General features: G+C 72.0%; 200 protein-coding genes and 3 pseudogenes (2 of these 203 cut by a window edge). 99 read left to right on the forward strand and 104 right to left on the reverse strand.

All coding sequences use genetic code 11. The annotated features are described in order from the left end of the window. Positions 1–215, reverse strand: partial view of a sensor histidine kinase gene (locus tag ACQPZW_RS27825; protein WP_433788975.1) — the beginning only. Its footprint begins 1015 nt before the window's first position; only the first 215 of its 1230 coding nucleotides appear in the window; it begins with the start codon at positions 213–215; its stop codon lies off the left edge, out of view. Positions 216–325: 110 nt separating this feature from the next. Between ACQPZW_RS27825 and ACQPZW_RS27830 the strand changes: the two genes are divergently transcribed. Continuing rightward, positions 326–502, forward strand: a complete 177-nt coding sequence (locus ACQPZW_RS27830) for a hypothetical protein (RefSeq protein ID WP_433788976.1) — start codon at positions 326–328, stop codon at positions 500–502. A 158-nt stretch (positions 503–660) separates the two neighbouring features. Here the strand turns inward: ACQPZW_RS27830 and ACQPZW_RS27835 are convergent, their stop codons facing one another. The 5 genes from ACQPZW_RS27835 to ACQPZW_RS27855 all read right to left on the reverse strand — a co-directional run bounded on the left by ACQPZW_RS27835 (position 661) and on the right by ACQPZW_RS27855 (position 5444). Further along, the gene (locus ACQPZW_RS27835; protein WP_433788977.1) at positions 661–1299 is read right to left on the reverse strand and encodes an alpha/beta fold hydrolase; all 639 of its coding nucleotides are present in this window, start codon (positions 1297–1299) and stop codon (positions 661–663) included. 329 nt (positions 1300–1628) lie between these two features. Further along, positions 1629–2780 carry an RNA polymerase sigma factor gene (locus ACQPZW_RS27840; RefSeq protein ID WP_433788978.1) on the reverse strand — a complete coding sequence of 384 codons (1152 nt, stop codon included), beginning with the start codon at positions 2778–2780 and terminating at the stop codon, positions 1629–1631. Between the two features lie 214 nt (positions 2781–2994). Next, positions 2995–3402, reverse strand: a complete 408-nt coding sequence (locus tag ACQPZW_RS27845) for a YciI family protein (RefSeq protein WP_433788979.1) — start codon at positions 3400–3402, stop codon at positions 2995–2997. Between the two features lie 174 nt (positions 3403–3576). Continuing rightward, on the reverse strand, positions 3577–5010 hold the full coding sequence (locus tag ACQPZW_RS27850) for an MFS transporter (protein WP_433788980.1): 1434 nt from the start codon (positions 5008–5010) through the stop codon (positions 3577–3579). After that, positions 5007–5444 carry a MarR family winged helix-turn-helix transcriptional regulator gene (locus ACQPZW_RS27855; protein ID WP_433788981.1) on the reverse strand — a complete coding sequence of 146 codons (438 nt, stop codon included), beginning with the start codon at positions 5442–5444 and terminating at the stop codon, positions 5007–5009. Before ACQPZW_RS27855 ends, ACQPZW_RS27850 begins: the two co-directional genes overlap by 4 nt. A 111-nt stretch (positions 5445–5555) precedes the next feature. Between ACQPZW_RS27855 and ACQPZW_RS27860 the strand changes: the two genes are divergently transcribed. Continuing rightward, a complete protein-coding gene (locus ACQPZW_RS27860) occupies positions 5556–6863 on the forward strand; it encodes an MFS transporter (protein WP_433788982.1) in 1308 nt (435 codons plus the stop codon). 1252 nt (positions 6864–8115) lie between these two features. Here ACQPZW_RS27860 and ACQPZW_RS27865 read toward each other — a convergent pair. Together ACQPZW_RS27865 and ACQPZW_RS27870 are read right to left on the reverse strand one after the other, a co-directional pair. After that, positions 8116–8853, reverse strand: a complete 738-nt coding sequence (locus tag ACQPZW_RS27865; RefSeq protein WP_433788983.1) for a phosphatase PAP2 family protein — start codon at positions 8851–8853, stop codon at positions 8116–8118. Then, positions 8853–9821, reverse strand: coding sequence for a hypothetical protein (locus ACQPZW_RS27870; RefSeq protein ID WP_433788984.1), 969 nt, complete (start codon positions 9819–9821; stop codon positions 8853–8855). The genes ACQPZW_RS27865 and ACQPZW_RS27870 overlap by 1 nt, the downstream gene beginning before the upstream one ends. A 31-nt stretch (positions 9822–9852) precedes the next feature. On the opposite strand from ACQPZW_RS27870, the gene ACQPZW_RS27875 reads away from it, so the two are divergent. The 5 genes from ACQPZW_RS27875 to ACQPZW_RS27895 all read left to right on the forward strand — a co-directional run bounded on the left by ACQPZW_RS27875 (position 9853) and on the right by ACQPZW_RS27895 (position 13151). Beyond that, positions 9853–10230, forward strand: a complete 378-nt coding sequence (locus tag ACQPZW_RS27875; protein WP_433788985.1) for a metalloregulator ArsR/SmtB family transcription factor — start codon at positions 9853–9855, stop codon at positions 10228–10230. Next, complete coding sequence (locus ACQPZW_RS27880; RefSeq protein ID WP_433788986.1) at positions 10227–10724, forward strand: SRPBCC family protein; 498 nt, start codon at positions 10227–10229, stop codon at positions 10722–10724. Before ACQPZW_RS27875 ends, ACQPZW_RS27880 begins: the two co-directional genes overlap by 4 nt. Before the next feature lie 97 nt (positions 10725–10821). Continuing rightward, positions 10822–11757 (forward strand): methyltransferase, encoded by a 936-nt coding sequence (locus ACQPZW_RS27885; protein WP_433788987.1) that lies wholly within the window; start codon positions 10822–10824, stop codon positions 11755–11757. A 92-nt stretch (positions 11758–11849) separates the two neighbouring features. Beyond that, positions 11850–12887 carry a carboxylate-amine ligase gene (locus ACQPZW_RS27890; protein ID WP_433797638.1) on the forward strand — a complete coding sequence of 346 codons (1038 nt, stop codon included), beginning with the start codon at positions 11850–11852 and terminating at the stop codon, positions 12885–12887. 36 nt (positions 12888–12923) lie between these two features. Next, positions 12924–13151, forward strand: coding sequence for a CDGSH iron-sulfur domain-containing protein (locus ACQPZW_RS27895; RefSeq protein ID WP_433788988.1), 228 nt, complete (start codon positions 12924–12926; stop codon positions 13149–13151). Here ACQPZW_RS27895 and ACQPZW_RS27900 read toward each other — a convergent pair. Next, positions 13134–14135, reverse strand: coding sequence for an iron-containing redox enzyme family protein (locus tag ACQPZW_RS27900; protein ID WP_433788989.1), 1002 nt, complete (start codon positions 14133–14135; stop codon positions 13134–13136). The two genes, ACQPZW_RS27895 and ACQPZW_RS27900, sit on opposite strands and share 18 nt — an antisense overlap. Before the next feature lie 91 nt (positions 14136–14226). Between ACQPZW_RS27900 and ACQPZW_RS27905 the strand changes: the two genes are divergently transcribed. Both ACQPZW_RS27905 and ACQPZW_RS27910 read left to right on the forward strand, forming a co-directional pair. Then, positions 14227–15639, forward strand: coding sequence for a diguanylate cyclase domain-containing protein (locus ACQPZW_RS27905; protein ID WP_433788990.1), 1413 nt, complete (start codon positions 14227–14229; stop codon positions 15637–15639). A 109-nt stretch (positions 15640–15748) separates the two neighbouring features. Continuing rightward, on the forward strand, positions 15749–15937 hold the full coding sequence (locus tag ACQPZW_RS27910) for a hypothetical protein (protein ID WP_433788991.1): 189 nt from the start codon (positions 15749–15751) through the stop codon (positions 15935–15937). On the opposite strand, the gene ACQPZW_RS27915 is transcribed toward ACQPZW_RS27910, so the two are convergent. Next, the gene (locus ACQPZW_RS27915; RefSeq protein WP_433788992.1) at positions 15919–16476 is read right to left on the reverse strand and encodes a TetR/AcrR family transcriptional regulator; all 558 of its coding nucleotides are present in this window, start codon (positions 16474–16476) and stop codon (positions 15919–15921) included. The genes ACQPZW_RS27910 and ACQPZW_RS27915 overlap by 19 nt on opposite strands. Before the next feature lie 88 nt (positions 16477–16564). On the opposite strand from ACQPZW_RS27915, the gene ACQPZW_RS27920 reads away from it, so the two are divergent. Together ACQPZW_RS27920 and ACQPZW_RS27925 are read left to right on the forward strand one after the other, a co-directional pair. Next, on the forward strand, positions 16565–17461 hold the full coding sequence (locus tag ACQPZW_RS27920; protein ID WP_433788993.1) for an SDR family oxidoreductase: 897 nt from the start codon (positions 16565–16567) through the stop codon (positions 17459–17461). A gap of 117 nt (positions 17462–17578) precedes the next feature. After that, complete coding sequence (locus ACQPZW_RS27925) at positions 17579–18577, forward strand: hypothetical protein (protein WP_433788994.1); 999 nt, start codon at positions 17579–17581, stop codon at positions 18575–18577. 68 nt (positions 18578–18645) lie between these two features. On the opposite strand, the gene ACQPZW_RS27930 is transcribed toward ACQPZW_RS27925, so the two are convergent. The 6 genes from ACQPZW_RS27930 to ACQPZW_RS27955 form a co-directional block, all read right to left on the reverse strand. Beyond that, on the reverse strand, positions 18646–19074 hold the full coding sequence (locus ACQPZW_RS27930) for a PPOX class F420-dependent oxidoreductase (protein WP_433788995.1): 429 nt from the start codon (positions 19072–19074) through the stop codon (positions 18646–18648). A gap of 116 nt (positions 19075–19190) precedes the next feature. Further along, positions 19191–19820, reverse strand: a complete 630-nt coding sequence (locus ACQPZW_RS27935; RefSeq protein ID WP_433788996.1) for a vitamin K epoxide reductase family protein — start codon at positions 19818–19820, stop codon at positions 19191–19193. Between the two features lie 20 nt (positions 19821–19840). Then, a complete protein-coding gene (locus ACQPZW_RS27940) occupies positions 19841–20470 on the reverse strand; it encodes a DsbA family protein (RefSeq protein ID WP_433797639.1) in 630 nt (209 codons plus the stop codon). Between the two features lie 250 nt (positions 20471–20720). Next, positions 20721–21110, reverse strand: a complete 390-nt coding sequence (locus ACQPZW_RS27945) for a hypothetical protein (RefSeq protein WP_433788997.1) — start codon at positions 21108–21110, stop codon at positions 20721–20723. A 42-nt stretch (positions 21111–21152) separates the two neighbouring features. Then, entirely contained in the window at positions 21153–21866 is a 714-nt protein-coding gene (locus ACQPZW_RS27950; RefSeq protein ID WP_433788998.1) for a cation transporter, read from the reverse strand. Beyond that, positions 21866–22195 (reverse strand): ArsR/SmtB family transcription factor, encoded by a 330-nt coding sequence (locus tag ACQPZW_RS27955; RefSeq protein ID WP_433788999.1) that lies wholly within the window; start codon positions 22193–22195, stop codon positions 21866–21868. The genes ACQPZW_RS27950 and ACQPZW_RS27955 overlap by 1 nt, the downstream gene beginning before the upstream one ends. A 370-nt stretch (positions 22196–22565) precedes the next feature. On the opposite strand from ACQPZW_RS27955, the gene ACQPZW_RS27960 reads away from it, so the two are divergent. The 3 genes from ACQPZW_RS27960 to ACQPZW_RS27970 all read left to right on the forward strand — a co-directional run bounded on the left by ACQPZW_RS27960 (position 22566) and on the right by ACQPZW_RS27970 (position 26156). Further along, positions 22566–23522 (forward strand): pectate lyase family protein, encoded by a 957-nt coding sequence (locus tag ACQPZW_RS27960; RefSeq protein WP_433789000.1) that lies wholly within the window; start codon positions 22566–22568, stop codon positions 23520–23522. 195 nt (positions 23523–23717) lie between these two features. Next, on the forward strand, positions 23718–24041 hold the full coding sequence (locus ACQPZW_RS27965) for an STAS domain-containing protein (protein ID WP_433789001.1): 324 nt from the start codon (positions 23718–23720) through the stop codon (positions 24039–24041). Positions 24042–24551: 510 nt separating this feature from the next. Beyond that, the gene (locus ACQPZW_RS27970) at positions 24552–26156 is read left to right on the forward strand and encodes a tetratricopeptide repeat-containing diguanylate cyclase (RefSeq protein ID WP_433789002.1); all 1605 of its coding nucleotides are present in this window, start codon (positions 24552–24554) and stop codon (positions 26154–26156) included. 136 nt (positions 26157–26292) lie between these two features. Here the strand turns inward: ACQPZW_RS27970 and ACQPZW_RS27975 are convergent, their stop codons facing one another. Genes ACQPZW_RS27975 through ACQPZW_RS27990 form a run of 4 tightly spaced genes read right to left on the reverse strand, consistent with a single transcriptional unit; the run spans position 26293 to position 30501 of the window. Next, the gene (locus ACQPZW_RS27975) at positions 26293–27615 is read right to left on the reverse strand and encodes an NAD-dependent succinate-semialdehyde dehydrogenase (RefSeq protein ID WP_433789003.1); all 1323 of its coding nucleotides are present in this window, start codon (positions 27613–27615) and stop codon (positions 26293–26295) included. Continuing rightward, positions 27612–27992, reverse strand: a complete 381-nt coding sequence (locus ACQPZW_RS27980) for a YybH family protein (protein ID WP_433789004.1) — start codon at positions 27990–27992, stop codon at positions 27612–27614. Before ACQPZW_RS27980 ends, ACQPZW_RS27975 begins: the two co-directional genes overlap by 4 nt. After that, positions 27989–28960: an agmatinase gene (speB, locus tag ACQPZW_RS27985; protein ID WP_433789005.1), complete on the reverse strand. Its 972-nt coding sequence runs from the start codon at positions 28958–28960 to the stop codon at positions 27989–27991. Before speB ends, ACQPZW_RS27980 begins: the two co-directional genes overlap by 4 nt. A gap of 8 nt (positions 28961–28968) precedes the next feature. After that, positions 28969–30501 carry a purine-cytosine permease family protein gene (locus ACQPZW_RS27990; protein WP_433789006.1) on the reverse strand — a complete coding sequence of 511 codons (1533 nt, stop codon included), beginning with the start codon at positions 30499–30501 and terminating at the stop codon, positions 28969–28971. A gap of 119 nt (positions 30502–30620) precedes the next feature. On the opposite strand from ACQPZW_RS27990, the gene ACQPZW_RS27995 reads away from it, so the two are divergent. Then, on the forward strand, positions 30621–31271 hold the full coding sequence (locus ACQPZW_RS27995) for a cyclase family protein (protein WP_433789007.1): 651 nt from the start codon (positions 30621–30623) through the stop codon (positions 31269–31271). Beyond that, a complete protein-coding gene (locus tag ACQPZW_RS28000; protein WP_433789008.1) occupies positions 31272–31847 on the forward strand; it encodes a helix-turn-helix domain-containing protein in 576 nt (191 codons plus the stop codon). A 46-nt stretch (positions 31848–31893) separates the two neighbouring features. On the opposite strand, the gene ACQPZW_RS28005 is transcribed toward ACQPZW_RS28000, so the two are convergent. Further along, positions 31894–32604: a lysostaphin resistance A-like protein gene (locus tag ACQPZW_RS28005; protein ID WP_433789009.1), complete on the reverse strand. Its 711-nt coding sequence runs from the start codon at positions 32602–32604 to the stop codon at positions 31894–31896. A 298-nt stretch (positions 32605–32902) separates the two neighbouring features. Between ACQPZW_RS28005 and ACQPZW_RS28010 the strand changes: the two genes are divergently transcribed. Next, positions 32903–33943 carry a hypothetical protein gene (locus tag ACQPZW_RS28010; RefSeq protein WP_433789010.1) on the forward strand — a complete coding sequence of 347 codons (1041 nt, stop codon included), beginning with the start codon at positions 32903–32905 and terminating at the stop codon, positions 33941–33943. Between the two features lie 83 nt (positions 33944–34026). Here the strand turns inward: ACQPZW_RS28010 and ACQPZW_RS28015 are convergent, their stop codons facing one another. Next, positions 34027–34869: a carbon-nitrogen hydrolase family protein gene (locus ACQPZW_RS28015; protein WP_433789011.1), complete on the reverse strand. Its 843-nt coding sequence runs from the start codon at positions 34867–34869 to the stop codon at positions 34027–34029. A gap of 34 nt (positions 34870–34903) precedes the next feature. Between ACQPZW_RS28015 and ACQPZW_RS28020 the strand changes: the two genes are divergently transcribed. Together ACQPZW_RS28020 and ACQPZW_RS28025 are read left to right on the forward strand one after the other, a co-directional pair. Continuing rightward, the gene (locus ACQPZW_RS28020; RefSeq protein ID WP_433789012.1) at positions 34904–35752 is read left to right on the forward strand and encodes an NAD(P)-binding domain-containing protein; all 849 of its coding nucleotides are present in this window, start codon (positions 34904–34906) and stop codon (positions 35750–35752) included. A gap of 104 nt (positions 35753–35856) precedes the next feature. Next, complete coding sequence (locus tag ACQPZW_RS28025) at positions 35857–36030, forward strand: CsbD family protein (RefSeq protein ID WP_433789013.1); 174 nt, start codon at positions 35857–35859, stop codon at positions 36028–36030. Between the two features lie 49 nt (positions 36031–36079). Here the strand turns inward: ACQPZW_RS28025 and ACQPZW_RS28030 are convergent, their stop codons facing one another. Then, positions 36080–36526 (reverse strand): lamin tail domain-containing protein, encoded by a 447-nt coding sequence (locus ACQPZW_RS28030; RefSeq protein WP_433789014.1) that lies wholly within the window; start codon positions 36524–36526, stop codon positions 36080–36082. A gap of 197 nt (positions 36527–36723) precedes the next feature. Here ACQPZW_RS28030 and ACQPZW_RS28035 point away from each other — a divergent pair, with 197 nt between their 5' ends. The 4 genes from ACQPZW_RS28035 to ACQPZW_RS28050 all read left to right on the forward strand — a co-directional run bounded on the left by ACQPZW_RS28035 (position 36724) and on the right by ACQPZW_RS28050 (position 41509). After that, the gene (locus tag ACQPZW_RS28035) at positions 36724–37821 is read left to right on the forward strand and encodes a cation diffusion facilitator family transporter (protein WP_433789015.1); all 1098 of its coding nucleotides are present in this window, start codon (positions 36724–36726) and stop codon (positions 37819–37821) included. A gap of 54 nt (positions 37822–37875) precedes the next feature. Continuing rightward, positions 37876–38559 carry a hypothetical protein gene (locus ACQPZW_RS28040; protein WP_433789016.1) on the forward strand — a complete coding sequence of 228 codons (684 nt, stop codon included), beginning with the start codon at positions 37876–37878 and terminating at the stop codon, positions 38557–38559. A gap of 86 nt (positions 38560–38645) precedes the next feature. Beyond that, positions 38646–39281, forward strand: coding sequence for an AbfB domain-containing protein (locus ACQPZW_RS28045; protein ID WP_433789017.1), 636 nt, complete (start codon positions 38646–38648; stop codon positions 39279–39281). A gap of 47 nt (positions 39282–39328) precedes the next feature. After that, positions 39329–41509, forward strand: coding sequence for an ATP-binding protein (locus tag ACQPZW_RS28050; RefSeq protein ID WP_433789018.1), 2181 nt, complete (start codon positions 39329–39331; stop codon positions 41507–41509). Here the strand turns inward: ACQPZW_RS28050 and ACQPZW_RS28055 are convergent. The 4 genes from ACQPZW_RS28055 to ACQPZW_RS28070 all read right to left on the reverse strand — a co-directional run bounded on the left by ACQPZW_RS28055 (position 41428) and on the right by ACQPZW_RS28070 (position 49234). After that, entirely contained in the window at positions 41428–41886 is a 459-nt protein-coding gene (locus ACQPZW_RS28055) for a response regulator (RefSeq protein WP_433789019.1), read from the reverse strand. The genes ACQPZW_RS28050 and ACQPZW_RS28055 overlap by 82 nt on opposite strands. Then, positions 41883–43517 carry a PP2C family protein-serine/threonine phosphatase gene (locus ACQPZW_RS28060; RefSeq protein WP_433797640.1) on the reverse strand — a complete coding sequence of 545 codons (1635 nt, stop codon included), beginning with the start codon at positions 43515–43517 and terminating at the stop codon, positions 41883–41885. Before ACQPZW_RS28060 ends, ACQPZW_RS28055 begins: the two co-directional genes overlap by 4 nt. 80 nt (positions 43518–43597) lie before the next feature. Further along, the gene (locus ACQPZW_RS28065; protein ID WP_433789020.1) at positions 43598–48073 is read right to left on the reverse strand and encodes a glycoside hydrolase family 2 TIM barrel-domain containing protein; all 4476 of its coding nucleotides are present in this window, start codon (positions 48071–48073) and stop codon (positions 43598–43600) included. 183 nt (positions 48074–48256) lie between these two features. Continuing rightward, positions 48257–49234 carry a S1 family peptidase gene (locus ACQPZW_RS28070; protein WP_433797641.1) on the reverse strand — a complete coding sequence of 326 codons (978 nt, stop codon included), beginning with the start codon at positions 49232–49234 and terminating at the stop codon, positions 48257–48259. Positions 49235–49401: 167 nt separating this feature from the next. Between ACQPZW_RS28070 and ACQPZW_RS28075 the strand changes: the two genes are divergently transcribed. Together ACQPZW_RS28075 and ACQPZW_RS28080 are read left to right on the forward strand one after the other, a co-directional pair. Further along, positions 49402–49878, forward strand: coding sequence for a nucleoside deaminase (locus ACQPZW_RS28075; protein ID WP_433789021.1), 477 nt, complete (start codon positions 49402–49404; stop codon positions 49876–49878). Between the two features lie 133 nt (positions 49879–50011). After that, a complete protein-coding gene (locus ACQPZW_RS28080) occupies positions 50012–50476 on the forward strand; it encodes a hypothetical protein (RefSeq protein WP_433789022.1) in 465 nt (154 codons plus the stop codon). On the opposite strand, the gene ACQPZW_RS28085 is transcribed toward ACQPZW_RS28080, so the two are convergent. Beyond that, positions 50456–51319, reverse strand: a complete 864-nt coding sequence (locus ACQPZW_RS28085) for an alpha/beta hydrolase (protein WP_433789023.1) — start codon at positions 51317–51319, stop codon at positions 50456–50458. The genes ACQPZW_RS28080 and ACQPZW_RS28085 overlap by 21 nt on opposite strands. Positions 51320–51390: 71 nt before the next feature. Between ACQPZW_RS28085 and ACQPZW_RS28090 the strand changes: the two genes are divergently transcribed. Next, positions 51391–51747, forward strand: a complete 357-nt coding sequence (locus tag ACQPZW_RS28090) for a winged helix-turn-helix transcriptional regulator (protein ID WP_433789024.1) — start codon at positions 51391–51393, stop codon at positions 51745–51747. 5 nt (positions 51748–51752) lie between these two features. Here the strand turns inward: ACQPZW_RS28090 and ACQPZW_RS28095 are convergent, their stop codons facing one another. Together ACQPZW_RS28095 and ACQPZW_RS28100 are read right to left on the reverse strand one after the other, a co-directional pair. Then, complete coding sequence (locus tag ACQPZW_RS28095) at positions 51753–52154, reverse strand: PRC-barrel domain-containing protein (RefSeq protein WP_433789025.1); 402 nt, start codon at positions 52152–52154, stop codon at positions 51753–51755. Between the two features lie 44 nt (positions 52155–52198). Continuing rightward, positions 52199–54514 (reverse strand): hypothetical protein, encoded by a 2316-nt coding sequence (locus ACQPZW_RS28100; RefSeq protein ID WP_433789026.1) that lies wholly within the window; start codon positions 54512–54514, stop codon positions 52199–52201. 107 nt (positions 54515–54621) lie between these two features. Between ACQPZW_RS28100 and ACQPZW_RS28105 the strand changes: the two genes are divergently transcribed. Further along, a complete protein-coding gene (locus ACQPZW_RS28105; protein WP_433789027.1) occupies positions 54622–54990 on the forward strand; it encodes a YciI family protein in 369 nt (122 codons plus the stop codon). 185 nt (positions 54991–55175) lie between these two features. Here the strand turns inward: ACQPZW_RS28105 and ACQPZW_RS28110 are convergent, their stop codons facing one another. Then, positions 55176–55529 carry a hypothetical protein gene (locus ACQPZW_RS28110; protein ID WP_433789028.1) on the reverse strand — a complete coding sequence of 118 codons (354 nt, stop codon included), beginning with the start codon at positions 55527–55529 and terminating at the stop codon, positions 55176–55178. Positions 55530–55586: 57 nt separating this feature from the next. On the opposite strand from ACQPZW_RS28110, the gene ACQPZW_RS28115 reads away from it, so the two are divergent. Next, complete coding sequence (locus ACQPZW_RS28115; RefSeq protein ID WP_433789029.1) at positions 55587–55952, forward strand: YciI family protein; 366 nt, start codon at positions 55587–55589, stop codon at positions 55950–55952. A gap of 113 nt (positions 55953–56065) precedes the next feature. On the opposite strand, the gene ACQPZW_RS28120 is transcribed toward ACQPZW_RS28115, so the two are convergent. The 3 genes from ACQPZW_RS28120 to ACQPZW_RS28130 form a co-directional block, all read right to left on the reverse strand. Then, positions 56066–56458, reverse strand: coding sequence for an AAA family ATPase (locus ACQPZW_RS28120; protein ID WP_433789030.1), 393 nt, complete (start codon positions 56456–56458; stop codon positions 56066–56068). Positions 56459–56607: 149 nt separating this feature from the next. Then, positions 56608–57048 (reverse strand): SRPBCC family protein, encoded by a 441-nt coding sequence (locus ACQPZW_RS28125; protein WP_433789031.1) that lies wholly within the window; start codon positions 57046–57048, stop codon positions 56608–56610. A gap of 56 nt (positions 57049–57104) precedes the next feature. Then, positions 57105–57758 carry a hypothetical protein gene (locus ACQPZW_RS28130; protein WP_433789032.1) on the reverse strand — a complete coding sequence of 218 codons (654 nt, stop codon included), beginning with the start codon at positions 57756–57758 and terminating at the stop codon, positions 57105–57107. A 205-nt stretch (positions 57759–57963) separates the two neighbouring features. Here ACQPZW_RS28130 and ACQPZW_RS28135 point away from each other — a divergent pair, with 205 nt between their 5' ends. The 4 genes and pseudogenes from ACQPZW_RS28135 (at position 57964) to ACQPZW_RS28150 (ending at position 62117) form a co-directional block, all read left to right on the forward strand. Continuing rightward, positions 57964–58455 carry a CAP domain-containing protein gene (locus ACQPZW_RS28135; RefSeq protein ID WP_433789033.1) on the forward strand — a complete coding sequence of 164 codons (492 nt, stop codon included), beginning with the start codon at positions 57964–57966 and terminating at the stop codon, positions 58453–58455. A 136-nt stretch (positions 58456–58591) separates the two neighbouring features. Next, positions 58592–59595: pseudogene (locus ACQPZW_RS28140) on the forward strand (2-dehydropantoate 2-reductase). A 22-nt stretch (positions 59596–59617) separates the two neighbouring features. After that, positions 59618–61303 (forward strand): glyoxylate carboligase, encoded by a 1686-nt coding sequence (gene gcl / locus ACQPZW_RS28145; protein ID WP_433789034.1) that lies wholly within the window; start codon positions 59618–59620, stop codon positions 61301–61303. A gap of 79 nt (positions 61304–61382) precedes the next feature. After that, positions 61383–62117 carry a GntR family transcriptional regulator gene (locus ACQPZW_RS28150; protein WP_433789035.1) on the forward strand — a complete coding sequence of 245 codons (735 nt, stop codon included), beginning with the start codon at positions 61383–61385 and terminating at the stop codon, positions 62115–62117. A gap of 34 nt (positions 62118–62151) precedes the next feature. Here ACQPZW_RS28150 and ACQPZW_RS28155 read toward each other — a convergent pair whose 3' ends face one another. Continuing rightward, the gene (locus ACQPZW_RS28155; protein ID WP_433789036.1) at positions 62152–63513 is read right to left on the reverse strand and encodes an NAD-dependent succinate-semialdehyde dehydrogenase; all 1362 of its coding nucleotides are present in this window, start codon (positions 63511–63513) and stop codon (positions 62152–62154) included. Positions 63514–63587: 74 nt separating this feature from the next. Beyond that, complete coding sequence (oxc, locus tag ACQPZW_RS28160) at positions 63588–65321, reverse strand: oxalyl-CoA decarboxylase (protein ID WP_433789037.1); 1734 nt, start codon at positions 65319–65321, stop codon at positions 63588–63590. Between the two features lie 295 nt (positions 65322–65616). On the opposite strand from oxc, the gene ACQPZW_RS28165 reads away from it, so the two are divergent. Then, entirely contained in the window at positions 65617–65826 is a 210-nt protein-coding gene (locus ACQPZW_RS28165) for a hypothetical protein (RefSeq protein ID WP_433789038.1), read from the forward strand. Between the two features lie 7 nt (positions 65827–65833). On the opposite strand, the gene ACQPZW_RS28170 is transcribed toward ACQPZW_RS28165, so the two are convergent. The 6 genes from ACQPZW_RS28170 to ACQPZW_RS28195 all read right to left on the reverse strand — a co-directional run bounded on the left by ACQPZW_RS28170 (position 65834) and on the right by ACQPZW_RS28195 (position 72462). Beyond that, complete coding sequence (locus ACQPZW_RS28170; RefSeq protein ID WP_433789039.1) at positions 65834–66805, reverse strand: TerC family protein; 972 nt, start codon at positions 66803–66805, stop codon at positions 65834–65836. After that, on the reverse strand, positions 66802–67347 hold the full coding sequence (locus tag ACQPZW_RS28175) for a hypothetical protein (protein ID WP_433789040.1): 546 nt from the start codon (positions 67345–67347) through the stop codon (positions 66802–66804). Before ACQPZW_RS28175 ends, ACQPZW_RS28170 begins: the two co-directional genes overlap by 4 nt. Beyond that, entirely contained in the window at positions 67347–68750 is a 1404-nt protein-coding gene (locus ACQPZW_RS28180) for an Nramp family divalent metal transporter (protein ID WP_433789041.1), read from the reverse strand. Before ACQPZW_RS28180 ends, ACQPZW_RS28175 begins: the two co-directional genes overlap by 1 nt. 204 nt (positions 68751–68954) lie before the next feature. Continuing rightward, the gene (locus ACQPZW_RS28185; RefSeq protein WP_433789042.1) at positions 68955–71108 is read right to left on the reverse strand and encodes an acetate--CoA ligase family protein; all 2154 of its coding nucleotides are present in this window, start codon (positions 71106–71108) and stop codon (positions 68955–68957) included. A 26-nt stretch (positions 71109–71134) separates the two neighbouring features. Continuing rightward, complete coding sequence (frc, locus tag ACQPZW_RS28190; RefSeq protein ID WP_433789043.1) at positions 71135–72202, reverse strand: formyl-CoA transferase; 1068 nt, start codon at positions 72200–72202, stop codon at positions 71135–71137. Then, positions 72142–72462, reverse strand: coding sequence for a CoA transferase (locus tag ACQPZW_RS28195; protein ID WP_433789044.1), 321 nt, complete (start codon positions 72460–72462; stop codon positions 72142–72144). The genes frc and ACQPZW_RS28195 overlap by 61 nt, the downstream gene beginning before the upstream one ends. Positions 72463–72563: 101 nt before the next feature. Between ACQPZW_RS28195 and sucC the strand changes: the two genes are divergently transcribed. Next, on the forward strand, positions 72564–73742 hold the full coding sequence (sucC, locus tag ACQPZW_RS28200; RefSeq protein ID WP_433789045.1) for an ADP-forming succinate--CoA ligase subunit beta: 1179 nt from the start codon (positions 72564–72566) through the stop codon (positions 73740–73742). A gap of 5 nt (positions 73743–73747) precedes the next feature. Beyond that, the gene (sucD, locus tag ACQPZW_RS28205; RefSeq protein ID WP_433797642.1) at positions 73748–74623 is read left to right on the forward strand and encodes a succinate--CoA ligase subunit alpha; all 876 of its coding nucleotides are present in this window, start codon (positions 73748–73750) and stop codon (positions 74621–74623) included. A gap of 97 nt (positions 74624–74720) precedes the next feature. Here the strand turns inward: sucD and fdhD are convergent, their stop codons facing one another. Together fdhD and ACQPZW_RS28215 are read right to left on the reverse strand one after the other, a co-directional pair. Further along, positions 74721–75569, reverse strand: a complete 849-nt coding sequence (gene fdhD, locus ACQPZW_RS28210) for a formate dehydrogenase accessory sulfurtransferase FdhD (protein WP_433789046.1) — start codon at positions 75567–75569, stop codon at positions 74721–74723. Continuing rightward, on the reverse strand, positions 75557–77017 hold the full coding sequence (locus tag ACQPZW_RS28215) for an MFS transporter (RefSeq protein ID WP_433789047.1): 1461 nt from the start codon (positions 77015–77017) through the stop codon (positions 75557–75559). Before ACQPZW_RS28215 ends, fdhD begins: the two co-directional genes overlap by 13 nt. A gap of 154 nt (positions 77018–77171) precedes the next feature. On the opposite strand from ACQPZW_RS28215, the gene ACQPZW_RS28220 reads away from it, so the two are divergent. Beyond that, positions 77172–78419, forward strand: a complete 1248-nt coding sequence (locus ACQPZW_RS28220) for a molybdopterin molybdotransferase MoeA (protein WP_433789048.1) — start codon at positions 77172–77174, stop codon at positions 78417–78419. Positions 78420–78452: 33 nt separating this feature from the next. Here the strand turns inward: ACQPZW_RS28220 and ACQPZW_RS28225 are convergent, their stop codons facing one another. After that, a complete protein-coding gene (locus tag ACQPZW_RS28225; RefSeq protein ID WP_433789049.1) occupies positions 78453–79103 on the reverse strand; it encodes a TetR family transcriptional regulator in 651 nt (216 codons plus the stop codon). Between the two features lie 116 nt (positions 79104–79219). On the opposite strand from ACQPZW_RS28225, the gene ACQPZW_RS28230 reads away from it, so the two are divergent. Further along, on the forward strand, positions 79220–79678 hold the full coding sequence (locus ACQPZW_RS28230; protein ID WP_433789050.1) for a YybH family protein: 459 nt from the start codon (positions 79220–79222) through the stop codon (positions 79676–79678). A 153-nt stretch (positions 79679–79831) separates the two neighbouring features. On the opposite strand, the gene ACQPZW_RS28235 is transcribed toward ACQPZW_RS28230, so the two are convergent. From ACQPZW_RS28235 to ACQPZW_RS28280, 10 genes are all read right to left on the reverse strand, one after another. Then, a complete protein-coding gene (locus tag ACQPZW_RS28235) occupies positions 79832–80374 on the reverse strand; it encodes a hypothetical protein (protein ID WP_433789051.1) in 543 nt (180 codons plus the stop codon). A 272-nt stretch (positions 80375–80646) separates the two neighbouring features. Continuing rightward, a protein-coding gene (locus ACQPZW_RS28240) for an IS3 family transposase (protein ID WP_433788784.1) occupies positions 80647–81815 on the reverse strand; the annotation gives its coding sequence in 2 pieces (ribosomal slippage) (positions 80647–81528 and positions 81531–81815; 1167 coding nt in all). Positions 81816–82157: 342 nt separating this feature from the next. Then, positions 82158–83042, reverse strand: a complete 885-nt coding sequence (locus ACQPZW_RS28245) for a 2-hydroxy-3-oxopropionate reductase (RefSeq protein WP_433789052.1) — start codon at positions 83040–83042, stop codon at positions 82158–82160. Next, a complete protein-coding gene (locus ACQPZW_RS28250; protein ID WP_433789053.1) occupies positions 83039–84085 on the reverse strand; it encodes a formate dehydrogenase subunit delta in 1047 nt (348 codons plus the stop codon). The genes ACQPZW_RS28245 and ACQPZW_RS28250 overlap by 4 nt, the downstream gene beginning before the upstream one ends. Before the next feature lie 3 nt (positions 84086–84088). Beyond that, positions 84089–86860, reverse strand: coding sequence for a formate dehydrogenase subunit alpha (fdhF, locus tag ACQPZW_RS28255; protein WP_433789054.1), 2772 nt, complete (start codon positions 86858–86860; stop codon positions 84089–84091). Next, positions 86857–88416: a formate dehydrogenase beta subunit gene (locus ACQPZW_RS28260; protein WP_433789055.1), complete on the reverse strand. Its 1560-nt coding sequence runs from the start codon at positions 88414–88416 to the stop codon at positions 86857–86859. The genes fdhF and ACQPZW_RS28260 overlap by 4 nt, the downstream gene beginning before the upstream one ends. After that, positions 88416–88856 (reverse strand): formate dehydrogenase subunit gamma, encoded by a 441-nt coding sequence (locus tag ACQPZW_RS28265; protein WP_433789056.1) that lies wholly within the window; start codon positions 88854–88856, stop codon positions 88416–88418. The genes ACQPZW_RS28260 and ACQPZW_RS28265 overlap by 1 nt, the downstream gene beginning before the upstream one ends. 160 nt (positions 88857–89016) lie before the next feature. After that, positions 89017–90453: a Re/Si-specific NAD(P)(+) transhydrogenase subunit beta gene (gene pntB / locus ACQPZW_RS28270; RefSeq protein ID WP_433789057.1), complete on the reverse strand. Its 1437-nt coding sequence runs from the start codon at positions 90451–90453 to the stop codon at positions 89017–89019. 2 nt (positions 90454–90455) lie between these two features. Then, positions 90456–91973 carry a Re/Si-specific NAD(P)(+) transhydrogenase subunit alpha gene (locus tag ACQPZW_RS28275; protein ID WP_433789058.1) on the reverse strand — a complete coding sequence of 506 codons (1518 nt, stop codon included), beginning with the start codon at positions 91971–91973 and terminating at the stop codon, positions 90456–90458. A 421-nt stretch (positions 91974–92394) separates the two neighbouring features. Next, a complete protein-coding gene (locus ACQPZW_RS28280; protein ID WP_433789059.1) occupies positions 92395–93174 on the reverse strand; it encodes a hypothetical protein in 780 nt (259 codons plus the stop codon). 183 nt (positions 93175–93357) lie between these two features. On the opposite strand from ACQPZW_RS28280, the gene ACQPZW_RS28285 reads away from it, so the two are divergent. Continuing rightward, the gene (locus ACQPZW_RS28285) at positions 93358–94920 is read left to right on the forward strand and encodes a pectate lyase family protein (RefSeq protein WP_433789060.1); all 1563 of its coding nucleotides are present in this window, start codon (positions 93358–93360) and stop codon (positions 94918–94920) included. A gap of 71 nt (positions 94921–94991) precedes the next feature. On the opposite strand, the gene ACQPZW_RS28290 is transcribed toward ACQPZW_RS28285, so the two are convergent. The 4 genes from ACQPZW_RS28290 to ACQPZW_RS28305 all read right to left on the reverse strand — a co-directional run bounded on the left by ACQPZW_RS28290 (position 94992) and on the right by ACQPZW_RS28305 (position 98084). Then, positions 94992–95660, reverse strand: coding sequence for a hypothetical protein (locus tag ACQPZW_RS28290; RefSeq protein WP_433789061.1), 669 nt, complete (start codon positions 95658–95660; stop codon positions 94992–94994). A 220-nt stretch (positions 95661–95880) separates the two neighbouring features. Then, positions 95881–96699, reverse strand: coding sequence for an alpha/beta hydrolase (locus tag ACQPZW_RS28295; protein ID WP_433789062.1), 819 nt, complete (start codon positions 96697–96699; stop codon positions 95881–95883). A gap of 23 nt (positions 96700–96722) precedes the next feature. Beyond that, entirely contained in the window at positions 96723–97088 is a 366-nt protein-coding gene (locus ACQPZW_RS28300) for a hypothetical protein (RefSeq protein ID WP_433789063.1), read from the reverse strand. A 129-nt stretch (positions 97089–97217) separates the two neighbouring features. Continuing rightward, positions 97218–98084: a helix-turn-helix domain-containing protein gene (locus tag ACQPZW_RS28305; RefSeq protein ID WP_433789064.1), complete on the reverse strand. Its 867-nt coding sequence runs from the start codon at positions 98082–98084 to the stop codon at positions 97218–97220. A 132-nt stretch (positions 98085–98216) separates the two neighbouring features. On the opposite strand from ACQPZW_RS28305, the gene ACQPZW_RS28310 reads away from it, so the two are divergent. Continuing rightward, a complete protein-coding gene (locus ACQPZW_RS28310) occupies positions 98217–99107 on the forward strand; it encodes an oxidoreductase (protein ID WP_433789065.1) in 891 nt (296 codons plus the stop codon). 32 nt (positions 99108–99139) lie between these two features. Here the strand turns inward: ACQPZW_RS28310 and ACQPZW_RS28315 are convergent, their stop codons facing one another. From ACQPZW_RS28315 to ACQPZW_RS28325, 3 genes are all read right to left on the reverse strand, one after another. Beyond that, positions 99140–99298 carry a hypothetical protein gene (locus ACQPZW_RS28315; protein WP_433789066.1) on the reverse strand — a complete coding sequence of 53 codons (159 nt, stop codon included), beginning with the start codon at positions 99296–99298 and terminating at the stop codon, positions 99140–99142. A 261-nt stretch (positions 99299–99559) separates the two neighbouring features. Beyond that, positions 99560–101086: an FG-GAP repeat domain-containing protein gene (locus ACQPZW_RS28320; protein WP_433789067.1), complete on the reverse strand. Its 1527-nt coding sequence runs from the start codon at positions 101084–101086 to the stop codon at positions 99560–99562. Between the two features lie 145 nt (positions 101087–101231). Next, positions 101232–101894 carry an NAD(P)-dependent oxidoreductase gene (locus tag ACQPZW_RS28325; protein ID WP_433789068.1) on the reverse strand — a complete coding sequence of 221 codons (663 nt, stop codon included), beginning with the start codon at positions 101892–101894 and terminating at the stop codon, positions 101232–101234. Positions 101895–101942: 48 nt separating this feature from the next. Here ACQPZW_RS28325 and ACQPZW_RS28330 point away from each other — a divergent pair, with 48 nt between their 5' ends. From ACQPZW_RS28330 to ACQPZW_RS28350, 5 genes are all read left to right on the forward strand, one after another. Continuing rightward, positions 101943–102473 carry a MarR family winged helix-turn-helix transcriptional regulator gene (locus ACQPZW_RS28330; protein WP_433789069.1) on the forward strand — a complete coding sequence of 177 codons (531 nt, stop codon included), beginning with the start codon at positions 101943–101945 and terminating at the stop codon, positions 102471–102473. Positions 102474–102512: 39 nt separating this feature from the next. After that, the gene (locus tag ACQPZW_RS28335; RefSeq protein ID WP_433789070.1) at positions 102513–103109 is read left to right on the forward strand and encodes a YdeI/OmpD-associated family protein; all 597 of its coding nucleotides are present in this window, start codon (positions 102513–102515) and stop codon (positions 103107–103109) included. Between the two features lie 64 nt (positions 103110–103173). Continuing rightward, positions 103174–104127: an MmpS family transport accessory protein gene (locus ACQPZW_RS28340; RefSeq protein WP_433789071.1), complete on the forward strand. Its 954-nt coding sequence runs from the start codon at positions 103174–103176 to the stop codon at positions 104125–104127. A gap of 158 nt (positions 104128–104285) precedes the next feature. After that, positions 104286–104705, forward strand: a complete 420-nt coding sequence (locus tag ACQPZW_RS28345; RefSeq protein ID WP_433789072.1) for a hypothetical protein — start codon at positions 104286–104288, stop codon at positions 104703–104705. Between the two features lie 609 nt (positions 104706–105314). Next, complete coding sequence (locus ACQPZW_RS28350; RefSeq protein ID WP_433789073.1) at positions 105315–105734, forward strand: MmcQ/YjbR family DNA-binding protein; 420 nt, start codon at positions 105315–105317, stop codon at positions 105732–105734. An 82-nt stretch (positions 105735–105816) separates the two neighbouring features. Here the strand turns inward: ACQPZW_RS28350 and ACQPZW_RS28355 are convergent, their stop codons facing one another. After that, positions 105817–107952 carry an NACHT domain-containing protein gene (locus ACQPZW_RS28355; RefSeq protein ID WP_433789074.1) on the reverse strand — a complete coding sequence of 712 codons (2136 nt, stop codon included), beginning with the start codon at positions 107950–107952 and terminating at the stop codon, positions 105817–105819. A gap of 170 nt (positions 107953–108122) precedes the next feature. Between ACQPZW_RS28355 and ACQPZW_RS28360 the strand changes: the two genes are divergently transcribed. Continuing rightward, complete coding sequence (locus ACQPZW_RS28360; RefSeq protein WP_433789075.1) at positions 108123–109919, forward strand: S8 family serine peptidase; 1797 nt, start codon at positions 108123–108125, stop codon at positions 109917–109919. A 54-nt stretch (positions 109920–109973) separates the two neighbouring features. Here the strand turns inward: ACQPZW_RS28360 and ACQPZW_RS28365 are convergent, their stop codons facing one another. Beyond that, on the reverse strand, positions 109974–110975 hold the full coding sequence (locus ACQPZW_RS28365) for an NAD(P)H-dependent glycerol-3-phosphate dehydrogenase (protein ID WP_433789076.1): 1002 nt from the start codon (positions 110973–110975) through the stop codon (positions 109974–109976). A gap of 226 nt (positions 110976–111201) precedes the next feature. Between ACQPZW_RS28365 and ACQPZW_RS28370 the strand changes: the two genes are divergently transcribed. After that, positions 111202–112335: an MFS transporter gene (locus tag ACQPZW_RS28370; RefSeq protein ID WP_433789077.1), complete on the forward strand. Its 1134-nt coding sequence runs from the start codon at positions 111202–111204 to the stop codon at positions 112333–112335. A 1092-nt stretch (positions 112336–113427) separates the two neighbouring features. Here ACQPZW_RS28370 and ACQPZW_RS28375 read toward each other — a convergent pair. Further along, on the reverse strand, positions 113428–114531 hold the full coding sequence (locus tag ACQPZW_RS28375; RefSeq protein ID WP_433789078.1) for a helix-turn-helix domain-containing protein: 1104 nt from the start codon (positions 114529–114531) through the stop codon (positions 113428–113430). 757 nt (positions 114532–115288) lie between these two features. Between ACQPZW_RS28375 and ACQPZW_RS28380 the strand changes: the two genes are divergently transcribed. The 4 genes and pseudogenes from ACQPZW_RS28380 to ACQPZW_RS28395 all read left to right on the forward strand — a co-directional run bounded on the left by ACQPZW_RS28380 (position 115289) and on the right by ACQPZW_RS28395 (position 122739). Continuing rightward, positions 115289–116293 carry a multicopper oxidase domain-containing protein gene (locus ACQPZW_RS28380; protein ID WP_433789079.1) on the forward strand — a complete coding sequence of 335 codons (1005 nt, stop codon included), beginning with the start codon at positions 115289–115291 and terminating at the stop codon, positions 116291–116293. Beyond that, a complete protein-coding gene (locus ACQPZW_RS28385; RefSeq protein ID WP_433789080.1) occupies positions 116290–120216 on the forward strand; it encodes a ThuA domain-containing protein in 3927 nt (1308 codons plus the stop codon). The genes ACQPZW_RS28380 and ACQPZW_RS28385 overlap by 4 nt, the downstream gene beginning before the upstream one ends. 112 nt (positions 120217–120328) lie before the next feature. Then, a pseudogene (locus tag ACQPZW_RS28390) lies at positions 120329–121459 on the forward strand (OmpL47-type beta-barrel domain-containing protein); the annotation flags it as partial. 308 nt (positions 121460–121767) lie between these two features. Then, positions 121768–122739, forward strand: a complete 972-nt coding sequence (locus tag ACQPZW_RS28395; protein ID WP_433789081.1) for a hypothetical protein — start codon at positions 121768–121770, stop codon at positions 122737–122739. On the opposite strand, the gene ACQPZW_RS28400 is transcribed toward ACQPZW_RS28395, so the two are convergent. Then, positions 122740–123264, reverse strand: coding sequence for an N-acetyltransferase family protein (locus tag ACQPZW_RS28400; protein ID WP_433789082.1), 525 nt, complete (start codon positions 123262–123264; stop codon positions 122740–122742). It abuts the gene before it with no gap. Positions 123265–123330: 66 nt separating this feature from the next. On the opposite strand from ACQPZW_RS28400, the gene ACQPZW_RS28405 reads away from it, so the two are divergent. Beyond that, positions 123331–124788: a cryptochrome/photolyase family protein gene (locus ACQPZW_RS28405; RefSeq protein ID WP_433789083.1), complete on the forward strand. Its 1458-nt coding sequence runs from the start codon at positions 123331–123333 to the stop codon at positions 124786–124788. Here the strand turns inward: ACQPZW_RS28405 and ACQPZW_RS28410 are convergent. The 3 genes from ACQPZW_RS28410 to ACQPZW_RS28420 are packed head-to-tail and all read right to left on the reverse strand — an operon-like array spanning position 124730 to position 126478. Beyond that, the gene (locus ACQPZW_RS28410) at positions 124730–125371 is read right to left on the reverse strand and encodes an SGNH/GDSL hydrolase family protein (RefSeq protein ID WP_433789084.1); all 642 of its coding nucleotides are present in this window, start codon (positions 125369–125371) and stop codon (positions 124730–124732) included. The genes ACQPZW_RS28405 and ACQPZW_RS28410 overlap by 59 nt on opposite strands. Positions 125372–125399: 28 nt before the next feature. Then, positions 125400–125624 carry a 2Fe-2S iron-sulfur cluster-binding protein gene (locus tag ACQPZW_RS28415; protein WP_433789085.1) on the reverse strand — a complete coding sequence of 75 codons (225 nt, stop codon included), beginning with the start codon at positions 125622–125624 and terminating at the stop codon, positions 125400–125402. After that, complete coding sequence (locus tag ACQPZW_RS28420) at positions 125615–126478, reverse strand: FAD binding domain-containing protein (RefSeq protein WP_433789086.1); 864 nt, start codon at positions 126476–126478, stop codon at positions 125615–125617. Before ACQPZW_RS28420 ends, ACQPZW_RS28415 begins: the two co-directional genes overlap by 10 nt. Positions 126479–126693: 215 nt before the next feature. On the opposite strand from ACQPZW_RS28420, the gene ACQPZW_RS28425 reads away from it, so the two are divergent. The 4 genes from ACQPZW_RS28425 to ACQPZW_RS28440 are packed head-to-tail and all read left to right on the forward strand — an operon-like array spanning position 126694 to position 132158. Then, positions 126694–129096 (forward strand): DUF6493 family protein, encoded by a 2403-nt coding sequence (locus tag ACQPZW_RS28425; RefSeq protein ID WP_433789087.1) that lies wholly within the window; start codon positions 126694–126696, stop codon positions 129094–129096. Further along, complete coding sequence (locus ACQPZW_RS28430; RefSeq protein ID WP_433789088.1) at positions 129093–130313, forward strand: SWIM zinc finger family protein; 1221 nt, start codon at positions 129093–129095, stop codon at positions 130311–130313. The genes ACQPZW_RS28425 and ACQPZW_RS28430 overlap by 4 nt, the downstream gene beginning before the upstream one ends. Positions 130314–130346: 33 nt before the next feature. Next, positions 130347–131054, forward strand: a complete 708-nt coding sequence (locus tag ACQPZW_RS28435; RefSeq protein ID WP_433789089.1) for a MerR family transcriptional regulator — start codon at positions 130347–130349, stop codon at positions 131052–131054. Positions 131055–131087: 33 nt separating this feature from the next. After that, positions 131088–132158, forward strand: a complete 1071-nt coding sequence (locus tag ACQPZW_RS28440) for a hypothetical protein (protein WP_433789090.1) — start codon at positions 131088–131090, stop codon at positions 132156–132158. A gap of 18 nt (positions 132159–132176) precedes the next feature. Here the strand turns inward: ACQPZW_RS28440 and ACQPZW_RS28445 are convergent, their stop codons facing one another. The 3 genes from ACQPZW_RS28445 to ACQPZW_RS28455 form a co-directional block, all read right to left on the reverse strand. Next, on the reverse strand, positions 132177–132932 hold the full coding sequence (locus ACQPZW_RS28445; RefSeq protein ID WP_433789091.1) for a TIGR03943 family putative permease subunit: 756 nt from the start codon (positions 132930–132932) through the stop codon (positions 132177–132179). Further along, a complete protein-coding gene (locus tag ACQPZW_RS28450; protein WP_433797643.1) occupies positions 132929–133870 on the reverse strand; it encodes a permease in 942 nt (313 codons plus the stop codon). The genes ACQPZW_RS28445 and ACQPZW_RS28450 overlap by 4 nt, the downstream gene beginning before the upstream one ends. A gap of 91 nt (positions 133871–133961) precedes the next feature. Then, the gene (locus tag ACQPZW_RS28455; RefSeq protein WP_433789092.1) at positions 133962–135098 is read right to left on the reverse strand and encodes an FAD-dependent oxidoreductase; all 1137 of its coding nucleotides are present in this window, start codon (positions 135096–135098) and stop codon (positions 133962–133964) included. A gap of 45 nt (positions 135099–135143) precedes the next feature. Between ACQPZW_RS28455 and ACQPZW_RS28460 the strand changes: the two genes are divergently transcribed. After that, positions 135144–135743: a TetR/AcrR family transcriptional regulator gene (locus ACQPZW_RS28460; RefSeq protein ID WP_433789093.1), complete on the forward strand. Its 600-nt coding sequence runs from the start codon at positions 135144–135146 to the stop codon at positions 135741–135743. Here the strand turns inward: ACQPZW_RS28460 and ACQPZW_RS28465 are convergent. Then, complete coding sequence (locus ACQPZW_RS28465; protein ID WP_433789094.1) at positions 135724–136461, reverse strand: HAD-IA family hydrolase; 738 nt, start codon at positions 136459–136461, stop codon at positions 135724–135726. The genes ACQPZW_RS28460 and ACQPZW_RS28465 overlap by 20 nt on opposite strands. 79 nt (positions 136462–136540) lie before the next feature. Between ACQPZW_RS28465 and ACQPZW_RS28470 the strand changes: the two genes are divergently transcribed. Then, positions 136541–136849: a hypothetical protein gene (locus ACQPZW_RS28470; protein WP_433789095.1), complete on the forward strand. Its 309-nt coding sequence runs from the start codon at positions 136541–136543 to the stop codon at positions 136847–136849. An 8-nt stretch (positions 136850–136857) separates the two neighbouring features. Continuing rightward, positions 136858–137304 carry a lysostaphin resistance A-like protein gene (locus tag ACQPZW_RS28475; RefSeq protein ID WP_433789096.1) on the forward strand — a complete coding sequence of 149 codons (447 nt, stop codon included), beginning with the start codon at positions 136858–136860 and terminating at the stop codon, positions 137302–137304. Between the two features lie 3 nt (positions 137305–137307). On the opposite strand, the gene ACQPZW_RS28480 is transcribed toward ACQPZW_RS28475, so the two are convergent. From ACQPZW_RS28480 to ACQPZW_RS28490, 3 genes are all read right to left on the reverse strand, one after another. After that, complete coding sequence (locus ACQPZW_RS28480) at positions 137308–138309, reverse strand: LLM class flavin-dependent oxidoreductase (protein ID WP_433789097.1); 1002 nt, start codon at positions 138307–138309, stop codon at positions 137308–137310. 20 nt (positions 138310–138329) lie between these two features. Then, a complete protein-coding gene (locus tag ACQPZW_RS28485; RefSeq protein WP_433789098.1) occupies positions 138330–138659 on the reverse strand; it encodes an ArsR/SmtB family transcription factor in 330 nt (109 codons plus the stop codon). A gap of 121 nt (positions 138660–138780) precedes the next feature. Next, positions 138781–139038 (reverse strand): cellulose binding domain-containing protein, encoded by a 258-nt coding sequence (locus ACQPZW_RS28490; protein WP_433797644.1) that lies wholly within the window; start codon positions 139036–139038, stop codon positions 138781–138783. A 284-nt stretch (positions 139039–139322) separates the two neighbouring features. On the opposite strand from ACQPZW_RS28490, the gene ACQPZW_RS28495 reads away from it, so the two are divergent. Continuing rightward, entirely contained in the window at positions 139323–142202 is a 2880-nt protein-coding gene (locus ACQPZW_RS28495; protein ID WP_433789099.1) for a tetratricopeptide repeat protein, read from the forward strand. A gap of 36 nt (positions 142203–142238) precedes the next feature. Here the strand turns inward: ACQPZW_RS28495 and ACQPZW_RS28500 are convergent, their stop codons facing one another. Further along, complete coding sequence (locus ACQPZW_RS28500) at positions 142239–143105, reverse strand: DUF4394 domain-containing protein (protein ID WP_433789100.1); 867 nt, start codon at positions 143103–143105, stop codon at positions 142239–142241. A gap of 96 nt (positions 143106–143201) precedes the next feature. Continuing rightward, the gene (locus tag ACQPZW_RS28505; protein WP_433789101.1) at positions 143202–147494 is read right to left on the reverse strand and encodes a family 78 glycoside hydrolase catalytic domain; all 4293 of its coding nucleotides are present in this window, start codon (positions 147492–147494) and stop codon (positions 143202–143204) included. 191 nt (positions 147495–147685) lie between these two features. Here ACQPZW_RS28505 and ACQPZW_RS28510 point away from each other — a divergent pair, with 191 nt between their 5' ends. The 7 genes from ACQPZW_RS28510 to ACQPZW_RS28540 all read left to right on the forward strand — a co-directional run bounded on the left by ACQPZW_RS28510 (position 147686) and on the right by ACQPZW_RS28540 (position 155284). Next, the gene (locus ACQPZW_RS28510; RefSeq protein WP_433789102.1) at positions 147686–148030 is read left to right on the forward strand and encodes an STAS domain-containing protein; all 345 of its coding nucleotides are present in this window, start codon (positions 147686–147688) and stop codon (positions 148028–148030) included. 294 nt (positions 148031–148324) lie between these two features. Further along, positions 148325–148699, forward strand: a complete 375-nt coding sequence (locus ACQPZW_RS28515; protein WP_433789103.1) for a hypothetical protein — start codon at positions 148325–148327, stop codon at positions 148697–148699. Between the two features lie 5 nt (positions 148700–148704). Then, on the forward strand, positions 148705–148956 hold the full coding sequence (locus ACQPZW_RS28520) for a hypothetical protein (protein ID WP_433789104.1): 252 nt from the start codon (positions 148705–148707) through the stop codon (positions 148954–148956). Between the two features lie 9 nt (positions 148957–148965). After that, positions 148966–150507, forward strand: coding sequence for a sensor histidine kinase (locus ACQPZW_RS28525; protein ID WP_433789105.1), 1542 nt, complete (start codon positions 148966–148968; stop codon positions 150505–150507). Then, entirely contained in the window at positions 150504–151166 is a 663-nt protein-coding gene (locus ACQPZW_RS28530) for a response regulator (RefSeq protein WP_433789106.1), read from the forward strand. The genes ACQPZW_RS28525 and ACQPZW_RS28530 overlap by 4 nt, the downstream gene beginning before the upstream one ends. Before the next feature lie 40 nt (positions 151167–151206). Beyond that, positions 151207–154197 (forward strand): poly(A) polymerase, encoded by a 2991-nt coding sequence (locus ACQPZW_RS28535; RefSeq protein WP_433789107.1) that lies wholly within the window; start codon positions 151207–151209, stop codon positions 154195–154197. Between the two features lie 100 nt (positions 154198–154297). Beyond that, complete coding sequence (locus tag ACQPZW_RS28540; protein ID WP_433789108.1) at positions 154298–155284, forward strand: MerR family transcriptional regulator; 987 nt, start codon at positions 154298–154300, stop codon at positions 155282–155284. A 912-nt stretch (positions 155285–156196) separates the two neighbouring features. Here the strand turns inward: ACQPZW_RS28540 and ACQPZW_RS28545 are convergent. The 4 genes from ACQPZW_RS28545 to ACQPZW_RS28560 all read right to left on the reverse strand — a co-directional run bounded on the left by ACQPZW_RS28545 (position 156197) and on the right by ACQPZW_RS28560 (position 159273). Continuing rightward, positions 156197–156955: a hypothetical protein gene (locus ACQPZW_RS28545; RefSeq protein WP_433789109.1), complete on the reverse strand. Its 759-nt coding sequence runs from the start codon at positions 156953–156955 to the stop codon at positions 156197–156199. Further along, positions 156948–157424: a sigma-70 family RNA polymerase sigma factor gene (locus ACQPZW_RS28550; RefSeq protein WP_433797645.1), complete on the reverse strand. Its 477-nt coding sequence runs from the start codon at positions 157422–157424 to the stop codon at positions 156948–156950. Before ACQPZW_RS28550 ends, ACQPZW_RS28545 begins: the two co-directional genes overlap by 8 nt. Before the next feature lie 49 nt (positions 157425–157473). Further along, on the reverse strand, positions 157474–158130 hold the full coding sequence (locus ACQPZW_RS28555; protein WP_433789110.1) for a hypothetical protein: 657 nt from the start codon (positions 158128–158130) through the stop codon (positions 157474–157476). Positions 158131–158220: 90 nt separating this feature from the next. Beyond that, on the reverse strand, positions 158221–159273 hold the full coding sequence (locus ACQPZW_RS28560; protein WP_433789111.1) for a glycoside hydrolase family 43 protein: 1053 nt from the start codon (positions 159271–159273) through the stop codon (positions 158221–158223). A gap of 220 nt (positions 159274–159493) precedes the next feature. Between ACQPZW_RS28560 and ACQPZW_RS28565 the strand changes: the two genes are divergently transcribed. After that, positions 159494–160339 carry a hypothetical protein gene (locus tag ACQPZW_RS28565; RefSeq protein WP_433789112.1) on the forward strand — a complete coding sequence of 282 codons (846 nt, stop codon included), beginning with the start codon at positions 159494–159496 and terminating at the stop codon, positions 160337–160339. Positions 160340–160366: 27 nt separating this feature from the next. On the opposite strand, the gene ACQPZW_RS28570 is transcribed toward ACQPZW_RS28565, so the two are convergent. The 6 genes from ACQPZW_RS28570 to ACQPZW_RS28595 form a co-directional block, all read right to left on the reverse strand. Then, the gene (locus tag ACQPZW_RS28570) at positions 160367–161227 is read right to left on the reverse strand and encodes a maleylpyruvate isomerase family mycothiol-dependent enzyme (protein WP_433789113.1); all 861 of its coding nucleotides are present in this window, start codon (positions 161225–161227) and stop codon (positions 160367–160369) included. Between the two features lie 105 nt (positions 161228–161332). Continuing rightward, on the reverse strand, positions 161333–162679 hold the full coding sequence (locus tag ACQPZW_RS28575; RefSeq protein WP_433789114.1) for a M1 family metallopeptidase: 1347 nt from the start codon (positions 162677–162679) through the stop codon (positions 161333–161335). Next, a complete protein-coding gene (locus ACQPZW_RS28580; protein ID WP_433789115.1) occupies positions 162676–166572 on the reverse strand; it encodes a Pls/PosA family non-ribosomal peptide synthetase in 3897 nt (1298 codons plus the stop codon). Before ACQPZW_RS28580 ends, ACQPZW_RS28575 begins: the two co-directional genes overlap by 4 nt. A gap of 151 nt (positions 166573–166723) precedes the next feature. Then, on the reverse strand, positions 166724–168364 hold the full coding sequence (locus ACQPZW_RS28585) for a diguanylate cyclase (RefSeq protein ID WP_433797647.1): 1641 nt from the start codon (positions 168362–168364) through the stop codon (positions 166724–166726). Between the two features lie 80 nt (positions 168365–168444). Next, the gene (locus tag ACQPZW_RS28590) at positions 168445–169986 is read right to left on the reverse strand and encodes a polysaccharide deacetylase family protein (RefSeq protein WP_433789116.1); all 1542 of its coding nucleotides are present in this window, start codon (positions 169984–169986) and stop codon (positions 168445–168447) included. Positions 169987–170173: 187 nt separating this feature from the next. Further along, positions 170174–170743 (reverse strand): TetR/AcrR family transcriptional regulator, encoded by a 570-nt coding sequence (locus ACQPZW_RS28595; protein ID WP_433789117.1) that lies wholly within the window; start codon positions 170741–170743, stop codon positions 170174–170176. 115 nt (positions 170744–170858) lie between these two features. Between ACQPZW_RS28595 and ACQPZW_RS28600 the strand changes: the two genes are divergently transcribed. Further along, positions 170859–172952: a 2Fe-2S iron-sulfur cluster-binding protein gene (locus ACQPZW_RS28600; RefSeq protein WP_433789118.1), complete on the forward strand. Its 2094-nt coding sequence runs from the start codon at positions 170859–170861 to the stop codon at positions 172950–172952. 104 nt (positions 172953–173056) lie between these two features. Continuing rightward, positions 173057–173503, forward strand: a complete 447-nt coding sequence (locus ACQPZW_RS28605) for a hypothetical protein (protein WP_433789119.1) — start codon at positions 173057–173059, stop codon at positions 173501–173503. 400 nt (positions 173504–173903) lie between these two features. On the opposite strand, the gene ACQPZW_RS28610 is transcribed toward ACQPZW_RS28605, so the two are convergent. After that, positions 173904–174509 (reverse strand): TetR/AcrR family transcriptional regulator, encoded by a 606-nt coding sequence (locus ACQPZW_RS28610; protein ID WP_433789120.1) that lies wholly within the window; start codon positions 174507–174509, stop codon positions 173904–173906. Positions 174510–174532: 23 nt separating this feature from the next. Further along, positions 174533–176107, reverse strand: coding sequence for a DHA2 family efflux MFS transporter permease subunit (locus tag ACQPZW_RS28615; protein WP_433789121.1), 1575 nt, complete (start codon positions 176105–176107; stop codon positions 174533–174535). A gap of 154 nt (positions 176108–176261) precedes the next feature. Between ACQPZW_RS28615 and ACQPZW_RS28620 the strand changes: the two genes are divergently transcribed. Continuing rightward, positions 176262–177335 carry a flavin-containing monooxygenase gene (locus ACQPZW_RS28620; protein WP_433789122.1) on the forward strand — a complete coding sequence of 358 codons (1074 nt, stop codon included), beginning with the start codon at positions 176262–176264 and terminating at the stop codon, positions 177333–177335. A 55-nt stretch (positions 177336–177390) separates the two neighbouring features. Further along, positions 177391–179007, forward strand: coding sequence for a diguanylate cyclase domain-containing protein (locus ACQPZW_RS28625; protein ID WP_433789123.1), 1617 nt, complete (start codon positions 177391–177393; stop codon positions 179005–179007). Here ACQPZW_RS28625 and ACQPZW_RS28630 read toward each other — a convergent pair. The 3 genes from ACQPZW_RS28630 to ACQPZW_RS28640 form a co-directional block, all read right to left on the reverse strand. Continuing rightward, entirely contained in the window at positions 178984–179325 is a 342-nt protein-coding gene (locus tag ACQPZW_RS28630) for an STAS domain-containing protein (protein ID WP_433789124.1), read from the reverse strand. The two genes, ACQPZW_RS28625 and ACQPZW_RS28630, sit on opposite strands and share 24 nt — an antisense overlap. Then, positions 179322–179747: an ATP-binding protein gene (locus ACQPZW_RS28635; RefSeq protein WP_433789125.1), complete on the reverse strand. Its 426-nt coding sequence runs from the start codon at positions 179745–179747 to the stop codon at positions 179322–179324. Before ACQPZW_RS28635 ends, ACQPZW_RS28630 begins: the two co-directional genes overlap by 4 nt. A 109-nt stretch (positions 179748–179856) precedes the next feature. Further along, on the reverse strand, positions 179857–180015 hold the full coding sequence (locus tag ACQPZW_RS28640) for a hypothetical protein (protein WP_433789126.1): 159 nt from the start codon (positions 180013–180015) through the stop codon (positions 179857–179859). A 100-nt stretch (positions 180016–180115) separates the two neighbouring features. Between ACQPZW_RS28640 and ACQPZW_RS28645 the strand changes: the two genes are divergently transcribed. Continuing rightward, positions 180116–181438, forward strand: a complete 1323-nt coding sequence (locus tag ACQPZW_RS28645; protein WP_433789127.1) for an FAD-dependent oxidoreductase — start codon at positions 180116–180118, stop codon at positions 181436–181438. 52 nt (positions 181439–181490) lie between these two features. Here ACQPZW_RS28645 and ACQPZW_RS28650 read toward each other — a convergent pair whose 3' ends face one another. After that, positions 181491–182441 carry an ABC transporter substrate-binding protein gene (locus ACQPZW_RS28650; protein ID WP_433789128.1) on the reverse strand — a complete coding sequence of 317 codons (951 nt, stop codon included), beginning with the start codon at positions 182439–182441 and terminating at the stop codon, positions 181491–181493. Positions 182442–182829: 388 nt separating this feature from the next. On the opposite strand from ACQPZW_RS28650, the gene ACQPZW_RS28655 reads away from it, so the two are divergent. The 7 genes from ACQPZW_RS28655 to fxsT (ACQPZW_RS28685) all read left to right on the forward strand — a co-directional run bounded on the left by ACQPZW_RS28655 (position 182830) and on the right by fxsT (ACQPZW_RS28685) (position 193148). Beyond that, positions 182830–184377 carry a diguanylate cyclase gene (locus ACQPZW_RS28655; RefSeq protein ID WP_433789129.1) on the forward strand — a complete coding sequence of 516 codons (1548 nt, stop codon included), beginning with the start codon at positions 182830–182832 and terminating at the stop codon, positions 184375–184377. 167 nt (positions 184378–184544) lie between these two features. Continuing rightward, positions 184545–184910, forward strand: a complete 366-nt coding sequence (locus tag ACQPZW_RS28660) for a hypothetical protein (RefSeq protein ID WP_433789130.1) — start codon at positions 184545–184547, stop codon at positions 184908–184910. Beyond that, positions 184907–185872 carry a hypothetical protein gene (locus ACQPZW_RS28665; protein ID WP_433789131.1) on the forward strand — a complete coding sequence of 322 codons (966 nt, stop codon included), beginning with the start codon at positions 184907–184909 and terminating at the stop codon, positions 185870–185872. The genes ACQPZW_RS28660 and ACQPZW_RS28665 overlap by 4 nt, the downstream gene beginning before the upstream one ends. Next, positions 185869–186840, forward strand: coding sequence for an AAA family ATPase (locus ACQPZW_RS28670; protein ID WP_433789132.1), 972 nt, complete (start codon positions 185869–185871; stop codon positions 186838–186840). Before ACQPZW_RS28665 ends, ACQPZW_RS28670 begins: the two co-directional genes overlap by 4 nt. Then, positions 186827–188668, forward strand: a complete 1842-nt coding sequence (locus tag ACQPZW_RS28675) for a hypothetical protein (RefSeq protein ID WP_433789133.1) — start codon at positions 186827–186829, stop codon at positions 188666–188668. Before ACQPZW_RS28670 ends, ACQPZW_RS28675 begins: the two co-directional genes overlap by 14 nt. Further along, positions 188665–189939, forward strand: coding sequence for a hypothetical protein (locus tag ACQPZW_RS28680; RefSeq protein ID WP_433789134.1), 1275 nt, complete (start codon positions 188665–188667; stop codon positions 189937–189939). Before ACQPZW_RS28675 ends, ACQPZW_RS28680 begins: the two co-directional genes overlap by 4 nt. Continuing rightward, a complete protein-coding gene (gene fxsT, locus ACQPZW_RS28685; RefSeq protein WP_433789135.1) occupies positions 189936–193148 on the forward strand; it encodes an FxSxx-COOH system tetratricopeptide repeat protein in 3213 nt (1070 codons plus the stop codon). The genes ACQPZW_RS28680 and fxsT (ACQPZW_RS28685) overlap by 4 nt, the downstream gene beginning before the upstream one ends. On the opposite strand, the gene ACQPZW_RS28690 is transcribed toward fxsT (ACQPZW_RS28685), so the two are convergent. Beyond that, complete coding sequence (locus ACQPZW_RS28690; RefSeq protein WP_433789136.1) at positions 193145–193654, reverse strand: RipA family octameric membrane protein; 510 nt, start codon at positions 193652–193654, stop codon at positions 193145–193147. The two genes, fxsT (ACQPZW_RS28685) and ACQPZW_RS28690, sit on opposite strands and share 4 nt — an antisense overlap. Before the next feature lie 343 nt (positions 193655–193997). Here ACQPZW_RS28690 and ACQPZW_RS28695 point away from each other — a divergent pair, with 343 nt between their 5' ends. Genes ACQPZW_RS28695 through ACQPZW_RS28720 form a run of 6 tightly spaced genes read left to right on the forward strand, consistent with a single transcriptional unit; the run spans position 193998 to position 203390 of the window. Beyond that, positions 193998–196166, forward strand: a complete 2169-nt coding sequence (locus tag ACQPZW_RS28695; protein ID WP_433789137.1) for an FxsB family cyclophane-forming radical SAM/SPASM peptide maturase — start codon at positions 193998–194000, stop codon at positions 196164–196166. Next, complete coding sequence (locus tag ACQPZW_RS28700; protein WP_433789138.1) at positions 196154–196957, forward strand: aminoglycoside N(3)-acetyltransferase; 804 nt, start codon at positions 196154–196156, stop codon at positions 196955–196957. Before ACQPZW_RS28695 ends, ACQPZW_RS28700 begins: the two co-directional genes overlap by 13 nt. Beyond that, positions 196954–197619 (forward strand): TIR-like protein FxsC, encoded by a 666-nt coding sequence (locus ACQPZW_RS28705; protein ID WP_433789139.1) that lies wholly within the window; start codon positions 196954–196956, stop codon positions 197617–197619. Before ACQPZW_RS28700 ends, ACQPZW_RS28705 begins: the two co-directional genes overlap by 4 nt. Continuing rightward, positions 197616–198785, forward strand: a complete 1170-nt coding sequence (locus ACQPZW_RS28710; protein WP_433789140.1) for a TIR-like protein FxsC — start codon at positions 197616–197618, stop codon at positions 198783–198785. Before ACQPZW_RS28705 ends, ACQPZW_RS28710 begins: the two co-directional genes overlap by 4 nt. Next, positions 198778–202641 carry an FxSxx-COOH system tetratricopeptide repeat protein gene (gene fxsT, locus ACQPZW_RS28715; RefSeq protein WP_433789141.1) on the forward strand — a complete coding sequence of 1288 codons (3864 nt, stop codon included), beginning with the start codon at positions 198778–198780 and terminating at the stop codon, positions 202639–202641. Before ACQPZW_RS28710 ends, fxsT (ACQPZW_RS28715) begins: the two co-directional genes overlap by 8 nt. Further along, positions 202641–203390 carry a maleylpyruvate isomerase family mycothiol-dependent enzyme gene (locus ACQPZW_RS28720; RefSeq protein WP_433789142.1) on the forward strand — a complete coding sequence of 250 codons (750 nt, stop codon included), beginning with the start codon at positions 202641–202643 and terminating at the stop codon, positions 203388–203390. The genes fxsT (ACQPZW_RS28715) and ACQPZW_RS28720 overlap by 1 nt, the downstream gene beginning before the upstream one ends. Positions 203391–203430: 40 nt before the next feature. Here ACQPZW_RS28720 and ACQPZW_RS28725 read toward each other — a convergent pair whose 3' ends face one another. Beyond that, entirely contained in the window at positions 203431–204087 is a 657-nt protein-coding gene (locus tag ACQPZW_RS28725) for a response regulator (protein WP_433789143.1), read from the reverse strand. Continuing rightward, on the reverse strand, positions 204084–205325 hold the full coding sequence (locus tag ACQPZW_RS28730; RefSeq protein WP_433789144.1) for a sensor histidine kinase: 1242 nt from the start codon (positions 205323–205325) through the stop codon (positions 204084–204086). The genes ACQPZW_RS28725 and ACQPZW_RS28730 overlap by 4 nt, the downstream gene beginning before the upstream one ends. A gap of 159 nt (positions 205326–205484) precedes the next feature. On the opposite strand from ACQPZW_RS28730, the gene ACQPZW_RS28735 reads away from it, so the two are divergent. Beyond that, positions 205485–206162: an ABC transporter ATP-binding protein gene (locus tag ACQPZW_RS28735; protein WP_433789145.1), complete on the forward strand. Its 678-nt coding sequence runs from the start codon at positions 205485–205487 to the stop codon at positions 206160–206162. Continuing rightward, positions 206159–208525, forward strand: coding sequence for an ABC transporter permease (locus tag ACQPZW_RS28740; protein WP_433789146.1), 2367 nt, complete (start codon positions 206159–206161; stop codon positions 208523–208525). The genes ACQPZW_RS28735 and ACQPZW_RS28740 overlap by 4 nt, the downstream gene beginning before the upstream one ends. A 132-nt stretch (positions 208526–208657) precedes the next feature. Here the strand turns inward: ACQPZW_RS28740 and ACQPZW_RS28745 are convergent, their stop codons facing one another. Then, complete coding sequence (locus tag ACQPZW_RS28745) at positions 208658–209566, reverse strand: alpha/beta fold hydrolase (RefSeq protein ID WP_433789147.1); 909 nt, start codon at positions 209564–209566, stop codon at positions 208658–208660. A gap of 266 nt (positions 209567–209832) precedes the next feature. Between ACQPZW_RS28745 and ACQPZW_RS28750 the strand changes: the two genes are divergently transcribed. Continuing rightward, complete coding sequence (locus ACQPZW_RS28750; protein WP_433789148.1) at positions 209833–211221, forward strand: N-6 DNA methylase; 1389 nt, start codon at positions 209833–209835, stop codon at positions 211219–211221. Further along, complete coding sequence (locus ACQPZW_RS28755) at positions 211218–212474, forward strand: hypothetical protein (RefSeq protein ID WP_433789149.1); 1257 nt, start codon at positions 211218–211220, stop codon at positions 212472–212474. The genes ACQPZW_RS28750 and ACQPZW_RS28755 overlap by 4 nt, the downstream gene beginning before the upstream one ends. Here the strand turns inward: ACQPZW_RS28755 and ACQPZW_RS28760 are convergent. From ACQPZW_RS28760 to ACQPZW_RS28775, 4 genes are all read right to left on the reverse strand, one after another. Next, positions 212399–213346: a pectate lyase family protein gene (locus ACQPZW_RS28760; RefSeq protein WP_433789150.1), complete on the reverse strand. Its 948-nt coding sequence runs from the start codon at positions 213344–213346 to the stop codon at positions 212399–212401. The genes ACQPZW_RS28755 and ACQPZW_RS28760 overlap by 76 nt on opposite strands. Next, positions 213343–214308: a pectate lyase family protein gene (locus tag ACQPZW_RS28765; RefSeq protein ID WP_433789151.1), complete on the reverse strand. Its 966-nt coding sequence runs from the start codon at positions 214306–214308 to the stop codon at positions 213343–213345. Before ACQPZW_RS28765 ends, ACQPZW_RS28760 begins: the two co-directional genes overlap by 4 nt. Before the next feature lie 66 nt (positions 214309–214374). After that, on the reverse strand, positions 214375–215202 hold the full coding sequence (locus ACQPZW_RS28770; RefSeq protein ID WP_433789152.1) for a pectate lyase family protein: 828 nt from the start codon (positions 215200–215202) through the stop codon (positions 214375–214377). Further along, entirely contained in the window at positions 215151–215909 is a 759-nt protein-coding gene (locus ACQPZW_RS28775) for a family 16 glycoside hydrolase (RefSeq protein WP_433789153.1), read from the reverse strand. Before ACQPZW_RS28775 ends, ACQPZW_RS28770 begins: the two co-directional genes overlap by 52 nt. A gap of 287 nt (positions 215910–216196) precedes the next feature. Here ACQPZW_RS28775 and ACQPZW_RS28780 point away from each other — a divergent pair, with 287 nt between their 5' ends. The 3 genes from ACQPZW_RS28780 to ACQPZW_RS28790 all read left to right on the forward strand — a co-directional run bounded on the left by ACQPZW_RS28780 (position 216197) and on the right by ACQPZW_RS28790 (position 219992). Next, on the forward strand, positions 216197–217378 hold the full coding sequence (locus ACQPZW_RS28780) for a right-handed parallel beta-helix repeat-containing protein (protein WP_433789154.1): 1182 nt from the start codon (positions 216197–216199) through the stop codon (positions 217376–217378). A 102-nt stretch (positions 217379–217480) separates the two neighbouring features. Next, entirely contained in the window at positions 217481–217783 is a 303-nt protein-coding gene (locus tag ACQPZW_RS28785) for a hypothetical protein (RefSeq protein ID WP_433789155.1), read from the forward strand. A gap of 103 nt (positions 217784–217886) precedes the next feature. Further along, positions 217887–219992, forward strand: a complete 2106-nt coding sequence (locus ACQPZW_RS28790; RefSeq protein WP_433789156.1) for an ATP-binding protein — start codon at positions 217887–217889, stop codon at positions 219990–219992. 76 nt (positions 219993–220068) lie between these two features. Here ACQPZW_RS28790 and ACQPZW_RS28795 read toward each other — a convergent pair whose 3' ends face one another. Together ACQPZW_RS28795 and ACQPZW_RS28800 are read right to left on the reverse strand one after the other, a co-directional pair. Next, positions 220069–221040, reverse strand: coding sequence for an acetylxylan esterase (locus ACQPZW_RS28795; RefSeq protein WP_433789157.1), 972 nt, complete (start codon positions 221038–221040; stop codon positions 220069–220071). An 8-nt stretch (positions 221041–221048) separates the two neighbouring features. Next, positions 221049–222119: a LacI family DNA-binding transcriptional regulator gene (locus tag ACQPZW_RS28800; protein ID WP_433789158.1), complete on the reverse strand. Its 1071-nt coding sequence runs from the start codon at positions 222117–222119 to the stop codon at positions 221049–221051. 203 nt (positions 222120–222322) lie between these two features. Between ACQPZW_RS28800 and ACQPZW_RS28805 the strand changes: the two genes are divergently transcribed. The 7 genes and pseudogenes from ACQPZW_RS28805 to ACQPZW_RS28835 form a co-directional block, all read left to right on the forward strand. After that, positions 222323–223291: an ABC transporter permease gene (locus tag ACQPZW_RS28805; RefSeq protein ID WP_433789159.1), complete on the forward strand. Its 969-nt coding sequence runs from the start codon at positions 222323–222325 to the stop codon at positions 223289–223291. 2 nt (positions 223292–223293) lie between these two features. Continuing rightward, positions 223294–224157 carry a carbohydrate ABC transporter permease gene (locus ACQPZW_RS28810; protein ID WP_433789160.1) on the forward strand — a complete coding sequence of 288 codons (864 nt, stop codon included), beginning with the start codon at positions 223294–223296 and terminating at the stop codon, positions 224155–224157. Between the two features lie 11 nt (positions 224158–224168). After that, positions 224169–225809 (forward strand): ABC transporter substrate-binding protein, encoded by a 1641-nt coding sequence (locus ACQPZW_RS28815; protein WP_433789161.1) that lies wholly within the window; start codon positions 224169–224171, stop codon positions 225807–225809. Next, complete coding sequence (locus ACQPZW_RS28820) at positions 225806–226501, forward strand: hypothetical protein (RefSeq protein WP_433789162.1); 696 nt, start codon at positions 225806–225808, stop codon at positions 226499–226501. Before ACQPZW_RS28815 ends, ACQPZW_RS28820 begins: the two co-directional genes overlap by 4 nt. Before the next feature lie 47 nt (positions 226502–226548). After that, positions 226549–228224 (forward strand): annotated as a pseudogene (locus tag ACQPZW_RS28825) (beta-galactosidase); the annotation flags it as partial. A gap of 87 nt (positions 228225–228311) precedes the next feature. Next, a complete protein-coding gene (locus ACQPZW_RS28830) occupies positions 228312–228479 on the forward strand; it encodes a Beta-galactosidase C-terminal domain (protein ID WP_433797649.1) in 168 nt (55 codons plus the stop codon). Between the two features lie 82 nt (positions 228480–228561). Then, on the forward strand, positions 228562–228669 hold the 5' end (the start) of the coding sequence (locus ACQPZW_RS28835; RefSeq protein WP_433789163.1) for a hypothetical protein. Its footprint extends 405 nt past the window's final position; the window shows 108 of its 513 coding nt (coding positions 1–108); the start codon lies at positions 228562–228564; its stop codon lies beyond the right edge, outside the window.

Genomic DNA, 228669 nt, shown 5'->3' on the forward strand with positions numbered 1-228669 from the left:
CGACTCAGCCGGGCTCGCTCACGGTCAGCGACGGCACGGGCGACCCGGAACACTGTCGGAACCAGGAACAACCCGACGCCGACCAGGCAGAGAGCCGCCACGACGGCCGTCCAGACCAAGGCGCCCAGAGCGAGCAGCGCGGTGCCCAGACCGCCGACGATGCGCTCGAGGGCATCGACGGCGGCGCGTAACCTGCGCCATTTCTCCTGCGGCATGCGACGAACGATAGGCCCCAGGAGGTGCCGCGACAGTAGCGCAGGCTATACCTCCAAGACTCACCCTGGCGGGATGGCCGGACCGGCTGCCAGTTCATAGCGTTGCCGGTATGAATGAGACCCGCACCTGGCTACGACCGGCGCTCTGGGCGCTGCTGATCATCAGTCTCGCCGCTAACGGCGTCACGTCGAGCCTCGGCGTCAGCCTGTTCATCGCCTCCGGCTTCGGCCTGGCGACGCTCGCCTGCGCAGCGGCCCTGGCGGTGCAGCACTACCGGTCCCGATGACCGGAGGCCCTCGACGACGCTGCCGATCGGGCAGATCGCCGGGGCGGCCCAGCAAGGAGTGCCCGGTGCCGAAGTCGTCGATGGACAGCTGACGTGAAACGGACGTCGGAGATGGAATGGGACTCGGGACGGAGCTGACCTTGGAGGCGGAGGCGAGCCTAGAGGTAGCTCATCAGCCGCTCGGCGAGGGCGGTGGGCCGGCTCAGCGCCGGCGTGTGCCCGCCGTCGATCTCGTCGGGGACGAGCCCCAGCCGCTCCCGGGCGATGCGGTGCAGGTAGGCGGTCGGCAGCAGACGGTCGTCGCGACAGATCAACACCTTCGTGGATACGTTCGGCCAGGCCCGCATCGGTGTCGGCTCGGCCAGACGCACCTCCGACTGAGCACGGCCACGGGCGCGGGCTTCAGCTGCCAGTTCCGGGTCGACGTCCTGGTAGAAGAGGTCGTCGTGCTGCTCGCGCGGCTCCCGGTCCCATCCGGTGTGGGCCCAGTAGTCGGTGACGGCCTCACCCGGCGCCGGGATCATGGGTGCGACCAGGATCATCAGTCGCGTCGGTACCCGTTCGCAGACGAGCGGGGCGGTGAAGCCGCCGAGCGACTGTCCGACGACCACGAGGCCGGTGCGGTCCTCGACCGCGGCGACCACCGCGTCGGCGTATTCCGGCAGACCCGCCGCATCGTCGTCGCAGGGAAGATCCGGCGCGACCGTGTCATGGCCATACGCCCGAAGTTCGGCCTCGACGAGATGCCAGTACCAGCCGACGTCGCCGGCTCCGTGAATGAGGACGAAGGCGCTCATCGCACAGTCCTTCCCGATCGAGCCTGGTCGCCGAAAGAACGGGTTACCCGTCGGCGCGCGCATGAAGACAGCTACCGGGGGTGAACGCCTGGATGAAGCCATCGAACCACGCGAGCGCTGCGGGCGCTGCAATGCCGGGGCCGCCGCACGCCACCGCCGATAGCAGCCGGCGTCATGGCGACACCCGAACCCGGCTCGGCCGACGAGCGCACCACCGAAGCGGACCAACCGACACGGCCGCCGGACAACGCCACCCACGCAGACCCGCCGACAGGACTGGCGGAGCGGGCGAACTGCCTGTGGGCGGAGGCCGGTGGGAAGATTCGTGGCTATCCGGGCGGGGGGATGCGGGCGTTGAGACGGGCGGCCTGCTTGGTCAAGTGATCGCGTTCGGCGAGGTTCGTGGCCTGGTGAGCAGCTTCGGCGTACATCTGGGCTGCCCGGTTTTGATCGCCTGCCCTCTCGTGGAGGTAGGCCGCCGCGGCGGTGTGGCGTGGGAGGGAAGGGTCGAGTTCGGCCAGGGCCGCCAGGCCTGCCTGTGGGCCGTCGGCCTCGCCGACGGCGACCGCTCGGTTGAGCCGCGCCAGCGGATTGCCGGTGAGGTGGACGAGTTCGTCGTACCACTCGACGATCTGTACCCAGTCGGTCTCGTCGGCGGCCCGGGCGTCGGCGTGCAATGCCGCGACCGCCGCTTGCGCCTGGAACTCGCCGAGCCGGTCGCGGGAGAGCGCCATCTGCAGGATCGCCACACCTTCGGCGATCATCGTGGTGTCCCAGCGGTCTCGGTCCTGGTCGGCGAGGGGTATGAGGCTGCCGTCGGGTGCGGTTCGGGCGGCGCGCCGGGCATGGTGCAGGAGCATGAGCGCGAGCAGCCCGGCGACCTCGGGATGGTCGATGGCGGCGGCGAGGCGGCGGGTGAGGCGGATCGCCTCGGTGGCCAGGTCGACGTCTCCGGTGTAGCCCTCGTTGAACACCAGGTAGAGCACGCGCAGCACGGTGGCGACGTCGCCGGGCTGGTCGAACCTCACCCCGGAGACCGTGCGCTTCGCCCGGCTGATGCGCTGCGCCATCGTCGTCTCGGGGACCAGGTAGGCGTCGGCGATCTGCCTGGTGGTGAGGCCACCGACGGCACGCAGGGTGAGCGCCACCGCCGACGCGGGAGTCAGCGACGGGTGGGCGCAGAGGAAGTACAGCTGGAGCGTGTCGTCGGCGGAGGAGGCTGGTCCGGACGGCGGCTCCTGGTCGACCAGGTCCTCGCGGCGGCGCCGGGCGGCGTCGGCGCGGGCCACATCCAGGAACCGCCGCCACGCGACGGTGATGAGCCAGCCCTTCGGGTCACGAGGCGGGTCGCCCGGCCAGACCCGCAGGGCTTCCACCAGCGCGTCCTGCACGGCGTCCTCGGCCGCCGCGAATTCAGCTCCGCGGCGGACGAGGATCGCGAGCACCCCCGGCAGGAGGCCGCGCAGCTCAGCCGGCTCCACCGGACGAGGCTCCGGGGACTCACCGGCGACGTGGGATCCCACTTGGCCGGCCGACGACCCAGAGTCAGGCGCGGCGGAGAGCCCGGAAGCCGGTCCGGGCCCGGGTTTCAACCCGGATACCGGACCCGGCCCGGATCGCCATTCCGGGCCCGGCCCGGATCGCCACTCCGGGCCGGGAGCTGCGGCAGGACGAGGAGCAGTCATGACGGGAGGGTCACTCCGTGACGGTGGGCGGCATGTGCAGGAACGGACGCAGTTCGAGCCACTCGTGGATAGGCTGGCCACCCGCCCCGGGGGCCGCCGACAACTCGCCGGCGAGCTCGACGGCGCGCTCGTGACTGTCCACGTCGATGATCATCCAGCCGGCGATCAGGTCCTTGGTCTCGGGGAACGGGCCGTCGGTGACCGGCGGGCGGCCCTCGCCGTCGTAGCGGACCCACGAACCTTCCGGTGCGAGTGCCTCACCGCCCACGTACTCGCCGCTCTCCTCGAGCCGGGCCGCGAAGTCGTTCATGTAGGTGATGTGCGCGGAGATCTCCTCCGGCGTCCACTTCTCCATCGGCACGTCGTTGACCGGGTTCGGCGCGCCGCGGTAGTGCTTGAGCAGCAGGTACTTCGCCATGATGGTTCTCCTCGGTGCGTTGTGCGACCCATTCTGGTCGCGCTTCGTCCCGGGGACGGAGCCAGACACACGTTCTCGACATCTCCCACTCAGAAATTCCAAAGAATTTCGGCCGCCGAGGATCCGGACCCCGAGGACCTGACGACGACGGCCACCTCGAAGAGGGGGGACGAGTCACAGGCGTTCGCCGCGTATCAGCAGCAACGGGCTGACCAGGATCAGCACGCCGACGGCGGCGATCGCCGGTCGCGGCCCGATCACCCCGGCGAGCAACCCGCTCAGGGCCGCCAGCACGGCGATGGACAGCCCGCTGCTGATCGACCAGGCCGTCAGAGTGCGGGCGAGCAGCGGGGCGGGCGTGTGTTCGAGCCGATAGGTGGCGAGCACCGGGTTGAACAGGCTCATGCAGATGATGATCGCCAGCTCCAGCACGATCACGGTGACGAGCCCTACGACGCCGGGCTGCACGAATGCTAGTCCGATCAGCCATACGACTCTCAGCGTGCCGACGACCCGCAGCACCCACGGCTGCCCGCGGGAGGCCACGACGCGGCGGGCCAGGCGCGAGCCGATCAAACCCCCGAGGCAGGGTACGGCGAATGCCAGCCCGTATTGCCAAAGTGGAAATCCGAGTTCAGCGACCATCAGAACGGTCAGCAGCGGCTCGGTCGCCATGATCAGCCCGTTCACCAGGAGGCTGTTGAGGAAGAGCGCACGTAGCCCGCGATGCCCCAGCAGATGACGCCACCCACCGACAAGATCACGCCCCGCAGAGGCCGAGAGACCGCGCCCCTTGGAGGAGGCCGACGAAGCCAAGGAAGCGGACAAGGCGGCGGACAAGGCCCGCGGGGCCGACGAGGGCGAGGACGAGGCGACAGAGGACGAGGACGGCGACGAGGGCGAGACGGCGGAAGACGAGGACGGCGACGAGGGCGAGACGGCGGAAGACGAGGACGGCGACGAGGCGGACGAGGACGGCGAGGAGGCAGAGGTCGAGGCGGCGGCGGAGGAACGCGCGGTATCAGGCCCCCGCGGCGGCGGCGCGGCCTCGCGTCCGGGTATCCGGGTGAGGAAGACCGCCGACAGCAGGTAGCTGACCGCGTCCGCGATGACGGTGGTGACCGGCCCGAGCAGCCCGATGGCCGCGCCGCCGAGGGGTGGGCCGACGGCGATGGAGCTCCAGTTCGTCGACTCGAAGCGGGCGTTGGCGACGAGCAGTTCGCCGGGTGGCACGAGAGCTTTCAGATGTGCCCCGGCCGCCGCGTTGAATGCGATCTTGGCGGCCGCCGCGACCGCTGACACGATCAGCAGCTGGGTGAAGGTCAGCGCCCCCGTCGCGTACCCGATGGGGATCGTCATCAGCACGGCGAACCGCACGAGATCCATCGTGATCATGACGGGTCGTTTGCGGCGGAACTCCATCCACGGGCCGAGCGGCACCGCGAGCAGTGCCCCCACGGCGGGCCCGATCGCGGCCAGCGCCGACACCTGCGCGGGGCCGGCGTCGAGCACCAGCACCGCGATCAGGGGCAGCGCCCCGAACGCCAGCCCGGATCCGTAGGCGCTGACCGCATACGACGCCCAGAGCCGGCGGAACTGCCGGTTCAAGACCCGAACGCCACTTTGGTGAGCAGCTCGACGAGGGTCTTGCGCTCGTGGTCGGTGAGCGCCGCGAAGGTGGTGTCCCCGGCTGCCCGCACCTCGGTCAGCGCCTGGTCCAGGAGCTCGAGCCCGGCGGGTGTGGCCACGATGATGCGGGAGCGACGGTCGCGTTCGTCGGGGCGGCGCTCGACGAGCCCGCGGCCCTGGAGGTCGTCGACGAGGGCGACCACCTGGCTGGGGTCGAGGCCGAGGAACTCGCTGAGCTCGCGCTGTGACGGCCCGAACCCCTGGGCGGCGAGCCACAGCACGGAAAGGGAGCGGACCTTCAGCTGGAACGGCGCGAGCCGCGCGTTGGCCACCCCGCTGGTCACCGCTCGTGCCCGGGCGAGCAGGAACGCCGGGTCGGCCGCGAGGTCCGAGCCGAGCAGGCGATGTGTCATGGCTCGGAGCCTAGCCGAGACCCGCAGAGGAGTTGAGAACATCAATCATTGACTTTCTCAACGATCTGGGTCCACGATGACCCGAGATCCCTCCCATCGAGGCAGGCCAATATGGATCTTGCAGTAGGAAAACAAGAGACCAGTGAGGTACGCCGGGTCGTCTTCTCCAGCTACCTCGGCAGCACCATCGAGTTCTACGACTTCCTGCTCTACGGCACCGCCGCCGCTCTGGTCTTCCCCGCCGTCTTCTTCGCCGGCCTGGACGACCTGACCTCGGTGCTCTTCTCGTTCGGCACGTTCGCCGCCGGCTATCTGGCCCGTCCGGTCGGCGGCGTCCTGTTCGGCCACTTCGGCGACCGGATCGGCCGTAAGCGCATGCTGGTCGTCACGATGTTCCTGATGGGCGTCGCGTCGTTCCTGATCGGCCTGATCCCGGGGGCCGCGGTGATCGGCGGCTGGGCCGCGGTCCTGCTGATCACGTTGCGTGTCGTCCAGGGCCTCGCGGTCGGCGGCGAGTGGGGCGGGGCCGCACTGATGGCTCTGGAGCACTCCGGCGGCCGCCGTCGCGGTCTGGCGGCGTCGTTCGTCAACGCGGGCGCGCCCAGCGGGGCGGTGCTCGGCAGCCTGATGCTGGGGCTGTTCTCGCTGCTGCCGCAGGAGCAGTTCCTGTCCTGGGGCTGGCGCATCCCGTTCCTGTTGTCGGCGGTCCTGCTGGTCATCGGCCTGTGGGTGCGCAGCACGATCGCGGAGAGCCCGGTCTTCCTGCAGGCGCTGGCCGACGCCGGCCGCAAGCCGCCCACCCTGCCGATCCTGTCGGTGCTGCGCCGTCCCCGGGCGCTGCTGCTGACCACGTTCGGCGCGGGCGCGGCGTTCGCGTTCCAGGTCGCCATGGCCACGTTCGCGCAGACCTACGCCGTCGCGCACGGCACCCCACGCTCGTCGGTGCTGCTCGGCTTCTCGGTCGCGTCGTTCCTGGCGATCTTCGCGGTGGTCGGCGCCGGCTGGCTCTCCGACCGTTTCGGCCGCCGCCCGGTGCTGCTCGCGGGCGCGATCGGCTGGGCGCTGATGGCGTTCCCACTGTTCAGGCTCTGGGGATCCGGTGACGGGTTGCTGGTCTTCACCGGCTTCGCGGTGGGTCTCGGTCTGCAGTCGCTGATGTACGGGCCACTGGGCGCCTTCATCTCCGAGCAGTTCGGCACGGGCGCCCGTTACACCGGAGCCTCCCTCGGCTACCAGCTGGCCACCCTGCTCGGTGGCGGCTTCACCCCGGCCATCCTGGCGTCGCTCTACGCCGGGACCCGCGGCACGAGCGTCACCCCGGTCGCGTCCTACCTGATCGCGGCGGCCGCCGTCAGCGCGGTCGCGGTGCTGCTGATCCGCGAGGGCCGCCGCCACGACCTGACCACCGTCTCCCACTGAGCTCCCCCGTTGAGGAGAACGCGATGAAACGCCTGCTCCTGACCCTGATCCTGGTGATCGCCACGCTGGCCGGGGCCCCGTCGGCCGCGTCCGCCGCCCCACCCGGCGAGCACCGGGGCACCCTGGCGAGTGGCGCCACCTGGCTCGGTCACATCCCGGCCGACTGGAACGGCACGGTCCTGCTCTTCGCGCACGGTTTCGGCGCGATGCGGCCGCAGGACGCCCCCGACGATCAAACCCGGCAGATCCTTCTTTCCGAGGGGTACGCCACTCTGGGCTCCTCCTACTCCGGGCCGACCCTGTGGGCGCTGGAGACGGCGGTCGACGACCAGTTCGCGGCCCTCGACGCCTTCACCGCCGTGCTGGGAGCGGAGCCGAGACGGACCATCGCCGTCGGCCGCTCGATGGGCGGGCTGGTCAGTGCCCGGCAGGGTCACGGGCCGCGCGGCGAGATCGACGGTGTGCTCACGACCTGCGGCATCGTCGCGGGCGGCCTCAACCTGAACAACTACCAACTGGACGGGCTGCACGCCGTCGTGGAATTGCTGGCGTCCGGCCGTACCATCCCCCTTGTCCGTTATGAATCACCGCAACAGGCCGTGCAGGCGGCGACCGACGTCATCGCCGCCGTGACCGCCGCCCAGGCGACGCCGCAGGGCCGGGCCCGGATCGCGCTGGCGGCCGCGTTGTTCAACGTCTCCGGCGGAGCCGGCACGCCGGCCGCCCAGCAGGAGCGGCAGTTCCAGCAGCTGGTGACCGGTGGCGCGCTGAACCGGTATGTGACCGCCCGGCAGCAGGTCGAGCTGTCGGCGGGCGGCAACAGCGCCTGGAACCGCGGCGTCGACTACCGGGCGCTGCTGGCCGGCAGCAGCCGGTCGGGGCAGGTGCGGGCGCTGTACCGGGACGCGGGCCTGAACCTGCGCGGCGACCTGGACCGCCTGACCGCGACCGCCGACATCACCGCCGACCCGTGGGCGGTCGCCGACCTGGGCCGCTCCTCGATGCCGAACGGTGAGCTGCGGGTGCCGCACCTGACGATCCACACGCTGGTCGACGAGCTGGTGCCGGTCGAACAGGTCGACTGGTACACCGAGCACGCCAGACACCGCCCCGGCCTGCTGCACAGCCTGTACGTGAACGGTACCGGCCACTGCACGTTCCGGGTCAGTGAGCACTTGGCCGCCCTGCACGTTCTGGAGCACCGTCTCGACAGGGGGCGCTGGCCGGGTGATCCCGCAGCCTTCGGGGCGGGCTATCCGGGTGGGGAGCCGAGGTTCGTCCGGTTCGAGCCGGGCCGGCTGGTCGGCGGGCTCGGCGAGCCGGGCCGGGGCAGCAGCCGGGTCAGGCCGATCGCGACGGCGACCAGCGTGACACTGCCGACGATGTCGAGGACGTAGTGGTTGGCGGTGGCGATCACCACCGCCACCATGAGCAGCGGGAAGATCCACGCGAGCAGCGCCAGTCGTGGGTGGGTGGGCCGCAGCAGGGTCCACACCGCGTACGCGCACCACAGTGACCAGCCCACGTGCATGCTCGGCATCGCCGTCCAGCCGCCCTCGCGGGAGGCGTGCCCGAAGATGCCGTGGAGCGCGACGATGTCGACCGTCCCGGGCAGCGCGAACCGGGGCGGCGACATCGGGACCGCCCAGTAGACCGGCAGCACCAGCACCATCATCGCGACCATGGTGCGGCGCACCCACCGGTAGACGGCGACGTCGCGCAGGTGGACCCCGATCAGGGTGGCGGCGATGGCCAGGTAGTAGGCGCGGTAGAACCAGGCCGCCGCGTGCGCGAGCCCGGCGTGCTCGGCCAGCCACCGGTTGGCCGGCAGGACGATGTCGAGGTGCAGCGACCGCTCGATCGACTGCAGGGTCGCCGCGTTGGCGGTGGCCGTCACGTGGTCGCGGCCGACGAGGCTGTGCAGCCAGGTGAACAGCGCGAACCAGGCGAGCAGCCCGATCACCTCGGCGATCACCCGGCGCCGGGACATCAGCCCAGCTCCCACAGATGCACCGCGTCCCGGCTGGTCGTCGCCCAGACGCCGGGACCGGCCGGCAGCGCGGGACCGACCGACACGATCGGATAGGTGATCGGCCCGTCGGCGGACATCGTCGCGACGTCGATGAGGAAGTGCTCCCCCTCGTCCGTGCCGACGACGGCCGTCGACTCCGCGAGGAAGGCGCCCTGGAGATCCCAGACCACGTCGCCGGCACGCAGAGTGCCCAGTGTCGTGGCGCCGGCCGTCCGGTACAGGTTGATCCCCCGCATGTCGGTGTCGGCGGTGAGGAACCGCTCGCCGGACGGACTGACGTCGAGAAGGATCTGCTCGGGCAGGCGCCGCACGGTGAGCCCACTGCCGTCCCAGCGCCCCCAGAGCACCGGTGACTGCTCCTCACCCTCGCCGATGGTCAGGCCCATGAGCGCCGGATCCGGGTGCGGGAAGTGGTACGACGCCGAGGCCACGGTCTCGGTCGCTGCGCGGGCCAGCACCGTGCCGTCGGCGGCGTTCACGACCAGCCACTCCTCGGGCTCGTCCTCGTCGAGGGTGCGCACGTGGGCCCAGAGCAGGCGGCCGTCCGGGGAGAACGCGGCGGATCCGTGGCTCGTGTTCAGGTGGTCGGTGTCGTCGGCATACTCCTCGAACGCGGTATGGGAGAGGTCGCAGATCGTGTCGGACCAGCAGCCGTGTCGGACCTCCCAGCGGGTGACGCCGGTGCTGTCGACGGCCCGCAAGGCGTGGACGCCTGCGAAGACGACCAGGTCGCCGGCGGGTGCGACGGCCACCGATCCGTACCCGCGCGGCCAGGGCGCCGGGAAGCGGCGATCCCCGGCCGCCACTTCCGAGTCGCCGCGCTGGACCAGCAGGTTTCGCCCGGCGAGATGGCGCACCTCCGGTTCGTCGGCGGCGGACCGATCCAGGGGTGCGGGGAGCGTGGCGACGAGGCGAGCGGCGGGCATGCCACACCATAGACGAGCGAAAGTGTAACCAGTGGGTTACGCTTCCGGGGTGGACGAGGTGGCGGGCGCGATCGCGGATCCGGTGCGGCGGGAGATCCTGCTGATGCTGCGTGACGAGCCGCTGTCGGCCGGGCAGATCGCCGCCCGGTTCACGATCAGCCGTCCCGCGGTCAGCCGGCACCTGCGGGTGCTGCGTGACTCCGGGCTGGTCCGTGACGCAGCCGACGGCCGCCGCCGCGTCTACACCCTGGTCACCGAGCCGCTCGACGAGCTGGCCGGCTGGCTGGGGCGGCTGACCCGGCCGTCCGGCTGGCAGCACCGCTTCGACGCCCTGGAGACCGAGGTCCATCGCACCCGCCGGGAGCGGCGCCGCGCCGCGCCCGCAGCAGCAACAGAGGAGATCGCGTGAGCCCGACCCCGACCGGACGCCTGTTCGGCGACGACCTGGTCCTGACCCGCAGCTTCCGCGCCACGATCGACGACGTGTGGGCGAGCCTGACCGAGCCGGAGCGTACGGCGCGCTGGTTCGGCACGTGGAAGGGCGACGCCGCGCCGGGCAACGCCGTGCAGGTGCAGATGGCGCTGGAGGAGGGCGCGCCGTGGATGGACATGACGATCGACGCGTGCGAGCCGCCGCGCCGGCTGGCCCTCTCCGCGGTCGACGACCACGGCGCGTGGCATCTGGACCTGACGCTGACCGAGACCGACGGAGTGACCGAGCTGCGGTTCACCCAGCACCTGACCGGGACCGAGAATGTCGGCGAGGTCGGCCCGGGCTGGGAGTTCTACCTGGACGCCCTGGTCGCGTCCCGGGAGGGACGGCCGCTGCCGGACTTCGGCGACTACTACCCGGCCCAGCGCGACCACTTCACAGCCCAGCGGGAGGAGAAGCGCCCCGACTGAGACGGACGCAGCGGGAGGAAGAACGCCCCGACTGAGACCGCGCAGCGGACGGCGAAGGCCGGCGATTGAGGCGGCGATTGATGGGCATCCCGGCCGGATGACGATCACCGACGCCCCGCTCGTCCGGCTCGGCCGCATGCTCGGCGCCGACGGCTACCTGTTCACCACGACCACGCCGGCCACCCATGAGCGGGTGAACCGGCGGCCCGGCAACAAGCAGGCCCGGGGCATACGCGACGTGTTCGGCTGGAGCCGGCCGTTCGGTCCGGGCGTCCTGCCCGAGGACATGGTGGCGCTGATGGACGCCGCCGGGGTGCTGGAGACCGACGGCGACGTGTGGCGCAGCACGGTCCGGTTCTCGTCCTTCGACGGCGAGCTGTTCGTGCATTCGGCGCATCCGACGACCGATCCGGACTCGGTGTTCTTCGGGCCGGACACGTACCGGATGGTCAACGCCGCGATCGGCGCGGTCGAGGCGCGGGACCGGCCGGTGCGGCGGGCGGTGGACGTCGGGTGCGGAACCGGAGCGGGTGCGATCGCCGTGGCCAAGCGCGCGCCGGGGGCCGAGGTGGTGGCCGTCGACATCAATCCGGCGGCGTTGCGGTTCGCCCGGGTCAACGCTGAGCTGGCCGGGACGCCGGGGGTACGGCCGTGCCACAGCGATCTACTCTCGGGGGTCGACGGCGACTTCGACCTGATCATCTCGAACCCGCCGTTCATGATCGACCCGGCCGGGCGGGCGTACCGGGACGGCGGCCCGCACGGGCACGACCTGCCGCTGGCGATCCTGGACGCGGCGACCGGGCGGCTGTCCGCCGACGGCACGCTGGTGCTGTTCTCCGGCACCGGGATCGTCGACGGGCACGACCCGTTCCTGGAGGCGGTCGCCGATCACCTGACCGGGACCGGGGTGACCTGGACCTACCGGGAGGTGGACCCGGACGTCTACGGCGAGGAGCTGGACGGCCCGGCGTACGCCCACGCCGACCGCATCGCCCTGGTCGTGCTGACCGCGACCCGGGCTCACGGGTGACCGCGCCGGCGGCGGCCGCGGCCCGGTCGGTCGACACGTCCCGGCTCACCGTCGGCGTCGAGGAGGAGTTCCTGCTGCTCGATCCGGCGACGATGGCGAACGCGCCGGCCGCGGCGGCGGTCGTGGAGGCGCTGGCGGCGGACGTCCGGGAGCAGAGCCGGATGGAGTTCCGGCACAGCATGATCGAGATGGTGACCCCGGTGTGCGCGAGCCTCGACGAGGCCGGTGCGCACCTGCTGCGGCACCGGCGGGCCGTCGCCGACGCGGCCCGGACGGTGGGCGTCTGCCTGGTCGCGGTGGGGGCGACGCCGGTCGCCGAGCCGGAGATGACCGTAACCGGCAACCCGCGCTACAAGGCGATCGCCGAGCACTACGGTCGGATCGTCGACGACCCGGCGGTCTGCGGCTGTCACGTGCACGTCGGGGTGCCCGACCGGGAGCTGGCCGTCCAGGTCGGCAACCACCTGCGGCCCTGGCTTCCGGTGCTGCAGGCGCTGACGGTCAACTCGCCGGTGCACGCCGGGACCGACACCGGTCATGCGAGCTGGCGGGCGATGCAGCTGGACCGCTGGCCGGGGCTCGGGCCGTCGCCGTGGCTCGCCTCGGCCGACGACCTGGACCGGACGGTGGCGGTGGCGGTCGCCTCCGGGATCATGCTCGACGAGAGCCTCGTCCTGTGGCACGCCCGGCCGTCGGCCGTCTACCCGACCGTGGAGGTGCGGGTCGCCGACGTCTGTCCGACGGCCGCCGACGCGCTGCTGCTGACCGGTCTGGTGCGGGCGCTGGTCGCCACCGCGATCGACGACATCGCCGCCGGTCGCTTCGCGCCGCCGATCACCGACCATGCGGTGCGTGCGGCGCATTGGAACGCCGCGCACCAGGGCCTCACCGACACCCTTCTGGACGTACGGCAAGAGCGCGCCCGCCCCGCGTGGGATCTCGTCGCCGACCTCGCCGGCACGATCGGTCCCGCCCTGGACCGCAGCGGTGACCGGCCGGTGGTCGAGGCGGGGCTGGCCCGTCTACGCGCCGAGGGCACCGGCACCGACCGGCAGCGCCGGGTTCTCGCCGATGTTGGCGACGTGGCGTCGATGCTGGCCGCGGCATCCCGCTGGACGGTCGACGGCTGAACGTTTCGGAAGATCGACGGCGGGCATCCCGCCCGCATGACTGACGTGGTGGTGTACGAGAACGGCCCGCTGCTGGTGCGCGGCGACTTCACCCTGCGCACCCCGGACGGCGAGGAGATCGACCCGGGCCGGTCCACCGTCGCGCTGTGCCGGTGCGGGAAGTCGGCGATCAAGCCGTTCTGTGACGGCACCCACAAGGCGGCCCGGTTCCGCGCCGGGGCGGGCCGGGAGACGCCCGCGCCCCGGTCAGGCGAACCCGAGTAGCGAGCTCTCCCCGCGCTCCCACGCGGCGAGGACCGCGCCGGCCCACAGCGAGTCCAGCGCGAGCGCACACCGGGCGCCGAACAGCACGTCGGCGGTCTGCTCCGGCTCGCCGGCGCAGAACACCCCGCACATGTCGTAGGCGGCGATCTGCTCGTGCACCGCGTCCGCCTCGACGTGCTCGTCGTAGAACCGGGTCGCGCCGGCGTCCCCGCCGAGGCGGCGCAGGCCGTTGCCGTACGCCCGGTTGGGTCCGGTCGACGTCATCTCGTAGGCGGCCAGGTGCCCGAGCAGTGACCCGCGCCGCCGCCGGTGCAGGGCGAACAGCGACATCAGGTTGTTCGAGGCCAGGGTCAATGCGGGGACGACGTCGACGTACGCGCCGTACGTGGTGTCCAGCCCGAGCGCCGTCATGGTGCTCTTGAACAGCTCCTGATGCATGTACGGGGCACGGCCGCTGCCGTACTCGTCGATCTGGATCTCGATGAGCGCCGCCTTGGCCGCCCCCTCGAGCCGCGGTATGGCGAAGGTGTGCGGATCCGCCTCGCGCAGGTGGTAGACCGAGCGGTGCGCGGCGAACTCGCGGAACTGTTCGAGGGTGGCGCGGCCCCGGAGGTAGCCGGAGAGCGAGGGGCCGTCGTCGTCCTCGGTCATCGCCACAAGTGTCCGGGCGACGGCCACGGCGGTGGGTTCGGCCGGAGCCTCGTCACGGTACGGCGCGGCCAGCTCCCGCAGCGCCGCCTCGAACCGGGTCTCGGCCGCGGTGCGCAGCCGGATCAGGCTCGGCTCCCACTCCCACGCGTCGTCCACGCCGTCCCACCCGCGATAGGCCAGCTCGTACATCACGAACAGACTGAGCTGCAGATCCTCGTCGGTGAGAGCCGATGGGAAGGTGTCGAACCCGGGCGCGGAGATGTCGTGCGGCGCACGGGCCAGCGCGCCGAGCAGGGCCGACGAGACGGGACCACGAGGGGCAGGCGGTTTCATGGCCGGTTGAATGCCCCGGTGGGGCCCGGATATGCCCTGACTCACTACCGATCAAGCGAAGATCCGGGGCGTTGCTGCCGACGGTGCGATCATGACGACCGGCAGGATTTGGGTGTTTCTCGGCGGGGCGACGTCCGCCGTCACCGGACTGGTGATGACGTACGGCAGCGATGTGGGAAACGTGCTCTACGTCGTCACCTACGTGACGATGTGCGTGATGGCGTGGATGGCCGTGGCCCGGATCGGGGCCGGACCGGACCGGACCCCGTGGGCGCTGGCCGCGGTCGCGCAGACGTTGTGGCTGACCGGCGACGCCATCGAGATCGCCTACTACTACCTGTCGCCGGCGGGCGCGCCGCCGGTGGGCCTGGCCGACGCGTTCTGGCTGGCCGGCTATCCGCTGCTGGCCGTCGGGCTGACCATGATGGCCCGCCGTCGCGCGCCGGGTCAGCTGCGGGGCGCCGTGCTCGACGGACTGACCCTGACGGTGGCCGCCGCGCTGGCGAGCTGGCAGTTCCTGATCCTGCCGGTGCTCGGCACCGGGCTGGGCCTGGCCGAGTCGATCGTGCCGCCGCTCTATCCGATCGCCGACGTGGCGCTGCTCGCCGGTGTGCTGTTCATCGCGCTGTCGCCGGGCGGACGGGGCACGCCGACCCGCCTGCTGCTCGGCGCCGTCGGGCTGTATCTGGCCATCGACGTCTCCTACAACGTGCTGCCGTACTTCCTCGACTACAGCGTCGTGTCCCGCATCGGACCGCTGATCATGCTGGGCAACGCGCTGATCATCGCCGCCTGCCTGCACCCGGCGCGAGCCGAGCTGACCAGCCCCGGCCCGCGGGTGAACGTGCTGCACCCGTCCCGGGTCCTCTTCCTCGGCCTGGCGTTCCTGACCGCGCCGACGCTGAGCCTGCTCGAGTCGGGCGTCGACGACAACGCGATCATCGCGCTGGTCGCGACCGCGCTGAGCACCGCGTTCGTGCTGACCCGGTTCACCATCGCGGTGCGGGAGCAGGAGCGGGCCCAGGCGCAGCTCGCCTACCAGGCCCGGCACGACCCGCTGACCGGGCTGGCCAACCGGACCGTGCTCACCGACGAGTTGGAGCGCTCCGGCCCGGTCGCCGTGCTCTACCTCGACCTGGACGGGTTCAAGGACGTCAACGACACGTACGGGCACGAGGCCGGCGACCTGGTGCTGGCGACCGTGGCGCAGCGCCTGTCGGCGGCGGTCCGGACCACCGATCTGGTGGTACGGCTGGGCGGCGACGAGTTCGTGCTGCTCTGCCCGGCCCTGCCGGAGGCGGAGGCGATCAGGCTGGCCGACCGGATCATCGGTGACGTGGCGGCTCCGATCACGTTCCGTGGCCAGGTGCTGGACCTCGGCGCGAGCGTCGGCATCGCCGCCTACGGCGACACGGTGGCCGACCATGACGTGCTGCGCAGCGCGGACATGGCGATGTACGAGGCGAAGAAGCAGGGCCGGGGCCGTTGGGTGGTGGCTGGCTGATCACCGACAGTGCGTATCAACCGGCCGCCGCCCGGATCTGACAGCTGAGCCCGATCCTCGAAGGAGCGCTGATGGTCGCACGACGACGTTCCCGGTCCGGAGACCGCTGATGGCCGCGACGCGGGCGGATCTGCTGGAGATCCGCCACCACGACGACCGCATCAGCCGGTACGAAGAAGTCACCTACTGCGCCTGGGTCGGCGGGGTGACGGTCTATCGCAACGGCACGCAGATCGCCCGGCACGACGACGTCCTCGGCGCCCAGGCGCTGCGGCGCGCTCACGTGAGCAGGGCCTGAAGGCGGGCCAGCACCGCGTTCTGGATCTCCGTGAAGACACGTCGTTCGCCCTCGGCGACCCACAGGGCGAACGACGTGCGGAAGACGGTCACGCACGTCTCGGCGGCCAGGGCGGCGCTGGCCGCGTCGACACCGCGGGCGGTCAGCGCCCGGGTCAGGGCCATCGCCAGTGACGACATCTTGAGCAGCTCGCGCTCCTGCAGGGCCTCGTTGGCCGCGATCACCGACCGGCGGGCGCGCGACCAGGGCCGGCGTTCCTCCGGGAAGAGGGCCGCCGCGCCGTCGAGGACGCCCACGATCATCGTCATCGGGTCTCCGGCCTCCTCCGGCAGACCGCTGAGGAACACCCGCTCGAACTCGTCCTGGTCGACGAAGAGCACCTCACGCTTGTCGGCGAAGTGGCGGAAGAACGTGCGCTCGGTCAGCCCGGCGGCGGCCGCGATCCCGGCGACGGTGGTCCCGTCATAGCCCTGGGTGAGGAAAAGGCCGAGTGCCGCGTCCCTGAGGCGCTCCGAGGCGCCGCTCTGCCATCTCCCCATGACCCCCATCATAGTGATGTCAGAAGCTGACATCAGGGTGTAGCGTCATGTCAGTCACTGACATCACCCATTCTGAGGGAGGCACGCCATGCGCGTGTTCGTCACCGGAGCCACCGGCTGGATCGGCTCCCACACCGTCGACGAGCTGCTGTCCGCCGGACACGAGGTCACCGGCCTCGCCCGCAGCGACGCCGGCGAGAACTCACTGCGGGCCAAGGGGGCGCGGTCGCTGCGCGGCGACCTCGACGACCTCGATGCCCTGCGCCGTGGCACCGAGGACGCCGACGCCGTCGTCCACCTCGCCAACAAGCACGACTGGGCGAATCCCGCCGAGTCCAACCGGGCCGAGCGGGCCGCCGTCGAGACGCTCGCCGAGGCGCTCACCGGCTCCGACCGGCCCTTCGTCTTCGCCTCCGGCCTGGCCTCGCTGGCGCTCGGCCGCCCCGCGACCGAAAGTGATCCCTCACCGTTCAGCGGCCCCGACACCCCGCGCGGCGGCGCCGAGAACCTCGCCCTGGAGTACGCCGACCGCGGCGTCCGTGCCGTCGCGGCGCGGTTCTCCCCCACCGTGCACGGCACCGGCGACCACGGTTTCATCGCCCTGCTGGTCGCCGCCGCCCGTCGCACCGGCGTCTCGGGCTACGTCGGCGACGGCACGTCCGCGTGGTCGGCGGTGCACGTCCACGACGCGGCCCGGCTGGTCCGGCTCGGCCTGGAGCGGGCCCCGGCCGGCACCCGCCTGCACGTCGTCGCGGAGGAGGCGGTGACCGCCCGGGACATCGCCGAGGCGATCGGCCGCCACCTGGACCTGCCGGTCAAGCCGGTCGCCCCGGAGGACGCGGTCGGTCACTTCGGTTTCATCGGCCGGTTCTTCGCCCTCGACATGTCCGCGTCGAGCGCCGCCACCCGGGCCGCCTTCGGCTGGGAGCCGACCGGCCCCACGCTGGCCGAGGACCTGGCCGCCGGCGCCTACGCGCACGCCTGACAGGCGGCGGCACCGGGTCCCCCGATCCGGGGGTTGGCCGACCCGGCGGACCCGCTGTGCGACAGGCCTGGCATCGACGCTCGCAACATCGACGGTCGGCTGATCGCGAGGAGTCACATGCTGCCGTTGGGCGCGCTGCTGGGGCTGGTGCTGCTGGTGGCCCTGGTCACTCCCGGTCCCGCCAACCGGGCCGGCCGACGCTACCCGTGGGCCGGTTTCGGGGCGCCGTTCGCGGTGCTGGCCGGCTCGCTGCTGACACCGTTGCCGATCGTCCCGCTGCTGGCGGGCGCATCCTCCTGGCAGTGGGCGCTGGTGGCGGCCGGGCCGATCGCCGCATACCTGCTGGTCCGCCGGGTGAGCCCGCCGTGGTGGCGGCGCTGGCACGGGTGGATGGCGCTTCGGGCGGCGCTGCTGGCGCTCGTGGTCGCGGGCGTGGAGCTGACAGTGGTCGACCGGTCCGAGACGGCCACCGCGCAGGCGTCCCGGATCTGGATCGTGTCACTGATCGTGACGGCCGGATATCTGGCCTGCTGGCGGGTGGTGGACACCGGTTACTGGCCGCTGCTGCTGATCCGCGACGGCGGGATCCTGCTGGCCGTCGCGGGCGCCGGCATGTGGTGGCAGCGACGGTACGACCTGGACGGCCCCGCGACCACGCTGCTGATCGGGGCGGTGGCCGCGGCCGGAACGTCGGCACTGGTCGCCGGGCTGTGGCGGCTGGTCCGCTGGCTGCGGCACGGCCCGCCGTCGTGGCCGCGCCCGCCCGGCCCGGCCACGTGGCCACCCCAGCCCGGCCAGGTGTGGAACGCGACCGTCGACCGCGAGGACCGGCCGGTGGTGGTGTGGGAGCTCAACCGGCACTGCGCGTACGTGCTGCCGGTCACCCCGGTGGACGGGCCACGCGAGCACATGCGGCTGCCCCTGGCCGAGTGGCATCGGGTGCTCAGCGACGACGCGTGGCTGTCGTTGCAGGTCACGCCCGTGCCGTACACCGGGTTCCGCAGTGTGCGGGGCCGCTGCCCGGAACGGTTCTGGGAGCGGATGGGCCGCCGCACACTCGCCGCACCGACCGCCCCCGAGACGCCCACCCTGCGGTCGGCGGCCAACCTGCCGTGACCCGGCCGCTCAGGTCCACCGCACTCCGGCAGGGTAGGCGGGACGTCGGCCTGGATCTCGAGAGGTCGCTAGTCGGCGACGCCGGTGAAGCCGGTCACCTTCTCCATCCGCAGGCGGACCAGCAGCTCGCCCTCGACGGCGTTGCGGGCGCCGTAGCTGTCGGCCAGGTCCGCGCCCATGTAGCGCTCGGCGATCCGGGTGGCCCAGATCCGCATGTCGGCCAGGTCGGTGGAGAGGGTCACCGGGCCACGGACGGTCACGTAGGCGTAGGGCGCCGCCTCCTCGTCGGCGCACAGGGCGGCTCGGCCGTCGCGGGCCAGGGCACGGCCTTTCACCGTGTCGGCCCCGGTGTTGAAGACCAGGTCGTCGCCGTCGAGCACGAACCAGATCGGCACCACGTGCGGGGACCCGTCCGCGCGTACCGTCGCCAGTTTGCCGGTCCGGGTGCCCGCCGAGAGGAAATCGCGGACCTCGGCCGTCGTCATCGCCTTCGCCATACCGGCATTCTGCCGGTTCTCCGCAGCGCGGGCCGGCGGACACCACGCTGATCGTCCGGCTCCGGCTCGCGGACGTGGGGAACTCGCCTCGGCCGGTCCCCCACGTCCGCGATTGATCAGATCAGGGTGCGCCAGTAGTCGGCGAACCGGACGCCGATCAGCGCGACCAGGATCAGCGTCCACAGCAGCGGGACCGTGCTGTGCACGGCGAGCAGCAGCTCCGTGATGCGGCGCGGCGCCGGCAGGTGCCCACGTTCGGCGTTGTGCAGCGTGAGATAGGAGAAGATCAGGATCATCACCACCCAGACCACCATGCAGTACGGGCAGAGCGCCCCGATCCGGTAGAGGCTCTGAACGACCAGCCAGTGCACGAAGACCACCCCGAACAGGGCCCCGGTCTGCAGCGCCAGCCACCACCAGCGCGGGAGCCGGGCACCGGCCAGCACCGCCACCCCGGTCGCCGCGACCACGGGGAACGCGACCACGCCGATCAGCGGGTTCGGGAAGCCGAAGACCTCCGCCTGCACGGTCGTCATGATCGAGCCGCAGGACAGGACCGGGTTGATCGAGCAGCTCGGCGTGTAGGACGGGTCCTTGAGCAGCGCGATCTTCTCGACCGTCAGCACGAACGACGCCAGCAGGCCGACCAGGCCACCGGCGGCGAGGATCCAGCCGATCAGCCGATCCGTGATCACCGGCCTCGTCCGCGTGATCTCCTGCTCCGTCCCCGTGATCTCGGGCACCATCCGAGTGATCTCCGGCCTCGTCATCGGGTGAGCGCCTTCTCGATCGAGGCCTGGAGTCCGTCGAGCTCGGTGAGCTCACCGTTGACGAAGAACGTCGGCGTGCCCCGGACACCGAGGGCTGCGCCGTCCGCGGCGTCCGACTTCACCCGCTCGGCCACCTCGGCGCTGGTCACGTCGGTGTTGTACTTCGCCATGTCGAGGCCGAGCTCGTTCGCGTAACCGGCGAAGACGGACGCCCGGGATTCCTCGGTGTGGCCCCACTGCGCCTGGTTCTCGAACAGCTTGACGTACATCTCGGTGAATCTGCCCTGCCGGGCGGCGGCCTCGGCGGCATGCGCGGCGGAATAGGCGTTGGCGTGGGAGGCGATCGGGAAGTACCGCACGGCATAGGTGATCCGGTCGCCGTACTCGGCGCGCAGCCTCTCCACCGCGGGGAACGCCGCACCGCAGGCCTCGCACTCGAAGTCGAGGAACTCGACGACGGTCACCTTGCCGTCGGCGGCGGTGTTCAGCCGGTGGCTGTCGTCGCGGACGGCCGCGACGGTCCCGGCCGGCGCTTTCGACTCGGTCAGATCGACGATCACGATCAGCAGCAGTACGGCGAGCGCGGCGCCGAGCACACCCGACGTCACCTTGAGGTTCGTGCTCATGCCGGGTTTCCTGGTCAGTTGGCGGGTGGCGTTACGGGTCTTCCTGGAGGTGCTCGCAGACATGACGGGTCCTTTCGCCGGTACGAGGGAAGGAACGGCCACACGCCCACACGGGTGCGGGCCGGCGCTCGGCAGCCGGAGTCAGGCCGGCGGCGGAGCGGCGGGGTTGCGGGAGTGGTGAGACAGCGCGGTGACAGCTCGACGACCCGGCAGCGCGATCACGTGCACGGGGCAGAGCGGTGACGTGCCGCTATATGCGCAGGACACCCGGCTGGGACGGGTCCGCGCCGGGCAGTGGCGCGGCGTCGGCCGGGGATGCGGCCGTGCGGATCGAGCCCGGCACGGTGCGCAGGTCGGGCAGCAGGACCCCGATCGTGTCGGCGGGCGGGCGCACCCGCGGCGCGGCGGCCGGGGACCAGGCGTCGCTCTGCGGTCGGCCCTCCGACGGCATCTCGTCGCCGGTGTGCTCGTGGCCGCAGGCTTTCTGCACGGCGACCACGACCGGGCTGTCGACGCCCGGGGCGAACCCGCCGCGGGCGTTGCCGGGCGTGAGCTGACTGACCGCGAGCAGGAACAACGCCATCAGGGCGGCAAGGAGCACGGCGGATCGGCGGCTGAGACGACGCGGGAACACCGGCATGCCTCCCCTCCACCGAGCGCTGACCCTGTGCGGCGACAAAGACTACCGTAGGTCACGGATCGACGGGGACCCGTCGCGGCCCTCGGGGGACGTCGCGGTAGCGGCACAGCCGGCGCCCGCCCCGGCCGGCCCGGTGCAGCAGGTGTCGCCGCGCCAGGCGTCGCGGCCCTCCTTCACGGCCACGGCGGCGATCATCAGGGCGGCGACCGGGTCGGCCCACGTCCAGCCGAACAGGCTGTTCACTGCCAGACCGACGAGCACGACCGCGGAGAGGTACGTGCAGAGCAGCGTCTGCCTCGAGTCGGCGACCGCCGAGCGGGACCCCAGCTCGCGTCCGGCCCGGCGCTGCGCCCAGGACAGGCCCGGCATGATCAGCAGGGACAGCGCGGCCAGGGCCAGGCCGATGGTCGAGTGCTCCGCCTCGGCGCCGCCCAGCAGCGCGCGCACCGACTCGACGGACACGTAGGCGGCCAGGGCGAAGAACGACACCGCGATGACACGCAGGGCGATGTGCTCCCGGGCCGCGGGGTCGCGGCCGGCGAACTGCCACGCGACCGCGGCCGCCGAGGACACCTCGATGATCGAGTCGAGTCCGAAACCGATCAGCGCGGTGGAGGAGGCGATCGTGCCGGCGGTGATCGCCACGACGGCTTCGACGACGTTGTACGTGATGGTGGCGGCGACCAGGAGCCTGATCCGGCGCTGGAGAATCACCTGCCGGCCGCTCGGCGTGATCGCGATCAGTGGACGGCTCATCAGCAGCAGCCCTTCTCCGCGGCGGCCGGGCAGGCCGCCGGATCCACGGCGAGCGTGATGCCGAGCAGGTCACCCAGGGCGTGCCCGAGCCGGGGATCGGCCAGCTCGTAGCGGACCCGACGGCCCTCCTGCGCCGCGACGACGAGACCGCAGCCGCGTAGGCAGGTCAGATGGTTCGACAGGTTCTGCCGGGTGGTGCCGAGCAGCTCGGCCAGCTGCCCCGGATAGCCGGGGCCGTCACGGAGGGCGAGCAGCAGCCGGGCGCGGGTCGGGTCGGACAGCGCGTGCCCGAAGCGGGCCAGCACCGAACCGGCGGTGAGCGTCTCCACGACCTCGACAGTACACCCGACGCTGTACTGTCGGAGCGGCCGGCCGGCCTCTTGCGCGTCCGGGGAGCGCGTGGCCCGTACCGCTGCCGGGTCTTGATCCGTCTCGCCGCGATGGGCGGGAGGTGGACGCCCACGGTGAGGCGGGTCGGTGTGAGGCGCGGTTTTCAGCGGCGTGGGGAGCGTTCCCAAATTCATTGACAGAGTTCGATTGCAGCGCTTACCGTCAGCCGAGGAAAGCGCTTACCCGCAGCGTACGGCCGAACCCACCGATTCGGCCGCGCGCCGGTCGCCATTCCCCAGGCGAGGGTCCGCGCCGTCCGCCCCAGTGCCGCCGCCCCGGGCGGCATCCGTCCCCCACGGAGGATCCCCCATGCCCACTCGGAGAACCGTCCTCTCCACCCTGTCCGCCGGCGTCCTCGCCGCGGGCGGGCTCGTCGTCGCCACCCCCGCACCGGTCTGGGCCGCCGAGTCCAGCCCGGTCGGCTACGCCAGCCTGAACGGCGGAACCAGCGGCGGCTCGTCGTCGACGGTCGTCACGGTGACGACCGCGGCCGCGCTCAAGTCGGCGCTGAGCTCCGGCACCTCACAGACCGTGCGGGTGTCGGGCCTGATCACGATCTCCGGTATGTACAGCGTCGCCTCGAACAAGACCGTCATCGGCGTCGGCGCGAGCTCCGGCATCACCGGCGGTGGCCTCAACCTCTCCGGCGTCCGGAACGTGATCCTGCGCAACCTGGTCTTCCGGAACGCGAGCGACGACTCGATCAACGTCCAGGAGGGCTCGACCAACATCTGGATCGACCACAACGACCTGGCCAGCGGCTACGACGGCCTGATCGACATCAAGCGCGGCTCGGACTACATCACCGTCTCCTGGAACCGCCTGCACAACCACGACAAGTCGATGCTGCTCGGCCACAGCGACGACAACGCGAGCCAGGACACCGGCAAGCTGCGCGTCACCTACAAGCACAACTGGTTCGAGGGCACCGGCCAGCGCCACCCGCGGGTCCGCTTCGCCAACCCGGTCCACGTGCTCAACAACTACTACAGCAACATCGGGTCGTACGGCGTGGCGTCGACCATGAACGCCGGCGTCTTCGTCGAGCGCAACTACTTCGAGAACGTCGCCAACCCGACGGTCACCCAGACCGGTGACTCGGACCCGGGCAACATCAAGGTCCTCAACAACTACAAGGTCAACTCGGGTACGGAGCAGGTCCGTAACGGCGCCAGCGTCGCCGCGATCCCCTACTCGTACACCCCGCAGGCCAACAACACGGTCAAGGCCACGGTCGTCGCCGGGGCCGGAACCGGCAAGATCTGAGCCCCTCTTCCCCACCGGCGGTGCCCGCTCCCGGCGAGCGGGCACCGCCCCTTTTCCGGTGTCACCCGTTGGTGGTAACCGGAACCTGTGAATTCCCCATGTCTCTGGTGATTCGGGCGCATGATGGGTCGACGTCAACGGTTGGAGGACCTACCGTTGACGGCCCGGAAACATTCGGGTAACTGGAGGTTCGGCATGGCCGCCAGCACGCTCGACGTCACCACCACCTCCGACGGAACCCTCGTCATCCACCCCCGCTGCCTGCGCGCCGGCGAGGACGCGACCGAGTTGCGGCGGGCGCTGATCCACGCCATCCGGCACGTGCGCCCCGCCCACCTGGTCCTCGACCTCGCCGACGTCCGCGAGCTGGACCCGATCAACCTGGGCGTCCTGGCCGCGGCCTGCCATCTCGGCGACGACCATCACGTGACCGTCTTCGTCGAGAACTCCTCGGCGGGCATCGCGCTACTGCTGACGGCGGCCGGCGTACCCATCCACCGCATCCGCCACATCCTGTGAGCCCGGCCCTGCTCCGAGGGCCGTCCACGACGCCCTGACGCCGAGCCGGGCCGGCACCACCGCGGGCTTTCCACCCCGGAGCGTCCCGGCGGCGTCGTGGCCGATGCACCGCACCGCGCCACGCCGCGCCACGCCGCCGGCGTCCAGCCGGCGTTCTCGGCCGATGCACCGCGCCACGCCGCCGGCGTCCAGGCGGCGTTTTCGGCCGATGCCCGCGCCACGCCGAACCGACCGCGCCCCGGCCAATGGATCATGACGATGGTCCTCGGCCGGTCGTCGCCTCCGGGCCGCCGCGGGCCTCGGCTTGGCACCGATCGCCGAGGGGACGGATTGCGGGCCGCGCGGCCCTGTCCGACGATGGGGCGATGATCCCGCGGCGGCCGGACGGCGGTTCCTCTCAACTCGAATCCGGCCGGGCCGACGGTGGGGAAACGTCACACTCTCGGGGAGTTCGATGCCGCAGCCTTGGAGCCCGGACAGCAACGGCGGCCAGGCCGGAGAGGCCCGGTCATGAACGGCGGTCTGCGGCTGGCCGCCCCGAGTCCGGCCGACCGGTTGAGCCAGGCGCTCGTCCACTTCGACCACTCCGATCCGGTGGCGGCCCGCGAGTTGGCGACCGCCGTGGCGGCCGGGGACGATCCGGCGCTGCGGGCCCGGGCACTGGCTCTGCTGGTTCGCTGTCATCTGGTGCTCGACGAGCACGTGGAGGTCCTGGCGCTGGCCCGTGAGGCCCTCGACGTGTGCTGGCGCATCGGTGATCGGGCCAGTGAGGCGATCGTGCACGCCACGGTCGCGCGGAGCCTGCTCTTCACGTGCGACCCGGTGAGCGCGATGGAAGAGATCATGACGGCGCTGGAGGTGGCCGACGCCAGCGGTGATCTGACCGCCCGGATGCTGTCCACCGGTACGGCCGGGACCGTCTATTGCTACCTGGAGCAGTTCGGTCAGACGCTGGAGTTCTGTGAGCGGGCCGCGGAGATGGCTCGGATCCTCGGTGACGAGATCACCAACGGCGCCATGATCGACACCATGGCCTGCGCCAACATGTGCCTGGCCGAGGAGGCCCGGTCGGCCGGTGACGAGGACGCGGCGCTGTTGCTGAGCGAGCTGGCCCAGAGCCAGTCCCGGGAGGCGATCGCCGTCGCGCGACGGCTGGGTCACCGCCGGCAGGAGGTGATCGCGCTCGGCAATCTCGCCGAGAGCCTGTCGTTCGCGGGGCGCACCGAGGAGGCGCTGGACCTGCTCACCGGGTGGCAGATCGACCCCGAGCGCGACTCCCAGTCGATCATCACGCACATCCGGGACACGCACGGGACCGTCTGCCTGGCCAGCGGGCGCTACGACGAGGCGATCGGCCATCTGCGGGCGGCGATGGCGTCGGCGGAGAGCAAGGCCAGCGCGATGGTGTCGGCGGAGCACCTCGCCGACGCCTACGAGCGCAACGGTGACCTGCGTGGCGCCCTGGACACGTACAAACTGTTCCACGCACTGTCCAAGGAGGTGGCGTCGGAGGCGGCGCTGCGCAGCGGGAGCATCGCCGTGGTGCGCATGGAGACCGCCCAGGCCAAGGCGGCCGCCGAACAGGAGCGGGCCCGGGTCGCGGCGCTGCAGCACGCCAATCAGGAGTTGCTGCGCAAGAGCCTGGAGGATCCGCTGACGGGGCTGGGCAACCGCCGGCACCTGGACGAGCTGATGGCCGACGGCCTGGCCGGGCACGCGATCCTGCTCGTCGACGTCGACCACTTCAAGCGGGTGAACGACGAGCACTCCCATCTGGTCGGCGACGGCGTGCTGCGGATGCTCGCCGGTCTGCTGCGGTCCGCGTGCCGTGGCGATGACGTGGTGGTGCGGTTCGGTGGCGAGGAGTTCGCGGTGCTGCTGGCCGGCCCGGACCTCACCAGCGCCACGACGACGGCACAGCGCCTGCGCAGCGAGGTGGCGGCACACGACTGGGACGCGGTGGCGCCGGGCCTGGCGGTCACGGTCAGCATCGGGCTCGCCCTGGGCGACGAGTCGACCGATCCGGCCGTGGTGCTGGGCCACGCCGACGAGCGCCTCTACGCGGCCAAGCGCGCCGGCCGCAACCGCGTGCACGGGCCGGCCGAGACCCCGTGACTCCGTGACTCCGTGACCCCGTGACCCCGTGGCCACGAGGCCACGGCCGGATGCAACGCCGAGCCTCCGGGAGCATCAGGCGCCGGGTGCCTGGGGTGGCGCGCAGCCCCAGGGGGCCGAGCTGCGCGCCACGTTCTCAGGCGACGGTGCGGATCAGCTTGCGGTTGAGGAACTCCTCGATGCCGTAGCGTCCGAGCTCCCGGCCGAAGCCGGACCGCTTCACACCGCCGAAGGGCAGCTCCGGCCCCTCGGCGCCGACGCCGTTGATGAAGACCATGCCGGTGTCGAGGCGGTCGGCGACGCGGCGGGCCTGCGCCGGGTCGCCGGTGAAGACATAGGACCCGAGGCCGTACGGGCTGTCGTTGGCGATCTCGACGGCGTGGTCCTCGTCGCGGGCCCGGATCACGACGGCGACCGGCCCGAACAGCTCCTCGTGGAAGCTCTCGAGACCGGTCAGCACACCCGCCGGATACCAGGCGCCGTCCCGCTCCCCCGCGCTGGCCAGCGTTGCGCCGGCGGCGACCGCGTCGGTGACCTGCTCCTCCAGCCGGACCGCGGCGGCCGCCGAGGACAGGGGCGCGGCCGGGGTGGCCAGGACCGCGGCGGTGAACCGGTCCACGAAGGCGTCATACAGGTCCTGGTGCACGATGAACCGCTTGCCGGCGTTGCAGGCCTGCCCGTTGTTGTCGACCCGGGCGGTGACCGCGGCGGCCACCGTGGCGTCCAGGTCGTCGCCGCCGAGGACGATGAACGGGTCGGAGCCGCCGAGCTCGAGGACGACCTTCTTGAGGTACCGGCCGGCGATCTCGGCGACCGCGGCCCCGGCCCGCTCGGAGCCGGTGAGCGAGACGCCCCGGACCCGTGGGTCGGCGATGACCTGCTCGATCTGCTCGTTGGTGGCGTAGATGTTGACGTACGCCCCGGGCGGGAACCCGGCGTCGGCGAAGATCTTCTCGATCAGCGCGGCCGAGGACGGGCACTGCGGGGCGTGCTTGAGGACGATGGTGTTGCCGGCGGCCAGGTTGGGACCGGCGAACCGGGCGATCTGGTAGGCCGGATAGTTCCACGGCATGATGCCGAGCAGCACGCCGACCGGGCGCCGCTGGATGACCGCGGACCCGTCGCCGTCGAGCAGCTTGATCTGCTCGTCGGCCAGGAACTCCTCCGCGTTGTCGGCGTAGAACTGGTAGATCGACGCGCTGAAGTCGACTTCGCCGAGCGCGTCCTCGTACGGTTTGCCCATCTCCTGCTGGATGGTCTCGGCCAGTTCGTCGCGGCGCTCGGTGTGCAGCCGGGCGACCCGGCCGATGAGGGCGGCCCGCTCGGCGACGGTGGCCGACGACGACCGGTAGGCGTCGTGCGCGAGGGCCACGGCGGCGGTGACCTCGGCGTCGGTGGCGGTCGGGTAGGTGCGCACGACCGCGCCGGTGGCGGGGTCGACAACTTGGTACAGGGTCACTCGGGTGCTCCGCTCAGGTGTTCGTGGACGGCCGGCCACTGCCCGTCACGCTGGTGGAAGACGATGGTCTCCCGCTCGTCGAGGGTCTGCTCGGCCCCGTCGAGGCGGACGACCGTGCGGACCCGGTGGGTGAAGATCGCGACATCCTCTCCGATGAGTTGCACGAACTGGTCCGTGGACTCGCAGGAGAGCACTCGGAAACCATCGCGCTCCCATCCGTACCACAGCTGCTCATAATCGGACAGCGACCGGATGGGCTGCGCGGTGGTGTGGAAGACGAAGGTCGCGTCGTCGGCGAAGCACCGGAAGTAGGCCGCGGTGTCGTGGGCGCCGAACGCTGCGACGAGCCGCCGGGCGACGCCGATGTCGAAGGTCACGAGTCTTTCCGGGGAGCGAGGGCGGACAGGATCTCGTAGAGGGTGTGAGCTGCGGCGATGCCGGTGATCTCGGCATGGTCGTAGGCGGGGGCCACCTCGACGACGTCGGCGCCGACCAGGTTGAGGTCGCTGAAGCCGCGCAGGGTGGCGAGCAGCTCGCGGCTGGTCATGCCGCCGGCCTCGGGGGTGCCGGTGCCAGGGGCGAAGGCCGGATCGAGCACGTCGATGTCGATGGAGAGGTAGACGGGACGGTCGCCGACCCGGTCGCGGATACGCTCGACGATGCCGCGGGCGCCGAGGTCGTCGATCTCCACGCTCGGCACGACGTGGAAGCCGAGCTCACGGTCGTCGTGCAGGTCACGGCTGGAGTAGAGCGGGCCGCGGGTGCCGACGTGCAGGCAGCCGGACGTGTCGATCAGGCCCTCCTCGGAGGCCCGCCGGAACGGGGTGCCGTGGGTGTGGGCGGCCCCGAAGTAGGTGTCCCACGTGTCGAGGTGCGCGTCGAAGTGGACGACCGCGACCGGTCCGTGCCGCGCGGCGACGGCCCGGAGCAACGGCAGCGCGATGGTGTGGTCGCCGCCGATGGTGACGAGGCGGCCGGCCCGTTCCAGCATCGCCCGCGCCCCGGCCTCGATCTGCGTGATCGCCTCGTCGAGGGAGAACGGGTTGATCGCGAGGTCGCCGGCGTCGGCGACCTGCTGGCCGGCGAACGGAGAGACGTCGGCGGCCGGATTGTACGGCCGGAGCAGCCGTGATGATTCTCGGACATGCGTGGGACCGAACCGGGCGCCGGGACGGTATGACACGCCGGCGTCGAACGGGACGCCGAGGATTGCCACGTCGATATCGGAGACCTCGTCGATGCGGGGCAGCCGGGCGAACGTGGCCGGGCCGGCGAACCGGGGGACGACGGTCGCGTCGACCTGACCGACGCGACCGTCCTGGACGATACGGGGAACGGAGGACATGGCTTTCCTTACTCGGTGGCGCCGGTGCGCGCCTTGACGCGGTGCCCGGTGGCGGCGTGGTCGTCGACGATCGCGGGCATCTCGCCGTCGGCAGCCGGGACGCCGCGCGGCCCGTCGGGACCGAACACGTAGCGGGGCTCGGGGAACAGGTGGATCAGGGCGAGGTAGGCGACGGCGGCGGTCCCGATCGAGACAGGCAGGCTGATGTCGATGCCCCCGGCGACGTTGCGGAACGGGCCCTCGATCAGGGGTGGGTAGTTGGCGAACAGCAGGCCGAGGATCGCGGCCGGGATCCAGGCGGCCATGCCGCGCCAGTTGACGCCGTCGGCGAACCAGTAGGCGCCGCCCGTCCGGCCCTGGTTGAACACCTGCAGGTCGGCCTCGCGGTAGTGGCCGCGCCGGACGACATACCCGATCGTCATGATGATCATCCAGGGGGTGGTGCAGATGACGATCGCACCGACGAACGCGTTCACGCTGGCCAGCAGGTCGAACGCGAGCCGGCCGACGAGGATGAAGACGAACGCGAGGCTGCCGATGACCAGCGACGCCTGGACCCGGTTGAGCCGCGGGAACACCGACGAGAAGTCGAGGCCGGTGCCGTAGAGCGAGGTGATGCCGGTGGACAGGCCGCCGAGGAACGCGACCACGATCAGCAGCAACGCATACCACGCCGGTGAGATGTTGATCAGAGCGACGATGTAGTCGGCCTCGCCGGCCACCAGGGTCGCGGTGAAGACGCCGAACAGGAACGGCACCAGCGTGGCGAGCTGCGCGCCGAAGGTGGCGGCGAGCAGGCGGGACGGTGCGGTGCCGGCCGGGATGTAGCGGGACCAGTCGCCGAGGAACGCGCCGAACGAGATCGGGTTGCCCATCACGATCAGGGCGGAGAGCACGAACGTCGGCCAGAACGAGCCCAGAGCGTACGCCTCCGGGCCGGGGTTGTAGCCCAGGTCGAGGGTGCCGCTGTAGGCCAGGATGCCGAGCAGGATCAGCGCCGTGTTGCCGAAGACGACGATCTTGTTGACCAGGAGCATGAACGCGTAGCCGTAGATCACCACGACGATGACGATCGCGCCGAGGATCGCGTAGACGACGCCGCGCAGCAGGTCGGAGTCTTGCACGCCGGCCAGCCGGACCAGAGCGCCGACCACCGCGTCGCCGCTGACCCAGACCGAGATGGAGTAGAACGCGATCGCGGTGAGCAGCGACAGGAACGAGCCGACGACCCGGCCCCGGACTCCGAAGTGCGCGCCCGAGGCGACCGCGTTGTTCGTCCCGGTGAGCGGCCCGAACAGGCCCATCGGGGCGAGGAAGAGCGAGCCGACCAGGACGCCGAGGACGGTCGCGGCGACCGCCTGCCAGAGCGAGAGACCGAGGAGTACGGGAAAGGTGCCCAGGATGACGGTGGCGAACGTGTTCGCCCCGCCGAACTGGATGCGGAACAGGTCGAGGGGTCGCGAGTGCCGGTGGGCGGCCGGGATGGTGTCGATGCCGTGCTGCTCGACCTCGGTGATCCTGGGTCGCTGTATGTCTGTCATGGCGCATGTCCTTCGCCGAGGGACGTTGTTGCGGGGAGAGTAGGCGTAAGTTTCACCCCACGCAACGGCTGTTGCATGTGGGGCTACTCGTTTGCCGTGGTGTTAACGAAGGGAAAAACATGCGCGTCCGCCGCATCGTCGATCTGTCCGTGCCGGTCGGCCCGGGGACACAGGTTTACCCCGGCGACCCTGAACCCCGGCTGAACGTGCATGCCACCGTCGAGAAGGACGGCTTCAACCTGCTGCACCTCGACATGGGCTCCCAGACCGGCACCCACGTCGACGCCCCGTACCACTTCCGCGACGACGGGCTCCGCCTGCACGAGCTCGACCTGGGCCTGTTCACCGGGCCGGGCGTGGTCCTCGACGTCCGCGGCCTGGCTCCGCGCACACCGATCACGTGGGACCTCATCGACCCGGTCGGCCTCGGCCCGGGCGTGATCGCGCTGATCTGCACCGGGTGGTCGCGGTTCTACGGCACCGGCGGGTACTTCGATCACCCGTACCTCGACGCGGACGCCTGCCGCAGCATGCTCGACCTAGGCGTTCGCACCTTCTGCATCGACGCCCTCAACATCGACGAGACCCCCTCCGGGATCGGCTACCCGGTCCACCACATGATCGCCCGGGCCGGCGGGGTGATCGGCGAGAACTTCCGCAACCTGGAGCTGATCGACTTCCCCGACCCCCTGGTGTCCTGCCTCCCGATCGCCTTGGAGAATGCTGACGGGGCGCCCGTGCGGGCGGTCGCCTGGGAGCTGGAGGACTGAATGGCGGGCCAGGTTCGGCGGGTGGCCCAGCCGGGATCCGGCGCCGCGATCGGCGGACGGTTGCGCGCCGCCCGGCAGGCGCGCGGGCTCACCCTGCAGCAGGTCGCCGACGCCACCACCCTCAACAAGGGGTTCATCAGCCGCCTGGAGCGCGACGAGGTGTCCCCGTCGGTCGCGTCACTGGTGTCGATCTGCGAGGTCCTCGGCATCCGCGTCGGCGAGCTGTTCGAGCCCCCGGCGACGTCCCTGGTCCGGGCGGGCGAGGGGCGTCCGATCAACTTCGGCGGCAACGGCGTACGGGAACTGCTGCTCACCCCCGGCACCCAGAGCCAGTTGCAGGTCATCCACTCGACGGTCGAGCCCGGCGGCAGCGGCGGCGACGAGCTGTACACCCTCGACTGCGAAGTCGAGTTCGTCTACGTGGTCCGGGGCGGCCTGGAGCTGCGCCTGTCCGACGAGACGGTCCAGCTGACCACCGGCGACGCCTTCACCTTCCCCGGCCGGGAGCCGCACACGTGGTCCAACGCCACCAGCGAGACCACCGAGGTCGTCTGGGTGCTAGCCCCCGCCCCCTGAGCGCCGTCGCCGGACGGCTCGCGGTCCGCGACCGGCGCGACCGTGGCTAGGAGAGACGGACGGTGGCCAGCGCGGCGGTGATCAGCAGGCCCAGGCCGTTGGTGGCCCAGTGGAGGGCGGCGGCGGCCAACAGACTGCCGCTCCGGCGGCGCAGCTCGCACAGCAGCAGGCCGGCCAGGGCGGTGAAGCCCACCGCGCCGGCCACCGCCAGGACCTGACCGATCAGGCCGGTGCCGAAGACCGAGCCGACCGCCTCGTTTGCCCGGTTGAGGCGCAGCGACGGCAGGATGTGCCAGAGGCCGAACAGGACCGACGAGGTGATGCTGGCCCAGACGGCGCCGCGGTGACGGTTGATCAGGCCCATCAGGACGCCACGGAAGGCCACCTCCTCCAGCAGGACGGTGCCGAGCGGGACGATCACGAAGGCGGTGAGCAGCGCGGCGCTCAGGTGCAGGTGGTAACGGACGTCCTGGAAGGCGGGCCGGGTGAGCGGGATGGCGGCGCCGACGGCGTAGACCACCGCCACGGCGGCGACCGCGCCCACGGCGTATCTCAGGCCGGGCAGCAGGGTGTGTCGTGACAGTCCCAGATCGTGCCAGGTCAGACCGGCCCGGCGGGCGAACAGCACCAGCCCCAGCGCGACCACCGGCCCGGCGACCAGGCCGGTGCCGGGCGGGCCGTACTTGTTGGCGACGTTGACCGTGACGAGCACGGCGACCACGGCGCCGAGAACCAGGAGGAGTCGGGGGCGGCTCACGAGGACAAGACGCTACCCGGCGATCGGGGCATGATCCGGGCAATCGTCACGTCGTGTGACGTTCAACTCGTCACGGAACGGATCCGGCGGATGGCGCGGCGGAGTTCGGGCAGGTCGGAGACGATGGGGTCGCCGGGTCGCTTGATCACGGTGCGCCACCTCCGGGTGAAACGGGCCCTCGACCGGCTGCGCCACCCACGAAGGTGAGCACTCAGGGTCATTGACTGATCGCCGTTTGAACCGTCGACGCTACGTGTCCGTACCTTGCACGGGGAATCACGTCGGTGGGGAGACGGGTGTGGTCGAGCGGAACGATGGGCAGCGCCCGGGACTGCGCATCGCCGGGTACGTGTCGGGGCACGCCGAGCCGGTGGCCGGGCAGGAGCCGGCGCCGGTGGCCGAGCCGGGGCCGACGCCACGGCCGCTGCCGGTGACGCTGCCGGACATCTCCGAATACTGGCCGGACCACGACCGGCGCCCGCGCGCCGGCGAGCCGCCCGAGCCGCGGCCAAGCGGCCGGCGGCAACGGCCGGTCATCGCCGCCGGGCTGCTCGCCGGGCTGGTCATCACCGGCACCCTGCTGCTGACCCGGCCCGGGGAAGACGTGTCCACCGAGGAGATCGCGGCGCCGGCGACCGCTCCGGCCGCCACCGCTCCGGCCGCCACTACCCCGGCCGCCACCGCCCCGGCGAGTGTGGAGCCCACCTCGTCCCCCACTCCGGTGGCACCGTCACCACCGCCGCCACCGGTGGAGAAGCTGCCGACGACCGCGCGGTTCGTGCTGACCACCGGGGTCACCGAGCTCGACGTGCGTACCGCCGACCTGGGCGGCGAGGCCTTCCGGGTGACCACGCCGAAGGACTCCGGCCTCGACGTGGACGCCGACTTCGAGAACGGCACCCTGTCGGTGAGCGCCGAACCCGACGGGCGCAAGAACGGCAGCGGCAGGATCGACGTGCTGCTCAGCGAGGACATCGTGTGGCGGCTGCGGATGGGCGCCGGGGTGCGTACCGCCTCGTTCGACATGTCCGGCGGCACGGTCAGCGACATCGACCTGATCGCCGGCGCACGGACCATCGACATCGAGCTGGGCCGCCTCGACGGCACGCTGCCGATCCTGATGGCCGGTGGTGTGCAGACGTGGCGGATCCGCACGGCCGGGAAGGTCCCGGTTCGGGTGGCGCTGAGCAGCGGCGCGGGCGAGGTCACCCTCTACGGCGACGAGAAGGGCGGCGTGAGCGCCGGCGCGTCGGTCGGCCGGGGCGATCTGGACGACGAGCCCGGTCTCGACATCGACGCCGAGGCCGGCATCGGGTCGCTGGACATCTCCCGCGACTGACCCGTGGCGGGTGGACGTCGGCCCCCGCACACAGGCCCCGGCCGTCACAGGCGGTTTTGCGATGCCTGTGCGGTGTCTGTCAGTCACAGGGCGGTGCGGTCGGCGCTGCGCGGGTCGGTGACGCGGCGGGCGGCGTAGATCTCTCCGGCGCGGGCGGTGGCCCGCCACGCGCGCGCCTTGTCGAGGGCCATGTCCAGCGCCGGATCGGTACGGTCGAGGTCCACACAGATCACGTCCGGCCCGTCGGCGCGGGCGCGGCGCAGCGGGTGCCCGTGCGGGCCGATCACCGCCGACGGGGTGACGGGCGCGCACTGGGCCGGCAGGGCGATGCTGACCCAGTAGCCGTGCATCGCGGCGTGCGCGCGGGCGATGGTCTCGAAGATCGGGTCCTCGGAGTAGGTGGAGAACAGCACACAGTCCACACCGAGCGCCCGCTGCTCCGTCCACAGCTCGGGGAAGTTGACCTCGATGCAGATCAGGCAGCCGAAGCGGAACCCGTCCACCTCGAACGTGCACACGTGGTCGCCCGGGGTGTAGAAGCCGGTGACCTCTGAGTACGACAGGAACCGCTTGTCGTAGCGGTCGACCGGCCGGCCGCGGTCGTCGATCACCCACAGCGAGTTGTGCGGCCGGTTGTCGCCGGTCAGCCGGTGATTGCCGCCGGCCACCACCCACAGCCCGAGCTCCGCGGCGAGCCCGGCGGTCCGGCGCAGCTCCCCGGTCACCGGCGCCCAGTCGATCTCCCACCCGGTGTAGTGCGCCTTCGCCGCCCCGGCGTAACCGGAGAGGGCGCCCTCGGCGAAGTGGACGAGCCGGGCGCCCTGATCGGCGGCGCGTCGCATGGCATCGCGGATCGCCGCGCCGTTCGCGGCCGGGTCGGTGCCGGCGACGGTCTGTGCCACGGCGATGCGGATCGTGTCGGTCATGCCTCACCGAACCATGTGCCCTAGGTTGGCCTCCATGACGGTCATCGGGTTGGTCGGCGCCGGCCACATGGGCTCCGGGTTGGGCTGGGCGCTGCGGGAGGGCGGCCACGACGTGGTCACGTCGCTGGCGGGCCGTTCGGACCGGACGGCGCGTCTGGCGGCGGACGCCGGTCTGCGCCTGCTGCCCCGCCCCGCCGACGTGGCGGCGCGGGCGGACGTGATCCTGGTCGTCACGCCGCCCGGGGCCGCACTGGACGCGGCCCGGGAGATCGCCGCGCTGGCCGGGCCGCAGACCGCCGGCCGCATCGTGGTGGACATGAACGCGGTCGCGCCGCAGACCGCCGCCGCGGCCGCGGATCTGGTCACCGCGGCGGGCTTCGACTTCGTGGACGGCTCGATATCCGGCCCGCCGCCCACGGTGCGGCCGGGCGCGCGGCTCTATCTCTCCGGTCCCCGGGCCGCCGAGGTGGCGGCGCTGAGGTGGACGCATGCCAGGCCGGTCGTGGTCGGTGACCGGGTCGGCGCCGCGAGCGCGGTGAAGATGTCCACCGCGTCGGTCTACAAGGGGCTGATGGGCCTGCTGACCCAGGCGGTCCGGGCCGCGGCGGCACACGACGTGCTGGAGCCGGTGCTGGCCGATCTCGGCGAGGAGCTCGGCACGCCGTACGAGATGGCGCTCGCCGCGACCAAGGCGCACCGTTACGTCGCGGAGATGCGCGAGATCGCCCTGTCCCAGGCGTCGGTGGGCCTGACGCCGGCGTTGTTCGAGGCGTTCGCCGAGGTCTGGTCCGACGTCGCCGGCCGGCGGCTGGCCGGGGGCGACCCGGAGACGGTCTCCCGAGAGATCACCGCCCACCGGGTGGCCGAGGACCTGGGTGCGTGAGCGGCCCCGGCGGTGGCCCGTTCGCGTCTCGTGGGTGACCGACGATTGAGCCGCCGATCCCCGGGTATGGACTCCTGCGTACATCCGTGACGTGGAGGTGTCCGATGGCTTTCGATGACAAGGTCGACAACAAGGCCGAGGAGATCGGCGGCAAGGTCAAGGAGGGCGTCGGCAAGGCGACCGACGACCAGAGCCTGGAGGCCGAGGGCAAGGCCGACCAGAAGGCGTCGAACCTCAAGCAGGCCGGCGAGAAGATCAAGGACGTCTTCAAGTCCTGATCCGGTCACCGTGGGCCCGGACCGCCGAGGCGGTCCGGGCCTTCGCTTTTCAGCAGATCACGCTGGTACGGCCGGACTGGCGCCCCCACAGGCAGGTGTCGTGCACGCCGCCGGCCCGGTTGCGCAGCGTCGCCGTGTCCCCGGTGTTGTTCCACACGTAGTTGCCGGAGTTCCAGTACCGGTGTGTGGCCGTGTCGGTGCCGCGGCCGGTGTGCAGGTAGATCACGCCACCCTTCCCGGCGATCGTGACGTCCTGGAACGTGTAGGTGCGGATCCCGTCGCCGATCCGCCAGCCGTTCAGCCGGACGGCGGCCGGGCCGGTGTTGACCAGGGCGATCCACTCGGCGTTGAGGCTGCCACCGGAGCGGTCGTCCCTGCCCGGCGAGTCGTACTGGACACTCTGGAACCGCAGAGCCGGGGCGGCCTGGACGGGCGCGGCCACGGACAGTACGGACCCGAGGGCGACGGTGACGACCCCGGGCAGTGTGCGAAACATGCGATCTCCTGTCGGGTTCTGAGCGGAAAGCCGCATTCTTCCTTTTAGACCTGGATTTCCACGTCAGAACACGCGCATGTCAGCCGTTCGAGTGACCACCGGAGCCGGCGGCACGGATAATCCCAGGCATGTGTTCTTGCAGGTCATTGGCAGTTACACGGTTGTCGCACCGCTAGGGGTGGGCGTAGGGTGGGCGGGTGGCCGAGCACGAGCACCACCACCCGCACCGGCACGGTCTGCGGCATCTGCTGCGACCGCACTCGCACGACACCGCCGACAAGGTCGACAGCGCGCTGGAAGCCTCCCGGGAGGGTCTGCGGGCGCTGTGGATCTCGCTGGCCGGGCTCGGTGCCACCGCCGCCGCGCAGGCCGTCATCGTGGCGATGTCCGGTTCCGTGGCACTGCTCGGCGACACCGTGCACAACGTGGCCGACGCTCTCACCGCCGTGCCGCTGGGCATCGCGTTCTGGCTCGGCCGGCGGGCCGCGACCCGGGCGTACACCTATGGCTTCGGTCGCGCCGAGGACCTGGCCGGTGTCCTGATCGTCGCGGTGATCGCCGGCTCCGCCGTCGCCTCGGCGTGGTTCGCCGTCGACCGGCTGCTGCATCCGCGCGACCTGAGTCATCTGCCATGGGTGGCGGCGGCCGGGGTGGCCGGGTTCGCCGGCAACGAGATCGTCGCCCGCTACCGGATCGCGGTGGGCCGGCGCATCGGCTCGGCGGCGCTGGTCGCCGACGGGCTGCACGCGCGGACCGACGGGTTCACGTCCCTGGCCGTGGTGGCGGCCGCCGGCGGGGCATGGCTGGGCTGGGGCTGGGCCGACCCGGTGGTCGGCATCGCCATCACCGTGGCGATCCTGTTCGTGCTCAGGGAGGCGGCCCGGCAGGTCTGTCACCGCCTGATGGACCGGGTCGACCCCACCGTCGTCGACCACGCCGAGCGGCACCTTCGCGAGATCGACGGGGTGCGCGACGTGTCCGGTCTGCGGCTGCGCTGGATCGGCCACAGCCTGCACGCCGAGGCCGGCATCGTCGTCGACGCCCGGCTCACGCTGCTGGCCGCGCACGAGATCGCCGCCGACGCCGAGCACCAGCTCACCCACCACGTGCCGCGCCTGACCTCGGCGACCGTGCACGTCGACCCGGACAGCCATCCCGGCGACGCCCACCACCCGGGCCTGTCCCACGACCGCCGCCGCGGGCACGACCACGGCGGACACGGGCACGGCGGGCACGGGCACGGGCACGGCGGGCACGGCCGCGATCATGCCGTCGCGAGCCGTCCCCCGGGGTGACGACGGGCGGATAGCGGGCGTGCGGGGCGGGCCGTGGGAGCTACTCTGCCTCGCATGCCGCTCCCCTCTGATCTGCAGTCGCGTCTCGACGACCCCGCCTTCTGGGGCGCCTACTTCTTCGAGGCCGACGACGATGCCGACGACTCCGGCGAGGACGACGAGCCCGGGCCGATCATCGTGGAGTTCGAGGTCGGCGGCGGATATGCGCTGGTCCTCGACATCGACGGCTGTTTCGACATGGTCGACCTGGGTCTGCGCGTCCCCGGCGAGAGCGAGCTGCTGGAGATCGGGTGGGACGATCAGGCCCACTGGCATCCGGACTCGTTGCGCTGGGCCGAGCTCGATCTGATCGCCCGCGCCGCGGCCGTCCTCGATCCGACGCTCGCCCACCCCGGCGCGGTGCTCGCCCTGACCGGCCGCTTCGTGGTCCTGGACGCCCACGACGACGTCGAGGCGATCGGGCCGGTGATGGACGCCGCGTTCGGTCCGCCCGCGCCGGGCGCCGCCTGGTGGCCGACCGCGGACCGCTGGCTGAGCAAGGCCGACGGACGGCGCGACGGCATCGTCTGGCAGCGCGACGAGAACGGGGACTGGGCCGTCGACCAGGCCGACTCCGCCGCGACCGGCCGCGACCTCCACAGCGTCCGCCGGCCGGGCAGCAAGTTCCCGTTCGCGGCCTGGCGGGCGCTGCTGGCCGCCGCGGAGAGCACCGTGGCGCAGGCCGGTGCCGACCGGTAGGAAGCGGGCGTCCGACACCCCGTGATCTTCGGCCGGTAGCCTTCGGCGGCGGGAGCCCCGGCTCCGGTGAGTGAAAGGAGACATCGATGACCGACCACGGCCCCGGCCCGAACCCGTCCGGCACCGTCTACGGGCGCACCAGCGGCCCGGACCGCCTCTCCCGGGCGCTGACCATCGGCGTCGGCGCGGGTGTGGTCGCCGTCCTCGTGCTCGGCTACGCGGCCTGGACCAGCACCGGCGGCACCGGCGAGAGTCCCGCCGCCGCCGCGACGACGTCCGCCCCCGACCCGGTCACCACGACTCCCGAGCCCGGCCCGTCCCCGGTGACACCGCAGCTCGCGGCCGGTTCGTGGCTGCTGTCACCGCTCGGCGACGAGGACACCTACCTCACCGCGAACGGGGAGTACGCGAAGATGTCGCCGGCCGACCCCGCCACGCTGACCGTGAGCGCCGGCCTGGCCGACGGCACGTGCTTCTCCTTCCGGCTGGAGGACGGCCGCTACCTGCGGCATTTCGACTACCGGATGCGGTTCGACACCTCCGACGACTCGGATCTGTTCCGGGCCGACGCCACGTTCTGCCGGGAGGCCGGCACCGACCCCGGCACGGTACGGCTGCGGTCCAAGAACTACCCGGACCACCTGTTGCACCGGCGTGACGACGGCTCGCTCTACATCGACAAGGAGTCGGGGACGTCCTTCATGGTGCAGGTGCCGTCCTGAGCACCCCGGGCTGGCTGCCGGACCGGGTCGCCGCCGCCGAGCGTGAAGTGGGCGGCGGCTTCGACCTGGCGGCGTGCGTGCGGGAGCCGATCCACCTGCTGGGCGGCGTCCAGTCGTACGGCGCCCTGGTCGCGATCCAGGCCGGGACGATTGCCGTGACCAGTGCGAACGCCGAGCGGATGCTCGGTGTCGACGGCCTGTCCGGCGCCCCGGCGACCCGCCTGCTGGACGCCGCGCAACTGGCCGCGCTGGAGGACCTGGCCGACGCGGACACCGGGCAGACCGCGATGATGCCGGTGACCACGACCGCCGAGGCCGGCGCGGAGCGCTTCGACGTGACCGTGCACCGCAGCGACGGGCTGCTGGTGCTGGAGTTCGAGCCGGCCGGCGCGGCCCGTGACTTCCCGGCGATCTACACCCCGATCCGCAAGGCGCTGACGCGGCTGCAGGCGGCGGGCACGGTCGTCGAGGCGTGCCGGGCCGCGGTGCGTGAGGTCAGGGCCATCACGGGGTACGACCGGGTGGTCGCCTACCGGTTCGAGGCCCTCGACGGCCCCGGCGAGGTGATCGCCGAGGACGTGGCCGACGACTGGGAGCCGTGGCTGGGCCTGTGGTTCCCGGCGACCGACATCCCGCCGCAGGCCCGCCGTCTCTACGAGCGCAACTGGATCCGGGTGATCGCCGACGTCGACGACGCGACGGCCGGCCTGTCCGCACCACTGGACCTGTCGATGTCGGTGCTGCGCACGGTGTCGCCGTTCCACCTGGAGTACCTGCGCAACATCGGCGTCCGGTCGTCGATGTCGGTGTCGCTGCTGTCCGGTGGCCGGCTGTGGGGGCTGATCGCCTGTCACGGGCGGGACGTCACCACGCTGGGCCCGCAGGTGCGGGCCGCGTGCGAGTTCTTCGGGGTGGCGCTGTCGCTGCACCTGGCGGCCCTGCGGGAACGCGACGGGTCGGCGGCGCGGGACCGCTCACGTGCGCTGATCGCCCGGCTCCTGGAGAACGCGTCGGCGGGCCCGGCCGGGGCATGGCCGCTGGATCCGGACGGCATGGCCGGGGTGATCGCCTCCGACGCGCTGCTGATCCGCGCCGACGGCCGGGTCGCGGTGCACGGCGCCGACCCGGGGCCCGCAGTGGTGGACGCGCTGCTCGAGGCGTTGCCGGAGCCACGGTCCGGGGTGCTGTGGCACAGCGACCGGCTCGGCGAGGACCTGCCCGCGCTGGCCCACCTGTCGCCCACGGTGGCCGGGGCGCTGGTGCTGCCGTCGGGACCCGGCGGCGATGTGATCGTGTGGCTGCGCGCGGAGCGTACGGTGTCGCGGCGCTGGGCGGCCGACCCCGACGAGCCGGTGCAGTTGGGCCCGTACGGCCGCCGCCTGACCCCGCGCGGGTCGACGGCGGTGTTCCTGGCCTCGGTGCGCGGACGGAGCCTGCCGTGGTCGGCCAACGACCTGGCGATGGCGGTCGAGCTGGGCCGGGCCGTGGTCGGGGTGGCGGTGGCGCACGCCCGCCGGGTGTCGGCGCTGAACGTGGAGCTGACCCGCAGCAACGTGGACCTGGACTCGTTCGCGCACGCGGCCGCCCACGATCTGAAGGAGCCGTTGCGCGGGATCGCGAACACGGCCACGTTCATCGTCGAGGACGCCGCCGACACGGTCGACGAGGTGACGGCCCGGCGGCTGGCGTCGATCCAGCGGCTGGCCGCGCGGATGGACGAGCTGCTCAACGCGATCCTCCACTACTCGCGGCTGGGGCGTACCGAGCTGGACCGGCAGCCGCTGGACCTGCGGGAGGCGGTGGTCCGGGCGCTGGAGGTCGCCGGGCCGCGGCTACGTGAGACCGGCGTGTCGGTGGCCATGCCCGATCCCGGGACGACGCTCTTCGCCGACCCGGTGCTGCTGGACCAGGTGCTGGTCAACCTGTTGGTGAACGCGGCGAAGTACGCCCGCACGGACGGCTCGCCGCTGGTGTCGGTGACCGGCGGTGCGGAGCTGGTGGTGCGCGACAACGGCATCGGCATGCCACCGCACCTGCGCGAGCAGGCGTTCCAGCTGTTCCGGCGCCTGCATCCGGCGACCGCCGGTTACGAGGGCTCCGGCGCCGGCCTGGCGATCGTGCGCCGCATCGTGGAACGGCACGGCGGTCAGGTCTGGGCCGAGGAGTCCCCCGGCGGCGGCACCACCATCCGCGCCACGTTCCCCGATCCCGGTCGCGACCTCCAGTAGTCGAGGGTCTGGCTCAGGACGCTCTGGAAGAGGGCGAAGTTAAGCGGCTTGTAGACGTAGCTGTCGGCTCCGGCGGCGTGGCAGGCGTCGGCCTCGGCCTGGTCCTCCGAAGAGGTGAAGACGACCAGGCGCAGTTCGGCGAGCTCGGGGTGGGCACGGACCGAGCGGATCACGTCGAGGCCGCTCTCCCCCGGCATGTTCAGGTCCAGCAGCATCAGCCATGGTCGCTCCCGGCCCGGTTCGGTCAGACCGGCCAGCACGTCGGCACCGGAGCGGAAGAACTCGCGCCGCAGGCCCGGGTGCGAGCGGCCGATGGCCCGTTGGATCGCCTCGACGTCCTCGTCGCTGTCCTCGACCACGAAGATCAGGTCACTCATCGGAGGTGCTCCTTCCCGGCGCGGATGGCCAGCACCGCGATGTCGTCGGTGCGTGACCCGCCGAAGGCGGCTGAGGCGGCGCTCAGTTCGTGGACCAGGTCGGTCAGCGGGTGGCCGCGGAGCCGGTCGAGGGTCTCGCCGAGGGGATGGTCCTCGAACATGACGCCGTCCGGGCCGCGGCTCTCGGTCAACCCGTCGGTGAAGATGATCAGGGAGTCGCCCGGCGCCAGGAACAGCCGGGACTCGCCGAACTTGGGCGTGGGGAGCACGCCGAGCATGGCGCCGCCGCCGGTGCCGCGCTCCGGGCCGCTCGCGTGGCGCAGCACGACCGGGGCGGGGTGGCCGGCCGACACCCACTCGACGGAGACGCCACCGGCGGCGCGCTGCAGCCTGGCCACGCCCGCGGTGACGAATCGCCATGACCCGTCCAGTCGCAGGCGGGCGTTGAGCCTGGTCATGGCCCGCTGCGGGGTGGCGCCCTCCTGGAGGAGCGCGGCGAGGGTGTGCCGGGCCATCCCGGTCAGCGCGGCGGCGTCGACGCCGCGGCCGCAGACGTCGCCGATCAGGGCGGCCACCGTGCCGTCGGCGCAGTCGACCACGTCGTAGAAGTCGCCGCCCACCTCCAGGACCCGGTCGCCGACCAGGTAGGAGGCGGCGAACTCGAGGCCGTCGGCCTCCGGCAGCCGGGTCGGGAGCAGGTGCTGCTGCATGGTGACGACGTCCCGGCGCCGCCGCTCGTAGCGGGTGCCGTTGTCGATGGCGAGCGCGGCCCGGGACGCGAGATCGCGCAGGAACGCCGACGGCGGGATGGAACCGGCGTCGCGGTCGAAGAGGAAGACCAGCACACCGACGATCTCGCCCCGGGCGTGCAGGGGTTGCAGGTCGACGGCACGGGTGGACAGCAGGGCGGTGTCGACGTCCGGGACGGTGTCACCGAGGACGGCACGGCCGACCAGGTGGTCGAGATGGGCGACGGCGGCCGGGTCGCCGAGCAGCGCGGAGAGTCTGCGCATGTCGACGTGGACCGAGCTGCGCAGCACCGGCCGGCCGTCCTCGATGACGAAGACGAGGCATCCTTCGGCGATCGCCGGGACGGCCATCCGTGGCACCCGCTGCATCGTCTGGGTGGTGTCCAGGACGGCGTCCATCTGCAGCGAGGCCTCGGCCAGCAGGGCGTCACGCGTCTGCTGGGCGTGCTCGGCGCGGCGCTGACCGAGCCGGCCGATCGCCTCTCGGGTCACCTCGATGACCTGGCCGAGGCAGGCCTGGACGAACGGCACCTCGGCGGTCTCGTCGACGGCGACGATGATCGTGCCGCCGGCCTCCCCGGAGAGGTCGAACCGGTCGCGCAGGACCCCGGCGAATCCCAGGGCGGACAACCCCTCGGGGGTACGGCCGGACGCGATCGCACGGGCCAGGCCCCGGTTCGCGCCCTCCAGCGGCACCCCGGTCCACCGGTATTCGAGGACGTCGTCGTCGGGGCCTTGCCGCAGCCCCCAGACGGCGACCACTCCGGGCAGCGCCTGCAGCGGCGGCAGGATCAGCTGGGCGAGCTCGTCACGGGCGCTGATCCGGCCGACGGACGTCCACATCCGGTGCAGGGTGGCGGCCCACCCGATATCGGCATCCATCACCGCCCGTCACCCTCCCCGTCTCAGCCGATCACGCCCCGGCTATATCGCCGGAGCGTGATCAGCCTAAACGGAGGCGGTCATGACGGACGGCACAGCAGCCGTGCGGCGGCCCAGTCCCCGTGGTCGGCGCCGACCCCGTCGCCGGCGTCGGTGACCCGCAGTTCCAGGCGGGCTCCGCCGGTCACGTCGGCTTCGATGAGCTGGGCGGCGGCCGATCCGGTGAGCCGCCCGGACGAGGCTTTCAGCGTGCCGTCGACCCACACCTCGAAGGCGACCGATCCGGAGTCGCCCATCTCGTCGTCGACCCCGACGTCGGCGCGGAACGTGGTGCAGCCGCGCCCGGCCAGGTCGACCACCACCCTGGACACGGCGTGGGCGCCCAGGCCCTTGTCGTAGACGACGCCGCCGAGGGTGAGCGGGCGGCCGTCGCCGGCGGGCTGCTCGGCGTTGCTGCGGTCGCGTTCGACCGGGCCCCAGCCGTTCTGTGACTCCACGAACGGCAGGTCGCCGACCCAGGACGATCCGGCCGGCAGCGGGGTGCCGACGGTGGTGGCGGCGGTGACCGTGCTGCGGAACCCGTCGGCGGTCGCCGAGGCCACGGCCGCGGTCAGGGTGTGCCGGCCCCAGTCGGTGCCGGGCGGGACGGTGACCTGGAAGGCGGCCGTCTCCGGGGTGCCGGTGGACACCTCGCCGAGCGGCACCGAGGCCGGCGTGACCTGCCAGCCGTCCGGCGCGTCCAGGGTGACGGTCACGTCCCGCAGGGGTGCGGCACAGCGGGCGTCGACCCGTACCGTCGCGGTGGTGGTGTCCGCCGTGAGGGTGACGTCGGGCGGGCAGGGAGCGGCCGCCGTCGGTGAGGGCAGGCGGCCGTCGTCGAGGGGCCGCAGCACCAGCGAGTAGTCGTAGGCCGCCGTCGGTGACAGCCGGTAGGGGGCGAGGACCGAGTTCGGGGTCTCCCCCATGCCGGTCTCGCCGGTGGCCGCATGCAGGGTCACCCAGCCGTCGTTGCGGACGAACGGCAGCTGGTGGGCGTACTCGGCCCGGTCGAGGTCGTCGTGACGGGTGACGCTGACGTCGAGGCCGGCGCCGGTCGGGCTGCCGACCAGTAGACCACTGCGGTGACCGTCGGTGAGGGCAGCCCAGCGGGTGCCGGTGTGGTTCCCGTGCGCCTGCGGCCGGGCGTAGGGCACGTACTCGTCGTCGACCGTGCTGCGCCAGACCCCGACGGTGGCGGCGCTGACCCGGTCGTTGTACGTCTCGTGCGGCCCGTTCCCATACCAGGTGAAGTCGTCCAGCGAGTCGGGAACCTTGACCTGCACGCCGACGCGGGGCAGGTAGGGCAGAGCACCCGCCCGGCTGCCACGTGCCCGCACCCGATGGTCGAGGGTGATCGTCCCGGCGCCGTCGATGCGGTAGCGCAGGGTCTGGCCGACGGCGAAGGCGCTCGCCAGGCCGGGTGCCGCCGCGGTGCTATGGACGGTGACGACCACGTGGTCTCCGTCGACCGTCGCGGTGACGTCCTCGACGGTGGTCCGCAGTCGGTCCAGGCCGACCTCGTGCCAGATGTTGCGGTCGGCGGTGCCCCAGCCGTACGTCTCATTGCTGGTCGGCGGCCGGTAGACGTCGAGCTCGGGCCCGGCCTTGAGCAACTCGCGACCGTCGGCGGACAGCGAGGTGAGGGCCCCGTCCTCGAACCGGTAGCGCCACCCCTGGCCACGGACGGTGATCTTCCCGGCCTCCTGCTTCAGTTGCGGCGCACGGCGGGCGACGCCGGGCAGGATGCCGGGGACGACCCGGCCGCCGGCGGCGAACTGCTCGCGGGCGACGACCCATCCGCGTCTCGCCCACGGCAGGTCCCGGACCGTCGCGGCGGACACGTTCAGCCACCGCTCCCGGTCGTGGGGGTTGGCCGGAGCCGCGCCGAGCGCGAGGTCGACACTCTGTCCCGGCGCCAGCGTCACGTCCCGGGAGCCGCCGCGCAGCCGCCGGTCGATCTCGGTCAGCGACCAGGTCAGGCGCAGCCGCTGAACGCCCGCCTGCTGCTCGTTGAGCACGCGCACCCTGCCGGCGGCCACGTCGACGGCGGTGATCCGGACCGGTGAGTGCGCCCAGGCCACCTCTTCGGTCTCCGGCTGCGGGATCCGGTCGGAGGACACCATGCCGTCGGTGCCGGACAGGCTCAGGCCCAGGCTGAGGAAGTCGCCGCGCCGCTGGGAGCGGTCGAAGTCGAGCGCCAGCACCGGATCCGGGCCGCTGCCGTAGACGCGCACGTCGTCGATAAGGCCACGCCCGGTGCGTACCTTGAGGTCGTCCTGCTGGGTCTCGGCGTTGCGGCCGATGTTGACCTCGTAGAGGCCGGGGTCGATCGGCCCGGTCCGGGCGGTGGTGGCGACCGCGACGCCGTCGATCTCCAGCCGTAGCCGTGTGCCGTCGTACCCGCCGGTCACCCGGTGCCACCCGTCGTACCAGTCGGCGGGCACGTCGGCGGCGGCGTAGACGTTGTTCACCCCGAACTCGAGAGTGTCCTGGTCGCGCATCTGCAGCGCGTACGCCTGGCCCTTCGTGACGATCGGGAAACTGCCCGCCCATCGGCCCGGCTTGACCCAGGCGTCCAGGGTGACCCGTTCGGTGAGGTCGAGACGGCGGTCCCGGAAGACGTCGACGAAGTCGTCGAGGCTGGACAGGCTGATCGCCTTGCCGCGGTGACCCTCGGCGAGGGTGGGCTTGCCGACGAGGAACGCCTGGATGCGGTTCTTCGACGAGTCGGGGGTCAGGATCAGCGGCTGGCGCAGATCCTGTTCGGCCCAGTCCCAGACGAATCCACCCTGCATCGACGGTTCCCGGCGGGCGATGGCCCAGAACTCGTCGAAGTTGCCCATGCTGTTGCCCATCGCGTGGGCGTACTCCCCCATGATGATCGGTTTCGATCCGGTCCTCGCCTTGCTCTCCACCGAGGCGGGCGTCGGATAGCGGGGGCCGCTGACGTCGGCGAACGGGGCGTCACCGTCGGGAGAGTTGGACTGGTGGTAGAGCGGACGGGTGGGCTCGTTCGCGTCCGCCCACGCGGCCATCGAGTGGTGGGCGGTGCCGAGGCCGGCCTCGTTGCCGGTGTCCCAGAGGATCACGCTCGGGTGGTTCTTGTCGCGGGCCACCATCGCCTCGAAGCGGTCGGCGAACGCGGCCTGCCATTCCGGCTTCGACGCGAGGCAGACGCTGGGGCAGTTCTCCCGCGAGTGGGTCTCGATGTCGACCTCGTCGTCGATCCACAGTCCGTAGCGGTTCGCGAGGTCGTAGAAGTACGGGTCGGACGGGTAGTGGGAGGTGCGGACAGCGTTGACGTGCAGGCGCTTCATCAGGAAGACGTCCTCGCGCTGCGCTTGGCGGGTCACGTGCCGGCCGGTGTCCGGGTCGGTCTCGGCGCGGTTGACCCCCTTGACCAGAATGCGTTCCCCGTTGACCAGGAGCTGCTTGTCGCGGATCTCGATCTCACGGAAGCCGACCGTCTGCGCGGTGACGTGCGCGGCCCGTCCGCCGGGTGTCAGCAGCTCCAGCCCGAGCGTGTAGAGGTTCGGATCCTCGGCCGACCACTGCGCCGGGCTCGTCACCGGCGCGCTCAGGGTGACCCGGTCCCGGTCTGCGGGGCGGCTCATCGTGACGACGGTCCGGCCGGCGGCGTCGCGCAGGGTGCCGCGCACCGTCCAGCCCTCGTGCGCGGCGCCGGCCAGGTCCACCCGTGCGGTCAGGGTCGCATCGCGAAAATCAGGATCAAAATCGGTCGTGATGTACGCGTCACGCAGGCGTACCTGCTCGGTCCGGTACAGGGTGACGTCCCGGAAGATGCCGCTGTAGCGCCACTGGTCGAAGTCCTCCAGGTAGGCGCCCGCGCCCCAACGGTGCACCTGCACGGCCACGGTGTTGCGGCCCGGCTTGAGCAGGGCGGTCACGTCGAACTCGGCCGGGGTGTAGCCGCCCTGGTCGTACCCCGCGTAGACGCCGTTGACCCAGACGAAGTAACCGCTGGTCACACCCTCGAAGCGGAGGAGCTCCCGGCCGCCGGCCCAGTTCTTCGGCACGTCGAAGGAGCGCAGGTAGGCGCCGGTCGGGTTGACGTCCTTCGGCACGAAGGGCGGGCTGTCCGGCCAGATCTCCTCGGGGATGTTGCGGAACATCGGGTGGTCGGCGAAATCGGACTGCCAGGTGTGCGGCACCGACACCTTCGGCCAGTCGGAGGCGTCGAAGCCGTCGGCGGCGAACCCGGTGGGCACGTCTTCCGGCCGGTCGAACAGCCGCATCCGCCAGCCGCCGTTGAGGCTGGTCACATAGGGCGAGCGGGCGCTGTGCTCAGTGGCGTCGCGCACGGCCGTCGCCAGGTCGCCGTAGGGCCGCAAATCGGCGTGCGGGGCCTCCTGCCCCTCGCCGGTCATCCGCGGATCCTCCAGGTACCGGTAGACGTCCGCCGGGCTCTGTGGGCCGGCCGCCGCCTGAGCGGCCCCGGCCGGGACGGTGAGAGATCCGAGAAGAGTCACCACGATCGCACCTACGACCCGCCACATTTCGGCTCCTTCCGACGCCATAGCGATCAGGTCCGCAACATGTTCGACCACAACTGAACATGAACGAAGCGATTGCGACGTTACAACAGAGTTACCGAACATGGAACAGGGTCGATGCGGTCGCGCGACCGACCGGCGGCGGCGATGACGGCCACAACCCCGGTCCCGGCCCGCGGCGGACGGTCAGCGGCGGCGGTGACTTCCGCGGCTGCGGCGGTTGCGGCGGCCGGAGGCGATCAGGAAGATCACGAACCCGACGGCGAGCGCCGGAACGGTCACCAGGACGACCGGCGAGAACCCGGCGACGGTCGAGGCGGGCGTCTGCGGCGCGGCCTGGGCCGGAGAGTCGGCGGTGCCGCCGGACGGCTTGCGTCCCTTCGACGAGGACGGTGCCGGCACGGCCGCCAGATCGTCCTTGAGCACCGACCGGACCCACGGGGCGATGGCGTCGACCCGGGTGGCGATGTCCGGCCCGGTGTGCGGGCACTCCGGACCGCGGCTGACCACGCCGATCAGCACCACCCCGCCGGAGCCCTCGGTGAAGTACGGACCGCCCGAGTCGCGCTCGCACGGGCTGGTGGTCGCGCGCGGCGCCACCCCGGACAGGCCCATCTCGGTACGGTCGACCGACGTGACCTCGAAACGGCCGGTGCGCAGCCGGTCGGGGGTCTGCGTGGCCCGGGGGTTCGTCAGGCCGTACCCCACGAGTCTCGCCTTCTGCCCCTCGGCCGGCTTTCTGCTCGCGAGGGTGAGCGGGCTGATCCCGTTGATCGCCTTGTCGAGGCGGATGAGCGCGACGTCGGCCTCGCCGTGCTGGACGACCTCGACCACGTCGGCGATGAACCCGTCCTTGCCGCTCAGGTCGGCCCGCCCGATCGTGGCGAACGTCTGCTCCGCCACGGTGTGTGACACCCGGTTGCCGTCCAGATCGCGGAAGCAGTGCGCCGCCGTGATCACCCAGTGCGGCGAGACGAGCCCGCCCGAGCACGAGCTGTCACGCTTGCCGCCGTCGGCCGTGGGGATCCCGATCGTGGAGATCTTGACCGCGAACGGGTAGCGGCCGTCCGGCACCGCCTCACCGTTGGCGATGCCGTACGCGGGCGTGGTGACACCGGCCGCACCCATGATCACGGCGGCCGTCCCGGCGAGAAACCTCATCATCGTCTTCAACGGCTGTGGAGCGTAAACGAGCCGCGCAAGCCCCCGCATGCATGAACCTCCTCGAGCGTCTCCCCGGCATGACGAGCCGGACGGTCGAAAGGTTGCATCACGCAGAGTGGTACGTGGCGTACCGGCCGGACGTTCACCACCGGGATAGGTTGGTCCGCATGGGAATCACCGACGACGATCTGACACACCTGCGCCGCTGCGTCGACCTGGCCCGCGAAGCCGTCGCCGACGGTGACGAGCCGTTCGGATCGGTGCTGGTCGCGGCCGGTGGTGAGGTCCTTTTCGAGGATCGCAACCGGGTCCGCAACGGTGACGCCACCCGGCATCCGGAGTTCGCCATCTCCCGCTGGGCGGCCGCCAACCTGACCCCCGAGGAGCGGGCCGCCGCCACCGTGTACACGTCCGGTGAACACTGCCCGATGTGTGCGGCAAGTCACGGCTGGGTCGGCCTGGGCCGGATCGTGTATGCGGCGTCGAGCGGCCAACTGGTCGGCTGGCTCACCGAGTGGGACGTGCCGGCCGGCCCGGTGGCGCCGCTGCCCATCGCGGCCGTGGTGCCCGGCGCCCGCGTCGACGGCCCCGCCCCCATCTTCGAGGCCGAGCTGCGTGACCTCCACCGGGGCCGTTTCCTCTGACCGCCCCGTGATCCCACCCCGCCCGCCGGCCACCCCGTTGGCGGGGTCTCCCCCAAGCCGCCCCCTCGGCCCCCGCCTCGGGGCGATGATTACCCGGGGGGTGAAAATCATGAAAGGAACAGCATTCGCACTGGTGACAGCACTTGCGGCGGCGGGCGTCGCGGTCACCGGATCACCCGCGCTGGCCGACACGACGTGCAGCGCGCACCGCGACATCGAATTCGACACACCCGGCTTCAACACCGACTTCCGGGTACGGCTGTGCATCTATCACGGTTCGCCGACCCGCGGGGCGTACGCGGGTGTGTCGTGGGAGCACGGCGGCGACGACACCACCGACGGGCACCGCAAGTTCGACCTGCTCGAGGTTCACTTCGACCTGCGGCAGGGCGGCCTGTCGATGGCACAGGGCTCGTGTGACCTGACCCGGCGGGTGAACACCGACGACAGCGCCCTGTTCACCTGCGAGGCGGCCTACCGGGAGTCGTCGCGCCGGGGTGGGTGGAGCACCACCGGCTACGTCGTCTACAACGTGGACCGCGACGGCGAGGGCGACAAGCGCATCGACCTGTCCCCGTCACCTGTCGTCGAGAACTGACCGCAGGAACGCAGCGGTCTCATCGGCCGCCTGCGACACGAACGGCTCGACGTCGTACAGGTCGATGTGCCGGCCGGCGTCGAGCCAGTGCAGCCGCTTCGGACCGGTCGCCCGGTCGTGCAGGGCCTCGGCCAATTCCGGCGAGCAGTAGTCGTCCTTGCGCCCGTGCACCACGAGCAGCGGCGTCGCCGACAGCAGCGGGGCCGCACCGAGAGCGTCGAAGGTCATCAGCGCGTGCAGGGAGCCGTGGGTGACCCGGTTCTCCCAGTGCTCGGCCTTCGACCGGGCGGTGCCGTAGTACTCGTACGGCTCGTCGCCGCCCATCGCCGCGGGCGCGCCACCCGGCGCCACCGCCGGCAACTCGTCGTCCCAGCGCTCGATGAACGACGCGAGCGCCCGCCGATAGCCGTCCGGATCGCCGGCGGCGAACCGGGCCGGGCTGTTGTAGGCGCCCGCGATCCCGGCGACCGCCCGCAGCCGCGGATCACCGGCCGCCGCCCGGACCGCGTAGCCGCCCCCGAGACAGATCCCGACGACGCCGATCCGCCCCGCGTCGACCGCCGGATGCGCGGCCAGCACGCTCACCGCGGCCCGCAGGTCGGCGAGTTTGCCCTGGCTGTCCTCGTGCGCGCGCCGTCCCCCGCTCTGCCCGAACCCGCGATGGTCGAACGCCAGAGTGGTGATGCCACGCTCGTGCAGGCGTGCCGCGTACACCCCGGTGACCTGCTCTTTCACCCCGGTGAACGGCCCGGTGAGCACGACCGCGGGTGCACCGTCGCCGGCCACCCTCAGGTCGCCGGCGAGGGTGAGGCCGTCAACGTCGAAAGTGATGTGTGTCAGCATGTCTGCGACGTTAGGCGCACCCCGCCGCGGCGGGACAGAAGGCACTTCGAGGTGCCCTTCCGGGGAGGTCGATGATGGCGCTGGTCATTCCGGACGTGCTGGAGGAGAGCTGCGCCACCCGCCAGGCCCTCGAGAGGATGGCCTCCAAGTGGCGGGTGCTGATCGTCTACGCGCTGCTGGCCGGGCCGCAACGGCACGCCGAGCTGCGCCGCCGGGTCGCCGGGATCAGTCAGAAAGTGCTCACCGAGACACTGCGTGACATGGAGGACGACGGCCTCGTGCTGCGGCGGGTCCTCAAACCGGATCCGCCGCAGCACGTCGAGTACTCACTCACCGCCCTCGGCAAGACGCTGCAGGAACCACTCGCGGCGATCTGCGCCTGGGCGGTCGAGTCAGCGGACCGGCGGCAGCCCGGGGCTACCGGGTAACCCGGTCAGTCCCGGATACGTCGACCCGCGCGCCACCACCGGCTCGTGCCCGTAGTGACCGTAGATCTTGTCGTAGTAGTCACGCTGGTCGACCAGGTCCGGGTCGTACCCGGGCCACCGGCGACGTGATCCTTCGACGACGACACATACACCTCGTCCTCGGTCACCCGTGCGATCGACTCGACCGGGATGAACGTCGACTGCGCCCCGAAACCGAGAACGCCGCCGTGCTCCACGCGCAGGAACCGCACGTGATTCGTCGTGGTGTCGACGAGCAGATCCGCAACCGTGCCGATCTTCTCCCCACTGCTGTCGATCACCGACCGGCCCCGGACATCCAGGGCCGGGTCGGCGACCAGCTGATTGGTGTCGCTCAATGCCGTCAGCGTGCCGACAGGCTCTCCCATCACAGTCACCTCCCTATCTGACGCGTTACCCCTTTTAAAGCCTTTCATTCCGGGTACGGGCTCCGCGTACCGTTGTCGGAAAGCGCGTCGACAGCCGCCCGCAGACGAGCGCGAAGCCTCTCGTCGTCCCACACCATCTCGGTCCACGAGCCGCCGGTGACGAGCCGCCCGTCCTGCCCGGCCAGCGCCGCCAGCCCCGGCGAGGCGGAACGGGCATCCATCTCGACCAGCAGGTCCACCGCATCCGGCCCGCTGTGCTGGTGGGTGACCGCGGCCAGCAGCGGCTCGACCAGCGACGCCGGATCCTCGCCGTGCCGCCACAGCGCCCGCGCCGCGTCGGGGGCGTCCCGCGGCTCCGCGAGCGCCTTCCGCAGCGCCGGACGCAGATGACCGGCGGCGGGCGCCACCTCGGCCGCCACCCGCGCGGCCCGGGCCACGCTCCACCCGTCGGCGGCCAGCGCCGCCTCGATCGCCGGAAGCACGACCGCCGGGTCCCCGGTGGCCCGCCACACCACCCGCGCCGCGGCCAGCCGGGCATCGACGCCCACCTCCGGCACCCACACCCCACCGCCGGCCGACCCCGCATCGGCACCACCGGCAGCCACCCACACCGCACTATCCGCCGAACCCGCATCGGCACCGGCAGCCACCTGCAACGCACCACCCGCCGCACCCGCATCGGCGCCGGCGTCGGCCCCCCGCGACTCACCACCCGCCGCACCCGCATCGGCGCCGGCGCTGGCGCCCCGCAACGGACCACCCGCCGCACCCGCATCGGCGGACGCGGCTCGCAATCGGCCGGCCAGCGGGGCGGCGGCCTCGCCGGCATCGGCGACCATCCCCAGCTCGTAGGTGAGACGGTCGAGCGGCCATCGGTCCAGAGCGTCGGCCGCGGCCGTGACAAGGGGACCCGCGTCACCGGTCAGCTTCCACACCGCGTGCCCGGCCCGGATGTCGCCGGTCTCGCGCAGCGCGGGAAGCGCCTCGTGCGCGGCGGGACCGATCGCGGCCAGCACCGTGCACGTCGCGGCGTCGGCGACCGGCAGGGCGGCGATCAGCTCCGGGATCGCGGGCGCCGCGTCCGGGCCCCAGCCGGTCAGCGCCAGCACCGCGTGGATGACCGGGTTGCCGGTCACCCCGGCGTCGAGCAGAGCGCGGATCCGCCGTCGGACACCCGCCAGGGCGACCGGGTCGAAAGCCGGCGCGTAGGCGGCGAGCAGCGGGTCCGCGGACGTCTGGAAGCCGGCCTCCCAGGCGGCGAGCAGTGGGTCCCGCCAGCGTGGATCCCCGAGCCGGACCAGCACCGACAACGCATCGGCCGCCGGCTGCGGAAAGGACGGCAGCCCACCGCGATCGAAAACGCCCCCACTGCCGCTCAAGATGCCACCGCTGCGGTCCGAGGGGCGGCGACTGCCCGGGGCGCGGCCGGCCGGGCTCGCCGCGAGCCGGGCCAGGTCGTCCGCGACCGCCGCGGCGGCGGGACCGGCGTGCACGGCGGCGTCGGCGGCTGCCGCGACGACGGTCTCCTCCGGGTCGTTCAGCAGGCGGCGCAACAGCGGCATCAGCTCCCACCGCGCCGCGCGGCTCGCGTGGAACCGGCCGGTCAGGGCACGCGCCAGCAGCAGCCGGCCGGCCGGGGCGTCCGCGGTCGCCAGAGCCTCGCCGAGCGCCCCGGCCGACGACGCGTCGAGCAGCCGCAGGATCTCCCCGATGGTCCGGCCGTCACCGGCGGCGATCGAGGCCGCGATCGGCGCCACGGTCTCCGGGGGCAGGGCGAGACCCGAGCGGGCGTACGCCAGACCCGCGGCCGCCGGCACCGGACCACCCTCCGTGAGCGCGGCCGTACGCAGCAGGTCGATGTGCCCGTGCCGTGCGATCGCCGTCAGCAGCACGGCCCGGACCACCGGGTCGGTCTCCACCTCCCAGCGGACCCGTAGCGCGCCGGCATCGGGTGCGCAACGCCCGACCGCGTCGGCGGCAGCCGCCCGGACCGCCGGATCAGGGTCGCCGAGCCGCCCCGCCAGCAGATCGAGACGTGCCACGATCGCCGCCCGGACCGCCTCCTGCTCCGCGCCGAAGGCATGCTCGGGATCGCTGAGCCCGCCGATGGTGTGCAGCAGCTCGGCCCGCTCGTGAACGCCGTCGGTGGTGGCGAGCTCGACCAGGAACGGCACGGCCGCGACCGTCACCGCATAGACGGTCCCCTGATGCCAGATCGTCGAGTGGAGCTCCTCCCGGCCCTCCCCCGCGGTCGACGGGTCCGGATCGGCGATCGCCCGCAGGATCTCTCCCGCGTCCTCTGCCGGCCCGTAGGCACCCTCATACCGCGACCAGTCGACCTCGTCGATCCCCGTGAGCATGGCGACACCCTAGAACCGGGGTACGACAGCCTGTCGGATCCGGCCACTGCCGATCGTGGAGTGGGTGACGGGCGGCCGACGGGGCCGCCGGGACGAGGAGTCATGCGATGGCCAAGTACCTGATCTCGTTCAACGAGGGCGCGATGGACCACATCACCGCCGAGGAGCTTCCGGAGGTGGGCAAGGCGGCCCAGGCGGTGGTCCAGGACGCGGCGGACGCGGGTGTGTTCGTGTTCGGTGGCGGGCTGGACCGTCAGCGGGCCGCGATCGTGGGTGTCGACGGGCTGGTCACCGACGGGCCGTTCCCGGAGACCAAGGAGGTCGTCGGCGGGTTCGTGGTCGTCGACGTGCCCGCCCGGGAGGAGGCGCTTGTCTGGGCCGCCCGGATCGCGGCGGCCTGCCGTTGCGCGCAGGAGGTTCGCGAGCTGGGCGACAGCCCGGAGAGGGACGCGATGGTCCGCGACGCCGGCCGGTGACGGCTCAGCGGCCGGTCTGCTGCCGGATCTCCCGGAGGCTGGCGCCGGCCGCCCGCCCGTCGGGGTCTATCGCGCCGGCCGGATCCACCCTCGGCCGTCACCGACGGCGCCGACGCCGGGCGGCATCAGCAGTTCGTGGCCGACGTGCGCGCGCTGGTTCACGATGCGGGCGAGATCGGCAGGCGTCATTCCCCGGCCGGGTACGGCAGGATGTCCACGCCCTCGTCGGGCAGGTCGTGGTAGTCGGGGACCGGCACCCCGGCCTGCCGGCACAGTTCGCGCACCGCCGTGTCGAAGCCCTCGGCGTCGTCGGTGATCTCGAAGAACTCGCCGTAGGTCAGGTCGATCACCAGGCACGCCTGCGGCTCGCCCGCCGGATCCCAGTGGACCTTCGTCAGCCCGATCCGGTGGACCTCGTCCCACGACTGCTCGATGACGGAGGTGTGGGCGGGGCTCACCTCGTTGCCGAAGACGGAGAACCGCGGCTCGGTGGTCCGCGTCAGGGTGAAGGAGTCCTCACCGACCTCGATGCGCTGCACCCGCGCATCGTACGTGGGTTGCTAGGGTCGGCCGGTCGTCACCGAGGACCAGCGGGGGTGGGCGTGGTCTCGCCGGAGAAGCAGTCGGCTCTGCCGCAGTTCATGATCTTGATCTATGAGCGGGAGGTGCCCGACGGCCTGCGGGCGGCCTCGCCCACGGTGGTCGAGGCGCACCTGCGGCTGCCACGGCAGATCGCCGAGACGGGCGGGCGGATCCTCGCGGGCAACGCCATGCGCCCCGCCTCGACGGCGATCTCGGTCCGCGACAACACCGTGGTCGAGGGCTCCCTGGCCGGGGGCCCGCACGCCCTCGCCGGCTATTTCATCGTGGAGGCCTCGGACCTCGACCACGCCGTCTGGATCGGGCGGATGATCCCGGTGGCGGACGGCTGGACCGAGATCCGGCCGTTGCTCCTCGACTGACCGCCCGCCGCGACGGCGAGATCGACCACCGATACGGCCGCTGGGCCGTGACGGCGAGATCGACTATCTGACGGCCGCCGTGACTGGACGCTGGGCCGTGACGGCGAGGTCGACTACCTGGCGTCGGGTGCTGTGACCAGGCGTTCTATCGCGTCGGCCAGGTCGGCCACCGGACGGCGGCCGTCGAGCTCGACGGTGGCGCCGCGCCGCAGGAGCGGCTCGACGGTCCGGACGTACTCGGCGATCTCGGCTCGCTGCCCGGGTGTACGGCCGTAGGGATTGGCCCGGTCGGTGACCCGGCGCAGGAGCACCGGCAAGGGCGCGCTCAGGAGCACGACGTGGTGGAAGCGGTCGTAGAAGCGGCCCTGATTGTCGACCGTCCCGGACACGATCAGGTCGTCGTGGGCGGACAGCAGCGCGTCCATGCGTGGCTCGTCCCAGCCGCCGCCGGGGAGCTCCCAGCCACCGAAGTCGGTGTCGACCGTCAGGTGCCCGCGCCTCTGCAACTCGCCGAGAACCGTGCTCTTACCCCGTGCCGGACATGCCGGTCACCAGGACCCTGGCCATCCGCCCACGGTACCGGGCCGGGCGCGGGCGGACCTTCGCCCCGGAGCCCCGGCGGGTGCGGGCGCCTGCCGCAGCACGGCTGCCCGTCCTACGTCTGTGCGAGGGCGGCGAGCCGGTCGATCGAGCCCAGCAGCGCCTCCCGGGTGTTGGCCTGGGCCCGGATGATGCGGCGATCGTCGGTCAAGCCGCTCCAGTCGAAGGTGTGGGTGACCCGGGTCCGGGCAGGGCCGAGCGGTTCCAGCTCCCACCGCCACAGATGGCCGGGGGTGTCCTTGCCGACCTCGGACGGCTTCCACGCGATGCGGCGGCCCTCCTCGAACTCGACGATGTGGTTCTCCCGTACGTCGCCGGTGGTGATCGTCATGACGAAGACGTCGCCGACGGCGTGGACCCGCTGGCCGGCGTCGGCCGAGGTGAGGTTGTCGTTGCCGTCCCAGCCGGGCTGCAGCGATGGGTCGGCGATGAGCTCGAAGATCCGCTCGGCGGGAGCGTCGACCTCCCGGGTGGCGCTGACGATACGCGTGGTCATGCACCTATCGAAGCATTTCGCCGGAGGCGCCGGAACCAGAGGTACGTGTCCGGTCCTCAGCAGCCTCTGACCGGGACGACCGGGGTGTACAGCTCCTCGGTCGTCTCGCCGTCGGAGCCGCTGAAGACGACGTCGCCGACGCCGTAGCCGGGCTGCAACTGCCAGCGGTAGGTGAGCCCGGTCGCGCCGGCCAGCGGGGTGACCCCCTCGACTTCGGCCCAGGCCCAGTCCGTGCCGGTCGAGCGGTAGAGCACATCGTTCTCGATCATGAAGTCGGCGCCGAAGCCGCTCCCGCTCTCCGGCACCGCGAAGCCGGTCTTCGGGTCGGCGTCGGTGTCGATGAAGACGTGCCGGTAGGCGAACACCTCGGCGAAGGTGGCCTTGAAGATCACCGTCCGGCCGGTGGAGCACGCCGAGTAGTCGGTGATCGGCTTGCCGCGCGCCGGGCCGGCCACGCGGGACGGCTCACGCGACGACGACGGGGAGAGCTTCGGCGGGCGCGGAGCGGACGTGGCGGCTGACGGGCCCTCGAACGAGGGCGGGAGCACCGGCGGGAAGCCCTCGGCCACCTGCACCGGCGCGAACTGCGGGCCGTCGTCGTCCCCGACCACGGCCCGGTAGACCACCGCCAGGACGGCGACGACGATCGCGAGCACTACTCCGGCCACGGCGAGCAGCCACTTCGCTCGGGGCGCACCGTCAGCACTCACGGTAACTCCAAATTGTCTTAAATGACGATCGATGTCCGACGGCACGGTACACCGGGAACGTTCCCAATCAATATTCGGTCCCAGATTTCCCGGCAACCGGACGGAGACCGTCACGCACCGTGTTGGCCATCACCGGGGCGGGAGGCGAGCCGAAATCAACGGTGAGCCCGAGACGCGGGCCCCGTACCACCGAAAGGGTCTGCTCTTGCGCCAGCTTCTTCGCCGCCTCGCCGTGACCGCCCTCCTCGCCCCCGCCGCCGCCGGCGCCATGACGATGATCGCGACCCCGGCCGAGGCCGCACCGGCGAAGGCTTCGGAGCAGGCGCTGCAGACCGAGGTCAACCGGCTCACCAACATCGAGCGCACCAAGCAGGGCTGTGGCGCCCTCAAGGTGAACAGCCAGCTGACCGCCGCCGCCCGCGGGCACAGCGCGTGGATGGCGAAGACCGGCACGTTCTCGCACACCGGCGGCGGCGGCTCGTCGTTCGTCGCCCGGGCCCGCGCCACCGGCTACGGCCAGCCGTCCGCCGAGAACATCGCGTGGGGCTTCCAGACCGCCGCGTCCGTGGTCGAGGGCTGGATGCGCAGCCCCGGCCACCGGGCCAACATCGTCAACTGCAAGTCGAAGTCGGTCGGTGTCGGCGTGGTCCTGTCCGCGAGCGGCACCCCGTACTACACGCAGGACTTCGGGTACTGACCCTGTTGCGCGACGACGCCCCGGCCGATCAGCGGCCGGGGCGTCGTCGTGTCTTCGAGGGTTGTCAGCCCTCGAGCGATTGCATACTGTACTCCCCATAACGCATACAGAGGCGCGTGCGAGCAGGGGGTAGCCCATGCGAGTTGCAGTGCTCGGAGCCGGTGCCATCGGGGCCTATGTCGGCGCCGCGCTGTGCCGGGCCGGAGTCGACGTCCATCTGATCGCCCGCGGGGCGCACCTGGCCGCGCTGCGGTCCTACGGGGTACGGGTGCTCAGCCCCGGGGAGACTTCTCCGCCCGTCCGCACGCCACCGACGATCCGGCCGAGGTCGGGCCGGTCGACTACGTGTTCCTCGGTCTCAAGGCGCATTCGTACGCCTCGGCGGGTCCCCTGCTCGCTCCCCTGCTCGGCGACGACACCGCTCTCGTCGCCGGGCAGAACGGCATCCCGTGGTGGTATTTCCACCGGCTTCCCGGACCGTACGAGGGTCACCGGATCGAGGCGGTGGACCCGGACGGCGCGACCTCGGCCGTGATGGCGCCGGAGCGGGCGGTCGGCTGCGTGGTGTATCCGGCGACCGTCATCAAGTCACCCGGGGTCATCCAGCACCTGGAGGGCACCCGCTTCTCCATCGGCGAGCCGGACGGGACGGTGTCGCAGCGGTGCCTCCGGTTCAGCGAGGCGATGATCGACGGCGGCCTGAAGTGCCCGGTCGAACCGCGGCTGCGCGACGACATCTGGATCAAGCTGATGGGCAACGTCTCGCTCAACCCGATCAGCGCGCTCACCCGGGCCACCATGGTCGAGATCTGCGAGAGCGCCGGGACCCGCCGGGTGGTCGAGCTGATGATGGAGGAGACCCTCGACATCGCGGCCCGGGTGGGCAGCACCCCGGAGATCTCGATCGCCCGGCGCCTCGACGGCGCCCGGCGGGTCGGCCACCACAAGACCTCGATGCTGCAGGACCTCGAAGCCGGCAAGCAGCTGGAGCTCGACGCCGTGGTCGCGGCCGTGGTCGAGATGGCCGACATCACCGGCGCACCGGCTCCGACACTGCGGACCGTGTATGCCGCGACCGACCTGCTGGCCAGGACGATGGCCCGCCGTACACCGATCGTTCCCACGCCGAGCCCGGCCTGAGCAATACGGAGGTCAGAGATCCATGGCCAAGATTCCCTGCATGGACGCGGTCGTCTCGGTGCTCGCGTCGGAGGGCGTGGACATCGCGTTCGGCTGCCCGGGCGCCGCCATCCTTCCGCTCTACGCCGCGCTGCAGCGCAGTGAGATCCGGCACCTGATCGTCCGGCACGAGGAGGGCGCCACCCACATGGCCGACGGCTGGGCCCGCACCAACGGCCGGGTCGGCGTGGCCATCGGCACGTCCGGGCCGGCCGGGACCAACATGATCACCGGGTTGTACACGGCGCACGCCGACTCGATCCCGATGGTCTGCATCACCGGCCAGGCGCCCACCGCCAAGCTGCACCAGGAGGCGTTCCAGGCGGTCGACATCGTGGCGATCGCCAAGCCGGTGACGAAGTGGGCGGTGCAGGTCAAGGAGGCCGCCCAGGCGCCGTGGATCTTCCGCGAGGCGTTCCGGATCGCACGCTCCGGCCGGCCGGGCCCGGTGCTGATCGACCTGCCGGTCGACGTGGCCCGGCAGGAGATCGAGTGGGACGCCTCGATCGACGCGCCGCTGCCGGTCCCCCGGGTCGAGCCGCACCCGCCGCGCGTGGAGCGGGCCCTCGACATGCTGCTGGCCGCCGAGCGCCCGCTGATCCTGGCCGGCGGCGGCGTGATCATCGGCGAGGCCACCGACCTGCTGCGGGAGGTCGCCGAGGCTCTGGGCGTCCCGGTCCAGGTGACCCTGATGGGCAAGGGCGCGCTGCCGGAGGACCACGATCTGTTCGCCGGGACGACCGGCATCCAGACCACCCAGCGCTGGGGCAACGCGTCCTTCCTGGAGTCGGACCTGGTCCTCGCGGTCGGCGCCCGCTTCGGCGACCGGCACACCGGTGACCTGGAGACCTACCGCGGCGAGCGGAGGTTCATCCACGTCGACATCGAGCCGACCCAGCTCGGGCGGGTGTTCGGCCCGGACCTCGGCGTGGTGTCGGACGCGGGGCCGTTCCTCGCGGCGCTGCTCGACGCGGCCCGGCGACGGGACGTGCGGCCCGACCGGGGCGACTGGATCGCCCGGGTCCGCACGCTGCGCGAGACGCTGGGCCGCCGGGACGACTTCGACGCCGTCCCGATCAAGGCGCCCCGGGTGTTCCGGGAGATCAATGAGTTCTTCGGCCCGGACACCTACTTCGTCACCGCCATCGGGCTCTACCAGATCTGGTCCGGGCAGTTCCAGCGGGTGTTCAAGCCGCGGCATTACCAGGTCTGCGGTCAGGCCGGCCCGCTGGGCTGGGAGATCCCGGCGGCGATCGGGGTCAGGTCGGCCCGCCCGGACGCCGAGGTGGTGGGCGTGGTCGGCGACTACTCGTTCCAGTTCCTGGTCGAGGAGCTCGCCGTCGCCGCCCAGTACGACATACCGTTCGTGCTGGTCATGCTGAATAACGAGTACCTGGGCCTGATCCGTCAGGCCGAGATCGGCTACGACATGAACTACGAGGTGGACATCCACTACGACCGGCACGGCACCGACAACGTCAAGATCATGGAGGCGTACGGGTGCTCCGGTCGCCGGGTGCTCGAGCCGGGCGAGATCGCCGACGCGCTGGCCTGGGCGAGCAAGGAGGCCCGGCGTACGAGCCGCCCGGTGCTGGTCGAGGTGATGATCGAGCGCGAGGCGAACACCGCGCACGGGCTGTCGATCGCCGCGGTGAAGGAGTTCGAGTAGGACCTCATGGCCGATCCGTCATTGCATCTCGGCGACTGTATGCTATAGCCCGATCGCTTCTCGTAGCCGGAGGTAACCCATGACCGATCGGAGTGCCGCGACCTCGCCGGCCGGCGCCAACGGCGGACGACGGTCACTGGGCGGGGCCCGGGCTGCGCGCCCGCCCCTGGAGCGGCCCGCACCGCTGCGGCAGGCGGTCTACGACGCCCTGGCCGAGATGATCATCAATCGGGAGTTGCAGCCCGGCGAGCACCTCGTGGAGAACGAGCTGGCCGCCCACCTCGGCGTGAGCCGCCAGCCCGTCCGGGAGGCCCTGCAGCGGCTGCACAACGAGGGCTGGGTCGACCTGCGGCCCGCCCTCGGCGCCTTCGTGCACGTGCCCACCGAGGAGGAGGCCGACCAGCTCCTCGCCACCCGGACCCTGCTCGAGGCGGAGTCAGCGCGGCTGGCCGCCAAGAACGCCACGCCCGAGCAGGTCGAGCGGCTCCGTGAGCTGCAGCGCGCCGGCGAGCAGGCGCTCAGCGAGGACAGCCAGGTGGCCCTGGTCGAGGCCAACGCGGCGCTGCACGCGCACCTGGTGGAGATGTCCGGCAACAAGGTGCTGGCCCAGCTGATCGCCATGGTGGACCGGCGGGTGCGGTGGTATTACTCGCCGATCGCCCGCTCCCGGGGCCGGGAGGCGTGGGACGAGCACGCCGTCATGATCGACGTGATCGCCGAGGGGAACGCGCGGCGGGCCGGCGAGCTGATGCGCAAGCACACCGAGCGCACGCGGGAGTCCTACCACCAGCGACGCAGGGAAGCCGGCGAGTGAATCGGCCGGGCCCGCGTGGGCCCGGCCGCTCTCGTCACAGCCGGATCGACTTCTTGTTCATGAACTCCTCGATGCCGGCCGCACCCAGCTCACGGCCCATCCCGGAGCGCTTGATCCCGCCGAAGGGCAGGTCGGCCTGTGACCCGCCGGCGCTGTTGAGGTAGACCATGCCGGCCTCGATCTGCCCGGCGACCCGGCGTAGCCGATCCGGATCCGTGCCCCAGACGCTGGCGCCGAGGCCGAACGGCGAGTCGTTGGCGATCGCGATCGCCTCCTGCTCGGACTCCGCGCGGAAGACCAGCACGACGGGCCCGAAGATCTCCTCGTAGTAGGCGTCCATGTCCGGCGTCACGTCGGTGAGCACGGTCGCCTCGAGGTACGCGCCCGGCCCGTCGACCCGGCGGCCACCGGTACGCAGCGTCGCGCCCTGCCGTACCGCCGTGTCGATCTGGGCGGCCACCTCGTCGGCCGCGGCGACCGAGGCCAGGGGTGGCAGTCTCGTCGCGGGGTCGGCGGGGTCGCCCGGGACGAAGGTCCCGGCCACGTGTCTCGTGAGCCGGTCGACGAACTCGTCGTAGACGTCGGCGAGCACGATCATCCGTTTGGGGGCGTTGCAGGACTGGCCGCAGTTGCGCATCCGGGCGGTGGCGGTGGCCCGTACCGTCTGATCCATGTCGTCGGTGTCCAGGACGATCAGCGGGTCGGAGCCGCCGAGCTCCAGGACCGCCTTCTTGAGGTTCCTCCCGGCCTCGGCGGCGACCGCGATGCCGGCCCGCTCGCTGCCGGTCAGGGAGACCCCCTGGATGCGAGGGTCGGCGAGCATCCGGGGGATCTGGCCGCTCGCGGCGAAGATGTTGACGTACGCGTCCACGGGCACCCCGGCCTCGTGCAGGATCCGCTCGATGGCGAGCGCCGAGCGGGGACAGATCGAGGCGTGCTTGAGAAGGATCGTGTTGCCGAGCACCAGGTTCGGCGCGACGAACCTGGCGACCTGGTAACAGGGAAAGTTCCACGGCATGATGCCGAGCAGCGGGCCGATCGGGTTCCTGGTGATGACCGCCGCGCCGCCGCTGATCTCCAGTGGCTCGTCGGCGAGCAGGGTGGCCGCGTTGTCGGCGTAGTACCGGAAGATGTCGACGACGACGCCGATCTCGCCGCGGCCCTCGTTGATCCGCTTGCCCATCTCCCGGGTCATCGTCGCCGCGAGCTCGTCGGCGCGCGCGGCGAACAGGTCCGCGGCGCGTGCCACGATCGCGGCCCGCTCGGTGAGCGGCCGGCGGCGCCACGACGGGTAACCACGGTGGACGCGATCGATGGCCTGCTGGATCTCGTCGTCGGTCGCGTTCTCGATCTTCTCGATCAGTTCGCCGGTCGCGGGGTCGGTAATCGTGTACATCGGGTGTCTCCGTCCTGTAGCCACGGATCGCCGGGCGGCCCGCGTCCGCGAGCCGCCCGGCCTGCCGGTCGAGGTCACCGCTGGACGGTGATGCCCTTCGGGTTGAGGTGGGCGATGTTGCCGCTCTCGGTGCCGTCGGCGGGGTCGATGACACAGTCGACGAGGGCCGGCTTGCCCAGGGCCAGGGCTTCGCGCAGGGCCGCGGCGACCTCCTCCGGGGTCGTGGCCCGGTAGCCCCGGCCACCGAACGCGGCGATCATCAGGTCGTGCCGGGCCTGCAGGGCGGTCGGCGCCGGATCGCCGGACGCCGATGCCGCGGCGTCGCCCCGGTAGACGCCGCTGTTATTGAGCACGACCGTGACGATGGGCAGGTCGTAGCGGCAGATCGTCTCCAGCTCCATGCCGCTGAACCCGAACGCGCTGTCACCCTCGATGGCCACGACCGGGTCCCCGCTCTCGACCGCGGCGGCGATCGCGAAGCCCAGGCCGATGCCCATCACGCCCCAGGTGCCGCTGTCCAGCCGGTGCCGCGGCACCTGCATCCCGATCGTGTTGCGGGCCAGGTCCAGCGCGTTGGCACCCTCGTTGACCACGTAGGCCCGCGGGTTCTCCCGCAGCACGTCCCGGATGGCCTGCAGCGCGCCCAGGAACTTCATCGGATGGGCGGTCTCGGCAGCCTCGAGTCGCCGGGACATCTTGGCGACGTTGTCCGCCGAACGGGCCGACAGCTCGTCGCGCCACGGGACCGGAACCGCGATCCTGCCGGGCTCGGTCCGCTCGATCAGCGCCTGCATGACCGAGCCGACGTCCCCGACGAGCGGCGCCGCGATCGGCTGGTTGCTGTCCAGCTCGGCGCCGGCGATGTCGACCTGGATGAACTTGACGTCGGGGTTCCACTGCGGGGCGTCGCCGTGGCCGAGCAGCCAGTTCAGCCGGGCGCCGACGAGCATCACGACGTCGGCCCGGCGCAGGGCGAGCGACCGGGTGCTGGCCACCGACTGCGGGTGGTCGTCGGGCAGCAGGCCTTTGGCCATGGACATCGGGAGGTACGGCACACCGGTTCGCTCGACGAACCGGCGGATCTCCTCGTCGGCCCGGGCGTACGCGGCGCCCTTGCCGAGCACGACGAGGGGCCGCCGGGCGCCGGCGAGCAGCTCGATGGCCCGGTCGAGCGCCTCGGTGCCGGGCACCTGCCGAGGCGCCGGGTCGACGACGCGCCACAGTGACGCCGCGCCCAGGTCGGCGTCGATGACCTCGCCGAGGACCGCGGCCGGGATGTCGAGGTAGACGCCGCCGGGCCGTCCCGACAGCGCGGTCCGGATGGCGCGGGCCACCCCACGGCCGATGTCCTGCGCGCGGTGCACCCGGTACGCCGCCTTGCAGAACTGCCGGGCCGCCGCCAGCTGGTCCATCTCCTCGTAGTCGCCACGCTGCAGGTCGACCAGGTGCCGCTCGCTGGATCCGGAGATCTGCACCATCGGGAAGCAGTTGACGGTGGCGTTGGCCAGGGCGACGAGTCCGTTGAGGAAGCCCGGGGCGGACACTGTCAGGCAGATTCCCGGTCTCCCGGTGAGGAAGCCGGCCGCGGCCGCGGCGTGCCCGGCGGCGCTCTCGTGCCGGAAGCCCACGTAGCGGATCCCGGACGCCTGCGCCAGGCGGGCCAGATCGGTGATGGGGATGCCGACGACGCCGTAGACGGCCTCGACCTCGTTGAGCTTGAGCGCATCGACGACCAGGTGGATGCCGTCGGTGAGTCTGGCATCGACGGCGTCGCCGGCTTCTGATTCCCGGAGTGAAGCGATGGTCATGATCCGAGCCCTCCATCATGGTGACGCGATATTGCATACCGTATGGGGTAGGCAATAATCGTGAACCATGGAGCGCCGGAGTGTCCAGGGGTGGGGCGGACGTTTCGGCGACGGTGGCTTTGGTCACTAGATCGTTTATTGTATACCGAAGTCTGTATCCTCGAAGGTGCCGGACAGGCACTGTCGCCGGGTTTACGGCCGCACGGCACCGGAAAACACGGACATGGATCGGCCTCGGGTGTGCCCGGCCCCGCCGGGCACACCCGAGTGCCCAACTAGCAGGAGTGATGAAGTCATGACCCCCTGGCGCAAGTTCTCCCGTTTCCTGACCGACCTCAGCGACCGGCTGGCCCTGCCGTCCGGCTCTCCCGCCGACGGCCGGTCCGTCGGGCTCGGCCTGGCGGCCGCGCTGGACAACCAGCGGCGGGCCGCCCGGCCGAGCGACGAGGAGATCGCACGTTTCCTCCGCGGCTCCGCCCCGGACGAAGGGTTGATCAAGGCCTGACCGGCGGTCAGCCCGCGACCTCGTGGGCGGACTGCTCGTCCCGCTGCGTCTTACGGGATCTCGCCAGGCTCGCGACGGTGGTGACGATCAACGTGCCGACGATGACCCCGAGCGAGACGGTGATCGGCACCGCCGGCGCCCAGGAGACCCCGTCGTGGTGCGCTGCCTCCAGCACGAGCTTGACGCCGATGAAGGCCAGGATGAACGCCAGGCCCTTGCTGAGGTAGACCAGCCGGTCGAGCAGGCCGCCCAGCAGGAAGTAGAGCTGCCGCAGGCCCATCAGCGCGAACGTGTTGGCGGTGAACACCAGGTACGGCTCCTGGGTCAACCCGAAGATCGCCGGGATCGAGTCGAGCGCGAAGAGCAGGTCGGTGGTGCCGATCGCGACCATCACGATCAGCATCGGCGTGACCATCCGCCGGCCGTTCACCCGGACGAACATCGCGGCGCCCTGGTAGGACTCCGTGGTCGGCAGGAACCGCTTGGCCGTGCGGAGGGCGAAGTTCTCCGAGAACTCGTCCTGGAGCTGCGGACCGACCAGCTTCACGGCGGTGTAGATCAGGAACGCCCCGAAGAGGTAGAACAGCCAGTCGAACCGCGCGACCGCCGAGGCGCCGGCCGCGATGAACACGCCCCGCATCAGCAGCGCCAGGATGATGCCGATGAGCAGCACCTTCTGCCGGTACCTCACCGGCACCCCGAAGCGGCTCATGATGATGATGAAGACGAACAGGTTGTCGACGCTCAACGAGTACTCGGTGAGCCAGCCGGCGAAGAACTGGCCTCCGTAGCCGACCCCGGCCGTCCCCATCAGCAGCAGCCCGAAGGCGACCGCCGCCAGCACGTAGAAGCTCACCCAGCCGACGCACTCCCGGAAGGACGGCTCGTGAGGCTTCCGGGCGACCAGGTAGAAGTCGAAGGCGATCATCACGGTGAAGCCGATGATCGTCACGGCCCACGCCCAGAGCGGTAGGTTCATGACGCCCCCTTGGATCGGAACAGGCTCGGCCGGCGGCTCTGTCGCGTCTTCCACTGCGCTTCGGCGTGCCGCAGGTAGAACTCGTACAGCCGCTCGGCCCGCGGGTTGCCGTGCCGGATCCGGCGCAGCCAGCGCGGCGCCACCCGTTCGTGCAGCCAGCTGAACCCGATCGCGAAGCCGAGGCTGACGACCGCCTGGTACGCGAGGAACCCGGGCACGTCCGGCGGGAGGGTGGGCCGGCCCGCGAGAAGCAGACCGACCAGCACCTCGTGTGCCAGCCGGGCCAGTGGGAACCCGCCGAACCAGTAGAGCGCGGTCGGGGCGAACACCCCCGGCGAGATGACCCCGGCCGCCATCAGCACCCCGAACCCGGCGCCGAGCAGGACCAACGGCAGCCCGAGCGCCACACCGGTGGCCAGCGCCCAGCCGGCGGGCTGGCCCGAGAGGAGGGCCAGCCCGAGGGCCGCGGCCCCGGCGACCGCCCCGATGGCGGCGCCGGGAAGGGCGAGCTGACCGAGGTGACGCATGTCCGCTCCGGTCATCAGATGACCACGCCGAACCGGATCAGGCTGTAGATCAGCATGCCCAGGTAGAACACCGCACCGAACCCGATCACCACGTTCTGCAGGATGCCGGGGCGGATCGGTTTCGGCAGCATCCGGTTGTTGACCAGCAGCAGGACGACGCAGTACGCGCCCATCGCGAAGGTGGACAGGAACGCCAGCACGTCGAGGACGGCGCCCGGGCCGTCGGCGGGACCGAAGTTGAGGATCAGGATGCCGAAGGTGATGACACCCCAGAGGAAGCCGGCGTAGAGCTTCGACATGCTGAACCGCTTGGCGCCCGGCACGAAGTGATAGGTCATGTCGGCCTGGCCCCGGGAGAACGAGTCGAACAGCCCGAGTGTGGCGTTGAGCCCGATCAGCGCGATGAAGCCGAGGAACACACCGTGCAGCACCGGCGTGCCGGCCGAGGCGAAGGCGTCGGCCATCGCGGTCAGCGCCACCTCACGGTCACCGTCGCGGATCAGGTCACCGACGTTCGGGTTCACCCGTACGGCGGTCTGGGCCAGCACCGTGAACGAGACCGTGACCAGCATGGTGATGCCCCAGAAGAGCAGCAGGGCGTCGAAGGTCACCCAGCGCCGCCAGCCCTTCCACTTCTTCATCTCCTCCGGGTCCTCGGTGTCGAACATGAAGCCACGCGACGGCATGACCTCCTGCTCGCCCGCGTGCCGCAGACCGCGGATCCTGGGGATGTGCGCGCCCATGCCGGCGCCGGAGTCCCGCAGGTGCAGCGTGTACCACATCTGCTGCATGCCGGACGGGCCGGCGAAGGCGATCGCGCCGACGATGACCGGGAACCAGGTCGACGACATCGCCTCGCTCGGCAGGTAGCCGAAGTGGAACATGCCGCTGAGCGTCGAGGTGACGTCGCTCCACCGCCCGACCAGCGACGCGACGATCGAGGTGCTGACCACGAGCACGCCGATCAGCAGGCCGAGCAGGCTCTCCAGCAGGGGGTAGATCACCTTGGCCAGGCTGAACACGATGCCGACCAGGATCAGGCCGACACAGGCCGTGACGGTCCAGGGTATGCCGGTGATCTCCTCGAAGGCGGCGGCCCCGGTGGAGAGGTGCCCCGGCCAGATGTAGACCAGGATCGCCACGCTGAAGAAGAACCACATGAGCGGTTTGAAGACCCGTGCGGCGCCGAAGAAGATGCTCTCTCCGGTCGCCATCGCGTACCGGGCCATCTCCAGCATCACGAACGCCTGGAGGGTGACGCCGATCAGGAAGAGCCACCTGATCTCCGGGCCGAAGATCAGGACCAGGCGGGGCCACATGTACGACTCGCCCATGCCCACGCCGAGCGCGACGAGGAACACGGTCGGGCCGAGCAGGTGGATCGAGGGTGGCGCCTTGGGCAACTCCCGGATCGGCATCGGTTCGAGCCTTCCGGCCCGCCATACCCTCTCGTCGGGCTCGGTGGTGGTGGCCGTGGCGGTGGATGGTGACGTGCTACTCGTCGGTTCGGTGGAAGAACTCGAAGCGTCCACGATGGACCTCCTGGGGATGTGGCCGCGGAGCGGTCGTCTGTGTCGCTAGTGGCCCCTCCGACTGCCCGCTGTGGTGGAACGGTGCACGACTCAGCGGCCGTCCGGCCGGTCGCCGAGCAGGCCGGCGGCGCGTGCCCACCGGTACTTCGCACCGAGCACGGCGACGGGCTTCTCCGTGGTGTACGGATAGGCGACGATGCCGTGCCGGTACAGGTGTTCGCTGGCCTCCTCGACCTCGACGTCTCCGGCGAGTGAGGCGACGACGGGCTTGTCGATGCCCTTGGCCCGGAACTCCTCGACCACGTCCACCACCAACTCGGCGAAGACCATCGGCGGTGTGACGATGGTGTGCCAGTAGCCGAGGACCAGGGCGTGGATACGCGGGTCGGACAGGCCGAGCGCGATGGTGTTGCGGTAGGTCGACGGCGGTTCGCCGCCGGTGATGTCGATCGGGTTGCCGGCCGCGCCGAACGGCGGGATGAACTTCCGGAACGCCTCGTCGAGGTCGGCCGGGATCTCCATCAGGGTGAGCCGGTTGTCCACGCAGGCGTCGGAGAGCAGCACCCCCGATCCGCCGGCGCCGGTGATGATGACGACGTTCTCGCCCCGCGGGGTCGGCAGCAGCGGGATGCCGCGGGCGTACTCCAGCAGGTCGTTGAGGCCGGGGGCGCGGATCACGCCGCTCTGGCGCAGGATGTCGTCGTAGACTTTGTCGTTGCCGGCCAGCGCGCCGGTGTGCGAGCCGGCCGCCTTGGCGCCCTGGTCGGTGCGGCCGGCCTTGAGCACGAGCACCGGTTTGGTGGCCGAGACCCGCTTGGCGGCGCGGGCGAACGACCGGCCGTCCTTGAGGTCTTCCAGGTGCATGGCGATGAGCTGGGTGTTCGGGTCGCTCTCGAAGAACGTGAGCAGGTCGTCCTCGTCGATGTCGGCCTTGTTGCCGACCCCGACGATCGCGGACACCCCCATCCGCGCGGACCGGCTGAAGCCGAGGATGGCCATCCCGATGCCGCCGCTCTGCGAGGTGAGCGCCACCCCGCCCTTGACGTCGTACGGGGTGCAGAACGTCGCGGACAGGCTCTCCGGGGTGTAGTAGTAACCGTAGATGTTCGGCCCCAGGATGCGTACGCCGTGCCGCCGGGCGATCGCCACGACCTCGGCCTGGAGCTCGTGGTCGCCGATCTCACCGAAGCCGGACGGGATCATGATCGCCCCGGCCACGCCCTTGGCGCCGACCTGCTCCAGTGCGGCCGGCACGAACTTCGCCGGGATCGCGAAGACCGCGACGTCGACCGGGCCCGGCACGTCGGAGATGCTGGGGTAGGCCTTGCGGTCCAGGATCTCGGCGGCCTTCGGGTTGATCGGGTAGATCTCGCCCTGGTAACCGCCGTTGACCAGGTTCCTCATCACCGAGTTGCCGATCTTGCCGGCCTCGGCGGAAGCCCCGATAACGGCGATCGAGGCGGGCCGCATGATCCGGGTCATGCTCGCCAGGATCTCCTCGTCGGTGAACTGCTCCGGGCGCTCGGCGGCTCTCGGGTCGACGAGGATCCGGACGTCGACCGCGGTGGCCCCGGCCGCGGTGGCCAGCACCGGGTTGAGGTCGACCTCGGCCAGCTCGGGGAAGTCGGTGACCAGGTCGGAGAGCCGGACGATGAGGCCGGCCAGGATCTCGCGGTTCGCCGGCTCGGCGCCGCGCACGCCGCGCAGGATCTCGGCCGCGGCGATACCGTCGATCATGGACAGCGCGGTCGTGGTGTCGGTGGGCGCGAGCCGGAAGGTGACGTCCTTGAGCACCTCGACGAGCACGCCGCCGAGGCCGAACGCGACGATCTTGCCGAACGTCTCGTCGGTCACGGTGCCGACGATGACCTCGTGCCCGGTGGTGAGTTGCCGCTGCACCTGCACGCCGACGATCGTCGCGTCGGCGTCGTACGCCCGGGCGTTGGCGATGACGGTGTCGTAGCCGGCGGCGACCTCGGCGGCCGAGCCCAGCCCGACCAGCACCCCGCCGGCCTCGGTCTTGTGCAGGATGTCCGGCGAGACGATCTTCAGGACCACCGGGAGGCCGATCTTCTCGGCCACGGCCACCGCCTCGTCGGCGCTGCCGGCCAGACCCTCACCCGGGGTGACGATCCCGTAGGCCTCGACCACCAGACGCCCCTCCGGCGCGGTCAGCGAGCTGCGTCCCTCGGCGACGGCGTTCTCGATCACCCGGCGTACGGCTGCACGGTCGTATTCGGACATGTCGTCTCCCTCGTCGAGAACGTTCGTCAGACGGCGCCGGCGGCACGCAGCTCGCCGATCCCCTGCTCGGAGTAGCCGAGCTCGCCGAGCACCTGCTCGGTGTGCTCGCCGAGCAGCGGTGACCGCTCGATGGCGACGTCCGAGTCGGACAGCTTGATCGGGTTGCCGACCGTCTTGAACGGGCCCCGCTCCGGGTGGTCGACCTCGACCACCGAGCCGAGCGCGGCAAGCGTCTCGTCCTCGATCAGCTCCCGGGTGGACAGGACCGGCCCGCACGGGACGTTGTGCGCGTTGAGCTGCTCCATGACCTCTTGCTTGGTGTGCCGTTCGGTCCACTCCTCGATCAGCGCGAACGCCTTGTCGAGTTTGTTGAGCCGCGACTGCGGGGTGCTCCAGGCCGGGTCCTCGGCGAGCTCCGGTCTCCCGATCAGGTCGCAGATCGGCTTCCACCCGACCGGCTGGATGATCACGTAGATGTAGTCGTTGGGCCCACCCGGCGCGCAGCGGACCGCCCAGCCGGGCTGGCCACCACCGGAGGCGTTGCCGGACCGGGGCACCTCGTCGCTGAAGTTCTCGTTGGGGTACTCCCCCAGTGGCCCGTGGGCCAACCGCTGCTGGTCGCGCAGCTTGACGCGGCACAGGTTGAGCACCGCGTCCTGCATGGCGACCTGGACCCGCTGGCCGCGACCGCTGTGGGTGCGCTGGTACAGGGCGGCCAGGATGCCGGCGACCAGGTGGATGCCGGTGCCGGAGTCGCCGATCTGGGCGCCCGTCGCGGTGGGCGGCCCGTCCTCGAAACCGGTGGTGCTCATCGCCCCGCCCATCGCCTGGGCGATCACCTCGTACGCCTTGAAGTCGGCGTAGCGACCCGGACCGAATCCCTTGATCGAGGCGTAGACCAGCCGGGGGTTGATCTCCTGCAGCCTCTCCCAGGGGAAGCCGAAGCGCTCGACCACACCCGGCCCGAAGTTCTCCACCAGGATGTCCACGCCGGACACCAGCTTGGTGAAGACCTCCTTGCCGTGCGGGTTCTTCATGTTGAGGGTGATGCTGCGCTTGTTGGCGTTGAGCATCGTGAAGTAGAGGCTGTCCACCCCGGGATGTCCCGGAGCTGGGAGCGGGTGATGTCACCCTGGCCCGGAGCCTCCAGCTTGATGACGTCCGCGCCGAGCCACGCGAGGATCTGTGTGGACGAGGGACCGGACTGCACATGTGTCATGTCGAGGACCCGAACGCCCTCAAGTGCCTTACCCATGAGCGAACCTCCTGTGTGCGCCACCGCTGCTGGGGGTGCTGATCCGCTGTCAGCTTCAGGGATTGCATACCGTATGGGGTAGGCAATATCGTGACCCATGTAACAGCCAGGTGTCTAGAGGATCGCGGAACGTTTTCCCGCTCCCGTCCGATGTGTCCCGACGGGAGCGACCCACCGCAGGTCGACAGAAGGGAGGCCCGGTGGATCTGTTGGAGCACCAGGCACAGGAGCTCTTCGCCAAGCACGGCGTACCGGTCAGTCGCAGCCGCGTCGCCGAAACACCCGACGAGGCCTACGCGGCCGCCGCCGAGATCGGCGGGCGCGTAGTGGTCAAGGCCCAGGTGAAGACCGGCGGCCGAGGCAAGGCCGGCGGAGTCCGCCTGGCCGACGGCCCGGACGAGGCGCGCGAGGTCGCCGCCGCGATCCTGGGCATGGACATCAAAGGCCATGAGGTACGCCGGGTGCTCGTCACCGAAGCCGGCGACATCGTCGAGGAGTACTACGTGTCGCTGCTGCTCGACCGGTCGCACCGGTCGTTCCTCGCGATGGCCTCACGCCAGGGCGGCGTCGACATCGAGCAGGTCGCGGCCGAGAACCCGGACGCGCTGGCCCGGCTGCGGGTGGATCCGGGCGAGGGGCTCGGCTGGGAGGAGGCTCTGCGGCTGGCCGCCGACGCCGGGCTCCCGGACGACGTACGCGACCTGGTCGCCGGCGTCCTGGTCAGGCTCGGGCACCTGTTCCGCGCCGAGGACGCCACCCTGGTCGAGATCAATCCACTGGCCAAGCTCGCCGACGGCAGCGTGCGGGCCCTGGACGGCAAGGTGACGGTGGACGACAACGCCCGGTTCCGCCAGCCCGGCCACCCCTGGTATGCCGACGCCGGCACGGCCGACCCGCTGGAGGCCCGGGCCGCCGAGCAGAACCTGAACTACGTCAAGCTCGACGGCTCGGTCGGGGTCATCGGCAACGGCGCCGGCCTGGTCATGAGCACCCTGGACGTGGTCGCCTACGCGGGCGAGCGATACGGCGGGGTCCGGCCGGCCAACTTCCTCGACATCGGCGGCGGCGCGTCGGCCGAGGTGATGGCGAACGGCCTGGAGATCATCCTGGACGACCCGGGCGTACGCAGCGTCCTGGTCAACGTGTTCGGCGGGATCACCGCCTGTGACGCGGTCGCCGACGGCATCGTCCAGGCGATCGGGCTGCTCACCGGCCTCGGCGAGACGATCGGCAAGCCGGTGATCGTCCGCCTCGACGGCAACAACGCCGCAGCGGGGCGCAGGATCCTCGCCGAGGCGGCGCTGCCCGGCGTCATCAGCGCGGACACGATGGACGGCGCGGCGCGGCTCGCCGCCGAGCTCGCCGGCAAGGGGGCGTGACCACGATGGCAATCTTCCTCACCGAGAAGAGCAGGGTGCTGGTCCAGGGCATCACCGGCTCGGAGGGCACCCGGCACACCCGCCGGATGGTCGCGGCCGGGACGAACATCGTCGCCGGGGTCACCCCCGGCAAGGGCGGGCAGGACGTGGACGGGATCCCGGTCTTCGACAGCGTCGCCGAGGCGGCCAAGGCGACCGGCGCCGACACCACGGTGGTGTTCGTGCCACCCCGCTTCGCCAAGGCCGCGGTGATCGAGGCGGTCGACGCGCGGCTGGCGCTGGCCGTGGTGCTGACCGAGGGCATCCCGGTGCACGACACGGCGGCGTTCTGGGCCCACACGCGGGCCGCCGGCGACACCACCAGGATCATCGGGCCGAACTGTCCCGGACTGATCAGCCCCGGACGGTCCAACGCCGGCATCATCCCGGCCGACATCACCGGGCGCGGGCGGATCGGCCTGGTCAGCAAGAGCGGCACCCTGACCTACCAGATGATGTACGAACTACGCGACCTTGGCTTCTCCACCTGCGTCGGCATCGGCGGCGACCCGATCGTCGGGACCACCCACATCGACTGCCTGCAGGCGTTCCAGGACGACGACGAGACCGACGCGATCGTGATGATCGGCGAGATCGGCGGCGACGCGGAGGAACGCGCCGCGGACTACATCAGGGACCACATCAGCAAGCCGGTGGTCGGTTACGTGGCCGGGTTCACCGCGCCCGAGGGCCGGACGATGGGGCACGCCGGCGCGATCGTCTCCGGATCGTCCGGCACGGCGGCCGCCAAGCAGAAAGCCCTGGAAGCGGCCGGGGTCAGAGTCGGGCGGACGCCGTCAGAGGCCGCGGCTCTGATGCGCGAGACGTTCCCCGCGCGCTGACCGGACGGCGATCGGCGCCGGGCCGGCCCGCCACCCTCCGGCGGGCCGGCCCGTGCACGCCACCCCGCTTTCGCAGTCGTCGCGGCTTCTCGCACGGTCACGCTGACAGGTGCGGCTCGTCCTGTCGCACCATGCGGTGTGCGCCGGCATACACGTTCATCGACGTGCCGCGCAGGAAGCCGATCAGGGTCAGGCCGGAGTCGGCTGCCAGGTCGGCGGCGAGCGACGAGGGCGCCGACACCGCGGTGAGCGCCGGGATGCCGGCCATCACCGCCTTCTGCACCAGCTCGAACGACGCCCGCCCGCTGACCATCAGGACCGTGCCGCGCAACGGCAGCCGGCCGTCGCGCAGCGCCCACCCCACGACCTTGTCGACGGCGTTGTGCCGGCCGACGTCCTCACGCAGGCAGAGCAGCCGCCCGTCGACGGAGAACAGCCCCGCCGCGTGCAGTCCGCCGGTCCGGTCGAAGACCCGCTGCGCGGCCCGCAAGGTGCCGGGCAGTCCGCTGACCATCTCCGGATCGAGACGGACCGGATCGTCGCGCACCGACCAGGCCGCCACCGTACGCACCGCGTCCAGACTCGCCTTACCGCAGAGCCCACACGACGAGGTGGTGTAGAAGTTGCGCTCCAGCGACGGGTCCGGTGGCGCCACCCCGGCGGCCAGGACCACGTCGACCACGTTGTAGGTGTTGACCCCGTCCGCGGTGGCGCCCGCGCAGTACCGGATACCGGCGATCTCCCGGCCGCCGCGCACCACGCCCTCACCGACCAGGAACCCGGCCGCCAGGTCGAAGTCGTCGCCCGGCGTCCGCATCGTCACCACCAGAGACCTGCCGTTCACCCGGATCTCCAGCGGCTCCTCGGCCGCCAGCGTGTCGAGTGGCTCCCGGGCCACGCCGTCGACGATCCGCAGCACCCGGCGCCTGCTGGTCACCCGTCCCATCTCGCCACCGTCCCCTCCTTCAGGCCCGTCACCGTCCCCTCCGTCAGGCCCGCCACCGTCCCCTCCGTCAGGCCCGCCACCGTCCCCTCCTTCAGGCCCGGGGCCGGCAGCGACACCCAGGCCGGGCCGGGCTGGCGCATCCAGCGGGTCAGCGCCGCGCCGAGCAGGCCGAGGCAGCCGGCCACCAGGAACGGCAGGACCGAGTCCGGGTTCGTCACCGCCAGGCCGGCGAGCACGATCCCGGCCACGCCGCCGACCGCCTTACCGCTGTAGACGATCCCGTAGTTGGACACGGTCGCGTCGTCACCGAACCAGTCGCGGACCAGGCTGACCAGCAGCGAGTAGCCGGCGCCGGCACCCGCGCCGGCCAGCGCGGCGAAGCACACCAGCGCGGCCGGATGGTTGTCGTTGCTCGCGGCCGCGAGCAGCCCGAACTGGGCCACCCCGCCGGCCAGCAGGGACAGGCCCAGCGTCCCGCGGCGGCCGATCCGGTCGGCCAGCGAGCTGGTCACCGCGCGGCCGATCCCGTTCGCGGCGGCCAGCGCGACGATCGCGGCGACGAGGGTCCAGGAGGCAAGACCTCGGGTGTACGCCGTACCGGCGAGATAGGCGATGTCGAACAGCGCCATCGCGGCCGTGAGCACGACGACCACGAACATCATCGGCAGCATGCCGCTGCGCATCGCGGCCCGCGGAGGATAGGGCCGGGCGGCGGGCCGGTTGTTCGGGATGCTGCGGTTGAGCCGCCGGTCGAGGGCCCAGCGCTGCGGATCGATCTGCTCGGGCCACCAGTGGCGCGGCGGTTTGCGCATCAGCAGTCCACACGCAGCCACCACGGCGAACACGACCAGGGCGGCACCGTCGAGCACGGCCGCCCGGTTCGACGGGTCGAGCACGAAACCGGCGACGACGACGAACGGGATCGCGCCGTAGCCGAACGCGGCGCCGACCATCGCCACCCGCGAGGCGAGCCGCTCGGGGAACCACTCGGTGACCGTGGCGATGCAGGTCATGTAGACCACGCCGGCGCCGAGGCCGCCCACGACCGAGTAGCCCAGCAGGACGGCCACCGGGTCGCCGGTGTGGGCCAGGGTGACCAGTGCGGTCAGGCAGCAGGCCGCGCCGGCGAGCATCGGCACGGCGAGCCGCTCCCGCTGCCGCCGATAGAGCCACCCGCCCATCGGTGAGCCGGCCGCCTGGGCGACCACCCAGAGCCCGAGCACGGCGAACGCCTGCCACACGCTCCACCCGTTCGCCGTCATCAGGGTCGGCAGGGCGGCGCCGAAGCCGTACTGGAAGAGGCTTATCGCCAGCATCGCGGCCCACGCCGTCCAGGCCATCCAGGACCGCGACCGTCCGAGCAGGAGCCGGTCGCTCTCGCCGACCCGGTAGCGACGACCGTAGAAGTCCCTGACCTCGCGCACCGTCGTGTCGTGGGGATCCGTCATCTGGCACCTCCAACCGACTATCGTATACAGTATCTCGGATGCAGATTCTCCCTGACGGAACGGGTGACTGTCCAGGTTCGGGGAATGCCCACGAGCGATTCGTCGGCCCGGTTCGTGACTCGTGCCGACGTCCCAGCGCAACGGAGGTGGCGGCGTGACCGGCTGGCATCAGGCTCGGCAGTACGCCCGGGAGACGGGCGGCCCACTCCCCGCCACCGAGGTCGCGCTCGATCGGGCGATCGGCTCGGCTCTCGCAAAACCGCTGGTCGCGCTCTCCCCACTGCCGGCCTACGACGCCGCCGCCATGGACGGGTATGCGGTCGCCGGCCCCGGCCCGTGGCGGATCGTCGGACGGATCCTGGCCGGCGACCCGGACCCGCCCGCACCCTTGTCGCCGGGTACCACGGTCGAGATCGGCACCGGAGCGATGGTTCCGGCCGGGGCCGGGGCTGTGCTGCCGTACGAGCAGTCCACCCGGACGGACCGCACGGTGAGCGGCGACCTGGTCCCCGGGCGGCATATCCGGCGGCGCGGCGAGGACGGCACGGTGAGCGTCGGCCTGGTCCCCGGCCGGCATATCCGGCGGCGCGGCGAGGACTGCCCGGCCGGCCAAGAGGTGCTGCCCGCCGGCACCGTCGTCACCCCGGTAGTGCTCGGGCTGGGCGCCAGCCTCGGGCACGACACCCTGGCCGTACACCGCCGTCCCCGTGCCGGAATCGTGGTGACCGGCGCTGAGCTGCGCAGAAGCGGGATCCCCATGGCGGGACAGGTCCGCGACGCCATCGGGCCGATGCTGCCCGGCCTCATCCGGGCCGCGGGCGGCGACCCGGCCTGGGAGGCGCGGGTCACCGACGACCCGGGCACGCTGGTCGACGCGTTGCAGCGCCCGGACGCCGACGTGACGGTGGTCTGCGGAGCCACCTCAGCCGGCGCCGCCGACCATCTGCGCGGGGCTCTCGGGACGCTCGGCGCGCGCATCCCGATCCGGGGTGTCGCCTGCCGGCCCGGTCATCCGCAGCTGCTCGCGGTTCTGCCGGACGGCCGCTTCGTCGTCGGGCTGCCCGGGAACCCGTACGCCGCGTTGGTCGCCGCCCTCACCCTGCTCTCACCGCTTCTCGGCGGATTGGCCGGGCGAGCCGAGCCGCCGGCCCCGACCGCCACGCTGTCCGGGCCGGTGACGCCGCACCACCGCGACACCCGGCTGGTAGCGGTGACCCGGGTAGGCTCGCTCGCCGTGCCCGTCGGGCACGACCGCCCGGGCTCGCTGTGGGGCGCCGCCGCGGCGGACGCGCTCGCGGTCGTACCACCGGGCTGGGCCGGCGGTGATGTCGAGTTGCTTCCCCTGCCCACGGCTTCTCTGCCGGGCTACCGAGCGTCCGAGTCGCAGGTGGCAGTGAGGTAGCGGACCGGCTCGAAAGGGTCGGTGCTCGATGTGTCAGTGCGTAGCCGGCAGCCCGGCCGCGGTGGCGGCGATCATGCGTTGCAGCGTCGGCCGCAGCGGCGGGAATACTCGTGCGATCTCCGGTTCCAGGTCGTACAGCTGACGCAGCGCCTCCGGGGGGCGGCTCAGCGGGAACAACTTGGCTACGAACGCGCTGGCCGCCATGACCAGGGAGGCGCCGTCGGCGTCGGTCAACTGCGGGCAGGCGGCGGTGATCTGCCGGCCGACGGTGAAGTAGGTGTCGATGGCCCACAGCTTGTAGACCCGCAGGGCCGCTACAGAGACGTTGTGTTCCAGCATTGTCTCGGCATGGGTGGTCAGATCGCAGTACAACGGCCGGTCGGCGTATGCGTCGGCGAGCGCGGTCGCCGTCGCGGAGAAGCCGTTCGCCTGCTGCAGCGCGGCGCTCGCGGCGGCCGCCCAGTCGTCACCCTCCCGCATCATCAACTGTAGGTAGATTTCTTCGCGCGTCCCGAAATACCGCAGGATGTTGGACTTGGCCAGCCCGACTGCGGCGGCGATGTCACCCAAGCTGACCCTGGCCACGCCCGAGTTCAGCGCCAGTCGACCAGCGGTGGCGAGGATGTACTCGCGCCGCTGGTCCTTCTGTTCCGGGCGTCTAGCCCGCTGGAACGGCGCTTCCATGACAGCCATCACCATAGCCCGTCCGGCAAAAGAACAATGTTCTCTTGTTAAGGGAACGGTGTTCTTATAACCTCGGCATCGACCGCACGGCTCACCACACCCTCCAGGGCGGGCTCATGACCACCAGCGACACCGACCTCAGCCGGACCATCGACGCGTTCGTGGCCGCCTTCAACGACCCGGAACCCGACCTCGACCGGGTCATGTCCTTCTTCGCCGAGGACGCCCGGTACCTGCCCGGCCACGGTCCCGAACTGCACGGCCTCACGGCGATCCGCGCAGAGTTCGCCCCGCAGTTCGCCGGCCGCTACGGCGCGATGACCTTCGACGTGTACGACCAGGTGATCGACGAGTCCCGCCGCCGGGCCACGATCCGGTGGGCGTGCCGACTCGATCTCACCGGCGCGCACGGCCGGCGCGCCTTCCCGCCGGTGCGGTGGTTCGCCAGGATCCGCTACCAAGGCCGTATGCAGTGGCACGGCCTTGACGTCTTCCACTTCAACGCTGCCGGGCAGATCATCGGCAAATTCACCTACGCGACCTTCCGCCTGCCGCTCTGGGAAAAGGCACACTGACATTGCCGCCGCCGCCGTGACGGCCCGTGTCCGCCAGCCAATGACGGCGTGCACGGATTGCCGATGTGAGTGCGCACAATTACCGGTCGGGCACGGGAAGTAGCTCGACCCTCTCTGTCAGTTCTTCGTGGCGACAGCCGAGCGGCTGGGCCATCAGCCAATACGACGAAGAGCCCCTCGACTTGGCACCCAGCGCATCTTTTCCGCTTCGCCGGGGTCGGTAAAAACCAGTACGGATTCGTCGAGGCGATGCCATTCGAGGCCACCCGACCAGTCTTCGTAAGACTCTCCCGCGACGAGAAGCAGTTCATTGTCCGCTATTTGAATTCTCACCTCGGCGAGAACGTCATCGTCGAGGTAGACCTCGACCTCGACGATCCGGCCTGTGGGGAGTTCGGTCAGAGCCCGACGCCGGTAGCCGCGACCCCGGTCGTCTCGATCGCAAACCGCTCCGGCGTTCGCCCACATGCCAAACGACAAGTCGTTCTGGTAGGTAGTGATATTGACTGCAGTACCGTCAGGTCTCACCGCGTCGAGTGCGAGAAGCTGCAGACACGGCACATCAGGGCCGTTGTACTCCGGCGTTCCCTCATCGCCACCACGCACCGCCATCTCCACACCGTGCCACGAAGCAACGGTCTGATCGCGCATCGCCAAGAACGTAGCCGTCTGGTCATGCAGCCAGTCGCTGATCATCGACACAGTTTGAATGCTGAGTCGTTCAACTTCGACTGGATTCTGAGCCGGCAAGCCGCCTCCTCTGCCGCTTTCCGCTGGACGGCCAGGTCACTCTCAATCACGCTCGGCGGCCCCTTCCGGCTCATCGAATGTGAGGATCAGTCGGCTCTTGTAGGTGCTGGCCTGCTGCGAGTTGCCGGAAACCGCCTGTCGCGATCGCCGAGAAATGCACCCAGCAACCCCGTGGGACGGCCGGTCGGGTCTGCTGCACCAATAGGTGACAGATCAAGTCACGCGGCCTGACTGGCCGGTGAGGTCATGATGGTTTCGTACTCGACAGGCGTCAACCGGGACAGCGATCGTTGGCGTCGACGGCGGTGGTAGGTCCGCTCGATCCAGGTGACGATCGCCGTCCTCAACTGCTGCCGGCTCGACCAGCTCCGGCGATCGAGAACGTTGTTCTGCAACAGGCCGAAGAACGACTCCATGGCGGCGTTGTCGCCGGCGGCGCCGACTCGGCCCATCGACCCGAGCACGTAGTGCTGGTTCAGGGCATGGACGAACTTCCTGCTGCGAAACTGCGACCCGCGGTCGGTGTGCAGCACGCACCCGGCTACCTCGCCGCGCCGGGCGGCGGCGTTGTGCAGAGCGTTGACGGCCAGCCTCGACTTCATCCGTGAGTCGATGGAGTAGCCGACGATCCGGTTGGACCACACGTCCTTGATCGCGCAGAGGTAGAGCTTGCCCTCACCGGTGTGGTGTTCGGTGATGTCGGCCAGCCACAACCGGTTCGGGCCGTCGGCGGTGAAGTCACGTCTGACGAGGTCATCGTGTACCGGCGGGCCCGGCTTGCCACCCTTGCCGCGCCGTCGTCGGCGGCTGAACGCACTCCACCAGCCCATGTGAGAACAGATCTTCCACGCGGTGCGTTCCACCATCGATTGTCCGGCCGCGCGGGCTTCGTCGGCCAGGAACCGGTAGCCGAACTCCGGGTCGTCACGGTGAGCGTCGAACAGCGCGTCCGCCCGGTACGCCTCGGCCAGGTCGGCGTCGGTGACCGGGCGGGAAAGCCACCGGTAGTAGGGCTGTCGAGCGATGTTCAGCACCCGGCACGTCACCGCGACGGGGATTCCATCGGCGGCCAGCTCGTTCACGAGCGGGTAGAGCCTTTTCCCGGCAGGTTCGCCTGCGACAGATACGCCGCGGCCCGGCGCAAGACCTCGTTCTCCTGCTCAAGGAGCTTGATCCGTTTACGGGCCTCGCGCAATTCGGCCGAATCGCTGACGCTGACGCCCGGCTTGACGCCTTCGTCGATACCTGCCTGGCGCAGCCACTTGAACAGCGTCATCGGATGGACCCCGAAGTCCTTGGCGATCTGCTCGACCGTCACACCCGGGTCACGGCCTTGGGCGACCCGCACGACGTCGTCGCGGAACTCACGAGGGTAGGGCTTGGGCACAGCAACATCCTTCCAGCCCGCCGTCACGGCAAGCCACCTCAGATGTCACCTATGCGTGCAGCAGACCCGAGGGTTGTCGCGCATCGGTAGTCATCCCCCGGGAAGGCGCGCAGGCTCTTGCCGGGAGCTCGCCAGGCGACCACCACGCTCTGCGTGTGGTCTTCACGCCATTCCTCCGGAAGCTGGATGAACCAGCCATCACCGAGCGACCTTCGCATGTGCCGAGTGTGCCACCAGGTCGGTCGACGGGGCGCCGGCGTGGGCGGAGACGGAGCCGGGCCGCGTTCCGGGAGGCGACGGCACTCGCCCGGATCCCGGAACGCGGCCCGGGCCGCCGGCCGGTCAGCTCGTGGACCGGCCGGAGAGTTGCTCGACCAGTTTCAGCAGGGCGCTGTGGTCGAGGCCGCCGTCGCCCTGTGCCTTGAGCGCGGCGATCAGCTGGGCGACCGCCGCGCCGAGTGGGATGACCACCCCGGCGTCTCTGGCGGCGGCGGTGACGATGCCCATGTCCTTGTGGTGCAGGTCGATCCGGAAGCCGGGCTCGAACTGCCGGGCCAGCATCCCGGCGGCCTTGCGGTCCAGGATCCGGTTGCCGGCCAGGCCGCCGGCCAGCACCCGGACCGCCGCCTCGGTGTCCACCTCGTAGGCTTCGAGGAAGACGATCGCCTCGGCGACCAGCTGGATCGTCCCGGCCACGATGAGCTGATTGGCCGCCTTGACCGTCTGGCCGGCGCCGTGCGGGCCGACGTGGACCACCGTCGCGCCGAGCACCTCCAGGATCGGCAGCGCCGACTGGAAGTCCTCGGCGTCGCCGCCGACCATGATGGACAGGCTGCCCTCGATCGCGCCGGCTTCTCCTCCGCTGACCGGGGCGTCCAGGACGCGTACCCCCCGAGGTCTCGCCGCCTCGGCGACGTCTCGGGAGGTCGTGGGCGAGATGCTGCTCATGTCGATGTAGAGCTGACCGGGCCGGGAATGCGCCAGGATGCCCTGCTCGCCGAGGGCGGCCGCCTCGACGTCGGCCGAGTCGCGGACCATCGTGACGACGACGTCGGCCTTCTGCACCACCTCCGCGATGCCCGCGGCGATCCGCCCGCCGGCCTGGGTCAGGAAGCCGTTGCGGGGCGGGACGACGTCGTAGCCGATCATGTCGAAGCCGGCTTTGGCCAGGTTGACGGCCATCGGGCCGCCCATGATGCCGAGACCGATGAAACCGACGGTCGTCATGCCGGTGTTCCCTTCGTTGCGGCGCGGCGGTGCCGGGGCAGCCAGTCGAAGCCGGGCCGGGTCGCGACGTACTCCAGGACGACCCAGCCCCGGTAGCCGGCCTGTTCGAGCCGGCTCAGATGGCCGCCGACGTCGATGTCGCCGGTGCCCGGCTCGTGCCGGCCGGGGGCGTCGGCGATCTGCACGTGCCCGATCCGGTCGGCGTGATCGGCGAGGACCTTCGCCACGTCGTCGCCGTTGACGGTCAGGTGGTAGAGGTCGGCGAGCAATGCCAGGTTCCGCGCACCACGCTCGTCCCGGATCCGGTCCAGCACGGCGAGGACGTCGGCGGCGGTGCGCAACAGGTACGGAAACGGCCCGCTCACCGGCTCGACCAGGACGGTTCCGCCGATCCGGGCCATCACGCCCGCGGCGAAGGCCAGGTTCGCGACCGCCGTGTCGTCCTGGCGCTCGCGGGTGAGGTAGGGGATGCGGTTGCCGTACAGGGCGTTGAAGTTCCGGCATCCGGTGGCGGCGCCGATCGTGGCGACCAGTTCGACGTTGTCCCGGAACTCGGCGGAGTGCGCCGGGGAGGACAGCACCCCGCGGTCGCCGCCGGGCATGTCGCCGGCGAAGAAGTTGAGGCCGACGAGCTGGACGCCGGCGTCGTGGACGGCGTCGACGAATGCCTGCACGTGCGTGTCGGGTGGCACCGCGTCGGCGAACGGCCACCAGAACTCGACCGCGTCGAAGCCGGCCGCCCGGGCCGCGGCCGGCCGCTCCAGCAGGGGCAGGTCGGTGAACAGGATCGAGCAGTTCACGGCGTAGCGCAGGTGGTGTGCGGGCACGTGGTCTCCCTGAGGTTGCGTCAGCAGCAGGACGGCGGCCAGGGCGAGCGGGTCCAGCGTCTCCGGTTCGGCGTCGGCCCGCCGGATCAGCTCGGCGCGCATCCGTGGATCCCAGAACGCCCGGATGTGCTCGGCGATGGCCGCCGCGGCCGTGTCGAGCGCCTGGTGCCGGAACTGGACGGCGATGTCGTTGATCATCCGGACCTGGGGTGACATCGGTCAGCCCGCCATCGCCGGGCTCTTCAGACCGACCTGGACGGCGGTCACCTTGTACTCCGGGCAGTTGGTCGCCCAGTCGGAGTTCTCCGTGGTGACGACGTTCGCGCCGGTCACCGGGTGGTGGAAGGTGGTGTAGACGACCCCGACCGGCATCCGGTCGGCGAGGACCGCACGCAGCGACGTGGCGCCGACCCGGCTGGACAGCACGACCTCGTCGCCGTCGCGGATGCCACGGACCTCGGCGTCGTGCGGATGGATCTCGAGTACGTCCTCCGGGTGCCACGCCACGTTGGCGGTCCGCCGGGTCTGCGCACCGACGTTGTACTGGCTGAGGATCCGGCCGGTGGTCAGGATCAGCGGGTACTTGCGGGTGCTGCGCTCACGGGTCGGCACGAACGGCGTCGGCACGAACCGGCCCCGGCCCCGGACGAAGCCGTCCATGTGCATGATCGGCGTGCCCTCGGGCGCGTCGTCGTTGCAGGGCCACTGCACGCTGCCGAGCTTGTCGAGCTTGTCGAAGGAGACGCCGGCGAACGTGGGGGTGAGTGCGGCGATCTCGTCCATGATCTGGCTCGGGTGGCCGTAGCGCATCGGGTAGCCCATGGCCTCGGCGATCTCGGCGACGATCTGCCATTCGTGCTTGCCGGTCTTCGGGGCCATCACCGGGCGGACCCGGTTGATCCGGCGCTCGGCGTTGGTGAAGGTGCCGTCCTTCTCCAGGAAGGAGGTCCCGGGCAGGAAGACGTGCGCGAACTTGGCCGTCTCGTTGAGGAACAGGTCCTGCACCACGACCAGTTCCAGCGCGGCCAGGGCGGCGTGCACGTGCTTGATGTTGGGGTCGGACTGCGCGATGTCCTCGCCCTGCACGTAGAGCGCCCGGAAGCTGCCCTCGATGGCGGCGTCGAACATGTTCGGGATCCGTAGTCCGGGCTCGGCCTGCAGGGTGCTGCCCCACATGTTCTCGAACACCCCGCGGACGACGTCGTCGGAGACGTGCCGGTAGCCGGGCAGCTCGTGCGGGAAGGAGCCCATGTCGCAGGAGCCCTGCACGTTGTTCTGCCCGCGCAGCGGGTTGACGCCGACACCCTCGCGGCCGATGTTGCCGGTCGCCATCGCCAGGTTCGCCATGCCCATCACCATGGTCGAGCCCTGGCTGTGCTCGGTGACGCCGAGTCCGTAGTAGATCGCGCCGTTGCCGCCGGTGGCGAAGAGCCGGGCCGCGGCCCGTACCTCCTCTGCCGGCACGCCGGTCAGCTCCTCGACCGCCTCCGGGCTGTTCTCCGGCAGCGCGATGAACTCGGCCCAGTCGTCGAAGTCCTCGCAGCGCTCGTCGATGAACGACCGGTCGGCCAGCCCCTCGGTCAGCACCACGTGGGCCAGCGCGTTGACGATCGCCACGTTGGTGCCGGGCGCGAGCTGCAGGTGGTGCCGCGCCTCGATGTGCGGCGACCGGACCAGGTCGATGCGGCGCGGGTCGATCACGATCAGTTCGGCGCCCTCGCGCAGCCGGCGTTTCATCCGGGACGCGAACACCGGGTGCCCGTCGGTCGGGTTGGCGCCGATCACCATGATCACGTCGGACTCGGCCACCGACCGGAAGTCCTGGGTGCCGGCCGAGGTGCCGAAGGTCTGCTTCAGGCCGTACCCGGTCGGCGAGTGGCAGACCCGGGCGCAGGTGTCGACGTTGTTGTTGCCGAACGCGGCCCGGATCATCTTCTGCACCACGTAGACCTCCTCGTTCGTGGTGCGTGAGGAGGTGATGCCGCCGATCGCACCGACACCGTGCCGGGACTGGATGTCACGCAGCCGGGCGGCGGTGAAGGAGATGGCGGTGTCCCAGTCGACCGGCTGCCACGCGTCGGTGATCGACTCGCGGACCATCGGCGTGAGCACCCGGTCCGGGTGGGTGGCGTAGCCGAACGCGAACCGGCCCTTGACGCAACTGTGGCCCTCGTTGGCGCCGCCGTCCTTGTAGGGCACCATCCGGACCAGCTCGGCGCCGCGCAGCTCGGCCTTGAAGGAGCAGCCGACCCCGCAGTACGCGCAGGTGGTGATCACGCTGCGGCTCGGCATCCCCAGCTGGATCACCGACTTCTCCTGCAGTGTCGCCGTCGGGCAGGCCTGCACACAGGCGCCGCAGGAGACGCACTCCGAGCTCATGAAGTCGGTGCCGCCAGCCGACACCTTCGACGCGAAGCCGCGCCCCTCGATGGTCAGCGCGAACGTGCCCTGCACCTCCCCGCAGGCCCGCACGCACCGGGAGCAGGAGATGCACTTGGAGGCGTCGAAGTCGAAGTACGGGTTGCTGGAGTCGGTCTTCTCGTCGAGGTGGTTGGCGCCGTCGTAGCCGTACCGGACCTGCCGCAGGCCGACCGTGCCGGACATGTCCTGCAGCTCGCAGTCGCCGTTGGCCGAGCAGGTCAGGCAGTCCAGCGGGTGATCGGAGATGTACAGCTCCATCACGCCCTGGCGCAGCTTCTCCAGCTTGGGCGTCTGGGTGCTGACCCGCATGCCCTCGGCGACCGGGGTGGTGCAGGAGGCCGGGGTGCCGCGCCGGCCGTCGATCTCCACGAGGCACAGCCGGCACGAGCCGAACGCCTCCAGGCTGTCGGTGGCGCACAGTTTCGGGACGTCGATGCCGCACAGGGCGGCGGCCCGCATCACCGACGTGCCGTCGGGCACGGTCACCGGCAGGCCGTCCACCTCGATCGACACGGTCACCGGGCCGGGCTTGGCCGGAGTGCCGAGGTCGGGTTCCTTCAGCAGGCTCATCGGTGGCTCCTTCCTGTCGAGCTTCTCGGGCCGAAGTCGTCGGCGAAGTGCAGCAGGGCGCTGCGCACGGGCATCGGGGTCAGGCCGCCCATCGCGCACAGCGACCCCTCGGTCATCAGCTCGCACAGATCGCCGAGCAGGGCCAGGTTGCCGTCCGGGTCCTCGCCCGCGACGATCTTGTCGATCACCTCCACGCCACGGACCGCGCCGACCCGGCAGGGCGTGCACTTGCCACAGGACTCCTCGGCGCAGAACTCCATCGCGAAACGCGCCATCGACGCCATGTCCACGGTGTCGTCGAAGACCACGACGCCGCCGTGCCCGAGCATCGCCCCGGCGGCGGCGAACGCCTCGTACTGCATCGGCAGGTCCAGGCCGTCCGCCGGGAGATACGCCCCCAGCGGGCCGCCGACCTGCACCGCACGAATCGGCCGGCCGCTGCGCGTACCGCCGCCGTAGGTGTTGATCAGCTCGTGCAGGGTCATGCCGAAAGCGGTCTCGAAGATGCCGCCCCGGGCGATGTTGCCGGCCAGCTGGAACACCTGGGTGCCGCGGGACCGCTCGACGCCGAGCGCCTGATAGGCGGCGGCGCCGCCGGCGAGGATCGCCGGGACCGACGCCAGCGTCAGCACGTTGTTGACCACGGTCGGCTTGCCGAACAGCCCGGTGATCGCCGGGATCGGCGGCTTCGCGCGGACCATGCCGCGCCTGCCCTCCAGGCTCTCCAGCATCGCGGTCTCCTCACCACAGATGTACGCGCCCGCGCCGACCCGCACGAACAGGTCGAACCGCAGCCCCGAGCCGAGCACGTCCGCGCCGAGCCAGCCCTGGTCACGGGCCACGGCGATGGCCGCGCGCAGGGTGCGCACCGCGTCGGGGTACTCCGAGCGGATGTAGATGTAGCCCTCGGTCGCGCCGACGGCGTACGCCGCGATGGTCATGCCCTCGATGAGGGTGAACGGGTCGCCCTCCATCAGCATCCGGTCGGCGAAGGTGCCGCTGTCGCCCTCGTCGGCGTTGCAGCACACGAACTTCAGCGAGTCGGAGGTGTCGGCCACCGTCTTCCACTTGATGCCGGCCGGGAAGCCCGCGCCGCCGCGGCCCCGCAGGCCCGACTCGGTGACCTGGTCGACGACGTCCGCCGGGGGCAGCTCCAGGGCGCGGCGCAGGCCGGTCAGCCCGCCGTGCTCGACGTAGTCGCCGGGTGAGAGCGGGTCGGTCACGCCGACGCGGGCGAAACAGAGGCGGGTCTGGTCGCGCAGCCACGGGAGGTCGGCGACCACCCCGTGGCAGAGCTCGTGATCGGCGCCGTCGAACAGCCCGGCGGCGACGAGGTCACCGACGGCCTCCGGCCCGACCGGCCCGTAGCCGATCCGGCCGCGGTCGGTGACGACCTCCACCAGCGGCTCCAGCCAGAGCATGCCGTGCGACCCGTTCCGGATGATCCGGATCGGACGCCCGGCGCCGGCCGCCGCCCGCTCCAGCTCGGCGGCGACCTCATCGGCGCCGAGCGACAGAGCGGCAGAATCGCGGGGTACGTAGATCGTCGTCACCATCACCGCACCACTTCCGTGAACAGGGCGTCGAGCCGGGCCGGGCTGAGCCGTCCCCGCACCCGGTCGTTGATCTGACCGGCCGGGCCGAGCGCGCAGTTGCCCAGGCAGAACACCTGCTCGAGGGTGACCGAGCCGTCCGGGGTGGTCTGGCCCGTCTTGATACCGAGGACCCGCTCGGCGTGCGCGATCAGCCGGTCCGCGCCGACCGCCTGGCAGGCCTCGGCCCGGCAGAGCTTGAGCACGGTCGCACCGGCCGGCTCGGAGCGGAAGTCGGTGTAGAAGGTGATCACGCCGTGCACGTCGGCGCGGGAGATGTTGAGCTCGGCGGCCAGCACCGGCACCACCTCGGCGTCGATGTAGCCGAACTCGGCCTGAAGGCGATGCAGGATCGGCAACAGCGCCCCACGATCACCGCGATGCGCCGCGACCAGGGCTCGCACCCGGTCCGCTAGCGACGTGCCCGGACTGACCACGCGATCCCGCCTCTCGATCGGCTCGGAATCCCACCATACTGCGGTCTGAATACCGTATGCAATCCCGGATCGGAGCACAGGAAAAAGCCCGGCGCCGTCAGCACCGGGCTTCCGACGACCGGGAGCGCTAGACCCCGGCCACCTGGCGAACGGCGTTGAGGATGTCCTCCACCCGGTCCTTGGCGTCGCCGAAGAGCATCGCGCTGTTCTCCCGGAAGAACAGCGGGTTCTGCACGCCGGCGTACCCCGAGGCCATCGACCGCTTGAAGACGATCACCTGGTCGGCCTCCCACACCTTCAGCACCGGCATGCCGGCGATCGGGCTCGACGGGTCGTCCATGGCCGCCGGGTTGACCGTGTCGTTGGCGCCGATCACCAGGACCACCGACGTGCCCGCGAAGTCGTCGTTGATCTCGTCCATCTCCAGGACGATGTCGTACGGCACCCGCGCCTCGGCCAGCAGCACGTTCATGTGACCGGGCAGCCGGCCGGCGACCGGATGGATGCCGAAGCGGACGTTCACCCCTCGATCGCGCAGGACACGGGTCAGCTCGGCCACGCCGTACTGCGCCTGGGCGACCGCCATGCCGTACCCCGGCGTGATGATCACCGTGTCTGCGCCGGCAAGCAGCTCGGCCACGCCGTCGGGGTTGATCTCGCGGTGTTCGCCGTACTCCCTGTCCTGTGCGGGACCGGCCTCGATGCCGAAGCCGCCGGCGATCACCGAGAGGAACGACCGGTTCATGGCCTTGCACATGATGTACGACAGGTAGGCACCCGACGAGCCGACGAGCGCCCCCGTGACGATGAGCAGGTCGTTCTCCAGCAGGAACCCGGCAGCCGCGGCGGCCCACCCGGAGTAGCTGTTGAGCATCGACACCACCACCGGCATGTCGCCGCCGCCGATCGACGCGACCAGGTGCCAGCCCAGCGCCAGGGCCAGGGCGGTGACGACGATCAGCAGCCACAGCTGCGGGTCGACCACGAACCAGGCGGTGAGCCCGGCGAAGACGGCCAGGGCGCCGACGTTGAGCAGGTTCTTGCCGGGCAGCATCAGCGGGCTCGACTTGATCTTGGCGGAGAGCTTGAGGTACGCCACGATCGAGCCGGTGAAGGTGACCGCGCCGATGAAGACGCCGATGAACACCTCGGCACTGTGGATGCCCAGCATGTCCTGCGCACCCAGCAGGGCCGACTCGGCGCCGTCCGGGTCGGCTTCGACGTGCAGGTAGCCGTTCCAGCCGACCAGCACCGCGGCCAGGCCGACGAAGCTGTGCAGCAGGGCGATCAGCTCCGGCATGCCGGTCATCTCGACCTTCGCGGCCCGGTGCAGGCCGATCGCCGCGCCGATCACGACGGCCACCACGAGCAGCGCCAGGTTGACCGCGCCGATGTCGCCGTCGACCGCCAGGCCGATCGTCGCGACCAGGGCCAGGGCCATCCCGGCCACGCCGAACGTGTTGCCGGACCTGGCGGTCTCGTGCTTGGAGAGCCCGGCCAGGGCCAGGATGAAGAGCAGAGCCGCGACGATGTACGCGGCGCTCGCCGCCGTTGCGATGGACATGCTCAGCTCCTCGAGAACATGGCGAGCATGCGGCGGGTCACCGCGAAGCCACCGAAGACGTTGATGCTGGCCAGCAGGATCGCCACGACGCTGAGGCCGGTGACGACGGCGCCGCCGTGGCCGAGCTGGAGCAGGGCGCCGACGACGATGATCCCGGAGATCGCGTTGGTGACCGACATGAGCGGCGTGTGCAGGGCGTGGTGCACGTGCCCGATCACGTAGTAGCCGATCACGATGGCCAGCGCGAAGACCGTGAGGTGCCCGCGCAACGCGGCCGGGGCGGCGGCCGTGAGCAGGAACAGCACGGCGGCCGCGACCCCGGTGACCACCAGCGGGTTCAGCGGCTTGCGCACCGGCTTCGGCGCCACCTCGACCGGCTTCTCGGCCACCGCTGCCGGGGCGGCCGAGACCGAGACGGGCGGCGGTGGCCAGGTCAGCTCGCCGTCGCGGACCACCGTCATCGAGCGCTGGACCACGTCGTCGAAGTCGAGGACCAGCTGCCCGTCCTTGCCGGGGGTGAGCAGCTTCATCAGGTTGACCAGGTTGGTGCCGTAGAGCTGGCTGGCCTGCGCGGGCAGCCGGCCGGGCAGGTCGGTGTAGCCGATGATGGTCACGCCGTTCGCGGTGACGACCACCTCGCCGGGGACGGTGCCCTCGACGTTGCCGCCGTTGGCCGCGGCCATGTCGACGATCACGCTGCCGGACCTCATGGTGGCGACCATGTCGGCGGTGATCAGGTTCGGCGCGGGGCGGCCGGGGATGAGCGCGGTGGTGATGACGATGTCGACCTCGCGGGCCTGGTCGGCGTAGAGGCGCGCGGCCCGGTCGTTGTAGTCGTCGGACATCTCCTTGGCGTAACCGGTGGAGGAGACCTCGACGTCGGCGGCTTCGACCGAGAGGTATTCCCCGCCCAGCGAGCGGACCTGGTCGGCGACCTCGGGGCGCGGGTCGGTGGCCCGCACGATCGCGCCCAGACTGCCGGCGGCGCCGATCGCGGCGAGCCCCGCGACACCGGCGCCCGCCACCAGCACCTTGGCCGGGGGGACCTTGCCGGCGGCGGTGACCTGGCCGGTGAAGAACCGGCCGAACGCGTGGGCGGCCTCGACCACGGCACGGTAGCCGGCGATGTTGGCCATCGAGGACAGCACGTCCAGTGACTGGGCGCGGGAGATGCGCGGCACCGCGTCCATCGACAGCGCCGTGATCGGGCGGCGGGCGAGGTCCTCGACCAGCTCCGGGGCGAGGCGCGGGTTCAGCATGCCGATCAGGGTGGTGCCCTCGGCCAGCTTGTCGAGCCGTTGCAGGGGTGGGTTGATGGTGAACACGACGTCGGCGGTGAGTGGATCGCCGATCGCGGCGCCGGCCTCGGCATACGCCTGATCGGAGAAGGAGGCCTCGGCGCCGGCGCCGGGCTCCACCACTACCTGATATCCCAGTTTGGCCAACTGCTCCACGGTGGCGGGAGTGGCCGCCACACGACGCTCACCCGGATCCGGGTCCCTCAGTACACCGATGATCACCGTCGACTCCTCGGTAGATGTTGACCATGGAAACGGCGAGCCAGGGCCGCCGGTTCAATACGCCGGGTGATTGTTACTCACCAGTACGCCAATATCCAGGGGCGTCTCATCACCGTCTCACGGCAACCACACGCTCACCATCGCGCACCGTATCGGTGATCGTGCCGTCGGTAAACGGGCCGAAGGTGATGGTGAGCGTGAAGTTCCGGTCACGCCACTGAGGACCGCGATGCCCCAGCCGATCCCCCTGCGGCTGGGGCATCGCCGTCTCGCACGGCGGAGACCAGCGTCAGCGCGACTGCCGGCCACGGCGCGGCCGGCCCGAATCGAAAGGCCATCGCGATCATGGGCGGCACGCCATGCCGTGCGTGCAAGCGCGTTCCGGCGCCCCCGTGGCCGCGGCCGGTCACCGCGGAGGCCCTCAGCCGGCGGCACCACGCCGATCACGGCGGAGCCGCTCGGCGACCACCGCCACCAGCAGCGACACGGCGCCGACCGCGGCGAGCGGGCGCAGCAGCAGGTACATGTAGCCCTCCCAGACCGGGTCGTCGCCGGGCATCACGGCGGCTGCGGTCACCATGGCGGTCGCGGGCAGTGTCAGCGCCAGGCCGCAGCGCCAGAGCCGGTTGTCGGGGCTGCGGCGCCCGAGCAGCCCGCCGGCGGCCAGGCCGAGAAGCCAGCCGATCGCCGAGAACGGCCACGCGAGCGGCGGGCGGGTGCGTTCGATCTGGAAAGCGAGGGCGAGGTACGGGCCCGAAGCCGGCTGGGAGCCACAGGACTCGACGTCGTCCGGGGTGCACGCGTGGGCCCCGTAGGCGGTCAGCTTCAGGTCGTCGTGCCGGGCCTCGAAACCGCCGTCGCCGTACGGGCTGTCCGCCGTTCGCCAGTCCAGCGCCTCGAAGCCTCGTCGTGCACGCGTGACCAGTGCGGCGTACCCCTGCGGTGGTGTGTTGATCGTGACCACCGCGAACCCGGGCCCGTAATCGTCGCTGCCCAGCAGTCGATCGCCGGGGTATCGGTATCCGAAGACGGCGTCGAACCGCTCGACGAACGCCGCCGACGGATCGGGTGTCGCGGCCGCGATCAGCGCCCGCGCCCGCTCGTCGGACGGCAGGCCGGCCGGCGGGCGCCAGCCCAGCCAGGCGCCCGCCGCGGCACCGAGCGCCGCGACCGTCAGAGCGAAGAGGATCTTGCGGATCATGGTCCGGGACCCTAGCGCCCGCTCCGGTGCTTGCCTCATTCACGGGGGTCGCTCTATTCTGCGTAATCAGGCAGGAGGAAAGCGCTTTCCTGCACCTAGCGGTGGTCATCCCCTTTACCGGCCACCGTGCCATCCCCCATGCGCGCATCCCGACGGCGCGCTGAGAAAACAGGTGAATCGACAATGAGACGATCCATCGCACTGCGACTGTCCGCTGTGGCCGGCGTCGCCGGACTGGCCGGCGCCATCAGCCTGGGCCTGCCCCAGCACGAGGCATCGGCCGCCACCGGCGGCGTCACCGGTTACGCCACGCAGAACGGCGGCACCACCGGCGGCGCGGGCGGCGCCACGGTCAAGGCCACCACCGGCACCCAGATCCACAACGCGCTCTGCACCCGCGCGGCCAGCAACACCCCGATCATCATCCAGGTCGAGGGCACGATCAACCACGGCAACACCACCAAGGTGTCCGGCGACAGCTGCAACACGGCCGCCGGCGTGATCGAGCTCAAGCAGATCAGCAACGTCACCATCATCGGGGTCGGGGCCGGGGCCACCTTCGACCAGCTGGGCATCCACATCCGCGACTCCAGCAACATCATCATCCAGAACGTGACGGTCAAGAACGTCAAGAAGTCCGGCTCGCCGACCTCCAACGGCGGCGACGCGATCGGCATGGAGAGCACGGTCCGCAACATCTGGGTCGACCACGTCACCCTCGAGGCCTCGGGCGGCGAGTCGGAAGGCTTCGACGGGCTGTTCGACATGAAGGACGACGTGGAATACGTGACGTTGTCCTACAGCATCCTGCGCAACTCCGGCCGCGGCGGGCTGATCGGCTCCAGCGAGAGCGACACCGGCAACAGCAACATCACGTTCCACCACAACAAGTACCAGAACATCGACTCGCGGACGCCGCTGCTGCGTGGCGGTGTCGCGCACATTTACAACAACCACTACGTCAGCCTCAACGAGTCGGGCATCAACTCCCGCGCCGGCGCCAAGGCACGCGTCGACAACAACTACTTCGAGGACTCCAAGGACGTGCTCGGCACGTTCTACACCGACGCGGCCGGCTACTGGCAGGTGTCCGGCAACATCCTCGACAACGTGACCTGGTCCGCCGCCGGTACGGACAACAAACCGGCCGGGCCGAACCTGACCTCGACCACGACGGTCAGCATCCCGTACTCGTTCACCCTGGACGCCGCGTCCTGCGTGCCGTCGGTGGTCGCCGCGACCGCGGGCGCCGGCAAGGGCCTGGCCGTCTCGACCGGCAGCTGCTCGGTCACCACCGGACCGACGTCGAACCCGCCGTCCAGCCCGTCGACCTCGCCCAGCACCCCGACGTCGCCGAGCCCCAGCGCGAGCCAGCCGACCGGCACCAACCTCAGCCTCGCCTCGGGCGCCGGCGCGGACGGTTCCAGCAAGGCGAGCGGCACCAGCTACGGCAACGTCAAGGACGGCAGCCTAACCACCATCTGGTCACCGAGCGGCGCGACCGGCGACATCTCGATCAAGTGGGGCTCGGCCGTGACCGTCTCGAAGGTCAACATCCGCGAGGCGTCCGGCTCGTCGATCGGCAACGTCCAGATCCTCAACGGCGCCACCGGCGCGGTCCTGGCCTCCGGAACCGGCGGCGGCGTGAAGTCCTTCGCGGCCACCTCGACCACGAAGCTCACCTTCCGGATCACCAGCTCGTCGGGCACCCCGAAGATCGCGGAGTTCGAGACCTACGCCTCCTGAACCAGCACCACCTCTCCAACCCCGCCCGGGCCGGCCGTCGCCACCGGCCCGGGCGGGGCCACACCCGCCGCTCAGTCCTTGGACTCGATCGCGGCTCGCATGTCCGGGAAGTCGCCCTTCACGTCGACCGCGGTCTCGTCGAAGAACAGGAACATGCCGACGCTGCCCTCGTCGGCCCAGCCGCAGAGCGCCATCTCATACTCCCCGGCGACCGTGTTGCCGCACTGGGCGACACCGCCGAGCGAACCGAGGCCGGCGGCCGTGACCCCGGTGAGCTGGCTCTCGCCGCTGAACGACTGGAACATCGTGTCGAGCATCTGCTGTGGATCGCTGATGTCGACCTCGGCCGCCAGTGCGGCGATCAGCTTCTTGTCGTCGACGTCACCGTAGACGGCGCCGAACGCGTTCGCCGCGCCCGGAAAGCCCTTCAGCTCCTTCTCCAGGTCCTTGGTGAGCGAGGCGAAGTCGTCGGCCTCGATCTTGGGATAGCCGTTCAGCGTCGTCGGCTCGCTGATGCTGATCTCGGCCGCGGCGGCCGTCGGCGAGGCGCTGGGGCTGGGACTCGTGCCCGTCGTGGTCCCGCCGCCGGACACCTTCTCCCCCAGCAGGTAGAAGACGGTCCCGCCGCCGACGAGCAGGACCAGCCCGATCGCGACCGAGACCAGAGTGATCGCCACCGTCCGGGAGCGCCCCGGCGGCGAGGGTGGCGGCGGCGCCATCGCGTAGGTGGGCTGCTGCACATGGCCGTGATATCCGAAGTCGGGCTGGGTGTATTGCGGCGGGGCGTACTGGGGCTGGGGTATTGCGGCTGAGGAGACGGGGGCGCGGCGAACTGGGGCGGGGCGTAGTGGGGCTGCTGGTACTGCGACGACTCATACGGGTCGACGGGCGGCGGCAGCGGCTCGCCGGGCGGCGGCGGGTATGTCATCGACGCTCCATTGCTAGAACTGTCGGTCGATCCTAACCAGGACGTGTGACAGTTCCCTCCGACAGGAGGGCCTGCACGGCGGCGATCAGTTGACGGCCGTCCAGCAGGACCCGGTCGTTGTGGTCGGCGCCGTCGACCACGGCCAGGTGCGTCAGGTTGGCCGCGGCGTCGGCCACGGCCCGGCTCTGCTCCGGCGGGACGACCTGGTCGCCCGTGCCGTACACGATCGCCGTCGGGGCGTCGACCTGCGAGATCAGTGACCGTACCGGGAATCGGTCGCGCAGCAGCAGGCCGGTCGGCAGCAACGGATAGTGGGTGCGCCCGGCGGCCGGCAGATCGATGAAAGGCGATCGCAGCAGCAGGCCGGCGGGCGGGTGCCGCACGGCCAGGGCGGTGGCGACGGCGGCGCCGAGGCTCTCGCCGTAGTACACGATCGGCCGGCCGCTCCCGGCCAGGTGGGCACGTGCGGCGTCGGCGTCGAGGGCGAGACCCGCCTCCGAGGGGCTGCCGGGGTTGCCGCCGAAACCCCGATAGTCCAGCAGGAGCACGGTCAGCCCGAGCGAGGTCAGGGCCTGGGCCAGCGGGGTCCGCCCCGCGCGGCTGCCCGCGTTGCCGGGCAGGACCAGCACGGACACGCCCCGGTCGGGGCTGCCGGGCGGCGGCGCGAACTCCCAGGCGGTCAGGGCCGTCGCGTCGGCGGTGCGCAGCGTGATCTCACGCGCGTCGGCCGCGAGCGGCGGCACCGACCGGTCCGGGAAGTAGATCAGCTTCCGCTGGGCGGCCCAAGCCGTGAGCACGATCAGGATCAGGATCAGGAGTACGGCCAGAGCGATACGAGCCACCAGCCTCATCCTCCCAGTCTGCACCCGCACGCTCAGCTGACGGGCGGCCCCAGCCGGAGGATACGCCGCGCACGTCGCCGGTCCAGCCAGCGCGGCTCCGGGGCGTCGACCGGGTCGGCGGCGGCGATCAGGTCGCCCACGATCTGCAGCCAGAAGAAGGCGGCACTGACGGCGTTGCGCCACCGGCCGGGCTCGGGTGCTCCGACCGGCAGCACGGTCTGCGCCCACTGCCACGCCACCCAGGCGACCTGCGGGTCGGGGTGGCGCTGGCCTCGGCGGCTGAGCCGGCGGACCTCACGACGGCTCTCGGCCGGCAGGCGCCACCAACGGCGCAGCAACTCGTGGCGGTCAGGGGCGTCGGCGTCGCGACGCGCGTCTTCGGGATGTCGACCGCTCATGGCGACCGAGGATAGTGGACGCGGTGAAGAGGACGCCGCCGCCGACCTCCATGCGCCATGACGTCCCGGTCGACGCGCCCGTCACCCGACACGAGTCGACTCGGGACGCTGGTGACGGGGGTCGCCCGATCAACCAGCCGGTCGAGGAGTCCGCGACGCGTGCAGGGACGCCAGCAGCCGTAGGCGGTCGGCGTCGGAGCTGCCCGGCTCGGCCGTCCAGACCAGCATCACCGGGCCCGGAGCGCCGGGCAGCGGGTAGGAGTCCCAGTCCAGGACGATGTCGCCGACCTCCGCCACCCGGAACGTCTTGCTGCCACTGACCTGCGCGCGCACATCGTGGCGGGCCCACAGCCGACGGAACTCGGCGCTGCGGATGCTCAACTCGCCGACGATCGCGGTGGCCCGCGGATGGGTGGGGTCGGTCGCGACGGCGGCACGCATCATGCCGATGTAGTCGAGCGCCTGCCGCTCCCAGTCGGGACAGGTGCGCTCGCCGGTACGGGTGTCGTCGAACATCAGCAGCAGCATGTTGAGCCGCTCCGGCGGGTGGCCGTCCGGGTCACCGAGCAGGGCCTCGGCCATCGGGTTCCAGTCGAGCAGGTCGAGGTGCCGGCCGAGCACCACGGCCGGAGTGTCCATCACCCGCAGCAGACGCCGGGTGCTGTCCGGGACCTGTTCCAGCGCGCGGTCGGTGCGGGTGGGCGCCGGCCGGCGGGCGGCCCGGGCCAGGGTGAACAGGTGCCGGCGTTCGTCGTCGTCGAGCCCGAGCGCTGCGGCCAGCGCGTCCAGGACGTCGTCGGACGGGCGTACCTCCCGCCCCTGCTCCATCCGCTGGTAGTAGTCGGTGCTCAGACCGGCCAGCAGAGCCAGTTCCTCGCGGCGCAGCCCGGTGACCTTGCGACGGCCGCCCGGCTCCAGGCCGACGTCGCGCGGATGCAGCCGGTTGCGGCGGGCCCGCAGGAAATCGCCGAGCTCACGGGCGTACGGATGGGTCATGCCGTCAAGTGTGCGGCGGCGGCCCGTGTCGAAGGTAGGTCGCGCAGACCTAGGCAGCCGGGAACGACCGACGCCGCCCGCTGCGGCCCTAGCGTCGTCCCCCAACCGCATCGACCGAAGGAGCAGCAGCAGATGGAGAGCATTCCCGACCAGCGTGGCCGGATCGCCGTCGTGACCGGCGCGAACTCGGGCCTGGGCCTGGTCACCGCGACCGAGCTGGCCCGCCGCGGCGCCCATGTCGTGCTGGCGGTCCGCGACACGGCCGCGGGCGAGGCGGTGGCCCGGCGCCTCGGCGGGCGGGTCGAGGTCCGCAGGCTGGATCTGGCCGACCTCGATGCGGTACGCACGTTCGCCGCCGCCCTGGCCGCCGACCATCCCGTGATCGATCTGCTGGTCAACAACGCCGGCGTGGTGCTGCTCGGCCCCCGCCGCACCACCGCCGACGGGTTCGAGCTGCACCTGGGCACCAACATGCTGGGCCACTTCGCCCTGACCGGTCTGCTGCTCGCCAACCTGGCCGCGGCCCCGGCTGCCCGCGTGGTGAGCCTGAGCTCGATCACCCACAAGTCCGCGCACCTCGACTTCGACGACCTCATGCTGGAGCGCGGCTACCGGGCGGCCGACGCCTACGGCCGCTCCAAGCTGGCCACCACCGTCTTCGGCGTCGAACTGGACCGTCGCCTGCGAGCGGCCGGCTCGCCCGTGCTGTCCGTGCTCGCCCATCCCGGCCTGACCCGTACCAACCTGACGCCACGGGCGTGGGAGCACCGCGGCCGGGCCGGCCGGGTGATCGCGCGACTCGGGCTGCTCGCCACCCAGTCGGTGGAGCGCGGCACGCAGCCGCAACTGCGGGCGGCGACCGCCACCGGCGTGCGCGGCGGCCAGTTCTTCGGCCCGGGCCGGCTGTGGGAGACCCGGGGCCCGGTCACCGAGGCCCGCATGAGCCGGGAGGCCGCCGATCCGGCCGTCGGCCGGCGCCTCTGGTCGGCTGCCGAGTCCCTGACCGGCGTCACCTTCCGCTGAGGCCGGCCTCCGCGCCACCAGCGCCGGCCGGCTCAACGCAGAGCGCGGCGACCCTTGACGACGCCCATGGCGATGGAGGCGACGAGCGCGATCAGCCCGATGATCAGGAGCCATTTCACGGCCTTGAGGACGAGACCGAGAACGATGAGTACGAGTGCGACGATGCCGAGGGTGTAGATCAGGGCGCGCATGTGCTTCCTCCGGACGATTGACTGCTCGCGGCGTACCCGCCCCCGAAAACCGTCAAACAGGTGCCGGTATGCCGGATCCGGTGTGCTCGGCCACCCGCGCGGTGTCCGGGCGCACCGGATCGGCGAAGCGCCCTACCTCCGCGACCATCCGCGCTGATCACGCTCAGCGCGGATCGGGACCGCGACGGCGGGACGACGATGCCCGCCGCCCGGGCTCAGCAGTCGCCGAGGCACACGTCAGAGCCCGGATCCGCAGGCTCGTCACCCGCCGAGGACGACCAGTTCGGTACGGCCGCTCGCGGCGCCGGTCTTCTGGACCATCATCAGGTCGGCGCGCTTGTCGCCGTTCCAGTCGGTGACCAGCATGTCGAGATGCCCGGTGGCGCCCGGTGCGGTGTCGGCGTCGACGACGAGGCTCTGGAGACCCTTGGCGCCGTCGTACGCCCGCACCCGGCTCTTTCCGTCGGCGGTCTGCGACTCCTGCACCACCACCACGTCGGGGTGACGGTCGCTGTCGACGTCGGCCACGAGCACCCGGTGCTCGGTGCTCGCCGGCTCCGGCAGTGTGGTGACCGGTGTCAGGCTGCGCCGGAGGTCGGCGGCGCCGTCGAGGACCTGGACCGCCATCTTGCCGCCGGCGGCCCCGGACACCTGGGTGACCACGAGATCGGGGCGCCCGTCGCCGTTCCAGTCGGCGGCCGCGAACCGGTGGGTGTCGTCGGTGGCGGCGAGCGCGGTCGTCGTGTGCAGCAGTTGCCGCCGGAAGGCCGACGCACCGTCGAGGACGGTGACCTCGGTGTGGCCGCTGGCCGTGCCGGACCGCTGCACCACCATCAGGTCGGGCCGCCGGTCGGCGTTCCAGTCGGTGATCGCGTAGGCGTGGCGCTCGTCGGTCGGCCCGAGCGCGGTCGCCCGGTCCAGCAGCAGCGACGAGAAGCCGGTGGCCCCGTCCATGATCCGGATCTCGGTCTTGCCGGTGACGGTCTTCGTGCCCTTGACCACGACGAGGTCGGGCCGGCCGTCCTCGTTCCAGTCCGCCAGGGCCAGGTCGTTGCGCCCGTCGATCGGGCCCAGCTGGGTCCCGGCCACGGTGAGCGCCTGCTGGAACGGGCCGGTGGGAGTCGCCGACGGGGTCGGCTCGGGCGTGCCCGGCACGGACGGGACGACCGGGTCCGCCGGGCGGGCCCACAGCCGCTCCACGATGAGTTGCGCGTCGTGCGCCTCGGGCGCATACGCCCCGGGGAACGCCGACCGCTGCACCCGCTGGCAGATCGCCCCGATGTCGCCGCTGCGCCAGCTGTCGCCGGGGTGTTTGCGCAGCATCGAGGTGAGGAACGCGTTGGTCGCGTAGACCGGGTCCACCACCTGGTCGGGCCGGCCCCAGCCCTGCGAGGGCCGCTGCTGGAACAGCCCCAGGCTGTCGTGGTCGAGGGCGACCATGTGGTTGTTGAGGGTGCTCTCGGCGATCGCGGTGGTGAGGGCGATGACCGCCGCGCGCGGGTCGAGCCCTCGGGCTCGGACGGTCGTGATGATCGCTCTCGCGCAGGCGATGTTGCGGCCGGTCAGCGCCGGGCCCAGCCGGGGACCGTTCATCGCGGGCCGCAGCTCGTCGGCGATCGCGCGGTCGGCCGCGGACACGGCACCCGGGAGGCACGGTGCCTGCGCGCCGGGCGCGGCTGTCACCGGGGCGCCCGCGAAGGCCGGTAGCGGCGCGAAGAACGCCGCGGCCGCGACCGTCATCGCCGACAAAAGCCGCCGGGTGGTGGAGCGTGTCTGTTCCGCCGTCATGTCTTACCGGACCCCCGTCCTCACTGCTCTGCCGCATCAATCTGCCATACATCGTCCTTCACCCGAAAGGCGTACTCCCGTAGCCGTTGTCCGATTGCCGTCCCGATAGGCTCGGCGGCCGCATCCGGTCAGTAGGCGATGCCGGTCAGTAGGCGATGCCGAACGGTCGCCGGATCGTGGCGGGGTCGTCGAGGGCGGCGAGCATGGCGTGGGCGACGTCGGCGCGCCCGATGGTGGTGCCGCGCGCGACGTTGCCGCCGACGACGATGCGGTAGCGGCCGGTCAACGGCTTGTTCACCAGCTTCGGCGGGCGCACGACCGTCCACTCGGCGTCGCTGTCGGCCAGCGCCTGCTCCATCTCGCGCAGGTCGGCATACACCTGCTTCAAGACGGCGCTGACGAGGGGCGTCAGGACACGGCGGTTGACGAAGGTGTCGCCGTCGGGGACCGGCCCGACCGGCGCGGCACTGACGGCGACGAGACGGCGGACGCCCGCCGTGCGCATCGCGGTCAGCAGGTGGGCGGTGGCGGTCGAGGCGACCGGGCCGTCGTGGCGGCCACGAGGGCCGATCCCCGACAGCACCGCGTCGCTGCCACGCAGGGCCGGGCCGAGCGCGGCGGTCGCGGCGAGGTCCGGCACCGTGACCGTCTCCAGGGCGGGGTGGGTCACGCGCAGGCGGGCCGGGTCGCGGACGACGGCGGTGACGGCGAACCCGCGGTCGAGGGCCTGACGAACGACGTGGCCGCCGATGCCGCCGGTCGCGCCGAGAACGGTGAGTCTCATCGTCTCCTCCAGAATAGGGAGCATCAGTAATTGTTACCGTAGACGACAATTACTGGGTCGTACAGTATGGGGGTGTCCGACGAACTCGCACCAGGCACGAACCGGCCGCTGGCCGACCGGGCCAACTTCCTGCTCTCCCAGCTCGGCTTCCACGTGGCACAGACGTTCGCCGCCCGGCTGGAGCCGCTCGGCATCGCACCGAACCACTTCGGACTGCTGATGCATCTGGACCGCGACGAGGGCAGCACCCAGCAGCAACTCGCCGACGCGGTCGGCGTGCACCGCAAAGTGATGGTCGGCCTCATCGACGACCTGGAACAGCGGGGCCTGGTCGAGCGGCGACGACACCCCACCGACCGCCGCGCCCACGCACTGCACCTGACCGCGGCAGCCCGCGAGCTGCTCCCCCGCGCCCGCGGCGTCGCCGACCGGCACGAGGACGAGCTCCTCGCCGCGCTCAGCCCCGGCGAGCGCGCCGACCTGCTGGCCACGCTGCGCAGACTCGCCGAGCACAGCGGCAATCCGCCCGGCGCCCACCCGGGCCTGCGCCTTGCCGCGGCACACCGGACCGACACCCCCGGACCCGCGCCGAAGCACCGATAGGCCTCGAAGGTCTTCGCCCTCGACCACTAGCCTGCCCGTATGGGTAACGCTGAGCTCGACGAACTCGTCGTTCCGGACGCGGACGCACTACGCGCCTGGCTGCTGGCCAATCACGACTCGTCGGCGGGAGTGTGGCTGGCCCTGACCAGGAAGGGCGGCGCCGTCACCACACTGACCTGGCAACAGGCCGTCGACGAGGCGCTGTGTTTCGGCTGGATCGACGGGCAGGCCCGCAAACGTGACGAGGCCTCCTCGTGGATCCGGTTCACCCCGCGCCGCACCCGCAGCTCCTGGTCGCAGCGCAACGTGGAGAACGTCGCCCGCCTGGAGACGGCCGGCCGCATGCAGCCCGCCGGACGCGCCGCGGTGGAGGCGGCGCGCGCCGACGGGCGGTGGGCCGCCGCGTACGCCCCGCCGTCCGAGGCGCAGGTGCCGGCCGACCTGCAGGCCGCGATCGCCGCCGACCCGGCCGCGCAGGCCATGTTCGACGTGCTCACCAAGACGAACCGGTTCGCGCTGATCCACCGGCTCAACGCCGTGAAACGGGCCGAGACACGAGACCGCAAGATCGGCGAGTTCGTGGCGATGCTGGCCCGTCAGGAGACGTTCTACCCGCAGAAGGCCCGGCCCGCGTGACCACGACGCCCGCCCGCGAAGGGCAGCCGCGCGGGCGTTGTGCGGCGGCCGTAACCTCGGCGCTGTGACCAGTCTCGATGACGACGGTTCCACACAGCACGACATTGCGGCCTCCGGGCCGGCCCACACCGCGGCCTCCGGACCCGCCCACACCGCGGCCTCCGGACCCGCCCACACCGCGGCCTCCGGGCCGGGCAACACCGCGGCCTTCGGACCGCCTCGTACCCCGGCCTCCGGGCCGGGCGACACCGCGGCCTCCGGGCCGGCCCACACCCCGGCCACGACCGGCCACGAGCCCGATCCGGTCCGTCTGAGCCCGCCCGCCGATCCGTGGATGACCGAGGCGCCCACCTCGGTCGTCGCGGACCCGGCGACGTTGAGGGAGTTCGGGGCGACGCCCGCCATCACCGCGTTCCACGACACGGCCGGCGTACGCAAGCGCCGCCCGCGACGGCTACTCCTCGTCGTTCTCACCGTGTGCGCCGTGTTCATCGCCGCGCTGTGGGCCGTCGACCGGTTCAGCGACGACGGCGACGGCGCACTCGGCACCGGCCCGTCCGCGCGGCCGTCCTCCACCGGCGCGTCGGCGGACACACGCTCGCCCTCCAACGGCGCGTCGCCGGCCCCGCGCCCGTCCACCGCCGCCACGACCACTGGCGAACGCGCGCCCGCCCCTGTGGACCGGCCCTCCGGCGACGCGACGGCCGTCGGCGGCGCCGCGCCGGGGCCCGCCGACGGTCCGGCAGTCGTCTACGAGGTGACGGCCAGCGGATCGGGCAACACCGGCAGCGTGGCCTACACCGATCAGGACGGGCAGATCATCCGCCGCAACGGCATCGCCCTGCCGTGGCGGACCACCTTCCCGGCCGGTTCGGGCAGGCAGCCGCTGGTGCTCACCGCGCAGCGCCTGGGCGGCGGTGACGCCGGCCCGGTGACATGCACCATCACCGTCGGCGGCAAGGTGCTGTCGACCACCACGACGGAAGGCCGGTACGGCGCACCGCAGTGCAGCGGCTGAGCCCGAGTGCAGCGGCTGAACCCAAGTGCAGCGCCTGAGCCCGAGTGCAGCGGCTGAACCGAGTGCAGCGGCTGAACCGAGTGCAGCGGCTGAGTTCGACGGCCCCGACCCGATGCCGGTGCACCGGGACCCGAACGCGCGGCGGGACTTGATCGGGCGTGCTTGGATCGACGGCTCCGACACCACAACACGGGGAGCCGACGATCTTCTTCTTCGAGGGCGAGCGGGCCGGACTGTCCCGGCCCCGCGCCCGGCTGGCCGGTTTCCGGGCGTTCCTGGCCGGCGGGGCGCTGCTGACGATCCTGACGGTCGCGCTGCAGCCGGCCACCGGCATCCGCGGATGCTCCAACTACGGCGGCAACGGCAATGGCACCGCATTCGACGACCCGATCTGGGATCTCCTCTATCCGCTGCTACTGATCAGCTGGATATCCGCGGTCATCGTGGAACAGCTGACGCCGGTCACCTGGAACGGACGCGGCGCCCTGCTGATCATCGCCCGCGGGCTGGCGGCCGTCATGGCCACCGTGGTCGTCGCGTGCGGGGCGGCGTTCAAACTGCTCCTGCTCTGCCGCTGAACGCGGGAGCCCTTGAACCCGAAAGCACTCAACGCGAGTGCCGCTCAACGCGAGAGCCGCCCACGCGAGAGCCGTCCAACGCCGAGAGCGGCCCCAACACCGAGAGCCGCCCAACACCGAGAGCCGCCCAACACGAGAGCCGCCCAACACCGAGAGCCACTCAACGCCGAGAGCCGCCCAACACGAAAGTCCCTGAGCGCGAGAGCCGCCCAACGGTCAACGATTTCGCCACGAACACGCGGGCGTCGTCGATCAGAGCCGGCTCCAGGCCCGGTCCATCACCTGTCTCTTGCCCGCTGCGAAGCGGGGCCTCGCATAGCCGGTCAGCCTCGTCGCCGCCTCTTGCGCGCGGCGGGGGCGCGACGACCGTACCCGGCGAAAATCGACGGCGCCGCACCGCTTCGACCGCCGGGAGTACAGGGTTGCCGCGACCTGCCGTCCGCATCGTCGGCGCGGGACCGGCCGGTGGTCGAGTACGGCCACGCCGGTGGCTCGCCGGGAGAGTGACCACGCCCATGGCGCCGGGACACCTGGCCGCAGGGGCCGCAAGGGCGATCATGCGGGTCGCCAGGGCATGGGCACGGGGTCCGAGGGGCGTACTGTCGGCCCATGTCCGGTCCTGGAGACGTGCCCGCGGAGATGCTGGAGCGGCTGCGGTCGATCTGTGGGCGGCTGCCGGAGGCGTATGAGGAGCCCGCATGGATCGGGGTGCGCTGGCGGGTCCGGGCGAGGACGATCGCGCACGTCTACATGCCTGATCTGCAACGCTATCCGGCGTATGCCCGGCACGCGGCGGGCGGCGAACCGCCGACGGTGATGACGTTCCGGGCGCCCGCCGACGACCTGCTCGGCCTGAGCGCCGCCGGTTTCCCGTTCTTCCGCGCCGACTGGGGTGCCAACGTCGTCGGGGTCGTCCTCGGCGACCACACGGACTGGGTCGAGATCGCCGAGCTGATCACCGAAAGCTACCGCGAGATGGCGCCGAGGTTCCTCGCCGCCCGAGTCGGGCCGCCCCGCCCGCCCGAGTGACCCACGCCGGTCGGCTGAATGGCCCACCCCCGCGGCCACGCCCGGCCGAACCCCGTGATCACCGCCGGGGCCTGGACGCACGCTATCCGGCGGCGAGCCGCTGATCGGCGGCGGTGACCGTCACCGGAACCGCTTCGGCGTCGGCGTGCCGCAGCGCCAGGCAGGTCTGCAGCCGGGCGTGCCGGAACTGGTATGCCGGGCCCACCCGCCGCAGGATGCCCCGATCGTGGGCGTCGTCGAGGAAGTCGAGGATCCGCCACGGCGCGAGACCCCGGACCGCCAGCCACGTCCGGGCATACATGAACCGCAGCCAGGCCGATCCGGCCCCACTGGTGACTCCGATGACCGTGCCCAGGGTGATCGCCACCGTGCCGTAGATCGTCCACGCCAAGGTCGCCGCGGGAAGCGTCAGCAGCGCCACCGAGAGGATCGCGGCGGCCGTGGTCGTCAGGAAGACCGCACGATCCTGGCGCAACGACTTCAGCGACCCGGCCGGGCGGTTCACGTCAGCGGTGGCGCCGATACCGTCGACGAGGAACGCGATGGTGCCGGTCAGAATGCCGCCGATCAGGCACAGGACACCGATCGCCCCTACGGCGAGCAGGAGAGCGCCGCCGACCGAGTCGGCCCGCACCACCCACACGAGGATCAGCGGTGAAGCGCAGATTGCGAAGCCGCTGCCGACGGCGAACCCGTTGAGGAACGACCTCGGCCGCAGCCGGACCCGGGTCGGCCGTCCGTCGGCCAGACCCATCAGCGCCCCGATCAGGGGACCCACCAGCAGGGAGACCACCAGGGTCAACAGCAGGGCCCACCGGTCGCCGCCACCGCGCAGGACGACACCCTGGACGAGTACGGCCACCAGCACCACCCCGGCGATCGCCTGCCGGCCGACACCGAACGGGACCGCGTCGACCAACTGCCACCAGGTGAGCTCACGCGCCCGCGTCCGGTTCAGGTGCCCGGCCAGGAAAGCGAGCCAGCGCTCGGCCTTCACCTGCGGGTAGCGCCGCCGCACCGAGTCCTCCTCCCGGTGCTCGGCATAGAGGGCCGGCACGTAGCCGCGCAGCAGATGGTCCTCCAGCGCCTCCCGGTCGGTGAAGCCGAGCAGGTCCGACGGCGACGTGCCGGGCTCCCGGTAGACCACCCGCGCCAGATGGACCATCAGCGGTGTGGAGAACGCCTGCGCCACCGCACTATCCGGGTTCTCCGCCAGATGCCGGGTGACCGGATCCCAGCGTCGCCGGCCCGGCTCACCCTGACCGGCCGGCAGATACGCGGCGGCTTCGGCGTGCGAGACCGGCTCCAACTCGACGACCGCGGCCCGCGCCAGCACCGCGCCCACCTGACCGATGATCTCCTGATACTCGGCCGCACGGCACGTGACCACCACCGGCCGGTCCTCGGACAGATAGTTGTTGAGCCGCGTGACGGCCAGCGGGATCTGATCGCGGGCCACCTCGTCGAGGCCGTCGAGCACCGGGATGATCCGCCCGGACGCCAGCAGCCGCCGGACCGCGTCGGCGCCGAAGTGCTCCTCCGAACCGAGCCGCGGATAGGCGCCGGAGATCTGCTCGACCAGCCACTCGTCGAGGCTCTGCTCCTCCGGCCGCCACATGGAGAGGCTGAGCAGCACCGGCACCGCCTCACCGGTCTCGTGCACGGCGAGCAGCTCACGGACCAGCAGAACGGCCAGCGACGTCTTACCGGCGCCGGGCGCACCGATCACCACGAGCCGCCGGGCCGGTAACCGCCGCAGGGCGGCCGCCACCTGCGTGACATCGCCGTGCAGCTTGAGCCGGGTCGGCCGGCCCGCCGTCCAGCCGGGCCCGAGCACGTCGGCGGCGGACGCGGCGACCTCCCGGCCGGTCGACGCCCACCGGAGCCGCAACGGTGACGGCTGGGCCAGGCCACGGACCCGCGCCTCGTGACTCCACTGCCGGGAGACGAGCTCGGCGAGCTCCGCCGCGGCGTCGTCGACCAGGCGACGATGCTCGGAGGCGGCCGGCCGCCGGTTCTGCCGCACCGTGAACACGGTGATCAGCAGCCCGATCCCGGTCAGCACCAGGGCACCGACACTGGCCTTCTGATCCGCCCGCTGCCATGGGTCCTGCGCGTCGTCGATGTAGTTCGCCCAGGCGAATACGGCGAAGACCAGAATCGTCGTCCCGCCGGCGACGGCGGGCAGGAAACGCCACTGACCCCCAGGCTTCCGCATGCGGACATGATGCCGCCTGACATTGATCTCCATCATCGGGGTCGGCGCCCCGAAGACGGGACGGACCGCTGATGGGAGCCGCTACCGGGGTGCAACCGGCCGATATCTCAAGTCACAACGTTCGGCCCGCAATCTATTCCCTGTCAGTCATTCGGGGGAAGGACGTCGTCTTGAAGGTTCAGTTCCGTAAGTACGTTGTTGCCGCTGCCGCCGTCGGTGCGTTCACCGCGATCGGCGCCATGGCGCTGCCGACCGGTTCGGCCGGCTGGGAACCCGTCACCTACGGCCTGACCGCCAGCCCGGAGCAGCTGCTCCCCGCCACCGTCTCCGCCGACCGCCCCGCCCGGGTCGTCACCACCACCGTCGGCGAGGACGGCCGCCCGGTCGTCACCGTCAAGGAGGCCACCGACCGGCAGTCCGCGGTCCGCCTCGTCGAGGACGGCCAGAGCACCGACGACGCGGTGAGCGTCGAGGTCGACGCCCAGGCCTACGCGTACGGCGTGCCGACCGGCACCGACCCGAGCCGGGCCCAGCAGTGGAGCCTGACCAAACTGAAGGCCGACGACGCGTGGAAGCGGTCGACCGGCGCGGGCGTCACCGTCGCCGTCATCGACACCGGCGTCGACGCGCGTCACCCCGACCTCGCCGGCAACGTGCTCGACGGCTACGACGCCATCACCGACAAGGCCGGCCCGGTCGTCGACAGCCACGGCCACGGCACCCACGTCGCCGGCACCATCGCCGCCGTCACCGGCAACGGCGTCGGCATCTCCGGCATGGCCCCCGACACCAAGATCCTGCCGGTCAAGGTGCTCGGCGCCAACGGCGGCGGCAACATGTCCGACATCGCCGAGGGCATCATCTGGGCCGCCGACCACGGCGCGCAGATCATCAACATGTCGCTCGGCTCGACCACCCGGGTCGCCGCCGTCACCAACGCGGTCAACTACGCCCGCGGCAAGGGCGTCACCGTGATCGCGGCGGTCGGCAACTCCCGCCAGCAGGGCAGCCCGGTCTCCTACCCGGCGGCCGACACCGGTGTCATCGGCGTCGCCGGCACGGACACCGCCGACCGGATCGGCACCTACTCCACCGCCGGCACCTACGTCGACGTCGCCGCCCCCGGCACCGACATCCTGAGCACCTACCCGGCCACGCGTGGCCCCGGATACAAGCAGATGAGCGGCACGTCGATGGCCTCGCCGCACGTCGCCGCGGCCGCCGCCCTGCTCAAGAGCGCCAACCCGGCGCTGACGTCGGACCAGATCGAGGCGGCGCTGGAGAAGACCGCCGTCGACCTCGGCACGCCCGGCTTCGACAACGACTTCGGCAACGGCCGCATCGACCCGGCCGCCGCCCTCGCGTCGCTCACGCCGGTGACCGCCCCGACCACCCGCCCCACGACCGCTCCCGTGACCAAGGCGCCCACCACCGCTCCGGTGACCAAGGCCCCCACCACCGCCCCCGTGACCAAGGCGCCCACCAGCGCGCCCGTCACCAAGGCCCCGACGACCGCCCCGACCACCAGCGCCCCGGTCACCAAGGCCCCGACCACGGCACCCACCACCAGCGCCCCGACCGGCTCCGCCGCGTACGAGGCCGAGGTCGTCGCCCTGACCAACGCGCAGCGCACCGGCAACGGCTGCGCGGCGGTGCGCACCGACGACCGTCTGACGGCCGCCGCCCGCGCCCACAGCAACGACATGGTGGCCCGCAACTTCTTCAACCACACCGGATCCGACGGCAGCAACTTCGTGACCCGCGCCAACCGGGCCGGCTACACGGCCGCCTCCGGCGAGAACATCGCGTACGGCTACCGCTCCCCGCAGGAGGTCGTGACCGGCTGGATGAACAGCCCCGGTCACCGCGCCAACATCCTCAACTGCCAGAGCATCGCCATCGGTGTCGGCCTGGCCACCAAGGCCGACGGCACCCCGTACTGGACGCAGGTCTTCGGCCGCGCCTGACCACAGTGACCGATGAGACGGCCGGGCCCCCGCGGGCCCGGCCGTTCCGTCGTCTCAGCCCGGCTCGGACTCGTGGCCCGCCGGGTGGGAGCGCAGCAGCCCGTCGTAGGCGCGCACGGCCGTGATGTCGCCGGTGATGACACGGTGGATCGTCCGCGTGATGGGCATCGCCAGACCGTGCCGGTCGGCCAGCTGCACCGCGGCGTGCACGGTCTTCACCCCTTCGGCCACCTGCCCCATCTCGGCGAGGATCTCGTCCAGGGTCCGGCCGCGGCCGAGCTGCTCGCCGACGTGCCGGTTGCGGCTGTGCGGGCTGATGCACGTGGCCACCAGATCGCCCATGCCGGCCAGCCCGGCCAGCGTGCTCGGCTCGCCGCCCAGCTCGACGGCCAGGGTGGTGAGCTCGGCGAGCCCGCGGGAGATCACCCCGGCCCGGGTGTTGTCGCCGACGCCCAGGCCCTGCGCGATGCCGGTGGCGATCGCGACGACGTTCTTCAGCGCTCCCCCGACCTCACAGCCGATCACGTCGTGGTTGGTGTAGACGCGCAGCAGCCCGCGCCGGAACACCCGCTGGATCTCGGTGGCGACGGTCAGGTCATCGGTTGCGATCACGGTCGCCGCCGCCATCCCGGCCATGATCTCCTTGGCCAGGTTGGGGCCGGTGAGCGCGGCCGCGGGATGACCGGGCAGCACCTCTTTGATCACTTCGGTCATCCGCAGCAGCGAGTCGCGTTCCAGCCCCTTGCTGAGGCTGACGACCGGGATCCACGGGTGCAGGTCGGGCCGGACCCGCTCCAGGGTGTCCCGGAAGGCCCCGGTGGGCACGCCGACGACGAGCAGCTCCGCGTGCGCGGCTGCCTCGGCCAGGTCGGCGGTGGCGCGCAGCCGGGCCGGCAGCGGGAATCCGGCGAGGTAGCGCTCGTTGGTGTGCTTCGCGTTGATCTCGTCGGCCGTGGCGGTGTTGCGCGCCCAGATCAGCGACTCGTGATCGCGGCGGGTGAGAACCGAGGCGACCGTGGTCCCCCACGAGCCGGCGCCGAGCACGGTGATCCGCATGTTCCGCCCTTCCCTAGGCACACGCTTCACCCGGCTCGCACGGCCGGAGGCGCGCAATGAGGATACGGCGACGGGGCGGTTTCACCGGTGTCGTCGATGCGTTACGACGGTGTGTCGCGGCCCCGGCCACACCCCCTAGAGCGTCCTAGGAGGATAGCTTGTTCGCCGCGCGGGGATCATCGACGGGAAACGATCCCCCGGTTACAGTCATCGACGGGGGTGAGCCGTGCGGGCGACTCGGGCCATCAGTCTCGTGTTCGCCGGCAGTGGCGCGGCCCAGGCGTCCTGGATGTCCCGGCTTCCCGCCGTTCTGGAGCAGACCCACACCGATGTGGTACGCCTCAGTGCCGGCCTGGTGATGCTGGGCGTCGGCACCCTCGCCGCGATGGCGCTGACCGGCCCGGCCATCACCCGCGTCGGTGGCCGCCCGGTCGTCGGCGCCGGTTTCGCCCTCACCATGCTGTCGCTGATCACCATCGCGCTGGCGCACTCCCCCACGGCGCTGGGCGTGGCGATGCTCGGCATGGGCGTCGGCGGCGGTGTCTGGGACGCGGGCATGAACGTGCAGGCAGCCGAGCTGGAGAGCCGCCTGGAGACGCACCTGATGAGCCGCTTCCACGGCTGGTGGAGCATCGGCAGCATGGCCGGAGCGGGCGTGGGCCTGGCCGCCGCCGCGCTCCCGGTCGGCCTGCTGCCCCACCTCACCGCGGTCCTGGTGGGCTCGGCCGTGCTCTTCGGGTTCGGGGTCACCGCGTTCGACGACGTCAAGCGGGGCGGGCCGGACGCCACCGGGCCGCCGATGCGGTCACCGGCGCGGCGGCTGGCGGCGATCGGCACACTGCTGTTCTGCGGGGCCGTGGTGGAGGGCGCCGCCGGTGACTGGCTGGCCGTCTATCTCAACCAGGACCGGCTGCTCACCCACGCCGGCGCGGCCCTGTGGTACGCCCTGTTCGTGTCGGCGATGGCGGCCGGCCGGCTGATCGCGGAGCGCCCGCACCGGCACTTCGGCGCCGTCGGCCTGGTTCGCACCGGCGCGGTCGTCACGTCCCTGAGCATCGTGCTGGTGGTCGCCGGCCCGACCGGATCGTGGCTCTACCTGGCGGCGCTGGGCTGGGGCGCCGGGATCTGCTGGGTGTTCCCGGCCGCGCTGAGCGCGACCGGGAGTGTCGCCGCGCCGTCGGCGGTCGCCGCGATGACCGCCCTCGGCTACAGCGCCAGTGTGGCCGGTCCGCTCGTCATCGGACGGCTTGCGCACGCCGCCGGTCTGGAGACGGCGATCGCTGCCATGCTGCCGCTGGTGCTGACCGTGGCGCTGCTGGCTCCCGCGCTGGCCGGGGCCGACCCGGAGCCGGCGAGATGAAGCACCGCAGCCCGAAGCCGCGAACCGCCGCCCGGACGTCGCGCGGGCCGGCCGGGCTCCCGGTGCGAACCGGCAGGTCGGCCATGAAGTCGCGCCAGGTCTTGCGGTCGTTCTGCCAGGCCTCGATGTAGCGGACACAGTCGATCGGCTGGATGAACCGCAGCCGGCCCTTCGCCGCGCTCAGTGACCGCCGCATCTCCTCGGCCTGCCGGGTGCCGGGTCCGATCCGCCTCTCGATGCGCTGGATCAGGTCGAGCCGTGCCGCGAGGAACCGGCTCCAGTAGCCGGTCTCCGCGACGATCGGCAGGCCGTGGTCGAGCCCGGCGAAGATGCCCTCGGCCAGCACGTCGCCGAACTCCTCGCCACGGGCGCGGTCCGGGTCGGCGAACGGGTCGTAGTCCTGCTGGACCGCGACGCCGGCCTGGGCCACCGGCCGCAACCCGGACTCGCCGAGCAGGAAGAACCAGTCCTCGTTGTAGATCTCGGGGAAGAACGAGTCGATCCGGCCGGTCGGCACCGCCAGCGCCCCGCCGCCGATGAAGGTGTCCTGGGCACCGCCGGTCGCCCGGTTGGCGTGACACACCACCGAGTTGTCCGGGCAGCCGGTCACGTGCAGGCCGACACCGTCGTGGGTGTCGAGCAGGGCGGCCGCCCGCTCCAGATCGGCCGGGTCCGGCACCTGGATGTCGTCGTCCAGGAAGACGACGTTGTCCCAGCCGGCCATCCGGGCGAGCACCAGGCCCAGGTTGCGCTTGGCGCTGGTGTCGGCCCGGCGCTGCAGGCGGGAACGGCCGAGGACGGTGGACGTCTCCAGGCCGGGCAGCGCGGGAACCCCGGTCTTCGGGAAGTCGACGGCGACGACACGGGGACCGGGCTCGCCGGTCAGGCGCTCGATCACCGCCCCCGGACGGGAGCGACCGCTGCACAGCACCAGCAGGGTGGCGTCGAGCAGCGCGGCCAGGCGCCCGGCCTCGACGAGGGAGGCCTCGGCCCGTGCGCTGGGCACGATGACGGCGTCCACCCGGCCGCGACGGTCACCGGGCACGGGGTTCCGGATCAGACCGCGGTGGGAGTGATGGTGTCCGACCCGGCTCATGCCTCGGTCACGGGCGACCACTCGTGCAGCAGCCCGTCGTCCTGCGTCCAGTCGGGTGTCACCACGGCTCCGTTCACGTTCATCCGGACGCGCATCAGGATGCTGAACGCGGAGGCGTCCGGGAAGCGTTGCCGGATGTAGTTTTCGTTTCGATCCCGAAACTTCTGATCGGTCAACGCCCGTACCGCACCGTACGTTCCGCGCCCGAACATGCCATTACACAATGTCACTGTTCGGCGCGCGTTGTACGGGCTTCTCCCCCGGAAGAAGTGTGCGACGTCCTCCAGAAGGGATCCGTTGGACGAGTCCAGCACCGGCTCGAAGACGCGCCCACCGACCGTGAAGCCGCCGGTGTCCTCGTCGTTGGGCCGTCGCTGCTGGCGCACCGGCAGCTCGAGCCGCCGGGTGATGTCACGGTTCACCGCGTTCCAGTCGACGCCGCCGATCAGCACGAGGTGTGAGGTGAAGTCGTCCTCGACCATCTCCTCGGAACGGCAGATGCGGACGTCGGCGGCCGGGTTGACGGCCCGGATGTGCCCGTGCACCTCGAGCAGCGCGTCGAGGTCGGCGAGGCTGTAGGAGCGGACGTAGTCGGGGTCCTTGGTGTCGGTGAACGGCATCCGCTCACGGAACCGCTTGGGCAGGCTCCCGCTGACGATGATGATCGGCCGCCGGTCCGGGAAGAACCAGGTGCCGCGGGCCGCGTCGCCGGGGACCGCGGCCGGGACGGCGGGCGGCGGGTCGTCCTCCTCGTGCTCGCCGGGGAAGCGCAGGCCGAACAACTCGGCGTGCAACTCCTCCCGGGCATGCCGCTCGGCGACGGTCAGCTCGTGCTCGGGGAGCAGCCGGGCCGGGCTGGACTCCACCGAGCGCGGGGTGGCGAAGAACATCGCGTATCCGGCGAGCCGGCTCGCCGGTGGCAGCGCGGGGTTGCGCGTCGACTCCCACGAGGAGATCAGGGACAGGCTGAGAGGGCCGTGCTCGCCGCCGAGCGCCTCGGCGATCTGTTGCTGGGTGACCTTCAGCTCGGGCCAGAGCTCGGTCCGCAACTTGCGCAGACGTCGTGCGAGGCGCGTGCCATCGGGCTGTGCCGGCTGCATGGGATGCAATCCTTCACTGAACTCAAAACAATCCGCAAAGCCTAGGGGAAGCGCTCCCTCACGGCCAGTGCTGAGACGCCGAGTGTGCACACCGTGCCGAAGGTGTGGGATGAGCGTGAGTGAACCCACTGCTCAACCTTGCTTCATTCGACTTGAGGGACTTAACCTAACTTCAGTTAAGTCCCTGAAGGTGCTCCTACCTCAGCGGCCGACCCTCCGGCTCCGGCCGCTGGAGCCGAACGTCGCTCATCGGCATCGCCGGCCCTCGCGGGCGGCGAGAGCGACGCGGTCCCGCGGCAGCCGGAGGGGGCTGCCGCGGGACCACCCCGGCGCCGTGTTCGTTCCCCGGCGACCACCATCCGATCGGCTACCCAGCGTCACATTTCATGGGATCGCTCCCATGGCGGCGATGTGCAGGCGGGGCCGCGGATCATCGATAGCCACTGATCCTCTGTGGTTCGATGTCGCATGGACGCAACGTCATTGAAACGAACACCGCCATTCCGGATCGCACATCGTTCAGCAGAGACGGGGCGCCCCGAACTGCTCTGAGGTGCGAATACGTGGCGCGGGCTTATCGCTTAGGGACCTTTACTTTCGTCGATATGGCGCATAGCTTGATGCCATCCAGCGAAAGTTGTGAATTCCTGGACGACATCGCGACATCACCTTCCCCGACGAACGGCGTGCCGGACGGGACGAACTCCCACCACACTCCGTGATGTTGTGCTGCCGTCTCACGAGTGGAAGGAGACGCATGGACGACGCCGCTCTCTCGCGCCGTTCCCTGTTCGCCGCCGGCGCTGTCGGGCTCGCCGTGCCCGCGATCGGCGCGGCCGTGTCCTGGGACGCCGGCGCGGCACACGCGGGAGCGACCCGGAAGGTCACCATCTACGCCGAGGCCCTGCCGGGTGGGCTGTTCGGCTACGGGCTGGCACCGGGACAGGCCACCGTGCCCGGTCCGCTGCTCGAGATGTACGAGGGCGACACCCTCGAGATCACGCTGGTCAACACCACGAGCCAGCGACTGTCCATCCACGCGCACGGGGTCGACTACAGCACCGGCTCGGACGGCAGCCCGCTGCACGAGTCGTACAACAATCCGGGCGAGACCCGCACCTACGTGTGGCGGTCACGGGAGATGTTCGCCGCGGCCGGGCGCCGGTTCATGCCGGGCAGCGCCGGCTACTGGCACTACCACGACCACGCGATGGGCACCGACCACGGCACCGGCGGGGTGGCCAAGGGACTCTACGGCGCTCTGATCGTGCGGCGGCGCGGCGACATCCTGCCGGACAGGCAGTTCACCGTGGTCTTCCACGACATGACGATCAACAACAGGATGGCGCCGAACACACCGATGTTCGAGGCGAACCTCGGCCAGCGGGTCGAGTGGGTGGCCATCGGGCACGGCAACCTGTTCCACACCTTCCACCTGCACGCGCACCGCTGGGTCGACAACCGCACCGGCATGTTGGAGAGCGTCAGCGACCCCAGTCCGACGATCGACAACAAGGACCTCAACCCGGGCAGCTCGTTCGGGTTCCAGGTGATCGCCGGCGAGGGTGTCGGGCCGGGCGCCTGGATGTACCACTGCCACGTGCAGAACCACTCCGACGGCGGCATGTCCGGGCTCTTCCTGGTCCGCAACGCCGACGGCAGCATGCCGCCGGGCGCCGAGGAGGCGATCCACCGATTCCAGGGCCACACGCACACCACCACGTCGCAAAGCAACGACGATCATGGGGGGCACGGCGCATGAGATCGAAATCCACACCGGGGGTACGGCGAGCGCTCACCACCGCGGCCGCGGTACTCCTCGTCCTCACCGGATCAGCACAGGTCACGTCAGCGGTGGCGGCGGCGCCCGTCACTGCGGCGGCACCGCTCTCGGTGCTCGTCTTCCACGGTGAGGCCGCCGATCAGGACGACCCCGTCGCCAAGGCCGCGGCGACCATCGACGCGCTCGCGGACGCGGCCGGATTCACCGTCACCGAGTCCACCGACCCGGCCGTGTTCACGCCGGTGAGACTGGCCGCGCACCGGGCCGTGGTGTTCCTGTCGGCGACCGGCGCCGACCTCAGCAGGGACCAGGAGAGCGCGCTCCAGTCGTACATCAAAGGCGGTGGTGGTTTCGTCGGCATCGCCGACGCGGCCAAGGCGCAACTGGACTCGACCTGGTTCACCGGCCTGATCGGCACCCGCCCGGCCGGCTCGATCCCGGCCTCGGAACCGGTCAGCAAGGTCACCGCGAGCGGCGAGAACGCACCCAACGAGACCAAGGAGAAGCTGACCGACGCCGACAACAACACCAAGTGGCTGGTCCGCACGGCGACCGGCTGGGTGACCTACGAGCTGGCCGCCGCCAAGGCGATCACCGGGTACGCGCTGACGTCTGCCAACGACTTCCCCGGCCGGGACCCGAAGGACTGGACGCTGCAGGCCTCGGCCGACGGGCAGGCCTGGACCGAGGTCGACAAGCGGACCGGCCAGACGTTCCCGGACCGCTTCCAGACCCGCCGTTTCGACCTGTCGGCGCCGCAGAGCTTCCGGTTCTTCAAGCTGGACGTCACCGCCAACAGTGGTGAGCCGCTGATCCAGCTGGCGAACCTGCGGCTGTTCACCGCCGACTCGGTGGTCCCGCCGCCGCCCACGGTCAACCAGGCCGTCGTCGATGTGCTCGACACCCGGCACCCCTCCACCGCCGGCCTGCCGCGCACGATCACCCGTTCCGACCGCTGGTACAACTGGGACCCGAACCCGCTCGGCGCCGTGCACACCCTCGCGCAGGTCGAAGAGCGCCACTACAACGCCGGGACCAGCGCCAACGGGCCGTTCCACCCGGTCTCCTGGTGCCGTGACTACGACGGCGGCCGGTCCTTCTACACCGGCATGGGCCACACCGCGAGCGGCTACGACGAGGACGCCTTCCGCAAGCACCTGACCGGCGCCCTGAAGTGGGCCTCCGGCGTGGTGCGCGGCGACTGCCAGGCCACCATCGCCGCCAACTACCGGACCGAGCGGCTGACCGCGGCCAACCAGACCGGACAGCTCGACCAGATCGGCGAGCCGCACGGCCTGACCATCACGGGCGACGGCACCGTCCTCTACGTCGGCAAGGCCGCCTGCCCGAGTGGGCCGATCGTCAGCTGGGACGACCCGAAGGTGGGCCTGGGCTGCGGCACCATCCACTCGTGGAGCCCCCGCACCAAGCAGGTGAAGCTGCTGACCACGCTGCCGGTGATGGGCAACCGGGGCAGCGGCACCGAGCTGGTCAAGAACGAGGAGGGCCTGCTCGGCATCGTGCCGGACCCGAAGTTCGCCGAGAACGGCTGGCTCTACGTCTACTGGATGCCGCACGACTCGATCGACCGGACCAAGCGAACCGGCGACCGGACCGTCAGCCGGTTCACCTACGACCACACGGCGCAGACCATCGACCAGGCCAGCCGCAAGGACCTGCTGAGATTCCCGGTGCAGATCCACAGCTGCTGCCACGCCGGTGGTGGCATGGCCTTCGACTCCGCCGGCAACCTCTACATCGGCTCGGGTGACAACAACTCGTCCGAGGGCTCGCAGGGCTACTCCGGCAACAACTGGACCCAGGAGTACGCGGGCACCTCCTTCCAGGACGCGCGACGGACCTCCGGCAACACCAACGACCTGGCCGGGAAGATCATCCGCATCCACCCGGAGGCGGACGGCACCTACACGATCCCGCGGGGCAACCTGTTCCCGCCGGGCACCGAGAAGACCCGTCCCGAGATCTACGTGATGGGCGTGCGCAACATCGCCCGCCTGCAGATCGACCCGGAGACCGACTGGCTGACCGCCGGCTGGGTCGGCCCCGACGCCACCAACCCGAGCCCGGAGCTGGGCCCGGCCAAGTACGAGACGGCCACCATCATCACCTCGGCCGGCAACCAGGGCTGGCCGTACTGCATGGGCAACCGGCAGCCGTACCGGGACCGCAGCAGCACCGACGCCACGCAGCTCACCGGCTGGTACGACTGCGGCAACCTGCAGAACACCTCACCGCGCAACACCGGACTGGTCGACATCCCGCCGGCCCGCGACAACATGATCTGGTACGCCCCCGGTGGCGGCGGCCCGGTCTTCCCGCCCCGCGCCGACGGCAGCGGCATCCCCACCTACGTGGCCGCCGACGCCGTCTACACCCAGCCCTACCTGCGCGGTGGCGGCCAGGCCGTGATGTCCGGCCCGACCTACCACCACGACCTGGCCGACCCGAAGAGCACGGTGAAATGGCCGGTCTACTGGGACGACAAGTGGTTCATCGGCGACCAGTCGAACGCCGCCAACCGCATCGCCGTCACCGTCGACCCGGCCGGGGTGCCGCAGCAGAAGCCGCCGCCGTTCGCCGAGACGCTGCGCGCCATCCTGCCCGGCGGCAACGCCGACAACCGGCTGATGAGCTGGATGGACGCCAAGTTCGGCCCGGACGGGGCGCTCTACCTGCTCGACTATGGCGGCGGCTTCTTCAGCCTGCACGCCGCGCAGAAGCTGCTGCGGGTGACCTACACCGGCGGCCCTGCCACCCCGGCGCCGCAGGCGACCACGGTCGCCGTGCAGAACAAGCCGCTCACCTACGCCTTCACCGGCTCCCGCTCCGGCGGCGTCAGCCACCGCTGGGAGTTCGGCGACGGCACCAACGCGACCGACGCGGACCCGCGGCACGTCTACGCCAAGCCCGGCACCTACCAGGCCCGGCACACCGTCACCTACGCCGACGGCGAGACGGTAACCACCCCGGTCACCGTCGAGGTCGGCTGCTCGGTGCCGGACAAGCGGGCCACGGTGTGGCTCGGCGACACCGACACCGGCGTGCCGAGCAAGGCGGCCGGCGGCGGCTGCACTGTCAACGACCTGATCGACGACGAGAGCACCTGGCCGGATCACGACAGCTTCGTACGCCACGTGACGACCGTCGCCCGCGAGTACCTCGACACGCGTCAGGCCGGCACGCTGACCCGTGCCGCGGCCGCCTCGCCGATCGGCCGGCCGGGTCACACCGGATACGAGCCGCTGTTCGACGGCACCGCGGCCTCGCTGCGCGACTGGCAGCAGGCGCCGTCCGGATCGTTCACCATCCGGCCGGACGGCTCGCTGCGGCCCTCGGGCGGCCTGGGCATGCTCTGGCACACACGGGAGCTGGGCGACTTCTCGCTGAGACTGCAGTTCCAGGACGTCGCCCCGGGCACCGGCCGGGCCAACACCGGGGTGTTCACCCGGTTCCCGGATCCGCGGATCCCGCTCGCCGACCGCCCGGCCGGCAGCTGCGGCACGGTCGGCAGCGCCCGCACCTCGCAGGCCTGGGTGGCCATCTACTGCGGCCACGAGGTGCAGATCTACGACGGGGACACCGGCGAGCCGCAGAAGACCGGATCGATCTACAACTTCGACCCGGTGACCCTGGCCGACGCCCGGATCACCCCGAAGAGCCAGTGGAACGACTACGAGATCCGGGTCGTCGGGCAGCACTACACGATCATCCGCAACGGCGTGGTCATCAACGAGTTCGACAACACGCCCGGCAAGCAGTCGTCACGGGCCGGGGACCCGCCCACCGACCTGCGGCAGTTCCTGCGCGGCCACATCGGGCTCCAGAACCACGGCGACAGCGACATCGCCGAGTTCCGCAACGTCCGGGTGCGCGCCCTCTAGCGACAGTCAGGAAGGTCCCATGTCCTTTTCGATCGTTCTCCGGCGGGCCGGGGCGGCAGTGATCGTCATGCTGCTGGCCCTGCTCGCCGGGGCGACCCCACCAGCGGCCGCCGCACAGACCCTGACCTGGACCGCCGACGACGACATCACCCGGTACAAGTCCACACCGGCCACCGCGGTGGCCGGGGCGACCACCATCGTCTTCGAGAACAGCGCGGCCACCGGCAACACCACCGGGATGCCGCACACGCTGACCTTCGACACCAGCACAGAGGGCTACAACCACGACGTCACCCTCAACGTCCTGGCCAGCCCGTTCGACGTCAACAACGGCCGTCACCAGGCGACCGTAACCCTCACCCCCGGCAAGTACCGGTACTTCTGCACCATCCCCGGGCACAGCACGATGGTCGGCGAGCTGACCGTCACGTCCGGCAACCCGGACCCGGACACCACGGCTCCCACGGTCACCGCCGCCGTCACCGGCAACCGCGACAACCAGGGCGCCTACGTCGGCTCGGCCACCGTGACGGTCACCGCCACCGACACCGGCTCGGGGGTACGCACGGTCGAGTACCAGGTCGACGACACCAGCTGGACACCGTACTCGGCCCCGGTCGCGGTCACCGCCGTCGGCGACCACGCGGTGCAGTTCCGGGCCACCGACAACGCGGGCAACACGTCGGCGGCCGGGTCGACGGCGTTCCGGGTGGTCTCGGGCCAGCCGCAGGACACCACCGCACCGGTGGTGTCCGGGCAGGTCACCGGCAACCGTGACACCGCCGGCAACTACCTCGGCACGGCCACCACCACGCTCACCGCCACCGACACCGGCGGCTCCGGGGTGGCCCGCATCGAGTACCAGCTGGACGGCGGCGCGTGGAACCCCTACGGCTCGCCGGTCGTGGTGAGCACGGTCGGGGCGCACATGCTGCACTACCGGGCCACCGACAACGCCGGCAACACGTCGGCCGAGCAGATGGCGCACTTCACGATCGTCGCGCCGCCGGTCGAGGACACCACCGCGCCGACGGTCACCGCCACGGTGAGCGGTGAGCGGGCCGGCAACGGCGACTACCTGGGCACGGCGACCGTCACCGTCACGGCGGCCGACGCCGGGTCCGGGGTGAGGACGGTCGAGTACCGGCTCGACGACGGGGCGTGGACGGCGTACACCGTGCCCGTGGCCGTCACGGCGATCGGCGCGCACACCGTCCGCTACCGGGCGGCGGACAACGCCGGGAACACCGCGGCGGAGAAGTCGGCCGCCTTCACCGTCGCCGACCGGGGCAGCGACGCCTGCCCCGACTCCGACACCCGCGACACCGTCGTCATCGACGGCTTCGACACCCGGGTGCGCAACACCGACACCGGCAACGGCTGCACCATCAACGACCTGATCGCCGAGCGGGCGGTCTATCCCACCCACGCCGCCTTCGTGCGGCACGTGGAAGCCGTCACGACCACGCTGGTCACGGCGGGCAAGCTCACCCAGCGGCAGGCGGGGACCATCGTCCGCGCCGCGGCGGCATCGGACAAGGGAGTACACGCATGAGGCTCATCGCCGCCACCTTCAGCGCCGTCATCCTCACCACCGCGCTCACCGGCGTTCCGGCCGGAGCCGCTCTCGTCACGCACTGCATCGGCACGGGCGGGGCGGTCACCGTACCCAATGATCTGCTCGTCCCGGCCGGGGAGTCCTGCGACCTGGCCGGCACGATCATCACCGGGAACGTCAGCGTCGCCGCCGGCGCCAACCTGGTCATCGACGGCGGCCGCGTCGACGGCGAGATCAGGGTCGCCGCCGACGGCTACCTGGACGCCTCCGGCAGCACGGTCGCCGGATCGGTGATCCTCGCCGCCGGCGGCTACGGCCTCTACCTCAAGGACGCCTCGACCGGATCGGTGACGGTACGCCCCAAGGGCACCGCCACCATCGACGGCTTCCTGTTCGCCGAGGCCACCACGATCACCGGCTCGGTCAACGCCCAGGCCGGCGAGGTGCGCCTCGACCGGGGCAGCGAGGTGTCCGGCGGGCTCAGCACCAACAACACCCACTACACCGACGTGCACGACTCGTTCGTCGACGGGGTGCTGTCCGTGCTGAACAGCTCCACCGGCACCGTGGTCTGCGGCGGCTCCGTCCGCGGCCGGTCCACCTTCTCCGGCAACCTCGGCGGGGTGCAGCTCGGCCCGAACGGCGGCCTCGACAGCTGCGCGTCCGGCGGCTTCTTCGGGCGCGACGTCAGCATCACCAGCACCACCGGCGGCGTCACCGTCGACGACACCATCATCGACGGCGCGCTCACCGTGACCGGCAACACCCCGGTCGCCAAGATCGCGACCAACAACCGCATCCGCGGCGGCGTCATCGGCGAGCAGGCGCCCGCCGGCACGGCGTCGGCACAGCGGCGGGCCGCGCTCACCGCCGCGGACCGCGAGGAGGCCGGCGACCGCCGTGCCGAGCAGCGGCGGACGGCAGCCGAGACCGAGGCCGCGGCCGCGGGCAAGGCCGACCTGTAGTCAGTCCCGCGGGCCGGGCGCCGCGTCGGCGTCCGGCCCCAGGGCCTTGGCCATGATCTGCTCACGGCGCAGCCCGTCGGGCATCAGATCGCCGGGTTCGCCGGTCTCGCGGAACCCGGCCCGCCGGTACAGCGCGACCGCGTGGTCGTTGCCCTCGGCGACGGCCAGGCGCAGTGTGTGGGCGCCACATTCCCGGGCCCACCGCTCCACCGCCGCCACCAGCAGGTCCCCGACACCACGGCCACGCCCGGCCGGTGCGACGTACATCGAGATCAGCTCGACGGCCCCGTCCTCGCCGGCCGGCACCCCACTGGCCATCGCCACCGCCTGCCCGTCGAGGGTCGCCACCACGTTGTACGAGCCCGGGATCGCCAGCCGGTCACGCCAGCGCTCCTCCCGGTCGCCGTCGCCCTGCCAGTCCGCCAGCTGCGAGCCGAAGGCGTAGGCGGCCTCGGTGAGCGCGCCGAGCCGCAGCTCCCGCCAGGTCTTCCAGTCGTCCGTGGTGAGCACCCGGGTCGCGATCATGCGTGCAGGCTGCCGCACCGGCGCAATCCGGACAACCGGATATCCCAGCGGCGTAACGTGGGCGGCATGCGGAGGCGATGGCTGTTCGCGGACCAGCTCGGGCCACACTTCCTCGACGACCCCGGGCAGCCGGCTCTACTGATCGAGTCGAAAGCCGTCTTCCGGCGGCGGGCCTTCCACCGGCAGAAGGCGCACCTCGTGCTCTCCGCCCTACGGCACCGCGCGCGGGACGGCGACGTGCGGCTGGTGCGCGCGGAGACGTACGCCGAGGTGATCGACGAGCCGTTGACCGTCTGCCATCCCACCTCGCGTGCCGCCCGCGGCCTGGTCCGGCGTCTGCCGGGCGTCGAGATGCTGCCGCCGCGCGGTTTCGTCACCGCGCCGGCGGATTTCACGGCGTGGGCCGACGGCCGCGACCACCTGCGGCTGGAGGACTTCTACCGGCACGCCCGGCGGCTGCACGGCGTGCTGATGGACGGTGGCGAGCCGGCCGGCGGCCGCTGGAACCTGGACACCGACAACCGGCAACCCCCACCGCGCCGCGCCCGGACGCTCGGCGTGCCGGCGCCGCCGCCGATCATCGAGGACGACATCGACCAGGAGGTACGCGCGGAGCTGGACCGCTGGCAGCACGACGACGGCATCGAGTTCGTCGGCGCGGACGGCCCCCGCCTGTTCCCGGCGACCCGGCAGGAGGCGCTGGCCCGGCTGCGGCACTTCGTCGAGCACCGGCTGCCGGAGTTCGGCCCCTACGAGGACGCGATGCTCGCCGACGATCCGTGGATGGCGCACAGCCTGCTCAGCCCGGCGATCAACCTCGGCCTGCTCGACCCGGTGGAGGTGATCGAGGAGGCCGAGCACGCCTACCGGTCCGGGGCGGCGCCGCTGGCCGGGGTGGAGGGGTTCATCCGGCAGATCCTCGGCTGGCGTGACTTCGTCTGGCACCTGTACTGGTATTTCGAGCCGGACTACCGGGCCGCCAACGAGCTGCACGCCCGCAAGGAGCTGCCGAAGTGGTTCGCCGAGCTGAACGCCGGCGCGGTCGGGGCGCGCTGCCTGTCCGACGTGCTCGCCGGGGTTCGTGATCGTGGCTGGGTGCACCACATCCCGCGACTCATGGTGCTCGGCAACTACGCGATGCAGCGCGGCTGGCGGCCCGGGGCGGTGGCCGACTGGTTCCACCGCTGCTTCGTCGACGGCTACGAGTGGGTGATGACCGCGAACGTCGTCGGGATGAGCCAGTACGCCGACGGCGGCCGGATGAGCAGCAAACCGTATGCGGCCGGGGGCGCCTACGTGAACCGGATGAGCGACTACTGCCGGGGCTGCCGTTACGACCCGAAGGTGCGGTCGGGGCCGGACGCGTGCCCGTACACCGCCGGGTACTGGAGTTTCCTGGCCCGCCACGAACGCGAGCTGGCCGGCAACCACCGGATGGCCCAGCCGTTGCGCGGGCTGGGCCGGCTCACCGACCTGGACGCCCTGGTCGAGCAGGAGAGGGCCCGCGGCTCCCGCGCCCCGTGACCGTGTCACGGACCGTGGGGGCGAGCGCGTCGGCGATGACCGCGTAACCGGCGCTGGACGGATGGAACCGGTCGGCGCTGAACAGCGCGGGGTCGGCGGCGAACGCGGAAGACGTGACGGCGTCGATGTCGGCGATCCTCGCGCCGGCCGCGGCCGCCGCCCGGGTCTGCTCCTGCCGCAGTGCCCGGCTGCCGGTGCTGACGAGCATCCGCATCTGCGGCGGCACCCACGGCACGACGCTGAGGTCCGGCGCCGGCGCCAGCACGACCTCCGCCCCGGCCTCGCGCAGGCGCCGGACGGCGTCGCCGAGCAGCGTCCCGGCCTGCCGCGGCGGAACCAGGTGGGTGAGGTCGTTCGCCCCGATGACGATCAGGGCCAGATCGGGCGCCCGGACGACGGCACGGGCGACCTGGGCGGCCAGACCGCGGCTGTCGGCACCGGGCACGGCGTGCACGCGCAGGTCGACGGCGTGCCCGTCGCGGGTCAGGACCGCGGTCAGCCGGGCGCCGAGGGTGTCGGCCGGCCGTGCGGCGCCCTGCCCGTACGCGATGGAGTCCCCGAGGACGGCGAAGGCAAGTGTCACAGCGGGTTTCAACGCCGTCCGCGCCGGTCTACATTCCCCGCACCCACGTCCCGGAGGCCTGCACGGCCAGCATCAGACAGGAGCGGACCGGGTCGCCGTCCACCACCACCGCGCAGGCGCCGCAGGTCCCGTCCGTACAGGCCACGCGACATCCGGCGACTCCACACTCGGCGGACAGCACCTCCGCGAGGGTCCGGCCGGGCTCCACATCGAGGTCATGCCGGGCGCCGTCGACGACAAGCCTCACCCGCACCGGCCGGCTCCCTGCCGCGCGTGGCGGAGCGCCCGCCGGGCCAGTACCTGATACGCGCGCCTGTGGCCGGGGCGGCTCGCGTCGTCGTCGAGCCGCCGGGTGTCCTGCTCGGCGGCGATCCCGGCGGCCGCGGCGATCGCGGGGTCCGAGAGAGTGGTCCCGAGCAGGGCGTTCTCGGCGGCGACGGCGCGTACCGGATGGGGTCCGGAATTGACCAGGCAGACCGCGGCCGCGCTGACCACGCCGCCGGTCACGGTGATCGCGGCCATGGCCGCCGCCTGGGGGTAGATCGAAGAGCGCCGGTCCTCGGCGTATCCGATGCCGGTGCCGTCGGGCAGGGTCGGCAGGTGGGCCTCGACCAGCAGCTCGTCGGGGCGGCGGGCGGTGGTGAACGGGGCGGTGAAGAAGTCGACGGCCGGCACCGTGCGTCGCCCCTCCGGCCCCTGCAGCACCAGTCGCGCGCCGACGGTCACCGCCACGGCAGGCCACTCGGCGGCCGGATGGGCGTAGGCGAGACTGCCGAGCATCGTCCCGCGGGCCCGGATCGGCGGGTGCCCGATGTGGCCTACCACCAGGCGCAGCAGGTCGCCGAGCGGGCCGCCGACCGTGCCCGACTCGAAGACGCGATGCCGCACGAGAGGCCCCACCCGCAGATGGCCGCCCGACTCGGCGAGCGTGTCGAGCCCGCTGACCCGGTTGATGTCGACCAGCCGGCACGGCGGCGCGCCCGGCTGCGTCACCACCGGGACGAGGCTCTGCCCGCCGGCCAGCACCGACGTCTCCCCGTCGGCCAGCGCGGCCAGCACCTCGTCGACACTCCGCGCGGCGATGTACTCCACGGCCGCAGACTTCATCGGCGTCGCTCCTCCCGGATCGGTGCAGGGGTGTATCGACCGGCGTGCCCCGCGGTAAACCTCGAACCTCCAAAGAGGCCGGTTTTCCCTGGACGTGACACTCCGTGAGCCCGGCGGCAGGATACCGATGTCCGACCGGACACGCCGCCCCCTCAGCGCGGCGTGTCCGGGGAGGCCGGCGCCCGGGTGGGCGGGGCATCGGGCAGAATCCGGTGATGGCCACTGTCGACGAGATCGTCGCTGCGCTCGCCGACGTTCCCGCCGCGGACCGGGTGGGCTGGCGGTTCGCCGACGAGCTGAGCCGCCTCGACGAGCCGGTCCGGGCGCCGGAGCAGCCGGTTCCGGAGTGGTTCCGGCAGGGCGTCCAGCGTGTGATCGGCTGGCTGGCCACCTCGTGGCCGCAACGGCCGCTGTTCCGGGCGGTCCGGGCGCTGGACCGGGCAAAGGTCGTCACCCCGGAGCACGACGACGCGTACGTCCTGGCGATGGTGTCCGCGCTCGGGGACCGCACCGACGCCGCCCACCGGCTCGACGCCCTCCGCTCCGACGGCGAACTGCGCGACACATTGCTGTGGCGGGTGTTCGAGGTCGAGGGCGGCGGCGAGGTCAGTCTCACCAACGTCGACAAGTACAGCCGGCCGGGCTGTGGGTGGGCCGACGCGTTCCGGGTCCTGGTCGCCGACGGGACCCTGCCCCGCGATCGGGTGCTGAGCAGCTGCCTGGCCGCGCTGGGCCGGGACTTCAGCGCCTACCGGGCCGGGTTCTTCTCGCAGTTGTTCGACTCGCTGGCACCGACCGGCGAGGAGGTCGCGGCCGCTCAGCACCGGCTGCTGCGGCTGCTCTCCGCAACGGTCGCGCCGACGGCCGCATTCGCCACCCGGCATCTGGCCACGATCGGCCTCGACGAGCAGGCGCTCCTCGACGCGTGCCCGCCCGCGCTGGTGGTGCCGGCGAAGAACACGCCGCTGACCCTCCTGCGCCTGGTCACCGCCGCCGCCCGACGACATCCGGAGCGGGCCGCGCAGGTGGCCGCGATCGCGCTCGAGCACCGGCACCGCGACGTGCAGAGGGCCGCGCTCACCCTGCTGCGCGATCTGGGCGCCGGTGACCTCGTCGCCGACCGCCTCGACCTGCTCGAACCGTCGGTGGCCCAGCAGGCCTCGGCGTGGTTCGGCCTGACCGCAGCCCCGGTGCGGACCGGCCCGGCCGGCGACTCGGCGCCGCCCGGGCAGACCCGCGAGGCAGAGGGCCCGCACGGTCTCCCGGGCGACGACACGACATCGCCGGCGGCGCCGACACCCCGACAACCTGGCGGGCGTACGGCCGGAGAACGCGCCGCCGCCCTGCTGGCCGGGGAGACCGATCCGTGGGAGATCGAGCAGTTCCTGGCCGAGGTCGCCGCCGGCCGGGGTGCCGCGGAGCTGCGCAGACCCGCCCGGCGCGCGTTCGAGCGCACCGGCGACCTGCGGCACGTGGTCGCCGCGCTGCTGCTGGGCGAACGGCCGCACCTGCACCACGCCGGTTTCCTGGCCGCACGGATCCACGAGATCCACACCCGTACCGGCCCGGTGTCCCTGCTCGCCACACCGACCGACCCGCGGGGCTGGCTGGACCCGGCGGAGCTCGTCCACCGGCTGTCCGGCACCACCGGGCCGCTGCGCCACGACCTGATCGCCGCCCTGCTCCGGCTGCATCCCGACGGGCGTGACACCGCGCTGCGTGCCGCCCACGCGCTGCCCGGCGACGTGGGAGCAGCCGTCCGGTACGCCCTGGGCGGCGACCCGGCCGCGATCGGCGACCATGCGATCTGGGTGGCCGCGGCCCGTACCCGTGCCCCGCTCGACGACGACCCGCACCTGATCGCGGCCGGGCTCACCGGTGCCGGCCGGGGCCACGCCGCCGGGCTGACCCTGCGCCTGACCTCGACGTCGCACCGCTACGAGGTGGAGAAGGGGTGGCGCACCTTCCTCACCTGGGAGCCGCACATCGACGTCGACCGGCCGTCCGACGTCGGCAAGGACCAGCCGACCGTGCCCGACCCGCGCGACCAGGGCAGTGACCTGGTCCGATGGCAGGCGCAGATCTGGCCGCACGACGCCGAGACGCTGATCGCGCCGGAGATCCGCTGGGCGATGTGGTCGGCGTACGCCGAGAACGACGGCCGCACCCTGGACCGGGTCGAGGCGGTGGCCGCCCACCCGGGCCGGCTGGGGCCGATGGCCGCGGCGGTGGTGGCCGCGGCGCTCACCGCCCAGGACGCGGCCTGCCGCATCCGGGCCGCGGAGGTGCTCACGGCCCTGGTGCCGGGGCGGATCCCCGCCGAGGTGATGGCCGGCGCGATGGCGCTACTGGCCGGGCACGCCACGGCGACCCGGTGGGCGGCGGCGCTGCGCAACACCGGGCAGCCGCACACGGTGATCGCCGTCCTCGGCGCGCTGCTGCCGCAACTCTCCCGCGATCACCCGGGTCTGCACGCGCTGGTCGTGGCGTTGTTGGAGGAGTGTGTACGGGTGTCGGCCGTACCGCCGGAGGGTCTTCGTCCGTGGCTGCTCGGGTTCGCCGGGTCGTCGAAGGCCGCGCGGACCGCCCGTGAGCTGCTGGCGCTGGGGGTGTCGTGACCGTCGAGCAGCTGTACCGCTACCGTCACCCGTCGGTCCTCGACGGTGGTGGCCTGCGGCTGGCCACGTCGGGTGGGCCGGTCGACCACCCGTACTTCTTCGAGGGCCTGATCGAACGGCCACCGGTCGTCGCCGCCGGCCTGCTGGCCGTGGCCCGGGTGGCGCGGACCCGGTTCTACACGCCGCCGGGCATGCTCGCCGCGATCCTGCGTGCCGCCGACCCGATCGTGACCAGCGACGGCATGTTGCTGCGGTTCGAGAGTCTCTCCGCCGACTGCGGGGTGTACGCCCGGCTGGACGTGCTGCCGGACGGCCTGGACCGGGCGCCGCGGGCGCGCGGGGCCACGAACGTCGACTTCAACGACACGATGCGCAGCACGCTCGCCGGGGTGTCCGGCGCCGACCCGATGCACCTGGCCGTCGGCGAGGACGGGGTCCGCGTGCGCACGCTGGACGGCGAAGCGGTCGAACGCCGGGTCCCGTTGCCGGATCGTTGGGTGCGCAGCCTGGCCGAACTGGGCGTGATCGCCCGTGCGATGCGGCCGGCCGCCGTCCACGCGCCCGCTCACCTGCGCCGCCTCCTGCAGAGCCGGTCACGCGGCCCCCGGCCCGGAGCGGTGTTGCATGTCGTCCCCGCTCCCGGCGGTCCCCGGCTGGCGACCGCCCCGGCGCCGGGGAGTGTCGCGGTGGCCGGGCTGGACCGGCTGCGCGTGGTGGAGCCGCTGCTGCGGCACGCCACCGCGGTCCGGACGTTCGGCCTCGGCACCGGCAGCGCCTGGCTGCTGGAGATGCCGACGGCCCGGCTGACCGTGCTGCTCAGCCCGGCGGTGAGCCGTGGCTTCTCCGGCGAGGGCGGCCTGCTCGACGTCTCCGCCGGCGAGGACGGCTCGCTCCACGAGGGGCCCGCCGGCAGCGGCGGCTTCGACCTGGCCGACGGCACGCCGTTCGAGCGGGAGCTGCCGCTGGACGCCCGCGTGGCCTACGCCGACCAGCCCCGGCTGCGGGACGCCCGGGCGCTGGCCGAGGCGGGCGCGGTACGGCCCGGCCCGGATCACACGGTCGTCGAGAGCGGCGGCACCGCCTACACGGTCCGCCGGGCCCCGGCCGGCGAGCGGTGCACGTGCGCCTGGTTCGCCACCCACGGCCTGGACCGTGGCCCCTGCAAACACATCCTCGCGGCCCGCCTCGTCCGAGGACGGGCGTCCTCCGCCGGTTGACTCTCCGGTGACCTGAGGGCCGAAGCTGTGGGGGTGAACGGTGATGATCTGCTCAACATCGGCGCGTTCGCCTCGGCGACCGGGCTGACCATTCCCGCGCTGCGCCACTACGACGAGATCGGGCTGATCCGGCCCGCCCGGGTCGACCCGGGGACCGGGTACCGGCGGTACCGGCGGGACCAGATCGACGGGGCCCGGCTGGTCTGTGGGCTTCGTGCCATGGGTGTGCCGGTCGACGAGGTCCGTGCCGTGGTGGGGCGGCCGGCGGAGCACGTGCGGCCGGCGCTGGACTCCCACCGGGAGCGGCTGGTCGCGCAACTGCGAGAGGTGTCGCAGCGGATCGCCGCCGTCGACGAGCTCATCGAGAGGGGAACCGCCGTGCCCGTACCGCAGGATGTCCGTCCCGTGCAGATCCGCGTGCCGGTCGCCGACGTGCCGAAGGCGGCCGCGTTCTACACGGCCGCCTTCGACGTCGTCTTCAACGAGTCGATCTCGTCGTTGCAGTTCGGCACCTACCGCAGCGACCGGTTCTTCCTGATCACGCTCGACGAGCACGGCCCGGAAGCGGCTCACGGCGGCGTACGGTTCGGGCTGCTCGTCGCCGATCTGGAGGCGGCACACCACCGGGCCGTCGAAGCGGGCGGGGCCGTCGTCGCGCCGCCGGCCGACTACGCGTGGAAACCCCGGACGTCCGCCGTCCGTGATCCGGACGGCAACATCATCGACCTCACACAGGGCTGACCGGCCGGGCGGGACGCGAGCTACCATCGCCGGATGCCTGAGCGTGGCCAACTGATGCGTACGCTGGTCGCTCTCGCCGTGACGCTGGTCGCGGGGGCGGCCCTGCTGTTCGGCGCGCCCGCTCGATCGGGGACCCCGCAGCCGCTGTCGGTGGGGGCGGCCTGGCCGCAGGCGCAGCGGGGCAGCGTGGCGTCGCATCTTCCGGACGGCAGCCTGTACACGCCGGGGCTGTTCCTCGACGCGCGCACCTCCGCCGGAACGGCACGGACGCCGGACAACCGGTTCCTGAGCCTGGTCGTCGTCGAGGCGGACGGGACGGTGCGGCGGTTGCGGCGGGTGCCGTCGGCCGACCGGAGCCCGTTCACGGCGCTGACCAGCTCCGGCGACACCCTCGTGTGGGTGGAGACGGTCAAGGGCGAGCCGCAGCTGTGGACCGGCGACCGCACGGCGAGGACGACGGCCCGGCAGCTCACCGACGATGTGGGTGAGCTGCGGTTGTATGACTCGGAGTACGACCTGACCATCGTCGACGGCATCGTGCGGTGGGCGGCGGCCGACGGGGACGGCACGGAGTTCCGGTCGGTGGCCGTGACCGGCGGGGCGGTGAAGGTGCAGCGGGAGGCCGGTGACTGGGGTCTGTCGGCGTGGCCGTGGGCGGTCGACGGGCAGACCGCGGCCACCGGGGCGAGCACCCTGCGCAATCTGAGCACCGGGCAGAGCGTGGCCGTGCCGACGGGGCGGCGCTCGGTCACCGCGTGCAGCCCGGCGTGGTGCGAGATCGTGTCGATCAACGAGGAGGGCGACACCCGGATCGAGCTGTCCCACCCGGACGGGTCGGCCCGCCGTACGGTCGCCGAGGGGCAGGTCGGCACGGTGATCAGCGACGTGGTGGTGCTGGACCGGTTCGAGGTGATGGGGCGGGTCGGGCCGCAGTCGGAGCTGAGCGGCAATCAGGAGCTGCTCGTCCACGACCTCACCGACCGCAGCACGGTGCTGGTCAGCCCGGACGCCGCCGACATCTCCTACCGCGGCGGCGTGCTGTGGTGGTCGACCGGTGACCGCAACTCGTACGTCCGCAACGCGCTGGATCTGCGCACCATCTGACGGCGGGGCGGCGGCCCGTCAGGTGTAGGGCTGCTTGGGCTCGTCGATCTCCTGCCACGAGCGGACGTCGAGGTAGGCGATCTTCGCCTGGTTGACCGGGTCGGTGCCGATCTCGGGGCTGTAGACGCCGACGACGTCGACCCAGGCGTCCGGGGGCGCGTCGATCGGGGCGCCGGCCAGGCCGATCTTGATGGGGCGGCCGTCGGCGGCGCAGCAGGCCAGCACCATGCGGGCGAGCATCGGCTTGCCGTCCGGGCCGGGGGTGATGAAGCCGGTCAGCTTCACGTTGCGGCCGGAGAGACTGCGACCGCCGTCGAAGACCGCCCGGCCCGCGTAGTCGAGCATGCCCACCTCGACCGGGTCGCCGGCCGGGAGCGGCGGGTAGTCCGATGCGGCGGCCGGGCCGACGCTGCCGGACTGGCCGGCCGCGAACGAGCCGAGCGCCGGTGGCGAGAGCAGCAGCAGGGCCATCACGGGCGCCAGCATCAGCCAGCCGACCCGGGGCTCGTGGTGCCCGTGCCCGTGCCCGTCGTCGTCACCGTGCCCGGCGTCGTGGTCGTGATCAGCGGGACCGGTGGGCGCCTCATGTCTGCGGGCCGCGCGCAGGTCGTACCACATGGTCATGATCGCGGCGGTGACCAGCAGCAGGCCCGCGGCGATCAGGAAGGGGCGGAGGCCCTCCTTGACGTAGCGCAGGAACGTGTCGGTGAGGGTGGACTTGATGATCGCGCCGCCGAACAGCAGCATCACCACCGCCTGGGTGATGCGGCTCACAGCAGGACCGCCCCGAAGGCGCTGCCGACCAGGATCGCGGCGACGAAGGTGGTCGGCGCGAACCGGACCATGAACCGGCGGCCGAAGACACCGGCCTGCATGGAGATCAGTTTGAGGTCGACCATCGGCCCGACGACCAGGAAGACCAGGCGCGACGTCAGCGAGAACTGGGTCAGCGAGGCGGCGACGAACGCGTCGGCCTCACTGCAGATCGAGAGGAGTACGGCGAGAGTCGCCAGCACCAGGATCGACACGATCGGGTCGTCGGCGAGTCTCTGCAGCCAGGCGCCGGGGACGACGACGTTGATGGTGGCCGCCGCCGCCGCGCCCAGGACGAGGAAGCCGCCCGCGTGCATGACGTCGTGCCGGCAGGCCGCCCAGAACGCCCGCGCCTTGGAGGTGTCGTCGAGGTCGGGGCGGTGTGGCAGCTTGATCCACTCGGTCTTGCCGAGGCGCAGCCACAGCCAGCCCATCGCGACCGCCACGACCAGGCTGGCCACGCCCCGGGCGACCGCCATCTGCGGCTGGCCGGGGAACGCGATCACGGTGGCGGTCAGCACGATCGGGTTGATCGCCGGGGCGGCCAGCAGGAACGCCAGCGCGGCGGCCGGGGTGACGCCGCGGCGGATCAGTGAGCCGGCGATCGGGACGCTGCCGCACTCGCAGCCGGGCAGGACGACACCGGCCATCCCGGCGGCGGGCACGGCCAGAGCGGGATGGCGGGGCAGGGCACGCGCCCAGAAGCTGCGCGGCACGAACACGGCGATCACCGCGGACAGCACCACGCCGAACACCAGGAACGGGACGGCCTGCACCATCACCGACACGAACACCGTCGTCCACGTCTGCAGCCCCGGGCCGGACAGCCATCCGGCGAGCCGGTTGCGGACCAGCAGCAGGAGCACCAGCACGACGGCCAGCATCTCCAGCGACCCGATCCGCCAGGACTCCGGCTCGGGTCTCCCGTCCTGTCCGGTACGGGCTGCCGCGTTCTCGGTTGCGGTCACCTGTTGCTCCCCTCGACCAGCGTCACAACCTACCCGAGGGAGGGGCCGGTGGCCGCCAGCCGGCGTATCGGGCCATCGTGCGCAGCGCCAGCCGCGGCGGGGTGAGCCGCATGGCGGTGTTGCGGGCGGCGACCGCGAGGGGGTGCTCGAGCTGCTGACCGAAGCGGCCGATCGCCCGGGACGCCCGCGCGACCTGCTGGCTGCGGGGACGGCGCCGGGCGTCGTAGGCGGCCAGACCGTCGGGCGCATCGGCGACGGCGGCGAGCACGACGGCGTCCTCGAGGGCCTGGTTCGCGCCCTGGCCGAGGTTCGGGGTCATCGCGTGGGCGGCGTCACCGAGCAGCACCACCCGTCCGTGGACATAGGTGGCCAGCGGCTCGTCGAGGCAGGCGAGGTCGTCGCGCAGGACGGTGCCGGTGGCGGCGAGGAGCGCCGGGATCGGGTCGTGCCAGCGGCGGAAACGGTCGGGCACCCCGTCGTCGGGATCGGTGGGCGCGGCGTTGACGGCGGCGAACCAGTAGACCCGGCCGTCGGTCAACGGGACGATGCCGAACTCGGCGCCGGGGTCCCAGCTGATCGCCACGACCAGATCGCCGGTCCACGGCGGGGTCACGCCACGCCACGCCCGCACGCCGATCGGGGCCGGGGCGGCGGCGTGCGGCCACAGCGTGCGGCGCACGACGCTGTGGATGCCGTCCGCGCCGACGACGAGGCCGGCGCTGATCCGCTGCGGTCCGGCCGGGCCGTCGTAGGTGACCTCGCCGTCGGCGGTGACGGCGGTGACGCGGGCGCCGGTCCGCACGACGCCGTCGGGCAGGGCGCCGAGCAGCAGGTCGTGCAGGGTGGCACGGTGCACGCCGAGCGCCGGGGTGCCGAGCGTGCGCTCCAGCTCACCGGCGGGGATGCGCGCCAGCCACCGGCCGTCGGCGCGCCGGGTGCCGCCGGAGACGTCGGGGCGGCCGTGGTCGCGGACCGCCTGGCCCACGCCCAGGGCGTCGAGGCAGCGCAGGCCGTTGGCCTGGAGCACCAGGCCGGCGCCGACCGGGCGGAACTCCGGGGCCCTCTCGAGCACCGTCACGCTCCAGCCGCGGCGGAGCAGCCCGATGGCCGCGCTCAGACCGCCGATGCCGGCGCCGATCACCACTGCTGTCCGCGTCATCACCCTCACCACTTTCTACAGATGTAGAAGTACCATAATACGTCGGTGCCCTCCGACCGTTTCGTCGTGCTGACCGACGCGGCCATCGACCTCGTCGCCGAGCTCGGCATGCGCGGCCTGACCCATCGGGCGGTGGACACCCGGGCCGGGCTGGCACAGGGCACCACCTCGGCGTACTTCCGCACCCGCAAGGCCCTGATCGAAGCGGTCGTGCGCCGCCTCGCCGACCTGGACCAGGCCGATCTGGAGGGCGGCGAGCCGTCACCGATCGACTTCGGCGACACACGCGCCGCGGCCGCCGGCATCGCCGCGGTGCTCGACCGGTGGATGAGCAGCGGGCGCGCCCGCACACTGGCCCGCTACGCGTGCCTGCTGGAGGCGACGCACCATCCGGAGCTGCGGACGATCCTGGCGTACGGTGACGCCTCTCGCGCACAGGCCCGGGCGATGCTGGCCGCGGCCGGGGCCCCCGATCCGGGCCGGGCCGGGGACCACCTGGTCGCCTGCATCGACGGCCTGCTGTTCGACCGGGTGGCCGGAGCGGGCGCCCGCAGCGCGCCGCCGCCCGGCACGGCGGAGAACCGCGCCGATCTCACCGCCGCCGTGACCGTCCTGCTCCAGGCCTTCACCGCGCCCCGGCCGTGAACGCCTCCTCGACGGCGTCGGCGAAGGCGGCCATCGACGCGAACTCCAGGTCGTAGGTGAACTCCTCACCCGGCTCCGGGGTGGCGCCCCAGCCGGGCCGGTCGTGACGCCGGTTGATCCACACCGAGGGCAGGCCCTCCCGCTTGGCCGGCACGTGGTCGTGGAACAGGCTCTGCGCGACGTGCAGCAGCTGCCCGCGGTCCACGCCGAGACCGGGCAGCGCCGTGTCGAGGGCGCGGAAGTGCCGGTCACCGGGCTTGTAACCGCCGACGTCCTCGGCCGTGATGATCGCCGCGAAGTCGCCGCGCAGCCGCTGGTTGCTGCCGGCGAAACCGTCGCGGTGCACGTTCGAGACGATGATCAGACGGTAGCGCTCCGCGAGGCGGGCCAGGGCCTCCGCCGAGTCCGGGAAGGCCGGCCAGTCCGGCACGGAGCGGCCCAGGCGGTCCGCCCACGCGTCGCCGACCGGACGGCCGAGAGCGGCGCCGGTACGCCGGAACGCCTCGGCGAGCACCTCGGGATAGAGCCGGAACGGCGTCTCGCGTTCCACCGCCGCCTCGTGCTCGGAGTACACCGACAGCAGCCGCTCACCGGTGACGTCGAGTCCCCGCTCCCGCGCCCAAGGCTCCAGGACGGCCGCGATGCCGGCCTCCCAGTCGATCAGCGTGCCGTAGCAGTCGAAGCTGAGCGCCTTGAACGCGGTGAGGGCGATCGTCATACCCGCACTCTAGGCAGAGTCAGGCCGGTGTCAGCGCCGTGACAGGGCCGTGTCTGCGGGCCCGCCGATCCTCGACGGTATGAATCGTCTTGCCGGGCTGCTGCTCGCCGACCGTCATTCCGTACCGCTGTCCATCACGCTGCACCTCGTGCCCGGCGTCCTGATCGTCGCCGCCTACCAACTCCTCGCCGCGCCCCTGGTCACGGCGATCGGCTACCCGATCTTCCTGGCCTGGGCGATCGCCCTGGTCCTGGTGCTGGCGCCGATCCTGGTCGGCCTGCTGTGGCTCGGCGTCCAGCGCAACGGCCGGATCTCGCTGCGCGGCGTGCTGGCCTATCTGGACCGGCCGATTCCCCGGGGAAGCTCGTCGCCGCCGTCGCCGGTCTGATCGTCTGGATGACGGTGGTGTCGCTGGCGCTGACCCCGCTGGACGACCTCATGTTCGACACGTTCTTCACCTGGGTCCCCTTCGAGGGCGCGGGCGGCAGCGCCACCACCTACCTCGACGGGTACGCCCACTCGCTGCTGGTCACCACCATGCTGATCTGCCTGCCGTTGACCGGCTTCGCCCTGCCGCTCATCGAGGAGCTCTACTTCCGTGGTTTCCTGCTGCCCCGGATCGCCCACCTGCGAGCGGGCGCCCCGGTGCTCAACACCGTCCTGTTCTCGATCTACCACTTCTGGGCGCCGTGGACCGTCGTCTCCAAGGTGATCTTCATGTTCCCCGCGGTGTGGCTGGTCTGGCGCAAGCGGGACCTGCGGCTGTCGATCGGCATGCACGCCGGCACGACCCTGCTGATGGCCACGGCCGGAACCGTGGCCCTCGCCCTGAACCTGGTGTGACGATCAGGCGGCGGCCGGGGCCGCCATCACCGCGCCGGTCAGCTCCACCGAGCGCAGACGGTCCGGCAGCGACTGCGCGTGGTGGGCGGTGATCAGCTCGTCGGCCTTGGCGGTCGCGGCGAACTCGGCGAGGTAGTCACGCACCTCGCCGGGCGTGCCGACGGCCGTGTAGCGGGTCATCGACGCCAGGTTCTGCCCACCCGGCGAGGCCAGGAACGCGTCGATCTCGGCGTCGGTGAAGTTGCCTCCACCCGCTCCGCGGGAGATGAACGCCCTGGTCCGTGCCCGGTAGGCGGCGGTCATCTGGGCGACGGCCTCGTCGTGTGTCTCGGCCGCGACGACGTTCACCCCGGCGATCACGTACGGCTCGGCGAGCTGCTCGGACGGGGTGAACGTCTCCCGGTAGACGCGGACCGCCTGGTGCAGTGCGTCGGGGGCGAAGTGCGAGGCGAACGCATACGGCAGGCCGAGCCGGGCGGCGAGCTGTGCCCCGAACAGCGACGATCCGAGGATGTAGAGCGGGACCGGCTGCTCGGCGCGGGGCACCGCCTGCACGCCCGGCACCACGGACCGGCCGGCCAGGTAGCCCTGCAGCTCCACGACGTCCTGCGGGAAGGTGTCGGCCGAGAGGTGGTCGCGGCGCAGCGCCCGCATGGTGACCTGGTCACTGCCGGGCGCGCGGCCGAGGCCGAGGTCGATGCGGCCCGGGAAGAGCGTCTCCAGGGTGCCGAACTGCTCGGCGATGACCAGCGGCGAGTGGTTGGGCAGCATGATGCCGCCCGCGCCGAGCCGGATCGACTCGGTGTGCGCGGCGACGTGACCGATCACCACGCTGGTCGCCGACGAGGCGATCACCGACATGTTGTGGTGCTCGGCATACCAGACCCGCTGGTAGCCGGCACGCTCGGCGGTCCGGGCCAGCGCGATGCTGGCCTCGAAGCTGTCGCGGGCGGTCTGGCCGGGTGAGATCGGCGCCAGGTCGAGCAGGGAGAGTGCGGTGGGCATGATCGTGTCGCCTTCCGAGGTCACAGGTCGCGGTGCAGGCGTGCGGTGAAGGCGCGGATACGGTCCTCGTCGCGGCGGTAGTGGATCCACTGCCCGCGCCGGGTCGCCCGCAGGAACCCGGCCCGCTGGAGGATCGCCAGATGTGCGGAGATCGTGGAGACGGAGCAGCCGGCCCGGCGCTGGATCAGCCCCACGCAGACTCCGGCGTCGTCACTCTCGGTCCCGGGGAAGTGCGCGGCCGGGTCCCTCAGCCACTCCAGGATCGCCAGGCGTGTCTCGTTCGACAGCGCCTTGCACTCCTCCAACATCCCGGCACACCCTTCCTTCTCCGGCACACCGTCCTTCGGCATTTCGCTTATTAACGAAATTACGTCACCCAGCGTCGATCCTGCCACCCACCATGACGAGACTCACCGCCGGTTGCCTCCCACGGCCGTCTCTCGACGGCGCGACCCACCGTGAGACCGGGATCTACCCGCGGTCCGACGGCGCCTGGCCCGCCGGGCGCTTCCCCACGGCGCTGACGAAGCCGGCCCGGTCGCACTGCAGGTCGTCGACGGTGAACCAGGCCGGGTCGGTGCCCGGTGTGCCGACGGCGCGGAAGCCCAGCGAGATGCTGCGGCCCGGGTCGACGATCGCGTTCCAGTCCTTGGCCGTGGTGACGACGACCGTGTTCGGGGCCACCAGGTTCGCGTTGTAGAACTCGGCGACCGTCGCGGTGCTCTCCAGCGGGAACCGGAAGGTCCAGCCCGGATGGTCACGTCACCGACGTTGGTCACCGTGATCGCGACGGTGAACCCGCCCGTGTACGGCGACACCCGGTACCGGACCGTGCACGCGGCGGCGTCCGCCCGGGCGGCTCCGGCCGGCCCGACGATTCCCGCGAGCGCCACCAGGACCCCCAGCGCCCGTCCGATTCGCGACATGTTCGGCTCCTTTCCACCCGGTTCAGATATATAAACTTGCGTCGATGCATTGTGGGTCGACCGACTGGACGGGGACTGGACGCCGGGATGACGCTGCGGATCCAGGTGCTCGGGCCGATGCGCGCCTGGCACGACGATGAGCCGATCGCACTCGGCCCGCCCGCGCAGCGGGTCGTGCTGGGCCTGCTCGTGCTGGCCGGGGGCCAGCCGGTCGGGCTGTCCGGGCTGATCGACTCGATCTGGGGCGACCAGCCCCCGGCCAGCGCCGTCAACGTCATCCAGACCCACGTGAAGCGGCTGCGCCGGGTCCTCGAGCCGTCGCGCGCTCCGCACTCGCGCAGTGAGCTGCTCCCCTACCTGGGCGACGGCTACCACCTGGTGGTGCCGTCGGACCAGATCGACATCCTGCGTTTCCGCCGTCTGCTGCGCCGGCCCTCCGGCACCGGCGCGGTGGAGACGCTGGGCGAGGCGCTGGCGCTGTGGCAGGGGGAGCCGTTCGCCGATCTGCCTCAGCTGGCCGGTCACCCCAAGGTCCGGTCGATCGTCGCGGAGCACCGGGCCGCGCTGGCCCGCCACGGCGCCGCCCTGCTCGCGGCGGGGCAGGCAGGCCGGGCGATAACCGCGTTCGAGGAGGTGACGGCGGCCGATCCGCTGGACGAGGCGGGGCAGGCCGGGCTGGTCCGGGCGCTGGCCGCGGCGGGGCGGCGGGCGCAGGCGTTCGCGACCTTCCATGCGGTACGCCGGAGGCTGGCCGACGAGCTGGGCGTGGATCCGGGCGCCGAGCTGACCGCCGCGCACCGGGATCTGCTGGAGGAGGACGCCCGCGCGAGTGCTCCGGCCCGGACGTCGGTGGCGGTGGGCCGCCCGGCGCCGGCCGAGCTGCCCGCCGACGTGCGCGGGTTCACCGGACGGGCTCACGAGATCGCCGAGCTGGACCGGGTGACCGGCCCGCCCGACCCGTCGATGATCGCGATCGTGTCGGGCACCGCCGGGGTCGGCAAGACCGCTCTGGCCACCCGCTGGGCGCACCGCGCGCGCGACCGCTTCCCGGACGGCCAGCTCTACATCGACCTGCGGGGGTACGACCCGGAGCAGCCGGTCTCCCCCGAGGCCGCGCTGGCACGGTTCCTGCGGTCGCTGGGCCTGCCCGGTGAGCAGATGCCCGCCGACGCCGAGGAGCGCGCCGCCCTGTACCGCAGTCTGCTGGACCGGCGCCGGATGCTGGTCCTGCTCGACAATGCCGCCTCGGTCGACCAGGTGCGCCCGCTGCTGCCCGGCTCGGCCGGCAGCATGGTGCTGGTGACCAGCCGGGACGGGCTGCCCGGCCTGGTGGTGCGGCACGGCGCACGCCGGCTGAGCCTGGACGTGCTGCGCCGTGACGACGCCCTGGCCCTGCTGCGGCGGCTGGCCGGCGAGAGCGTGAGCGGGGATCCGGCCGCCGCCGAGGAGCTGGCCGCGCACTGTGCCCGGCTGCCGCTGGCGCTGCGGATCGCGGCGGAGCTGGTGCACCGGCGGGCCCCGGCGACGCTGGCGTCGGTGGTGGGCGAGCTGGCCGACCACCGTGGGCGGCTGGGCCTGCTGTCGACCGGCGACCCGCACTCCGACATCGGTGTGGTGTTCTCCTGGTCGTACCGGGACCTGCCACCCGGCGCCGCGCGGACGTTCCGGCTGCTGGGGCACCATCCGGGCACCGACGTGGACGCTCCCGCGGTGGCGGCGCTGACCGGCGGCACCCGAGCCCGGGCCCATGAGCATCTGGAGCTGCTGGCCGGCAGTCATCTGGTCCAGCGCAACGCCGACCGGTACGGCATGCACGACCTGCTCCGGGCGTACGCCAGGGATCTCGCTCTGAGATCCGGCGAAGCCGGTCTGCCCCGCGCGGTGCTGGACTTCTACCTGCACACCGCGGCCACCGCGATGGACCTGCTGTATCCGGCCGAGCACGGCCGCCGCCCACGGGTGCCGCAGCCGGCGGGCCCGCCGCCCACGTTGCGGGACACCACCGCCCTGGCCTGGCTGGACGCCGAACGGGCGAACCTGGTGGCCACGGCCGTGCACGCGGTGGCGCACGGCCAGGGGTGGTATGCGGTGCAACTGGCCCAGGTGCTGCTGCGGTATCTGGAGAGCGGCGGCCACTACACCGACGCGGTGGCCCTGCACGAGCACGCGCTGCGGGCAGCCGAGAGCCTGCCGGACCCGCGCGGGGCGGCGCAGCTGCGGATCAACCTGGGTGTGCTGCACGTCCAGCAGGCGCGGTACGCGGAGGCGGGCGCCGAGTTGCAGCGGGCGGTCGAGCTGGCCCGGGAGGTCGGCGACACGCTGGTACGGGTCCGGGCGCTGGGCAACCTCGGTCATCTCTACCAGTGGCAGGGCCGGTACGCCGAGGCCGCCCGGTTCCTGGGCGAGGTGGTGGCGGTGTCCCGGCACAGCGGGGACCGGGCCGGTGAGGCGCGTGGCCTGGGCAACCTCGGTCAGGTGCGGCTGCGGCAGGGCCGCCACCAGGACGCGGCACGTGATCTGCGGGCGTCGGCGGCGATCTGTCACGACATCGGCGACGCGGTCGGTGAGGCGTACGCCCTGCTCTATCTGGGTCACGTCGAGTCCTCCTCGGGCCGGTCCACGGAGGCCGCGGCGCACTACGAGCGGGCGCTGCTGGTGTTCGCCGGCACGACCGAGGTGGCCGGTACGGCGTACGCGCTGGACGGGCTGGGCGGGGTCGACGTGCTGCGTGGCGAGCACCGGCGCGCCGAGGACCGGCTCGGTGAGGCCCTCGCCCTGTTCCGCCGGATCGGTGAGCGCGCCGGTGAGGCCCGGGTGAGCAACAGCCTGGGCGCGGCCGCGGCGTCGACCGGCAGGCTGGCCGACGCGCGGGCGCATCATCTGTCGGCGCTGCGGATCGCCGGGGAGATCGGCTTCCGCTACGAGCAGTCGCGTGCCGAGAAGGGCCTCGCCCGGTTGCCGGCGTAGGGCGGGTCCCGTTCGCCCCACGCCGGCCCGGACCCCCTACTTGTCGAGGGCGATCGCCACGTCGGTGACGTCCAGCGGGAACGTTCCGATGAACGTCGGCGTGCCGGTGAGCAGGTCGATGCTGTAGAAGTTCTGCACCGGGAACTGGCCGGCGGGCACCACCGGGGTGAGGCTGGCGTAGGCGATCGCGGCGGTCGTCCTGCCGTTGGTGAGGTCGCTGAAGATGTCGAAGCCGGCGTTGGCGTCGGCGTCGAAGCCGAGGTTGCCGGTCGCCACCAGCAGGCCGTTGTTGGCCGGTGACTGGATGACCACCTGGTCGGTGGTGGTGTTGATGTCGAACAGGGTGGTGTTGGTGGCCGCGTTCAGGTCGTTGTTGGTGTAGGCGGCAGCCGTCACGCCGCGGGCCGGTCCGGTGGCCGGTGGCGTGGTCAGCGTGGTGTCCTCGATCGTGGTGTGGTCGTTCAGGTTGTGCCGCAGGTTCTGGCCGTTGTCGCTGATCACCCGGAGCCGGTCGGCCGCCGGGTTGAAGTCGACGCCGAAGTTGGTGCCGTAGAGCGCGACCTGCAGCTGCGAGACCTTGGTGGCGATCGCGCTGGGGATGCCGATGGTGTAGATGCCGCCCTTGTTGCCGACGGCGTACAGCTTGCCGTCCTGCACGCGGAAGTCGAGGCCGACGACGGCCGTGTCCCCGCTCAGGCCGGTGATGCGGCGTACCCAGTCGTTCTGGTCGGGCGTGGCCGTCCAGAACTGGAGCATGAGCGTGCCGTTGCCGGCGATGCCGTAGGCCATCAGGCCGGCGGAGTACGCGGACGCGCCGCCGCCGCTGAGGCCGGCGACCACCGCGGTCGTCGTGGTGACGACCGCGGCAGCCGCGGCGATGACCTTCTTGATGCGAGTCCTCATGGTGGTGTCCTCTTCCGGTTCCAGCGTTCGGTGATCTGCTGTGGCCGAAGCTATGCAGCCGTGCTGGATGTGGACTGGACACCACCTGGACGAGGCTCAGCCGCTGGTCACGGGCACCGACCAGACGTCGGCGACCGACGGGTCGTAGTTACGGCCGTCGACGTCCTCCTGGAGGCGGACACGGACCGTCCCGTCGGCGGTGAGGTCCGCGCGGTCCACCAGGACCTGGTAGGTGACGGCGCCTTCGCCGCCCGCGGTGCGCTGATACGAGCGCGAGTGGACCACGACGCCGTCGACCAGGACGTCGTAGTCCTTGATCTGCGCCTGGTTGTAGGTCTCGACGGCACGCAGCACGAACGGCCGGCCGGGGGTGACGGCGAGGTCGAACTCGAACCACCCGCCGGCGACGCCCTGCTGGGTGTAACGACGGGTCCGTCCGGCCTCGGAGTTGGCGCCGGAGGTCGCCGAGGCGGTCAGGTGGTGTGCCTGCTCCGAGGCGCCGTCGCCCAGGTCGGCGTGGTCGACGGCGTCCGGTGGCGGCGCGGCGAGCGCGACCCGCACCTCGGTGGTCGCCGTCGACCCGGCGTCGGCGGTCAGCGTGGCGGCGCCCTCGGTCACCGTCATCGGCGCGGTGACCGGCACCGTCACCGTCTGCTCCTGCCCGGCGGCGAGGTCGTAGCGCCGGGCGGGGACGGTGGCCCATCCGTCCGGGGCGGTGAGGGTGAGCCCGCCCCGGGCCGGGACCGTCGAGCGGTTGCGCAGCGCCACCGTGACGTCGGTCGTGCCGCCCGGCACCAGGGTGTCCCGGGCCGCGCTGATCCGGGTGATCTCGACCGGGGGCGCGACCGTGAGCGCGGCGCTGATCGGCAGGGTCACGGCCCGCAACGCCCGCCGGTAGCCGGCGGTCCCGGCGAGGGTCACGGTGCCGGGTCCCTGGTCCGCGGGGACGCGCACGTCGTAGCGGGCGGTCGCCGTGCCACCGGGCCGCACCGTGGACGCCGGCGCGCGTCCGGCCGGGGTCACGGTCCAGCCCGCCGGCGCCGGCAGGGCGAACCGCACGCCGGTGAGCGGAGTGCTGCCGCTGTTGCGCAGGGTCGCCTCGACCCGGACGACCGAGCCGGGCAGCAGTTCCCCGCCCGCCGCGTCGATCGAAGCGCTCGCGTCGACCGCGAACCGGTAGGTACCGGAGCCGACGGTGAACACCGCGCTGTCGCCGTTCATCCGGACGAACGTGACGCCGTCCGCCCGGTCCGCCGGCCGGCCACCCTCGGTCACCACCCATCGGCTGGCCGCGGGGATCTCCACGGTGGCCGTGGTGTTGCCCGGGACGGTCACGTTCAGCGACATCTGCCCGGCCGCGTCAAGCTTCCAGTCGCTGACGAACCGGCCGTACCGGGACAGGTGGCTCGCCCGGGCCGAGGTGAGGCCGCCGCCGGGCTTCGGCGCGATGGTGACGTGCCGGTATCCGGGCGCCGCGTCGTCGGGACGGATGCCGCCGATGGTCCGGTACATCCAGTCGCCGACCGCGCCGTACGCGTAGTGATTGAACGAGTTCATGCCGACGTCGCCGAAGGTGCCGTCGGGTTTGATCGAGTCCCAGCGCTCCCAGATCGTGGTGGCGCCGCGCGAGATCTCGTAGCCCCACGACGGGTAGTCGCGGTTGGTCAGCAGCCGGTAGGCGATGTCGAGATTGCCGGTGTCGGTGAGCGCCGGCAGCAGGTCGGGCGTGCCGAGGAAGCCGGTGGACAGGTGATACCCGCGCGAGGCGACCCGCTCGGCGAGACGTCTGCCGGCGGCGTCACGCAACGCGTCCGGCACCAGGTCCATGCTCAGCGCCAGGACGTAGGCGGTCTGGCTGTCGCCCTGGATGCGGCCGTCGGCGGCGATGTAGGTGTCGGCGAACGCACTGGTGACGGCGGTCGCGCGAGCGCCGTACCTCTCGGCGTCGGCGGTGCGGCCCAGGGCCGCGGCCATCTCGGCGAAGAGCCTGGTGCTGTACGCCGCATACGCGGTCCCGACCACACCGGCCGGAGTCGGGTCGTCCAGGTTGAGCCAGTCGAGGTACGGCCCGGCGTCCGGCCGCAGCAGTCCCCGGCTGGTGGCCTGCACGTAGTCGACGTACCGGCGCATCGAGTCGTAATGCTGGGCGAGGACCGCGGTGTCGCCGTAGCGTTTCCACAGCGTGTACGGCACGGTGATGCCGGCGTCGGCCCAGCCGGACACGCCCTCGCCGCAGCAGCTGCGCGGCGCCACGTCCGGGTAGGCGCCGTTGGCGGACTGGGCGTCCCGCATGTCGGCCAGCCACTTGGTGAGGAAGCTCAGCGAGTCCATGTTGAACGTCGCGGTCTCGGCGAACACGTTGATGTCGCCGGTCCAGCCCAGCCGCTCGTCGCGGGCCGGGGTGTCGGTCGGCACGGACAGGAAGTTGCCGCGCTGTCCCCAGACGATGTTGCTCTGCAACTGGTTGATCATCGGGTCGGAGGTGGTCAGCTCGCCGGTGAACGGCGCTGCCGTGCCGATCACCCGCCCGGTCACCGCCGACGGCTGCGGCGTGCCGGGGAATCCGGTGAGCTCGACGTAGCGGAAGCCGTGGAAGGTGAACCGTGGCTCGTACACCTCGGCGCCCGTCCCGGCCAGGGTGTACCTGTCGGTGGCCTGGGCGGTGCGCAGGTTGGCGGTGTAGACGGTGCCGTCCGGGTTGAGCACCTCGGCGTGGCGGATGCGGACCGTCGTGCCGGCGTCGCCGGTGACCTTCAGGCGCACCGAGCCGACCATGTTCTGACCGAGGTCGAAGACCCACACTCCGGGGCGGGGCTGGGTGAGCGCCCTCGTGGGCAGCTCCTGGGTCACCTTGACCGGCGGGTCGACCTGCGCGACCAGGCGCCTCGTCGGGTCGTCGGCGCCGGTGGCGCGCACGGTGGCCGGGGACCAGGAGCCGTCGTCGAAGGCGGAGCGGCGCCAGCCCGGCGGGTCGAGGCGGGCGTCGTACGTCTCGCCGTGGATGTTGTCGCCGCGAAGCACCGGCCCGTCGGCCGTGCGCCACGTGCCGTCGCTGCCGATGATCTGCGACGTGCCGTCGGTGTAGTCGATGCGCAACTGGGCGAGCAGCTCCGGCCGCTCGCCGTAGAGCTTGTCGCCGAGCCACGCGATGGAGCCGGAGTACCAGCCGTCACCGAGCATCGCCCCGATCGTGTTCTCCCCGGCGACGATCTGGCCGGTGACGTCGAAGGTCTGGTACTGGATGCGTTTGGCGTAGTCGGTCCAGCCGGGCGCGAGCTGGTGGTCGCCGACCTTGGAGCCGTTGAGCGACAGCTCGTAGACGCCGAGCGCGGTCGCGTAGACGCGGGCCCGGCTGACCTTGCGGTCGACGCGGAACTCGTGGCGCAGCAGCGGCTTGCCCCCGGGGTCGGCGAGCAGCGTCTCGGTCGAGCCGGAGACGGCCAGCCCCTGCGGGGTCGGGGTGCCGGCGGTGAACGGGTTGGTTCCCCGGGTCAGGTCGGCGTCGACCTCCACCTTCCCGCCGACGGTGAGCTTCACCGAGTGGACGACCGCCGACTCCGGGTCCGAGGTACGCAGCCCGATCGTCCCGCCGGCTCGCCGGGTGTCGACGGTGGTGTCGACCAGGGTCCCGTCGACGAACGTGCGGATGGTGCTGCCGGCGGCCTCGATGCGCAGGTCGTGCGGCTTGTTGAAGTCGGCCGGCGCGATCACGGCGTCGATCGGCACCTGTTTCAGCAGCTGCCAGGCCCCGCCGGTCCGGGCGTGCGGGCGCAGCACGGGCGCGTTGCCGAAGTTCGCCAGCTGCCACATGTACGCGTCGTTGACCCCCTTGGCCCGGAAGAACACCCCGGCCGCGTCGCGGGTGACCGTGAGGCGCACGTCGACGGTGTAGTCCGACCAGGTGGCCGTGGGGCGTTCCCGGCCGATCCACTTCGCCTGCCAGTCCTCGGCGCGCAGCAGGCCGGTCTCCCACCAGGACGGCGTGCTCCAGGCGGAGCCGCGGCCGGCGGCGTCCCAGACGCGGACCTGCCAGTGGTAGCGGGTGGCGGAGGTGAGCGCCGGGCCGCCGTAGGCGACCTGGGTGGAGTCGCCGCCGGTGGTCCGGCCGCTGTCCCAGACGTCGGCCCGGCCGGCGGCCAGTCTCGCGGCGGTGGTGGCCACCCGGACCTGGTACGCGGACTGGGTGACGCCGCGCTGTGCGGAGGTGATCAGCCAGCCGAGCCGGGGCGCCGTCTCGATGCCGAGGGCGCCGGGAACACCCTCGACGGTGAGACCGGTGACGGACGGCGCGGGGCCGGCCGCGGCAGCCGGGACGGGTGCGCCGGTGAGGCACATCGTGACGGCGAGGAGGGAGGTTGCCGCCCATCGGACGGCGCTACGGAGGTGCATGGGTCACCCTTTCGATCGGGCATGCCGGATCGCGGCGCGGGAGGGGCGCCGAGCAGGTGGAACATGGTCGTGAAACGTTTCACGAGGATCGGTAACACGATCGTACGTATCCCGTCACACAAAGGCAATGATCGAGCACAGTGGAGGACCCTCGACGGGCGGGACTTGTCGATCACGGCTACCGTCGAGGGATGTCCGGCAATGCTTTGATCATGTACGCGACCAGCAACGATGGCATCACCCTGCGTGCCGCACTAGCCGGTGAGCTCGACCTCGCCGACGCCGACGAGGTTCGCGACAACCTCGCGGCGGCAGCGATCGCCTCCACGTATCAGCACCTGCAGATCGACGTCTCCGACGTGACCCTCATCGACTCGTACGCCCTGGGCGCCCTCGTCAGCGTCCGCAACTCCGCCGCCGGGGCCGGGGTCACCGTCACGCTGGTCAACCCGTCGCCGCCGGTGCTCAAGGCGATCCAGGTCACCGGCCTGTCCGAGGTTTTCGGGCTGCCCCCGCTGCCCGCCGCCGAGTCGTGAGCGTCAGATCGAGCCCGTCCCCGCCCTCCCCGCCGCAGAGCGTGTGAACCAGCGCCACGGCCGGGCCGAAGACCTCCTCGGCCACCATACTGATCAGCATTCCGCGCAACGTCTTCCTCGTCGTCATGGCGATCAGCATTCCGGCCGGGCGCGGACGGATCATCTGCCGTCCGCGGGACACCGGCCTACGACTTTCGTTGACAGGCGGAGCCGCCCGGTTCCATCGATGCACTGACGATTCGCACGCCGATTCCCGGAAGCCTGGTGGCATCCCACCACCACCGAGGAGTCGGCATGCGCAAGGCAGGCATCATCATCGCGATCGTTCTCACCATCCTGTGCGGTGGTGTCGGCGTGACCGTCTACCGCTGGATCGACCTCGGCCGCGACCTGGCCGAGGCGTCCATCACCCGCGCACAGTTCGACGCACAACGCGAGGGCACACCGCAGACGCAGGTGATGGCCGCGCTGCCCGAGCCGCTCGGCGACGTCACCGACGAGGAGCTCTACGCCGGCGACCCGGGCCGCAACGACATGCCGGCCGGCGCGTCGTGCGTCTACTACGGGATCGAGCCGATCACCGGCACCGGGCCGGACCTGTGGCGTCTCTGCTTCGTCGACGGCACACTCGCCGACAAGCGCGCCGTCACCATCCCGGCAGCGAGGTGAGCGCCATGCTGACCGTCGTTCTCGCCCTGGGCGCGGCCGGGCTGCTGATGCTGCTCGCGGCACGCCACCTCGAACGTCGCGCGGCGGCACCGCCCGACCTCGACGCCGGAGCCCGCACGGCCCTGCGGGCGGAGGTCGGCGAAGCCCTGGTTCGCCACGGGTTCGTCACGTCGGTCAGGATCTACCGCGAACGGACCGGCGCCGGGCTCCTCGAAGCGCACGGCGCGGTCCGCCGGATCGCCCGCGACGGGCACTGAGGAGTGTCGATGATCAGCGGATGGCGCGAGCGGATCTCCGCGGCCGGGACCTGGCGCCTGGTCTACGAGATCTGCCTGGTGACGCTGGTGACCGCCGCCGCGACGGTGCCCGCCGTCGCGGCGAGCTGGTATCCCCTCGCGCCGTGGCTGATCGGCCTCACCACGCCGCCGCTGATGGCGCTGCGGCTGATCAACCCGCCGGTCGCGTACGCCGCCGCGGCGCTGGTCGGCCTCGGCACCGGCGGCCAGAGCACCGCGCTCACCGTGGTGCTGAGCGCCTCACTGGCCTACCGCACCGACCGTGGCCGGCACGTCGTCGCCGGGCTGGCGTTCGGCTGGGTCTGCTTCGCGGCCTCCGTCTACTGGGAGGAGCCGCTGACCGTGGAGTGGCTCGTCCTCTACTCGGCGGTGTTCGCCCTGCTCGCGTGCGCACCGGCCGGGGTCGCCCGGCTGGTGCGCCGCCGCCGGACGCTGCTGACCGCGATGCACCGGCGCAACGTGCAGCTGCACACCCGGCAGGGTGAGGTCGCCCGGCAGGCCCAGGCCCGGGAACGCGCCCGCATCGCCCGCGACCTGCACGACTCGCTGGGCCACAAGCTGACCCTCATCTCCCTCTACGCCGGGATGATGCGCACCGGCGGCGACGACCGGGAGGAGACCGCCGATCTGGTACGGCAGACGTCGGCCGCCGCCATGACCGAGCTCCGGCAGATCCTCGGCCTGCTCGGACCGGACGGCGGCCAGTCCTCGGTACGGCCGCTGAGCGGTCTGGACGAGCTGGCCGACCAGGCCCGGGCCTCCGGCGCCCGGGTGGAGGTCGTCCGCGAGGGAGAGCCCCGCCCACTGGCCGCCCTGACCGAGCACGCGGCGTACCGGGTCATCCAGGAGGGCCTCACCAACGCCCTGCGGCACGCCCACGGCGGCGCGATCGTGCTGCTGCTGCGGTACGAGCCGGACGCGCTGATCGCCGCGGTGACCAACACCGCCGGACAGCGGGTGGCCGGCGCGACCTCCGGGCAGGGGCTCCTGGGCCTGGCCGAACGCGTCCGGATCGCCAACGGCATGCTCTACCACGGCCCGGCACCCGACGGCGGCTTCCGGCTGGCGGCCACCCTCGCCTATGCCGGTGACGAACCGGCGCCCCCCGCCGTGGAAGCCGTCCCGCCCGGGCCGGACTTCGCCTCGCTCGTCGACCGGGACCGGCGCCGCTCCCGGCTGGTCCTGGTGACCACGGCGCTGTCCATCGCCGGATTCCTGCTGCTGTGCGGCGCCGGAGCGTGGCTGGTGGCCACCCTGGTGGTGGTCGACCGGGAGACGTGGGAGGCGGCCCGCATCGGCGACAGCGAACGCGCGGTACGCGACCTGCTGCCGGACCCCGATGCCGCCTCGACCGCGACGCCGGGCGGCCGGGCGGTGCCCGGGGCCGTCTGCGTGGACTACCAGGCCGCCCTGCTCGACCAGGTGGGCACCGACACCGGTGAGATGATCTACCGATTCTGTTTCCGGGACGGTGTGCTGGTGGACAAGCAGGCATTCGAGAGGACCCCATGACCGCGACGCTGCGGGTGACGCTGGCCGACGACGACTCGCTGATCAGGACCGCGATCGACGCGATCCTGCGGCCGATCGACGGCATCGAGCTCGTCGCGCAGGCCGCCGACGGACGGACCGCCGTCGAGATGGCCGTCCGGCACCGGCCGGACGTGGCGCTGCTGGACATCCAGATGCCGGTGATGGACGGGCTGGCCGCACTGCGCGAGATCCGCCGGGCGGCGCCTGCGGTGCGGGTCGTCATGCTGACCACGTTCGGTCAGGACGACTACGTCGCGCAGGCGCTCGCCGCCGGAGCGGCCGGTTTCCTGCTCAAGGAGTCGGCCGCCGAGGAGCTGGCGTACGCGATCCGGGCCGTCGCGTCCGCCAACGCCTACCTCTCCCCCAAGGTCACCCGCCAGGTGCTCGACCGCCTTCCGGCCGCGGCCGGCGGCCCGGACCGTGACCGGGCCAGGGTCGACACGCTCAGCGACCGCGAGCGCGAGGTGCTGATCCTGCTGGCCCAGGGCTTGTCCAACACCGAGATCGGCCGGCAGCTGTTCGTCTCCGAGGGCACCGTCAAGACCCACGTCTACCGCCTCTTCACCAAACTGGACTGCGAGAACCGTGTCCAGGCCGCCCTGCTCGCCCAGCGTGCCGGCCTGCTGAGCGGCGGTTAACCGGGTGCGTGTGGCACGGGCCCCGCGCTAGCGTTCGCGGATGCGCACCAGTGAGGAGATCTACCACCGGGTGCGCTGGGATCCACGGCTCGACCCGGCCCGGTTCGTGCTCGGCGTCGACCTGCACGGTGCCGAGCCCAAGCTCGTGCCGCTGCCCGCGTTCGTGCCCGGCGGTGACATCCCGTGGCATCGGGTGCTGTTCATCGAGGCCGACGGCGAACGGGTGTGGGACCGCGCCACCGGCGCCGACCGCCTCGACACGTCGGCGGCCGGGCGGGTCCGGGCCCGCCGCCTTCTCGGCGCGCCGTTCTTCACGGCCCGCACCCCGCACGTGTGGCACCCGGTGGACGGCTGGGTGCCGGCCGCGGTCGACCGCAGGACGGTGCCCGCGGTCGACCGCAGGACGCCGGCCGTGGTGGACGGCTGGGTGCCGGCCGCCGCGACGGGCGCCGGTCCGGCCGAGCGGGCGGGCACGCTGCGGGTGCTGACCTGGAACACGCTGTGGGACCGCTACGACGCCGACCGCCTCGACACCGCCCGGCGCCGGCCGCTGCTGCTCGACGACCTGCAACGCGCCGACGCCGACGTGATCGCGCTGCAGGAGGTCCAGCGTGACCTCCTGGAGCGGCTGCTGCGGGCGGGCTGGGTGCGCGACGGCTACACCCTCTGCACCGACCCGGCCGGGCGGGACGTCGACGACAGCGGCGTGCTGCTGCTCAGCCGGGTTCCGGTGCTGGAGTCGGGGCGGCACGTGCTCGGGCCGTACAAGCAGGTCACCGCGATCACGGTGGCCGGGCCGGTGGTGGTGGCGGCCGTGCATCTCACCAGCGACCACGCCGCCGACGGGCCGGCGCGGCGGGCCGCCGAGCTGGCCGAGCTCGCCGGAGGGCTGTCGGGGCTGGACGCGCCGGTCGTGGTGGCCGGTGACGTCAACGACGGCGGCGACACCCCGGCCCGGCGGCTCGGGCTGCGAGACGCGTGGATCGAGGCCCACGGGCCGGACGACCGGACCGCCACCTTCGACCCGGTGCGCAACCCGCTCGCCGCGGTCGGGTCGCTGACCGGCCGGGCGTCCCGGCTGGACCGGGTGCTGCTGCGCGGCGGGGAGCTGTCCGTCCTCGCGGCGGGGCTGGCCGGTGACGTACCCCGCGACGGTCTCTTCCCGTCGGATCACTTCGCCGTGGTCGTCGACGTGACGGTCGGTGATCGGCCGGTGGAGACGGTCAGCGCGCGGCCGACGGCCCGGACCGCGGTGGCGTGGCTGCCGCCGCGGCGGCTGTGGCCGCCGGTCCAGCAGGTCCGGCAGGCGATGGACCCGCAGGTCGAACGGTGGCCGCCACACGTCAACGTGCTTTTCGGCTTCCTCCCGGAAGCCGATTTCGAGGACGCGGCGCCACATCTGGCAGCCGCGGCGGCCGAGGTCTCCCCGTTCGAGGCAGACCTTTCGGGGGTACGCACCTTCGCGCACCGTGACGACGCCACCGTCTGGCTCGACCCGGCCGCCGCGGGCCCGGAGCCGTGGGCGGGGCTGCACCGGGCGTTGCAGCGCCGGTTCCCGCAGTGCCGCGGTCGCGCCGGGGGCTGGACGCCCCACCTGACGCTGGGCCGCGCCAGCGGTCCCGTGACCACCCGGCTCGCCCCGGCGACGGCCCGCGTCGACCGGCTGACGCTGTTGTCCCGCCGCGGCGACGAGCCGATGGTCCCCCGGGCGGAGCTGCTGCTCGGCACCGGCGAACTGCGCTGGTTGCCCGATCCGGAGCCGCCCGCACCGCCCGCACCGCCCGCCGCCGAGCCGGGCGCGGTCCTCGCCACGCTGCGGGCCGCCCTGCCCGAGGCGATCGTGTACCTGGCCGGCTCACGACGGCTGGGCTGCGACCTGCCCGGCGCCGACCTCGACCTGGTCGCCGTGCTCCCCACCGGGACCAGCGCGGCGCTCCCCCACCAGGCCGGCGAGACTCCCTCCTCCCGGACCGACACGACTCTCCCGGACCAGTCCGGCGCGACTCCTCCGAGCGGGACCGGCGCGGCAGTCCCCGGCCGGGGCGGCGCGGGGCTGGTGGGCGGGGCGAACACCGTACCCACCGGCGTGATCGACGTCGACGGCCTGCGGCGACGGGTCGCCGACGCTGTCGGGCCGGGATGGTCGGTGCGGCCGGTGACCGGGGCGCGGGTGCCGGGGCTGCGGCTGGCCGGGGACGGTCTCGCGGTCGATCTGGTCACGGTCGGCTCCGGTGGGCTGCCGCCGGACGAGGCGGTGAAGCGGCGCGCGGAGCTCGGCGAGCCGTCGGCCGTCGCGTTGAGTGCCGTGTCCGACGCCGAGGCCGTGCTCGCCGCGACCGCCACCGTGCCCGGATTCACCGGCCTGGCCCGCGACGTCAAGGCATGGGCACGGTCACGCGGCCTGGACTCGGCTCCGTTCGGCAGCCTGCCCGGCCTGGCCTGGGTGGTACTGGCCGCACGAACCGCCGTGGACGCCGGCGACCTGGCCCCGGACGAGTTGCTGCGGCACTTCCTCGGCACCTGGGCGGCGTGGGACTGGAGCGAGCCCGTCAGTCTGACCGGCGCCGCCACGGTGCTCACGGAGGCGTACCCCATGATGGTCCTGACCCCCTCCTCTCCGGTCCGGATCTGCACCGGGCAGGTCGGTCAAGGGCTCGCCGACCTGGTCGTTCAGGAGCTCTACCAGTCATGGGAGGGGCAGCCCGCGACGCCACCGCACCGGCGGCACCGGGCCTGGGCCGTGCTGACCGTCGAGCCGGTGGCGGGCGAGCCGTTCGAGGAGACCATCGGCCGGTTCCGTGGCCGGGTGCGGGCGCTGCTGAGTGCCCTGGAGGAGGCCGGGGTCACCGACGCGCACGCATGGCCGCGGCCGTTCACCACCGGCCCGGCCATCCGTGAGTACGCCGTCGGCCTCGGCCGCCGCCCGCCGGACGCCACCGCCCTCGCCGCCATCCTGTCCCCGTGGCTCGCCACCCTGCCGGGCGTCCGCGCCGACCGGGCCGACGGCGCTGCCGTGCCGACGCTGCGATGATCCCGGGCTTGCGGGCTGCCGGACTCGCGGCCCGGACTCGTGGGCTCCCCGGGCTCCGGGGCTTGCGGCTCAAGTGGGTCGAGCGGCGATGCTCCTCCCCATGACAGATCACGGCGAACTCCATCCGATCGGCGACGTGGCCCGCCGGACCGGCCTGTCGGTCAGCGCCATCCGCTTCTACGCCGACGAGGGCATCGTCCCGGCCAGCGGCCTCAACCATGCCGGCCACCGGCTGTACGACGTGACCGCCGTCGCCCGGCTCGAGCTCCTCCGCACCCTCCGCGACCTGGGCGCCGGACTCGACGAGATCCGGCGGCTGATGGACGGCGGGACGACGCTGCGCTACCTGCTCGCCGAGCATCTGGAGCTCGTCGAACGGCAGGATCGCGACCTGCGGGCCCGACGGTCGGTGCTGCGTGCCCTCAACCGGCACGACCATCCGGTGCAGCGGGCGGCCCTGATGCGCCGGCTCGTCACGATGTCCGACGAGGACCGGGAGCGGCTGGTCGACGACTTCTGGGCCGAAGCCGGCGCCGACCTGCCCGAGGACTTCGCCGATCGCCTCGGCGCGATGCGGCCGCGGCTGCCCGAGGATCCGACGGCCGCCCAGTTGGACGCCTGGATCGAGCTGGCCGATCTGCTGCGGGACGAGGAGTTCCGTGCCGCGGTGCGCGATCATCTGCGCGACACCTACACCGGGTTTCCGGGGTCGGTGATGACGTCGGCGCCCGTACAGGATTTCATCCACTCCGCGCCGGCGGTGATGGAGAGAATCCTGGACGCGTACCGGTCGGGGCTGCCCGCCGACGCCGCATACGCCCGTGAGCTGGCCGGGCGGCTGGCGAACGAGACTGCCGCCGCGCTGGGCGTCGACGACTCCCCGCAGCGGCGCGAACGGCTCGCCACCGCCTACCTGATGCTCGACGGGTTCGACGACACCGGGCACGACGAGCGGTACGCGGCGACCCACGGCCGCTACCTGGCGCTGGTGGCCGCGGTCGACGCGAGCCCACCGGACCGGCACGCCGACCTGGACCTCGGCGACCTGGGCCGCTGGCTGGCGACGGCCCTGGCCGGCCGGATCTAGCAGGCAGCTCGTGTCGAGAGGAGGTCTTCTAGAGAGCTTTCGGAATCAGGGTCTGCGCCGGCGTCGGCCGGCCATAGCTCAGCCAGATCATGACGTCGCCGGAAGCCCGTTCACGCCGCGGTCCACGGACTGGTCACCGAGACGTCCGCCGCCCTCGGCCAGCGGGACTGGCCACCAAGACGTCTCCGGCCCATTGCCCCGAGGGACTGGTCGCCGAGACGTCCGCTGCCCTTGCCCCGGAGGACTACGTCACCAGGACGTTCCCTGCCTTCGCCGAGGCCTTCGCCGAGCACGAGCACGAGGACGAGGACAGGCGCACACGAACACCGATCGTGCGACCCCAGCCACGCCCCCACGACCACCAGCGCACACGAAACCCCGATCGTGGGCTCTCACCAACGCCAGGGCGACGACCAGCGCACACGCAACCGCTACGTGTGCGCCCATCACCGCCGGCGACCACAGAGAAGATCGACTACACGGACTACCGACACGCGTGGGCCGGGTCGCCGACGCTGGTACGGACTACCGACACGCGTGGGCCGGGTCGCCGACGCTGGTACGGACTACCGACACGCGGGGGCCGGGTCGCCGACGCTGGTACGGACTACCGACACGCGGGGCCGGGTCGCCGACGCTGGTACGGACTACCGACACGCGGGGGCCGGGTCGTCGACGCCGGTGTCGCGCCGCGGTCGCACCCGAGCAGCGGTTCGGGTGGGCACAAGGCCCATCGCCGGAGCCGTCCGGTGCACCCGGTAGGGGAACCCGGGCTCGGTCACCGACCGTAGACGGCGGCGAGAACACCCGAACCCGGCAGGTAGGCCGGCCCGGGGCGGCGGCGACCTGGCACAGACCCTGACCTCGAAAGCTGCGCGGTGACCTGGCACAGACCCTGACCTCGGAAGCTGCCTAGCGGTCGAACAGCAGGGTCTGCAGGCCGGTTCGGCCGCTCTCGGTGGCCGGGACCAGGCCGTTCTCGTCGACGCGCAGCTCACCGTCCGGGCCGCTGAGGTTGATCTGGCCGGAATCGCCCGCCGGGATGACCTGCCAGGTCTGTGTGGGTTCGCCGTTGCGGCACGGTTGCAGGGCCAGCGGGATCCCGGACGTGTCGGTCACGCACCAGCCGGGCCGGGCCGCCGGCACGATGATCACCCGGTCGCGGGCGGTCACCGGCGCCGGGAGCAGTGACATCTCGGTGGAGGCGTCGCGGGCCGTGCCGGTGAAGTCGACGACGTCGTCCGTGCCGACGGCCAGCCATAGATCGATGCCGTCGTCGGCGACGTCGATCAGGACGCTCTTCTCCAGGTCGACGCCGAGTTGACGGAGCCTGGTGACGTTGGAGGTCACCGCCGGTGCGCGGGACGAGGCGGCGGAGGACGGCGGGACGGACAGCCGGCTAGGTGGGGCGGAGGGCCGGGTCGCCTGGACGGACGGCCGGGTGGGCGAGACGGACGGTGGGAAGGGCGGGCCGGGCTCCGGGCCGCGGGTCAGGACGGCGCCGAGGCCGGCCGCGGTGACCAGGACGGCGGCGAAGGCGGCGCCGGTGGCCCGGTTGCGGCGGCGACGGTCGCCGCGGCGGCGGATCTCGGCGGACGGCGCGAGGGCGGCGGTGTGCTGGAGGTGTTCGGCGTACGAGTCCAGGCCCTGCTGGATGCGATCGTCAGACATCGCGGCTCTCCCGGCCCGTCTCGAGGGTGTCGCTGTCGGTGAGGTGGGCGGCCAGTGCCCGGCGGCCGCGGGAGAGCCAGGTGGTGACCGTCCCGGCGGGGATGCCGGTCTCCCGGTGGATCTCGGCCACGCTCAACCCGGCGATGTGGTGCAGGACGATCACCCGGCGCTGGTCGGCGGGGATCTTCCGCAGTGCCGCGACGATCGCCACGTGGTCCGGGTTGAGCGCCTCGACGCGCCGGCCGGTGGTGTCGCGCCGGTGGGCCTGGAGCCGGTTGACGGCCTTGCGCCAGGTGCTGACCGCCTGGCGGTACGCGACCTGGCGTACCCAGGCCTCGGGGTTGTCGTAGGCGCTGATCCTCGGCCATCGGTTCCAGGCGCGCAGGTAGGCCTCGGCGACGGCGTCCTCGGCCTCGGCCCGGCTGCCGACGATCATGCTGATCTGGGCCAGAACGCGACGGGAGGACATCGCGTAGAAGGCGTCGAAGTCCTCCGTGTCGCGCAAGGGTGGCTCCGGCTCAGTCGGCGTACAGGATGGTCTGCAGGCCGGTGCGGCCCCGGCCACTGGTGGTGATCTTGCCGTTGTCGACGCGGATCACACCGTACATCCCGTGAAGCTCGAATTGCCCGGAATCGCCTGCCGGGACGATCGTGAAGATCTGCTGTTCACGCCCGGCCCGGCAGTTCTCCAGCTTGAGCGGGGCGCCCGTCGAATCGGCGACGCAGTAGCCGGGACCCAGGTCCTCGTTGTAGAACGGCGGCTTGATCAGGACGCGGTTCGGGGCCGTCACCGGGGCCGGGGCCAGGAACATCATCGTGTCGTCGGTTCGCGACGTGCCGATGAAGTCGACGCCGCTCCCGCCGACCGACAGCCAGCGGTCCACGGCGTCGTCGGCCACGTCGATCACCACGCTCTTCTGGACGTCGATGCCGAGCCTCCTGAGCCGGCTCAGGTCGGAGAGCGGCGCCTTCTCCGCGGTGGCCGCCTTCGATACCGGCGCCGTCGAGGTGGGCGCGGACGCCGGAACCGGTGCGGACGGCGATGCCGGTGCGGAAGGTGACACCGGGGCGGACGGGGCCGCCGGGGCGGACGGGGCGGCCGCGGTGGTGTCGGCACAACCCGCGAGGGCGGCAGCGCTCAGCACCGCGACGGCTCCGAAGACGAGGGAACGCATGGGGAACTCCTTGACGAGGGGCGTGTCCGGCAATCGCCGTGGACACGCCCCGCGCCGGCCCCTGATTTCACGGGAAGGATAACGAAATGGTCACTCGAAGAACTTGAGACCGAAGCCGGTGCTCGTCGTGGCTCCCGGCACGTTGGCGCGCCGGTAGGTGACGCTCCCCCACCAGACGGCCGTCCCGGTGTACCAGTAGCGGTTCGCCCACGAGTACGGCGTGCCCTTCGTGACCGCGTGGTACATCGTCGGAAACCGGTTGCCGGACGGCGGACTGGTGGCGATGTCTCCGCGCTCGAGGACGAACGTGTGATGCCCGGGCCCGTCGGCGTGGGCGGTCGGATCCCAGCCGGCCATCAGCTCCGAGGCGTGCGATCCGAACAGGCAGCCGTTGCTCTTGTACCAGTCCCAGACGTACGCCGGGTCGCCACCCGGGCGCAGGCGCAGCTCGGCCAGGCAGTACCGGCTGCTCCAACTGCCGTTGGCGGAGTACACGACGTGCAGCTGACCGTTCGGGTCGAGGATCGGCTCGGGCGCCTCGTTGATGTACGGGTTGCCGACCACCCGCTCCCACGACTCACGGGGCTGGGAGATCACGTACCGTGCTCCGGTCGTCGCCGTGGGGCTGCTCATCCGGGCCACGTAGAGGTTCTGCTCGACGTTGGTGCCGCCGGCCCAGCCGGACCAGACGAACCAGCGCTGCCCCTGGTAGGTGAACGGCACACCGTCGATGGCCCACCGGTCGTCGGGCAGCGCGACCTTCGTGGCGGCCGAGTAGCCGCTGTCGGGGCCGGCCGAGCTGATGTGGTACATCCGGTGCGCGGCGCCGGTCCCGGCCGCGAAGTAGATCCGGTACTGCCCGTCGTGGTGGACGATCTCCGGCGCCCACACCTCGCCGAGGCCACCGGTGTCGCGCCAGACCTGCTTCTTCGGGGCGGCGGCGAGGCCCTCCAGGGTGGTGGCGGTCCGTACGGCCACACCGCCGTCGACCGATTTGGCGGAGACGTACAGCCCGCCGACCTTGATGACGCTCGGGTCGGCACCGCCGAGCGTGGTGCGCCCGGCCGACGCGGGTGGCGCGAGGGCGAGAGCGCCGAGGACGGCTGCGGACAGGATGGCGAGAAGCCGGTGGGGACGAGGCACGGGGTTCCTCCTTCGACTCACATCTATTTAAGAAAGTTAACAGACTATTAACGTTGAACCGGAGCCGCCGCAGGACCGTAGAGCCGGGAGAAAGGCGAAAGTGTTTACGGAAGAACGGGCGGATTTCGTGGCGCCGGAGTACTCGACCGGACCTGCGCACTACCGGCGGCAGGGCCAAGTCCCGCGTCAGCGTGCCGCGTTCACGGAAGACGTCGCGGGCGTGTTCACGGAAGACGTCGCGGGCGCGTTCACGGACGCCGCTGCGGGCGTGTTCACGGAGAACGCTCAGGACGTCGCTCAGCCCTGGCGGGCGGCCGGGCCGGACATGTACACGACGGACTGGGCGCCACGCCGCCATCGCAGGGGCCGCCGACGGGCCCGGGGCCGGGCCGGTCGCACGGTGTCGATCCTGCTGGTCGTGAGCGCCGCCGTCGCCGGCGGCGGATACGTCGCCCTGAGCGGTACCGGCCGCCCGGCGGGCACACCGATCACCCTCGACGCCGCGATCGAGCCGCGCACGAGCATCCCGCCTGCCGCCAACCGGAACCGGCCGCGCCCCGCCGCGTCAGCGAGCCCGTCGGAGAGCCCGTCGGCCACCGTGCGCAAAGCCACGCCGAAGTCCACCCGGCCGCCGCAACCGGTCGCCGGCCTGAACCAGACGCAGATGAACAACGCCGCCGTGATCGTGCAGGTCGCCCGGGAGATGGGTCTTCCCCGCCGGGCGATGCTGGTGGCCATGATGACCGGGCTCCAGGAGTCCAGCCTGCGCAACCTGGCCAACACCACCGTCCCGGCCTCGCTCGACCGGCCCCACGAGGGCGACGGCGCGAACTTCGACTCGCTCGGCGTCTTCCAGCAGCGCCCGAGCCAGGGCTGGGGCACCGTGGCGCAGCTGATGAGCCCGCGTTACGCCGCGAAAGCCTTCTACGAGAAGCTGATCGACATCGCCGGCTGGGAGTCCCGGAGCCTCGGCGACGCGGCGCAGGCCGTGCAACGCTCGGCGCTGCCGGACGCCTACGCCGATCACCAGGATCGCGCCGAGAAGGTCGTCGACGCGCTGCTGTAGGCGCGTACGGTGGCCGATGCCGCCCTCCTACGGCTCCGGTTCCCAGGCGATCAGCTGGTCGAACACGCGCCGGTCGCCCTCGATCCGCAGCGCGTCCGCCGAGATGCGGCCGTAACAGAACATGACCAGCTCATGGGCCGTGCCCCGGGCGGAGACGTAGGCCACCTCCGGGTCCTCGACGGGGGCCGGCGCGGCGAGACCGGAGGCCGGTGCGGGAAGACCGGCCGCCGACGCGGCGAGACCGGAGGCCGGCGCGGCGAAACCGGCCGCCGGCGCGGGGAGACCGGCCGCCCGGGCGCCGTCGGCGGAGAACCAGAGCCGCCAGGAACGGCCCTCGGTCGCGTGGTAGTCGACGACCGCGGGCGGGTGCGGCCACGCGGCCGTCGTCGCGACGCAGGTGGTCACGAACTCGTCGACGCCGTCGAGGGCCACCTCGGCCGGCAACGGCTGCGGGGCGCCCACGGCGACCTGCGCGTCGTAGGTGTGCACGGCGACCTGCTGGAGCTGGTGCCGGGCGACGGCGCCGGTCGTCTGCGGCGACTGCGACGGACCCCACCACGTCCAGCAACCACGATCCGGGCCGGCCGCCCGCAGCGCGTCCAGCAGCTCCCCCGTCGACGCGGTGAACCAGGCCAGCAGGGCCTCGCGCTCCCGGGGCGCCACCGGGGCGGAGAACGCGGGCGGAGCGTCGGCGGGTCCCGCGGCCACGACGGCGGCCCACTTGCGGCGCCCCTCGCCCAGGTGCTGCACCAGGTCGAACAACGTCCACTCGGGGCAGGTCGGCACCCGCACGTCGAGGCTGGGCGCCGCGGCGACCGCCGCACGGAAGGCGGTCGATCGCTCGTCCATCAGCCGCAGCAGGTCGGCGAACTCCAAAGTCTTCTCCACCGCGGCTTTCTACCACCCCGTCCCGACGACCGACAGCCCATTTCCCCACACCTGCCTACAGCACCGGGCACATCGGACCGCAGCCGCGGGACGCCGGGCCGCGGCTCAGAGGACGCGCGGCACCGGGGGCAGGGCGGGACGGTCGAGCCAGGCGGTGAACAACTCGTCCAGGGACGCGCCGCTGTAGCGGGCGGCGTGCTCACGGAACTGCTGCGTCGTCACGCTGCTGTGCCGGTGCTCGGCCACCCACGAGCGCAGCAGCGCGAAGAACGCCTGCTCCCCGACCTTCGCGCGGAGGGCGTGCAGGGCGAGAGCGCCGCGCTTGTAGACCAGCGGGTCGAACATCCGGTCGACACCCGGGTCGGCGACGACCACGTCGGCGGGCTGCGCCGCGACCCAGGCGTGCCAGCGGGCCGCGTGGGTGTTCGTCGAGGGGCCGCCGGAGGCGCCCGACCACAACCATTCGGCGTACGTGGCGAAGCCCTCGTTGAGCCAGATGTGGCGCCAGTCGGCGACCGTGAGACTGTTACCGAACCACTGGTGGGCGAGCTCGTGCACGGCCAGCCGCTCGTGGGTGCGCCGCCCGTCGAGGTGGTTGCGGCCGAAGACGGCCATGCCCTGTGCCTCGACCGGGTCGTCCAGGTCGTCGTCGGTGACGACCACGACGTACTCGCGGAACGGGTACGGCCCGAACAGCTGCTGCATCGCCTTCATGATCTCGCCGTGCCGGCCGAAGTCGTGCCGGAACACGGTGCGTACCCGCGGGGTGATCGCGGCCCGCTGGGGCACTCCCCCGACGGCCAGGTCGACCATCTCGTAGCGGCCGATCTGGACGCTCATCAGGTACGGCGCGGTCGGCTCGTCCCGCTCGTACACCCACGTGGTCGCGCCCGCCCCACGCCGCCTGGACACCAGGTCGCCGGTGACCAGCACGGTGTACGCCGACGCCGCCGTGATCGTGACCAGGAAGGACGCCTTGTCGCCGGGCCGGTCGTTGCACGGGAACCACGACGCCGACCCGTTGGGCTGACTGGCCACGAGCACCCCGTCGCTCAGCTCGTCCCAGCCGATGTCACCCCACCGGCCGGAGACGGGACCGGGCTTTCCCGCGTACCGTATCTCGGTCTTGAAGGTCGCGCCGTAGCCGATCGCCCGCTCGGGTTTGATCCGCAGCTTGCCGGACCGGTGGTCGAACTTCGCCGGCCGCCCGTCCACCCGCACGTCGCGCACCTGCAGCCGGGTCCCCAGGTCGAGGCTGAACCGGGACAGCGGCTGCACGGCCCGCGCGGTGACGACCGCGCGGCCGGCCAGCCGGTTGGACACCACCCGGTAGTCGAGGTCCAGGTCGTAGTGCAGCACCCGGTAGCCGCCGTTGCCGTTCTCCGGCAGGTACGGGTCGGCCGACCGGTCGGCGCCCGGGGTCGCGCCGAGCGGGATGCCCGGTGGGGTCATACCCGGCGGGAGGCCGTCACGGGCCAGGTCGCGACCGGGTTGCCGAGCCAGCGGCTGTCGTCGGGCACCGCGTCGCCGCGGGTGACCAGCGAGCCGGGGCCGACCGTGGTGCGGGCGCCGATGCTCGCGCCGGGCAGCACGATGCCGTGCGGGCCGAGGGTGGCGCCCGCGCCGAGGGTGACCTCATCCATGCTCATGATCCGATCATGGAACAGGTGGGTCTGCACGACGCACCCCCGGTTGACGGTCGCGCCGTCGCCGAGCCGGACCAGATCGAACTCGGGCAGCCACAGCGTCTCCAGCCACACACCGCGGCCGATGCGCACGCCGAGCGTCCGCAGCCACAGGTTGAGCAGCGGCGTGCCGGCCGCGAGGCGGAACAGCCAGGGGGCGGCGAGCACCTCGACGAACGTGTCGGCGAGCTCGTTGCGCCACACGAACGACGTCCACAGCGCCCGCTCCCCGGCACGGAACCGGCCGACGAGAAGCCACTTCGCGGCGGTGGCGAGCAGCGCGCCGGCGACCGCGGCGGCGAACAGCACCGGACCGGCGGCGAGCGCGGCCATCCACCCGCCGACGGCCCGCCAGACGAGCGTGAGCACGGCGAGCACCGAGACCGCGAGCGCGCCGGCGCACATCACCGGGACGACCCGGCACAGCTCGACGAGCGCGCGGGCCACCTTGAGACGGGCCGGCGGGTCGAAGGTGCGGCCGGTGTCGCCGGACTCGACGATGCGGCGCAGCGGCATCGGCGGGGCACCCAGCCACGACGAGCCCTTCTTGGCCTTGTGCGGCGCCGACGACAGCACCCCGACCAGGCCCCGCTTGGGCACCGAGCGGCCGGGCGCGGTCATCCCGGAGTTGCCGAGGAACGCCTGCTTGCCGATCCGGGCGGGGGCGACCCGCAGCCAGCCGTGGTCGAGCTCGTAGGTGGCGACCATGGTGTCGTCGGCCAGGAACGCGCCGTCGTCGACGGTCGTCATCGACGGGACGGCCAGCACCGTGGAGATCTCCACGCCGCGGCCCACCCTCGCGCCGAGCAGCCGCAGCCACACCGGCGTGAACAGGCTGGAGTAGATCGGGAACAGCGCCACCCGGGCCATGCCCATCAGGTGCTCGGTCGTCCAGACCTGCCAGGCCACCCGGCCCTGCACGGGGTGGAAACCGGTGCGCAGGCCGACACTGAGCAGCCGGACGAGGACCAGGACGAGAAGGGCGTAGCCGAGCAGGTAGGCGACGGCGGCGGCCGGAACGGCGACGAGCAGGGTCACCGCCGACGGGCCGGCGAGCGCACCGGCGAGCAGCGCCAGCGCGGGGACCGCGGCCAGCACCGGCAGCAGGCCGAGCAGTTGCGCGGTGAGGCTGTAGGCGAGCACCCACGAGGGGCCGCTCAGGCGCGAGCGCTCCGGGCGCTGGGACGGCCAGACGGTGGCGCCCTTGCCGGTGACCGGGACGGCCGGTGAGCCCGCCCAGCGCTGGTTCGCCGGGACGGCGCCGGCGACGGTGGACCCGGCCCCGATCTTCGCGCCCTTGCCGACGCGGGCCCCGGGCATCAGGGTGCTGCGGGCGCCGACCCGGCCGCCCGCGCCGACCCGGACCGTGCCGACCCGGACCACGTCGCCGTCGATCCAGTAGCCGGAGAGGTCGACCTCGGGCTCGATGGCGGCGCCCCGGCCGAGCTTGAGCAGCCCGGTGACCGGCGGCGCGGAGTGCAGATCGACGTCGCGGCCGACGCGGGCGCCGAGCAGCTTCGCGTACGTCGTCATCCAGCCCGCCCCGCCGATGCCGGTGGCGCCGGTGACCTCGGCGAACCGTTCGGCCGCCCACAGCCGCAGGTGGACGTGGCCGCCGCGAGGGTACTCGCCGGGGCCGACACCGCGCAGCAGCAGCCGTGCCGTCCCGGCCGCGAGCAGGATGCGCCCGGGCGGGCTGAACAGCGGGAACCAGGCGGCGGCGATCCACCACCAGGAGACCGCCGGCGCCAGATCCACGATCTTGCCGAGGGCCGCCAGGACGGTCAGCCAGCGCAGCCCCACCAGGGCCAGCATCGGCAGCATGAACAGGGCCTGCACGAATCCGGCGCGGCGGGGTGTGGGGCGTACGTCGCGGCGGACCGTCGTCTCGGTGTCCAGGCCGTCGAGGATCGCCGCCATCTCGGCCAGGCGCGGGTTCTGGTAGACGTCGGCGACCGACACCCGCGGGTGGGTCTGCCGGATCCAGGCGACGAGCTGGGCCGCGCTCAGGCTGCCGCCGCCGCTGCTGAAGAAGTCGGCGCGGGCGTCGGCCGGGCGGACCCCGAGGATCTCCTCCCAGCCGCCGGCCAGCCACTCCTCGGCGGGGGTCAGCGCGCCCGCGCCGGGCGTGCCGACGGCGAGCGGCCACGGCAGGGCGGCCCGGTCCACCTTGCCGGAGGTACGGGTCGGCAGCGCGTCGACGACGGCGAGCAGCGGGACGAGCGCGGCCGGCAGCTGCTCGCGGATCCGCGCGGTGGCGGCCGCCAGGTCGAAGTCGCCCGGGTCGTGTGGCACCAGATAGCCGACCAGGAGCTGATTGCCGGCCGCGGTGCGCTTGACCGCGGCGGCCGCGCCGGCCACGCCGGGCAGCGCCTGCAGGGCGGCGTCGACCTCGCCCAGCTCGATCCGGCGGCCGCCGAGTTTGACCTGCTCGTCGCCGCGGCCCAGGAAGATCAGCCCGTCCGGCTCGGCGCGGACGATGTCGCCGCTGCGGTAGGCGCGGGCCCAGTCCAGGGCGGGCAGCGGCGCGAACTTCTCGGCGTCCTTGGCCGCGTCCAGGTATCGCGCCAGGCCGACGCCGCCGATCACCAGCTCGCCGGTCTCGCCCATGCCGACCGGCTCGCCGGAGGCGTCGACGACGGCGAGCTCCCACCCGGCCAGCGGCAGGCCGATGCGCACCGGGCCCTCGCCGGTCATCCGGGCGGCACAGGCCACCACGGTCGCCTCGGTCGGCCCGTACGTGTTCCACAGCTCGCGGCCCTCGACGGCCAGCCGCTCGGCCAGCTCGGGCGGGCACGCCTCGCCGCCGAAGATCAGCAGCCGGACGTCCTCGAGGGCCTCGGCCGGCCAGAGCGCGGCGAGCGTCGGGACGGTGGAGACCACGGTGATGCGCTGCTCGGCCAGCCACGGGCCCAGGTCGACGCCGGAGCGCACCAGCGACCGGGCGGCCGGCACGAGGCAGGCGCCGTGCCGCCAGGCGAGCCACATCTCCTCGCAGGAGGCGTCGAAGGCCACCGACAGGCCGGCGAGCACCCGGTCGGCCGGGCCGAGGGGCTCGACGTCGTCGTCGGCGAGGAACAGCTGCGCCTCGGCGTCCACGAACGCGGCGGCGGCGCCGTGCGAGACGGCCACCCCCTTCGGGGTGCCGGTGGATCCCGACGTGAAGATGATCCAGGCGTCGTCGGCGGGGCCCGGGCGTCCGGTCCCTCCCTCGGGGGTACGCCGTACCGACACGCTCAGTCCGTCGCCGAGCACGGCGCACACGCCCGCCTCGTCGAAGACCAGCTCGGCCCGTTCGTCGGGGTCGTCGGCGTCCACCGGCACGTAGGCCGCGCCGGCCGCCAGCACGCCGAGGATCGCCAGGTAGAGGTCGGCCGTACCGGAGGCGATCCGCACGCCCACCCGGTCGCCGACGCCGATGCCGTGCCCGCGCAGGGTCGCCCGCAACGCCTGGACCTCGGTGGCGAGCTGACGGTAGGTCAGGCTCGTGCCGCCGGTGTCGAGCGCGCGGGCGCCCGGATGCTCGTGCACCGTCGCGTCGAGGACGTCGATCAGGGTGCGGCGGATCGGGGCGGATCGTGAGCGGAACACCGCGGGCGCCTCGGCGGCGGGCTCCCACTCGGGCAGTTCGATGAGTCGCAGGTCGGTTGACACGGTCACTGAGCGCGCTCCACTTCCACCCCTGTTTTGCCGTCCGCGGCAACGTACGAACTTACGTCCGTCGAACGGGAAATAACGCCCGAATGCCATAGAGGTGTTGACCGACACACTGGCTTCCATCCGCACGCATGGATTTGCGTCACCCGAACGGTCAGTCTGCGTGCACCCGGTTGCGCCCGTTGCGCTTGGCGTCGTAAAGGCGCTGATCGGCCCGCTGGAGCGCGGCGGCCAGCGACTGCGGGCCGGCGACCTCGGTGAGCCCGAGGCTGACGGTGACGGCCAGACCCGGTTCGATCGACTCCCAGGGGTACGCCGCCACACGCGCCCGCAGCAGCTCGCACCGGGCCCGCGCGTCGTCGGCGCCGGAGCCGTGCAGCGCGATCAGGAACTCCTCGCCGCCGAAACGGGCCGCCAGGTCGGTCTCGCCGATCCCCTCCAGCAGGATCGTGGCGATCCGCCGCAGCACCTCGTCACCGACCGGATGGCCGTACCGGTCGTTGACCCGCTTGAAGTGGTCGACGTCGGCCAGCGCCACCCAGACCGGGCCACCGGCGGCGACCAGCTTCGGCAGCCGGTCGTCGGCGGAGCGCCGGTTCGGCAGGCCGGTCAGCGCGTCCTCGGTCGCCTGGCGCTGCCACAGCAGGTTGTCGGCGGCCAGCTCGGCGCTGCGGGCCCGGTGCAGCTCCGTCTCCAGGCGCGCGTTCTCCGCCTCCAGCCGCATGTTGTCCAGCTCGAAGTGGTGCGCCGCCATCCGGGCCCGGGCCGCGGCGACCTGGTTGTGCAGCTCGCGTTCCAGGTCGTGGAAGTCGCGGTAGTAGGACAGTGCCGCCCGGTGGTCCCCGATGCGCTCGTGGGCCGCGGACAGCTCCCGGAAGATCTCCATGGCCATCGGCTTCTCGCCCGCCTGATGGGCCCGGTCCAGCGCCAGGATCAGGCCCTCGATGGCCTCGGCGTGGTCGCCGCGCATCAGCCGCACCCGGGCCTGGTGCTGCAGCGCCGCCGACTCCAGCGACCGGTAACCGGCCCGGACCGCGATCCGCCGGGAGTCCTCGATCAACTCGGCCGCGCCGTCCAGGTCGCCGGCCAGCGCCAGCAGCATCCCGTAGTTGTCCAGGCTGATCGCCTCACGGAACGGGTGGTTCGCCTCGCGGGCCAGGCGCAGCGCCTCGGCCACGTAGCCCAGCGCGCCGGTCAGCACCCGGCCGGCGGCCTCGCTCTCGCCGCGGCCGCGGAGCCGGGTCACCTCGTACACCGCGTTGTCGCTGACGTTGTTGAGGATGCAGAACCGGGCCTCGGCGTTCATCCCCTCGGCCATGCTCAGCGCCAGCATCAGGCAGGTGGTGCTCAGCTCACGGTCGCCCAGGCTGCCGTGCACCACGCCGGTGCGGTTGTGCACCCAGTAGAGCAGCTCACGGTTGCCCAGCTCCTGCGCGATGTCCCGGGCGTCGGCGAGCACGCCCAGCGCCTCGTCGTGCATGCCGAGCTCGCTCAGCGGGATGGCCTGCAGGGTCAGCACCTCGCACAGGCCGACCCGGTCACCGAGGCCGTCCAGCATCACGGCCGCCCGGCGGCAGGCCGCGATCGCCTCCTCCTGCCGGCCCACGCGCATGAGCTGGGTGGCGAGCGACCGCAGCGCGGCAGCCTCACCGGCGTCGTCCCCGGACGAGGCGGCCAGGTCGGCGGCGGCCCGCGCCAGCTCGGCACCGGCCCGGTAGTCACCGGCCAGCCGCATCTGTTCGGCCCGTTCCAACAGCTCGGCAACCGGCAGGGTCTGGCTGTCGGTCGTGTTCACGGCGATCAAGCGTCCTCCCTCAACACCGGCACGACCGTCCATCGACCCGCCGGCCCCGATCATGAGGAGTCAGCCCACCGTCACGCCAGCGCCACGAACTTCAGACCCCTCGCCTGGAGCGCCGGGATGACCGTCTTCAGGGCGGCGAGCGTCTGCGAACGGTCGCCGCCGCCGTCGTGGCAGAGCAGGATCTGACCGGGCCCGGCGGCGAGCAGCCGCTGGGTGATGTGGGCGACGCCCGGCTGGGCCCAGTCACGCGGGTCGGTGCTCCAGTCCATCGGGATCACGCCGCTCTGGGAGACCGACTCCGACAGCCCCTTCGACCACGCGCCGCCGGGGGCCCGGAACAGCGTCGGGGTGACCCCGGTGGTGCTGTAGATCTTGTCCTGGGCCCGGTGGATCTCCTTGAGCGCCTTGTGGGCCGGCAGCTCGGCCACGTTGATCGGGTGGCTCCAGGTGTGGTTGGCGATCTGGTGGCCGTCGGCGGCGACGTCGCGGGCGGTGGCCTCGTGGCCGAGGACCTGATTGCCGATCATGCAGAACAGGGCCGGGACGTCATGCTTCTCCAGCAGCCGCAGGATCGGCGGGGTCCAGACCGGGTGCGGGCCGTCGTCGATGGTGAGCGCGATGGCGTCGGCCGGGAACGCGTCGCCCGGGACCACCTTGCGGAAGTCCTCCAGGGTGTGCACCGGAACCGTCATGAGCGGGGCGGTGGGCTTCGGCACGGTCGGCGCCGGGCTCGGGACCCGCGACGGCGCCCGCTCGGTGACGACCGCGCCGGGGGTCCCAGCCGCCTCCGGCTCGCCCCGGCGGGCGAGGGCGGCGATCGTGCCACCGGCCAGGAGGGTCCCGGCCACGACCGGGATGGCCCGCAGCAGACGCCGCCGGGAGAGAGGCTTCGCCTGCGGGGGTACGGCCACCGGCGGCCTCGGCGCGGTCGGCAGCGCAATCGTCGGCTCGGACGGCGGCGGGGTCACGGTCGGTGGCGACCGCGGCGTGGGAACGGACGGCGCGGCGACCGTCGGCGCCGAGGTGAGCGGGGGTTGTGCCCTGGGCGGGACCGGCAGGGCGATCGTCGGCTCGGCCGTGGGCGGGGCCACGCGGCGGGCCGGCACGGCGACCGTGGCCTCCGGCGACACCCGCGGCCGGGGCAGCGCGATCGTCGGCTCCGACCCGGCGGAGATCACCGTGGTCGCCTCGTCCTCCGCCACCGCGCCGGCGATCGCAGCCGCCGACAGCGCCACGGTCGCCTCGTCCTCCTCCGCCGCCCCCGACAGCGCCACCGTCGCGTCGGACCCCGCCGCCGACAGCGCCACGGTCGCCTCGTCCTGCTCAGCGGCCCCCGACAGCGCCACCGTCGCCTCGGCGGCCTCCTCCTCCGCCGACAGAGCCGCCGTCGCGTCGGCGTCCTCCGCCGGTTCGGCGTCCTCCGCCGGTTCGGCGTCCTTCGCCGCCTCGGCGATCCCGGCCACCGACATGGCGACCGTCGGCTCGGCCTCCTCCGTCGACGACAGATCGACCGTCGGCTCCCCGGCAGGGGCGTCGGCGGGTTCGCTCAGGACGACGGTGGGCTCGGCCGAGTCATCGGCCCCGGGCGCGGGGGTGGGCTTATCGGTGCTCATCGGTGGGATTCTCGCGCCCGCGGTCAAATCGGTCTTCATCTGTGTGTCGGCTGTGAACGACCCTCTCCGGCAGGCTGCGCCGGGCCTCTCAGGTGCGACGGGAACGGCCGGTGATCATGCGATCACCCGCCCTTCGCCCGGGGCGAAAGAGCCTCGCGGCCAGAGTGGCGTTGGTCACATTCCGGTTTCAGTCGCCGCGCAGATACCGGGTGACCATGTCGACCAGCTCGGTCGCGAAGCTCTCGACCGGCACCGCGCTCGGGGCGGCCATCAGCTTGTGCGTGTTCATCTCGATGGTGAACAGGATCAGGTCGGCCGCGATGCCGACGTCACCGACACGGACGTCCGGGTGCCGGCTCAGAAGGTCACGGATCTGAGCGGTACGGACCCGCCCGTGCCGGTCGATGGCGTCGAGCAGGTCCTGGGACAGTGGCGCCTCCTCGATCATGATGCGCAGCAGTTGCGGATCCTCCCCGTGGCTGTCGATCGCATCACGGACCAGCGCCCGGACCGTCTCCCGCAGAGTGCCCGGGGAGAGATCGAGCCGGTCGGCCTCGGTCCACGTGCCGCGGTCGATGTGGCGGATCAGCAGTTGGGCCAGAATCGCGTCCTTGTTCGGGAAGTACTGGTACAGCGATCCGATCGAGATGCGCGCCCGCTCGGCGATGCGGTTGGTGGTGCCGGCGGCATACCCGTGCTCGGCGAAAACGTGAGCAGCCGCGGTCAGGATGCGCTCGCGGGTCAGCTCGGCGCGCACCTGACGGGGCGTGCGACGTGGTTGAAGACGGCGGTCTGCCGACGGCATCCGGATACCTCCTGAAGCGACGGAAAGCGAGTAGCAGAATAGCTGAGCTATTGCTCACAATAATGTCGTGAGCAGCGAAAACACATACTCCCTGACGACCGTTGATCAGGTCGAGGCACTCATCGGCCGCCCGCCCGCGCCGGTCCTGAGGAAACAGATCGACGCGCTCGACGAGGGCTGCCGGGCGGTGCTGGCACGCAGCCCGATCGCCGCGTTCGGCTACCGGGACGCCGCCGGAGCGAGCACGACGGCGTTCGTCGGCGGCCGGCCCGGGTTCGCGCGCCTGCTGTCACCGACCCGGATCACGTTCGCCGTTCCGCCGGGAGCGCACGGCCCGGTCTCCCTGTTCTTCCTGCTGCCGGGCGTGGGCGAGGTCCTGCGCATCAACGGCTCACTCCCCTCGGGCAGCGATCTCACCGCGGGCAGCGGTCTCACGGCCTGCGGAGACCTCACCGGGAACAGGGACGTCGCCACGGGCAGCGACGCCACCGCCGGGGACGTCGTCGTCACCGTCGAGGAGGCGTTCGTGCATTGTGCCCAGGCCGTCCTCCGGTCCCGGCTGTGGCAGGCGCCGGGTCCGGCCGTACCCCTGCCCGAGGTTTGTGGCGACGGGCCGCTGAGCCGCCCCGGGATGTCCGCCTTCCTGGCCGCCGCGCCGTTCCTCGCCCTCTCCACCTGGGACGGCGACCGGGGCAGCGACACCAGCCCGCGCGGCGACCAGGGACCGGTGGCGCGGATCCTCGACGCCCGGACGCTTCTCGTCGCCGACCGTAGGGGCAACAAGCGCGCCGACGCCCTGCACAACCTGATGCACGACGACCGGCTCTCGCTGGCCGCGCTGGCGCCGGGCCGCACCGACGTGCTGCACGTGCGCGGCCGGGGCAGGGTCACCACCGACCCGGCGCTGCTGCGGACGCTGGAGCTGGGCGGCACGCCACCGCACGCGGCCCTGCTGATCGACGTCGAGCACGCGGAGCTGGCCGCCGACGCCGCGGTGGCCGGCGCCCGGCTGTGGTCGCCCGCCGGGCACGTGCGCCCGGGTGAGGCGCCGGACCTGATGATGCTGGCCGGGGAGCACCTCGCCGCGAACACGGCGCCCCGTTTCGTGCTCACCGCCGTCCGGGCGATCCCCGGGCTGGACCGGCTGCTGCGGCGGGTGATGAACCGGGCGTACCGCTCCGGGCTGCACAAGGAGGGGTACGCCGACGGCCCGCTACGGGAGGTGCGGGTCGCCGGGATCCGCCGGGAGACGCCCACCACGGTCACGCTCGCGCTGGAGGACGGCCGGCCGTTCGAGTTCCGTCCCGGCCAGTTCTTCACCCTGGTCGCCGAGGTGGACGGCCGTCACGTCCGGCGCGCCTACTCGGCCTCCTCGGTGCCGGGCGCGGCACGCCTGGAGGTGACCGTCAAACGGCTCGAAGGCGGGGCCTTCTCCACGCACGTGCACCGCGGGCTGCGTGTCGGGGACCGGCTGGCGGTGCGCGGTCCGTCCGGGACGTTCCACCCGCGCTCCGCCGCCGACATGGTGCTGATCGCCGCGGGCAGCGGCATCACCCCGATGATGAGCATGATCCGCACCGGGCTCGCCGACCCGGACGGCGGTCGCATCGATCTGCTCTACAGCAGTCGCGACGAGGCGGAGATCATCTTCGGGGCCGAGCTCGACCGGCTCGGCCGCGATCACCCGGATCGGCTGTCGGTCACCCATGTGCTGACCCGCCGGGACGGCCGGATCGACGCCGACGGCATCCGCCGCTGGGTCACCGGCACCGCCCCCGACGCCCATTACTTCGTGTGCGGCCCCGAGACGCTGACCGACACCGCCCGGACCACCTTGACCGGCATGGGCGTGCCCGGCGACCGGTTGCACAGCGAGCGTTTCCAGGCGGGCCCCGGCACCGTGACGACCGAGCCGCAGCGGCTGACCGTGACCGGGGCCGGCCGCCTGATCGGCACCACGGTCGTCGGGCCCGGCCAGACCCTGCTCGACGCGGGCCTGGCCGCCGGGTTGCCGATGCCGTATTCGTGCACGGCCGGGGGTTGTGGATCCTGCACCGTCCGCCTGACCGCCGGGGCCGTGACCCGTACCGAGCCGGACGGCACCGTCCTCACCTGCGTGAGCTGCCCCCTCTCCGCGGTGACCCTCGACGTCACCGTGTGAGCATCGGGCACGGGGTATCGACAGGAGCCGACACGGGACGTATCGTGCACGGTCGATGGGAGCGCTCCCATCGACCATCGCTCCTACGTCCCCGGGGGTGCCCCATGCGCCGTGTCCTCTACGCCCTGCTCACCGGCGGGGCCCTGCTCACCGCTACGGCCTGCGGCACCGCGCCGAACAGCCCCGGCACGGCTCCGGCGGCCCCGCCCAGCACCCCGGCGGCCGGCGCCGCCTGTGAGGCGCTCGCGCAGGTCTACGACAAGAACATGGGGTCGTACGCCAAGGCGCTCACCGCCCTGGCCGCCGACCCCAAGACGATCGCCCAGGCGCAGCAGAGCCTCGCCGCGTTCGCCACCGCCGTGCAGGGCGCCACCGAGACCAGCGCCGACACCCAACTGCAGGCCGCCGGCAAGCAGGCGGCGAAGCAGATGCACGACAAGTCCACCGATGCGAAGTTCTTCGCCACGATCAAGACGACCGAGGACGTCACCGAGGCGATCGGACCGACCCTGAGCGAATGGCTGTCCCCGGTCCAACGGCACTGCAGCTGACCGCGCGACCGAAGAACGTCGGGCAGCGGCCCGGCCGACCGCAAGGCCGGGGCCGGGCCAGCGCAAGGCGGAAGCTGGGCCAACCCAAGTCCGAAGCTGGGCCAACGCCAGGCCCGGCGGCCTCCCGGCCGGGCAACCGCCGGACCGGGCCAACACCAGGCCAAAGCCGGGCTGGCAGCCTCCCGGCCGGGAGGCTGCCAGCCCGGACCGGGCAACCGCCAGACCGGGCCAACACCAGGCCAAAGCCGGACCAACGCAAGGCCGAATCCGCACCAACGCAAGGCCCGGCGGCCTCCGGCCGGGCAACCGCCAGGCCGGGCTAACACCAGGCCGAAGCCGGGCCAACGCGAGGCCGGAGCCGGGCAATCGGGCAGACCGACAACCCGGTGAGCGCAGCACGTCAGGCGGCGGCACCGCGCAGCACCGCGTCGACCAGGGCCTCGGCGAAGCGCTCCTCCGGCACCGAGGAGGTCAGGCGCAGCATCGACTGCATCATGCCCGGCGCGGAGAGCATCAGCTGGGTCAGCTCGACGTCGAGGTCGGCGCGCAGCTCGCCGGTGGCGATGCCGCGCCGCAGCACCTGCCGGGTCACCTCGCGGCGGGGCTCGACGAAGTCGTGATACATCCGGGCGAGCTCGGTGTCCCGGTAGAGGTCGGGCAGCAGGCAGGCGGTGACCTTGCTGTAGCGCTGGGCGCGCGGCGTCCGGTTGGCCTTGATCAGGGCGATCAGGTCGTCGCGCACCGACTCGCCGGCCGGCTCGGGCAGTGGCCCCTTCATCGACCGGACCGCGTCGATGAGCAGCGCCTCCTTGTTGGGCCAGCGGCGGTAGATCGTCGCCTTGCCGACGCCGGCCTTGGCGGCGACCGCCTCGATCGAGATCGCCGCCGCGCTCTGCCCGTCACTCAGCAACCCCAGCACCGCGTCGAGGATGGTCTCGTCGGCCTGGGCGTTGCGCGGCCGGCCAGGAGCCTTGCGCTCCTGGCCGGCCGCCGTGCTGCTGCTCATGTCGTTCATTGTCACCGCTGGGTTTACGCGTCGGCCAGTTCCCGGCCCGGTTCCTGTGCGGCGGCGGGCGCCGGGTCGCCCGCGGGCCGCTTGCCGGGGAGCCACAGCACTGCCACCAGGGCTCCGAGCAGGGCGAATACGGTGGAGCCGACGGCCGCGTAGTGCATCGCCGTGACGAACGCCGCATTCGCGCCGTCGAGCAGGGCGGTCGCGGCGGGGCCGGCCTGTCCGGCGACGGCGTAGGCGCCGGCGATCGACTCGCGGGCCATGTCGGCGGCGGCGTCCGGGAGGCCGGAGGGCGGGGTCAGGTGGCTGCGGTAGACCGAGGAGACGACCGCGCCGAGGACGGCCACGCCGAGCGCCCCGCCGAGTTGACGGATGGTGTTGCTGACGGCCGAGCCGACGCCCGCCTTCTCGCGGGGCAGGGTCGCCATGATCGCCTCGGTGGCCGGCGGCATCACGTTGGCCATGCCCACGCCCTGGATGAAGAACGCGAACCCGACCAGCGCGATCGGCGTGTCCACGTCGATGAACAGCCAGAGGCCGAGTGCGGCCGAGACCAGCAGCAGGCCGACGGTGCTGACCGCCTTCGGGCCGAACCGCTTCACCATCGTGGAGCTGGCGGGGGCGAAGATGATCTGGCCGAGCGCGAACGGGACGAACAGCGCGCCGGAGGCGAGTGGCCCGTACCCGCGCACCATCTGCAGGTAGAAGGCGCCGAAGAACATCGAGCCCATCGCGGCGAAGAAGACCAGGCCGATGATGCCGGTGGAGGCGGAGAACTGCCGGTTGGCGAAGAGCCGCACGTCCAGCGACGGGAACTCGATGCGCCGCTCGTAGATCACGAACCCGGCCAGGACCAGCAGGCCGGCGGTGAGGGTGGTCCAGGCCGCGGTCTCGCCGAAGCCGTCCTCGCCGCCCTTGATCACACCGTAGGTGAGCAGGGTCAGGCCGATGATCGACAGCAGCACGCCGAGCACGTCGATGCGGCCCGGCTTCGGGTCACGCGACTCCGGGACGAGCACCGCCACCAGCGTCACGCCGGCGATCACGATCGGGACGTTGATCAGGAAGACCGAGCCCCACCAGAAGTGCTCGAGCAGGAGGCCGCCGAGCACCGGCCCGATCGCGACGGCCAGGCCGACCGCGCCCGCCCAGACGCCGATGGCTCGCGGCCGCTCTCTCGGGTCGAAGACGTTCGCGATGATCGACAGGGTGGCCGGCATGACGGCCGCCGCTCCCAGGCCCATCAGGGCGCGGGCCGCGATCAGTTGGTCCGGCGAGGTCGCGTAGGCCGAGATCAGCGAGGCGATGCCGAAGACGGCGAGGCCGGTGATGAGGCTGAGCCGGCGGCCGAGGCGGTCGGCCAGGATGCCGGCGGTGAAGAGCAGACCCGCGAAGACCAGGGTGTACGAGTTGATCGCCCACTCGAGCTCACTCTGGGTGGCGCCGAGCCCGCGGTCGGGGTCGGCGATGGTGCTCATCGCGACGTTGAGCACCGTGTTGTCGAGCACGACCACCAGCAGACTGATGACGAGCACGCTGAGGATCGCCCAGCGCCGGGGATGCCCGGTCTGGGGTTGAACGTGGGTGTCCATGTGCGGGTGCCCCCGAAACCTTTTTGAAACGGAACCGTTCCGTATCAAAAAGCAACCTAGTCCCGGCCACCCCAATAACGGAACGCCATCGTATCGAAAGTGTCGCCGGTCACGTCCGGGAATACGCGCCACCGGTCGTGACGTCCTCGCGGACATGGCAGCGGTCGTGGTCATCGGGGCGGGACAGTCGGGCCTCTCGGCGGGACATCACCTCAAGAGACGTGGCTTCACCAGCGCGCTCACCGATCCGGACGGTCCACGGAGCTTCGTGCTCCTGGATGCCGGCGCGACGCCCGGCGGGGCGTGGAGCCACCGGTGGGAGTCACTGCGGATGGCGACCGTCAACGGGATCTTCGACCTGCCCGGCTTCCCGAAGCCACCGCTCGACCCGGCCGAGCCCAGCCGGACGGCGGTGCCACGGTACTTCGCCGATTTCGAGCGGGCGACCGGTCTGCCTGTTGCGCGACCGGTGCACGTGTCGGCCGTACGCCGAAATGATCTTGATTTCGCCGTGGAGACCGACCGTGGGCCCTGGACCGCCCGGGCGATCATCAACGCGACCGGGACCTGGGACAACCCGGTACGCCCGCACTATCCGGGCCGGGAGACGTTCGCCGGGATCCAGGTGCACACCCGCGACTACGTGTCGGCGGAGCAGTTCGCGGGCCGCCGGGTCGCCGTCGTCGGTGGCGGCATCTCGGCCCTGCAACTGTTGGAGGAGATCTCCCGGGTCGCGACCACCCGCTGGTACACCAGGCGCGAGCCGGTCTTCCGGACCGACGGGTTCGAGCCGGAGGTGGCCGGGCGCGAGACGATCGCCCGAGTCGTCGCGGACGTCGAGGCCGGGCGGCCCACCGGCAGCGTCGTCTCCTACACGGGCCTGGCCTGGACCCCCTACGCGCTGGCGGCCCGGGAGCGTGGCGCGCTGCGGCGGCGGCCGATGTTCACGGCGATCGAGCCGTACGGCGTACGCGAGGCCGACGGCACCTTCACCTCGGTCGACGCGATCCTGTGGGCGACCGGGTTCAAGGCGTCACTGGCCCACCTCGACCCGCTCGGCCTGCGCAACGAGCTCGGCGGCATCCGGATGGCCGGCACCGCGGTGGTGGCTGAGCCCCGGGTGCACCTGATCGGCTTCGGCCCCTCGCAGTCGACCGTCGGGGCCAACCGCGCCGGGCGGGAGGCGGTGAACGCCGTGGTCACGCAGCTGGACGCGGCCCACGCCTGATCACCGGTGCGCCGGAAAACCTCAGATCGCGATCGCCCGGCCGATCAGAGCCCACATGGCCGACAAGCAGATGATCAAGCCCGATGACCGGGACGCCGTCCTCGCCGCCCTGCTGGCGAAAACGCCCGAGGGTTTCATCGCGGCCCTCGGGTACAACGGCATGATCGTCGCGATGCCGCCGGAGGCGCCGACCGCCGGTCTGCGCCCGATCGAGGGCGCGGCGTCCATGCTCAACCTGATCGTCACCGACGACCACCGGCTGGTCATCGACACCTGGACCCAGACGATCGACCAGGGCGCGGCCAGCTGCGGGGTCCGCCTGATCGCCGCCCCGGAACGTCCGGCCCGGATGCACATGGTCGACGTGACCCACCGGTACGGCGTGCACCTCTGCATCGTCAGCGGCTCCGGGCTGTCGGCGGACATCACCCTGCGCCCGGAGGTCGTCCGGCCGCGCCTGGTCACGATGGTCAAGACCCCGACGTCGGTGGTCACCGAGGTCGGCCCGGAGATCGACCCGCTGCTCGGCTGGACCCCCGGCGAGCTGATCGGCCAGCGCACCCTCGAGCTCGTCCACCCCGACGACCAGCAACGGGCCATCGACAGCTGGGTCGACATGCTGGGCACCCCACCGGGCTCGGCGCGCCGGGTGCGGCTGCGCCACGTGCACCGCGACGGGCACACCGTGTGGTTCGAGGTGACCAACCACAACCACCTCACCGACCCGGTCAACCCCCGCGTGGTCGCCGAGATGCTGGACATCTCCGACGAGATGGCGGCGCAGGAGGCAGTGCGGGCGGCCGAGCAGCTGATGCGCCGGCTCACCGAGACGATCCCGCTGGCCATTCTGCAGGCGGGCCAGGACGGCCGGATCACCTTCCTCAACGAACAGGCCGCCGGGCAGGTGAGGGCCCAGATCGGCGGCGACCTCACCGGGGCGCTGCTGGACCTCACCGAGCCGGTCGACCGGCCGCTGGTCGGCACGGCCCTGGCCGAAGTGCTGACCGGCAAGGACACCGATGTGGAGTACGGGCACCGCGAGCCGGGCGCCGGCAACCGCCGGATCCGCGCGAACCTGCGGGCGCTGACCGACGACGCCGGGGCGGTGACCGGGGCGATCGTCTGCCTGGCCGACGTCACCGAGGAGGTGGAGTTGCGCGATCGGCTGTGGCGTCAGGCCACCTTCGACGCCCTGACCGGCTGCCACAACCGCGCCGCGACGATGTCCGCGCTGGAGGACGCGCTGCGCTCCTCCGGCCCGCACGCCGGCACCGCGGTGATCTTCCTCGACCTCAACTCCTTCAAGCCCATCAACGACCGGTACGGCCACGCCGCCGGCGACCGGCTGCTGAGTCAGGTGGCGACCAGTCTGCGCAGCGCGGTCCCGGCCGGCGGCATCGTGGGCCGCATCGGCGGCGACGAGTTCGTGGCGGTCTGCCGGGACGTGGCCGGCCGCGAGCACGCCGACCGGATCGGAGCCGACCTGCTGGCGGCACTGAGCGCGGCCCGCGTGCACACCGCCGGGGCGACCCTGGTCCCGCAGGCCAGCCTGGGGGTCGCGTGGTCACCGTACGGCGAGGGCGACCCGGACGAGCTGATGGCCCACGCGGACGCCGCCATGTACGCCGTCAAGCGCGCCCGGGGCGGCTCATCGCCCGTCGCTCTCGTCTGACGCCGGCGGTGCGGTGGCGGTGGTCAGCACGTCCAGCAGCCCGGTGATCTCCAGGGTCCGCCGGGTGATGCCGACCGGGTTGGCCACCACGAACGAGGTGCCGAGGCGCTGGGCACGGTCCCGGGCCCGCATCAGGGCGTGGATGCCCGAGGAGTCGCAGAACAGCAGCCCCTCGGCGTCGACGACCAGCCGCCGTGGCCGGGGCCGGGTGAGCGCCGCGGCCACCGAGTCGTCGAGGACCGCCGTGGTCGCCATGTCGAGATCCCCGGTCAGCACCAGGCGGGTCGCGTCGTCGTCGTGACGGGTGGTGATCCTCATGACGGCTCCGTACGGCTGGTGCCGGCCTCGGTCACTCCGTCCCCGGGCGACGACAGCAGCTCGGCACGCACCCGCTTGCCGCCCTGATGGGACTCCACATACCACCGCACCGTCAGCGACTCGACGATCCTCAGGCCGAGGCCGCCGGTGCCGTCCGGGTCACGCGGCCGGGGCACCACGGACGAGCCGTCGGCGACCGAGACGATCACCTGCCGCCCGTACGCCTCCACGTCCACCACGATCTGCCCGCCGCCGTGCCGTACCGCGTTGCCGACCAGTTCACTGACCACGACCGCCGCGTCGTCCAGCCAGGCCCGATCGCGCAGTCCCCACCCGCCGAGCACCGCCGTCACCGCGGTTCGCGCCCAACCCGGAGCCGCCGCGTCCAGCGGTAGGTCGAAATGAGCCGTCACGCTGCTCATCGCGTCCGCCACCCCTCCCGTCGCGTCGCATCGTCCATGTCTCAGTCTGTTCCCACTCGACCAAAACGACATGCAAATCGACGCAACTTTAGCGACGGGGGCGCACGGCTCAGCCGGGCGGGGCCCGCATCGGCGTGACGCTCCGCGCGCGGGCCACGGTGACCGGATCGGCGGCCATGGCCCGCCCGGTCGTCGCCGCCCGGTCGTGGCCGGGCTGGTCGTCCAGATGGTCGGGACCCGCGCCCGGACCCCGGTCCGGCAGGTCCACGCCCGCCCCGGAATCGTCGGCGGATATTCGGTGGCGCGGCCGGGTGGGCGGCCGCCACCATGCGCGAGGCGATCACGCACGACGCCGACGGGCAGGACGGATGGGTGACGGTATGGGTGGGCTGACCGGGTTCGCGGTCTCGCACTGGGGTGACGATCCGTGGGCGCGCGGCTCGTGGAGCCTGATCGGCCGGGACGGCTCTCCCCGGGACCGGATCGCCCTCGGCACACCGGTGGCTGACCGGCTGCGGATCGCCGGTGAGGCCACCCACCCGACCAGAGCCGGGATGACGCACGGCGCCTATGAGGAGGGCGTCGCGGCGGCGGCCTGGGCCGCCGCGGCCGGGCACACGCGGATCGCGGTGGTCGGCGCCGGCATGGCCGGGCTGGGCGCCGCCCGCGCGCTCACCGGCCAGGGCGCCGGCGTGGTGATCTGGGAGGCCCGTGACCGCATCGGCGGCCGCACCGCCCCGGCCGAGATCGACGGCGCGGTCTTCGACCTGGGCGCCAACTGGCTCCAGCAGTTCGACGACAACGTCCTGGCCAGCCTGGCCGAGAAGCTGAGCCTGCGCCTGGTCGCCACCGACTTCAACGACCCCCTCGTCCTCGACGGCCCGCACTCCCCCGCGAGGCCGGGCACACCCTCCAGCTCCGCCCACCGCCCCCGTCGGCGTGAGCCGGCGCAGAGCCGGGCCGCCGCATCGATCGAGGCCGAACTGCGCCGGCGGCTGGAGTCCGCGGCCGCCGGCGAGTCGGTGGCCGACGTTCTCGAGGCGTGGCGGCGCGCTCCCGGAGCCTGGGACATGGACGCGGTACGCCGGTTCGTGGACGCCGAGATCGTCATGGACTCCGGCGCGCCCCTGTCGTGGCTGAGCGCCCGCCACGGTTTCGAGCCCGGCGTGGGCGAGGGCGACCGGTGGATCGTCGGCGGTTACCGGCTGTTGACCGACCACCTCGCCGAAGGGCTCGATGTGCGGTTGCGGCATCCGGTCGGCCGGATCGTGGTCGACGCGGCCGGGGTGACGCTGTCCGGCGACGCCGGTTCGCTACGGGTGGACGCGGTGATCGTCACGGTTCCGCTGGGTGTGCTGGCCGCCGGCGACATCCGGTTCGAGCCGCCCCTGCCCGAGCCGCACCGCGCCGCCCTGTCGCGGCTGGGCACGGGCCGCGTGGAGAAGGTCGTGCTCCGGTTCGCCGAGCGGTTCTGGCCCTCTCATCCGGCGGGCTACCACCGGGTGCACGGCCCCGGCGAGAACTGCGTCAGCGAGTGGCTGGACGCGACCGAGGCCGACGGTGTGCCGACGCTGGTCGGTCTCTTCGCCGGCCCCTGGCTGGACGATCTGTGGTCCGGCACGGACGAGCGGATCGCCACCCGCACCGCGACGGTGATCGAGCGCGCCGCGGCCACTCGGCCGGACCACTGAGCGGGCCGATCACCGATCGAGCCGCCACCACCCGGCCTCGCGGGCGCCCCGGTCAGGGCAGCAGCTTGGACAGGTCGGGCTTGGCGGTGAGCAGGCCGTCGGTGACGGCCAGGCCGGCGAGGGTGTCGACCGAGGCCTTGTTGATCTCGGCGGGCCACTTCGGGAGGACCAGCGCGGCCCGCACCTCCGGCGTGATCTTGGTGTAGGCGGCGAGGACGTTGCGGACCTCGTCGGGGTGGGAGTCGGCGTACGCCAGGGACTTCTTCATCGCCGTGGTGAAGCGGGCGACCAGGTCGGGGTCGCTGCCGAGCAGCTGCTGCGAGGTGAAGTACATGGCGACGGTGAGGTCGGGCGCCACGTCGACGTAGCTGGAGGCGATACGGCGGGCGCCCGCCGCGACCGCCGCCTGCTGGAACGGCTCCACCACGAAGATCGCGTCGACACTGCCGGACTCCAGCGCCGGAACCTGGTCGGGGAAGGCCAGCTCGGTGAACTTCACGGCCGCCGCGTCCCCGCCGTCCTTGCGGACCGACTCGCGCACACTCGTCTCGACGATGTTCTTCAGGGTGTTCGCGGCGACCGTACGCCCGGCCAGGTCCTTGGGGGTCTTGATCGGGCTGTCGGCCTTGACGAAGAGGCCGCCGAAGTCCTGTCCGTCGGCGCCGGTGGAGTTGGTGCCGTTGGACACCACCTTGACCGGCAGGTCCTTGGCCGCGCCGAGCAGCAGCGAGACGGTGTTGCTGAACCCGAACTGGTACTCCCCGTTGAGCACGGCCGGCACGATCGCGGCGCCGCCCTGCGCGGTGGTCAGGGTCAGGTCGATCTTCTGCTCGGTGAAGAACCCCTTCTCCTTGCCGAGGTAGATCGGCGCGACGTCGACGATCGCGATGACACCGGCGTTGACCTTGTCGACTTCGGTGCCGGACGGTTCGGGGTCGTCGCTGCAACCGGCGGCCAGCAGCGTCGCCGTGGTGAGGACCGCCAGCAGGCGTGATCGTCGCATGGACACGGAACCTAGACGGGACATTCGCTTCCGTCAATCAGTCTCAGGTCGGCCGTACCCCTGCCGAAAAGATCCGCCAAGGGCGTGGGGAGGTGGCGGGGGCGTGTCGTACATGAGTGGTGGCCGGCGTGGCGACGCCGCGACCCGCTGGATCCGGGGCGCCCTGGCCCTGGTCTATCTGGCGCTCGCCGTGACCGACTTCCTCATCCTGACCGGTTCGGCCCGGACCGTGATGACCGTGCTGGCCAGCGTGACCGCCCTGTTCATGGGCGCCGCCGCGATGGTCCGGCGGCCCGGCCGGCGCGGAGAATACCTGGCGTTCCTGCCGGTCATCGACAGTGTCGCGCAGCTCGCCGTCACCGGCCGTTTGCAGTACAGCACCACCCTGATGCTGACGTTGCTCGGCATCGGCGCCGCCGTCTCGTCACGGCGGATCCTCGCGGCGACGACGCTCGTCGGTGTCGGCGGCTGGATGCTGACCGTGGCCGCACAGGATGCGCTGCGCGGGCCGGACACCGCCTACTACTGCGTGCAGGTGGTGTTCGCCGCGATGCTCGGCGGGCTCCTGAACGAGGCGCTGCGCCGGCGGCAACGGGCGCTCAAACGGGCGCACGAGAAGGCGACGACGGTGGCCGAGCGGTTCGAGCGGCTGTTCAACGCATCGCCGACCGGCGTGGCGATCGCCGACGAGACCGGGCGGGTCGTGGCGGCCAACCCGGCCATCTGCACGCTGGCCGGGGAGGTCCTCGGCGCGGACGTCGGGCCCCTCCTCACCGAGGGCGAGCAGCGGCTCGAACGGCCGGACGGCTCCGTGCGGTGGGCGTACGCCACGGTCGCCACCAGTGTGGTCGGCGGCCGGCCGTGGACGCTGCTGCAGATGCAGGACATCACCGACCGCCACCTGGCGGAGGAGGAGGCCCGCGACTCGCACAAGCTGCTGGCCGCGGTCGCGACGGCCGCACGCCGGATCCGAACCGGCGAGGACGCCCGCACCACGATCATCGCCGCGATCCGTGACCTGGCCGCCGCCGACAACGTGTCGCTGCTGGAGGCGCCGGCCGGCGCCGGTGGCCGTGCCGCGCCGGGACCGGCCCGCGAGGTGGTGGTGACCGACGCGGACGGCGCTGACGTGATCGGCACCCGGGTCCCGCTGAACGGCACATCGATGATCGCCCGGGTGTGGGCGAGCGGCGAGCCGGTCTTCCTGGCCGATCCGGCGTCCGACCCGCGGGTGTCGGCGGCGCTGCTGAAGATGGTCGACGGCCGGTCGATGCTGTGGCAGCCGGTGATCGTCGACGGGGCGGTGACGGCGGTGCTGGCGGTCGGCTGGCGGCAGCGGGTGGAGTCGGTGAGCGACTACCGTACGCGTGCGGTCGCCCTGCTCGCCGACGAGACGGCGCTGGCGCTGGAGCACGAGCGGCTGCTGCGCCGGCTCGAGCGGATGGCGTTCACCGACACGCTGACCGCGCTGCCGAACCGCCGTGCCTGGCAGGAGTCGATGGACCGGATGGTCGCCGACGCCGAGGAGTCCGGCGAGCCGCTGACGGTGGCGATCGCCGACCTGGACCATTTCAAGCGCTACAACGACACGTACGGCCACGCCGCCGGCGACGAGCTGCTGCAGCGGGCGGCCGCGGCCTTCATGGCCGGCATGCGCGACGAGGACTCCCTGGCCCGCTGGGGTGGCGAGGAGTTCATGTTCGCCCTGCCGGAGACGGGGACCGCCGACGCGGTGACCGTGCTGGACCGGATGCGCGCCGCGATGCCGGACGCGCAGACCGTCAGCATCGGCGTGGCCACCTGGGACGGTCACGAGACGATCGCCCAGCTGCTGCAGCGCGCCGACGACGCCCTCTACCGCGCGAAACACGACGGCCGCGACCGGGTACGCACCGCACCCTACGAGGCGAGGGCGGTCAGCACCCCCGCGGCGTGATCGGGCGTCCGATGTGGTCGTCGAGGCGACGATCGGCGCAACGGCCGAACTCGGCGCCCCGGTGGGATTGACGACTTTTCCGCAGTCGTGTGATGTGGACCTCAAGCGAGGCTCGCCGACTGATCGGATGGACGTGGTCCGTGGACGAGAACGACCTGATATTCGAGTTGGAATCGCTCGTTGACGACAGGGCGCGGCCCGCTCGGGAGAGGGTCGACGTCTCCGGTGTGGGCAGTCTCGCCGCCGCCGAGCGGCGAATACGCGAGGCCTTCCGGGACTCGTCGCTACCGGCCGTGACCGTCATGGTGGCCGGCCGACCGGTCGGTGTGGTGACCCGCCGGTCCCTCCGGGCCGCCGAGGGCACCGCGGGTGAGGTGGGAGCCGGCGAGCACCTGGACCCGCTGGGCGACTCCGCCCGGTACCGCCTGCTCGTCTTCACCTGCCGATCGTGCGACGTGACCGCCCACCGCGTGCACTACGACCCTCGTGACCTTCCGCGGTGTGCTCACGGACGGATGGAGCTGCGGCGTTGAGCCTCGACATGCTCGCCAACCCACCCGAGGTACTGACCTCGCCCAGATTCTTCCGCACCGCCTACCTGCCCACCTGTGCCGGTGCTCTCTTCCTGATCGCTCTGGTCTGGGCGGGCGCCCCGTTGCACGCGGTCCACTTCGACGACGCCTGGGCGACGGCCGAGAGCCTCGGCGTCCTCGAGGCGGTGCTCATAGCGTTGGCCGTCGTCCTGGTGGCGGTGGTCGTGCAGCCGTTGCAGACCCTTCTGGTACGAATCCTCGAAGGCGAGTTCCCACACCGGCTCGGCGCCTCGTGGTGGCGGCGCCGGCAACTCGGACGGCGCAAGCGGATGGCCGACCGGGTGACCGTCGCCGTCGCGGCGGCTGTCGAGGCTGCCGGGAGCCCGCAGGAGCAGGCCCGGGTCAATGAGGCCGGGCTGGCGTCGGCACGCCTGCGGGCACGGTATCCGGCGGAGCACGCCGTACGGGCCACGCGGCTGGGCAACGTGCTGGCCGCGACCGCGGACACCGCCGGGCAGGAGCACGGCCTCGACCCGATCGTGATCTGGCCACACCTGTATCCGTTGCTCGGCGACAACATCCGCGCTGTGGTCGACGACCTGCGTGACGCTCTCGACGGCGCGGTCCGGCTGTGCGTGGTCATGGCGCTGACCGCGATCGGCGCGGCCGGACTGCTGGCCTGGCGGTCCGGTTGGTGGACGCTGCTGGCGGTGGGTCCCCTGGTGATCTCGGTGCTGAGCTACGCCGGGGCGGTGCGGGCCGCGATCGCGTACGGCGCCGGGATGCGCGCCGGGATGAACCTCCATCGTTTCGACCTGCGTACCGCGCTGCACCTTCCGCTGCCGCACGACCAGACCACGGAACGCGCCGCCAACGAGGAGCTCTGCGACCTGCTGCGGCAGGGCGTGCCGTTGCGTACGGCCTATCAGCACCCGTCGCCTCCCGGGCAGGAGAATCCATGATCGAATCGGCGGACGACGACTCTGCGCGGCGGTTCGTGCTCCCGTACAGCCGGATCGTCGAGCAGGAGGGCCTCAAGCGGGCGCTGGAGATCGCCTACGTCTCCCCCTCGGTGGGCGGAGCTCTGGCCACCGGCCGCCGGGGCACCGCCAAGTCCACCACCGTCCGCGCGTTCGCCCGGATGGTCTTCGGCGACCTGCCCGTCACACTGCCGCTCGGCGCCACCGACGACCGGATCGTCGGCGGCTGGAACGTGGACGAGCTGATGAAGGGCACCCCCCGGTGGATGCCGGGCCTGATCGAGGAGGCCGGGGGCAAGGGCCGCACCGGGATCCTCTACATCGACGAGATCAACCTGCTGGAGGACCACCTCGTCAACATCATCCTGGACGCCGCGGCGACCGGGATCCTCACCGTCCAGCGTGACGGGGTGTCCCGGCATGACGTGCCGGTCCGCTTCAACCTCGTCGGCACGATGAATCCCGAGGAGGGCGGACTGCGGCCACAGTTGCTGGACCGGTTCGGCATGGTCGTCTGGGTGGACTCGGTGGAGGCGGCGAGCAGGCGGGCGGAGATCCTGACCACCGTCCTGGAGTTCGAGCGGCTGCTCGACGGACCACCGGGTGCGCTGGCCTCGGCCTACGACGAGGATCGGGAACGACACCGCCGGCTCGACCGCGCCCGCGACCGGGTGGCCGACGTCATGGTGCCGGAGCAGGCGGCGACGGCGGCCGGCACGATGGCCGCCGAGTTCCGGCTGGAGGGTCATCGCGGTGAACTGGCCCTGCTGCGCGCGGCACGCGCGATCGCCGCCCTCGCCGGCGCCGACGAGGTCCGGGCGGAGCACCTGGCCCAGGCCGCGCCGCTGACGCTGGTGCACCGTCGCGACACGAGCGAGAGCGGTACGCTGCGCCGCTGGACGGCCGACGACGACGCGATCGTGACGAGGGTCCTGCGTGCTCACGACTGACACGGTCGCCGACCGGATCGCGGCCACGCTCGCCTGTGCCGCGTTCGATCATCGAGTCGGCGGCACGCTCTTCCTCAACCTCCGCCCCGGGCTCCTCGCCGGTCTCGCCGCCTGGCTCGCCGCCGCGCTCGGCGACGGCGACGGCACGCCCCGGATCGTCACACTCAGCGCCGGTGACAGCGATGACAACCTGTGGTGGCAGGTCAGCCCGCAGGGGAACCCGGGTGCCGGATTCGCCCCGGCGCCCGGTGAGCTCCAGGAGTCACCGGGTTCGGCCCTCATCGCGCTGATCCCCGACCTGGCCCGCGCGAACCTCGCCGTCACCCGGGCGGCGACCGTGCTCGCCGGGGCGGAGTGGGCCGTCGCGGACCGGCACGGGCTCCATGCCGGCTGGCAGCCGCGCGGTCGATGGCTGGCCGCCTGCCGCAGCCGCGACGTGGAGCGGTTGTCACCGCACCTGCTGGATCGTTTTCCGGTACGGGTGGACGCAACGGGTTTCGGCATGCCGGGCCGTCCCGAGGATCTGTTGGCCGCCCTGGACCGCGACGTGCCGGACGGACTTCCGGCCGGCATGCCCACGCCGTACCGCCCGTCCGGTGCTCCTCCGGCGATGACGACACGGGCCGCTGAGGCCGTCACCGGCCTGGTCGGTGACGTCACCGCGCCGCACCGCCGAGACCTCGCGCTGGCTCGGGTGGCCCGTGCCGTCGCCGCCGCCGAGGCGGCCGTCACGACGGAACCACCGCATGTCCGCCGCGCCGCCGAGATCCTCGGGATCCGCCGGCCCGAGCCCGCGCCTGCTGACGAGCGCGGCTCGCCCTCCGCAGCGCCCGGCGAGCCGCAGCCGGCCGGGACCGCCCCGCTCACCCTGCCGGTGACGACCGGCGACGATCCGGCGGCACAACCGACGGTCGTCACCGACGAGGACGTCGTCGTCGGTGACGCGGCCGTACGGCCGCGTTCGACCAGTGTCCTGCCGGCGGCGAGCGGCCCGGAGCGGAATCCGGCCCGGTGGCCGTATCCCGAGGACCGGCCGAGTGCCATGCCGGACTTCGCCAGTCTGCGGCCGCTGCAGCCGCGAGGCCTGGGCCGGCGGTCGCTGCGCGGCCCGATCATCGGGAGCATGGCGTCCCGCAGGCCGGTCGACATCGCCCACCTCGCGACCGTGCTGCGGGCCGCGACGTTCCGCCTGGTCCGTCACGGGCCGGGCGGGCGCCTGCGGATCCACCCCTCGGACCTCCGGTCGCATCGGCGGCAGCCGCAGACCGACGCGGTCCTCGTGCTGCTCATCGATCACACCAGCCGACGGGCCTGGGATGTCACGGGCGCCCTCACCCCCTACCTCGGCTGGGCCTACACCCGGCGGGCGGCGGTCAGCCTCATCGAGATCGGGCATCGCAACGCGACGTCGGAGCTGCGGGCCGAACGGCATCGGCCGGCCGGGGTCCTCGACCCGCTACTCGGTGCGGCCCTCAGCCGTGAGCCGGGCAGGGCCACACCGCTGGCCCACGGCCTCGACCTCGCGGTGCAGGAGATCCGGCTGAGGCTGCGCAACCTGCCGATCCGTAACGGCGAGGCATGGTTCGTGGTGGTCTCCGACGGGCGCGGCAACGTGCCGCTGGAGGACAGCCAGCGCAACATCACGCCCACGTCGGTCAGCCGCGAGGGGATCGACGACGCGCTGGCGGCCGCCGCCGGCGTCGCCGGGCTGCGCCCGGTTCGTGCGGTGGTTCTCGCGCCGCCCGAGCTCAGTCATCATCGTGACCTGCCGTTTGCGCTGGCGGATGCGATGGCGGGCATCGTCGCCGGACCGGAGGACGAGCCGTGACCGACAATCCCGTGGTCAACCGGCTGAAGAACATGCCCTCGCCGGGCCGCCTGGCGCCGGTCGCCGCCGAGCGCACGGGCCACGGCCGCGTCCAGGCGCCGGCGGAGGAGCCCATCGGCATCCCGGTTCCGGCCGCGCGGCCCGATCTGAGCCGACGGCTACCGGACGACGTCGCCCTGCTCAAGGTCATCGCCACCGAGGACGCCCACGGACGTCCCCGATTCCGGCTGGAGGGCTACTTCCGCGGCCGCGTGTGGACCGGCGACGAGGCCGACGAGGCCGGGCACGTCAAACCCCGGATGGCCATCGACGACGCGCTGCGCGCACGGCCGGGCGAGGTCGGATCCGACGCGGCGCTGACGGCGGCCGTCGAGTACTACGAGTTCATCATGGCCTGGTCGAGCACGAAGCACTCGCTGCGCTCCTGGCTGACCCGCCTGCAGGACGCCGCCGGCAGCAGCCTGCGGCTGGTCATCTGGGACGATACCGACGCGGGCATTCCGTGGGAGCTGTACCGCATCACCGGCGACGGCCCACCCGTCTGGCTGGGTGCCGCCTTCCAGGTGACACGGTGGACCACCATCCACGACACCGGTCGTCACGCCCAGTTCAGTGCTTCGGCCGAGCCGCGGCAGTCCGGCGCGGAGATCATCTGCTACGAGGACCAGGCCCTCGTCAGAGAGACCGGGCTCAGCATCCGGTCGGTCGCCGCCTGCAGCGTCATGGACACCCTGGTGGGTCTGCTGCGGATGCTCGAGTCGGAGGCGCGGCACTTCGGGCTGGTCTACGTCCGGGCCCACGGCCGGCACGGCGACACGCTGCACAGCGCCACGCTCGACGGGATCTCGCTGGCCAAGTTCGAGACCCTGCAACTACGGGCGGTACGCGCCTCCGGCTCGCTGGTGCTGTTGAACGCGTGCAACTCGGCCCGGCCCGTCTTCGACCCGGCCCTGGGCGACCACGCCAACCGCAACTTCGCCGAGATCTTCCTCCGGCATCGGGCCCGTGCCGTCGTGGCCACCATCGGCGAGGTGCCGACCAGCACGTCAGCCGCCCTGGCGAGGAGCCTGATCGCCCAGGCCCGCTCCCGCGGCGTACGGCTTCCCGAGTTCCTCCGCGACCGGCGCGCCCGGGCGGCCCGTGACCTGCCCGCGGACACCCTCGACCTGGAACCGGGTGAGCAGGAGGCCATCCAGGACTTCCTGTACGCCTCCCGGTACGTCTACTTCGGGCACCCCGACACCGTCTTCATGCTGGAGGAGCCGACGTGATCCCGGGCCGGACGGTCGGCGTCCAGCCGGTGGTCAGCTGGCACACCGACGAGCGGTCACCGCACTGCCGGATCATCTCGGTCGACCTGCGGCTCGCCGACCCGACGACGCAGTGGCCGTACGAGGAGGAGGAGTTCCTGGTCGGCTGCATGCTCGACGGACGGCCCCGGTGCACCGTCCGGGCACTGGACAGCGCCGGAGTGATCCTGCACCGATTCGGCGGCACCTACGGACCCGCCTGGTTCCGGGTGGAACCCGCCGACGCCGCCGCCGACCTGGCCGGAGCGACCCTGTGGCTGACGCTGACCACCGCGGGTGGGATCCCGTTCCACACCGCCGCTCTGCTCTTCGACGGTGGCGGACCGGGCGTCGCGGAACCGGTCGCCACCGTCCGCCACCGGATGACGGCGGTGACCGTCCGGCACGTGCCGGAGGACGCCGCCTGGGCCGAGTGGATCACCGGTCTGCTGGTCGCCGCGGGTCTGCCGGTACACGACACGGACGGCACTGTCCTCACCGTGATCTCGCATGCGAACGCGGGTGACTCGAGTGGCGCTCCGGCGCCGGGGCCGCCGTCCCCGGCCGTCTACGTCGACTACGTCCCCCCGCTACCGGCCCATCCGGTCGCGTCGTCGGCGTTCATCAGCGGCCAGTCCGTGGAACTCGCGACGGAACGGATCCTGGGCCTGTTCGGGCGCTCGGGCGCCGACGTGGATCCGAGGGCGATCGGAGCGCGTTTCCCGGGCCGCCCGCCGGCCGTGTTCAACGTGCTGAACCGCAACACCCGTTTCACCGGACGCCAGGAGGAGCTGCGCCACCTGCGATCCCTGCTGCGCGGATCGGCCGCCCCCGCCCCGGTCGCGATCCTCGGCATGGGCGGCATCGGCAAGACCCAGATCGCTCTGGAGTACGCCCACCGGTTCCGCAACGCCTACGACGTGGTGTGGTGGATCGACGCCGAGCAGACGCAATCCATCGCCACCACCCTGGCCGACCTGGGCCGGGCGCTCGACCTGCCGGCGCCGCAGTCCGGCGTCCTCGATGCGGCCAGGTTCGCGATCGGCACCCTGGAGCAGGGCACTCCGTACCCCCGCTGGCTGATCGTCTTCGACACCGCCGAGGACGTGGAGGGCATCGAGCCGTTCCTGCCGCGGGGGCCCGGCCACGTGCTCATCACCTCCCGCAACCGGGAGTGGGGTGAACGGGCACAGCAGATGCTGATCGACGTCTTCCGCCGGCACGAGACCATCGCCCACCTGACACAGCGGGTGAACGGCATCCACGTCGACCAGGCGGACCGGATCGCCGGGGCGCTCGGTGACCTGCCGATCGCGGTCGCCGCCACCGGCGCGTGGCTGGCCGAGACCGGCGAGCAGGTCGACGAGTACCTGCGGCGCATCGAGCGGGAGGGCCCGGACCACACCGTCGACCAGGTGTGGAACCTGTCTCTCGAGCTCCTGCAGCAGCGGTCGCCCGCGGCGTACCGGCTGTTGCAGCTCTGCTCGTTGCTGGCCCCGGAGATCTCCCTCGACCTGGTGATGAGCGACGAGCTGGCCGAGGTCCTGGGCAGGTACGACCCGGAGGTGCAGGAACGGCTCTACCGCCAGTCCCTGGTGCAGCACATCAACCGGCTGGCGCTGCTCAAACTCGACCAGGCTCGCCATCAGATCCAGCTGCACCGGCTGTTGCAGCACGTGGTCCGTGGCCGGATGGATGATCAGGAGCTGCGGCAGGCCCGGCACGAGATCCACCTGGTGCTGGCCCGGATGCGGCCACGGTATGAGATCGACGACTCCCGCTCCTGGCCCCGGTTCCGGATGCTGTGGCCTCATCTGGAGGCTTCCGGCGCGGCCGAGTGCGACGACGAGCGTGTCCGCCAGCTGATGATCGAGCGGGTCCGTTACCTCTGGTACCTCGGCAGCCTGGAGGAGGGCCGCCGGCACGGCGAGCGGATCGACCGGAGCTGGACCGAGATCCTCGACCGTGTCGACGAGCCGGCAGAGGCGGCTTCGCTGCGCCGCCAGATCCTGAACCTGCGTTTCAACGTCGCGAACATCATCCGGGACATGGCCGGCTTCGAGGAGGCCTACGCCCTGAACAGGCAGGTGCTCGCCGAACAGATCACACTGCTCGGGCCCGCTCACCCGCACACCCTGATGACGGCGGGTGGCCTGGCCGCCGATCTGCGGGCGCTGGGCCGCTACCACGAGGCGCAGAAACGGGACGAGCTGACCTATGCGGCGTGGATGGATCACTTCGGCGAGGACTCGTCCCGGACGCTGGCCGCCCTGAACAACCTGGCCACCACCTACCGGCTGGCCGGCGACTTCCGGCAGGCGCGGGCCCGTGACGAGGAGCTCTACGGTCGCAACCAGACGATCAACGGCGAGGATCATCCGCGTACGCTCGGCACCGGCACCAACCTGGGCCGCGACCTGCGCGAGGCCGGTGAGTACCAGACCTCCGCCGAGTTGCTGGAGGAGATCGCCCGGCGGTATGCGCGGGTTTTCGGGCCGTCCTCGCAGCGCACACTCACCGCCAGGGTGAACTGGGCCGTCTCCCTGGGTGCTCTGGGGCGCCAGGAACAGTCCGCCACCCTTCTGGAGGAGGCGTACGAGCGGCTCTCCGAGATGGCCGGCCCGCTCCACCCGGAGACTCTCACATGCCGGCTCAGCCGCGCCTGCAGCCTGCTGGCGTCCGGCCGGGCGGCAACCGCCGTCACCGAGTTGGAGGCGGTGCGGCAGGCGTACGGGTCCGACCTGGGCGCCCGCCACCCGTACACCCTGGTCTGCATCGTCGACCTGGCAGCCGCGCACCGTGCGGCCGGTGACCCGGACCGGGGCCTGGCGCTGGCCCGGGACGCGGCCCAGGAACTGGCCGTGGTCCTCGGCACATCGCATCCGTACACGCTGGCGGCACAGGCGAACGTGGCGGTTCTACGGGCCGAGGCCGGCGATCCTCGGGCCGCCGCGGCGTTCGTCGAGCCGGTCCTCCGGGCCCACGAGGCGGTACTCGGCCCGCATCACCCGGACACGCTGCGATGCGCGGCGAACCGGGCGCTGATGCGCCGGGCCGCGGGCGAGCCGACCCTCGGGGACGGCGATGCCGTCGACCGGCTGGCCACAGCCCTCGGCCGGACCCATCCGGCGGTGACGGCCCTGCGCCGAGGCGAATACGTGGCCCGGATGCTCGATCCACACCCGTACTAGGAGAGCAGCGCGGTCAGCACCCCCGCGGCGTAGAGCAGGGCGAAGAAGATCGGCAGCACCTGTTCGACGCCGGAGAGGGCGGCGGTGCGCAGCAGGGTGTCGCGGCGCTGCCCGCTGTCCCATTCGGCGCGCCAGAACGGTGAGGCCGGCAACCGTTCCTCGAACTGCCCGATGACGCGGTATTTGACCCGGTTCAGGGCTCGGTAGGCGCGCAGCAGCCAGAACCACGCCCCGCACTGGAGCATCAGCGCCGCGAACGGCAGGGCCAGCCAGGTGACGGCGGCGCCGGGACGGGTGGTCCAGAAGACGCCTATCACGGTGAAGACGGCGGTGTTGAGGGTGAGGAAGAAGGTGTTGGCCAGGGCACGGCGGGCACTGAGCCGGTCGGCCATCTCGACGTAGATCTTGTACTGCTCCAGGATCGCCGCCTGGTACTTCTCGCCCGGCCCGTCGTATGCGGATCGCTCCACGGCCGCCGTCCACAGGGGTTGCTCCTGCTCGGTCATGTCCATCATGGTCGCCGGTTCACGCCACGCTCACCATCCGTGGAGCAGCGGGTGACTTTAGGTCGAGCGCTGTCTATGCTCTAGGAACCGCTCGTCCCGATCGGGCGAGCTTCCCTGCCCACCACCGGTCACCGGGAGACAAGCGCCGTGGAAGAACCCACATCACGTCCGATGACCGCGCCCGTTCCGCTGGATCGCGGTGCGGCGCGGGACGTCTCGAGGATCGTCAATCGGATCATGCGGTCGGCCGCTCCGGCAGACCGGGTGGCGGCACGGGAGCGGCCTTCTGACGTCTCCGCGTTCCAGTCGGCCATCTGAGCGCGCGGCGCCGCCGACCCGGCCGGTGCGCCAGTTCGTCCTCAAGGTTCACGAGCTCTGCAACCTGGCCTGCGATCACTGCTACGTCTACGAGCACGCCGACCAGACCTGGCGGGACCGGCCGGCGATCATGTCGGCGGCGGTGGCGCAGCGTACGGCGGCGCGGATCGCCGAGCACGCGGCACGGCACCGGCTGCCGGCGGTCGGTGTGGTCCTGCACGGCGGGGAGCCGCTGCTGCTGGGCCGGGAGCGGCTGCGGGAGATGCTGACGGAGCTGCGCTCGACGGTGGGTGCGGTGACCGCCCTCGATCTGCGGATGCAGACCAACGGCATCCGCCTCGACGAGCCGATGGCGGAGCTGCTGCTGGAGTTCGGGGTGCGGGCCGGGGTCTCGCTGGACGGCGACCGGGCGGCCAACGACCGGCACCGCCTCTATCGCAACGGGGCGAGCAGTCACGAGCGCACGCTGCGCGGGCTGGCGCTGTTGCGGTCGCCGCGGTTCCGGGACGCGTACGCCGGGATCCTGTGCACCGTCGACGTGCGCAACGATCCGATCGCCGTGTACGAGGCGCTGCTGGCCCAGGAGCCGCCCCGGATCGACCTGCTGCTGCCGCACGCGACCTGGGACCAGCCTCCGCCGTTCTCCTCGGCGGGCGGTACCCCGTACGCCGGATGGCTCTTGAAGGTCTATCGCCGTTGGCTGTCCGACGGGCGCCCGGTGCCGATCCGGCTGTTCGACGCGCTGCACGCCACGGCCGACGGCCGGGACAGCGGCGTCGAGTCGGTCGGCGCCGACCGCGGTGAGCTGGCGGTGGTGGAGACCGACGGGTCGTGGGAGCAGCCGGACTCGATGAAGACGGCGTTCCACGGGGCGGCGGCGACCGGTCTGACGGTGTTCTCGGCCTCCGCCGACGAGCTGGTCGCCACGCCGGTGATGCGCCGGCGGCAGAGCGGCCTGGCCGGCCTCTCCCCCACCTGCCGCGCCTGCCCGGTGGTGGCCCGGTGCGGCGGTGGGCTGTTCGCACACCGGTTCCGCACCGGCTCCGGCTTCGACAACCCGTCCGTCTACTGCTCCGATCTGAAGGGACTCATCACCGCGATGGCGACGCCCGGCCCGTCCGAACTGCCCCGGTCCGTCTTCGACGAGCTGGCCTCGGGCGGCGGCGGCGCGGACGCCGTCGCGCACCTCACCGCCACCCAGGAGGCGATCACCAGGTCCCTGCTGGTCGCGGCGGCGGATCGGCTGCCGGAGGCCACGTGGTCACTGCTGGGCGAGATCGACGAGCAGGACCCGGCGGCGGTACGACGGGTGCTCGCTCACCCGTTCGTGCGGGCGTGGGCGGTCCGTCTCCTGGGTGGGCACGACGGCCCGGAGCGGTTCGCCGACGTGGTGGCGGCGGCCGCCGTGGTCGCCGGCGTCGACGCCCGGATCACGGTGACGCCCCGTGACGGCCGGGTCCACCTGCCGACGATCGGCGTCGTGACCGTGCCGCCCGGCGTGACGGAGCTGGTGATCGGCGCGGGCGAGCCGGCCGGCCTGACGCCGACCCCCTCGGTGACGGCCGGTGACCTGACCGTGCGGCTGGAGGACGCCGACCCGTACCGGGACTGTCACGACTGGCCGGCCACCGGCACGCTGACCGCGGCCGAGCGGCTGGCCTGGGCGGGGGGGCTGCGGGCGGCCTGGCCGTCGGTGCTGCGCGACGCCCCGGACCAGGCGTACGGGCTGGCCGCCGGGCTCACCACGATCACCCCGCTGGCCGCGGACCCGGTAACCTTGCGCAGCGCCACGTCCCGGCAGGCGTACGGCGCGCTCGGCATCGCCCTCACCCCGGACCCGGCCGCGCTGGCCGTGATGCTCGTGCACGAGTTCCAGCACACCAAGCTCGGCGCGGTCCTCGACCTGATCGATCTGGTCGACCCGGGCTCCGACGTGCGGGTGACGGTCGGCTGGCGGCCCGACCCGCGCCCGGCCGAGCAGGCGCTGCAGGGCGTCTACGCGCACCTGACGGTCGCCGACATGTGGCGCCGCCGGGCCGGGCGCGGTGAGCCCGGCGCGGAGGGGCACCACCTGATGTACCGGACGTGGACCACCGACGCGATCGGTCACCTGTCCGCCTCGGGCGCGTTGACCACGGCGGGCCGGCGGTTCGTGGACGGGCTGGCCGCCACGATCGGGGAGTGGCCGGGGTGAGCCCGGACCGGGCGGGCCTGGCGGCCGACCTGCGGGCGCTGGGCCTGCCGGCCGGCGACCTGGTCGTGCACGTCTCGCTGCGCCGGCTCGGTCCGCCGGCCGGCGGACCGCAGGCTCTGCTCGACGCGTTGCGCGAGGTCATCGGCCCGGACGCGACGATCGTGGTGCCCACGCACACCGCGAACAACTCGACGACCAGCCCGGTGTTCCGGGAGGCGATCCGGGGCATGGACCCGCCCGCGCTGGCCCGGTACCTCGACGCCATGCCGGGCTTCTCGCCGCAGATGCCGTCGTACGGGATGGGCGCGTTCGCCGAGCACGTGCGGGCCGCACCGGGCGCGGTCCGCAGTGGACATCCGCAGACCTCGTTCGCGGCGACCGGGCCGCGGGCGGCCGATCTCATGGCGGTGCACGATCTGGACTGTCATCTGGGCGAGCGGTCGCCGGTGGGCGCGCTCTACCGGGCCGGGGCGTACGAGCTGATGATCGGCTGCGGGTGGGAGCGGTGCACCGGGCTGCATCTGGCGGAGAGCCGGGTTCCGCAGCCGCGGCACAAGACGTACACCTGTTTCGTCGAGCGGGACGGCAAGCGGGTCACCGAGCACTTCCTCGGCATCGACCACGACGACCGGGACTTCGCCGAGCTGGGCGCGGCCTTCGACCGGACCGGCGGGGCACGGCGCGGGCGGATCGGGCGGACCACCGCGCTGCTGACCCCACTGCGCGGGGCGGTCGACTTTGCGGTGCGATGGTTGACTGACAACCGTAGATGGAAGGAGGGCGGCACGTGACCGACCCCGTCGCGGACGATCCGAGCGCCCCGGTGTTCTTCCTCAGCTATTCCCGTCCGGACCGGTCCCGGCCGGTGGGGCCGCCCCGTGAGCCCAACCGCAACGTCATCCGGCTCTTCGACGACCTGAGCGAGCTGGTCAACGAGCTGATCGGCTCACCGGTCGGCGGCGAGCCCGGCTATCTGGACCTGGGCCGCGGCGGCGGCGAGCTGTGGCAGAAGACGGTGCTGCAGGCGGCCGGCACCTGTCAGGTGATGGTGTGCCTGGTGTCGTACCCGTACCTGTTCCACAGCACGTGGTGCCCGCGCGAGTGGGACGTGTTCTCCCGCCGCCGGGTGATTCCGCGCGGCGCGCCCGGCCTGGGCGAGGAGAGCGCGATCGTGCCGGTGCTGTGGACGCCGTTCGAGCAGCCGCTGCCCGGGCCGGTGGCCACGGTGAACCTGTTCACCCCGACCGGACTGCCCGATGAGGACTGGACCGCCCGCTACCTCGCCGACGGTCTGCTGGGTGTGGCCCGGACCGGGCAGGCCGCCATCTACGACGCGATCGTCTGGAAGCTGGCGCTGCACATCCAGCGCATCCACGGCCGGTACCGGGTGGAGCCGGGCATCCCGGACGGTGTCGAGGGCCTGCGTACGAGCTTCACGGAGGGCACGTCATGAACCCGTCCGTCACCGACCGCTGCCGCTTCTTCCTCTCCTACGCCAAGTCCGCGCCGGGGACCTCGCCCGGTCACCGGGACACCGACATCTGGGTCCGCAACTGCTTCGACGACCTGTCCGCGGCGGTGGCCCGGCTGGTGGGGGCCGACCCGGTGACGGTCGGGTTCGTCGACGACCTGCTCGCCCCGGGCGCCACGTCGAAGGCGACGATCGCCGAGCGGCTGGGCCGGGCCGAGGTGTTCGTGCCGCTCTACTCCCCCGGCTACTTCCTCAAGTCGTGGCCGATCCGGGAGCGGGCGGTCTTCCTGGACCGGCTCGGGCGGGCCTTCCCGGGCGAGCCGGAGACCGCCCGGGCACGGGTGATCCCGGTGCTGTGGCTGCCGGTCACCGATCCCGGCCAGGAGGCGGAGGCGAGCGCGGCGCTGCCGCTGGGGGCCGGCATCCCGGAGTACGCGGAGAACGGCCTGCGTGCGCTGGGGCGGCTCACCGCGTACCGCCACCTCTACGACCGGATCATCGACCGGCTGGCGCAGCGGATCGTCGAGGTGACCAAGCGGCGGCTGCCACCGGGCCGGACCGTGCCGTTCGACGAGGTCGCCGTGCCGGACCTGCCGTCGGGGGAGACCCCGTTCGTGGTGGCGGTCAGCACCGGCCGCGGCGCCGCACCGACCTGGCAACCGTATCTGGGGACGCCGGACGTGCCGGTCGCCGAGTTCGCCGCGACCCGCGCCGAGCAACAGGGCCTCGCCGTGCGGATCGTCGACCGGCCGGGCGATCTGAAGATCCTGGACGGCTCCCCCGCGATGATCCTCATCGACCCGTGGCAGCCGGGCGGCGCCGCCGCGCTGGAGGTGTTCCGCGGCCACCTGCACCGCTGGGTCACGCCGGTGCTGGTGGCCGACCGCGGCGATCCGCGATACCCGGGCGACGGCGCGCGGCTCGTCGCCGCGGCCGAGGCACGGCTCGCCGATCTCGGCGCGGCCCGTGTGTACCGCGCGCTCGATGTGGAACAGTTGGCGCAGCTGATGCCGTCGGTGGTGAGCGAGGCCCGGCGCCACTTCATCCGGCGGGCGGCCGTCCAGCTGCCGGAGGGTCCCGCCCGGCCACGATTCGGCATCAACGACCCATCGCAACGACGCGTCTTCGGGAAGAGCGACGATGAGTGAGCAGCGGCTCGGCAAAGTGGTGACGTTCTACTCGTTCAAGGGTGGCACCGGGCGGACCATGGCGCTGGCCAATGTGGCCTGGATCCTCGCGGCCAACGGCAAACGGGTGCTGGTCACCGACTGGGACCTGGAGTCGCCCGGTCTGCACCGGTTCTTCGGCCCGTTCGTGCGGGCCGAGGCGGTGGAGGCGGCCAGCGGCGTGATCGACATGGTCCGGGCGTACGAGTGGGAGGCCGCCAAGAAGCCGCTCGACCCGGACTGGCGCCGCAAGCTGGCCCGGGTGCACGAGCACGCGTTCTCCGTCGACTGGGACCGGTTCCCCGAGGGCGGTCACCTGGACTTCCTGTCGGCGGGCCGGCAGAACCCGAAGTACTCGGCCAGCCTCACCGGGATGAACTGGGACGACTTCTACGAGAAGCTGGGCGGCGGCCTGTTCCTGGACGCGCTGCGCCAGGACATGCGGGCCAACTACGACTACACGCTGATCGACAGCCGGACCGGGCTCAGCGACGTGGCCGCCATCTGCACCGTCCAGCTGCCGGACGTGCTGGTCAACTGCTTCACTCTCAGCGAGCAGGGCATCGTCGGCGCGTCCCAGGTGGCCGTCGAGGTCGCGCAGAACACGTTGCAGCGCGACATCCGCGTGCTGCCGGTGCCGATGCGGGTGGACCCGGCGGAGAAGAACAAGGCCGACGCCGGGCGCGCCTTCGCGATGCAGCGGTTCCCCGGACTGCCGGCCGGCATGACCCCGCCCGAGCGCGGCCGCTACTGGAACGCGGTCGAGGTGCCGTACCGGCCGTACTACGCCTACGAGGAGATCCTCGCGACGTTCGGCGACCCGCCCGGTCAGACCACGTCACTGCTGGCGGCGTACGAGAGGCTCACCGCGCACATCACCGACGGCGAGGTGACGGCGATGCCGGTCGTCGACGAGGCGCTGCGGCTGCGCACCGCGAACCGTTTCGTCCGGCAGGCGCCGCTCACCGAGGAGGAGGTGACGCTGGAGTACGCGCCGGAGGACCTGGCCTGGGCCGAGTGGATCGGTGGCCTGCTGGCCGCCGCCGGCCTGCGGGTCCACGACGACGGCGGGCGTCCCGCCGCCGACTCCGGTGGCCGCCGGCTGACCCTGGTGTCACACGCGAGCGCCACCGCCCCGAACGACGTGGTGCCCCGCAACCGGGTGGGCACCCGGCCGTCGCTGGCCGTCTACGTCGACGACCTGTCGCCGCTGCCCGCCTACCCGCTGGCCGCGTCGGCGTTCATCAGCGGCAAGCCGGTGGAGCTGGCGATGGAGCGGGTGCTGCGGCTGGTCGGCCGCAGCGCCGCCGACGTGGATCCACAGGCGATCGGCGTCCGCTTCCCGGGCCGCCCGCCGGTGGTGTTCAACCCGCTGGTCCGCAACGCCCGGTTCACCGGCCGCGAGGGCGACCTGCGGGAGCTGCGGGCCCGGCTGCGCGGCGGCCGTCCGGTCGTGGTGTCCGGCACGGCGCCGCCCAAGCTGCAGGTGGCGCTGCAGGGCATGGGCGGCATCGGCAAGACCCAGGTGGCGCTGGAGTACGCCCACCGGTTCAAGAACGCCTACGACATCGTGTGGTGGGTCGACGCCGAGCAGACCAAGTTCATCGACATCGCCCTGTCCGACCTGGGGCGGGCGCTCGGTCTGCCGGTGCCGCAGTCCAGCGTCATCGAGGCGGCCCGCTTCGTGATCAGCACCCTAGAACAGGGCGCCCCGCACCCGCGCTGGCTGATCATCTTCGACAACGCCGAGGAGGTCGAGGAGGTCCTGCCGTTCCTGCCACAGGGCCCCGGCCACGTGCTGATCACCTCCCGCAACAAGGAGTGGGGTGAGCGGGCGCAGCCGATGACGATCGACGTCTTCCAGCGTCACGAGAGTGTCGCCCATCTCCGGCAGCGGGTCGCGACCATCCGTACCGATCAGGCCGAGCGGATCGCGGTGGCGCTCGGTGACCTGCCGATCGCGGTGGCGGCCACCGGCGCGTGGCTGGCCGAGACCGGCGAGCAGGTCGGCGAATATCTGCGCCGCGTCGAGCGGGAGGGCCCGGACCGCACCGTCGACCAGGTGTGGAACCTGTCTCTCGAACTGCTGCAGCAGCGGTCACCGGCGGCGTACCGGCTGTTGCAGCTCTGCTCGCTGCTGGCCCCGGAGATCTCCCTCGACCTGGTGATGAGCGACGAGCTGGCCGAGGTGCTGAGCCGCTACGACACGGAGGTGTCGGTCCGGCTCTACCGGCATTCGCTGGTGCAGCACATCAACCGGCTGGCGCTGCTCAAACTCGACCGGGCGCGCAGCCAGATCCAGGTGCACCGGCTCCTGCAGCACGTGGTCCGCAACCGGATGACCCCGCAGGAGCTGAAGGTCGCCCGGCACGAGATCCACCTGGTGCTGGCCGGGCTGCGCCCGCGCGACGAGATCGACGACTCCCGGTCGTGGCCGCGGTTCCGGATGCTCTGGCCGCACCTGGAGATGTCGGACGCCGCCGAGTGCGACGACGAGCAGGTCCGCCAGCTGATGATCGACCGGGTGCGGTACCTCTGGTACAACGGCGCCCTGCCCGAGGGCCGCCAGCTCGGCGAGCAGATCGACCGCCGGTGGAACGAGATGCTCCTCGACCAGGTCGACGAGGCCGGCCGGTCGTCGCTGCGGCGGCAGATCCTCAACCTGCGGTTCAACGTGGCCAACATCCTGCGCGAGCTGGCCCAGTTCGAGGAGGCCCGCGCCATGGACGAGCGGGTCCTCGCCGAGCAGTCGGCCCTGCTCGGCCCCACCCATCCGCACACCCTGATGACCGCCGGCGGGCTGGGCGGCGACCTGCGGGCGCTGGGCCGTTACGGCGAGGCGCAGGAGCGCGACGAGAAGACGTACGCCGCCTGGATGGACTACTTCGGCGAGGACTCCTCACGCACCCTGTCCGCGCTGAACAACCTGGCCACCACGCAGCGGCTGGCCGGTGACTTCCGGGCGGCCCGGGCCCGCGACGAGGAGCTCTACGAGCGGAACAAGACGATCAACGGCGAGGATCATCCGCGTACGCTCGGCACCGGCACCAACCTCGGCCGGGACCTGCGCGAGGCCGGCGAGTACCAGAGCTCCACCGATCTGCTCGAGGAGATCGCCCGCCGCCACGAGCGCGTGTTCGGGCCGACCTCGCACCGCACGCTCATCGCCAAGGCCAACTGGGCGGTGTCGCTGGGCGCGCTCGGCCGGCAGCGACTGGCCGCACCCCTGCTCGAGGAGGCGTACGAGCAGCTCAACGAGGTGGTCGGCCCGAGCCACCCGGACACCCTGGCGTGCCGTCTGAGCCGGGCGGTGAGTCTGCTGGCCGGCGGCGAGGTGAGCAGTGCCATCAGCGAGTTGCAGGAGGTGCGCCTGGCGTACGGGGCGAGCCTGGGCCTGCGCCACCCGCACACGCTGGTCTGCCTGAACAACCTGGCCGCCGCGCACCGGGCCAAGGGCGAGCTGAGCCAGGGTCTGACGTTCGCCCGTGACGCGGCCCGGGAGCTGCGGGAGGTGCTGGGGCACCGGCATCCGTACACATTGGCGGCGGAGTTGAACCTGGCGGTGCTGCACGCCGAGACCGGTGAGGTCCCGGCCGCGCTGCGCATCATCGAGCCGACCATGCAGCGACATCGCGAGGTGCTCGGCCCGGACCATCCGGACGCGCTGCGCTGCGCGGCGAACCGGGCGCTCATGCGCCGGGCCGCCGGCGACCCGGCCCCCGACGACGCCGACATCGCCGACCGGCTGGAGCACGCGCTCGGCGAGACGCACCCGGCGGTCCTGGCCCTGGAGGAGGGCCGCTATCTGCACCGGATGCTCGACCCGCACCCGTTCTGATGGCCTGGCTGGAGCCGCGACGATACGCGGCGGAATTCGAGGCGGAGACGGCCCGGCTCGCCGACGCGGTGCGCCGGCGGCCCCCCACGGCCGTGGTGCCGACGTGCCCCGACTGGACGATCCGTGACCTGGTCGCCCACGTCGGCACCGGCCACCGGTACGCCACCGGTGTCATCGAGCGGGCCGCCACCGAGCCGGTGCCGTACCGCCTCCAGCCCGCGCCGGAGGATCCCGGCGACTGGCCCGGTTGGCTGGCCGCGGGCGCCCGGCGGCTCATCGGCTCGGTCGAGGCGCATGGTTTCGACGGCCCGGTGTGGACGTTCGTGCCGGCCCACCGGACGGCCGGTTTCTGGCTGCGCCGGATGCTGCACGACGAGATCATCCACCGGTTCGACACCGACCCCACCGGTGATCTGGGCCCCGACCTGGCCGCCGACGGCATCGCCGATCTGCTGGTCGTCCTCACGACCGCGGCCGGCCCGGCCGGCATCGACCCGCGGATGCGGGAGCTCACCGGCGCCGGCGACACGCTGCTGCTCCGCGCAGGCGACACCGACGGCCGCTGGCTCGTGACGCTGCACCCCGGCGGAATGGCCTGGCAGCCGGGCGGAGCCGCGGCCGACGTCGTCTACGAGGCTCCGATCCTGGACCTGCTGCTGGTCCTCAACCGGCGCCGCCTGCCCACCGACGGCCGCGTCCACGGCGACCGGACGCTGCTCGACCGCTGGCTCGACCTGATCCGCTTCTGACCTCAGGTGACCGGGCCGACGATCCTCACGGCGGTGGGGCTCAGGCGGTGGGGCTGACCAGGCCGGTGCGGTAGGCCAGGACGACGGCCTGGACCCGGTCGCGGAGGTTGAGCTTGGCCAGGATCCGGGCGACATGGGTCTTCACGGTCGCCTCCGACAGGTGCAGGTGGGCGGCGAGCTCGGCGTTGCTCAGTCCCTCGGCGAGCAGCCGCAGCACCTCCCGCTCGCGTGGGGTGAGCGTGTCGAGGTCGCGATGCGGGACCGGGGCGGGGTCGCGCCGGGCGAACCGCTCGACCAGGCGGCGGGTGATGGCCGGGGCGAGCAGCGCATCCCCGGCACGGACCATCCGCACCGCGGCGACCAGGTGCTCGGGGGTGACGTCCTTGAGCAGGAAGCCGCTGGCCCCCGCGGTGAGCGCGGCGTAGACGTAGTGGTCGAGGTCGAAGGTGGTCAGCATCAGCACCCGAGGGTCGCCGTCGCTGTCGGCGACGATGCGGCGGGTCGCCTCGATGCCGTCGAGGTCGGGCATCCGGACGTCCATCAGCACCACGTCGGGCCGGGTACGCCGGACCGCGTCGACGGCCTCGAGCCCGTTGACCGCCTCGGCGACCACGTCGAGGCGGTCGGCCGACAGGATCATCCGGAAACCGGCACGCACCAGCGCCTGGTCGTCGGCGATCACCACACGCAGGGTCATCCGCCCTCCCACGGTATCCGGGCGTCGACCCGGTAGCCGCCGGACACCCGCGGCCCGGCGCGCAGTGTTCCACCGTAGACGGCCAGCCGCTCGCGCAGCCCGATGAGCCCGTGGCCGCCGCCGGTGGTGGCCTGGGTGCCGGCCGGGCCGCCGGTGTCGGTGACCTCGACCCGCAGGTGGTCGTCACCGAACTCGACGAGCACCAGCGCGGTGGCGCCGGCCGCGTGTTTGACGGTGTTGGTCAGGGCCTCCTGCACCACCCGGTAGGCGGCCAGCTCGATGCCGGCGGGCACCGCCCGTGGCCGGCCGGAGCGGGTCAGGGTGACCGGCACCCCGCTGCCGGACAGCCGATCGACCAGGGCGTCGAGCCGGTCCAGGCCGGGTTGCGGGGCCAGATCGGCGGCGGCGGCCGGGTCCGGCCCGTCGCTGTCCATGGTGAGCAGCCCCATGACGTGCCGCAGCTCGGTCATCGCGGCCCGGCCACCGGCCTCGATGGCCAGCAGCGCCTCGCGGCTCCGGTCGGGCGCGGTGTCGAGCACCTTACGGGCGGCGCCGGCCTGGATGACCATCATGCTCACGTTGTGGGTGACCACGTCGTGCAGCTCCCGGGCGATGCGGGCCCGTTCGTGGTCGGCGGCCCGGCGCAGCTCCGCCATCCGTTCGCGTTCCAGGGCCACCATGCGCTCCCGGCCCTCGTCGGCCTGGGTCCGCCATCGGCGCAGCCCGTCGGCGGCGATCGCGATGGTGGTCAGCAGGAGCAGCGGGACGAAGGAGGGCGGAACGGCCGGCGGCTCGTCCTGGAGGTTGCCGTAGACGACGATCGCGACCGGCAGGCTGGCCAGCGCGGCCAGACGGTACGGGCTGTGCACGGCCGCGGAGTAGGCGGCGACCACACACGCGTAGAACGACAGGCGCAGCGCGTTCTCGTCGGCGGCCAGCAACGGCGCCGTGCCCAGCACCACCCACAGCACCGACAGCGGGTAGCGACGGCGCAGCACCAGTGGGGCCACCACGAGCAGCATCAGCGGCCAGCCGGTCTCGTCGCGCTCGGACGGGCGGAACAGCTCCTCCGCCAGGCGGGGATCGGCCGGGATCCGGTCGGCCGAGATGTGGGCGGCGTCGGCGGAGGACGCGGCCAGGGCCATGGCGAGAGCCACGAGCACGTCGAAGACCCAGCCGCGCCACGTCAGCGGCGGCAGGGTGCCGGAACGGCGCAGCAGCCGGCCCACATCTGTCACCGGCCCAGTATCACCGTCGTCGCCGCCCGGCGAATCCCTCCCCGGTTTACATCGAAAGGATGACGCCGCGGCCAAAGATGCCTCCTCGGGCCGACGCGTGCCCGGTGCCGGCGAACCTAGCGTTCGAGCCCTCACCGAGGCATTCCCGAGGAGGACTCCATGATCGAGCTGCATGACGTGACCCGCCGGTACGGCGACGGGCCGCCGGCGTTGCGGGGCGTGTCGCTGACGATCGCCGCCGGTGAGTCGGTCGCGATCCTCGGCCCGTCCGGGAGCGGCAAGTCGACGCTGCTCAACCTGATCGCCGGCCTGGACGCACCGAGCTCCGGGGCGGTCACCGTCGACGGGACGCGGGTGGACACGCTGAGCGAGGCCGGTTCCGCCCGGTACCGGCGGGCCACGATCGGCATGGTGTTCCAGTTCTTCAACCTGCTGGACGATCTGACCGTGGCCGACAACGTGATGCTGCCGGCACAGCTGGCCGGGATGTCACGGGGCGCCGCACAGCTCCGGGCGGCCGAGTTACTCGGCACGCTGGGGGTGGACCGGCACGCGACGGCCTATCCGGGGCGGCTGTCCGGCGGGGAGCGGCAGCGGGTCGCGGTGGCGCGGGCGCTGATGAACCGGCCCGCGCTACTGCTGGCCGACGAGCCGACCGGTGCGCTGGACTCGACGTCCGGCCGGGACGTGCAGCAGCTGCTCAAGGACCTGCACGCCGACGGGCAGACGATCGTGCTGGTCACTCACGACATGACGCTGGCGGCGGCGTGCGCCACCCGGACCGTGCGGCTGGACGACGGCCGGGTCGCCGCCGACACCCTGGCCGGGACCCGGTGAGCGCGCTGGGCCGGGTGGTCCGCTCCGGTGTGGGGCGGCGCCGGGTGCAGACCGTCGTGATCGGATTGGTGGCGCTGATCGCGGTGACCTCGTCGGTGCTCGGCGGCACGCTGCTGGTCGCCTCCACCCGCCCGTTCGATCGGGCGTTCGGCCAGCAGCACGGCGCGCACCTGATCGCCGGGTTCGACGCCGCGAAGGTGACGGCCGAACAGGTGGCGGCGTCGGCGGCCGCGAGCGGGGTGGCGGAGACGGCCGGCCCGTTCCGCACCGCGACGATCGACCCGGTCGACGACGGCCGGGAGCCGTTCGGGGCGCTGGTCGTGGCCGGCCGGGCGCAGCCGTCCGGCGGCGTCGACACGGTGACCCTGATCCGCGGCCGGTGGGCCACGAAGCCGGGCGAGATCGTGCTGTTCGACGACGGCCGGCTCGCCGGGCGGTCGCGGTCCGTCGGGCGGGTGCTGACGCTGGAGAGCCTGCCCGGTGGGCCCACCCTGACGATCGTCGGGCACGCCCGGTCGATCAGCGGGTCGGCCGGCGGCTGGGTGGCGCCCGAGCAGATCACCGCCCTGGAGCCGGACGGCTATCAGATGCTGTACCGGCTGTCGGCGGCCGGCACCGACGGGCAGGTCGAGGCGGGCCGGGCCGCGGTGGCCGCGACGGTGCCGGCCGGTGCGCTGATCGCATCCCGGTCGTGGCTGGCCGTCCGGCAGGAGGCGGCCGGTGAGGCGGCCCTGTTCGTGCCGTTCCTGATGGCGTTCGGGGTGATCGGGCTGGCGATGGCCGTGCTGATCGTCGGCAACGTGATCGCCGGGGCGGTCAGCACCGGCACCCGCCGCATCGGCATCCTGAAGGCGCTCGGCTTCTCGCCCGGCCAGGTGGTGCGGGCCTATCTGGCGCAGGCGCTGATTCCGGCCGCCGTGGGGGCGTTGCTCGGCGTGCTCACGGGCAACGCTCTCGCGATCCCGGTGCTGTCGCAGACCAACGACCTGTACGGCACCAGCGACGCCGGAGTCGAACCGTGGGTCGACGTCGCCGTGCTCGCCGGGATCCTCGGGCTGGTCGCGGTGACGGCGCTGGTGGCGGCATCGCGGGCCGGTCGGCTGCGTACCGTCGACGCGCTGGCCGTGGGCCGTACCCCGTCGGCCGGGCGCGGGCGGTGGGCGGCCCGGCTGACCGCGCGGCTGCCGCTGCCACGCCCGGTGACGCTGGGGCTGGCCCATCCGTTCGCCCGGCCGGTCCGGTCGGTGACGATCATCGTGGCGATCGCGTTCGGCACGGCCGCGGTGATCTTCTCGATCGGGCTGGCCGCCTCGCTGAACCGGATCCAGGACGCGGAGTCCCTCGCCGACGTGATGGTGGAGGCGGGTCAGCGCGAGGGCCCTCAGCCGGGCCGGCGGCCCGCCGACCAACCTCCGGCCCCGTCGGTGCGGCAGCCCGCCGGGACGGCGCCGGACCCCGATGCGGTGCTGCGCGCCATCGCCGCCCAGCCCGGCACCCGCGGCTGGTGCGGCACCGTCCGCGCCCCGGTGAGCACGACCGCGCTCACCGGCAAGCTGGAGGCGCTGGCCACCACGGGCGACAGCTGCGCGGAGTCGTACCGCATGGTGAACGGCGCCTGGTACGGCGGGCCGGGCGAGATCGTGGTGGCCACGCCGTTCCTCACCCATACCGGCACGCGGGTCGGTGACACCGTGACGCTGACCTCGGGCGGCTCCCCGGTCACGGTCCGGATCACCGGGGAGGTGTTCAACACCGAGAACGACGGCCTGGAGATCCTCACACCGATCGAGACGTTCGCCGACCCGCGACTGAAGCCGCTGGAGTTCCGGGTGTACGTCACGCCCGGCACCGCCGTGCAGCAGTACAGCGACGAGCTGGACATCGCGCTGGGCCCGCTGGGCGCGTTCGTCGGCAGGAGCGAACGGGGCACCCCGGAGGCCGTCCTGATCATCAACGGGCTGACCGCGCTGCTGTCGCTGCTGCTCGTGGCGGTGGCCGCGCTGGGTGTGCTCAACACGGTGGTGCTGGAGACCCGCGAGCGGGTGCACGATCTGGGCGTGCACAAGGCGCTCGGGATGGCGCCGCGGCAGACGATCGCCATGGTGATCGCGTCGGTGGTGGTCACCGGGCTGGCCGGCGGGGTGATCGGCGCGCCGGCCGGGATGCTGCTGCAGCGTCACGTCGTGGCCGAGATGGGCTGGTCGGCCGGTTTCCGGCTGCCCGCGGAGATGCTCGACACCTATCACCCGGGCCAGCTCGTGCTGCTCGGCGCCGGCGGTCTGGTGATCGCGGTCCTCGGCGCGCTGCTGCCGGCCGGTTGGGCGGCACGCACGCGGACGGCCACCGCCCTACGCACCGAATAACGGCGCCGAGACAACGGGCACCGAACGACGGACGCCGAGACGACGGGCACCGAGACGACCGGGGCCAGACGACGGGCGCCGAATGGCGGGCACCGAGGCGACGGCCGCCTAACAGCGGCGCCGGACAGCGGGTCAGTGCCGGGCGGCCGCCAGCGACCGCCCGGCGGCCAGCCAGTGCAGCACCTCGGGGAGCACCTCGACCGCGCCGAAGTGGGCGGTCGAGGCCTGGATCCGGACCTCCGCGTGCGGGATCTGCTCGGCCAGCCAGCGGGCGTGGCTGACCGGGGAGAAGTTGTCGTCGGCACCGTGCCACAGCAGCACCGGGCCGGTGATGTCGGCCAGCCGGAAGCCCCACGCCGACCGGAACGCGGCGACGTCGTCGATCCAGCCGTACGGCCCCTGGGCGAACGCCTCCACATAGGTCTCGGTGAGCAGCCGCCGGATCGCGAGGTCGTCGACCACCTGACGGTCCGCCGGGGTCATCTGGCGGCGCAGGTTGTCGACCATGAAGTCGGGGTCGCGACGGGCCCGGTCGGCCATCAGCCGTAGCCGTTCCACGTGTTTGGGCCAGTCGCTGTCGGCCGTCTCATACTCCCGGACGTTGCCGTCGGTCATGCCGCTGAGCCAGTCGAGGCCCTCGGCGTCGGAGGGGGCGAGGCCGACCAGCACGGCGGCGCGGCTCACCCGGCGGGGCAGCAGGGCGGCGGCGGCGAGCGCGTGCGGGCCGCCGCCGGAGCGCCCGACCACGGCGAACCGGTCGAGGCCGAGGTCGTCGGCGATGGCCTCGATGTCCTGGGCGGCGTCGGCCACGGCCCGTTTGGGGTGGCGGGTGGAGCCGCCGTAACCGGGGCGGTCGTAGCTGATCAGCTGGATGCCGAGCCGGTAGAGGACGCTGCCTCGGGGGCGCGGGCCGATGCGGCTGCCCGGCGAGCCGTGCAACAGGAAGATCGGGGAGCCGGCCGGATGCCCGGCGATGTCGTAGGTGACGACGCGGCCGTCCCGGGTCTCGATCTGATGTCGGCTCACCCGGTCCTGGGACACGCGCACTCCCTGTCCATCGATCGATGCCGCGGCGAGCGACAATGCCAGCGTATTTCATTGACGGTCGTCACCGGTACGGTCGTGAGGACGAGGTCTGCCCACCTGTCCCGGCCCGATTCTGACACGGCGTGGATTTCCCGCGAGTGAAATCGCCGCGTGCCACCGGGTGGTACGTGCCGGGTCGCCCGGTCGGTTCGACGTACGGTACGGGTTCTCCGCCGGAGAGACGTACGGTACGGGTTTCTCCGCTAGTGAACGGACCGGAATTGATCCAGGACATCCTGTGGAGGGCGGCGAACAAGCTGCGCGGCTCGGTGGACGCCGCCCAGTACAAGGAGTTCGTCCTCGGGCTGGTCTTCCTCAAGTACGTCTCGGACACCGCGGGCAGCGTGTTCCGGGTGCCGGCTAACGCCCGCTGGGAGCACCTGGCCGCGCACACCGGCGGCCGGGTGGGCGCCCTGCTGGACGCCGCGATGGACGCGATCATGCGGGAGAACCCGTCGCTGGCCGGGGTGCTGCCGCGGATCTTCGACCGGGACAACGTCGATCAGGACCGGCTGCGGGAGCTGGTCGGCGTGATCGGTGACGCCCGGTTCACCGGCGACGCCCGGGACGTGCTCGGCGAGGTGTACGAGTACTTCCTGGAGCGGTTCGCGCGGGCCGAGGGCAAACGGGCCGGCGAGTTCTACACCCCGGCGAGCGTGGTGACGTTGCTGGTGGAGATGCTGCGGCCAGACCACGGCCGGGTGTACGACCCGTGTTGCGGCTCCGGCGGCATGTTCGTCCAGGCGGGCCGGCGCAGTCCGATCACGGTCGTCGGGCAGGAGGCCAACGAGCGGACGTGGCGGCTGGCGAAGATGAACCTGGCGATCCACGGCATCGACCCGCGCGGGCTCGGCGACCGGTGGGCCGACACGTTCACCGACGACCGGCACCCGGATCTGCGCGCCGACTTCATCCTGGCCAACCCGCCGTTCAACATGAGCGACTGGCCGCGCCGCGAGGACGATCCGCGCTGGCGGCACGGCCTGCCGCCACGCGGCAACGCCAACTACGCCTGGTTGCAGCACATCATCGCGAAACTCGGGCCGCGGGGTGGCGCGGGCGTGGTGCTGGCGAACGGCTCGATGTCGTCGCGGCTGGCCGGCGAGGGCGACATCCGCCGGGCGATCGTCGAGGACGACCTGGTGGAGTGCATGGTGGCACTGCCGCCGAACCTCTTCCGCACGACCGCGATCCCGGCGTGCGTGTGGTTCCTGTCGCGGGACAAGGGCCGGCGGAAGGGGCAGGTGCTCTTCATCGACGCGCGCGGGCTCGGCACGATGACCGGCCGGACCGAGCGGGTCCTCACGGACGCCGACATCCAGCGCGTCGCGGGCACGTTCCACGCCTGGCGTGACCCCGGGATCAAGACCAAGCGGGGGTACGAGGACACGCCCGGCTTCTCCTACGCGGCGAACCTCGACGAGATCCGGTCACGTGATCACGTCCTGAGCCCGGGGCGCTACGTGGGCGCGGCCGGGGCCGGCGACGACCCGGCCGCCGAGCCGCCGCCCGACCGGATCGCCCGGCTGACCAAGGAGCTGCAGGCCTGCCTGGACGAGTCGCGCCGCCGTGAGGACGTGCTGCGTGACCGCCTCCGGGATCTGACGTGACCCGTCGTCCGTACCGTGACCTGGTGATCTTCGCCCGTGGCGGCGGCTGGGGCCGGGACCGGGAGATCGACGGCCACGACCCGGTGGTGGTGATCCGGGGCACCGATTTCGCGGCGGTGCGCTCCGGCCGTACCGACGCCGTCCCTCGCCGTTGGGAGAAACGCACCCTGATCGCGCCGCGGCGGGTGAGGCCCGGCGACGTGTTGCTGGAGATCTCCGGCGGCAGCGTGGCGCGGGGCCAGACGACCGGCCGATCGCTGTTCGCCGGCCCGGACGTGTTGCCGGCGTTCGAGCACCCGGTCATCCCGGCGAGCTTCTGCCGTCTCGTCCGGTTCGACACCACGCTGGTCGACCCGCGGTACGCCTACTACGGCCTGCTCGACATGTATCTGTCCGGGCGGGCCGGCGACTACGAGAACCAGTCGACCGGGATCAGCAACTTCCAGTTCGAGCGGTTCCTCGACGCCGAGTCGCTGCGGGTGCCGCCGCTGGACGAGCAGCGCCGGATCGCCGCGGTGCTGGCCGCCCTGGACGACAAGGTCGAGATCAACGATCGGGTGGTGACCGCGTCCGAGGAGCTGCTGCGCGCCGAGTTCGACGCCCTCGCCGTCACCGGCGACGGCGAGGTGCCGGTGACCGATCTGGTCGAGTTCAACCCGCGGACCCCGCCGCCGGACCCGGCCGGCGCTCCGTACGTCGACATGGCCGCCCTGCCCACCCAGGTGGCCGGGATCCGGTCCTGGTCGCATCGGCCGCCGCGCGGTGGCAGCCGGTTCCGCGACGGCGACACGCTGCTGGCTCGGATCACCCCGTGCCTGGAGAACGGCAAGACCGGCTACGTGGACTTCCTCGGCCCGGACCGGACGGCGACCGGGTCGGGCGAGTTCATCGTGCTGCGGGCCCGGCCGGGCGTGCCGCCGCAGTTCCCGTACTTCCTGGCCCGCGACGCCCGGTTCCGCGGCCACGCCGTGCAGAAGATGGCCGGGTCGTCGGGCCGGCAGCGGGTGAACGCCGCCGACGCCGCCGACTTCCGGATCAGTGTGCCGGACCCTCGGCGGCTGGCCGAGTTCGGCGAGCGGGCCGGCGCGGCGTTCGCGCACACGGCCGGCCTGCTCGCCGAGTCACGGGCTCTGGAGGCGCTGCGGGACGCCCTGCTCCCGGAGCTGATGTCGGGCCGTCAGATCCTGCCGGCTCCGGCGCCGGCCTGCACCAGCGACGGCACCGAGGTCGCCGGGTCGAGCGTGTACGAGTAGTAGGTGCGGGGCTCCGCGACCGTCCCGCCCGCCTGGCACGTGCCGGACGAGGTGAACACGTTGGAGCGCTGCACCAGGCGGCCGGGACCACTGTCGGCGTACCCGCCGGTGGAGAAGCAGGGGTACGGCACCGCGTTGAAGTGGTTGCCCTCGACCACCACTCCGCCGTTCATGGTGGACGCCACCCCGTACAGCTCGTTGCCGTCGAACCAGTTGTTGTAGACGTGCACCGGCTCACCGAAGCGGACCCGTGGATGCCGCTGCCGCGACCCGTCGAACCAGTTGTGGTGGATGCTGACCCTGAGGTGGCCGACGTCGGTGGAGGCGGCGCCGTCGGAGTGGCCGATCAGCATGCTCTTGTCGGTGCCGGCGAAGTGGTTCCACGACACGGTCACGTAGTCGGCGCCCCGCACGATGTCGATCGAGCCGTCCACCGGTGAGCGGAACGTGTTGTGGTGGATCCAGATGTGGTGCGACTGCTGGCCGACGTTGATCGCGTCGTCCTCGGCGTCGACGAACGTCAGGTTCCGCACGATCACGTTGGACGACTTGTAGAAGTCGAACCCGCCACCGCGGATCGTCGGGCTGCCGCCGATGCCGACGATCGTCTTGTTCGGGCGTACCCCCTGTTTGCTGGTGATGTCGATGGTCCCGGACACCTGGATGGTCAGGTGACCGACCGTGTCGATGGCGTCGAGCAGCTCGTCGGTGGTGTCGACGGTGACGGTCGGCCCGGCGATCCCACCGGTGGTGGTGGTCAGCCCGAGCGCGGCGACCGACGCGAAGCCGTCGACCGTGGGCGCCGCCTGCGCGGGCGCCGCTACCACCAGAGCCGATGCGGCGGCCAGCACGGCCGCGAGGGCGATTCTCATCGTCCGACCCCCGCGCCCGCGGTGACCAGCGCCGGCACGTTCGCGGCCGGGTCGAGCGTGTACGAGTAGAAGGTGCGCGGCTCGGTCACCGTGCCGCCGGCCTCGCACGGTCCGGAGTCGACGAACGCGTTGGCCCGCGCGACGAGGCGGCCCGGGCTGCTCTCGGCGTAGCCGCCGGTCGAGTGGCACGGGAAGGCGACGTTCTCGAAGTAGTTGCCCTCGGCCACCACTCCGGCGTTCTCGGTGGACGCGATGCCGTAGGCGCCCACGTTGTCGTAGTAGTTGTTGTAGACGTGCACCGGCTCGCCGAAGCGGACCCGCGGGTGCCGCTGGTTGGAGCCGTCGAACCAGTTGTGGTGGTAACTGACCCGCAGGTAGCCGATGTCGTCACGGTAATTGTCGGAGTGGCCGAGCAGCATGGTCTTGTCGGTGCCGCGGAAGACGTTCCAGGAGACCGTGACGAAGGTCGACTTGCGCTTGATGTCGAGCGAGCCGTCGTACCCGGGCCCGAACTCGTTGTGGTCGATCCACACGTGGTGGGCGCCGTTGGTGACGCTGATCGAGTCGTCGTCGGCGTCGGTGAACCTGAGGTTGCGGATGATCACGTTGTTGCCGGGCCGCGTCGTGGTGCCCAGTTGCAGGCCGCCGCCGGTGATCTCGGCGTTCGACCCGATGCCGAGGATGCTCTTGTTCGCGACGACGGTGATCATGCCGCTCGCCGCGACGCGGCCGGAGACCAGAATGGTGTAAGGGGTGTTCGCGCCGGCGTAGCGGGCCAGATCGGCGGCGGTGGTCACGGTGACGGTCGGGCCGGCCGCGCCGCCGGTGGTGCCGGACAGTCCGAGCCCGGTGACGGCGGCGAAGCCGTCCGGGACGCCGGGCGGGGCGGCCGCGGCCACGGCGGGCAGCGGCAGGGCGGCCACCAGGGCGAGGCCGATAACGGTGGGGATGAGCCGTTTCATGGCGGGGTCACACCTTTCCGACGCCGGCGCCGGCCGGCACGATCGAGGGCAGCGCGAGGCCGAACATCAGAGCCTCCCCACGCCCGCACCGGCGGTGACGATCGACTTGACCGCGTTCGGGTCGTCGAGGGTGTAGCTGTAGTAGGACGACGGCTCCTGCACGGTGCCGCTGCAGTCCGGTGCGCCCGACTCCCCCACGAAGACGTTGTTGCGGGCCACGCAGCGCCCGGCCGGTCCGGCGTAGGTGTTGGTCACCGGCTCCTCGACGTCCTCGAAGTAGTTGCCCTCGACCACACAGCCCGCGTTGTTCTGGCAGGCCACCCCGGTGTCGGTGTTGTAGACGTAGTAGTTGTTGTAGACGTGCACCGGCTCGCCGAACCGCACCCGCGGGTTGCGCTGCGGGGTCCGGTCGAACCAGTTGTGGTGGTAGGTGACCTTGAGCCGCCCGGTGTCCTGGGCGCCGTTGGCGTCGTCGTGGCCGAGCAGCATGTTCTTGGTGTGGTGGTGGTTGTGGTTCCACGACACGGTCACCAGAGACGAGCCGCGCTTGATGTCGATCAGCCCGTCGTAGCCCTGGGCCAGGTCGTTGTGGTCGATCCACACGTGGTGGGAGAACATCTGCACGTTGATCGAGTCGTCACTGGCGTTGCGGAACGACAGGTTCTGGATGATCACGTTGTGCACCGCGTTCGCGGGCGGGGTGGTCACCGCCGACACCGGCAGGCCGATGTTGAGACCGCCACCGGTGATCCCGGCCGTCGACCCGACACCGACGATCGACTTGTCGCTGGTCACGTCGTACATGCCGGCGGGCAGGGTGATCGTGCCGACGACGCAGACGGTCAGCGGGCCGGGTGTGGCGATCGAGGAGAGCAGCTCGGCGGCGGTGTCCACCTGGACGGTCGGGCCGCCCGCGCCGCCGGTGGTGCCGGCCGCGAAGCCGGTGGCCGTGCCGGTGACCGCGCAGCCGCCCGGGGCGGCGGAGTCGGTGAGGTCGACGGGGCCGACGGGCCGGGGCCGGGAGCCGTCGTGTTCACGGCGACGTCGTCGAAGCCCGCACTCGTGCCGGCGGTGACCAGACCGATCCGGCCCGAGGTGAACGTGCTGTCGGTGGCCTGCAGCACCTGCGTCCCGTTGACGTGGCCGGTGAGCGTGGCGCCGCGCACGGTGAGCGCCAGGGTCCGCCACGTTCCGGCGCCGACGGTCGCGGTGCCGAGAGCGGTCGCCGTGCCACCGGACACACGCTGCAGCTGGGCGGTGCCGGCGCCGGTCACCACCAGCGTGTAGTACTGGCTTGTCGACGTGGCGCGGGCGGCCACCCCGGCGGTTCCGGTGGTGTTGACCCGCGCCTGCACGGTGTAGTCGGTCCAGGAGGTGGCGCCGGCCAGCGCGCGGGCGTTGCCGCCGGCGGTGGTCTGCTGATAGATGCCGCCGGCGACCGACCAGGCGCCGCCGTTGCGGCTCCAGCCGTCGGCGTTGCCGTCGTCGAAGTTGTCGCCGAACAGGGTCTCGGCACGGGCGGGGCCGCTGAACACCGCGCTCAGGAGCACCGCGGAGGCGGCCACCGCGACACTGCCGGTGAACCATCGAGCTCGTCTCATCTTCTCGTCCTTGCGCCGTTGGGGAAACGGGGACGGGCGCGCGGAGTCCTCGCCGCGGGTCGGGCGCGATAAAAGCGGGAATGGGGTGCGTAATCTCCGCGAAACCTTGGGCCGACAGTAAAATCGGCCATCCGAGGGCGTCAATGCTTTCGCGTTTGCAGGATTGTTGCAGTGCACCCACCGCGAACCATGACCGATTGACTTGTCCCGATGGGTGTCGTACGGTCCGGGCGGGAAAGCGCATTCCCCCTTGTCGCGCCTCCCCCGTCCCCACCAGGAGAATCCCCATGAAATTGCGGAATGTGCTGACCGCGACGATCACCGGAGTGGTCTTGTCAGCCGTATTCCAGGTGCCCGCCTCCGCCGCCACCACGCTGTATGTGGCGACGAACGGCAACGACGCCAACGTCGGCACCCAGGCCGCGCCGCTCGCCACGATCCAGAAGGCGATCAGCCTGATCACGGCCGGCGGAACGATTTCGGTGCGCGGTGGCACGTACGCGCTGAGCTCCAACATCCAGATCACCAAGAGCGGCACGTCGTCGGCGCCGATCACCCTCACCGCGTACGGCAGCGAGAAGGTGATCATCGACGGCGAGGCGCTCGGCTACACCCCCGGCGCCGTCGGGTCGACGATCCCGGCCGCCCAGCGCGGCGCCATCCACATGGAGGCGTCGTACTGGAGGCTGGCCGGGCTGGAGATCATCCACGGGCCGTACGGGGTGTACTGCGCCAACTGCAACAACAACACGTTCGAGCGCCTGGTCACCCGGGACAACTACGAGACCGGCTTCCAGCTGCAGAACAGCTCGGCGAACAACCTGATCCTCAACCTGGACAGCTACGGCAACCGGGACCCGCGCAAGAACGGTGAGAGCGCCGACGGCCTGGGTGTCAAGGAGGGCGGCGGCTCCGGCAACGTGGTCCGCGGCGCCCGGCTGTGGAACAACGTCGACGACGGCTTCGACGCGTGGGCGTTCACGTCACCGATCACGATCCAGAACAGCGTCGCGTACGGCAACGGCTACAACCGGTGGAGCATCCCGAACTTCTCCGGTGACGGCAACGGCTTCAAGCTCGGCGGCAGCGGCGGCACCGGCCCGGCCGCCGCGCACGCCGTGAGCAACACGTTCTCCTGGAGCAACGCCGCGCACGGTTTCACGGACAACGGCAACACGGGCGCCATCACCATCACCCGCAGCACCGCCTGGAAGAACGCCAAGACGGGCTTCGACGTCGACGGCGGCTCGACCTCCCGACTGACCGCCGATCTGGCCGTCGGCAACGCCACAGCCGTCGCCCTGGGCTCCTCCACCGCATCCGGCAACTCCTGGAACATCGGCGGCTCCTGGCCCCTCGCGAGCACCGACGCCTCCACCATCACCGGCGCCCGGGCCTCCGACGGCGCCATCCGCTCCTCCAGCTTCCTGGTCCCCTCCAACGGCGCCGCCGTCGGGGCCAAGATCTGACGGGGGTACGCCCACCGCGCGGCCGGCGCCACGAGGAGCCGGTCGCGCGGTAGGTTGCGGTGTGACCGAGTTCCCATCGGCCGAGTACCCCGGGGCGGGCGTGTGAGCGGCCGGGAGCCACCGGCCCGGACCGAGGACGGGCGGTTCATCGTCGTCGGCGGGCGGCGGTGGCGGGCGACCGATCCGGCGATCCCCGAGGAGGTCGCCGCCGAGCTGCGCCGGGTCCTCATGGCGGCCCGGCGCGACGTCGGCACGGCTCTGCGCGCCGGCCGGGATCCGGCGCCCGCACGCCGGCGGGTGCACGCGGCGAAAGTGGCGCTCGGTGAGCGGGGCACCCCGTGGTGGGAGCAGGACCTCGACGAACGGCGGGCCCGCTGGGAAGCCGGGCTCCACGCTCCCGAGTAACGGCGCGGCGTGCCGCCTCTTGCGACGACCGGGCCGGGCGTGGAGCGTACCCATGCATGGTTTTAATCCTCCGCACCGGCCGCCGCCTGCCGAAGATCCTGGTGTGACTGTCGATGACGGGCAGCCGGGCGCCGCGCCGGCGCCGCGGCCCGGGCTGCGCTGGGAGGCGCTGCGGTCGCTGGTGTTCGCGGTGCTCTACCTCGTCGCGGCCCTCGTCGGCCGGCTCACCGTCATGGACGACACCAACCTGAGCCTGGTGTGGCCGGCCGCCGGTGTGGCGGCCGTGTGGTTCGTGGCGCAGCGGCGCTCGCGGCTGTTCGCGCTCGACATGGCACTGCTGGCCGCCGTGACGATGGCCGTGAACATGACCACCGGCGCCTCGGCCGGGCTCGCCGGGTTCTTCGTGCTGGCCAACCTGGCGCAGGCCGGGCTGTTCGCGTGGCTGTTCGGCCGCTGGCTGCCGCGACTGTGGGGCGGCGGCGGCACCGAGGCGATCTCCCGGCTGTCGCACCTGTGGCGGCTGCTGTCGATCTCCGCGATCAGCACCGTCTGCGGAGCGCTGATCGGCCCGACCGGCCTGTGGCTGATCACCGGCGACTACTCGGTGGCGGCGACCGCGGTGTGGCTGACCCGCAACATCGCGAGCATGCTGCTGATCGGGGTGGCCGGGCTGCGGATCGGCTATCTCGTGCACCGCTACTGGACCGGCAACCCCGGCCGCCGGTGGCCCGCGCTGCGCGAGGCCTGGCAGCGGGCGCCGTGGCCGCACCGGGCCGAATACGTCGCCGTCGTCACCGTGTCGGTCGTCGCCTACTCGGTGGCGTTCGGCTTCCAGCACGGCCTGCCGCTGGCGTTCCCGCTGCTGGTCGTCACCGTCTGGGCCGGTCTGCGCCTGCACACGTCGTTCGTGATCGTCCACGACCTGACGTTCGGGGGCCTCGCCGTCGTCTTCACCCTGTACGGCGACGGCCCGTTCGCCTCCATCCCGTCGAACCCGGCCCGCGCCCTGGTGGTGCAACTGTTCGTCGGGGTCGTCGCGGTCGTCGGCCTGGCCGTGGCGCTGGGCCGCGACGAACGCGCCCACCTCGTCGACGACCTGCGCGCCGCCCGGCAGGAGGCCACCGACCAGGCCGAGGTGCTCCGCGCCGTGGTCGACTCGATGACCGAGGGCCTGGTCGTCGTCGACGACCGGGGCCGCTACCTGCTGCGCAACCCGGCCGCGGTGGATCTGCTCGGCGGTGTCACCAGCGGCACCGGCCAGGTCCGCGAGAGCGCCTTCTACGGCCTGCACCGCACCGACGGCACGCTCGTCGCCGAGGGCGAGCACCCGTTCCAGCGTGCGCTCGCGACCGGCGAGCCGCACGCCATGGACATCGTCGTGCGGAACCCGGCGATCCCGCAGGGGCGGACCCTCGCGGTCCACGCCACGCTGATGCCGCATCGGATCAACGGCGTCCGGTACGCCGTGACGGTCTTCTCCGACGTCACCGCGGAACGCCGGCGACGTGACGAGCTGGCCGCCTTCGCCGGGGTGGTGGCACACGACCTCAACAATCCGCTGACCACCGTGGAAGGCTGGTCCGAGGAGCTGATCGACGTCCCCGGCGCCGGCCCGGCCGCCACCCGCGTCCGCCGGGCCGCCGCCCGCATGCGCAACCTGATCAACGACCTGCTCGACTACACCACCGCGCGAGACGGCCGCCTCGACCTGACCGACGTGGACCTGGGTCCCCTGATCTCGGACATCGCCACCGCCCGCGCCGACCAGGCCGAGTCCACCGGCGCCCCGGCGCCCCGCATCACCCTGGGCGCCCTGCCCGTGGTCCGCGCCGACGAGGCACTGATGCGCCAGCTCTTCGAGAACGTCGTCGGCAACGCCATCAAATACACCGCACCCGGTGTGGTCCCGCAGCTGATGGTCTACGCCACCGCCGACGGCGACGACATCCGGGTGTGCGTGGCCGACAACGGCATCGGCATCCCGGCCGGCCAGCACGAGGCCGTCTTCGAGAACTTCCACCGCTCCCACCGCGCGTCGGACTACGCCGGCACCGGTCTGGGCCTGGCCATCTGCAAACGCATCACCCAGCGCCACGGCGGCACCATCACCGCCACCGACAACCCGGCCGGCGCCGGAACCGTCATCGCGGTCACGATCCCGCTGGCCACCCAGCCCGCCCGCCCCCGTCCGGCCCCGGTCACCGCCTGACCCTCCACGCGTGGGTGATCAGCTCGCCCACCGCCGTCCGGCCCCGATCACCGCCTCACCCTCCGCGCGTGAGTGATCAGGTCAGGCGGCGGTTGAGCCAGCGGAGCTGGGTGCGGGTGTGGACGGCGTCGCCGTGCTCGTGGCCGTTGAAGGGATAGGTGTGCATGGTCTTGTCGGCCGCGGCGTAATGGTTGAAGGCGGCGAACCCGGTGCTCGGTGGACAGACCGTGTCACGCAGGCCGATGCCGAAGTGGGCGGGGGCGGTCGCCCGGCGCGCGAAGTGGACGCCGTCCACGTAGGACAGGGTGTTCCACACCGCGGGCCCGGCGTCCCGGTGCACGGACAGGTAGGTGGCCACCTCACCGTAGGGGGCGAGGTCGGTCAGGGACACCGCCCGCGGGATGTGGCACAGGAACGGTGCGGACACCAGGACCGCGGCCAGGTCGGGGATCAGTCCGGCGACGGCCAGGGCCAGACCGCCTCCCTGACTGTTGCCGAGCACGGCGATGCGGGCCGGGTCGGTGCCGGGGAGCTCTCGCAGGGTCATGGCCGCCCGGAACGCGTCGGTGATCAGGCGGCGGTAGTAGTAGTCGTGCGGGGAGAGGATGCCCCGCGTCGCCACGCCGGGCCCGCCCATCGTGCCGCCGGATCCCGGGTCGGGGGTGTCGCCACCGCAGCCGTACAGGTCGCCCTGGCCCCGGTTGTCCATCAGCAGGTGGGCGTATCCGGCCGCGGGCCAGGTGAGGCGCTCGTGCGGCAGGCCGCGGCCACGGCCGTACCCGGCGAACTCGACGATCGCGGGCAGTGGACCGGGCCGGCCGGCCGGGCGGGTGTACCAGGCGCGGACCGGCTGGCCGCCGAAACCGCCGAACGTGACGTCCCAGCAGTCGAGCAGGGCCAGGTCGTTGACGACGGGGCGGATGTCGAGGACGAGCGGGCCCGCCGCGGCGACGAGCGTGGACTTCCAGAACGTGTCGAAGTCAGCCGGCTCCGGGACGTCCGGGACGTAGCGTTCCAGCTGGTCGAGCGGCAGATCGAAGGAAGCCATGACGATCCTCAGGCAAGGGGCGAGGGCGCCGGTGAGGGCGCCGGTGAGGGCGACGGCGACGGCGAGGGCGAGGGCGGTGCGGTGGTCTCGCGGACGATCAGCTCGGTGACCAGGTCCACCCGGGTCATCGGGACGTCGACGCCGCGGGCCAGGTCCAGCAGCATCCGGGCGGCTGTTCCGGCCATGTCGGCGACGTGCTGGTCGACGGTGGTGAGCGGGGTGGCCGCCCAGGCGGCCATCGGGACGTTGTCGTAGCCGACGATCGACACGTCGGCGGGGACCTGCAGGCCGAGCCGGCGGGCCGCGCGGATCACCCCCATCGCCTGGGTGTCGGATCCGGCGAAGACGGCGGTCGGCCGGTCGGGCGCGGACAGCAGCTCGACGCCGTGCTCGTATCCGGCGCTGCCGGTGAACGCTCCGTAGCGCACGAACGCCGGCTCGACGGGCAGGCCCGCCTCGTCGTGGGCGGACCGGAACCCGGCGACGCGGGCCCGGCTGCAGAGCACATCGGACGGACCGGAGATCACCGCAATCCGCCGATGACCGAGATCGATCAGATGGCGGGTGGCGAGCAGGCCGCCGTTGAAGTTGTTGGAGCCGACCGTCGGGACCGAGGCGGCGGTGGCGCTGTCGGTGTCGAGGACGACGAACGGGATCCGCTGCCGGATCAGCAGCCGGCGCTGGGACTCGGTGGGGTGGCAGAGCACCAGCAGCACACCGAGGGGACTGCGGTGCAGGACGTCGTCGGCCCAGTGCCGGGGAGGCCGGTGCTTGCCGCCGAGCTGCGAGACCACCAGCTCGACCCGGGCCGGGGAGGTGACCTCCTCGACGCCGCGGATGACCTCCATGCACCAGGCCGTGTCGAACTCGTGGAAGACGAGGTCGACGTGACCGGTCACGGCGGGCGGGCGGCGGCTGCGCCGGCGGTATCCGTGCCGCTGCAGGCTGGCCTCGACGAGGGCCCTGGTCCGGGCGGCCACGTCGGAGCGTCCATTGAGCACCTTCGAGACCGTCGTCACCGACACCCCGACGTCACTCGCGATGAGGGCGATGGTCGCGGACCCGTCAGACTTCGTCATCGAAAATCACGCACCACCATCGGTAGTTGCGAATGAGGTTTCGGTCGAACCTGCACGCACCCTAACCACAAGAGATCGATGCAGTCCACTGTTGATCGCCATCCGATGAGCGTTCCCATCAGGCTTGACATCGATTCGTAACGGACTTACGTTCGCCGCCATACATCCCGGTCGTTCGATGAAAGTTTCGGAAGGCTGGCTCAATGCTGACCGCCCAGGCAAGCCCCTCCAACTCCACTCAGGACCCACCCGACAGGTTGCGGCCGCGTCGCCGATCCTGGGCGCAGGCTCTGCGCCGGGACTGGCAGCTGTACTCGCTGGCCGTACTCCCGCTGCTGTTCTTCGTTGTCTTCCGTTACCTGCCGATGCTCGGGAACGTGATCGCGTTCCGGAGGTACGAGCCCGGCGGCGACCTGTTCGGCGAGTACTGGGTGGGGCTCCGGTATTTCCGGATGTTCCTCGCTGATCCGACGTTCTGGCAGGTCTTCACGAACACCGCGGTGATCGGCGCTCTCACGCTGCTGTTCTGTTTCCCGCTGCCGATCATGCTGGCCCTGCTGCTCAACGAGGTCCGCACCCGCTGGCTGAAGGGGTTCGTGCAGACGATCTCCTACCTGCCGCACTTCCTGTCGATCGTGGTGGTGGCCGGCCTGATCCTGCAGACCGTCTCGATCGACGGTGTGGTCAACCAGGGTCTGCGTGCGATCGGGCAGGATCCGGTCGCGTTCATCCAGGAGCCGGGCTGGTTCCGGACCATCTACGTCTCGTCGGAGGTGTGGCAGACCGTCGGCTGGGGCACGATCCTCTACCTGGCCGCGCTGACCACGATCGACAGCGACCTGTACGACCAGGCGAAGGTCGACGGCGCGAACCGCTGGCGGCAGACCTGGCACGTGACGCTGCCCGGTATCCGACCGACCATGATCACGTTGCTGATCCTCAACATCGGCACGTTCCTGGCGGTCGGCTTCGAGAAGGTCCTGCTGCTGTACAACCCACTGACCTACGTGACCGCGGATGTCGTCTCCACGTACCTATACCGGGTCGGCATCGTGTCGGGAAGTTTCAGCTACGCCGCCGCGATCGGGCTGTTCGAGTCGCTGATCGGGCTGGCGCTGGTGCTCGGCGCCAACTCGCTGTCGCGCCGCGTCGCCGGGACGAGCCTGTGGTAGGCGTGACCCGCGGACAGCGGGTGTTCCAGGTGGCCAACGGCATCGTGCTGACCGGTGTGGTGCTGGTGACGCTGTTCCCGTTCGTCAACATCGTGGCCCGCTCGTTCAGCGGCGAGCAGGAGATCCGGTCGGGCCAGGTGAGCATCTGGCCGAAAGGGTTCAACCTCACGACGTACGACAAGGTCATGTCCGACGCGATGTTCTGGACCAACTACCGCAACACCGTGTTCTACACGGTGGTGGCGACGGCGATCGCACTGGTGCTGACGACCTGCTACGCGTACGTGCTGTCGAAGAGGAACCTGAGGGGCCGCGGCCTGCTCGTCGGGATCGCGGTGTTCACGATGTTCTTCAACGGCGGGCTCATCCCCAACTACGTGCTCGTCAGCTCGCTCGGCCTGCGCAACACGCTGTGGGCGATCGTGCTGCCCAACGCGATCAGCGTGTTCAACCTGCTGGTGATGAAGGCGTTCTTCGAGAGCCTGCCGGTCGAGTTGGAGGAGGCGGCGGCGGTCGACGGCACCGGCACGTACGGGACGCTGCTGCGGATCGTGCTGCCGCTGTCCAAGGCGGTCCTCGCCACCATGCTGCTGTTCTATGCGGTGAGCTTCTGGAACTCGTGGTTCGCCGGGTTCCTCTACATGGACCGGCAGGAGCTGTTCCCGGTCACCGTCTACCTGCGCAACCTGATCGCCGGCGCCACGTCCGGCACCGACAACAACGCGACGAGCGAGGCGGCACTGCAGATCGCCGCGAGCATCCAGGCCGTCACGATCGTCCTGATCATGACGCCGATCATGCTCGTCTACCCCTTCATCCAGCGGTATTTCGTCTCCGGCGTCATGCTCGGCGCCGTCAAGGGCTAGGAGCACTCCCCATGTTTCAGCTGACCAGACGTCATCTCCTGACCGCCGCGGGCGCCGCGGCCGTGGCCGGGCTCGCCGGTTGCAGCGACGACGGCGGCGAGACGTCGACCGACGACAAGCGGGCCGGCGCGATGGACGGGTTCAAGGTCGGTGACCAGTTCAAGGCCACCGAGCCGATCTCCTTCTCGATCATGATGCTCAGCAATCAGGCCTACCCCTACAAGGCGGACTGGCCGTTCTTCAAGGAGCTGGCCGCCCGGACCAATGTGACGCTGCAGTCGACGGCCGTACCGGGTAGCGACTACAACCAGAAGCGCAGCGTCGTGGTGAGCGCCGGCGACGCGCCGATGATCATCCCGAAGACGTACCACCCGGACGAGGAGGCGTTCATCGCCGGCGGCGCGATCCTGCCGGTCAGCGACTACGTCGACCTGATGCCGCACTTCAAGGAGAAGGTCGCCCGCTGGAACCTGCAGCCCAACCTGGACGGCTTCAAGGCCCAGGACGGTAAGTACTACCTGCTGCCCGGCCTGCACGAGAACGTCTGGCAGGACTACACGCTCGGGGTGCGCACCGACGTCATGGAACGGCTCGGGCTCACCGCGCCGCAGACGTGGGACGACCTGACCGGGGTGCTGCGGGAGATGAAGAAGGCCCACCCGGACCTGTACCCGCTGTCCGACCGCTGGAGCACTCCCCCACAGCCCGGCGCCAACAACCTGTTCAACCTGATCGGCACCGCGTACGGCACCCGCGCCGGCTGGGGCTGGAACCCGATGGAGTGGGACGCGACCGCCGGGAAGTTCGTCTACTCCGGCGGCATGGACCAGTACCGGCAGACGCTGGAGTACGTGCACGCGCTGGTGAAGGAGGGTCTGCTCGACCCGGAGAGCTTCACGCAGACCGACGACGTCGCCCGGCAGAAGTTCGCCAACGGCAAGTCGTTCATGATCAGCGTCAACGCGCAGACCCTGGTCAACGAGGCCCGCAAGGACATCGCCAAGCTTCCCGGGGCGAAGGTGGCCAAGCTGGTCCTGCCGGTCGGCCCGGCCGGCGCCACGCTGCCCGGTCACAACCGCCTGGAGAACGGCCTCATGATCTCCAAGAAGGCGCTGGAGTCGAAGAACTTCGTGGCCATGATGCAGTTCGTCGACTGGCTCTGGTATTCCGACGCCGGCCTGATGTTCAGCAAGTGGGGCATCGAGGGCCAGACCTACACCGGCAATGTGGACGACGGCAGCTTCAAGCTCGACCCGGGCATCAAGTGGGGTGGCCTCAACCCCGGCGCGCCCAAGGACCTCCAGGTCGACTACGGCTTCTCCAACGGCGTCTTCGCCTACGGCGGCAGCACGAAGATGCTGAACTCGCAGTTCTCCGACGAGGAGAAGGCGTTCCAGGCCGAGATGAACAAGCGGCAGATCCGTCCGGTCGCGCCGCCCGCCCCGCTGACCATCGAGGAGCGCGAGCAGGTCACCCTCTGGGACTCGGCGCTCAAGGACCACGTCTTCCAGAACACGCTGAAGTTCGCGCTCGGGCAGCGGCCGCTGTCGGAATGGGACGCCTACGTCAAGGAACTGGAGGGCAAGAACTCCACCAAGTACGTGGACATCGTGAACAAGGCGTACGAGCGCTACAAGAAAGAGCACGGGTGAGCCGGTTGCCGCCCGCGAGCCGGCACGACGCGACGCTGCTGGAGATCACGCCGGACCGTGGCGAACGGTTCGGGACCGGGCTGTTGTCCCAGGCCGCCGCGATGATCTACACCCTGCTGGTGGTCGAGCTGCTGGTCCTGGTCACGGCCGGGCCGGGCCTGGTGCTGCCGGCCCTGCTGGACCGGGATGTGTCGAACCTGCCGCTCGCGGCGCTGTGCCTGCTGCCGGCCGGGCCCGCGCTGTCGGCGGCGATCTACGCGCTGCACCGGCGACGGCTCGACCTCGCCGACCTTCATCCGGCGACGGCGTTCGTCCGGGGCTACCGGCTGAACGCCGTGGGCGCGCTGAAGGTGTGGGGGCTGTGGCTGCTTCTGATCACGCTGAACCTGGCCGAGCCCGGGGTCGCCCAGTGGATCGTGATCGCGGTGTCGACGGTGTGGATGCTCAACGCTCTCGTGATCACGTCACTGTTCGTGTTCCGCTGGCGTGATGTCGCGCGGCTTTCGGCGTACCTCCTGATCCGCTCTTTCGGGGTGACGGTGGGTAACGCCTGCCTGATCGTCGTCGCCCTCGCCGGGATCTGGCTCTGGTCCGAAGCCGTGCTTGCCCTGGCCGCGTCGTTGCTGGTGCTGGCGCTGCTGGGCAATGCCCGGCCGTTGATCGGCGTGGTCCGGAAGGAGTTCGTGAGGTGAGGATCCCGTACGGCGGCGACTACAACCCGGAGCAGTGGCCGAAGGAGGTGTGGGAGGACGACCACCGCCTGTTCGATGAGGCGCACATCGACACCCTCACCGTGGGAGTGTTCACGTGGGCGCTGACACAGCCCGGTCCGGACGTGTACGACTTCACCGCCCTCGACGCGATCATCGAGCGGGCGGCCACCGCCGGCCGGCGGATCTGCCTGGCCACCGGCACCGGGGCGCATCCGGCGTGGATGGCCCGCTCCCACCCGTCGGTGACCCGCACCGATTTCGAGGGACACAGGCACCGCTTCGGCCAGCGACACAACTCCTGCCCGAGCTCCCCAGACTTCCGGCGCTTCTCCGCCGAGGTGGCCGGGCGGATCGCGCGGCGCTACGCCGGACATCCGGCGATCATCGCGTGGCATGTCGGCAACGAGTACGGCGGCGCCTGCTACTGCGACCTGTGCGCCGCCGGTTTCCGCGACTGGCTGCGCTCGCGCTACGGCGCACTGTCATCTCTGAACGACGCCTGGTACACCACATTCTGGTCGCACACGTTCACCGACTGGGACGAGATCGAGCCGCCGTCGGCGCTCACCGAGCACTGGCGCGGCCCCGACCACACCGCCTTCCAGGGCATCACCCTCGACTATCTACGGTTCATGTCGGACGTGATGCTCGCCGGCTTCCGCGACGAGAAGGCCGCGATCCGGCGATCAGATCCGGACACCCCGGTGACGACCAACTTCATGGGCCTCTACCGGCCGATCGACTACCACCGGTGGGCCGCCGACCTCGACTTCGTCTCCTGGGACAACTATCCGCCCGACGACCGGTCGGCGGCCCGGATGGCGCTCGCCCATGACCTGATGCGCGGGCTCAAGGGCGGGCAGCCGTTCTGGCTCATGGAGCAGACACCGAGCGTGACCGCGTGCCGGGACGTCAATCCGCTGAAACGGCCCGGGGTGATGCGGCTGTGGAGCTGGCAGGCGGTCGCGCACGGGGCCGACGCGGTGCTCTTCTTCCAGATGCGCGCCGGTCGCGGCGCCAGCGAGAAGTACCACGGGGCGGTGATCGGGCACGCCGGGCGCTCGGACACCCGGGTGTTCCGGGAGGTCGCCGCACTCGGCGCCGAGCTCGCCGCCCTCGGCCCGGTGACGCTCGGTGCGCGGACTCCCGCGCGGGTGGCGCTGCTGTTCGACTGGGACAGCTGGTGGGCGCTGGAGATCTCCGACGGCCCGTCGCGGCTGGTCCGCTACCTGGACGTGGTCACCGCCTACCACCGGGCGCTGTGGCAGCTCGGCGCCGACCTCGACGTGATCCCGGTGACCGCCTCGCTGGACGACTACGACGTGGTCGTGGCGCCCGCCCTGCATATGATCAAAGACGACCTGGCGGATCGGCTCGCGGCTGTCGCGTTCCGCGGCGGGACGGTGCTCACCACATTCCTGTCCGGGCGCGTCGACGAGAACGACAACGCGTTCCTCACCGACGTGCCGGGACCTTTGGCAACCCTTCTGGGGTACGGGTGGACGAGTGGGACGCCCGCGAGGAGGCCTACGTCAACCCGGTGACCATGAACGGCTCGGTGGTCGAGTCCCGGCTGCTCTTCGAGCTGGTCGTCCCGCAGGGCGCCGAGGTGGTCGGCAGGTACGGCGCGGACTTCTACGCCGGGACGGCCGCCGTCACCCGCAACACGTGGGGAGCCGGCCAGGCCTGGTATGTCGGAACCGCCCTCGACGACGCCGGCGTCACCTCGGTCGTCCGCGAGCTCCTGTCCCGGCACCGGCTGCTCGGCCCGTGCGCCGATCTGCCGGACGTGGAGACCGCCGTCCGCGTCACACCCGGCGGCGAGCGGCTGCTGTTCGTCCTCAACCACGGCCCGTCACCTGTCGACCTGCCACCCGCCTGCGCCGGCACCGACCTGCTCTCCGGCCATCCGGTGCGCACCCTCGGCCCCAACGGCGTCATCCTTCTCCGCGATTGACGGCAAGCGCACAAGGCCGGCCTGTTCGGGTTCCGCACGGAGTCGGTCGAACTGACGGTGCCGACGAGTAGGGTTGCCCGCCGTGGGACTCCTGTGGCGTGACGCGGCGCGGGTGCTGGCGGACCTGCTCCGCCGGTACGGCGTCGATCCCGAGCGTGTGCACGACGTCGCGGCGGCCTGGCATGCGTTC

Origin of the sequence: Actinoplanes sp. CA-252034 (genome assembly GCF_050956125.1) — a bacterium.
GTDB lineage: Bacteria > Actinomycetota > Actinomycetes > Mycobacteriales > Micromonosporaceae > Actinoplanes.

Excerpts from the sequence above, each read along its gene's own strand:
- ACQPZW_RS27830 (WP_433788976.1), top strand. The coding sequence starts at position 326 with ATGAATGAGACCCGCACCTGGCTACGACCGGCGCTCTGGGCGCTGCTG.
- ACQPZW_RS27835 (WP_433788977.1), bottom strand. The coding sequence starts at position 1,299 with ATGAGCGCCTTCGTCCTCATTCACGGAGCCGGCGACGTCGGCTGGTAC.
- ACQPZW_RS27845 (WP_433788979.1), bottom strand. The coding sequence starts at position 3,402 with ATGGCGAAGTACCTGCTGCTCAAGCACTACCGCGGCGCGCCGAACCCG.
- ACQPZW_RS27855 (WP_433788981.1), bottom strand. The coding sequence starts at position 5,444 with ATGACACATCGCCTGCTCGGCTCGGACCTCGCGGCCGACCCGGCGTTC.
- ACQPZW_RS27860 (WP_433788982.1), top strand. The coding sequence starts at position 5,556 with ATGGATCTTGCAGTAGGAAAACAAGAGACCAGTGAGGTACGCCGGGTC.
- ACQPZW_RS27865 (WP_433788983.1), bottom strand. The coding sequence starts at position 8,853 with ATGTCCCGGCGCCGGGTGATCGCCGAGGTGATCGGGCTGCTCGCCTGG.
- ACQPZW_RS27870 (WP_433788984.1), bottom strand. The coding sequence starts at position 9,821 with ATGCCCGCCGCTCGCCTCGTCGCCACGCTCCCCGCACCCCTGGATCGG.
- ACQPZW_RS27885 (WP_433788987.1), top strand. The coding sequence starts at position 10,822 with ATGACGATCACCGACGCCCCGCTCGTCCGGCTCGGCCGCATGCTCGGC.
- ACQPZW_RS27890 (WP_433797638.1), top strand. The coding sequence starts at position 11,850 with ATGGCGAACGCGCCGGCCGCGGCGGCGGTCGTGGAGGCGCTGGCGGCG.
- ACQPZW_RS27895 (WP_433788988.1), top strand. The coding sequence starts at position 12,924 with ATGACTGACGTGGTGGTGTACGAGAACGGCCCGCTGCTGGTGCGCGGC.
- ACQPZW_RS27900 (WP_433788989.1), bottom strand. The coding sequence starts at position 14,135 with ATGAAACCGCCTGCCCCTCGTGGTCCCGTCTCGTCGGCCCTGCTCGGC.
- ACQPZW_RS27905 (WP_433788990.1), top strand. The coding sequence starts at position 14,227 with ATGACGACCGGCAGGATTTGGGTGTTTCTCGGCGGGGCGACGTCCGCC.
- ACQPZW_RS27910 (WP_433788991.1), top strand. The coding sequence starts at position 15,749 with ATGGCCGCGACGCGGGCGGATCTGCTGGAGATCCGCCACCACGACGAC.
- ACQPZW_RS27915 (WP_433788992.1), bottom strand. The coding sequence starts at position 16,476 with ATGGGGAGATGGCAGAGCGGCGCCTCGGAGCGCCTCAGGGACGCGGCA.
- ACQPZW_RS27920 (WP_433788993.1), top strand. The coding sequence starts at position 16,565 with ATGCGCGTGTTCGTCACCGGAGCCACCGGCTGGATCGGCTCCCACACC.
- ACQPZW_RS27925 (WP_433788994.1), top strand. The coding sequence starts at position 17,579 with ATGCTGCCGTTGGGCGCGCTGCTGGGGCTGGTGCTGCTGGTGGCCCTG.
- ACQPZW_RS27930 (WP_433788995.1), bottom strand. The coding sequence starts at position 19,074 with ATGGCGAAGGCGATGACGACGGCCGAGGTCCGCGATTTCCTCTCGGCG.
- ACQPZW_RS27935 (WP_433788996.1), bottom strand. The coding sequence starts at position 19,820 with ATGGTGCCCGAGATCACGGGGACGGAGCAGGAGATCACGCGGACGAGG.
- ACQPZW_RS27940 (WP_433797639.1), bottom strand. The coding sequence starts at position 20,470 with ATGAGCACGAACCTCAAGGTGACGTCGGGTGTGCTCGGCGCCGCGCTC.
- ACQPZW_RS27945 (WP_433788997.1), bottom strand. The coding sequence starts at position 21,110 with ATGCCGGTGTTCCCGCGTCGTCTCAGCCGCCGATCCGCCGTGCTCCTT.
- ACQPZW_RS27950 (WP_433788998.1), bottom strand. The coding sequence starts at position 21,866 with ATGAGCCGTCCACTGATCGCGATCACGCCGAGCGGCCGGCAGGTGATT.
- ACQPZW_RS27960 (WP_433789000.1), top strand. The coding sequence starts at position 22,566 with ATGCCCACTCGGAGAACCGTCCTCTCCACCCTGTCCGCCGGCGTCCTC.
- ACQPZW_RS27965 (WP_433789001.1), top strand. The coding sequence starts at position 23,718 with ATGGCCGCCAGCACGCTCGACGTCACCACCACCTCCGACGGAACCCTC.
- ACQPZW_RS27970 (WP_433789002.1), top strand. The coding sequence starts at position 24,552 with ATGAACGGCGGTCTGCGGCTGGCCGCCCCGAGTCCGGCCGACCGGTTG.
- speB (WP_433789005.1), bottom strand. The coding sequence starts at position 28,960 with ATGTCCTCCGTTCCCCGTATCGTCCAGGACGGTCGCGTCGGTCAGGTC.
- ACQPZW_RS27990 (WP_433789006.1), bottom strand. The coding sequence starts at position 30,501 with ATGACAGACATACAGCGACCCAGGATCACCGAGGTCGAGCAGCACGGC.
- ACQPZW_RS27995 (WP_433789007.1), top strand. The coding sequence starts at position 30,621 with ATGCGCGTCCGCCGCATCGTCGATCTGTCCGTGCCGGTCGGCCCGGGG.
- ACQPZW_RS28000 (WP_433789008.1), top strand. The coding sequence starts at position 31,272 with ATGGCGGGCCAGGTTCGGCGGGTGGCCCAGCCGGGATCCGGCGCCGCG.
- ACQPZW_RS28015 (WP_433789011.1), bottom strand. The coding sequence starts at position 34,869 with ATGACCGACACGATCCGCATCGCCGTGGCACAGACCGTCGCCGGCACC.
- ACQPZW_RS28020 (WP_433789012.1), top strand. The coding sequence starts at position 34,904 with ATGACGGTCATCGGGTTGGTCGGCGCCGGCCACATGGGCTCCGGGTTG.
- ACQPZW_RS28025 (WP_433789013.1), top strand. The coding sequence starts at position 35,857 with ATGGCTTTCGATGACAAGGTCGACAACAAGGCCGAGGAGATCGGCGGC.
- ACQPZW_RS28030 (WP_433789014.1), bottom strand. The coding sequence starts at position 36,526 with ATGTTTCGCACACTGCCCGGGGTCGTCACCGTCGCCCTCGGGTCCGTA.
- ACQPZW_RS28040 (WP_433789016.1), top strand. The coding sequence starts at position 37,876 with ATGCCGCTCCCCTCTGATCTGCAGTCGCGTCTCGACGACCCCGCCTTC.
- ACQPZW_RS28045 (WP_433789017.1), top strand. The coding sequence starts at position 38,646 with ATGACCGACCACGGCCCCGGCCCGAACCCGTCCGGCACCGTCTACGGG.
- ACQPZW_RS28055 (WP_433789019.1), bottom strand. The coding sequence starts at position 41,886 with ATGAGTGACCTGATCTTCGTGGTCGAGGACAGCGACGAGGACGTCGAG.
- ACQPZW_RS28060 (WP_433797640.1), bottom strand. The coding sequence starts at position 43,517 with ATGGATGCCGATATCGGGTGGGCCGCCACCCTGCACCGGATGTGGACG.
- ACQPZW_RS28065 (WP_433789020.1), bottom strand. The coding sequence starts at position 48,073 with ATGTGGCGGGTCGTAGGTGCGATCGTGGTGACTCTTCTCGGATCTCTC.
- ACQPZW_RS28070 (WP_433797641.1), bottom strand. The coding sequence starts at position 49,234 with ATGATGAGGTTTCTCGCCGGGACGGCCGCCGTGATCATGGGTGCGGCC.
- ACQPZW_RS28075 (WP_433789021.1), top strand. The coding sequence starts at position 49,402 with ATGGGAATCACCGACGACGATCTGACACACCTGCGCCGCTGCGTCGAC.
- ACQPZW_RS28085 (WP_433789023.1), bottom strand. The coding sequence starts at position 51,319 with ATGCTGACACACATCACTTTCGACGTTGACGGCCTCACCCTCGCCGGC.
- ACQPZW_RS28090 (WP_433789024.1), top strand. The coding sequence starts at position 51,391 with ATGATGGCGCTGGTCATTCCGGACGTGCTGGAGGAGAGCTGCGCCACC.
- ACQPZW_RS28095 (WP_433789025.1), bottom strand. The coding sequence starts at position 52,154 with ATGGGAGAGCCTGTCGGCACGCTGACGGCATTGAGCGACACCAATCAG.
- ACQPZW_RS28100 (WP_433789026.1), bottom strand. The coding sequence starts at position 54,514 with ATGCTCACGGGGATCGACGAGGTCGACTGGTCGCGGTATGAGGGTGCC.
- ACQPZW_RS28105 (WP_433789027.1), top strand. The coding sequence starts at position 54,622 with ATGGCCAAGTACCTGATCTCGTTCAACGAGGGCGCGATGGACCACATC.
- ACQPZW_RS28125 (WP_433789031.1), bottom strand. The coding sequence starts at position 57,048 with ATGACCACGCGTATCGTCAGCGCCACCCGGGAGGTCGACGCTCCCGCC.
- gcl (WP_433789034.1), top strand. The coding sequence starts at position 59,618 with ATGGCCAAGATTCCCTGCATGGACGCGGTCGTCTCGGTGCTCGCGTCG.
- ACQPZW_RS28150 (WP_433789035.1), top strand. The coding sequence starts at position 61,383 with ATGACCGATCGGAGTGCCGCGACCTCGCCGGCCGGCGCCAACGGCGGA.
- ACQPZW_RS28155 (WP_433789036.1), bottom strand. The coding sequence starts at position 63,513 with ATGTACACGATTACCGACCCCGCGACCGGCGAACTGATCGAGAAGATC.
- oxc (WP_433789037.1), bottom strand. The coding sequence starts at position 65,321 with ATGACCATCGCTTCACTCCGGGAATCAGAAGCCGGCGACGCCGTCGAT.
- ACQPZW_RS28165 (WP_433789038.1), top strand. The coding sequence starts at position 65,617 with ATGACCCCCTGGCGCAAGTTCTCCCGTTTCCTGACCGACCTCAGCGAC.
- ACQPZW_RS28170 (WP_433789039.1), bottom strand. The coding sequence starts at position 66,805 with ATGAACCTACCGCTCTGGGCGTGGGCCGTGACGATCATCGGCTTCACC.
- ACQPZW_RS28175 (WP_433789040.1), bottom strand. The coding sequence starts at position 67,347 with ATGACCGGAGCGGACATGCGTCACCTCGGTCAGCTCGCCCTTCCCGGC.
- ACQPZW_RS28180 (WP_433789041.1), bottom strand. The coding sequence starts at position 68,750 with ATGCCGATCCGGGAGTTGCCCAAGGCGCCACCCTCGATCCACCTGCTC.
- ACQPZW_RS28185 (WP_433789042.1), bottom strand. The coding sequence starts at position 71,108 with ATGTCCGAATACGACCGTGCAGCCGTACGCCGGGTGATCGAGAACGCC.
- ACQPZW_RS28195 (WP_433789044.1), bottom strand. The coding sequence starts at position 72,462 with ATGGGTCACGATATTGCCTACCCCATACGGTATGCAATCCCTGAAGCT.
- sucD (WP_433797642.1), top strand. The coding sequence starts at position 73,748 with ATGGCAATCTTCCTCACCGAGAAGAGCAGGGTGCTGGTCCAGGGCATC.
- fdhD (WP_433789046.1), bottom strand. The coding sequence starts at position 75,569 with ATGGGACGGGTGACCAGCAGGCGCCGGGTGCTGCGGATCGTCGACGGC.
- ACQPZW_RS28215 (WP_433789047.1), bottom strand. The coding sequence starts at position 77,017 with ATGACGGATCCCCACGACACGACGGTGCGCGAGGTCAGGGACTTCTAC.
- ACQPZW_RS28225 (WP_433789049.1), bottom strand. The coding sequence starts at position 79,103 with ATGGAAGCGCCGTTCCAGCGGGCTAGACGCCCGGAACAGAAGGACCAG.
- ACQPZW_RS28230 (WP_433789050.1), top strand. The coding sequence starts at position 79,220 with ATGACCACCAGCGACACCGACCTCAGCCGGACCATCGACGCGTTCGTG.
- ACQPZW_RS28235 (WP_433789051.1), bottom strand. The coding sequence starts at position 80,374 with ATGATCAGCGACTGGCTGCATGACCAGACGGCTACGTTCTTGGCGATG.
- ACQPZW_RS28245 (WP_433789052.1), bottom strand. The coding sequence starts at position 83,042 with ATGACGACCGTCGGTTTCATCGGTCTCGGCATCATGGGCGGCCCGATG.
- ACQPZW_RS28250 (WP_433789053.1), bottom strand. The coding sequence starts at position 84,085 with ATGTCACCCCAGGTCCGGATGATCAACGACATCGCCGTCCAGTTCCGG.
- fdhF (WP_433789054.1), bottom strand. The coding sequence starts at position 86,860 with ATGAGCCTGCTGAAGGAACCCGACCTCGGCACTCCGGCCAAGCCCGGC.
- ACQPZW_RS28260 (WP_433789055.1), bottom strand. The coding sequence starts at position 88,416 with ATGGTGACGACGATCTACGTACCCCGCGATTCTGCCGCTCTGTCGCTC.
- pntB (WP_433789057.1), bottom strand. The coding sequence starts at position 90,453 with ATGTCCATCGCAACGGCGGCGAGCGCCGCGTACATCGTCGCGGCTCTG.
- ACQPZW_RS28280 (WP_433789059.1), bottom strand. The coding sequence starts at position 93,174 with ATGATCCGCAAGATCCTCTTCGCTCTGACGGTCGCGGCGCTCGGTGCC.
- ACQPZW_RS28285 (WP_433789060.1), top strand. The coding sequence starts at position 93,358 with ATGAGACGATCCATCGCACTGCGACTGTCCGCTGTGGCCGGCGTCGCC.
- ACQPZW_RS28295 (WP_433789062.1), bottom strand. The coding sequence starts at position 96,699 with ATGAGGCTGGTGGCTCGTATCGCTCTGGCCGTACTCCTGATCCTGATC.
- ACQPZW_RS28300 (WP_433789063.1), bottom strand. The coding sequence starts at position 97,088 with ATGAGCGGTCGACATCCCGAAGACGCGCGTCGCGACGCCGACGCCCCT.
- ACQPZW_RS28305 (WP_433789064.1), bottom strand. The coding sequence starts at position 98,084 with ATGACCCATCCGTACGCCCGTGAGCTCGGCGATTTCCTGCGGGCCCGC.
- ACQPZW_RS28310 (WP_433789065.1), top strand. The coding sequence starts at position 98,217 with ATGGAGAGCATTCCCGACCAGCGTGGCCGGATCGCCGTCGTGACCGGC.
- ACQPZW_RS28315 (WP_433789066.1), bottom strand. The coding sequence starts at position 99,298 with ATGCGCGCCCTGATCTACACCCTCGGCATCGTCGCACTCGTACTCATC.
- ACQPZW_RS28320 (WP_433789067.1), bottom strand. The coding sequence starts at position 101,086 with ATGACGGCGGAACAGACACGCTCCACCACCCGGCGGCTTTTGTCGGCG.
- ACQPZW_RS28325 (WP_433789068.1), bottom strand. The coding sequence starts at position 101,894 with ATGCTCCCTATTCTGGAGGAGACGATGAGACTCACCGTTCTCGGCGCG.
- ACQPZW_RS28335 (WP_433789070.1), top strand. The coding sequence starts at position 102,513 with ATGGGTAACGCTGAGCTCGACGAACTCGTCGTTCCGGACGCGGACGCA.
- ACQPZW_RS28350 (WP_433789073.1), top strand. The coding sequence starts at position 105,315 with ATGTCCGGTCCTGGAGACGTGCCCGCGGAGATGCTGGAGCGGCTGCGG.
- ACQPZW_RS28355 (WP_433789074.1), bottom strand. The coding sequence starts at position 107,952 with ATGCGGAAGCCTGGGGGTCAGTGGCGTTTCCTGCCCGCCGTCGCCGGC.
- ACQPZW_RS28365 (WP_433789076.1), bottom strand. The coding sequence starts at position 110,975 with ATGCGGATCACCGTGCTCGGCGCCGGCTCGTGGGGGACCACGGTCGCC.
- ACQPZW_RS28375 (WP_433789078.1), bottom strand. The coding sequence starts at position 114,531 with ATGCAGCCGGCACAGCCCGATGGCACGCGCCTCGCACGACGTCTGCGC.
- ACQPZW_RS28380 (WP_433789079.1), top strand. The coding sequence starts at position 115,289 with ATGGACGACGCCGCTCTCTCGCGCCGTTCCCTGTTCGCCGCCGGCGCT.
- ACQPZW_RS28385 (WP_433789080.1), top strand. The coding sequence starts at position 116,290 with ATGAGATCGAAATCCACACCGGGGGTACGGCGAGCGCTCACCACCGCG.
- ACQPZW_RS28395 (WP_433789081.1), top strand. The coding sequence starts at position 121,768 with ATGAGGCTCATCGCCGCCACCTTCAGCGCCGTCATCCTCACCACCGCG.
- ACQPZW_RS28400 (WP_433789082.1), bottom strand. The coding sequence starts at position 123,264 with ATGATCGCGACCCGGGTGCTCACCACGGACGACTGGAAGACCTGGCGG.
- ACQPZW_RS28405 (WP_433789083.1), top strand. The coding sequence starts at position 123,331 with ATGCGGAGGCGATGGCTGTTCGCGGACCAGCTCGGGCCACACTTCCTC.
- ACQPZW_RS28420 (WP_433789086.1), bottom strand. The coding sequence starts at position 126,478 with ATGAAGTCTGCGGCCGTGGAGTACATCGCCGCGCGGAGTGTCGACGAG.
- ACQPZW_RS28425 (WP_433789087.1), top strand. The coding sequence starts at position 126,694 with ATGGCCACTGTCGACGAGATCGTCGCTGCGCTCGCCGACGTTCCCGCC.
- ACQPZW_RS28440 (WP_433789090.1), top strand. The coding sequence starts at position 131,088 with ATGCCTGAGCGTGGCCAACTGATGCGTACGCTGGTCGCTCTCGCCGTG.
- ACQPZW_RS28455 (WP_433789092.1), bottom strand. The coding sequence starts at position 135,098 with ATGACGCGGACAGCAGTGGTGATCGGCGCCGGCATCGGCGGTCTGAGC.
- ACQPZW_RS28465 (WP_433789094.1), bottom strand. The coding sequence starts at position 136,461 with ATGACGATCGCCCTCACCGCGTTCAAGGCGCTCAGCTTCGACTGCTAC.
- ACQPZW_RS28470 (WP_433789095.1), top strand. The coding sequence starts at position 136,541 with ATGAATCGTCTTGCCGGGCTGCTGCTCGCCGACCGTCATTCCGTACCG.
- ACQPZW_RS28475 (WP_433789096.1), top strand. The coding sequence starts at position 136,858 with ATGACGGTGGTGTCGCTGGCGCTGACCCCGCTGGACGACCTCATGTTC.
- ACQPZW_RS28480 (WP_433789097.1), bottom strand. The coding sequence starts at position 138,309 with ATGCCCACCGCACTCTCCCTGCTCGACCTGGCGCCGATCTCACCCGGC.
- ACQPZW_RS28485 (WP_433789098.1), bottom strand. The coding sequence starts at position 138,659 with ATGCCGAAGGACGGTGTGCCGGAGAAGGAAGGGTGTGCCGGGATGTTG.
- ACQPZW_RS28495 (WP_433789099.1), top strand. The coding sequence starts at position 139,323 with ATGACGCTGCGGATCCAGGTGCTCGGGCCGATGCGCGCCTGGCACGAC.
- ACQPZW_RS28500 (WP_433789100.1), bottom strand. The coding sequence starts at position 143,105 with ATGAGGACTCGCATCAAGAAGGTCATCGCCGCGGCTGCCGCGGTCGTC.
- ACQPZW_RS28505 (WP_433789101.1), bottom strand. The coding sequence starts at position 147,494 with ATGCACCTCCGTAGCGCCGTCCGATGGGCGGCAACCTCCCTCCTCGCC.
- ACQPZW_RS28510 (WP_433789102.1), top strand. The coding sequence starts at position 147,686 with ATGTCCGGCAATGCTTTGATCATGTACGCGACCAGCAACGATGGCATC.
- ACQPZW_RS28515 (WP_433789103.1), top strand. The coding sequence starts at position 148,325 with ATGCGCAAGGCAGGCATCATCATCGCGATCGTTCTCACCATCCTGTGC.
- ACQPZW_RS28520 (WP_433789104.1), top strand. The coding sequence starts at position 148,705 with ATGCTGACCGTCGTTCTCGCCCTGGGCGCGGCCGGGCTGCTGATGCTG.
- ACQPZW_RS28525 (WP_433789105.1), top strand. The coding sequence starts at position 148,966 with ATGATCAGCGGATGGCGCGAGCGGATCTCCGCGGCCGGGACCTGGCGC.
- ACQPZW_RS28530 (WP_433789106.1), top strand. The coding sequence starts at position 150,504 with ATGACCGCGACGCTGCGGGTGACGCTGGCCGACGACGACTCGCTGATC.
- ACQPZW_RS28535 (WP_433789107.1), top strand. The coding sequence starts at position 151,207 with ATGCGCACCAGTGAGGAGATCTACCACCGGGTGCGCTGGGATCCACGG.
- ACQPZW_RS28540 (WP_433789108.1), top strand. The coding sequence starts at position 154,298 with ATGACAGATCACGGCGAACTCCATCCGATCGGCGACGTGGCCCGCCGG.
- ACQPZW_RS28545 (WP_433789109.1), bottom strand. The coding sequence starts at position 156,955 with ATGTCTGACGATCGCATCCAGCAGGGCCTGGACTCGTACGCCGAACAC.
- ACQPZW_RS28550 (WP_433797645.1), bottom strand. The coding sequence starts at position 157,424 with ATGTCCTCCCGTCGCGTTCTGGCCCAGATCAGCATGATCGTCGGCAGC.
- ACQPZW_RS28555 (WP_433789110.1), bottom strand. The coding sequence starts at position 158,130 with ATGCGTTCCCTCGTCTTCGGAGCCGTCGCGGTGCTGAGCGCTGCCGCC.
- ACQPZW_RS28575 (WP_433789114.1), bottom strand. The coding sequence starts at position 162,679 with ATGACCCCACCGGGCATCCCGCTCGGCGCGACCCCGGGCGCCGACCGG.
- ACQPZW_RS28590 (WP_433789116.1), bottom strand. The coding sequence starts at position 169,986 with ATGAGCACCGATAAGCCCACCCCCGCGCCCGGGGCCGATGACTCGGCC.
- ACQPZW_RS28605 (WP_433789119.1), top strand. The coding sequence starts at position 173,057 with ATGCGCCGTGTCCTCTACGCCCTGCTCACCGGCGGGGCCCTGCTCACC.
- ACQPZW_RS28610 (WP_433789120.1), bottom strand. The coding sequence starts at position 174,509 with ATGAGCAGCAGCACGGCGGCCGGCCAGGAGCGCAAGGCTCCTGGCCGG.
- ACQPZW_RS28615 (WP_433789121.1), bottom strand. The coding sequence starts at position 176,107 with ATGGACACCCACGTTCAACCCCAGACCGGGCATCCCCGGCGCTGGGCG.
- ACQPZW_RS28620 (WP_433789122.1), top strand. The coding sequence starts at position 176,262 with ATGGCAGCGGTCGTGGTCATCGGGGCGGGACAGTCGGGCCTCTCGGCG.
- ACQPZW_RS28625 (WP_433789123.1), top strand. The coding sequence starts at position 177,391 with ATGGCCGACAAGCAGATGATCAAGCCCGATGACCGGGACGCCGTCCTC.
- ACQPZW_RS28630 (WP_433789124.1), bottom strand. The coding sequence starts at position 179,325 with ATGAGGATCACCACCCGTCACGACGACGACGCGACCCGCCTGGTGCTG.
- ACQPZW_RS28635 (WP_433789125.1), bottom strand. The coding sequence starts at position 179,747 with ATGAGCAGCGTGACGGCTCATTTCGACCTACCGCTGGACGCGGCGGCT.
- ACQPZW_RS28645 (WP_433789127.1), top strand. The coding sequence starts at position 180,116 with ATGGGTGACGGTATGGGTGGGCTGACCGGGTTCGCGGTCTCGCACTGG.
- ACQPZW_RS28650 (WP_433789128.1), bottom strand. The coding sequence starts at position 182,441 with ATGCGACGATCACGCCTGCTGGCGGTCCTCACCACGGCGACGCTGCTG.
- ACQPZW_RS28655 (WP_433789129.1), top strand. The coding sequence starts at position 182,830 with ATGCTGACGTTGCTCGGCATCGGCGCCGCCGTCTCGTCACGGCGGATC.
- ACQPZW_RS28670 (WP_433789132.1), top strand. The coding sequence starts at position 185,869 with ATGATCGAATCGGCGGACGACGACTCTGCGCGGCGGTTCGTGCTCCCG.
- ACQPZW_RS28690 (WP_433789136.1), bottom strand. The coding sequence starts at position 193,654 with ATGACCGAGCAGGAGCAACCCCTGTGGACGGCGGCCGTGGAGCGATCC.
- ACQPZW_RS28710 (WP_433789140.1), top strand. The coding sequence starts at position 197,616 with ATGAACCCGTCCGTCACCGACCGCTGCCGCTTCTTCCTCTCCTACGCC.
- fxsT (WP_433789141.1), top strand. The coding sequence starts at position 198,778 with ATGAGTGAGCAGCGGCTCGGCAAAGTGGTGACGTTCTACTCGTTCAAG.
- ACQPZW_RS28720 (WP_433789142.1), top strand. The coding sequence starts at position 202,641 with ATGGCCTGGCTGGAGCCGCGACGATACGCGGCGGAATTCGAGGCGGAG.
- ACQPZW_RS28725 (WP_433789143.1), bottom strand. The coding sequence starts at position 204,087 with ATGACCCTGCGTGTGGTGATCGCCGACGACCAGGCGCTGGTGCGTGCC.
- ACQPZW_RS28735 (WP_433789145.1), top strand. The coding sequence starts at position 205,485 with ATGATCGAGCTGCATGACGTGACCCGCCGGTACGGCGACGGGCCGCCG.
- ACQPZW_RS28760 (WP_433789150.1), bottom strand. The coding sequence starts at position 213,346 with ATGAGAATCGCCCTCGCGGCCGTGCTGGCCGCCGCATCGGCTCTGGTG.
- ACQPZW_RS28765 (WP_433789151.1), bottom strand. The coding sequence starts at position 214,308 with ATGAAACGGCTCATCCCCACCGTTATCGGCCTCGCCCTGGTGGCCGCC.
- ACQPZW_RS28775 (WP_433789153.1), bottom strand. The coding sequence starts at position 215,909 with ATGAGACGAGCTCGATGGTTCACCGGCAGTGTCGCGGTGGCCGCCTCC.
- ACQPZW_RS28780 (WP_433789154.1), top strand. The coding sequence starts at position 216,197 with ATGAAATTGCGGAATGTGCTGACCGCGACGATCACCGGAGTGGTCTTG.
- ACQPZW_RS28795 (WP_433789157.1), bottom strand. The coding sequence starts at position 221,040 with ATGGCTTCCTTCGATCTGCCGCTCGACCAGCTGGAACGCTACGTCCCG.
- ACQPZW_RS28800 (WP_433789158.1), bottom strand. The coding sequence starts at position 222,119 with ATGACGAAGTCTGACGGGTCCGCGACCATCGCCCTCATCGCGAGTGAC.
- ACQPZW_RS28805 (WP_433789159.1), top strand. The coding sequence starts at position 222,323 with ATGCTGACCGCCCAGGCAAGCCCCTCCAACTCCACTCAGGACCCACCC.
- ACQPZW_RS28815 (WP_433789161.1), top strand. The coding sequence starts at position 224,169 with ATGTTTCAGCTGACCAGACGTCATCTCCTGACCGCCGCGGGCGCCGCG.